This is a genomic window from Mycolicibacterium pulveris, from assembly GCF_010725725.1.
GTDB lineage: Bacteria > Actinomycetota > Actinomycetes > Mycobacteriales > Mycobacteriaceae > Mycobacterium > Mycobacterium pulveris.
On sequence record NZ_AP022599.1, the window covers coordinates 4,372,328 to 4,601,651 of the forward strand.

The 229,324-nt window shown below is 68.3% G+C and carries 220 protein-coding genes, 2 tRNA genes, 1 other RNA gene and 3 pseudogenes (2 of these 226 cut by a window edge); 137 read left to right on the forward strand and 89 right to left on the reverse strand.

Annotated features, from left to right (window positions below; all coding sequences use genetic code 11):
• From G6N28_RS21165 to G6N28_RS21175, 3 genes are all read left to right on the forward strand, one after another.
• Positions 1-49, forward strand: partial view of a hypothetical protein gene (locus G6N28_RS21165; RefSeq protein ID WP_163903692.1) — the final stretch only. It extends 137 nt beyond the left edge of the window; only the last 49 of its 186 coding nucleotides appear in the window; its start codon lies beyond the left edge, outside the window; its stop codon occupies positions 47-49.
• 141 nt (positions 50-190) lie between these two features.
• A complete protein-coding gene (locus tag G6N28_RS26775; protein WP_170307912.1) occupies positions 191-1,975 on the forward strand; it encodes a hypothetical protein in 1,785 nt (594 codons plus the stop codon).
• A gap of 65 nt (positions 1,976-2,040) precedes the next feature.
• Positions 2,041-3,684 (forward strand): DUF7800 domain-containing protein, encoded by a 1,644-nt coding sequence (locus tag G6N28_RS21175; RefSeq protein ID WP_163903694.1) that lies wholly within the window; start codon positions 2,041-2,043, stop codon positions 3,682-3,684.
• 116 nt (positions 3,685-3,800) lie between these two features.
• On the opposite strand, the gene G6N28_RS21180 is transcribed toward G6N28_RS21175, so the two are convergent.
• The 5 genes from G6N28_RS21180 to G6N28_RS21200 all read right to left on the reverse strand — a co-directional run bounded on the left by G6N28_RS21180 (position 3,801) and on the right by G6N28_RS21200 (position 9,619).
• Entirely contained in the window at positions 3,801-4,541 is a 741-nt protein-coding gene (locus G6N28_RS21180) for an SDR family NAD(P)-dependent oxidoreductase (RefSeq protein ID WP_163903696.1), read from the reverse strand.
• 80 nt (positions 4,542-4,621) lie between these two features.
• Positions 4,622-6,247 carry a dipeptide ABC transporter ATP-binding protein gene (locus tag G6N28_RS21185; RefSeq protein ID WP_163903699.1) on the reverse strand — a complete coding sequence of 542 codons (1,626 nt, stop codon included), beginning with the start codon at positions 6,245-6,247 and terminating at the stop codon, positions 4,622-4,624.
• The gene (locus G6N28_RS21190; protein ID WP_163903701.1) at positions 6,244-7,125 is read right to left on the reverse strand and encodes an ABC transporter permease; all 882 of its coding nucleotides are present in this window, start codon (positions 7,123-7,125) and stop codon (positions 6,244-6,246) included. Before G6N28_RS21190 ends, G6N28_RS21185 begins: the two co-directional genes overlap by 4 nt.
• Positions 7,122-8,090 carry an ABC transporter permease gene (locus G6N28_RS21195; RefSeq protein ID WP_163903703.1) on the reverse strand — a complete coding sequence of 323 codons (969 nt, stop codon included), beginning with the start codon at positions 8,088-8,090 and terminating at the stop codon, positions 7,122-7,124. The genes G6N28_RS21190 and G6N28_RS21195 overlap by 4 nt, the downstream gene beginning before the upstream one ends.
• Entirely contained in the window at positions 8,087-9,619 is a 1,533-nt protein-coding gene (locus G6N28_RS21200) for an ABC transporter substrate-binding protein (protein ID WP_163903706.1), read from the reverse strand. Before G6N28_RS21200 ends, G6N28_RS21195 begins: the two co-directional genes overlap by 4 nt.
• 153 nt (positions 9,620-9,772) lie before the next feature.
• Here G6N28_RS21200 and G6N28_RS21205 point away from each other — a divergent pair, with 153 nt between their 5' ends.
• From G6N28_RS21205 to G6N28_RS21220, 4 genes are all read left to right on the forward strand, one after another.
• On the forward strand, positions 9,773-10,309 hold the full coding sequence (locus tag G6N28_RS21205) for a hypothetical protein (protein WP_170307913.1): 537 nt from the start codon (positions 9,773-9,775) through the stop codon (positions 10,307-10,309).
• Positions 10,310-10,363: 54 nt separating this feature from the next.
• Positions 10,364-11,455: a glycoside hydrolase family 183 protein gene (locus G6N28_RS21210; protein WP_163906502.1), complete on the forward strand. Its 1,092-nt coding sequence runs from the start codon at positions 10,364-10,366 to the stop codon at positions 11,453-11,455.
• 103 nt (positions 11,456-11,558) lie between these two features.
• Complete coding sequence (locus G6N28_RS21215) at positions 11,559-12,641, forward strand: NAD(P)H-dependent amine dehydrogenase family protein (protein ID WP_163903709.1); 1,083 nt, start codon at positions 11,559-11,561, stop codon at positions 12,639-12,641.
• Positions 12,642-12,703: 62 nt separating this feature from the next.
• Positions 12,704-14,458 carry an Hsp70 family protein gene (locus tag G6N28_RS21220; RefSeq protein ID WP_163903711.1) on the forward strand — a complete coding sequence of 585 codons (1,755 nt, stop codon included), beginning with the start codon at positions 12,704-12,706 and terminating at the stop codon, positions 14,456-14,458.
• Positions 14,459-14,473: 15 nt separating this feature from the next.
• Here G6N28_RS21220 and G6N28_RS21225 read toward each other — a convergent pair whose 3' ends face one another.
• Entirely contained in the window at positions 14,474-15,562 is a 1,089-nt protein-coding gene (locus G6N28_RS21225; protein WP_163906504.1) for a class I SAM-dependent methyltransferase, read from the reverse strand.
• Positions 15,563-15,638: 76 nt separating this feature from the next.
• Here G6N28_RS21225 and G6N28_RS21230 point away from each other — a divergent pair, with 76 nt between their 5' ends.
• Entirely contained in the window at positions 15,639-16,358 is a 720-nt protein-coding gene (locus tag G6N28_RS21230) for an SHOCT domain-containing protein (protein WP_163903713.1), read from the forward strand.
• On the opposite strand, the gene G6N28_RS21235 is transcribed toward G6N28_RS21230, so the two are convergent.
• Both G6N28_RS21235 and G6N28_RS21240 read right to left on the reverse strand, forming a co-directional pair.
• Entirely contained in the window at positions 16,355-16,984 is a 630-nt protein-coding gene (locus tag G6N28_RS21235) for an MBL fold metallo-hydrolase (protein ID WP_163903716.1), read from the reverse strand. The two genes, G6N28_RS21230 and G6N28_RS21235, sit on opposite strands and share 4 nt — an antisense overlap.
• Positions 16,985-17,009: 25 nt before the next feature.
• Positions 17,010-18,101: an S-(hydroxymethyl)mycothiol dehydrogenase gene (locus G6N28_RS21240; RefSeq protein ID WP_163903718.1), complete on the reverse strand. Its 1,092-nt coding sequence runs from the start codon at positions 18,099-18,101 to the stop codon at positions 17,010-17,012.
• Between the two features lie 134 nt (positions 18,102-18,235).
• Between G6N28_RS21240 and G6N28_RS21245 the strand changes: the two genes are divergently transcribed.
• The 5 genes from G6N28_RS21245 to G6N28_RS21265 all read left to right on the forward strand — a co-directional run bounded on the left by G6N28_RS21245 (position 18,236) and on the right by G6N28_RS21265 (position 23,273).
• Entirely contained in the window at positions 18,236-19,006 is a 771-nt protein-coding gene (locus tag G6N28_RS21245) for a dioxygenase family protein (protein ID WP_163903721.1), read from the forward strand.
• 25 nt (positions 19,007-19,031) lie between these two features.
• A complete protein-coding gene (locus G6N28_RS21250; RefSeq protein WP_163903723.1) occupies positions 19,032-20,648 on the forward strand; it encodes a response regulator transcription factor in 1,617 nt (538 codons plus the stop codon).
• A 92-nt stretch (positions 20,649-20,740) separates the two neighbouring features.
• The gene (locus G6N28_RS21255; RefSeq protein ID WP_163903725.1) at positions 20,741-21,817 is read left to right on the forward strand and encodes a class I SAM-dependent methyltransferase; all 1,077 of its coding nucleotides are present in this window, start codon (positions 20,741-20,743) and stop codon (positions 21,815-21,817) included.
• 10 nt (positions 21,818-21,827) lie between these two features.
• Positions 21,828-22,652: a serine hydrolase domain-containing protein gene (locus G6N28_RS21260; RefSeq protein ID WP_163903727.1), complete on the forward strand. Its 825-nt coding sequence runs from the start codon at positions 21,828-21,830 to the stop codon at positions 22,650-22,652.
• Positions 22,653-22,760: 108 nt separating this feature from the next.
• Positions 22,761-23,273 (forward strand): DUF3145 domain-containing protein, encoded by a 513-nt coding sequence (locus tag G6N28_RS21265; protein WP_046754068.1) that lies wholly within the window; start codon positions 22,761-22,763, stop codon positions 23,271-23,273.
• Between the two features lie 11 nt (positions 23,274-23,284).
• Here the strand turns inward: G6N28_RS21265 and G6N28_RS21270 are convergent, their stop codons facing one another.
• The 4 genes from G6N28_RS21270 to G6N28_RS21285 are packed head-to-tail and all read right to left on the reverse strand — an operon-like array spanning position 23,285 to position 25,651.
• Positions 23,285-23,551, reverse strand: a complete 267-nt coding sequence (locus G6N28_RS21270; RefSeq protein WP_163903729.1) for a cytochrome C oxidase subunit IV family protein — start codon at positions 23,549-23,551, stop codon at positions 23,285-23,287.
• A gap of 6 nt (positions 23,552-23,557) precedes the next feature.
• The gene (locus G6N28_RS21275; protein ID WP_163903731.1) at positions 23,558-24,148 is read right to left on the reverse strand and encodes a cytochrome c oxidase subunit 3; all 591 of its coding nucleotides are present in this window, start codon (positions 24,146-24,148) and stop codon (positions 23,558-23,560) included.
• Positions 24,138-24,962, reverse strand: coding sequence for a hypothetical protein (locus G6N28_RS21280; RefSeq protein WP_163903733.1), 825 nt, complete (start codon positions 24,960-24,962; stop codon positions 24,138-24,140). Before G6N28_RS21280 ends, G6N28_RS21275 begins: the two co-directional genes overlap by 11 nt.
• Positions 24,963-24,982: 20 nt before the next feature.
• Positions 24,983-25,651 carry a hypothetical protein gene (locus tag G6N28_RS21285; protein ID WP_163903735.1) on the reverse strand — a complete coding sequence of 223 codons (669 nt, stop codon included), beginning with the start codon at positions 25,649-25,651 and terminating at the stop codon, positions 24,983-24,985.
• Positions 25,652-25,848: 197 nt separating this feature from the next.
• Here G6N28_RS21285 and G6N28_RS21290 point away from each other — a divergent pair, with 197 nt between their 5' ends.
• On the forward strand, positions 25,849-26,532 hold the full coding sequence (locus tag G6N28_RS21290; RefSeq protein ID WP_163903737.1) for a TetR/AcrR family transcriptional regulator: 684 nt from the start codon (positions 25,849-25,851) through the stop codon (positions 26,530-26,532).
• A gap of 21 nt (positions 26,533-26,553) precedes the next feature.
• Here G6N28_RS21290 and G6N28_RS21295 read toward each other — a convergent pair whose 3' ends face one another.
• Positions 26,554-27,456 (reverse strand): diacylglycerol kinase, encoded by a 903-nt coding sequence (locus G6N28_RS21295; protein ID WP_163903739.1) that lies wholly within the window; start codon positions 27,454-27,456, stop codon positions 26,554-26,556.
• A complete protein-coding gene (locus G6N28_RS21300) occupies positions 27,453-29,033 on the reverse strand; it encodes an FAD-binding oxidoreductase (protein ID WP_179962225.1) in 1,581 nt (526 codons plus the stop codon). Before G6N28_RS21300 ends, G6N28_RS21295 begins: the two co-directional genes overlap by 4 nt.
• Positions 29,034-29,092: 59 nt before the next feature.
• Here G6N28_RS21300 and G6N28_RS21305 point away from each other — a divergent pair, with 59 nt between their 5' ends.
• Both G6N28_RS21305 and G6N28_RS21310 read left to right on the forward strand, forming a co-directional pair.
• Positions 29,093-29,674: a TetR/AcrR family transcriptional regulator gene (locus G6N28_RS21305; RefSeq protein ID WP_163903744.1), complete on the forward strand. Its 582-nt coding sequence runs from the start codon at positions 29,093-29,095 to the stop codon at positions 29,672-29,674.
• On the forward strand, positions 29,671-31,209 hold the full coding sequence (locus G6N28_RS21310; RefSeq protein ID WP_163903746.1) for a glycerol-3-phosphate dehydrogenase/oxidase: 1,539 nt from the start codon (positions 29,671-29,673) through the stop codon (positions 31,207-31,209). Before G6N28_RS21305 ends, G6N28_RS21310 begins: the two co-directional genes overlap by 4 nt.
• A 37-nt stretch (positions 31,210-31,246) precedes the next feature.
• Here G6N28_RS21310 and G6N28_RS21315 read toward each other — a convergent pair whose 3' ends face one another.
• From G6N28_RS21315 to aceE, 7 genes are all read right to left on the reverse strand, one after another.
• Complete coding sequence (locus G6N28_RS21315; protein WP_163903748.1) at positions 31,247-32,668, reverse strand: acyl-CoA carboxylase subunit beta; 1,422 nt, start codon at positions 32,666-32,668, stop codon at positions 31,247-31,249.
• A gap of 55 nt (positions 32,669-32,723) precedes the next feature.
• Positions 32,724-33,995: a 3-oxoacyl-ACP synthase KasB gene (kasB, locus tag G6N28_RS21320; RefSeq protein ID WP_163903750.1), complete on the reverse strand. Its 1,272-nt coding sequence runs from the start codon at positions 33,993-33,995 to the stop codon at positions 32,724-32,726.
• 27 nt (positions 33,996-34,022) lie between these two features.
• Positions 34,023-35,273: a 3-oxoacyl-ACP synthase KasA gene (gene kasA / locus G6N28_RS21325; RefSeq protein WP_163903752.1), complete on the reverse strand. Its 1,251-nt coding sequence runs from the start codon at positions 35,271-35,273 to the stop codon at positions 34,023-34,025.
• The gene (gene acpM, locus G6N28_RS21330) at positions 35,270-35,569 is read right to left on the reverse strand and encodes a meromycolate extension acyl carrier protein AcpM (protein ID WP_046754639.1); all 300 of its coding nucleotides are present in this window, start codon (positions 35,567-35,569) and stop codon (positions 35,270-35,272) included. The genes kasA and acpM overlap by 4 nt, the downstream gene beginning before the upstream one ends.
• 93 nt (positions 35,570-35,662) lie before the next feature.
• On the reverse strand, positions 35,663-36,571 hold the full coding sequence (locus G6N28_RS21335) for an ACP S-malonyltransferase (RefSeq protein WP_163906506.1): 909 nt from the start codon (positions 36,569-36,571) through the stop codon (positions 35,663-35,665).
• A gap of 151 nt (positions 36,572-36,722) precedes the next feature.
• A complete protein-coding gene (locus G6N28_RS21340; protein ID WP_163903754.1) occupies positions 36,723-38,000 on the reverse strand; it encodes a PucR family transcriptional regulator in 1,278 nt (425 codons plus the stop codon).
• 140 nt (positions 38,001-38,140) lie between these two features.
• Positions 38,141-40,930 (reverse strand): pyruvate dehydrogenase (acetyl-transferring), homodimeric type, encoded by a 2,790-nt coding sequence (gene aceE, locus G6N28_RS21345; protein ID WP_163903756.1) that lies wholly within the window; start codon positions 40,928-40,930, stop codon positions 38,141-38,143.
• Positions 40,931-41,163: 233 nt separating this feature from the next.
• On the opposite strand from aceE, the gene G6N28_RS21350 reads away from it, so the two are divergent.
• The 4 genes from G6N28_RS21350 (at position 41,164) to G6N28_RS21365 (ending at position 42,809) form a co-directional block, all read left to right on the forward strand.
• The gene (locus G6N28_RS21350) at positions 41,164-41,664 is read left to right on the forward strand and encodes an Rv2240c family protein (RefSeq protein WP_163906508.1); all 501 of its coding nucleotides are present in this window, start codon (positions 41,164-41,166) and stop codon (positions 41,662-41,664) included.
• A gap of 106 nt (positions 41,665-41,770) precedes the next feature.
• A complete protein-coding gene (locus G6N28_RS21355; protein WP_163903758.1) occupies positions 41,771-42,196 on the forward strand; it encodes a DUF3052 domain-containing protein in 426 nt (141 codons plus the stop codon).
• A 31-nt stretch (positions 42,197-42,227) separates the two neighbouring features.
• The gene (locus tag G6N28_RS21360; RefSeq protein WP_163903760.1) at positions 42,228-42,692 is read left to right on the forward strand and encodes a peroxiredoxin; all 465 of its coding nucleotides are present in this window, start codon (positions 42,228-42,230) and stop codon (positions 42,690-42,692) included.
• Positions 42,693-42,734: 42 nt separating this feature from the next.
• Positions 42,735-42,809: transfer RNA gene (locus tag G6N28_RS21365), tRNA-Val, on the forward strand.
• 67 nt (positions 42,810-42,876) lie between these two features.
• Here the strand turns inward: G6N28_RS21365 and G6N28_RS21370 are convergent.
• Positions 42,877-43,323 carry an alpha/beta hydrolase gene (locus G6N28_RS21370; RefSeq protein ID WP_235674651.1) on the reverse strand — a complete coding sequence of 149 codons (447 nt, stop codon included), beginning with the start codon at positions 43,321-43,323 and terminating at the stop codon, positions 42,877-42,879.
• 144 nt (positions 43,324-43,467) lie between these two features.
• Between G6N28_RS21370 and G6N28_RS21375 the strand changes: the two genes are divergently transcribed.
• A complete protein-coding gene (locus G6N28_RS21375) occupies positions 43,468-44,046 on the forward strand; it encodes a TetR/AcrR family transcriptional regulator (RefSeq protein WP_235674790.1) in 579 nt (192 codons plus the stop codon).
• Between the two features lie 13 nt (positions 44,047-44,059).
• Positions 44,060-45,580, forward strand: a complete 1,521-nt coding sequence (gene putP / locus G6N28_RS21380) for a sodium/proline symporter PutP (protein ID WP_163903767.1) — start codon at positions 44,060-44,062, stop codon at positions 45,578-45,580.
• A 26-nt stretch (positions 45,581-45,606) separates the two neighbouring features.
• Here putP and G6N28_RS21385 read toward each other — a convergent pair whose 3' ends face one another.
• Complete coding sequence (locus tag G6N28_RS21385; protein ID WP_163903769.1) at positions 45,607-47,565, reverse strand: M4 family metallopeptidase; 1,959 nt, start codon at positions 47,563-47,565, stop codon at positions 45,607-45,609.
• A 269-nt stretch (positions 47,566-47,834) separates the two neighbouring features.
• Positions 47,835-48,302, reverse strand: a complete 468-nt coding sequence (locus G6N28_RS21390) for an Lrp/AsnC family transcriptional regulator (protein WP_163903772.1) — start codon at positions 48,300-48,302, stop codon at positions 47,835-47,837.
• A gap of 290 nt (positions 48,303-48,592) precedes the next feature.
• On the opposite strand from G6N28_RS21390, the gene G6N28_RS21395 reads away from it, so the two are divergent.
• Together G6N28_RS21395 and G6N28_RS27200 are read left to right on the forward strand one after the other, a co-directional pair.
• Positions 48,593-49,621, forward strand: a complete 1,029-nt coding sequence (locus G6N28_RS21395) for a thiamine pyrophosphate-dependent enzyme (RefSeq protein WP_163903774.1) — start codon at positions 48,593-48,595, stop codon at positions 49,619-49,621.
• A gap of 56 nt (positions 49,622-49,677) precedes the next feature.
• Positions 49,678-50,513: pseudogene (locus G6N28_RS27200) on the forward strand (alpha-ketoacid dehydrogenase subunit beta); the annotation flags it as partial.
• On the opposite strand, the pseudogene G6N28_RS27385 reads toward G6N28_RS27200, so the two are convergent.
• Positions 50,499-50,804 (reverse strand): annotated as a pseudogene (locus G6N28_RS27385) (hypothetical protein); the annotation flags it as partial. The pseudogenes G6N28_RS27200 and G6N28_RS27385 overlap by 15 nt on opposite strands.
• On the opposite strand from G6N28_RS27385, the gene G6N28_RS21405 reads away from it, so the two are divergent.
• The 3 genes from G6N28_RS21405 to G6N28_RS27355 all read left to right on the forward strand — a co-directional run bounded on the left by G6N28_RS21405 (position 50,768) and on the right by G6N28_RS27355 (position 53,330).
• Positions 50,768-51,457: a GntR family transcriptional regulator gene (locus G6N28_RS21405; RefSeq protein WP_163903776.1), complete on the forward strand. Its 690-nt coding sequence runs from the start codon at positions 50,768-50,770 to the stop codon at positions 51,455-51,457. The pseudogene G6N28_RS27385 and the gene G6N28_RS21405 sit on opposite strands and share 37 nt — an antisense overlap.
• Before the next feature lie 95 nt (positions 51,458-51,552).
• Positions 51,553-52,614, forward strand: coding sequence for an AMP-binding protein (locus tag G6N28_RS27350; RefSeq protein ID WP_163903778.1), 1,062 nt, complete (start codon positions 51,553-51,555; stop codon positions 52,612-52,614).
• Positions 52,548-53,330 (forward strand): AMP-binding protein, encoded by a 783-nt coding sequence (locus G6N28_RS27355; protein WP_264073062.1) that lies wholly within the window; start codon positions 52,548-52,550, stop codon positions 53,328-53,330. The genes G6N28_RS27350 and G6N28_RS27355 overlap by 67 nt, the downstream gene beginning before the upstream one ends.
• Here the strand turns inward: G6N28_RS27355 and G6N28_RS21420 are convergent.
• The gene (locus G6N28_RS21420; protein ID WP_163903782.1) at positions 53,325-54,194 is read right to left on the reverse strand and encodes a PaaX family transcriptional regulator; all 870 of its coding nucleotides are present in this window, start codon (positions 54,192-54,194) and stop codon (positions 53,325-53,327) included. The two genes, G6N28_RS27355 and G6N28_RS21420, sit on opposite strands and share 6 nt — an antisense overlap.
• A gap of 160 nt (positions 54,195-54,354) precedes the next feature.
• Here G6N28_RS21420 and paaZ point away from each other — a divergent pair, with 160 nt between their 5' ends.
• The 8 genes from paaZ to G6N28_RS21460 all read left to right on the forward strand — a co-directional run bounded on the left by paaZ (position 54,355) and on the right by G6N28_RS21460 (position 62,930).
• Positions 54,355-55,917 (forward strand): phenylacetic acid degradation bifunctional protein PaaZ, encoded by a 1,563-nt coding sequence (paaZ, locus tag G6N28_RS21425; RefSeq protein ID WP_163903784.1) that lies wholly within the window; start codon positions 54,355-54,357, stop codon positions 55,915-55,917.
• A gap of 36 nt (positions 55,918-55,953) precedes the next feature.
• The gene (locus tag G6N28_RS21430) at positions 55,954-56,361 is read left to right on the forward strand and encodes a heme-binding protein (protein ID WP_163903786.1); all 408 of its coding nucleotides are present in this window, start codon (positions 55,954-55,956) and stop codon (positions 56,359-56,361) included.
• A gap of 57 nt (positions 56,362-56,418) precedes the next feature.
• Entirely contained in the window at positions 56,419-57,900 is a 1,482-nt protein-coding gene (boxB, locus tag G6N28_RS21435; protein WP_220097465.1) for a benzoyl-CoA 2,3-epoxidase subunit BoxB, read from the forward strand.
• A 10-nt stretch (positions 57,901-57,910) separates the two neighbouring features.
• Positions 57,911-59,611 carry a 2,3-epoxybenzoyl-CoA dihydrolase gene (boxC, locus tag G6N28_RS21440; protein WP_163903788.1) on the forward strand — a complete coding sequence of 567 codons (1,701 nt, stop codon included), beginning with the start codon at positions 57,911-57,913 and terminating at the stop codon, positions 59,609-59,611.
• Entirely contained in the window at positions 59,608-61,185 is a 1,578-nt protein-coding gene (locus G6N28_RS21445) for a benzoate-CoA ligase family protein (protein WP_163903790.1), read from the forward strand. The genes boxC and G6N28_RS21445 overlap by 4 nt, the downstream gene beginning before the upstream one ends.
• On the forward strand, positions 61,182-62,186 hold the full coding sequence (locus tag G6N28_RS21450) for an NAD(P)/FAD-dependent oxidoreductase (protein WP_163903792.1): 1,005 nt from the start codon (positions 61,182-61,184) through the stop codon (positions 62,184-62,186). The genes G6N28_RS21445 and G6N28_RS21450 overlap by 4 nt, the downstream gene beginning before the upstream one ends.
• Positions 62,174-62,518, forward strand: coding sequence for a ferredoxin (fdxA, locus tag G6N28_RS21455; protein ID WP_163903794.1), 345 nt, complete (start codon positions 62,174-62,176; stop codon positions 62,516-62,518). Before G6N28_RS21450 ends, fdxA begins: the two co-directional genes overlap by 13 nt.
• A gap of 169 nt (positions 62,519-62,687) precedes the next feature.
• Positions 62,688-62,930, forward strand: a complete 243-nt coding sequence (locus G6N28_RS21460) for a hypothetical protein (protein WP_163903796.1) — start codon at positions 62,688-62,690, stop codon at positions 62,928-62,930.
• 9 nt (positions 62,931-62,939) lie between these two features.
• Here G6N28_RS21460 and G6N28_RS21465 read toward each other — a convergent pair whose 3' ends face one another.
• Entirely contained in the window at positions 62,940-63,767 is an 828-nt protein-coding gene (locus G6N28_RS21465) for an oxygenase MpaB family protein (RefSeq protein ID WP_163903798.1), read from the reverse strand.
• A 36-nt stretch (positions 63,768-63,803) separates the two neighbouring features.
• Here G6N28_RS21465 and G6N28_RS21470 point away from each other — a divergent pair, with 36 nt between their 5' ends.
• Positions 63,804-64,778 (forward strand): cobalamin biosynthesis protein, encoded by a 975-nt coding sequence (locus G6N28_RS21470; RefSeq protein ID WP_163903801.1) that lies wholly within the window; start codon positions 63,804-63,806, stop codon positions 64,776-64,778.
• On the opposite strand, the gene G6N28_RS21475 is transcribed toward G6N28_RS21470, so the two are convergent.
• Genes G6N28_RS21475 through G6N28_RS21485 form a run of 3 tightly spaced genes read right to left on the reverse strand, consistent with a single transcriptional unit; the run spans position 64,732 to position 66,717 of the window.
• Positions 64,732-65,559 (reverse strand): SURF1 family cytochrome oxidase biogenesis protein, encoded by an 828-nt coding sequence (locus G6N28_RS21475; protein ID WP_163903803.1) that lies wholly within the window; start codon positions 65,557-65,559, stop codon positions 64,732-64,734. The two genes, G6N28_RS21470 and G6N28_RS21475, sit on opposite strands and share 47 nt — an antisense overlap.
• Positions 65,559-66,053 carry a low molecular weight protein-tyrosine-phosphatase gene (locus G6N28_RS21480; protein WP_163903805.1) on the reverse strand — a complete coding sequence of 165 codons (495 nt, stop codon included), beginning with the start codon at positions 66,051-66,053 and terminating at the stop codon, positions 65,559-65,561. Before G6N28_RS21480 ends, G6N28_RS21475 begins: the two co-directional genes overlap by 1 nt.
• Positions 66,046-66,717: an HAD-IA family hydrolase gene (locus G6N28_RS21485; protein ID WP_163906512.1), complete on the reverse strand. Its 672-nt coding sequence runs from the start codon at positions 66,715-66,717 to the stop codon at positions 66,046-66,048. Before G6N28_RS21485 ends, G6N28_RS21480 begins: the two co-directional genes overlap by 8 nt.
• 88 nt (positions 66,718-66,805) lie before the next feature.
• Here G6N28_RS21485 and cobC point away from each other — a divergent pair, with 88 nt between their 5' ends.
• Genes cobC through G6N28_RS21505 form a run of 4 tightly spaced genes read left to right on the forward strand, consistent with a single transcriptional unit; the run spans position 66,806 to position 70,767 of the window.
• Positions 66,806-67,816, forward strand: coding sequence for an Rv2231c family histidinol phosphate aminotransferase CobC (cobC, locus tag G6N28_RS21490; protein ID WP_163906514.1), 1,011 nt, complete (start codon positions 66,806-66,808; stop codon positions 67,814-67,816).
• Positions 67,813-68,946 (forward strand): Nif3-like dinuclear metal center hexameric protein, encoded by a 1,134-nt coding sequence (locus G6N28_RS21495; protein ID WP_163903814.1) that lies wholly within the window; start codon positions 67,813-67,815, stop codon positions 68,944-68,946. Before cobC ends, G6N28_RS21495 begins: the two co-directional genes overlap by 4 nt.
• On the forward strand, positions 68,936-69,673 hold the full coding sequence (locus G6N28_RS21500; RefSeq protein ID WP_163903816.1) for a zinc ribbon domain-containing protein: 738 nt from the start codon (positions 68,936-68,938) through the stop codon (positions 69,671-69,673). Before G6N28_RS21495 ends, G6N28_RS21500 begins: the two co-directional genes overlap by 11 nt.
• A complete protein-coding gene (locus G6N28_RS21505) occupies positions 69,670-70,767 on the forward strand; it encodes a bifunctional RNase H/acid phosphatase (RefSeq protein WP_163903818.1) in 1,098 nt (365 codons plus the stop codon). The genes G6N28_RS21500 and G6N28_RS21505 overlap by 4 nt, the downstream gene beginning before the upstream one ends.
• Here the strand turns inward: G6N28_RS21505 and G6N28_RS21510 are convergent.
• The gene (locus tag G6N28_RS21510) at positions 70,756-71,328 is read right to left on the reverse strand and encodes a type II toxin-antitoxin system RelB family anti-toxin (protein WP_163903820.1); all 573 of its coding nucleotides are present in this window, start codon (positions 71,326-71,328) and stop codon (positions 70,756-70,758) included. The genes G6N28_RS21505 and G6N28_RS21510 overlap by 12 nt on opposite strands.
• A 128-nt stretch (positions 71,329-71,456) precedes the next feature.
• Here G6N28_RS21510 and G6N28_RS21515 point away from each other — a divergent pair, with 128 nt between their 5' ends.
• The gene (locus tag G6N28_RS21515; protein ID WP_163903821.1) at positions 71,457-72,092 is read left to right on the forward strand and encodes a class I SAM-dependent methyltransferase; all 636 of its coding nucleotides are present in this window, start codon (positions 71,457-71,459) and stop codon (positions 72,090-72,092) included.
• Here G6N28_RS21515 and map read toward each other — a convergent pair.
• A complete protein-coding gene (gene map, locus G6N28_RS21520) occupies positions 72,058-72,843 on the reverse strand; it encodes a type I methionyl aminopeptidase (RefSeq protein ID WP_163903822.1) in 786 nt (261 codons plus the stop codon). The genes G6N28_RS21515 and map overlap by 35 nt on opposite strands.
• Before the next feature lie 95 nt (positions 72,844-72,938).
• On the opposite strand from map, the gene G6N28_RS21525 reads away from it, so the two are divergent.
• The 3 genes from G6N28_RS21525 (at position 72,939) to G6N28_RS21535 (ending at position 74,393) form a co-directional block, all read left to right on the forward strand.
• On the forward strand, positions 72,939-73,205 hold the full coding sequence (locus G6N28_RS21525; protein WP_163903823.1) for a helix-turn-helix domain-containing protein: 267 nt from the start codon (positions 72,939-72,941) through the stop codon (positions 73,203-73,205).
• Positions 73,206-73,371: 166 nt separating this feature from the next.
• Positions 73,372-74,022, forward strand: a complete 651-nt coding sequence (locus G6N28_RS21530; RefSeq protein WP_306439130.1) for an envelope biogenesis lipoprotein LpqN — start codon at positions 73,372-73,374, stop codon at positions 74,020-74,022.
• 56 nt (positions 74,023-74,078) lie between these two features.
• Entirely contained in the window at positions 74,079-74,393 is a 315-nt protein-coding gene (locus tag G6N28_RS21535) for a hypothetical protein (protein WP_131701809.1), read from the forward strand.
• A gap of 9 nt (positions 74,394-74,402) precedes the next feature.
• Here the strand turns inward: G6N28_RS21535 and G6N28_RS21540 are convergent, their stop codons facing one another.
• From G6N28_RS21540 to G6N28_RS21550, 3 genes are read right to left on the reverse strand one after another with little or no spacing between them, the layout of a single operon-like run.
• Entirely contained in the window at positions 74,403-74,894 is a 492-nt protein-coding gene (locus G6N28_RS21540) for a methyltransferase family protein (protein ID WP_163903824.1), read from the reverse strand.
• Positions 74,895-75,326 (reverse strand): VOC family protein, encoded by a 432-nt coding sequence (locus G6N28_RS21545; protein WP_163903825.1) that lies wholly within the window; start codon positions 75,324-75,326, stop codon positions 74,895-74,897.
• A 16-nt stretch (positions 75,327-75,342) separates the two neighbouring features.
• Positions 75,343-75,759 (reverse strand): helix-turn-helix domain-containing protein, encoded by a 417-nt coding sequence (locus tag G6N28_RS21550; RefSeq protein ID WP_276001817.1) that lies wholly within the window; start codon positions 75,757-75,759, stop codon positions 75,343-75,345.
• A 98-nt stretch (positions 75,760-75,857) separates the two neighbouring features.
• On the opposite strand from G6N28_RS21550, the gene rnpB reads away from it, so the two are divergent.
• Positions 75,858-76,262: RNase P RNA component class A (rnpB, locus tag G6N28_RS21555), an RNA gene on the forward strand.
• 11 nt (positions 76,263-76,273) lie between these two features.
• Here rnpB and G6N28_RS21560 read toward each other — a convergent pair.
• Positions 76,274-77,776, reverse strand: a complete 1,503-nt coding sequence (locus G6N28_RS21560) for a CYTH and CHAD domain-containing protein (RefSeq protein ID WP_163903827.1) — start codon at positions 77,774-77,776, stop codon at positions 76,274-76,276.
• 114 nt (positions 77,777-77,890) lie between these two features.
• Here G6N28_RS21560 and G6N28_RS21565 point away from each other — a divergent pair, with 114 nt between their 5' ends.
• Positions 77,891-79,702 (forward strand): fatty acyl-AMP ligase, encoded by a 1,812-nt coding sequence (locus G6N28_RS21565; RefSeq protein WP_163903829.1) that lies wholly within the window; start codon positions 77,891-77,893, stop codon positions 79,700-79,702.
• 9 nt (positions 79,703-79,711) lie between these two features.
• Positions 79,712-80,491, forward strand: a complete 780-nt coding sequence (locus G6N28_RS21570; RefSeq protein ID WP_163903831.1) for an enoyl-CoA hydratase/isomerase family protein — start codon at positions 79,712-79,714, stop codon at positions 80,489-80,491.
• 69 nt (positions 80,492-80,560) lie between these two features.
• On the opposite strand, the gene panB is transcribed toward G6N28_RS21570, so the two are convergent.
• On the reverse strand, positions 80,561-81,394 hold the full coding sequence (gene panB, locus G6N28_RS21575; RefSeq protein ID WP_163903833.1) for a 3-methyl-2-oxobutanoate hydroxymethyltransferase: 834 nt from the start codon (positions 81,392-81,394) through the stop codon (positions 80,561-80,563).
• A gap of 158 nt (positions 81,395-81,552) precedes the next feature.
• On the opposite strand from panB, the gene G6N28_RS21580 reads away from it, so the two are divergent.
• From G6N28_RS21580 to G6N28_RS21590, 3 genes are all read left to right on the forward strand, one after another.
• Positions 81,553-82,944, forward strand: coding sequence for a WS/DGAT/MGAT family O-acyltransferase (locus tag G6N28_RS21580; RefSeq protein WP_163903835.1), 1,392 nt, complete (start codon positions 81,553-81,555; stop codon positions 82,942-82,944).
• Positions 82,945-82,989: 45 nt separating this feature from the next.
• Entirely contained in the window at positions 82,990-84,504 is a 1,515-nt protein-coding gene (locus tag G6N28_RS21585; RefSeq protein WP_179962130.1) for an alpha/beta hydrolase, read from the forward strand.
• A gap of 87 nt (positions 84,505-84,591) precedes the next feature.
• Positions 84,592-86,121, forward strand: coding sequence for an alpha/beta hydrolase (locus G6N28_RS21590; RefSeq protein WP_163903839.1), 1,530 nt, complete (start codon positions 84,592-84,594; stop codon positions 86,119-86,121).
• Here G6N28_RS21590 and G6N28_RS21595 read toward each other — a convergent pair.
• Genes G6N28_RS21595 through G6N28_RS21605 form a run of 3 tightly spaced genes read right to left on the reverse strand, consistent with a single transcriptional unit; the run spans position 86,118 to position 88,293 of the window.
• On the reverse strand, positions 86,118-86,720 hold the full coding sequence (locus G6N28_RS21595; RefSeq protein WP_163903841.1) for a TetR/AcrR family transcriptional regulator: 603 nt from the start codon (positions 86,718-86,720) through the stop codon (positions 86,118-86,120). The genes G6N28_RS21590 and G6N28_RS21595 overlap by 4 nt on opposite strands.
• 2 nt (positions 86,721-86,722) lie before the next feature.
• Positions 86,723-87,658 carry an acyl-CoA thioesterase gene (locus G6N28_RS21600; RefSeq protein WP_163903843.1) on the reverse strand — a complete coding sequence of 312 codons (936 nt, stop codon included), beginning with the start codon at positions 87,656-87,658 and terminating at the stop codon, positions 86,723-86,725.
• 38 nt (positions 87,659-87,696) lie between these two features.
• On the reverse strand, positions 87,697-88,293 hold the full coding sequence (locus G6N28_RS21605) for a VOC family protein (RefSeq protein ID WP_235674652.1): 597 nt from the start codon (positions 88,291-88,293) through the stop codon (positions 87,697-87,699).
• Between the two features lie 26 nt (positions 88,294-88,319).
• Between G6N28_RS21605 and G6N28_RS21610 the strand changes: the two genes are divergently transcribed.
• The 7 genes from G6N28_RS21610 (at position 88,320) to G6N28_RS21640 (ending at position 97,499) form a co-directional block, all read left to right on the forward strand.
• Positions 88,320-89,234 carry an NAD-dependent epimerase/dehydratase family protein gene (locus tag G6N28_RS21610; protein WP_163903847.1) on the forward strand — a complete coding sequence of 305 codons (915 nt, stop codon included), beginning with the start codon at positions 88,320-88,322 and terminating at the stop codon, positions 89,232-89,234.
• 5 nt (positions 89,235-89,239) lie between these two features.
• A complete protein-coding gene (locus tag G6N28_RS21615; protein ID WP_163903849.1) occupies positions 89,240-90,379 on the forward strand; it encodes a sulfotransferase family protein in 1,140 nt (379 codons plus the stop codon).
• A 4-nt stretch (positions 90,380-90,383) separates the two neighbouring features.
• Complete coding sequence (locus G6N28_RS21620; protein WP_163903852.1) at positions 90,384-91,580, forward strand: DUF1214 domain-containing protein; 1,197 nt, start codon at positions 90,384-90,386, stop codon at positions 91,578-91,580.
• Between the two features lie 67 nt (positions 91,581-91,647).
• Positions 91,648-92,988 carry a type I glutamate--ammonia ligase gene (gene glnA, locus G6N28_RS21625; protein ID WP_163903854.1) on the forward strand — a complete coding sequence of 447 codons (1,341 nt, stop codon included), beginning with the start codon at positions 91,648-91,650 and terminating at the stop codon, positions 92,986-92,988.
• Positions 92,989-93,016: 28 nt separating this feature from the next.
• Positions 93,017-95,992 (forward strand): bifunctional [glutamine synthetase] adenylyltransferase/[glutamine synthetase]-adenylyl-L-tyrosine phosphorylase, encoded by a 2,976-nt coding sequence (locus tag G6N28_RS21630; RefSeq protein ID WP_163903856.1) that lies wholly within the window; start codon positions 93,017-93,019, stop codon positions 95,990-95,992.
• Positions 95,993-96,001: 9 nt separating this feature from the next.
• The gene (locus tag G6N28_RS21635; RefSeq protein WP_163903858.1) at positions 96,002-96,634 is read left to right on the forward strand and encodes a PaaI family thioesterase; all 633 of its coding nucleotides are present in this window, start codon (positions 96,002-96,004) and stop codon (positions 96,632-96,634) included.
• Between the two features lie 7 nt (positions 96,635-96,641).
• Entirely contained in the window at positions 96,642-97,499 is an 858-nt protein-coding gene (locus tag G6N28_RS21640) for a TIGR03619 family F420-dependent LLM class oxidoreductase (RefSeq protein ID WP_163906516.1), read from the forward strand.
• Here G6N28_RS21640 and G6N28_RS21645 read toward each other — a convergent pair.
• Positions 97,496-97,978, reverse strand: coding sequence for a DoxX family protein (locus G6N28_RS21645; protein ID WP_163903860.1), 483 nt, complete (start codon positions 97,976-97,978; stop codon positions 97,496-97,498). The genes G6N28_RS21640 and G6N28_RS21645 overlap by 4 nt on opposite strands.
• A 67-nt stretch (positions 97,979-98,045) precedes the next feature.
• Positions 98,046-99,482 (reverse strand): type I glutamate--ammonia ligase, encoded by a 1,437-nt coding sequence (gene glnA, locus G6N28_RS21650; protein ID WP_163903862.1) that lies wholly within the window; start codon positions 99,480-99,482, stop codon positions 98,046-98,048.
• 160 nt (positions 99,483-99,642) lie between these two features.
• On the opposite strand from glnA (G6N28_RS21650), the gene G6N28_RS21655 reads away from it, so the two are divergent.
• Positions 99,643-100,122, forward strand: coding sequence for an RDD family protein (locus G6N28_RS21655; RefSeq protein ID WP_128106796.1), 480 nt, complete (start codon positions 99,643-99,645; stop codon positions 100,120-100,122).
• Between the two features lie 104 nt (positions 100,123-100,226).
• Here the strand turns inward: G6N28_RS21655 and G6N28_RS21660 are convergent, their stop codons facing one another.
• The 5 genes from G6N28_RS21660 to sucB are packed head-to-tail and all read right to left on the reverse strand — an operon-like array spanning position 100,227 to position 105,297.
• Positions 100,227-100,979: a DUF4191 domain-containing protein gene (locus G6N28_RS21660; protein ID WP_163903864.1), complete on the reverse strand. Its 753-nt coding sequence runs from the start codon at positions 100,977-100,979 to the stop codon at positions 100,227-100,229.
• A gap of 4 nt (positions 100,980-100,983) precedes the next feature.
• Entirely contained in the window at positions 100,984-101,910 is a 927-nt protein-coding gene (gene lipA / locus G6N28_RS21665) for a lipoyl synthase (RefSeq protein ID WP_163903866.1), read from the reverse strand.
• Entirely contained in the window at positions 101,907-102,605 is a 699-nt protein-coding gene (gene lipB / locus G6N28_RS21670; protein ID WP_163903868.1) for a lipoyl(octanoyl) transferase LipB, read from the reverse strand. Before lipB ends, lipA begins: the two co-directional genes overlap by 4 nt.
• Before the next feature lie 10 nt (positions 102,606-102,615).
• Positions 102,616-103,524, reverse strand: a complete 909-nt coding sequence (locus G6N28_RS21675) for a TIGR01777 family oxidoreductase (protein WP_163903870.1) — start codon at positions 103,522-103,524, stop codon at positions 102,616-102,618.
• A gap of 30 nt (positions 103,525-103,554) precedes the next feature.
• A complete protein-coding gene (gene sucB, locus G6N28_RS21680) occupies positions 103,555-105,297 on the reverse strand; it encodes a 2-oxoglutarate dehydrogenase, E2 component, dihydrolipoamide succinyltransferase (protein ID WP_163903872.1) in 1,743 nt (580 codons plus the stop codon).
• Positions 105,298-105,452: 155 nt separating this feature from the next.
• Here sucB and G6N28_RS21685 point away from each other — a divergent pair, with 155 nt between their 5' ends.
• The gene (locus G6N28_RS21685; protein WP_163903874.1) at positions 105,453-105,809 is read left to right on the forward strand and encodes an oxidoreductase; all 357 of its coding nucleotides are present in this window, start codon (positions 105,453-105,455) and stop codon (positions 105,807-105,809) included.
• A 69-nt stretch (positions 105,810-105,878) separates the two neighbouring features.
• Entirely contained in the window at positions 105,879-107,645 is a 1,767-nt protein-coding gene (locus G6N28_RS21690) for an SDR family oxidoreductase (protein WP_163903876.1), read from the forward strand.
• A gap of 77 nt (positions 107,646-107,722) precedes the next feature.
• Here the strand turns inward: G6N28_RS21690 and G6N28_RS21695 are convergent, their stop codons facing one another.
• Together G6N28_RS21695 and G6N28_RS21700 are read right to left on the reverse strand one after the other, a co-directional pair.
• Positions 107,723-109,237, reverse strand: a complete 1,515-nt coding sequence (locus G6N28_RS21695) for a leucyl aminopeptidase (RefSeq protein WP_163903878.1) — start codon at positions 109,235-109,237, stop codon at positions 107,723-107,725.
• An 18-nt stretch (positions 109,238-109,255) separates the two neighbouring features.
• A complete protein-coding gene (locus G6N28_RS21700; protein WP_163903880.1) occupies positions 109,256-110,371 on the reverse strand; it encodes an adenylate/guanylate cyclase domain-containing protein in 1,116 nt (371 codons plus the stop codon).
• 14 nt (positions 110,372-110,385) lie between these two features.
• Here G6N28_RS21700 and gcvT point away from each other — a divergent pair, with 14 nt between their 5' ends.
• A complete protein-coding gene (gcvT, locus tag G6N28_RS21705; RefSeq protein WP_163903882.1) occupies positions 110,386-111,480 on the forward strand; it encodes a glycine cleavage system aminomethyltransferase GcvT in 1,095 nt (364 codons plus the stop codon).
• A 22-nt stretch (positions 111,481-111,502) separates the two neighbouring features.
• Positions 111,503-112,609 (forward strand): branched-chain amino acid aminotransferase, encoded by a 1,107-nt coding sequence (locus G6N28_RS21710; RefSeq protein WP_163903884.1) that lies wholly within the window; start codon positions 111,503-111,505, stop codon positions 112,607-112,609.
• A gap of 2 nt (positions 112,610-112,611) precedes the next feature.
• Here the strand turns inward: G6N28_RS21710 and G6N28_RS21715 are convergent, their stop codons facing one another.
• The 4 genes from G6N28_RS21715 to G6N28_RS21730 are packed head-to-tail and all read right to left on the reverse strand — an operon-like array spanning position 112,612 to position 115,626.
• Positions 112,612-113,337, reverse strand: a complete 726-nt coding sequence (locus G6N28_RS21715) for an adenosylcobinamide-GDP ribazoletransferase (RefSeq protein ID WP_163903886.1) — start codon at positions 113,335-113,337, stop codon at positions 112,612-112,614.
• Between the two features lie 5 nt (positions 113,338-113,342).
• Positions 113,343-114,398 carry a nicotinate-nucleotide--dimethylbenzimidazole phosphoribosyltransferase gene (cobT, locus tag G6N28_RS21720; RefSeq protein WP_163903888.1) on the reverse strand — a complete coding sequence of 352 codons (1,056 nt, stop codon included), beginning with the start codon at positions 114,396-114,398 and terminating at the stop codon, positions 113,343-113,345.
• Positions 114,395-114,946 (reverse strand): bifunctional adenosylcobinamide kinase/adenosylcobinamide-phosphate guanylyltransferase, encoded by a 552-nt coding sequence (locus G6N28_RS21725; RefSeq protein ID WP_163903890.1) that lies wholly within the window; start codon positions 114,944-114,946, stop codon positions 114,395-114,397. Before G6N28_RS21725 ends, cobT begins: the two co-directional genes overlap by 4 nt.
• Positions 114,947-114,951: 5 nt before the next feature.
• Entirely contained in the window at positions 114,952-115,626 is a 675-nt protein-coding gene (locus G6N28_RS21730; RefSeq protein ID WP_163903892.1) for a DUF3043 domain-containing protein, read from the reverse strand.
• Between the two features lie 126 nt (positions 115,627-115,752).
• Between G6N28_RS21730 and G6N28_RS21735 the strand changes: the two genes are divergently transcribed.
• Positions 115,753-116,115, forward strand: coding sequence for a HesB/IscA family protein (locus G6N28_RS21735; protein ID WP_163903894.1), 363 nt, complete (start codon positions 115,753-115,755; stop codon positions 116,113-116,115).
• 9 nt (positions 116,116-116,124) lie between these two features.
• Here G6N28_RS21735 and G6N28_RS21740 read toward each other — a convergent pair whose 3' ends face one another.
• A complete protein-coding gene (locus G6N28_RS21740) occupies positions 116,125-116,802 on the reverse strand; it encodes an Rv0361 family membrane protein (protein WP_163903896.1) in 678 nt (225 codons plus the stop codon).
• A gap of 165 nt (positions 116,803-116,967) precedes the next feature.
• On the opposite strand from G6N28_RS21740, the gene G6N28_RS21745 reads away from it, so the two are divergent.
• Positions 116,968-117,945 (forward strand): carbohydrate kinase family protein, encoded by a 978-nt coding sequence (locus G6N28_RS21745; protein WP_163903898.1) that lies wholly within the window; start codon positions 116,968-116,970, stop codon positions 117,943-117,945.
• A 6-nt stretch (positions 117,946-117,951) separates the two neighbouring features.
• On the opposite strand, the gene asnB is transcribed toward G6N28_RS21745, so the two are convergent.
• Positions 117,952-119,895, reverse strand: a complete 1,944-nt coding sequence (gene asnB, locus G6N28_RS21750; RefSeq protein ID WP_163903900.1) for an asparagine synthase (glutamine-hydrolyzing) — start codon at positions 119,893-119,895, stop codon at positions 117,952-117,954.
• Positions 119,896-120,000: 105 nt separating this feature from the next.
• Here asnB and ctaC point away from each other — a divergent pair, with 105 nt between their 5' ends.
• From ctaC to G6N28_RS21770, 4 genes are all read left to right on the forward strand, one after another.
• Positions 120,001-121,035 (forward strand): aa3-type cytochrome oxidase subunit II, encoded by a 1,035-nt coding sequence (gene ctaC / locus G6N28_RS21755; protein ID WP_163903903.1) that lies wholly within the window; start codon positions 120,001-120,003, stop codon positions 121,033-121,035.
• 15 nt (positions 121,036-121,050) lie between these two features.
• Positions 121,051-121,470 (forward strand): cytochrome c oxidase subunit 4, encoded by a 420-nt coding sequence (locus G6N28_RS21760; RefSeq protein ID WP_163903905.1) that lies wholly within the window; start codon positions 121,051-121,053, stop codon positions 121,468-121,470.
• Between the two features lie 176 nt (positions 121,471-121,646).
• A complete protein-coding gene (locus G6N28_RS21765) occupies positions 121,647-122,507 on the forward strand; it encodes an MmpS family transport accessory protein (protein WP_163903907.1) in 861 nt (286 codons plus the stop codon).
• The gene (locus G6N28_RS21770; RefSeq protein WP_163903909.1) at positions 122,507-123,178 is read left to right on the forward strand and encodes a DUF2561 family protein; all 672 of its coding nucleotides are present in this window, start codon (positions 122,507-122,509) and stop codon (positions 123,176-123,178) included. The genes G6N28_RS21765 and G6N28_RS21770 overlap by 1 nt, the downstream gene beginning before the upstream one ends.
• A 211-nt stretch (positions 123,179-123,389) precedes the next feature.
• Here G6N28_RS21770 and qcrB read toward each other — a convergent pair whose 3' ends face one another.
• The 4 genes from qcrB to ctaE are packed head-to-tail and all read right to left on the reverse strand — an operon-like array spanning position 123,390 to position 127,746.
• The gene (qcrB, locus tag G6N28_RS21775; RefSeq protein WP_163903912.1) at positions 123,390-125,084 is read right to left on the reverse strand and encodes a cytochrome bc1 complex cytochrome b subunit; all 1,695 of its coding nucleotides are present in this window, start codon (positions 125,082-125,084) and stop codon (positions 123,390-123,392) included.
• The gene (gene qcrA / locus G6N28_RS21780) at positions 125,081-126,292 is read right to left on the reverse strand and encodes a cytochrome bc1 complex Rieske iron-sulfur subunit (protein ID WP_163903914.1); all 1,212 of its coding nucleotides are present in this window, start codon (positions 126,290-126,292) and stop codon (positions 125,081-125,083) included. Before qcrA ends, qcrB begins: the two co-directional genes overlap by 4 nt.
• Positions 126,289-127,095 (reverse strand): cytochrome bc1 complex diheme cytochrome c subunit, encoded by an 807-nt coding sequence (gene qcrC, locus G6N28_RS21785; RefSeq protein WP_163903917.1) that lies wholly within the window; start codon positions 127,093-127,095, stop codon positions 126,289-126,291. Before qcrC ends, qcrA begins: the two co-directional genes overlap by 4 nt.
• A gap of 39 nt (positions 127,096-127,134) precedes the next feature.
• Positions 127,135-127,746 (reverse strand): aa3-type cytochrome oxidase subunit III, encoded by a 612-nt coding sequence (ctaE, locus tag G6N28_RS21790; protein ID WP_163903919.1) that lies wholly within the window; start codon positions 127,744-127,746, stop codon positions 127,135-127,137.
• Between the two features lie 68 nt (positions 127,747-127,814).
• Here ctaE and trpD point away from each other — a divergent pair, with 68 nt between their 5' ends.
• On the forward strand, positions 127,815-128,897 hold the full coding sequence (gene trpD / locus G6N28_RS21795) for an anthranilate phosphoribosyltransferase (protein WP_235674654.1): 1,083 nt from the start codon (positions 127,815-127,817) through the stop codon (positions 128,895-128,897).
• Here the strand turns inward: trpD and G6N28_RS21800 are convergent.
• Positions 128,835-130,631: pseudogene (locus tag G6N28_RS21800) on the reverse strand (DEDD exonuclease domain-containing protein); the annotation flags it as partial. The gene trpD and the pseudogene G6N28_RS21800 sit on opposite strands and share 63 nt — an antisense overlap.
• Positions 130,632-130,762: 131 nt before the next feature.
• Between G6N28_RS21800 and G6N28_RS21805 the strand changes: the two are divergent.
• From G6N28_RS21805 to G6N28_RS21820, 4 genes are all read left to right on the forward strand, one after another.
• A complete protein-coding gene (locus G6N28_RS21805) occupies positions 130,763-130,966 on the forward strand; it encodes a hypothetical protein (RefSeq protein ID WP_163903923.1) in 204 nt (67 codons plus the stop codon).
• Between the two features lie 156 nt (positions 130,967-131,122).
• Complete coding sequence (ripC, locus tag G6N28_RS21810; RefSeq protein ID WP_220097466.1) at positions 131,123-132,244, forward strand: peptidoglycan hydrolase RipC; 1,122 nt, start codon at positions 131,123-131,125, stop codon at positions 132,242-132,244.
• Entirely contained in the window at positions 132,213-133,040 is an 828-nt protein-coding gene (locus tag G6N28_RS21815; protein WP_163903928.1) for a peptidase, read from the forward strand. The genes ripC and G6N28_RS21815 overlap by 32 nt, the downstream gene beginning before the upstream one ends.
• Before the next feature lie 4 nt (positions 133,041-133,044).
• Entirely contained in the window at positions 133,045-134,181 is a 1,137-nt protein-coding gene (locus tag G6N28_RS21820; protein ID WP_179962131.1) for a glycosyltransferase family 4 protein, read from the forward strand.
• Positions 134,182-134,232: 51 nt separating this feature from the next.
• Here the strand turns inward: G6N28_RS21820 and G6N28_RS21825 are convergent, their stop codons facing one another.
• Positions 134,233-136,032 carry an AMP-dependent synthetase/ligase gene (locus tag G6N28_RS21825; protein ID WP_163903932.1) on the reverse strand — a complete coding sequence of 600 codons (1,800 nt, stop codon included), beginning with the start codon at positions 136,030-136,032 and terminating at the stop codon, positions 134,233-134,235.
• A 93-nt stretch (positions 136,033-136,125) separates the two neighbouring features.
• Between G6N28_RS21825 and G6N28_RS21830 the strand changes: the two genes are divergently transcribed.
• The 5 genes from G6N28_RS21830 (at position 136,126) to G6N28_RS21850 (ending at position 139,529) form a co-directional block, all read left to right on the forward strand.
• On the forward strand, positions 136,126-136,515 hold the full coding sequence (locus tag G6N28_RS21830) for a polyketide cyclase / dehydrase and lipid transport (protein WP_128106765.1): 390 nt from the start codon (positions 136,126-136,128) through the stop codon (positions 136,513-136,515).
• Positions 136,516-136,584: 69 nt separating this feature from the next.
• Positions 136,585-137,022 carry an SRPBCC family protein gene (locus tag G6N28_RS21835; RefSeq protein WP_163903934.1) on the forward strand — a complete coding sequence of 146 codons (438 nt, stop codon included), beginning with the start codon at positions 136,585-136,587 and terminating at the stop codon, positions 137,020-137,022.
• Position 137,023: 1 nt separating this feature from the next.
• A complete protein-coding gene (locus tag G6N28_RS21840; RefSeq protein WP_197745812.1) occupies positions 137,024-138,298 on the forward strand; it encodes an ArsA family ATPase in 1,275 nt (424 codons plus the stop codon).
• Positions 138,295-138,699 (forward strand): hypothetical protein, encoded by a 405-nt coding sequence (locus G6N28_RS21845; RefSeq protein WP_163903936.1) that lies wholly within the window; start codon positions 138,295-138,297, stop codon positions 138,697-138,699. The genes G6N28_RS21840 and G6N28_RS21845 overlap by 4 nt, the downstream gene beginning before the upstream one ends.
• 104 nt (positions 138,700-138,803) lie before the next feature.
• Positions 138,804-139,529: a lysophospholipid acyltransferase family protein gene (locus G6N28_RS21850; RefSeq protein ID WP_163903938.1), complete on the forward strand. Its 726-nt coding sequence runs from the start codon at positions 138,804-138,806 to the stop codon at positions 139,527-139,529.
• Here the strand turns inward: G6N28_RS21850 and G6N28_RS21855 are convergent.
• The gene (locus G6N28_RS21855) at positions 139,526-140,806 is read right to left on the reverse strand and encodes a glycosyltransferase 87 family protein (RefSeq protein ID WP_163903940.1); all 1,281 of its coding nucleotides are present in this window, start codon (positions 140,804-140,806) and stop codon (positions 139,526-139,528) included. The genes G6N28_RS21850 and G6N28_RS21855 overlap by 4 nt on opposite strands.
• A 129-nt stretch (positions 140,807-140,935) precedes the next feature.
• Between G6N28_RS21855 and G6N28_RS21860 the strand changes: the two genes are divergently transcribed.
• The 3 genes from G6N28_RS21860 to G6N28_RS21870 are packed head-to-tail and all read left to right on the forward strand — an operon-like array spanning position 140,936 to position 143,725.
• The gene (locus G6N28_RS21860; protein ID WP_170307942.1) at positions 140,936-141,775 is read left to right on the forward strand and encodes a hypothetical protein; all 840 of its coding nucleotides are present in this window, start codon (positions 140,936-140,938) and stop codon (positions 141,773-141,775) included.
• Positions 141,775-142,266: a polyadenylate-specific 3'-exoribonuclease AS gene (locus tag G6N28_RS21865; RefSeq protein ID WP_163903944.1), complete on the forward strand. Its 492-nt coding sequence runs from the start codon at positions 141,775-141,777 to the stop codon at positions 142,264-142,266. The genes G6N28_RS21860 and G6N28_RS21865 overlap by 1 nt, the downstream gene beginning before the upstream one ends.
• A gap of 52 nt (positions 142,267-142,318) precedes the next feature.
• Entirely contained in the window at positions 142,319-143,725 is a 1,407-nt protein-coding gene (locus G6N28_RS21870) for a class II 3-deoxy-7-phosphoheptulonate synthase (protein WP_163903946.1), read from the forward strand.
• Positions 143,726-143,733: 8 nt separating this feature from the next.
• Here G6N28_RS21870 and G6N28_RS21875 read toward each other — a convergent pair whose 3' ends face one another.
• Positions 143,734-144,942, reverse strand: coding sequence for a protein kinase domain-containing protein (locus tag G6N28_RS21875; RefSeq protein ID WP_163903948.1), 1,209 nt, complete (start codon positions 144,940-144,942; stop codon positions 143,734-143,736).
• Between the two features lie 37 nt (positions 144,943-144,979).
• Between G6N28_RS21875 and G6N28_RS21880 the strand changes: the two genes are divergently transcribed.
• Complete coding sequence (locus tag G6N28_RS21880; protein ID WP_163903950.1) at positions 144,980-145,384, forward strand: Rv2175c family DNA-binding protein; 405 nt, start codon at positions 144,980-144,982, stop codon at positions 145,382-145,384.
• Here the strand turns inward: G6N28_RS21880 and G6N28_RS21885 are convergent.
• The 4 genes from G6N28_RS21885 to G6N28_RS21900 form a co-directional block, all read right to left on the reverse strand.
• Entirely contained in the window at positions 145,305-146,894 is a 1,590-nt protein-coding gene (locus G6N28_RS21885) for an alpha-(1->6)-mannopyranosyltransferase A (protein ID WP_163903952.1), read from the reverse strand. The two genes, G6N28_RS21880 and G6N28_RS21885, sit on opposite strands and share 80 nt — an antisense overlap.
• A gap of 6 nt (positions 146,895-146,900) precedes the next feature.
• Entirely contained in the window at positions 146,901-147,989 is a 1,089-nt protein-coding gene (gene idsA2, locus G6N28_RS21890) for a bifunctional (2E,6E)-farnesyl/geranyl diphosphate synthase (RefSeq protein ID WP_163903954.1), read from the reverse strand.
• Positions 147,990-148,092: 103 nt separating this feature from the next.
• Positions 148,093-148,728, reverse strand: a complete 636-nt coding sequence (locus G6N28_RS21895) for an LppM family (lipo)protein (protein WP_163906520.1) — start codon at positions 148,726-148,728, stop codon at positions 148,093-148,095.
• A gap of 107 nt (positions 148,729-148,835) precedes the next feature.
• A complete protein-coding gene (locus G6N28_RS21900) occupies positions 148,836-149,444 on the reverse strand; it encodes a GNAT family N-acetyltransferase (RefSeq protein WP_163903956.1) in 609 nt (202 codons plus the stop codon).
• Positions 149,445-149,666: 222 nt separating this feature from the next.
• On the opposite strand from G6N28_RS21900, the gene G6N28_RS21905 reads away from it, so the two are divergent.
• The 20 genes from G6N28_RS21905 (at position 149,667) to G6N28_RS22000 (ending at position 170,802) form a co-directional block, all read left to right on the forward strand.
• Entirely contained in the window at positions 149,667-150,068 is a 402-nt protein-coding gene (locus tag G6N28_RS21905) for an SCO2097 family morphological protein (RefSeq protein ID WP_163903958.1), read from the forward strand.
• Between the two features lie 258 nt (positions 150,069-150,326).
• Positions 150,327-150,758 carry a division/cell wall cluster transcriptional repressor MraZ gene (mraZ, locus tag G6N28_RS21910; protein ID WP_163903960.1) on the forward strand — a complete coding sequence of 144 codons (432 nt, stop codon included), beginning with the start codon at positions 150,327-150,329 and terminating at the stop codon, positions 150,756-150,758.
• Positions 150,733-151,905, forward strand: a complete 1,173-nt coding sequence (gene rsmH, locus G6N28_RS21915; RefSeq protein ID WP_179962133.1) for a 16S rRNA (cytosine(1402)-N(4))-methyltransferase RsmH — start codon at positions 150,733-150,735, stop codon at positions 151,903-151,905. The genes mraZ and rsmH overlap by 26 nt, the downstream gene beginning before the upstream one ends.
• The gene (locus G6N28_RS21920; RefSeq protein ID WP_163903964.1) at positions 151,902-152,960 is read left to right on the forward strand and encodes a cell division protein FtsL; all 1,059 of its coding nucleotides are present in this window, start codon (positions 151,902-151,904) and stop codon (positions 152,958-152,960) included. The genes rsmH and G6N28_RS21920 overlap by 4 nt, the downstream gene beginning before the upstream one ends.
• The gene (locus tag G6N28_RS21925) at positions 152,957-154,891 is read left to right on the forward strand and encodes a peptidoglycan D,D-transpeptidase FtsI family protein (protein ID WP_163903966.1); all 1,935 of its coding nucleotides are present in this window, start codon (positions 152,957-152,959) and stop codon (positions 154,889-154,891) included. Before G6N28_RS21920 ends, G6N28_RS21925 begins: the two co-directional genes overlap by 4 nt.
• A 58-nt stretch (positions 154,892-154,949) precedes the next feature.
• A complete protein-coding gene (locus G6N28_RS21930; protein ID WP_163903968.1) occupies positions 154,950-156,485 on the forward strand; it encodes a UDP-N-acetylmuramoyl-L-alanyl-D-glutamate--2,6-diaminopimelate ligase in 1,536 nt (511 codons plus the stop codon).
• The gene (locus tag G6N28_RS21935) at positions 156,482-157,975 is read left to right on the forward strand and encodes a UDP-N-acetylmuramoyl-tripeptide--D-alanyl-D-alanine ligase (protein ID WP_163903970.1); all 1,494 of its coding nucleotides are present in this window, start codon (positions 156,482-156,484) and stop codon (positions 157,973-157,975) included. The genes G6N28_RS21930 and G6N28_RS21935 overlap by 4 nt, the downstream gene beginning before the upstream one ends.
• Positions 157,972-159,051 carry a phospho-N-acetylmuramoyl-pentapeptide-transferase gene (gene mraY, locus G6N28_RS21940; RefSeq protein ID WP_163903972.1) on the forward strand — a complete coding sequence of 360 codons (1,080 nt, stop codon included), beginning with the start codon at positions 157,972-157,974 and terminating at the stop codon, positions 159,049-159,051. The genes G6N28_RS21935 and mraY overlap by 4 nt, the downstream gene beginning before the upstream one ends.
• A gap of 1 nt (position 159,052) precedes the next feature.
• Positions 159,053-160,471 (forward strand): UDP-N-acetylmuramoyl-L-alanine--D-glutamate ligase, encoded by a 1,419-nt coding sequence (gene murD / locus G6N28_RS21945; protein ID WP_163903974.1) that lies wholly within the window; start codon positions 159,053-159,055, stop codon positions 160,469-160,471.
• A gap of 5 nt (positions 160,472-160,476) precedes the next feature.
• The gene (gene ftsW, locus G6N28_RS21950; protein ID WP_163903976.1) at positions 160,477-161,997 is read left to right on the forward strand and encodes a putative lipid II flippase FtsW; all 1,521 of its coding nucleotides are present in this window, start codon (positions 160,477-160,479) and stop codon (positions 161,995-161,997) included.
• Between the two features lie 95 nt (positions 161,998-162,092).
• On the forward strand, positions 162,093-163,157 hold the full coding sequence (murG, locus tag G6N28_RS21955) for an undecaprenyldiphospho-muramoylpentapeptide beta-N-acetylglucosaminyltransferase (RefSeq protein ID WP_235674792.1): 1,065 nt from the start codon (positions 162,093-162,095) through the stop codon (positions 163,155-163,157).
• Positions 163,158-163,186: 29 nt separating this feature from the next.
• Entirely contained in the window at positions 163,187-164,608 is a 1,422-nt protein-coding gene (gene murC, locus G6N28_RS21960; RefSeq protein WP_163906522.1) for a UDP-N-acetylmuramate--L-alanine ligase, read from the forward strand.
• Complete coding sequence (locus tag G6N28_RS21965) at positions 164,605-165,543, forward strand: cell division protein FtsQ/DivIB (protein ID WP_163903978.1); 939 nt, start codon at positions 164,605-164,607, stop codon at positions 165,541-165,543. Before murC ends, G6N28_RS21965 begins: the two co-directional genes overlap by 4 nt.
• A gap of 209 nt (positions 165,544-165,752) precedes the next feature.
• Positions 165,753-166,904: a cell division protein FtsZ gene (gene ftsZ / locus G6N28_RS21970; RefSeq protein WP_163903982.1), complete on the forward strand. Its 1,152-nt coding sequence runs from the start codon at positions 165,753-165,755 to the stop codon at positions 166,902-166,904.
• A 22-nt stretch (positions 166,905-166,926) separates the two neighbouring features.
• Complete coding sequence (gene pgeF / locus G6N28_RS21975) at positions 166,927-167,640, forward strand: peptidoglycan editing factor PgeF (RefSeq protein ID WP_163903985.1); 714 nt, start codon at positions 166,927-166,929, stop codon at positions 167,638-167,640.
• A complete protein-coding gene (locus G6N28_RS21980; RefSeq protein WP_163903987.1) occupies positions 167,637-168,389 on the forward strand; it encodes a YggS family pyridoxal phosphate-dependent enzyme in 753 nt (250 codons plus the stop codon). The genes pgeF and G6N28_RS21980 overlap by 4 nt, the downstream gene beginning before the upstream one ends.
• Before the next feature lie 64 nt (positions 168,390-168,453).
• A complete protein-coding gene (locus G6N28_RS21985; protein ID WP_163903989.1) occupies positions 168,454-169,092 on the forward strand; it encodes a cell division protein SepF in 639 nt (212 codons plus the stop codon).
• A 104-nt stretch (positions 169,093-169,196) separates the two neighbouring features.
• Positions 169,197-169,487, forward strand: a complete 291-nt coding sequence (locus G6N28_RS21990; protein WP_046752178.1) for a YggT family protein — start codon at positions 169,197-169,199, stop codon at positions 169,485-169,487.
• A gap of 199 nt (positions 169,488-169,686) precedes the next feature.
• Entirely contained in the window at positions 169,687-170,463 is a 777-nt protein-coding gene (wag31, locus tag G6N28_RS21995) for a DivIVA-like cell division protein Wag31 (protein WP_163903991.1), read from the forward strand.
• Between the two features lie 33 nt (positions 170,464-170,496).
• The gene (locus G6N28_RS22000; protein ID WP_163903993.1) at positions 170,497-170,802 is read left to right on the forward strand and encodes a DUF308 domain-containing protein; all 306 of its coding nucleotides are present in this window, start codon (positions 170,497-170,499) and stop codon (positions 170,800-170,802) included.
• Here the strand turns inward: G6N28_RS22000 and G6N28_RS22005 are convergent.
• Positions 170,799-171,476: a phosphoribosyltransferase gene (locus G6N28_RS22005; protein ID WP_163903995.1), complete on the reverse strand. Its 678-nt coding sequence runs from the start codon at positions 171,474-171,476 to the stop codon at positions 170,799-170,801. The genes G6N28_RS22000 and G6N28_RS22005 overlap by 4 nt on opposite strands.
• A gap of 157 nt (positions 171,477-171,633) precedes the next feature.
• Here G6N28_RS22005 and G6N28_RS22010 point away from each other — a divergent pair, with 157 nt between their 5' ends.
• The 3 genes from G6N28_RS22010 to G6N28_RS22020 all read left to right on the forward strand — a co-directional run bounded on the left by G6N28_RS22010 (position 171,634) and on the right by G6N28_RS22020 (position 178,494).
• Complete coding sequence (locus tag G6N28_RS22010) at positions 171,634-173,172, forward strand: phospholipase D family protein (RefSeq protein ID WP_163903997.1); 1,539 nt, start codon at positions 171,634-171,636, stop codon at positions 173,170-173,172.
• Positions 173,173-173,317: 145 nt separating this feature from the next.
• On the forward strand, positions 173,318-174,751 hold the full coding sequence (locus G6N28_RS22015; protein ID WP_163903999.1) for a nitrate/nitrite transporter: 1,434 nt from the start codon (positions 173,318-173,320) through the stop codon (positions 174,749-174,751).
• A gap of 8 nt (positions 174,752-174,759) precedes the next feature.
• Entirely contained in the window at positions 174,760-178,494 is a 3,735-nt protein-coding gene (locus tag G6N28_RS22020; RefSeq protein WP_163904001.1) for a bifunctional nitrate reductase/sulfite reductase flavoprotein subunit alpha, read from the forward strand.
• 58 nt (positions 178,495-178,552) lie between these two features.
• On the opposite strand, the gene G6N28_RS22025 is transcribed toward G6N28_RS22020, so the two are convergent.
• On the reverse strand, positions 178,553-179,287 hold the full coding sequence (locus G6N28_RS22025; RefSeq protein ID WP_163904002.1) for an SDR family NAD(P)-dependent oxidoreductase: 735 nt from the start codon (positions 179,285-179,287) through the stop codon (positions 178,553-178,555).
• A gap of 119 nt (positions 179,288-179,406) precedes the next feature.
• On the opposite strand from G6N28_RS22025, the gene G6N28_RS22030 reads away from it, so the two are divergent.
• Positions 179,407-179,991: a TetR/AcrR family transcriptional regulator gene (locus G6N28_RS22030; protein WP_163904003.1), complete on the forward strand. Its 585-nt coding sequence runs from the start codon at positions 179,407-179,409 to the stop codon at positions 179,989-179,991.
• A 78-nt stretch (positions 179,992-180,069) separates the two neighbouring features.
• On the opposite strand, the gene G6N28_RS22035 is transcribed toward G6N28_RS22030, so the two are convergent.
• Positions 180,070-180,158, reverse strand: a tRNA-Leu gene (locus tag G6N28_RS22035).
• Positions 180,159-180,239: 81 nt separating this feature from the next.
• Here G6N28_RS22035 and G6N28_RS22040 point away from each other — a divergent pair.
• The gene (locus G6N28_RS22040; RefSeq protein WP_163904004.1) at positions 180,240-181,574 is read left to right on the forward strand and encodes a M20/M25/M40 family metallo-hydrolase; all 1,335 of its coding nucleotides are present in this window, start codon (positions 180,240-180,242) and stop codon (positions 181,572-181,574) included.
• Between the two features lie 25 nt (positions 181,575-181,599).
• The gene (locus G6N28_RS22045) at positions 181,600-182,130 is read left to right on the forward strand and encodes a YbhB/YbcL family Raf kinase inhibitor-like protein (RefSeq protein ID WP_163904005.1); all 531 of its coding nucleotides are present in this window, start codon (positions 181,600-181,602) and stop codon (positions 182,128-182,130) included.
• A 60-nt stretch (positions 182,131-182,190) separates the two neighbouring features.
• Here G6N28_RS22045 and G6N28_RS22050 read toward each other — a convergent pair whose 3' ends face one another.
• The 3 genes from G6N28_RS22050 to G6N28_RS22060 are packed head-to-tail and all read right to left on the reverse strand — an operon-like array spanning position 182,191 to position 184,560.
• The gene (locus tag G6N28_RS22050; RefSeq protein ID WP_163904008.1) at positions 182,191-183,264 is read right to left on the reverse strand and encodes a quinone-dependent dihydroorotate dehydrogenase; all 1,074 of its coding nucleotides are present in this window, start codon (positions 183,262-183,264) and stop codon (positions 182,191-182,193) included.
• 7 nt (positions 183,265-183,271) lie between these two features.
• Positions 183,272-183,520: a DUF5703 family protein gene (locus tag G6N28_RS22055; protein ID WP_179962227.1), complete on the reverse strand. Its 249-nt coding sequence runs from the start codon at positions 183,518-183,520 to the stop codon at positions 183,272-183,274.
• Positions 183,521-183,525: 5 nt separating this feature from the next.
• Complete coding sequence (locus tag G6N28_RS22060; protein WP_407664992.1) at positions 183,526-184,560, reverse strand: YncE family protein; 1,035 nt, start codon at positions 184,558-184,560, stop codon at positions 183,526-183,528.
• Between the two features lie 130 nt (positions 184,561-184,690).
• Between G6N28_RS22060 and G6N28_RS22065 the strand changes: the two genes are divergently transcribed.
• Genes G6N28_RS22065 through G6N28_RS22105 form a run of 9 tightly spaced genes read left to right on the forward strand, consistent with a single transcriptional unit; the run spans position 184,691 to position 192,472 of the window.
• Positions 184,691-185,002 carry a hypothetical protein gene (locus tag G6N28_RS22065; RefSeq protein WP_163904015.1) on the forward strand — a complete coding sequence of 104 codons (312 nt, stop codon included), beginning with the start codon at positions 184,691-184,693 and terminating at the stop codon, positions 185,000-185,002.
• Positions 185,003-185,046: 44 nt separating this feature from the next.
• Positions 185,047-185,877: an undecaprenyl-diphosphate phosphatase gene (locus G6N28_RS22070; protein WP_163906526.1), complete on the forward strand. Its 831-nt coding sequence runs from the start codon at positions 185,047-185,049 to the stop codon at positions 185,875-185,877.
• Positions 185,874-186,584, forward strand: coding sequence for a histidine phosphatase family protein (locus G6N28_RS22075; RefSeq protein WP_163904017.1), 711 nt, complete (start codon positions 185,874-185,876; stop codon positions 186,582-186,584). The genes G6N28_RS22070 and G6N28_RS22075 overlap by 4 nt, the downstream gene beginning before the upstream one ends.
• A 43-nt stretch (positions 186,585-186,627) precedes the next feature.
• Positions 186,628-187,215, forward strand: coding sequence for an Rv2134c family protein (locus G6N28_RS22080; protein WP_163904019.1), 588 nt, complete (start codon positions 186,628-186,630; stop codon positions 187,213-187,215).
• Positions 187,199-188,014, forward strand: coding sequence for an Rv2133c family protein (locus G6N28_RS22085; RefSeq protein ID WP_179962134.1), 816 nt, complete (start codon positions 187,199-187,201; stop codon positions 188,012-188,014). Before G6N28_RS22080 ends, G6N28_RS22085 begins: the two co-directional genes overlap by 17 nt.
• 49 nt (positions 188,015-188,063) lie before the next feature.
• Entirely contained in the window at positions 188,064-188,861 is a 798-nt protein-coding gene (locus G6N28_RS22090) for a 3'(2'),5'-bisphosphate nucleotidase CysQ (RefSeq protein ID WP_163904021.1), read from the forward strand.
• 47 nt (positions 188,862-188,908) lie between these two features.
• A complete protein-coding gene (mshC, locus tag G6N28_RS22095; protein WP_163904024.1) occupies positions 188,909-190,147 on the forward strand; it encodes a cysteine--1-D-myo-inosityl 2-amino-2-deoxy-alpha-D-glucopyranoside ligase in 1,239 nt (412 codons plus the stop codon).
• Positions 190,148-190,163: 16 nt separating this feature from the next.
• Positions 190,164-191,042: an SDR family oxidoreductase gene (locus G6N28_RS22100; protein WP_163904026.1), complete on the forward strand. Its 879-nt coding sequence runs from the start codon at positions 190,164-190,166 to the stop codon at positions 191,040-191,042.
• Complete coding sequence (locus tag G6N28_RS22105) at positions 191,039-192,472, forward strand: DUF1254 domain-containing protein (RefSeq protein WP_163904028.1); 1,434 nt, start codon at positions 191,039-191,041, stop codon at positions 192,470-192,472. Before G6N28_RS22100 ends, G6N28_RS22105 begins: the two co-directional genes overlap by 4 nt.
• Here G6N28_RS22105 and G6N28_RS22110 read toward each other — a convergent pair whose 3' ends face one another.
• Positions 192,473-193,363: a PAC2 family protein gene (locus G6N28_RS22110; RefSeq protein WP_163904030.1), complete on the reverse strand. Its 891-nt coding sequence runs from the start codon at positions 193,361-193,363 to the stop codon at positions 192,473-192,475. It lies immediately after the preceding gene.
• Positions 193,364-193,744: 381 nt separating this feature from the next.
• Here G6N28_RS22110 and metH point away from each other — a divergent pair, with 381 nt between their 5' ends.
• Positions 193,745-197,473 (forward strand): methionine synthase, encoded by a 3,729-nt coding sequence (gene metH / locus G6N28_RS22115; protein WP_163904033.1) that lies wholly within the window; start codon positions 193,745-193,747, stop codon positions 197,471-197,473.
• Between the two features lies 1 nt (position 197,474).
• On the opposite strand, the gene G6N28_RS22120 is transcribed toward metH, so the two are convergent.
• Positions 197,475-198,278, reverse strand: coding sequence for an SDR family oxidoreductase (locus tag G6N28_RS22120; RefSeq protein WP_163904035.1), 804 nt, complete (start codon positions 198,276-198,278; stop codon positions 197,475-197,477).
• A 40-nt stretch (positions 198,279-198,318) separates the two neighbouring features.
• On the opposite strand from G6N28_RS22120, the gene G6N28_RS22125 reads away from it, so the two are divergent.
• The 6 genes from G6N28_RS22125 (at position 198,319) to G6N28_RS22150 (ending at position 203,670) form a co-directional block, all read left to right on the forward strand.
• A complete protein-coding gene (locus tag G6N28_RS22125) occupies positions 198,319-199,002 on the forward strand; it encodes an HAD family hydrolase (RefSeq protein ID WP_163904038.1) in 684 nt (227 codons plus the stop codon).
• Positions 199,003-199,060: 58 nt separating this feature from the next.
• A complete protein-coding gene (locus tag G6N28_RS22130; protein WP_163904040.1) occupies positions 199,061-200,575 on the forward strand; it encodes a sugar porter family MFS transporter in 1,515 nt (504 codons plus the stop codon).
• A gap of 26 nt (positions 200,576-200,601) precedes the next feature.
• Positions 200,602-200,883 (forward strand): phosphoribosyl-ATP diphosphatase, encoded by a 282-nt coding sequence (locus G6N28_RS22135; RefSeq protein ID WP_163904041.1) that lies wholly within the window; start codon positions 200,602-200,604, stop codon positions 200,881-200,883.
• A 5-nt stretch (positions 200,884-200,888) separates the two neighbouring features.
• Entirely contained in the window at positions 200,889-201,740 is an 852-nt protein-coding gene (hisG, locus tag G6N28_RS22140; protein ID WP_163906530.1) for an ATP phosphoribosyltransferase, read from the forward strand.
• Positions 201,741-201,807: 67 nt separating this feature from the next.
• Positions 201,808-202,290, forward strand: a complete 483-nt coding sequence (locus G6N28_RS22145) for a DUF4126 family protein (RefSeq protein WP_163904043.1) — start codon at positions 201,808-201,810, stop codon at positions 202,288-202,290.
• Positions 202,291-202,299: 9 nt separating this feature from the next.
• Entirely contained in the window at positions 202,300-203,670 is a 1,371-nt protein-coding gene (locus G6N28_RS22150) for an FAD-containing oxidoreductase (RefSeq protein WP_163904045.1), read from the forward strand.
• Here the strand turns inward: G6N28_RS22150 and G6N28_RS22155 are convergent.
• Genes G6N28_RS22155 through G6N28_RS22175 form a run of 5 tightly spaced genes read right to left on the reverse strand, consistent with a single transcriptional unit; the run spans position 203,621 to position 206,826 of the window.
• A complete protein-coding gene (locus G6N28_RS22155; protein ID WP_163904047.1) occupies positions 203,621-204,268 on the reverse strand; it encodes a flavodoxin family protein in 648 nt (215 codons plus the stop codon). The genes G6N28_RS22150 and G6N28_RS22155 overlap by 50 nt on opposite strands.
• A gap of 1 nt (position 204,269) precedes the next feature.
• Complete coding sequence (locus tag G6N28_RS22160) at positions 204,270-204,773, reverse strand: SRPBCC family protein (RefSeq protein ID WP_163904049.1); 504 nt, start codon at positions 204,771-204,773, stop codon at positions 204,270-204,272.
• On the reverse strand, positions 204,770-205,087 hold the full coding sequence (locus G6N28_RS22165; RefSeq protein WP_163904051.1) for an ArsR/SmtB family transcription factor: 318 nt from the start codon (positions 205,085-205,087) through the stop codon (positions 204,770-204,772). The genes G6N28_RS22160 and G6N28_RS22165 overlap by 4 nt, the downstream gene beginning before the upstream one ends.
• Before the next feature lie 48 nt (positions 205,088-205,135).
• Positions 205,136-205,930, reverse strand: coding sequence for a thioesterase family protein (locus tag G6N28_RS22170; RefSeq protein WP_163904053.1), 795 nt, complete (start codon positions 205,928-205,930; stop codon positions 205,136-205,138).
• On the reverse strand, positions 205,927-206,826 hold the full coding sequence (locus tag G6N28_RS22175; RefSeq protein WP_163904055.1) for a RecB family exonuclease: 900 nt from the start codon (positions 206,824-206,826) through the stop codon (positions 205,927-205,929). The genes G6N28_RS22170 and G6N28_RS22175 overlap by 4 nt, the downstream gene beginning before the upstream one ends.
• Before the next feature lie 75 nt (positions 206,827-206,901).
• Between G6N28_RS22175 and G6N28_RS22180 the strand changes: the two genes are divergently transcribed.
• Positions 206,902-207,750 carry a tRNA (adenine-N1)-methyltransferase gene (locus G6N28_RS22180; RefSeq protein WP_163904058.1) on the forward strand — a complete coding sequence of 283 codons (849 nt, stop codon included), beginning with the start codon at positions 206,902-206,904 and terminating at the stop codon, positions 207,748-207,750.
• An 80-nt stretch (positions 207,751-207,830) separates the two neighbouring features.
• On the opposite strand, the gene G6N28_RS22185 is transcribed toward G6N28_RS22180, so the two are convergent.
• Genes G6N28_RS22185 through G6N28_RS22195 form a run of 3 tightly spaced genes read right to left on the reverse strand, consistent with a single transcriptional unit; the run spans position 207,831 to position 209,178 of the window.
• Complete coding sequence (locus tag G6N28_RS22185) at positions 207,831-208,127, reverse strand: DUF503 domain-containing protein (protein ID WP_163904060.1); 297 nt, start codon at positions 208,125-208,127, stop codon at positions 207,831-207,833.
• 5 nt (positions 208,128-208,132) lie between these two features.
• Positions 208,133-208,675 carry a lipoprotein LppK gene (locus G6N28_RS22190; RefSeq protein ID WP_163904062.1) on the reverse strand — a complete coding sequence of 181 codons (543 nt, stop codon included), beginning with the start codon at positions 208,673-208,675 and terminating at the stop codon, positions 208,133-208,135.
• Between the two features lie 8 nt (positions 208,676-208,683).
• Positions 208,684-209,178, reverse strand: a complete 495-nt coding sequence (locus tag G6N28_RS22195; protein ID WP_163904064.1) for an MTB12 family secreted protein — start codon at positions 209,176-209,178, stop codon at positions 208,684-208,686.
• A gap of 146 nt (positions 209,179-209,324) precedes the next feature.
• Between G6N28_RS22195 and arc the strand changes: the two genes are divergently transcribed.
• Positions 209,325-211,160, forward strand: a complete 1,836-nt coding sequence (gene arc / locus G6N28_RS22200; RefSeq protein WP_163904066.1) for a proteasome ATPase — start codon at positions 209,325-209,327, stop codon at positions 211,158-211,160.
• A gap of 88 nt (positions 211,161-211,248) precedes the next feature.
• Here the strand turns inward: arc and G6N28_RS22205 are convergent, their stop codons facing one another.
• The 3 genes from G6N28_RS22205 to G6N28_RS22215 all read right to left on the reverse strand — a co-directional run bounded on the left by G6N28_RS22205 (position 211,249) and on the right by G6N28_RS22215 (position 214,333).
• A complete protein-coding gene (locus G6N28_RS22205; RefSeq protein WP_235674656.1) occupies positions 211,249-211,872 on the reverse strand; it encodes a hypothetical protein in 624 nt (207 codons plus the stop codon).
• 103 nt (positions 211,873-211,975) lie between these two features.
• Entirely contained in the window at positions 211,976-213,118 is a 1,143-nt protein-coding gene (locus G6N28_RS22210) for a hypothetical protein (protein WP_163906533.1), read from the reverse strand.
• A 45-nt stretch (positions 213,119-213,163) separates the two neighbouring features.
• A complete protein-coding gene (locus tag G6N28_RS22215) occupies positions 213,164-214,333 on the reverse strand; it encodes a hypothetical protein (RefSeq protein WP_235674657.1) in 1,170 nt (389 codons plus the stop codon).
• A gap of 40 nt (positions 214,334-214,373) precedes the next feature.
• Here G6N28_RS22215 and dop point away from each other — a divergent pair, with 40 nt between their 5' ends.
• From dop to prcA, 4 genes are all read left to right on the forward strand, one after another.
• Complete coding sequence (gene dop, locus G6N28_RS22220; protein WP_163904068.1) at positions 214,374-215,882, forward strand: pup deamidase/depupylase; 1,509 nt, start codon at positions 214,374-214,376, stop codon at positions 215,880-215,882.
• Between the two features lie 102 nt (positions 215,883-215,984).
• Complete coding sequence (locus G6N28_RS22225; protein ID WP_003887572.1) at positions 215,985-216,179, forward strand: ubiquitin-like protein Pup; 195 nt, start codon at positions 215,985-215,987, stop codon at positions 216,177-216,179.
• A complete protein-coding gene (gene prcB / locus G6N28_RS22230; RefSeq protein WP_179962135.1) occupies positions 216,176-217,081 on the forward strand; it encodes a proteasome subunit beta in 906 nt (301 codons plus the stop codon). Before G6N28_RS22225 ends, prcB begins: the two co-directional genes overlap by 4 nt.
• Positions 217,078-217,803: a proteasome subunit alpha gene (prcA, locus tag G6N28_RS22235; RefSeq protein ID WP_163904073.1), complete on the forward strand. Its 726-nt coding sequence runs from the start codon at positions 217,078-217,080 to the stop codon at positions 217,801-217,803. Before prcB ends, prcA begins: the two co-directional genes overlap by 4 nt.
• Here prcA and G6N28_RS22240 read toward each other — a convergent pair.
• Positions 217,800-218,693: an alpha/beta fold hydrolase gene (locus tag G6N28_RS22240; RefSeq protein WP_163904075.1), complete on the reverse strand. Its 894-nt coding sequence runs from the start codon at positions 218,691-218,693 to the stop codon at positions 217,800-217,802. The two genes, prcA and G6N28_RS22240, sit on opposite strands and share 4 nt — an antisense overlap.
• A gap of 64 nt (positions 218,694-218,757) precedes the next feature.
• Complete coding sequence (locus G6N28_RS22245) at positions 218,758-220,335, reverse strand: alpha/beta hydrolase (RefSeq protein WP_407664993.1); 1,578 nt, start codon at positions 220,333-220,335, stop codon at positions 218,758-218,760.
• A 178-nt stretch (positions 220,336-220,513) separates the two neighbouring features.
• Between G6N28_RS22245 and pafA the strand changes: the two genes are divergently transcribed.
• The 7 genes from pafA to G6N28_RS22280 are packed head-to-tail and all read left to right on the forward strand — an operon-like array spanning position 220,514 to position 228,769.
• Complete coding sequence (pafA, locus tag G6N28_RS22250; protein WP_179962136.1) at positions 220,514-221,872, forward strand: Pup--protein ligase; 1,359 nt, start codon at positions 220,514-220,516, stop codon at positions 221,870-221,872.
• A gap of 31 nt (positions 221,873-221,903) precedes the next feature.
• Positions 221,904-222,908: a helix-turn-helix transcriptional regulator gene (locus G6N28_RS22255; protein ID WP_163904079.1), complete on the forward strand. Its 1,005-nt coding sequence runs from the start codon at positions 221,904-221,906 to the stop codon at positions 222,906-222,908.
• Complete coding sequence (locus G6N28_RS22260) at positions 222,905-223,882, forward strand: helix-turn-helix transcriptional regulator (protein WP_163904081.1); 978 nt, start codon at positions 222,905-222,907, stop codon at positions 223,880-223,882. Before G6N28_RS22255 ends, G6N28_RS22260 begins: the two co-directional genes overlap by 4 nt.
• Positions 223,883-223,911: 29 nt before the next feature.
• Entirely contained in the window at positions 223,912-224,166 is a 255-nt protein-coding gene (gene tatA / locus G6N28_RS22265) for a Sec-independent protein translocase subunit TatA (protein ID WP_163906540.1), read from the forward strand.
• A gap of 51 nt (positions 224,167-224,217) precedes the next feature.
• Positions 224,218-225,180 (forward strand): twin-arginine translocase subunit TatC, encoded by a 963-nt coding sequence (gene tatC, locus G6N28_RS22270; protein WP_163904083.1) that lies wholly within the window; start codon positions 224,218-224,220, stop codon positions 225,178-225,180.
• Positions 225,164-227,914: a DEAD/DEAH box helicase gene (locus G6N28_RS22275; protein WP_163904085.1), complete on the forward strand. Its 2,751-nt coding sequence runs from the start codon at positions 225,164-225,166 to the stop codon at positions 227,912-227,914. Before tatC ends, G6N28_RS22275 begins: the two co-directional genes overlap by 17 nt.
• A gap of 57 nt (positions 227,915-227,971) precedes the next feature.
• Positions 227,972-228,769, forward strand: coding sequence for a DUF4333 domain-containing protein (locus tag G6N28_RS22280; RefSeq protein WP_163904087.1), 798 nt, complete (start codon positions 227,972-227,974; stop codon positions 228,767-228,769).
• Between the two features lie 6 nt (positions 228,770-228,775).
• On the opposite strand, the gene G6N28_RS22285 is transcribed toward G6N28_RS22280, so the two are convergent.
• Positions 228,776-229,324: the 3' portion of a 5'-3' exonuclease gene (locus G6N28_RS22285; protein WP_163904089.1), read on the reverse strand. It continues 411 nt past the right edge of the window; only the last 549 of its 960 coding nucleotides appear in the window; the start codon falls outside the window, past its right edge — the gene reads right to left on this strand; it ends in the stop codon at positions 228,776-228,778.

The following is a 229,324-nucleotide window of genomic DNA, read 5'->3' on the forward strand; positions in this document are numbered from 1 at the left end:
GCTGGTCGGGGTCGCGCTGACGGTCGGCGCGGTGCGTCGCAAGCCGTAGCCGGGACATTCTTCGTCACACCGCTCGGGGTGTAACTACGAGGGCCTGACGAGCGATGAAACTGTCGAGCGCCGCGACTGCTGGCACCAGGCGCCAGCGTTGGGGGAGTCGACGTGCACGTTTCAAAGGAGCAGACGCACGATGGGTGCACCGCTTGAATTTTGCTCGAAGCGAAGCGTGGTCGCCGTGCTGGCGTCCGGAATCGTCATCTCGCTGACAGCCCTTACCGGTGGTATCGCACCGGCTCTGGCCCAGCCGGATTCCGACGACTCGAGTGGCCCGACGACCACCGTCATGGTTCCCCAGCCGAAGAAGGACGCGCCGGAGCCAAAACAAGAGGCGCCGAGACGCCAGTCTCCGCAGCAGCCGGCCCAGGCTCCGGCTGCAGAGGCTCCGCAGACACAGGCCCCGCAGCCGCAGACACAGGCCCCAAAGACGCAGACGCAGGCCCCGGCCGTCGTCGCGCCGGAGCCTGAACCGCAGCCGCAGACCCAGGCTCCGCAGCCGCAGACCCAGGCGCCGCAGACGCAGACCCAGGCTCCGAAGATGCAGACCCAGGCGCCGCAGACGCAGACCCAGGCTCCGAAGACCGCCGTCACCACGGAGCCGAAGACTGCTGTGACCACGGAGCCGGGGACCACCGAGCCGGCGCCTACCAGCGAAGCGAAGCCGTCGACCGCCGCCGAGCGTTCGCCGGCCGGCTCCGCTGCGCCCAGCACCGAGAGCCAGGCCGCGCGCACCACGGAAGCGGACCGCGATGCCCCGCAGACGTCGGGCACGTCGGTGCCGCCGTCCGAGGCGATGATGCCGGCGACCGAAACCAGTGACGCGCCGTCATCGCGCAGCGAGGCACCGGCCAGCGAATCGGAGACCAGCGAGTCGAAGACCAACGAGTCGAATGAATCCGAGGCCCGCAGCGAGGACTCCGAGACGCCGACGGTGTCGATCTCGCAGGCCGCCAAGGAGATCGAGACACTGGCGCCCAAGACCCTCGAAGCCCCGGTCGAGGACGTGCAGCTGGCCAAGAGCGCCGAACCGATCTTCGAGCCGCAGCCCGAACCTGCTGCCGCCGAGGACGTCGCGGCCTTCGCCAACTCGATCGAAACCAGCCTGAAGATCCCCGGGCTGGACGTCGGGGCCAGCGCCAAGACCGAGTTCGGTGTCGAGCGCCGCATCGAGCGTCGCGAGGTCGAGTTCATCAGCAACGTGCGCCAGTGGCGTCCGGAATGGATCGAGTACGACGAGTACTACCGGCCCATCATCGCCAACCCGTTCCGGGCTCCGGTGCGCATCGTCTACGTCTACGACATGCGGCCGCGGATCATGTACATCCCGCCGCTGTCACGGATCGTGCTGGAAGCGGCCCGGTTCGCCGCCTACAGCTTCACCGCGGCGATCCTGGCCCCGGTCAACGCGGCCATCGACACCACGCAGGCCATCACCAACATCGCGGTGGGCAGCTTCTTCGGCGGCGGTTACTACCCGGGCGTCGGGGTGCCGTTGCCGCCGCCTCCGCCGCCGGTGCTGCGCTACGACAACGTGCCCGTGCAGGTGCGCTACTCGGATGCGGTGTACGAGCCGTTCCGGGTCCGCCGGATCGTCGACGTCGGCGAGGACGCCCGCTTCGGTGAGCGCAAGGTGCTGCTCGACGGTGCGACACCGGCATGGGGTGTGTGGACCCAGACGCCGTCCGGCGAACGGCAATTCGAGGTGCACCGCACCCAGCAGTTCCCGGGCCTCGAGGAACCCCAAGAGGGTCCGCTGCCGGGCGACTACCGCCTCCGGTTGGCGTCGGATGAGTCGTCCTCGGCCGGCCTGACCGGGCGCGACGTGTTCCTGATGGTCGCGGCCGGCGTGATCGGCACGCTCGGATTCGGCGCCATCGGCATGGCGTTCTACCTCGGACGCCGGCGGCCAGAGCACTGAGATCGCGCCGCGGGCATCGCTCCAGAACGTGCATCGCCGTCAATTAGGTGATGCATGATGGGGCGATGCCCGAGGTTCGCGTAGGACCGCTGCTCCGCCACGTCGGCGAGACCGACGCGACCATCTGGGTCGAGACAGATGCGCCGTGCGAAGTCGAGATCCTCGGGCACCGGGCGGACACGTTCGAGGTCGAGGGGCATCATTTCGCGATCGTCTGCGTGACCGGGCTGGACCCGGACCGCGAGCATCCCTACGAGCTTCACCTCGACGGCCAGATGGCCTGGCCGCCAGCGGATTACGAGCTGCCGCAGCCGCGGGTGCGGTTGATGCCGCGTGACGGCTCGTTGCGGCTGTTGTTCGGGTCGTGCCGTGCGTCGGCCCCGCACCACCCGCCCTACACCTACCAACACTGGTGGCACCCGAAGGGCAAGGGCGTCGACGTGTTGCGCACCTACGGCCTGCGCATGCTGCGTCAGCCGTCGGCGTTGTGGCCCGACGCGTTGCTGATGATGGGCGACCAGCTCTACGCCGATCAGGTCAACGACACGATCAAGGATCTCGTCGCCGACCGTGAGGTGCACGCCGACGGCCCGGTCGAGGTGCTCGAGGACTTCGAGGAGTACTGCATCGGCTACTGGGACGCCTGGCGCGATCCCGTTGTGCGGTGGATGCTTTCGACCATCCCGACGTCGATGATGTTCGACGACCACGAGATCAACGACAAGTGGAACACGTCGCAGGCGTGGCTGGAGGAGAAGCGCAGGACCGACTGGTATCAGACCCGGATCATCGGCGGGCTGATGGCCTATTGGATCTATCAGCACCTCGGCAACATGACGCCCGCCGAGCTGGCCGAAGACCAGACATTTCAACGAGTCGTGAAAACCCGGCAGGGCGTGGAGCCGATCCGGGAGCTCGCGCTGATGGCGGAAAAAGACGACGGGGTATCGCATTTCAGCATGTGCCGCGATCTCGGTGCGGCGCGGCTGATCGTCGTTGACGCCCGTTCGGGGCGGCAACTTACGCCGGGGCACCGCCGGGTCACCACCGACGACGAGTGGGCCTGGATCACCGCCAACGCCGACGGCAACTACCAGCATCTGCTGTTCGCCAGTTCACTGCCGATCCTGTTGCCCTACGGCATGCACCACATCGAGGCCTGGTCGGAGGCCGTCGGCGACGGTGCGTGGGGCAGGCGGCTGGCCGGGCTGGGGGAGAAGGTGCGCATGGCCGCCAACCTCGACCACTGGGCGTGCTTTCAGGATAGCTTCCGAGGCTTCGAGGATCTGGTCATCGAGGTGGCCGGCGGCAAGCGCGGATCGGCGCCCGACTCGATGGTGCTGTTCGGCGGCGACGTGCACCACTGCTGGGTGAGCGAGGTCGAGCTGCCCGACGAAACCGCCAACGCCGGCACCAAGATCTGGCAGGTGGTGTGCTCGGGGCTGCGCAAGGAGCCGTCGGCGATCGAACGGGTCGTGCTGCGGCTAGGCCACACCCGGTTCGTCGAGGCCGTCGGCAAGGCGCTCGTGCGGACCACCAAGGTGGGGATGCCGCGGCTTCGGTGGCGACCCGTCACCGTGCCGCACTTTCGCAACCAGATCGGCACGCTGGAGATCGCGGGCGGCGAGATGGGTGTGCGCATCGAAGCCGTCACCGGAAACTGGCGCAAGCCACGGCTGACCACCGTGATCGAGCACAAACTGCTCTGACTTCGGCGATCTCGGCCCGCCGAAATCTGCACCAGGGTCGCGATCTTACGAAAACCACAGCCCTGGTGCAGAATTCGGCGCAAACCAAGTAACGGGGGCCATCCGCCGCAACCTCGTTAGCCCGCGCCTTTCCCGTTGTTGACCCGATACACCGCGCCGTGGATCGCGGCGGCGTCGTCGCTGGCGAGGAACGCGATCGCCTTGGCGACGTCGACGGTGTCCATGAAGCCGCGCGGCGAGGCGATCCGCATGATCAGATCCCAGTCGGCGCCCTCGGGTGCGGTGAACTCGGTGGTCTGCGCGGTCGGCATTCCCCCCGGGCAGACGGCGTTCACGCGAATCTTCTCTTTCGTGTACTCGACGGCCAGGGCACGGGTCAGGCCGATCAGCCCGTGTTTGGCAGCGCAGTAGCCCGCCGAGTACACCTCGCCTTCCACGCCCGCGATCGAGGCGACGTTGACGATGTTGCCGCCGCTCTCCAGCAGATGCGGCAGCGCCGCGCGGCACAGGTAGAACGGCCCGTTCAGGTTGACCGCCAGATCGCGGTCCCAGTCCTCGTCGGTCACCGTCGTGGTGTGGCGCATCTGGTGAAAGCCCGCGACGTTGACCAGGACGTCGAGCCGGCCGAACGCTGCGACGCACTGCGACACCGCGTCGAGGCACGCCTGCGACGAGGTGACGTCAACCGAGGCGTACCGGCCGCCCGGCACGTCGGCGAAGACCCCCGCCATCCGTTCGGCGTCGCGCGCGATCCCGAACACCGTCGCGCCGCGCTGGGCGAACAACTGCGCGACCGCGGCGCCCAAGCCCGCCGACGCGCCGGTGACCAATGTGACCTTGCCGCCGAGTTGAGTCATGGTTCAAGACCTTCTCACGCCCACCCGCGCGCCAGCGTGAAGCCACGGTTGTTCGATCGCCGCCGCAGCGACCCGGAATGCTATTTCGGCGGGGTGGTGGACGGAGTGGAGGGCGGGACGGCGGCCAGCAGCTCGCGGGTGTAGTCGTGTTCGGGCGCGGCGAACAACTCGGCGGCCGGACGGTATTCGACCCGGGTACCGTCGCGCAGCACCAGAACGTCGTGGCTCATCCGCTGCACGATCGCCAGGTCATGCGCGATGAACAGGTAGGTCAACCCCAGCTCACGCTGCAGCCGGGTCAGCAAATCCAACACCCGCGCCTGTACCGAAACATCAAGTGAGGCAGTGGCTTCGTCGAGGATGACCAGATCCGGTTCGCCGGCCAGCGCCCGTGCGATCGACACGCGTTGACGCTCACCGCCGGACAGCTCATGCGGATAGCGGCTGGCGAACGACGCCGAGAGCCCGACCAGCTCGAGCAACTCGCTCACCCGAGCCCTGCGCGCCTGTCGGCTCCGCGCAATCTTGTGTACCTTCAGCGGCTCTGCGATCGAAACACCCACGCGAACGCGGGGATTCAAAGACGAGAACGGATCCTGGAAGACCATGCTGATCCGCCTGCGCAACGCCTTGACCGCGGATCGACGCACCCCGAGCACGTCGGCACCGCCGATCGTGACGCTACCGGCGTCGGGCTTGACCAGACCGGTCAGCGCGGCCGCGACCGTCGACTTGCCCGAACCCGATTCCCCGACCAGCCCCAGCGTGGTGCCCCGCCGGATCCGAAACGACAAACGGTCCACCGCGTGCACGGTCCGCGTGCCGATCGGCGTGCTCACCCGGTAGCGCACGTCGAGGCCGTCGACGTCCAGCAGCACCTCGGCACCGGTGACCGGCGCCGGCCCGGCGTGCCCGACCAGCGGCCGGGCGTCCAGCAGTTCGCGGGTGTAGGGATGCTGTGGGCGGTCGAAGATGTCGACGATGCCCGCCTGTTCGACCGCCGAACCGTCCTGAAGCACCGTGACGTCGTCGGCCACCTGGCCGATCACGCCGAGGTCGTGGCTGATCCAGATCACCGCGGTGGCGAAGTCACGCTGTAGATCGCGTACCAGCCCGACGATCTGCGCCTGCGTCGTGACGTCGAGCGCGGTGGTCGGTTCGTCGGCGATCAGCAGCTGTGGGCTGCACGCCAACGCGACCGCGATCATCACCCGCTGCCGCTGCCCACCGGAGAGCTGATGGGGATAGCTGTCCAGCCGCGACTCCGGCTGCGGCAGCCCGACGGCCTCCAGCAGCTCCAGTGCCCGGGCTCGTGCCTCCCGTCGAGTCGAACGGCGGTGCGTCTCAACGGATTCGGTGATCTGACGGCCGATGGTCAGCAGCGGGTTCAGCGACGTGGAAGGGTCCTGGAACACGAAGCCGATCCGGCCGCCGTGCACGCTGCGCAACACGCGCGCCGACGCGCCGACAAGCTGCACGGCGCCCGTGCCGTTCGTGCTGCCCAGTGTGCTGGTGCCGGCGACGACGGCACCCGGCGCATCGAGGAGCCCGGTCGCGGCCAGCGCGGTCATCGTCTTGCCGGACCCGGACTCGCCGACGATGCCCAACGTCTGCTCGGCTTCGACGTCGAACGAGACGCCGCGCACGATCTCGCGACGCCCGATCGCCACCCGCAGGTCGCGCACGCTCAAGGTGGGATCGGTCACTGGTTTCTCCGCGCCTCGATCAGCGTGCGGCGCTTGGGATCCAGCACATCCCGAAGCCCGTCGCCGAGCAGGTTGAACGCCAGCACCATCACGACGATCGCGGCGCCGGGAACCACCGCCATCCACCAGGCCAACGTCACAAAGCCCTGCGAATCGAAGATCATCCGCCCCAGTGACGGCTGCGGCGGCTGCAGACCCAGCCCGAGGAACGACAACGCCGCCTCGGCGAGGATGGCGAACGCCAACGACAGCGACGTCTGCACCACCAGCGGTCCGGCGATGTTCGGCAGGATGTGGCGCCCAAGGATGTAACCGCTTCCGGTGCCCATGCTCTGTGACGCCGCGACGAACGGTTCCGAACGCACGCTCAACGTGCTGCCCCTGGCCACCCGGGCGAAGATCGGCGTGTAGACGATGCCGATCGCCAACATCGTCGTCGCCACCCCCGGGCCCAGGATCGCCACCACCGCCAACGCCAGAATCAGCACCGGAAAGGCGAACATCACGTCGACGACGCGCATGAGCACCGCGTCCAGCCACCCGCCGCGGTAACCGGAGACCACCCCGATGATCACGCCGGCGATCGCCGCGAACGCCACGCTGACCACCGCCACCCGCAGCGACGCCTGGATCGCGACCAGCACACGCGACAACACGTCGCGCCCTAGCTCGTCGGTGCCGAACCAGTGCGCACCGCTCGGCGGCCGCAGCGCGTTGGGCACGTCCACATCGTTGACGCCGTACGGGGCAAGCCAATCCGCGCCGAGCGCGACGCACACGATGACCGCGAGCGCCGCCGCGCTGACGGCCGTCACCGGGTTACGCAGCAGCAGCCGCCACGACGCCACCCGCGTTCCCCGGTCCGCGTCGGCGCTCATGACAGCCGGATCCTCGGGTCGACGACGGCGTACAACGCGTCCACGATCAAGTTGATGAGCAGAAACAAAGCGGCGATCAGCAGCACCGCGCCCTGGATCACCGGGTAATCCCGTGCGGCAACGGCGTTGTACACCAGCCGGCCCAGCCCCGGCCACGCGAAGACCACCTCGACCACGATGACCCCGCCGAGGATCGTCGCCAGCTGGATGCCGGTGATGGTCAACACCGGGATGAGCGCGTTGCGCACCGTGTGGCGGAAGGTGACCACCGCGGGCGGCAGACCCTTCGACCTCGCGGTGCGGACGTAGCCGGTGGCCGCGACCTCCAGCACCGCCGAACGCACGTAGCGGGTCATGATCGCCGCGGCCACCAGACCAACCGTCAACGCGGGCAACACGATATGACGCAACCAGCCCGCCGGGTCCTCCAGCAGCGGCCGGTAGCCCGACGTCGGCAGCCAGCCTAGCGTCGTCGCGAACAGCCCGATCAACAGAATGCCCATCCAGAAGTCGGGAATCGAGACACCGAACTGACTGGCCACCCGCACGATCGTGTCGCTGAGCCGGCCTTCGTGCAGCGCCGAGAAAATGCCGGCGGGCAGCGCGATGAGCAGCGCGATGAGAATACCGACCACCGCGAGAGACACTGTGGCAGGAAGCCGTTCGAGCAGGATCAGCGTCACCGGGTCACCGTTGCGAAAGCTCACCCCCAGATCGCCCGTCAACGCCGAGCCGAGATAGCCGAAGAACTGCTCGAGCATCGGCTTGTCCAGCCCGCTGGCCTGGCGCAGCGCCGCGTAGGCCTCCGGCGTGTAGCGGGTGCCCAACGCGATGCGGACCGGATCACCGGGCACCAGGTGCACCAGCGCGAACACCACCACCAGCACGCCGACCATCACCACCGCCGAATACAGCAGCCGGCGCGCCAGAAACCGGACCACCGGATGCGTCAGCACGCGGGTCATCGGTTGTCTCCGTGCGCCAGATCGGCCGTGCGGAACCGGACGGCGGCATCGCGGCGGGCGTGGTACCCGCTCAGCTCGGGTGTCCACGCCTGGATCACCGACGGGTTGTACAAGAAGATGTAGCTGACCTTGTCGGCGATCAACGCGGCGGCGCTGTCGTACAACGCGCCCCGCGCCTGCCGGTCGGTCTCCACCCGGCCGGCGTCCAGCAGCCGATCGACCTCGGGATCGGAGAACTTCTGCGCGTTGCTGGTGCCCTGTGAGTGGTGCTGGGCGTAGTAGAAGTCGTCGGGGTCGATGTTGCCCAGCCAGCCCATCATCAGCATGTCGAAATCGCCGGTGTTCTGCTCGTCGAGCCAGGTGGCGAAGTCGACGGTGCGGATGTTCACCGTGATCCCAAGCGGCGCAAGGTTGTCGGCGACGATCTGCGCGGCGGTGACGGTTTCCGGGTACTCGCTGGTGACCAGCAGGTCGAGGTCGACGTCGCCGACGCCGGCATCCTCGAGCAGCGACCGGGCGGTGTCCAGGTCGTAGCGGTACCGGTCATAGGGGGTGTACCACGGGTTGCCTTCGGGGATCGCGAGCTGGTTCGCGGTCGCGGTGCCGTAGCTGGTGGCCGCCACGATCGCGGCGCGGTCGATGCCGTAGGCGATCGCCTGACGCGCCCGCACGTCATTCCAGGGTGCGCGGGCTTCGTTGAGCGCCAGGTACCAGTAGTCGTTGCTTTCGGTCACCGCCAGCGTGATCGAGTCGTCGTCGCGCAGCTGCGCGACGCGTTGGGTGGGCACCGCGTCGGTCCAGTCGATCTCACCGGCCTGCAGCGCCGACAACGCGGTGGAAGGCTCGGAGATAAACCGGAAGGTGACACCCGAAATGGGCGGTGCCCCATCCCAATACGACCGGTTGGCCCTTAGCGTGATCGAGTCACCGCTCTTCTGGCCCACGAACTCGAACGGGCCGGTGCCGACCGGGTGGGTGGCGATCTGACCGCTTTCGACGTTGCGGCGCGACACGATGGCCATGCCCTTGAAACCGCCGAGATTGGTCAGCAGGTTCGGCGTCGGCCGGTCGAGGTGAACGACGACGGTCAGCGGGTCGGCCGCTGTGACATCGGCGACGGCGCTGAACTTGTCGACGTTGGCCAGCTTCTCGACGATGATCCGACGGTAGGAGTAGACGACGTCGTCGGCCGTGAACGGGCTGCCGTCGTGGAACGTGACACCGGGGCGCAGCCGAAACGTCCACGTGAGCTGGTCGGGGCTGACGTCCCACGACTCGGCGAGCGCCGGCCGCATCTCCAGGTTCTCGTCGGGCTCGACCAGCGTGTCGAAGACGTTCTCCAACACCTCGAACGAGAAGTACGCGGTCGTCTTGTGCGGGTCGAGCAGGTCGGGCTCACCGGAGATGGCGGCGATGAGGTTGCCCGACATGTCGTCCCCGAGATCGACGCGCTGACCGGTCGAACACGCGACGAGACAGAGCAGGACGCCGATGGTGGCGACAGCCGCCGCCACCGCCAGCCGCTTCATGTGTCATCACCCCGGACGTCTGCCCCCGCGTTTCTACCCGCTGGCACCGCCGCCGCAAACGGGGGCCGGTGAAACAGGTGACGGGTCTGTGTTCACACTGACATACTCGACGCGGTTCGACGTCCGAGACGCTGGGTTGAAGGGGTGCACATCGTGAGACTTCTCCGTGGGCTCGGGCTGGCCCTGATCAGCGCTGCGACGGCACTCGGGCTGGCCGCCCCCGCCCAGGCGCAGGGTGACGTCAAGGCCCCGGGCGTGCCCGAAGGCGTCTACAACGTCAATATCGATGGTCAGGCCACCACGGAATGGGAGATCTTTCCGCTGTGCGTTCCCGTCGTGGGCGACCTGCGTGAACCGCTGCTGCTTCCGGTCGCATGCACGCTGAAGATCACCCCGAAAGGTCAGCCGGGTGCCGAGGCCGTCATGGTCGGCGGCCGGTGGCAGTTCGACTACGACACGATCGACGGAAAGACCTGTCCGGACGGCTCCAAGGCGCCGCAGCAGACGATCTATTCGTTCGACCCCTACAACTGGGTGGGCACCATGAAGGTGATCCACGGCGCGGTGTGCGGTGAGCAGGCCGCGATGGTCGAAGTGCCCCTGACGATGTCGTTCAACCGGCCGCTGGCCATCCCCGTCGACCAGTACCCGCTGATCTGCGAGCCCGGCGGGCTGCGGCGCTGTTTCTGAGCTGCGTCTGACTTGCCGGACGAACCGTCGATCGGCCGAGCCGCAGGCCATGGTCTGCGGCGCACCGAGCGGCCCAGCCTGCCGCTGCGCGACGGCAAGGTCGTCGACCTGACCGGGCCCGGACGGACCGATCGTTGGGGGGTCACCTGCACCGACCTGGGCGCATCCGTGGTGGCGCCCAACGGCAAGTTGGTCTCGGTGTTCGGTGACACGTTCTCCGGCGCCAAGGTCGGTCAGGGCGACTGGCGTTCGCCCGTCGTGCTGATCGGCACCGGGGACGCCAACCACGAAATCGTCTACGAGCGCGCCGGCGGCGCCGACCCGGACTACGCCCGACAACCGTGGCACTACGTACACGACAGCGCGTCCAGTGGATGGCGTCGGGGCGGCATCAGCACCGTCATCCCCTCCGACCTGCTGTGCGTCGGCGACTCCATCTATCTGCACGCCATCGTCAATCGCGGCTTCGGCACCGTGATCTGGACCGAGATCTGGCGCTCCGACGACAGCGGGGTGTCCTGGACCCACCTGGGTGAGAACGCCAAGTTTCCCGCCGACCTGCACAACGGCCACGCCCAATGTTGGTCGTGGGACCACGATCCCGACGACGGCTGGGTCTACGTGGTGGCCACCGGTTTCCAGCGCGACAAGGGCATCATTCTGATGCGGGTGCGGCCCGACGACATCGGCGACAGATCACGGTACGTGAGTTGGGGTTTCACCGACGGTCACTGGCGGTGGGGCGCCGCGGCCACCCCGATCACCCCCGCGGGTGAGAAATGGGGTGAGTTGACCTTTCGCCGGGTGGCGAAACGAAAATGGGTGCTCGGCGGGTTCCTGGCTTCGGCGTACGCGCTCGGCTATCGTGTCGTCGACTCGCCCGTGGCCAACATGCACACGACGCCCCTGCAGACCCCGGTGGTCGGTTCGGCGTGGTCCGGTGAGAACCACCGCAACAACGAGGTCGCCCAGCTCTACGGCGGATACCTGCTGCCCGGTTCGCGGTTCGACGTCGACGGCGGATTCGGGCTGGTGGTGTCGCAGTGGCACACCGCCGCCGGATGGCCTTACCGCGCAATGCAGTTCAAGGGCGCGCTGCGCGACACCACCGATACCGAGACGCCCTTCGACCCGATCGACCTGTAGCCGATCCTTCGCGAGCAGACGTGTACACCCCCAAACCCGTCAGATTTAGGGGGTGTACGCGTCTGCTCGCGGAAGTAATCGGCCGGCGCCTAAGGTGTAGAGCGTGAAATCTGGCGCCAAACGGGTAGTGGTCTGGGGCACCGGCTTCGTCGGCAAGATGGTGATCGCCGAGATCGTCAAGCACCCGCTTTTCGAACTCGTCGGCGTAGGCGTGAGCAACCCCGACAAGGTCGGCCGCGATGTCGGCGAAATATGCGGTCTGCAAACAACTCTCGGTATCACCGCCACCGACGACGTGGACGCGCTGATCGCGCTCAAACCCGATGCGTTGGTGCACTACGGCCCCACCGCGGCGCACGCCGACGACAACATCGCGCTGATCACCCGGTTCCTGCGCGCAGGCATCGATGTCTGCTCGACGGCGATGACCCCGTGGGTGTGGCCGAGCATGCACCTGAACCCACCGAACTGGATCGAACCGGTCACCCAGGCATGTGAGCTGGGGGAGTCGTCGTGCTTCACCACCGGCATCGATCCCGGTTTCGCCAACGACCTGTTTCCGATGACGCTCATGGGACTGTGCTCAGAGGTCCGTAAGGTGCGCGCCGCCGAACTGCTCGACTACACCGACTACACCGGTGATTACGACCGTGAGATGGGTATCGGCAAGCCACCGGAGTACCGGCCACTGCTGGAGAACCCCGACATCCTGGTATTCGCGTGGGGCGCAACAGTTCCGATGATCGCCCACGCCGCGGGCATCATGCTGGACGAGATCACCACGACGTGGGACAAGTGGGTGACGCCGACCGAACGAAGAACCGCCAAGGGCATCATCGAACCCGGCAACGTCGCGGCGGTACGGTTCACCGTCAACGGTGTTTACCAGGGGCAGACCCGAATTCAGCTCGAACACGTCAACCGGATCGGCAACGACGCCGCACCGGACTGGCCGTCGGGCCACCAAAACGACGTCTACCGCGTCGAGATCGACGGCACGCCGAGCATCGTCCAGGAGACCGCGTTCCGGTTCACCGACGGATCGGGACGCGACGCGGCCGCCGCCGGGTGCCTGGCCACCGGGCTGCGCGCGCTCAACGCCGTACCCGCGGTCAACGACCTTTCCCCTGGTTGGGTGACCGCGCTGGACCTGCCGCTGATCCCCGGGATGGGGACGATCCGCTGAGAAACGCTAACCTCGCCCCAACGGCTTGATATCCGGATAGATTTCCATCGAGACGGGAAACCATGTCTGACGGCGTAGGGCTGTCGGTTGGTGCCACCAACCTGGCGGCCGTGATGGTGGGCCGGACCGCGGTGTTGCGGTCACCGGTTCTGACGCGCTACCCCCACCGGCCCCCCGAGGTCGGCGTACCCAGCCAGAACCCCAGGCTCACCGAGCGCGGGCTGATCCTGACCGATTTCGTCGACCGGGTGGGCGACCCGGTGGGGATCGTCGCCGCCGACGGCACCACCCACCGCGCGGACGTCGTACTTGCCGACGCGCTGCGCGCCATGCTCTACGCCGTCGGCGGTGGCCGGGCGCCCGCCGGGCCGGTTACCGTCACGCACCCCGCGCACTGGGGCCCCGCCGCGGTGGAGGCGCTGCGCACCGCACTGGCCGCGATTCCCGAATTCGGGCAGCCCAAGCCCGCGCCGGTGATCTCGGATGCGACGGCCGCGCTGACCGCGCTGCAAGACGATCCCGGCGTGCCCGCCCGCGGGGTGATCGCGCTGTGTGATTTCGGCGGCAGCGGCGCCAGCATCACCCTGGTCGACGCGGCCAACGGCTACACGCCCGTCGGCCCGACACTGCGGCACACCGACCTGTCCGGTGATCTCGTCGACCAGGCGCTGCTCACCCATGTCATCGAGGATCTGTCCGCGGCAGGCACCATCGACCTGTCGTCGACGTCGGCGATCGGGTCGCTGGCCCGGCTGCGCGCGCAGTGCCGCGGCGCGAAGGAACGCCTGTCCACCGCCGCCGCGACCACCTTGATGGCCGAACTGCCCGGGCACCGCAGCGAGGTCCGGGTCACCCGCACCGAACTCGACGAGGCGATCCGCCAGCCGGTCACCGACTTCACGACGACGCTGCAGGACACGCTGGAGCGCAACGGAATTCACAACGCCGACCTTGCCGCCGTGGCGACAGTGGGCGGCGGGGCGCGGATCCCGCTCATCACCACCGCGCTGTCCGAACACTTCCGCGTGCCGGTCGTCACCGTCGAGCACCCGGAGCTGGCAGCCGCGATCGGCGGCGGCCTGGCGGCGGTGCGCGGAACGGTCGAGGAGGGTGCGACGTCGATGTCGGCCGCCCCCGGCGTCGCCGCTGCGGCCGCCGCCGCGACCGCCATGGCGCCCGAGGCGCCGCAGCCCGAGGAGGGTCCGGTCGGGGCTCTGGCCTGGTCGGATGCCGAGGACATCCCGGAGGTGCCGACCGCCGACCCGTATGCCTATCCGGTCGTTCCCGGCCGCGCTGACGAGCCGCGCCCGCAGATGCAGTTCGACCACGAATCCTGGGACGATCTGCCGGCGCCCCTGCTGCCGTGGTACCGCAAACCCGCGGTCGCGGCGAGTGTCGGGGTGATCGCCCTGCTCGCTGCGCTGACCGCGGCGGTGCTGTTCGTCGTCCGCGGTGACTCCGCCCCGTCACCGGCCTCGACCACCGAACCCATCACCGCCACGCCGAGACCGGCCACCACCGAGCCACCCCCACCGACGACCCAGGCGCCACCGCCGCCGCGCACCGTCACCCAACAGCAACCACCACCGGTGACCCAGACCGTCACGGCACCGCCGCCGTCACCAGAGCCGAGCCCAGAACCGCCGCCCGAGTCCGCGCCGGAGCCACCGCCCGAGCCCACGCCGGAGCCCGCACCGGAGCCGGAGCCCGCACCAGAACCGGAGCCGCCGCCGTGGAGCCCCACGCCGCCCTATCCGACGATCCCGGGGTTGCCGTGGGTGCCCGCGCCGCCACTGCCCGCGCCGCCGGGTCCGTGACGGCGGCGCCGGCCCTCAGTGCACCTTCGGCCGCTTGGTGAGCACCACGTGGGCCATCGGGATCTGCATCTGTTCGGGTGCGGCGGCGACCCGTTCGGCCACAGCGGCCTCCATGCGGTCGAGGAAATCCGGCACCCGGGGGTCGGCCAGGCCGCTGTCAAGGGCGCGGGCCAGCGTCGGAAGCACCGCAGCGCGCAAAAACGCCGCCCACTGCCGGCCGAAAAGCGCTGAGTCGGAGTTGGTTTGGTATTGGTTCCAGAACCGGTCTTCGGCGTCGAACACCTCCAGATGCTCGATCTCGAGCTGTTCGAAGCGGCCCTTCGGCGCGAAGGGCGCCAGGAAGTCGGCCTTGCTGCGCCCGACGATCGGGAGACACATGCGGTGTACCTCCTCGGCCGAGATCAGCTGCTGACCCGCCAACTCGTTGAGGGCGTCGACCAGCGCCTTGAGCAACGGGCGATAACCGAACTCGCCGGCGTCGTCGACGGCCATCGTCATGACCACCAGCCGGCCGCCGCGACGCAGTTCCCTGCCCCGGCACGCGATGAACGCCAGCCAGTCGTCGGCGCCCTGCTTAACGTAGGCGGCACGCACGTCGTCGCTGGCGCTGTAGGCCATGTGTACGTGGTCGGGGATGGGCACCGGAACGCGTCGCAGCCACTGCACCGCCCAGGAACTCCAGCCCAGGTGCACGCTGCTGGTCGGCAGGATCTGCTCGTAGAAGGACCGGCCCACCGCCGTGGGGAAGGTGTTGGCGTCTTCGTGCAGATAGCTGTCGGGGTCCTCGGTCAGCGTGCGAAACAGCGCCGAGAAATCGTTGTCGGGCACATCGGTGTGCGCCACCAGCACCGAATGGTCGAGCCGGGTCCGCTTGCGGATGGCGCGGACGGCCGAGCAGATGGGCAGCAGCGAATTGTGGCCCGTGGCGGCGCCGTAGTCGGCGATGACGATCGGCTGCGGCGCGGCAGGCAGCGGCACCTCCGACGCGGCCGTCTCGAACAGCGCGATCGCCGGACGCAGACCCGCGGCCTGCAGACGCGAACTCGCGGTGTAGGACTCGCTTTCGATCGGCTCGGGACGCACGACGATGCTGGACTCAGGCACCGCGACGTCCGACACGTGCGCACGGTTCACACCACGACCGTAGTCGTCGCCGCCGTCGCCGTGACAGACTTCGCCCATGAGTGGAAGGTTCGGCCCGCGCCTCGCTGTCGTCGTATCCTCCTTGGCCTTGGTGGTCGGTATCGCCGGCGTCATCGCCGCGTTGGTCCTCAACACTTTCGTGCTCGACGACTTCGACGCCTACGGCGAGGTGCCGATCCCCGGTTCGGGCGACGTGCGGCTACCCCAGGGGGACGTGACCGTCAGTTTTCACACCGCGATCACCGGACAGCCGACCAGCGGGTTTCCCGTTCCGCAGATCAGCGTGAGCATCAAACCGCCTGAAGGCGTTGCCGATCCGGTGGTGATCGAAAGCATCGGCGGGACGACCACGGTGAACAGCGACACCCACGTGCGGGTGTGGACGGCGCGGATCGCCGAAGGCGGCACCTACCACGTCACCACCGACGGCGACGTCAACGGCTACATCAGCCCGCGCCTGGCGTTCGGCCACGGCAGCAACCACGGTTGGCTGCTGTGGCTATTCGGCGGCCTCGCCGCAGCGGGGGCGGTGCTGCTGATCCCGTCGGTGCTCTGGTCGATCCGCGCCGCCAAACGGGCCCGCCCTCTGGAGCCCGACGAAGTGGCGCCCGTCGACACGCCGCAGGCCAAAGCCCCGGGCGACCAGGGTCTGCGGCTCGAGCAGCTCAGGACGCTGGCGGGGCTGCGCGATTCGGGCGCGCTCAGCGACGAGGAGTTCCAGGCCGAGAAGCGCCGCATCCTCGACAACCGGGGCTAGTGCCCGCGTACGACCCAGTCGTCGTAGTTGACCAGCTCGTCGCCGATCGTGGTGGAATCGCCGTGTCCGGTGTAGACGACGGTCTCGCCGGGCAGCTTCCCGAGCCGGCCCGAGATGGATTCCAGAATCGTCCCGAAGTCGGAGAACGACCGGCCCGTGGCGCCGGGGCCGCCCTGAAACAGGGTGTCGCCGCTGAACACCGCGTTGAGTTCGGGGGCGTGCCAGCACACCGAACCCGGCGAGTGCCCCGGGGTGTGCAGGGCGCGCAGCTCGATGCCGGCGACCGTCAAGGTGTCGCCGTCGTCGACGGTACGAAAGTCCTTGTCCGGGTGGGTCATCCGCCACAGCATATCGTCGGCCGGGTGCATCAGCACTGGCGCGTCGAGCGCCGCGGACAACTCAGGGGCGACGGTGATGTGGTCGTTGTGGCCGTGTGTGCACACGATCGCGACCACGTGCCGGTCGCCCACCGCGGCGCGGATCGGCTCGGCGTCGTGGGCGGCGTCGAACACCAACACCTCTTTTTCGTCGCCGACAAGCCAGATGTTGTTGTCGACTTCCCAACTGCCACCGTCGAGTTCGAACGTTCCGCTGGTGACCACCCGTTGAATCGGCCCGCCGTTCATCCTCGTCTCCTCTTCGCGCAAGCGCTCATCGGTCAAAAACCACCACGGATCTCAGCACCTCTCCGTTGTGCATCTTGTGGAACGCCTCCTCGATGTCGCCGATGCCGATGCGCTCGGTGACGAACTTGTCCAGCGGCAACCGGCCCTGCAGATACAGGCTGACCAGGTTGGGGAAGTCGCGTTCGGGCAGGCAGTCGCCGTACCACGAGGACTTCAGCGAGCCGCCGCGGGAGAAGAAGTCCACCAGCGGCATCTCCAGCGTCATCTCCGGTGTCGGAACACCCACCAGCACCACGGTGCCCGCCAGGTCGCGGGCGTAGAACGCCTGCTTCCAGGTCTCCGGCCGCCCGACCGCGTCGATCACCACATCGGCGCCGAACCCGTCGGTGAGGTCCTGGATCGTCGTCACCGGATCCAGTTCGCGCGCGTTGATGGTGTGGGTGGCGCCGAACTCGCGCGCCCAGTCCAGCTTCTTGTCGTCGGTGTCCACCGCGATGATCCGCTTGGCGCCCACCAGCGCCGCACCGGCGATCGCGGCGTCACCGACACCGCCGCAGCCGATGACCGCCACCGTGTCGTCGCGGCCGACCCCGCCGGTGTTGATCGCCGCGCCGATGCCGGCCATCACCCCGCAACCCAGCAGCCCGGCCACCGCCGGGTCGGCGGCCGAATCGACTTTGGTGCACTGCCCTTCGTGCACGAGTGTCTTGTCGGCGAACGCGCCGATGCCCAACGCCGGGGTCAACTCGGTGCCGTCGGCCAGCGTCATCTTCTGCGCCGCGTTGTGGGTGTCGAAGCACAAATGCGGGCGGCCGCGCTTACACGCCCGGCACTGCCCGCAGACCGCGCGCCAGTTGAGCACCACGAAATCGCCTGGGGCCACGTTGGTGACGCCCTCACCGACCGACTCGACGGTGCCGGCGGCCTCATGACCGAGCAGGAACGGAAACTCGTCGTTGATACCGCCCTCCCGATAGGTCAGGTCGGTATGGCACACCCCGCAGGCGGTGACGTCGACCACCACCTCGCCCGGGCCGGGATCGGGGATGACCACATCCACCAACTCGACCGGCGCACCCTTCTTCTGCGAAACCACACCACGAACCGTTTGACTCATGCATCCAACCTATCGGGCGGCGAGGACGATGCCGAAGTGCCGTCGAGCCTGCGCACAGATCGCGAATTCGCGGCGGATCGCGATCTAGCTGCAGTTTCGGTGAGAAGGGCGTGGCGGGGTGGAAGGCTGGGGTCATGCTCCCCGCGCTCTACCTCTCACACGGCGCGCCTCCGCTCGTCGACGACGACCTGTGGGTATCGCAGCTGCGCGCCTGGGCCGGCGAGCTGCCGCGCCCGACGGCGATCCTCGTCGTCTCCGCGCACTGGGAGTCCGCGCCGCTGACCATCGGGTCGACGTCGCCGCAGACGCCGCTGACCTACGATTTCTGGGGGTTTCCGCAGCGCTACTACGAGGTCACCTACGACGCGCCGGGCGCCACCGACGTGGCGGCGCGGGTGCAAGCCGCGATGCCCGCCGACGAACCGGTGCGCCACGATCCGCGCCGCAGGCTCGACCACGGCGCCTACGTCCCGTTGACGGTGATGTATCCCGACGCCGACGTCCCCGTCGTGCAGATCTCGATGCCGACGCTGGATCCGCGACGGCTGATGACGCTCGGCGAACGGCTGCGCCCGCTGCGCGACGACGGCGTGCTGCTGATCGGGTCCGGGTTCACCACCCACGGGCTGCCGTTCCTGCACGACTGGTCGCCGGACGCGGTGCCGCCGGATTGGTCGACGGAATTCGACGCGTGGGCCGCCGAGCAGTTCGCCACCGGAGACGTCGACGCGCTCATCGACTTCCGCCACCGCGCCCCCGGCATGCCGTACGCGCATCCGACGATCGAGCACTTCTCGCCGCTGTTCGTCGCGTTGGGCGCCTCCGCCGACCCGGGCCGGCCCGCGCGCCAGGTGATTGACGGCTATTGGATGGGCCTGGCCAAACGGTCGATTGAACTCAGCTGATCGGCATACCGTTGAACCGACTGACATGACCACCCGGCTAGACGTTGCAAGTGAACTTCTGATCGCGGCGCGCAACGCACACGTCCGCCGCGATTGGCGCGCGGCCTACGAGGCGTTCGCGCGCGCGGCCGAGGACACGTCGCTGAGCGTCGACGACCTCGATGCGATGGCGTCGGCGGCCTGGCGGCTCGGGCGCGGCAAGGAATCGTTGCGGGTGGCCGAGCGGGTGTTCACCCAGCTGGCCCGCACCGATCCACCGACGGCGGCGATGAAAGCCGTCGACGTCGCACTGGCCTGGCTCACCCGCGGCGACGTCAACATCGGCCGGGGCTGGATGAACCGCGCCCGACGCCTGCTCGACGGCGAACCCGTGGGCACGACCCATGGCTACCTGGCCTATTTGGACGCCGTCGTCGCCGTGATGAACCGCGACACCGCCCTGATCGGGCCGCGGGTGACCACACTGCGGGAGCTGTGCGCGCAGGTCGATTCCCCAGCACTGGCCGCGCTGTGCCACGTCGCCGAGGGGCTGGAGGCGATGCTGGACGGCCGGATGGCCGAGGCGTACGGGCTCATCGACGAGGCGATGCTGCCCGTGCTGGCCGACGAGGTGCCGCTGGAGTGGGCAGGCGACATCTACTGCATTGTGCTGCACCATTGCCACCGGCTGGCCGACCTGCCCCGCATGCGGGCGTGGACGCAGTCTATGGAGAGGTGGTGCAACGAGTTCGCCGGGTCGGCCACCTACGGCGGCGTCTGTGACGTGCACCGACTGCAGGTCCAAGCGGCAACCGAGGACTTCCGCCTCCTGGAGAGCCGGCTCGTCACGGCGAGCCATGCGCTGGAAGAGGTCAACAGCTGGGCGGCGGGGGAGGGCTACTACCAACTCGGCGAGGTTCGGCGCCGCCGCGGCGATGCCGAAGGCGCCTTCGCGGCGTTCGGTAGGGCCCGGCTGCTCGGTGTCGACCCGCAACCCGGGGAAGCGCTGCTGCGTTGCCGCGTCGGCGACGGCGACACCGCATGGACGGATCTTCGGGTGGCGCTCGCCGGGCTGAACCAGCTGGACCGCATGTGGCTGCTGCGCGGCGCTGTCGAGGTGGCCCTGGCCCGCGGCGATGTCGACGAGGCCGAAAGCCATTGTGAGGAACTGGAATCCGGGGCGGCGGCGTTCGGCACACCGGGCTTCCGCGCGTGGGCGGCGCATGCGCGGGGTGCCGTGCTGGTGCGACGCGGTCAGCCCGAGCGGGCGCTCGACGTGCTCGAGCACGCGCTGCTCGAGTACCGAACCCAGCAGTGCCGCTATGAGATCGCGCAGGTCTATGAATGGCGGGCCCTGGCGCATCACGCACTCGGCGACGACGAGACAGCCGCCGCGGATACCGCCACCGCAGAGAACATCTACACCCAGCTGTGTGTCGAACCGGTGGAGCCGTGCGGGCCGAGCGCACCCGGCGGGCTGACCAAACGCGAGATCGACATTCTGCGCCGCATCGCCGGTGGCGCCACCAACAAGCAAGTGGCCGAACAGATCTGCATCAGCGAAAAGACCGTCGGCCGCCATCTGGCCAATATCTACGCCAAACTCGGGGTCTCGTCGCGCACCGCCGCGCTGGCATGGGCACACGACAACAACCTGCTGTAGAGACCCCCTACATCATTTGCCCTACGGCAATCGCGGATTTTTGCATGGTTTTCCCGATGCGCCCGACGGTTCGTGCGGCCTACTGTCTTCCCATGACGACATTGCCCGACACGGTGGCCACCGACACCACCGAACAATTCGCCGAGCGCATCGTGGGCGCGATCGACAGCGCCAGCCTGGCCATCCTGTTGTCGATCGGTCACCAGACCAAGCTGTGGGACACGTTGGCGCAACTGCCTCCGGCCACCAGCGCGCAGATCGCCGACGCCGCAGGGCTCAACGAACGCTATGTCCGCGAGTGGCTCGGCGGCGTGGTGGCCGCGCAGGTGGTCGACTACGACGCCGCGAACCAAACATTCACGTTGCCCCGCCACCGCGCGGCGGCACTGACCCGCGCGGCGGGACCCGACAACCTCGCCCGCGTCGCGCAGTTCATACCGCTGCTGGCCGAGGTGGAACAGAAGATCATCGGGTGCTTCCACACCGGTGGCGGGCTGTCTTACAGCGAATACCCGCGTTTTCACCAGCTGATGGCCGAGGAGAGCGGTGAGGTGTTCGACGCCGCGCTCGTCGACGTCATCCTGCCGATGGCCGACGGCCTTCCGGAGCTGCTGCGCGCGGGCGCGGACGTCGCCGACATCGGTTGCGGCAGCGGACATGCCATCAACGTGATGGCACGCGCGTTTCCGGCCAGCCGGTTCACCGGAATCGACTTCTCCGAGGAGGGACTCGGCGTCGGGCGCGCCGAGGCCCAGCGGCTGGGCCTGCCGAACGCGACCTTCCTCGCCGCCGACGTCGCCGAACTGGACCACACCGAAAGCTACGACGTCATCACCGTTTTCGACGCGATCCATGATCAGGCGCAGCCCGCCAAGGTGTTGGAGAACATCCACCGCGCGCTGCGCCCCAGCGGTCATCTTGTGATGGTCGACATCAAGTCGTCCAGCCGGCTCGAGGACAACGTCGGCGTCCCCTTCACCACCTACATGTACACCGTGTCGACGATGCACTGCATGACCGTGTCGCTGGGCCTCGACGGCGCCGGCCTGGGCACCTGCTGGGGTCGTCAGCTCGCCGAGTCGATGCTCGCCGACGCCGGTTTCGGCGACGTGCAGGTGCACGAGATCGAATCCGACCCGATCAACCTGTACTACCTCGCGCGCAAGTAAGCTCCGCGCGGTGGGCGCGCTGAACACTCTTGCCGACTGGCCGGTGACGACGGCCGCCGCCGCGGTGGTCGGCCCCGCCGGGGTGCTCGCCGAGTACGGCGACGGCGGGCACCGGTTCCGGTTGGCGTCGGTCACCAAGCCGCTGGTCGCCCGCGCGGCCCACGTCGCGGTCGAAGAAGGCGCCATCGAACTCGACACCGCGGCGGGCCCGCCGGGCTCGACGGTGCGCCATCTGCTGGCGCACGCGACCGGGTACTCGATGAACTCCGCGGAACTGATGGCCAAGCCGGGCACCCGCCGGGTGTACTCCAACTACGGGTTCACGGTGCTCGCCGAGACGATCGAGCAGGCCTCGGACATCGAGTTCGGCCGATACCTCACCGAGGCGGTGTTCGAGCCGCTCGGCATGAGCGCCACGACGCTGACCGGTGGCGCGTCGGCGGCCGGGTTCGGGGCGACGTCCACGGTGACCGACCTGACCGCCTTCGCCGTCGACCTGCTACGTCCGGCCACGGTCTCGGCGCAGCTGCACGCCGAGGCCACCAGCGTGCAGTTTCTCGGCCTGACCGGCGTGTTACCCGGATTCGGCGTGCAGCGGCCCAACGATTGGGGACTGGGGTTCGAGATCCGCGGCACCAAGTCGCCGCACTGGACCGGGTCGGCCAACTCGGGCCGCACCTTCGGCCATTTCGGCCAGTCAGGAACGTTTTTGTGGGTCGATCCCGAGGCTGATCTGGCCCTCGTGGTCCTCACCGACCGCGACTTCGGCGAGTGGGCGTATCCGCTGTGGCCGGCGCTGTCTGATGAAGTGCTGAGAGAATTCCGCGCAGACTAGCGCAACAGGGGCCACACAGGGCACAATAGACACGCACGACACAGCTGCTAATTGGTTTCTGCCAGGTCGTTGGGGAAGACGTCCCTCGTGGAGCCGAAGGAGCAGCAGATGCGTGCAGCGAATCAGTTCGCCGACGCGACGACCGGCGTGGTGTACATCCATGCCTCACCCGCGGCGGTATGCCCGCATGTGGAGTGGGCGTTGTCGTCGACCCTTCAAGCTCGGGCGAACCTCAAGTGGACCCCGCAGCCGGCCATGCCCGGCCAGCTGCGCGCGGTGACCAACTGGATCGGCCCGGTCGGGACCGGGGCTGCACTGGCAAGCGCACTGCGCTCGTGGTCGGTGCTGCGATTCGAGGTGACCGAGGACCCCAGCGCCGGCGTGGACGGACACCGGTGGTGCCACACCCCGCAGTTGGGCATGTGGAGCGGACCGATGAGCGCCAACGGCGACGTCATGGTCGGGGAGATGCGGCTGCGCGCGCTGATGGCCGAGGGCGCCGACATGCTCGCCGCCGAGCTCGACTCGGTGCTGGGCACCGCGTGGGACGAGGCGCTGGAGCCGTTCCGCGACGGCGGCGAGGGCGCCGAGGTCAGCTGGCTCAGCCGCGGGGTGGGTTAGGCGGATCGTTCTCAGCTGAACACGGCGGCAGCCCCGATAACCACCGCGCAGGCCGCGCCGCACCACCACGCGAAAATCTGGTGCAAGATCGGTGGCGCGGTGCGGACTTCCATGAAGGTGTACCCGACGAGGAACACCTTGGCGAAGGCGAGCACCATGAGCGCCGCGATGAACCACATGCCGTCCGCGCCGTGCTCGAGGCCGAGCCACCATGAGATGACCGTCAAACCGACGAGACCCAACCACGACGTCAGAGTCCACCGAAGGGCTGTATTCATGTGACGTCACCTCACCAGATAGAAGACGGCAAACAGGATCAGCCAGATGGCGTCGACGAGGTGCCAGTAGGTGGCGCCGTTCTCGACGAACCGACGATGCCGCGGCGTGACATGGCCGCCACGAATCTGGCCGGTCGCACGGACGACGAAGTACAGGACCGCCATCGCCACGATCACATGCGCGAGATGTAGCCCGGTCAGCATGTAATACAGCTGGAAGAAGTTGTCGTGGTGGGGGCCGAAGCCTGCGTCGAGTTCGTGCAGCCACTCGAACGGCTTGTTGGCGATGAACGCGGCGCCGCAGAGCGCAGCCGCGCCGAAGAGGATCCGGGCCAGCCGGGTGTTTCCCTCGCGGACCAGATGGGTGGCGACGGCGACGAACAGCGACGCGGTGAGCAGGGCGACGGTGTTGGCGGTGCCTCGGGCGATGCTCAGATGGCTTGCGCCGGCGTGGAAGTCGGCCGGATGTTGACCGCGTTGGTAGAAGAACGTCACGAAGTAGAAGGTGAACACGGTGAGGTCGGTGAGGACGAAGGTCCAGATCCCGACCTCGCCCGGTACGTGACCCGTCTTGAGCAACGTTGCGCTATCGGACACCGACGGGCCTTTCGTCGTCGAGTTCGGCCGTAGTCAGGCGAGGCATCTCTTCGGCCACGCCGTTCGGGACGATCGGGTCATCCCATGTCGGCCGGTAGACCTCGGTCATGGCTTCGTGCTTCATGATCGCGCGGTAGCCGTAGACGCTGAGGATGACGACCCAGGCGAAAAACTCCACGACAGGAATCCAGGTGGGAATCGCTCCGCTGTAGCTCATCGAGCCGCTTTGGAAAAAGATGGCGAGTGGTCCCATCGCCCAGCACAGCACCGACGCCGCGGTGAAGAAACCGATCCATCGCGGGAACATCTGGTGTTCCGGTGGATTCATGATCAACGCGAGCCCGAAGGACAGCGCCCACAAATAGAAGCACGGTGCCGCCCAGAGGAACAGGAACCATCCGGCATCGAAGAATGCCTGGGTGATCTGCGGATCGATCTGGCCGGCGCGGAATCCCGCCAACGCCCAGAAGATCGCGATGATCACGAAAATGCAGACGGACGCGGCAAGGGTGGCCAGCTCGCAGATGTGGAGCACGGGCAGCCGACCCTCGGCGCGGCGGTTCCACACGGTCAGCGACGCCCCCCACGGCGCGAGAAGTCCGCCTGCGAGAAGCATCAGGATGCATCCGGCCTGGTACGCATTCTGATGTCCGGCAAGCCAACCGGCGAGCTGCTCGGCCGGCCAGTCAGGGCTGGGCACCGGGACGAACTTGGCGAGGAACACCCATCCCGTCAGGTACAGAACGGTGAGCACGATGCCCATGGACAGGCATAGCTTGTGCGCCGCCGGTGTCCACCTCTGCTCAACTTCCATGGTCAGTGCCTTCCTGTAGCTCACACGGTGACAAGGTCGCGGTCTATGGTTTGGCGCTGAAGAGACCGCAGGGCGGGAACGGTCAGTCCGACAACCCAGATGAAAAAGATGAACACCGGTATGTAGAAGGCAATCGCGCCGTTCCACGCCATCGGTCCGGTCTTGAAGAAGAAGATCAGGCAGGCAGGAATGAACAACAACCCCGTCCACACCGCGAGATAACCGGTCCATCGCGGCAATCCGGGCTCGGGACGAGCATCGCGGAAGATGGCCGCGGCCTGCGCAAAGCACCAGACGGTGAACGACGGCCATGGCGCCAGGAACGTGAACCATCCGAGATCATGAAGGGCGCGAACGATATACGGGTCGGTGTCGTCCAGCCGATAGGCGGCCGCCTGGAAGATCCAGCACGCGCCCTGGCCGATGAGTGAGCCGATGGCGACGCTGCCGAGTTGAATGTAGGTGAGCACCGGCAGATGAGCTTCCGGCGCATGCGTTCGAGCGGCGATACCCATTGCCCAGGTGACCAGCAGCGCGAACCCGACCATGGTGATGACCATGCCGATCCGGAAGCCGATGAGGTTGGCTTGCAGCCGCGCCGCCAGGTCTTCGGGGGATAACTGCGGCGATGGCGGTGGCAGGTATCTGGCGACGAACATGAAGCCGAAAGCGAACAGCACCAACGTCACCGGACCCGTCCAGAGCAACAGCCGTTGGATCCTGATGTCGACGGCGTTCATGCGGGTCTCCCCTCGATTCGGCCGCGCTCGGACTAGTGATGCAACCGCTTCCTAAGTGGAGCCAGACGATACGCTCCGCTCATTCGGTTAGTCAAGCGTCTGCTTCACTAATGGGATGCCGGTGCTTCACTGGTAATCTGCCGAGGGTGAGCGGCAAGAGGACTCAGGGCGCAGCGGCGAGGGCCAAGCGTCGTAAAGGCTCCGAAGTCCGCGCGTTGATCCTGGAGTCAGCCCGGGATCTGTTCGCCACCCGCGGCTATCACAAGACGACGTCGCGGGAGATCGCAGCGGCTGCCGGCGTATCGGAGCGGCTCATTTACTTTCATTTCACCAACAAAGCCAACCTGTTTCAGCAGGCCGTGGTGGCTCCGATGACCGCGTTCATGGACGCCTTCGTCGAAGATTGGCGCCGCTACGCCGATACGCCGCTTGACCTCGACCTTGTGGCCACGCGATGGATAGGTGGCATGTACGACTTGCTGCGGCAGCACCGGCAACTTGTGCTGGCGCTGTTGATGGCCGATGCGTACGAGAGTGAGGTCGCGGGCAGCCTCAACGGCAAGGAATCGCCGATCGCGGCGATCCACGCGCTCACCGAGGAGATCATGACCGCGGAGTACGAGAAGCGTGGCTACGCCGCCCCCGATCTTCGCCTCACCGTGCGCCTGCCGTTCGCCACCCTGCTCGCGACCGCGGTGTTCGACGGGCCCGTGCTGGCCGGCATGGGCCGACGCCCCAGCCGTGACACGTTGGTCGAGGAGATGGTCGCCCTCGTGATCCACGGTGCGGAGGGCCGCATGCAGGCCGCGCCGAGGAGAACGCGGACGTAACCGGCGCTTCGAGGCGGCCGGTCATCGCGGCGGCGTCAGAATCCGCAGGGCCCCCGGCACCGCCGATACCTCGACCGGCAGCGGGCAGACGTATTCGCCGTCGGCGTAGGCGTTGATCCCCGGTGACTCCACCGTGATCGTGCGGGCGCGTGCGGTGCTCACCTCGTCCAGGTCGACGTGGGTGCCCTTGAACACGGTGGGAAACAGCCGGATCAGCTTCGTGCGCGACGCGGACGCGACCATGGTGACGTCGAGCAGCCCGTCGCACGGATCGGCATCCGGGCAGATCAGCATGCCGCCGCCGTAGCTTCGGGTGTTGCCGAAGGCCGCCAGTGTCAACTCGGTGTCCACCTCGCGCCCGTCGAGCGTGATCCGAAACGGCAGCAGCCGCAGTTTCGAGAGTTCGGCGACGATCGCGAGGTTGTAGCGCATCCGGCCGTGCGGCCATTTCATCCGGTTGGTTCGGTCGGTGACCAGGGAGTCGAACCCGGCGGCCATCACCGTGCCGAACCACTTGTCGGTGCCGTCGGCGCCCTTGATGCGCCCCAAATCGATCGTCTTGGTGACACCGTCGACGACGACGTCGGCTGCGGCCTCGGGATCCTTTGTGGGGATGCCGAATTCGCGGGCGTGATCGTTGCCGGTGCCTGCGGGGATGATGCCGAGGGGAATGTCGGTTTGGGCCAGGACCTGCAGCGCCAGCGAGATGATGCCGTCGCCGCCGACCACCACGAGCGCGTCCATGCCGCGCTCGAGCGCGCCTTCGACGAGGCGGCGGGCATGCTCGGCGTCGGTGCCGGCGATCGCGACGACGTCCACGCCGCGTCTGTGGAACTGTGCGACCGCGCGTTCAGCGGCATGCGGTGCGCTGCCATGCCCGGACGCCGGGTTGGTCAGCATGGTGACGCGGTTGCCCACCGTCATGGAATCAGCTTGCCCGGGTTGAGGATTCCCGCCGGATCCAGCGTCGCCTTGACCGCCCGCAGTACCGCGACACCGAGGTCGCCGATCTCGTCACGCATCCACGGCCGATGATCCGCGCCGACGGCGTGGTGATGGGTGATCGTGCCGCCGGTGCGCATCATCGCATCCGAGGCGGCGGCTTTGGCCTTGCGCCACTGTTCGATCGGGTTGCCGCGCTGCGCGGCGACGACGGTGAAGTACAGCGATGCGCCGGTGGGGTACACATGCGAAATGTGGCACAACACGAGCGCGGGTGTGCCGGATTCGGCGAGTGAGGCCGTCAACGCGTCGGTGACCGCGGCCTTGAGCGCCAACACATTCGACCAGTTCGTGGCTGTCTCCAGCGTCTCGCACAGCGCACCGGCGGCCAACAGCGAGTCCCGCAGATACGGTGCACCGAACCGGCCGTGTTCCCAGGCCCTGGCCGGCTCCTCGCCCAACGAGGTGCCGCCTGCGGCCTCCAGCACCGCACGGGTTTCGGAATGGCGGCTTTCCACGTGGGCCTCGGTGCCTTCAAACATCGTGATGGCCAGGCATCCGCCGGTGATCTGCTGTTCACCGATCTTCTCCGTGGTGGCGAGGTTGACGCCGGTCTCGGCCTCGTCGGACAACCTGATCACGGTCGGTCCGGTGCCGGTCTGCACGACGGCGCGCAGCGCGTCGGCGCCGGTCGCGAAGTCGGGAAACGACCACGCCTCGTAGCGGGTGGCGGTCGGCACGGGGTGGACCCGCACCCGCACCCGGGTGATGACGCCGAACACGCCCTCCGAACCGATCATCAGTTGGCGCAGGTCGGGGCCGGCCGCCGACTCGGGCGCGCGCCCCAGCTCGAGCGTGTCCGCCGGGGTGACCGCGCGCAGCCCGCGAACCATGTCGTTGAACCGGCCGTAACCCGCTGAACCCTGTCCGGAGGAGCGGGTGGCCGCGAATCCGCCGATGGTGGCGTATTCGAAGCTCTGCGGGAAGTGGCCGAGCGAGAAGCCGCGTTCGCCGAGCAGGCGTTCGGCCTCCGGGCCGGTGGTGCCGGCGCCGAGCTCGGCCTCACCGGAGATCTCGTCGAGGAAGTGCAACTGGTTCAGCCGGCGCAGATCCAGTGAGATCACGGCGGTGAAGTCGCCGCGGATGGGGTCTAGTCCGCCAACGACACTGGTGCCGCCGCCGAACGGCACAATCGCGATGTCGCGCTCGGTGCAGTACCGCAGTATGGAAGCGATCTCGTCTTCGGAGCCAGGGATCAGCACCGCGTCGGGTGCGTCTTGCTCGCCGGAATCCTTGCGCCGCAACAGATCCAACGTGGATTTACCACCAGCGCGCAGGAGACGTCCGCGGTCGTCGACGTTGCAGTACTCGGCGCCGACGATCGACGACAGGCCGTCGCGGTCGGCGTCGGAGAGCGCGGAGGGCCGCAACCGCACCTCGTCGAGCGTCGGTTCGGGCACCGTCGACGCCGTCACCCCGAGGGCCTGCTCGAGCAGCGACCGGATGCCGTCGGACAACGGCTTGGCCATGGCGGGATCGCCCCAGGCGTTCCACTTCATCGGGGGGAGCAGGTCGGCCGGGTGGTCATCACGACGCGTCATGCGTTACAGTATTACACATGATGTCAAGCAGTAACGGTAGTTCGTCGGCGATCGGGGACCGGATCCTCGAAGCGGCGGCGTACTGCGTCACGGCCTACGGGATCGACCGCGTGACCTTGGCCGAGATCGCCAGGCGGGCGCGGGTGAGCAGGCCCACGGTGTACCGACGCTGGCCCGACACCAATTCGGTGCTGGCTGCGTTGTTGACCTCGCGGATCGTCGCCGTTTTGGACGACGTGCCCGCGGCGGGCGTGGGGCGCCGGGCGCTGGTCGACCGCATCGTGGCCGTCGCGCAGCGCCTGCGCCAAGACGACGTGGTGATGTCGGTGCTGCACAGCGCGCCGAAGCTGGCGATGGTCTACATCGCCGAGCGGCTGGGCACCAGCCAGCAGATCCTGCTGGATGCGGTCGCGGGGGAGATCAAGCTGGCTCAAGAGGAGGGCAGCGTCCGCGACGGCGACCCGCGCCAGCTCGCCGCCATGTGCCTGCTGATCACCCAGTCGACGATCCAGTCCGGACAGATCGTCGCACCCATCCTCGACGCCGACGCGTTGGCCGACGAACTGGCCCACTGCCTGAACGGATACCTCAAACCGTGACCGGCCCAACGGCACTCAACGCCACCCGGCGTACCGCCGAACTCAGGGCGCTGGCCGGCGGGCAGGCCCTCGACGTGCTGGTGATCGGCGGCGGCATCACCGGCGCCGGGATCGCGCTGGACGCCGCGACCCGCGGCCTGACCGTCGCGCTGGTCGAAAAGCACGACCTGGCCTTCGGCACCAGCCGGTGGAGTTCGAAGCTCGTGCACGGCGGCCTGCGCTACCTGGCGACCGGAAACGTAGGCATCGCGCGGCGCAGCGCGATCGAACGCGGAATCCTGATGACCCGCAACGCCCCACACCTCGTGCGCGCGATGCCGCAGCTGGTCCCGCTGTTGCCGTCGATGAACGCCGCGTCGCGGACCCTGGTGCGGATCGGCTTTCTCGCCGGGGATGGGTTGCGCAAGCTGGCGGGCACCCCGGGGTCGGTGTTGCCGCGGTCCCGCCGGGTCGATGCGCAGCGTGCCATCGAGCTTTCCCCGACCGTGCGTCGCGACGGCCTCGACGGGGGATTGCTCGCCTACGACGGGCAGCTGATCGACGACGCGCGGCTGGTGACCGCCGTGGTCCGCACGGCCGCACAGCACGGCGCGCGCATCCTGACCCGGGTGGCGGCATCCAATGCCACCGGCACGACGGCGACGCTGACCGACCAGCTGTCCGGCGAGTCGTTCGACGTCACCGCCCGGGCGGTCATCAACGCCACCGGGGTATGGGCCGGCGAGGTGGATCCGTCGATAAAATTGCGGCCCAGCCGCGGAACACATCTGGTATTCGACGCCGAAGCGTTCGGCAATCCGACTGCGGCGCTGACGGTTCCGATTCCCGGCGAGATCAACCGCTTCGTGTTCGCGATGCCCGAGCAGTTGGGCCGCATTTATCTGGGGCTCACCGACGAGGACGCGCCGGGCCCGATTCCCGATGTGCCGGAACCGACTCCGCAGGAAATCGCTTTCCTGCTCGACACGGTGAACACGGCATTGGACGTCTCGGTAGGACCCGCCGATGTGACCGGGGCGTACGCCGGTCTGCGGCCGCTGATCGACACGGGTGCGGGACGCACGGCGGACGTGTCGCGCGAGCACGCGGTGGTCGAGTCGCCGTCGGGTGTCATCAGCATCATCGGCGGCAAACTGACCGAGTACCGTTACATGGCCGAGGATGTCCTCGACCGCGCCATCGTGTCGAAGGGATTGACCGCCTCGGGGTGCCGCACCCGCAATCTGCCGTTGGTCGGCGCACCGTCGAATCCCGTTGCGACGCTACGCACGCCGGTGCAGATCCCGAGTTCGTTGGTTGCGCGTTACGGCGCCGAGGCGCCCAACGTGATCGCGGCGGCCAGCTGCGACCGGCCGACCGAACCCGTGGCCGACGGGATCGACGTGATCCGGGCCGAGTTCGAATACGCGGTGACGCACGAGGGGGCACTGACTGCCGACGACATTCTCGACCGTCGTACCCGCATCGGGCTGGTCACGGCCGACCGCGAACGCGCCGAAGCGGTGGCCGAGGAGTTCGCGATTTCGGCGCGCTGACGCCCCGTCACGGGCCATGAGCGCGCCGAAATCCCAGCTACAGCGGGATGTTCTTGTGGCGGCCGCGGCGGGCGGGCGCTTCGGCCAACGCCTGCGAGAGCTTGCTGCGGGTGTGCGACGGGTCGATCTTCTCGTCGACCACCCCGATCTCGATCGCGGAATCGACGCCGCCGGCGATCCGTTCGTGCTCGGCGGCCAGTTCCTCGTGCAGCGCCTCACGCTCGTGTTCGGGGGCGGCGGCCAGCTTCTTCTTGTGCAGGATGCCGACCGCGGCCTTGGCGCCCATCACCGCGACCTCGGCGTCGGGCCACGCGAACACCTTCGTCGCGCCCAGCGACCGTGAGTTCATCGCGATGTAGGCGCCGCCGTAGATCTTGCGGGTCACCAACGTCACCCGGGGCACCGAGCATTCGCCGAACGCGTGCAGCAGCTTCGCGCCGCGGCGCACCACCCCGCCCCACTCCTGGTCCACCCCGGGCAGGTATCCGGGTACGTCGACGACGTTGATGATCGGAATACCGAACGCGTCGCACAGCCGCACGAAACGGGCGGCCTTCTCGGCGCTCTCGGAGTTCAGGCAGCCACCCAGGCGCAGCGGGTTGTTGGCGATGACGCCGACGGTGCGGCCGGACAGCCGGCCCAGGCCGGTGACGATCGACGGTGCCCATTTGCCCTGGAACTCGTCGAACGGCGCGTCGTCGTCCAGCAACGCCTCGACGATCGGGTGCACGTCGTAGGCGCGGCGCGGGGATTCGGGCAGCAGTGCGTGCAGGTCGATGTCGCCGGCTTCCGCCTTGGCCCGGTCGAAATGGCCTTGCTGGCAGAACAATCCGACGAGCCGGCGACCGCGTTCGTAGGCGTCGAGTTCGTCGTCGGCGACGATGTGGCAGACGCCGGACTTCTTGTGGTGGGTGTCGGGCCCGCCCAGCGACGCCATGTCGACGTCCTCGCCGGTCACGCTGCGGACCACGTCGGGGCCGGTGACGAAGACCCGGCTCTCCGGGGCCATCACGATGACGTCGGTCAGCGCGGGCCCGTACGCCGCGCCGCCCGCCGCGAAGCCGACGACGACCGAGATCTGCGGGATGTACCCCGAGGCCCGGATCATCGCCTCGAAGACCAGCCCGACCGCGTGCAGCGCCTTGACGCCTTCGGCCAGCCGCGCCCCGCCGGAGTGCCAGATACCCACGATCGGGCTCTGCTCCTCGATGGCCTGGTCGTAGGCGTTCACGATGTGGGTGCACCCCTCCATACCCATGGCGCCGCCCATGACGGTGCCGTCGGTGCAGAAGGCGATGGTGCGCACACCGTTGACGGTGCCCGCCGCGGCCAGGACGCCGGAGCGGTCGCGCTCGTGCAGCAACTCGACGCTGCCGTCGTCGAAGAAGGTGCTCAAACGCAGCAGCGGATCGCGGGGATCCAGCGACTCGCCGACCGCCTCAGGCGCCATGATCGTCATCGAAACCTCCTGTAGCGCAGCGGATGTCGGCGTGCGCCCTCGAGCTGTAAGTGCGTCAGTACTTCCCGAAGGCGAGCGCGACGTTGTGCCCACCGAATCCGAACGAGTTGTTGATCGCGTACCGGTAATTTCCAGGCCGAGCTCCACCTGCAACGACATCCAGGTCGATCTCGGGGTCTTGATTCTTCAGGTTCAGCGTCGGCGGGATGATGCCGTCCCGCAACGCCAACACGGTGAGGATGGACTCCACCGCGCCCACCGCGCCGACCGAGTGGCCAAGCGCCGACTTGGGCGCGTAAACCGCCGGCCGGTGCGAGCCCAGCGCATTGTTGATCGCGATGCCCTCGGCGACGTCGCCGACCGAGGTGCCGGTGGCGTGCGCGTTGACGTGGTCGATGTCGGTGGGCGAAAGGCCGGCGAGCTGGATCGCCCGGGTCATCGCGTGTCCGGCCTGCTCACCGTTGGGGTCGGGGGCCACCATGTGGTAGCCGTCCGACGTGATGCTGGCACCCATGAGGCGGGCCAGGATCTTGGCCCCCCGCGCCTTGGCGTGCTCCTCGGTCTCGATGACCAGCAGCGCGCCGCCCTCACCAAACACGAAACCGTTGCGGTCCTTGTCGAACGGACGACACGCACCCGGCGGGTCGTCGTTGGTGTTGGACAGCACGATGCGCATCTGCGCGAATCCGGCGATCGGCACCGCCTCGATCTTGGACTCGACGCCACCGCAGATCGCGATGTCGGCTTCCCCGAGAACGATGTTGCGCCAGGCGTGCGCGATTCCTTCGGACCCCGACGCGCACGCCGAGACCGGAGTGATCACACCGGCTTTGGCGCCACGTTCCAGGCCCACGGCGGCGGCAGGGGAGTTGGGCATGTACTTCTGCACTGCCAGCGGCGACACCGCTTTCATGCCCTTGGCACGCATGTCGTCGTAGGCGAAGACGAGCTCTTCGGCCGAACCCATGCCCGTCCCGATCGACACCATCAGGCGCCTGGTGTCGACCTCGGGGGAGCCGGCGTGCTCCCAGACCCGGCGGCTGAGCACCGTCGACATCTTCTGCAGGTACGACAGCCTGCGGAGCTCCACGCGCGTGAGCTCAGAGTCGAAGTCCTCGAGCAGGTGCCCACCGATACGGACCGGAAGGTCGTACTGCTCGACGAACGGATCCTGGAGCTTACGAATCCCGCTGCGCCCCTCCAGAAGCGCTTTCCAGGTGCCCTCGGCATCGGTCGCCACGGACGTCGTCATCGCGATTCCGGTGACGACAACGTCGGGGAACCCGGCTCCCGTCGAGAGCCGAGCCAACCGTTCTTGCCCTGCCATTACAGCTCCGATGCTTCCTTTCGTCGCTCAGTAACGCCCGAATGCCAGGGCGACATTGTGTCCACCGAACCCGAACGAGTTGTTGATGGCGTACTGGTAGTCGCCATATCGAGGCTCGCCCGCAACGACATCGAGATCGATCTCGGGATCGGGGGTTTCGTAGTTGAGCGTCGGCGGGATGACGCCGTCGCGCAACGTGAGCACGGTCAGCACGGACTCCAACGCACCGACCGCACCGATGGAGTGGCCGAGCGCCGACTTCGGCGCGTACACGGCAGCATGCTCGACGCCGGCCACGCGAATCGCGTTGGCCTCGGCGACGTCACCGATCGACGTGGCCGTGGCGTGGGCGTTGACATGCTGAATGTCCTTGGGCTCCAAGCCCGCGGTCTCCATCGCGCGCTTCATCGCGTGGCCCGCCCGCTGACCGTTGGGGTCCGGCGCGACCATGTGATAGGCGTCCGAGGTGATGCCCGCACCGAGCAGCCGAGCCAGCGGCTTGGCGCCACGGGCCTTCGCATGCTCTTCGGTCTCGATGACCAGCATCGCCCCGGCCTCACCGAACACGAAACCGTCCCGGTTCTTGTCGAACGGTCTGGACGCACCCGCGGGATCGTCGTTGTTGGTCGACATGGCCCGCATCATCGAGAACGCCGCGATCGGCAGCGCCTCGATGCCGCCCTCGACGCCGCCGCACACCGCGATGTCCGCGTCACCCATGACGATCTGACGCCACGCGTGGGCGATGGCCTCCGAGCCCGACGAGCAGGCCGATACCGGGGTGAGCACGCCCGCGCGGGCGCCGAGCTGAAGCCCCACGACCGCGGCCGCACCGTTCGGCATGATCATCTGCACGGCCAGCGGCGACACCTTGCGCGGGCCGCCTTGGTTCATCGCGTCGTAGGTCTCGACGATCTTCTCGCCGCCGCCCAGACCGGTGCCGATGACGACGGCGAAGCGGTCCGGGTCGACCTCGGGGGCGCCCGCCGTCTCCCAGAGCTGGCCGCTGAGCAGCTTGGCCATCCGCTGGACGTAGGACATCCGGCGCATGTCGAGCCGTGTCATGTGGTCGTCCACTGAGTCGACGAGATGCCCGCCGATACGCACTGGCAGATCCCACTTGGTGACGAAATCGTCGGTGAGTTCCCGGATTCCGCTCTCGCCTGCCAGCAGGCCCTTCCAAGTGCTCTCGATGTCCGCCGCGATCGACGTCGTCGCCGTTACGGCGGTCACCACAACACTGGGGAAACCGCCGTTAGCAGTGGAAGGTCTGGTCACTTGTTCTCCGCGATCTGCGCCCGGATGGCAGCGGCGGCCTCGGGGTTCTCTTCCTCGAGCTTCTGGATGTAGGCGACGACGTCACCGACGGTGCGCAGACCGGCGAGGTCCTCGTCGGGGATCTTCACGCCGTACTTGTCCTCGGTCTGAACGGCGATCTCGACCATCGACAGGGAGTCGATGTCCAGGTCGTCGACGAAGCTCTTCTCCGGGGTGACCTCTGAGGGCTCGATACCGGTGACCTCTTCGATGATCTCGGCGAGACCGGCGATGATTTCTTCCTGAGTGGCGGGCACGGTGGCTCCTTCTAGTTGTTGGTACTGCTTCTTCTTATTGGTTGACGTGCGTTATGCGGTTGTACTTCCCGGCACGCCGGGAACGGCTGCCCGTCAGAGCTCTGCAAGCCCGTCCAGGTCGGCGGGGGATTTAACCGGGTAGGCCGGCACTCCCCGAAGTTCGCGTTTGGCGATGCCGGCCAGAGTCCCTGCGGGCGGGAACTCGACGATCGCCGTGACATTGCTTTCCCGCATGCTCGCGGTGCACAGGTCCCACCGCACCGGGCGGGTCATCTGCGCCACCAACTTGGTCATGGCGTCGGCGGCCGAGGCCACCGGCTGACCGTCGGCGTTCGACAATAGCGTCGTATTCGGCTCGGCGGTCGTTACACCTTCGGCGGCGGCGGCGTAGCCGTCGAGGGCCGAGGCCATGTAATGGGTGTGGAACGCGCCCGCGGTGGCCAGCTTGCGCACCCGCGCCTTCTCCGGCGGATCCTCGACAAGCTTGTCCAGCGCGGCGACCGCCCCGGCGGCGACGATCTGTCCCGCGGCGTTGCGGTTGGCGGGCACCAGGTCGAGCGCTTCGAGGCGGGCGAGCACGTCGGTTTCGTCCCCGCCCAGCACGGCGGCCATGCCGGTGGGCTCAAGCGCGCAGGCCTTGGCCATCTCGGCACCGCGGGTGGCGGCCAGCTTGACCGCGTCATCGGCGGAGATGACGCCGGCGATGGCGTATGCGGCGATCTCCCCGACCGAGTGGCCGGCCACCACGGTGGCTTTATCGGCGAGCAGGCCGCGGTTGGTCAGTTCCTCGTGCGCGAGCAGGGTCGCGGCCACGACGAGGGGCTGGGTCACCGCAGTGTCGGTGATCTCCTCAGCCGTCGCGGTGGTGCCCAGCCTGGCCAGGTCGAGCCCGCTGATCTCCGACCACGTCGCGACGCGTTCGGCAGCACCCGCCAGCTCCAGCCACGCGGCGAGCATGCCGGGTGTCTGGGAGCCCTGTCCGGGCGCAAGCAACGCAAGCACGGGTCTTTGAGGCACGAATTAAGAAAACACTGTGAAGACCGTTTTGCACGGTGTAAGAGATTATGAACATGGTCTTAAGTTTTTGTGGAAGGTCCACAAAAACGCATGTGATGCGACTTCATCGAGATCGGTTCGCGACCAACCTCTTCGTTTACTGGCCACCCTCGGCCGTCCTGCGCAGCACCGGACGCACCACGGCAGCGGTATTTAGCGTGCTTGATTGATATGCCGGGCGGCTGAGCCTGCCCACGCTGGCGGCCACCCGAAGCACATAGGCATCACGCGGAACAGTCGGATCCCGTCCCGTGAAGTCGGCGATCCGTTTGAGCCGGTAGCGGACGGTATTTGGATGAACGAACAATTTGCGGGCGCACGCCTCGATGGCGCCGCCGGAGTCCAGATAGGCGTCCAGGGTCTCGGTCAGCGTAGGCCCCGCATCCGCCAGCGGCCGCATCACCTCGGAGTCCAACGCCGCGATCGCCGTCGCGTCGCCGAGCAAGGCGCGCTCGGGCAGCAGTTCGCGCGCGGCGACCGGTCGCGGCGCCCCGGGCCAGCCCGCGACGGCGTTCATCCCGGCGATCGCCTCGGTGGCGCTGCGATGGGCCGCGCTCAGGGTGGGCGCCGTCGGCCCGACCACCACGGGGCCGTCGGCGAAGACCGTCAGCACCTCGGTGAGGAACCGGTCGGTCGGGGACAGCGTGCCCGAGACGATCGCGACGAGCCATGCGCCGTGCACGTCGGACAACGTCGCGCGGCCGTTGCGGGTGCCGACGTCACGGATGTCGTCGCCGGCCAGGTCGAGGCGGTCGGGTTGCGGTAGGCCCACGATGACGGTGGCCGGCGCGGTGGCGTCCCAGTTCAGCGCGGCCGCCTGGGATTGCAGCTCCGCCCCGGTGTTGCCGCGTACGACGGCATCGACGACGTTGGCCTCCATCCGGGTGTCCCACGCGCCGCGGGCCTCGGCCTGGTCGGCATAGGCGGTGGCCGCCGCGAACGCCAGATCGCGGCTGTAGCGCAGGATTCCGGCGGTCAACGCGGTCAGCTGGTCCTCGGAGCGGGCCAGCAGCGGCACTACCTCTTCGAAGAACTCCATGGTGGTGCGCACCATCTCCACCGACTGCCGCAGCGCGATACGCCGGCGCAGATCCTGGGGGACCACCTCGAACGCTTCGGCGGTGTAGCTGACATTGCTCTGCGGATCGCGCATCCACTCGACGAAGTTCACGATCGCGGTCTGCACCACCAGCTGCACGCTCGCCCGCTGCGAGGCGTCGAGCTCGGCGAAGAACGGCAGCCGTTCCTCCAGCGCCCGCACCGCCTGCGTGGACAGCCGGCCCGAGTACTGCTGCAGCCGGCGCAGCACCGAGTCGGGCACCGACTGCAGGACCTCGACGGTGGACTTCGGCGGGACGTACCGATTGTCGGCCACGGATAAAGGCTACGCGAAACCTATGGAGGAATCCTCCAACGCTGTGGCGTCGAGCGGCGCGCCCTCCTTCGCCGAGCAGACGTGAAAACCCCCATTTTGGCGCCCAGGAGGGGGGATTCGCGTCTGCTCGGCGGGAAAAATCAGGCCACCCCGGGGTCCGAGGTCTGGGCAGGCGCGGCCATGACGTCGTCGATCTGGTACCTGTTCGCGGCCTCGACGGCCACCGAGTGGTCGAAGTTTCCGTCCCGGGCCAGGCCTTCGAGCACGGCGACGGCGATCGACTCGGCGTCGGTGTTGAAGAACCGCCGCGCGGCGGGGCGGGTGTCGGAGAACCCGAAGCCGTCGGTGCCCAGCGTGATGAAGGTGCCCGGCACCCAGGGCCGGATCTGCTCGGGCACCGCGCGCATCCAGTCGCTGACCGCGACCACCGGGCCGGCCGCATCGGCCAACACCTTGGTGACGTAGGCCGTTTCGGCCGGCCGGTCGGGATGGCGCAGCCGGTCCTTCTCGATCCGCACCCCGTCGCGGTTGAGCTCGCCCCAGCTGGTCACCGACCACACATCGGCGGCGACGTCCCAGTCGGCGGCCAGCAGCTCGGCCGCTCGCAGGGCCTCGGGCATGGCCACGCCCGAGGCCAGGATCTGCGCGACGTTCGACCGGCTCTCCGGGGCCGGGCGGTACCGGTAGATGCCGCGCAGCAGCCCGTCGACGTCAAGGTTCTCCGGCTCGGCGGGCTGCTTGTAGGGCTCGTTGTACACGGTCATGTAGAAGAAGACGTTCTCCTGGCCCTCGCCGTACATCCGCTCCAGACCGCTTTCGATGATGTAGGCGATCTCGTAGGCGAACGCCGGGTCATAGGAGACGACCGCCGGGTTCGTCGCGGCCAGCAGATGCGAATGCCCGTCGGCGTGCTGCAGGCCCTCACCGACCAGCGTGGTGCGCCCCGCCGTCGCGCCCAGCAGGAACCCGCGCGTCATCTGGTCCCCAGCCGCCCACAGGTTGTCGCCGGTGCGCTGGAAGCCGAACATCGAGTAGAAGATGTAGACCGGGATCATCGGCTCGTTGTGCGTGGAGTACGACGTGCCTACCGCGATGAAGCTGGCCGAGGACCCAGCCTCGTTGATGCCCTCGTGCAGGATGTGCCCGACTTCGCTTTCCTTGTAGGCCAGCATCAACTCGGCGTCCACAGAGGTGTACAGCTGCCCGTTGGGGTTGTAGATCTTGAGGTTCGGGAACCACGAGTCCATCCCGAACGTGCGGGCCTCGTCGGGGATGATCGGCACGATTCGCCAGCCGATCTCCTTGTCGCGCAACAGTTCTTTGAAGGTACGCACGGTCGCCATGGTGGTGGCCACCTCTTGGTTGCCGGACCCCTTCTTCAACGACTTGTAGGTGTCGCGCCCGGGCAGTGTCAGCACCTTGCCCTTGGTGCGTCGTTCCGGGACGAAACCGCCCAGGGCGCGCCGGCGTTCGAGCAGATAGCGGATCTCGGGGGCCTCCGGGCCCGGGTGGTAGTAGGGCGGTAGATAGGGGTCTTCGTCGAGCTGGGCGTCGCTGATCGGGATTCGCATCGCATCGCGGAAGTACTTGAGGTCTTCCAGCGCAAGCTTTTTCATCTGGTGAGTGGCATTTCGGCCCTGGAAGTGGGCGCCCAGCGAGTAGCCCTTGATGGTTTTGGCCAGGATCACCGTCGGCTGGCCCTTGTGCTCCATCGCCGCGCGGTAGGCGGCATACACCTTGCGGTAGTCGTGCCCGCCGCGCTTGAGGTTCCAGATCTCCTGATCGGACAGATGCTGCACCAACTGCTTGGTGCGCGGGTCGCGGTTGAAGAAGTGCTCCCGCACGTAGCCGCCGTCGTTGGCCTTGTAGGTCTGGTAGTCCCCGTCGGGGGTGACGTTCATCAGGTTGACCAGCGCGCCGTCCTTGTCGGCGTGCAGCAGCGCATCCCATTCGCGGCCCCACACCACCTTGATGACGTTCCAGCCCGCGCCGCGGAAGAACGACTCCAGCTCCTGGATGATCTTGCCGTTGCCGCGCACCGGGCCGTCGAGGCGCTGCAGGTTGCAGTTCACGACGAACGTCAGGTTGTCCAGCCCCTCCAGGGCGGCCACGTGGGCCAGCCCGCGGCTTTCCGGCTCGTCCATCTCGCCGTCGCCCAGAAACGCCCACACGTGTTGATCGGAGGTGTCCTTGATGCCGCGGTTGTGCAGGTAGCGGTTGAACCGGGCCTGGTAGATCGCGTTCATCGGGCCCAGGCCCATCGACACGGTGGGAAACTCCCAAAAGTCCGGCATCAGGCGCGGATGCGGATACGACGGCAGTCCGCCCCCGGGATGACTGTGCTCCTGGCGGAAGCCGTCCAGGTCGTCGGCGGTCAGCCGGCCCTCCAAGAACGCCCGGGCATAGATCCCCGGCGAGGCGTGCCCCTGAATGAACACCTGGTCCCCGCCGCCGGGATGGGACTTGCCGCGGAAGAAGTGGTTGAAGCCCACCTCGTAGAGTGCAGCCGAGGACGCATACGTCGAAATATGGCCGCCCACACCGACTCCCGGCCGCTGCGCGCGGTGCACCATGATCGCCGCGTTCCACCGGATCCAGGCTCGGAATCGGCGCTCGACCTCCTCGTCACCGGGGAACCACGGCTCGGACTCGGTGGGGATCGTGTTGACGTAGTCCGTGGAGGTCAGCGCGGGGATGGCGACGCGCTTCTCGCGGGAGCGCTCCAACAGCCGCAGCATCAGGTAGCGGGCCCGCGCCGGCCCGGCCCGTTCCACCATCTGATCGAACGACTCGAGCCATTCGCTGGTCTCTTCGGGATCGATGTCGGGCAGATACGACGCGACCCCCTCGCGGATCACTCGTACCCGGTCGGGTTCTGATGTGGTGCTGGAGTTTTGGGCCAGGTCCTGGCGCACGAACTCGGTGGTCAACTTCCGCTCCTTGTTAGGCGGTATAGGTGTTTACCGATATGCGCAGATGTTTTCTGCGTGCTGTCTATCTTTGTCCCATCCTGCCCCAGGCGCACCGCTGGGGGTGGAGACCGAATGCACCGGCGATCGCAGATCCGAACCGGTAACGTCTGCAGACCGTGCAGATCGGTGGGCTGTCGCAACAGCGGCTACGGATTGCCGCTCTGGTGGTGGGCAGCCTGGCTGCCCTGGCGATGATCATCGTCGGCTGCAGCAGCGTCACCGAGGGCACTGCGAGGGTCGACGCCGGGGAAGCGCCGGTCTATCGGGCGTCGGTGTCGGCCTCCATCGAGGAGTCGGTCTCCAGCTCGCGCGCGCGGGAATCGGAGCGCCAGTCGTCGATCACCAAGCAGGCCATCCACTCCTCGTGCGAGGCGCTGAGCTCGAGCAGCGTCGATGCGATCACCGCGGTGAACGACTACGTCGATGCGTTCAACGAGAACGCCGCCGATGTGGTCGTCAAGACGCAACCGGCGATCGATGCCCTCAACCACAGCGCCGACCTGGTCGCGCGCAGCGTGTCCGACCCGCTGAGTGTGGAGTTGAGGGACGCGCTGCACGCCTGGGTGGACGCGGCCAGGAGCGTGGCGACCGCCATCGCGGGCAATTACGGGCCCGTCGAGTTCAATGCGGCGATCACCCGGCTGAACGACACGAAGACGTCCGCGCTGAACCTCTGCGATGCCGCATACTGACGCGGTTTGATGAACTTGTCGCCAGTCGTCTGCAAATGTGGGCCGTCATGCGACGATAGGTCTCGAATGCGCACGGTGCGCCCGAGCTGGCTGAAGGAGGACCACGGTGGTCGCGGCGGATGACGCCCCGAACTACGCCCGCAGACTGGGCATCCAAAAAGATCAGGTTGTACAGGAGTTGGGCTGGGACGAGGACACCGACGACGACATCCGGGCCGACATCGAGGAAGCGTGCGGAAGTGAGCTGCTCGACGAGGACGCCGACGAGGTCATCGACGTGGTGCTGCTGTGGTGGCGCAATGACGACGGCGATCTCGTCGACCGGTTGATGGACGCCATCACCCCGCTGGCCGACGACGGTGTCATCTGGGTGATCACGCCGAAGACCGGTCAGCCGGGCCACGTGCAGCCTGCCGAGATCGCCGAGTCCGCCCCGACCGCGGGCCTGATGCAGACGTCGTCGGCCAACCTGGGGAACTGGATCGCCACCCGGTTGGTGCAACCGAAGTCGAAAGCGGCCGGGAGGCGGTGACAAGCGTCGTGCGCGAGAACAGGAGACTCCGTTGCTAGAGGTCGGCACCGAGGCGCCGGACTTCACGCTGAAGGACCAGAACGGCCGGCCCGTCACGCTCAGCGGCTATCGGGGAGAGAAGAACGTGCTGCTGGTGTTCTTCCCGCTGGCGTTCACCGGCATCTGCCAGGGCGAGCTCGACGAGATCCGCGACAACCTGCCCGACTACGAGAACGACGACACCGCGACCCTGGCCATCTCGGTCGGCCCGCCGCCCACCCATAAGATCTGGGCGACGCAGAGCGGGTTCCTGTTTCCCGTGCTCTCGGACTTCTGGCCGCACGGCGAGGTGGCCCAGGCCTACGGCGTCTTCAACGACGACGCGGGCTTTCCCAACCGGGGCACCTTCGTCGTGGACCGCTCCGGCATCATCCGGTTCGCCGAGATGAAGGAACCGGGGGAGCCACGCGACCAGTCGGTGTGGACGCAGGCGTTGGCGGCGTTACGGAACGGCTGAATTTCCTGTCGCGCGAGGTCGGCGTGTAGCTTGCCTTCGCAGGGGCGCGTAGCTCAGTGGTAGAGCTCTGGTTTTACACACCAGCGGTCCGCAGTTCGATCCTGCGCGCGCCCACCAGGTATCCGCAGTTCAGCGCGATGACCGCCCACGAGGCGATGACCGAATTACTCTCCGCCGAAACGCGTCATAGGAAGGTACAGGCGAACGGGCTGAAGAGGCTGCAGCCCACCAGATTCCGATAGATATTGGGCAGCACGGCGATCCCCTCCGGGGTGATCGGAACCATCGCCCAGTCGTGAATCAGTCCCTTCCGCAGGACAAAGGTGATCGGGGCATTGGTCTGCTCGGCTTTTTGCTTCAACGCGACGGCATCCGGGGCCAGCACGTCGAGTGATCCGGCGTAGACATACGTCGGTGGCAAGCCGTCCAGTGAGCCGTAGAGAGGGCTCGCCAGCGGATCCTTGGGATCGAGGTCCCCGGCCCCGTACACGCTGACCCCGCCGTTGGGATGGTTGGTGACCTCGTTCGAGATCAACTGAGCGACTTGCGGTACCACTTGGCCGGCGGTGCCGCCCTTGGTGGCCAGCGGGTAGATCGGTACGACGACGGTGGCACCGGTGGCCCACGCCATCAAAGAATAGTTGGCCCAGTGCAGGATGGTCGGCTTGGTGACATACGCGCCGCCGGCGGTTCCTCGTCCGTGCGATCGCCGTCGAGTAACGGCGTTACTCTGGTCTCGCAGAGTAACATCGTTACCGTGTCCGCGGAAGGCGTCGTGCAATCTGACCCCCTCGAGGGCCGGACGGAGCAAGTCGCATCGGACCCGTTGATCGGCATCGTCGTGGAACTGCTCGACACCGAGGGCTATGACGCGGTGCAGCTGCGAGAAGTCGCGCGCCGCGCGCGGATGTCATTGGCGACGATTTACAAGCGCTATCGCACCCGAGACGAACTCATCGTCGCGGCGCTCGAGTGGTGGGTGACCGCCAACCGATATGCGGGCCTCACGCCTGCGGCCGACGACACTCTCTACGGCGGCCTGATGCACATCTTCCGCACAGTGTTCGAGCCGTGGGAATCGCATCCGCAGCTGCTCAAGTCCTACTTCCGCGCGGTGTCCGGCCCCGGCGGAGATCGCCTCACCAGACTCGGACTAAACGCCGTCACCCCAGCGGCGAGGCAGGTGCTGGGCACAGCGGACCCGCGCTTCGCCGAGGACCTAGAGCGCATCCTCACCAGCCTCGTGTACGGCGTGCTCACTCAACTCGCCACCAACGCAATCGATGTCACCGACGTGCTGCCGTCGATGGAACGGGCGGTCTTCTGGCTCGTCAACGGCCACTCATCCAGCTAGGAACGAGAAAGCCATGTCCGACAGCGCGTTTCAGATGTCAGCGATCGGGTTGTACTTCGTCGTGATGCTCGCGATCGGCTTCTACGCCTTCCGCCGGACCAGCGACCTGGACGACTACATGCTCGGCGGCCGCAAGCTCAGCCCGCCTGTCGCCGCGCTGTCCGCGGGGGCTTCAGACATGTCCGGATGGCTGCTCCTCGGGGTCCCCGGCGCGATCTACGCCGCCGGCCTGCTCGAGTCGTGGATCGTGATCGGGCTGGTGATCGGCGCCTGGCTCAACTGGAAGTTCGTCGCACCGCGACTGCGGACCTACACCGAGATCGCCAACAACTCGATCACCGTGCCGAGCTTCTTCGAGAACCGGCTGCGCGACAAATCGCATGTCCTACGGATCTCGGCAGGCACGATCATCCTGGTCTTCTTCACGTTCTACGTGTCGTCGGGCATGGTCGCCGGTGGCGTGTTCTTCGAGACCTCGTTCGGCTCGTCGTATCGAACCGGCATGCTGATGGTTGCCGGAGTCACCTTGTGCTACACGCTGTTCGGCGGCTTCCTGGGCGCGTCGCTCACCGACGTCGCGCAGGGGCTGCTGATGTTGGCGGCGCTCGTCACGATCCCTGTCGCGACGATCATCGCCGCCGGCGGACCGGGCGAGGTGGTCAGCCTGGTCCAGGCCGCCGACGCCGCGCACAACGCCGCCAACCCCGGTGACGAAATCCACCGCACATCACTGTTCTTCGGCGGAAGTTTTCTCGCCATCGTGTCGGCGGCGGCCTGGGGGCTCGGCTATTTCGGCCAGCCGCACATCATCGTCCGCTTCATGGCGATGCGCTCCTCGGCCGACGCGAAGGCGGGTCGTCGTATCGGCATCAGCTGGATGATCCTCACGTCCGCGGGTGCGATCACCACCGGCTTCGCGGGCCTGGCGTACTTCTTCCGTGAGGGCGTGACGCTGGACAACCCCGAGACCGTGTTCCTCCGGCTCGCGCAGGTGATGTTCCATCCCTTCGTCGCCGGGATCGTGCTCGCGGCGGTGCTGGCGGCCATCATGTCGACGATCTCGTCGCAACTCATCGTGTGCTCGTCGGCTCTGGTCGAAGACATCTACCGCGCGTTCGGCAAGGAGGCCAGTCCGACGAGGCTGGTCACCTACGGCCGGCTGGGGGTGCTGACGGTCGCGGTGGTGGCGGTTTTGTTGGCGCTCAACCCCGATGACACGATCCTCGACCTCGTCGGCTTCGCGTGGGCGGGTTTCGGTGCCGCGTTCGGGCCGCTGATCATCCTGTCGCTGTTCTGGCGCAGGGTCACCTCCTCCGGTGCGATCGCGGGGATGATCGCCGGTGCTGTGGTGGTCGGCATCTGGGGTCAGACCGATGCGCTGTCGAGCGCGATGTACGAGATCGTTCCGGGCTTCATCGCGTGCTTCGTCGTCGCGGTCGCCGTTTCGCTCATGACGGCGCGCGAGGACGACGAGATCCAGCGTGAGTTCTCCGAGATGGCCGAGAAGACTCACCAACCCGCGGCCTCGGCGTGACGCGGGCCCGCGGTCGTGGGCCGGCGTCAGGCCGCGACCGCGTTGGCCTCGGAGGGCACCGGGATGTCGACGTCGGTGAAGGCCTGCCTGATCGTCGCCACTTCGTCGTCCTCGAATCCGAAGGCTTCCGCTTCGGCGATCACCGCGGCGGCCGCCTCGGCGAATGTCGCACCGGGGGTGAGCCGGTACAGCGACCCGTAGAAGACCTGCGCCCATTCGTCATCGGTGATCTCCGCGGTGGCGGAAGCGGTCATCATCTTGTAGGCGGCATGGCTGAAGATGGTGCTGTTGCGGTGTTCCTTCGCGCTGGCGTCGAACTGATCATACGAGGAGTAGCCGCCGTACTGCGAGGGTACGGCCATGTTCCGGAGGGCGCACTGGCCCGCACCCTGCCCGCAGCCGCGGTCCTCGCCGAACAGCCACCTGCCCGGGCCGGACTTCCCTTCGATCAGGCCGCCCAGGATGTCGGAATAGGCCTCCTCGAGGGCGCGGGACTGCGCGTCCTGGCCCAGGATCTCCCCGTGCTGACCGCGGACGACCTCGTCGATGACGGCGTGCGTGTACTCGTGACCGACGATGTCGAGCGCCGCCTCGAAGTCGTGACCGAACACGAAAACCTGTTGGCTGCGATACCAGTACGCGTTGTTCAGAATGTCGGAGACGACGATGACGGCGACGGGCGCGCCTGCGCCGTCGTACGACTCGCGCGACAGCGTGGCCACGTAGTAGTCGTAGACCACCGTCATGTTCGCGTGTCCTGACACCCCCGAGGGGTCCCACGAGGTCGGCTGGGTCGCGGTGATGAGCTGGCCCGGCGGGTCGATCGGGTAGTGCAGCGACCCACTCGGATAGGTCGCCGCCGTATAGGTGCGGATCCCTCGCTGCACGTCGATCAGGAAATACTCGTCGAGTTCGGCGCTGTACACCCCGTTGAACTCCCGCGCCGAGGCGAGCAGGTCGAGCGCGGTGTACTCCTCCGGGACGACGAGCGTGGTCACCTGGGTGATCACGGTCGATCTGGCCGGGAAGCCCACGAACTCGAGCGCATCGGCGACCGAGTTCTCGATGCGTCGGTAGATGCCCCAGATCACGTCCAGCACGGGCACCAGTGGGTTCGCTGGGGGAATGGTCGCGTTCGGGTCGAAGCCGAACAGGCCGAGCAGTCCGAGGACCACGGTGCGCACCGGATTGGGCCGGACGTCACGGCCGGTGACGACTTCGATGACGATCTCGATCTCGTCGGGCCCCGCTGCCGGCGTCGACTGTGAAGCGGCCGCGACGGCGTCGACAGCCCCCACCGCTGCGGCGGGTGCCGACTCATCCGGGGCCGACAGCGGCGCGACATCGATGTCCTCGGCCGCGAGCGATTCCGTGGCCGGCGAGGACGAGTCCGTCGCGCTGCGGGACTGCGACGGGTCCGAGCCACCGGCGCCGGTCGGCTCCTCCGCGGCCGGCGACGACTGCTCGCCGGCTTCGGCCGCTTCGGCGACCGCTGCATCGGTCTCGGGCAGGGCGGCGGTCTCGTCTTGGGGCGCAGTGACCTCGGCGTCCTCTTCGGCGTTCTCCTCGAGGTCCTCCGCGAGGTCCTCTTCGACCGCGTCGTCTACCGGGGTGTCCGACGTCGACGTAGTCTGCTGCGCCGAGATCGTGGCCGTAGGCGGAGTCTCCGACACGAGCGTGGCGGTCGGCGCGACCCCGGCGCCGGACGGGTCGAGGCCACCCTCTGCCTCGGTGCCCGAAGAGCCGGATTCGGGGGGTGCCGACGCCTCGGCGCCCGTGGTGGTGCCGGTCCCGCCGCTGGTGTCCGAGGCGTCGCCCGGCGCGGCGAGCGCGACACCGGTGCCAAAGGTCAGCGCCACCCCGAGCCCGACAGTCGCCGCGCCCATCCGGAACCACCGTCCCGACGTGGGGTGTGTCGACGGCGGGCAGGGGTGCACAGTGCAGCGCCGCGGGATGCCCGATTCCTCGGCTTCTGCAAGGGCCATCGCGATCTCCTGCCGGTTCCTTCTCGGTGTGGCCGCCGACGGGCGCGCTAGGCGCCTAACTCATCCGCCAGCGAAGACGATAACACCTGATCGGGGCGGATCCGCAAGATTACATTGACGCGCCGTAAAATTTGCCGGATTCCCGCCAACGGTCTGAAGCAACCGTTGTTACGGTTGTGAAAAATTAGCTAACACTTGCTGACAAGCCGTGGTCGGCGGAGCACAGCGGGTGGCGTCCGCTAAATCGTTCCCCGGTCATCCACCGGGGGTCAGGAGGCGCCGTGCGTGAGGGTGTTGCGCGACCACGCGGCGATGACGATCAACGTCTTGGTGTAGACGACCCCGGCGCCTTTACGACGCAACCGGTTCACCACACGCTGAAGGTCGTCGACGCTGTCGACGGACAGTCGCACCAGGGCGTCGACGTCGCCTGTCAACGTCAACACCTCGTCCACTTCGGGCAGCGTCGACGCGAACTCGACGATCTGCTGAATGTCGGTGTCCCCGGTGAACCGCATTTCGGTGACGGCTTGCAAGCCGGTGCCGACCTTGGAGCGGTCGGTGGTGATCGTGTACCCGGTAATCACGCCGGCGTCCTCGAGGCGCTTGATCCGGCGCCGCACGGGGGCCGGTGAGAGTTTCACCTGGCGAGCGATGTCCGATATGCCGCGGCGCGCGTCGGCCTGGAGTGCTTCGAGGATCTCCATATCGGTGGAATCGAGATGTACAGCCGACATAGTTAGAGCGTGACGGTGCCGCCGTACAGCCTCCGCGCTCGTTGACACCGACGACACTCGGCGCAGCGGCGCGCGCCACGCTGGACCTCAACGTCGTCGCGACCCCTGAGGTCGTGCTGCGAGTTGCCTCGATCCTGGCGCGGCGCCACTGCGAGGTCGTGACGATGCGCGTGGACAAACAACGTCGAGGTGGCATGCGCGGGTTCGGTCGGGCCGCAGTCACTGGCCCGATTCCTCGCGCAGTCCGCGGACGTCCTCGACGTCGAACTGTCCGTCGAAAGCGATCCGACATGACAACGCTCGCCAGCCGCGCGGCAGCCCAATCCGATGACACGACAGCCGATCTCGTCCGCGGCCTGTACCGCGATATGGCGCTGGGCCGCCGGTTCGATCAGGAGGCGTACGCATTGCAGCGCCAGGGCGAACTGGGACTGTGGCTGATGTCGCTGGGCCAGGAAGCCGCGCAGGCGGGCTCGATTCGCGCGATGCGCCCCGCCGACCATGTCTTCCCGAGCTACCGAGAGCACGTCTCCGCCCTGTGCCGCGGAATCACACCCGCAGAACTGCTTTCGCAGTGGCGAGGGGTGACGCACGGATCGTGGGATCCGGACCGATACCGCTTCCACATCTACAGCCTGGTGCTCGCGACGCAGACCCTGCACGCCGTCGGATATGCGATGGGTGTGCGCTATGACGGCGCCGACGAGGTGGTGCTGGCGTACCTCGGTGACGGCGCATCGAGTCAGGGCGACGCCAACGAGGCGCTCAACTGGGCAGCGGTCAACCGTGCGCCCATTGTCTTCTTCTGCCAGAACAACCAGTGGGCGATCTCGACACCCAACCGCAAGCAGTTCGCCAACGCACTACATCTGCGTGCCGCTGGGTTCGGCCTCGACGCGGTCGCCGTCGATGGCAACGACGTACTCGCCGTGTACCAGGCGACCCGGGACATGGTGGAACGGGTAAGGGCAGGCGGCAGACCGGGTTTCATCGAGGCATACACCTATCGGATGTCGGGCCACAGCACCTCAGACGATCCGAAACGTTACCGCGACGACCAAGAACTCACGACTTGGCAGGCCAGCGATCCACTCGAGCGGGCACGCACGCTGTTGGTGGAGCGAGGCTGGGCGGACACCGAGTTCTTTCACGGTGTGGACGACGACGCCGAGCAACTCGCCGCCGACGCGCGGCGGGCATGCCTGACGCTGCCGGAGCCGTCGTTGAGCGACACCTTCACGTCGACGCTGTGCGCGGAAACGGCCCATCTTCGCGACCAGCGCCGGTCCTTCGAGTCCTTCAAGGAGTCGTTCGCGTGAGCGCGGGGGTGAAGGTTTCGCTCAGCCGGGCGCTCAACGAGGCGATCCGCGAGCAGATGCGCTGTGACTACAGGGTCATTCTGCTCGGTGAGGACGTCGGCGTCCTCGGTGGTGTGTTCCGCGTGACCGACGGTCTGGCAGCCGAGTTCGGTGACCGCGTGCTCGACACCCCGCTCGCCGAATCAGCGATCGTGGGCACGGCGATCGGACTGGCGCTGCGCGGATATCGCCCCGTCTGCGAAATCCAGTTCGACGGGTTCGTCTACCCGGCCTTCGACCAGATCGTCAGCCAGCTGGCCAAACTGCGGGCCCGTGCGCGTGGGCTGGTGAAATGCCTGTCACGATCAGGATCCCGGCAGGCGGCGGGATCGGGGCCGTCGAGCACCACAGCGAGTCCAACGAGGCCTACTTCTGTCACACCGCCGGATTGCGTGTCGTCGCGTGCGCCGACCCGGCCGGCGCCTACGAGTTGCTCCGCGCGGCCATCGCGTGTGACGACCCGGTGATCTTCTACGAGCCCAAGCGGCGGTACTGGGACTCCGGAGAATCGGTCGTGCAGACGTCGGTGTCCCCGGCCGTGTTGGACAGCGCACGCGTGTTGCGGGAGGGCGCCGACGCCACCGTGTTCTGCTACGGCGGCACCGTGGCGCTTGCCCTCGGTGCGGCCGATGTGATGGCTGGCGAGGGCAAATCGCTGGAAGTCGTTGATTTGCAGTCCCTGTCACCGTTGGACACCGACGCGCTGACCCGGTCGGCGGCCAAGACGGGCCGCGTTGTCGTCGTCCATGAGGCGCCGCTCAGTTTCGGTGTCGGCGCCATGGACCTCGCCGACGGAGAGATCGGCTCCCAGGTGACGGCAGTATGCGGACTGCACGCGAACCTGTCCGTCGTCGCCGCGGTATACGACGACGCGGCCGTCGAGGAATTCACACCCGATGAGCTGGCCCTTGCTGACTTCACTGCTCAGCGCGACGGGATACCAGCACTGGGAGAACCCGCCTTCACCTTCCTTCGGCATGGTCTTGGGCCGACGTTCGGCCTCGGTGCTACGTGCAGACATCACTGGCTCCCGTCCTAAGAAATTGTAGGACAGATTCTCGCCACATCTTGTAGTCGAAGTCAAGAACGAGCTGTTAGCCTGCAGGTATGCCACGTGACAAGGTCGCTCCACCCAAGGCTGCATCCGCTCGCGCCAGCGTCGTCGAGCACGTCGTCCAGCATGTGCGCAACGGCGTGCGGCTCGGGCGGTACGCGCCGGGGCAGCGACTTCCCGAAGTCGACATGACCCGCGAGCTGGGTATCAGTCGCGGGCCGCTGCGAGAGGCGATGGCCCGGCTGGCCGCCGAGGGCGTCGTGGAGATGGAGCCGCACCGCGGGGCCATGATCAAGCGGCTGACCGAGGCTGACCTGCGTGAGCTCTACGACGTGCGCGAAGCGCTCGAAGGGCAGGCGGCCGCACTGGCCGCCAAGCAGGTCGCCGCCGGGATGGACGCGAAGGCGCTCAGCGACGAACTGCGCCGGCTCGAAGTGGCGAAGCAGGTCGACGACATCGCCACGTACATGTCGGAGAACATCGCCTTCCACGACCTCGTGGTCAATCTCAGCGGCAACCGGCTGCTCACCTCCCTTGTCGAGCAGCTGCACACGAACACGTTTCGGGTCCAGCTGTTGAACCTGATTCCGCCCGATGGTCGTGACACATCGATTCGCCAACACACCGAGATCACCAAGGCGATCCTCGCCGGGCAGCACGAAGAGGCCGAGGCCGCGATGCGGCATCACGTCCGCGAGTCCTATCAGATGCTGGCCCGCTCGTTCAGCACCATCTTCAGCTGAGCCGTCGGAATCGAATTCCGTTGGTGCGCAGTGGCATCAATGTTCTACATTGCTCTTGACATGCTGCAGAGAAATGTAGAATAGTCAGGCGGGTGATGTCAGAGCTGTTCGCTCCGGTTGATGTGGCTACCCGCACGGCATCCGACGGTGGGCTCGTCATTGCCTCCGGGCAACGGCTGGCGCCCCACCCGAGCAGCGTTCTCGACTCGTTCTTTCAGGGTTGCGATGCGCACCCCGACCGGGTGCTGGCCGCCGAGCGACGCGACGGCTCCTGGGCGACGTGCACGTGGGGGCACGCCGGGGTTCGGGTAAAGCGCCTCGCGCAAGGGCTCCTGGACCATCACGTCGCCGGCCATCCAGTGATGATCCTGTCGCACAACAGCATTGCTCATCTGCTCGTCACGCTCGCGGCGTATGCGATCGGAAGCCCGGTGGTTCCGGTCAGCGTCGCGTACTCGTTGCTCAGCAAGGAGCACCGCGAGTTGCGCGCGATCGCACAAATCGTCGAGCCCGCCGCGGTCTTCGCCGAGAACGCTACCTACGCCGCGGCGGTCGAGGCGCTCGGCGCGGTGAACCTGACCGTCAGCGCGGACAGCACCGGAACGGACTTGACGCCGCTGGCGCGGCTCGAGGCAGAACCCACGCACGCGATCGCTGAACGGATCGGCCAGATCGATGCGAACTCGATCGCCAAGATCATGTTCACGTCGGGATCGACAGGCAGGCCGAAGGGGGTGGTCAACCACCACGGCATGCTGGCGGCGAATCAACAACAGATGCGACAGGTTTGGCCGTTTCTGGCCGACGAGCCACCCATCCTCGCGGATTGGCTGCCGTGGAGCCACACCTTCGGCGGCAACCACAACGTCAACATGGTCTTGGTCAACGGGGGCAGCCTGTGGATCGACGACGGCAAACCGACGCCTCAGATGATCGAACGGACGGTCCGCAACGTCGCCGACGTCAGGCCGTCCATCCACTTCAACGTGCCCGGGGCTACGCCGCGCTGGTGCCGATTCTCGAGCGTGACGCCGACTTCGCCAGCCGCTTCCTGTCGAGGCTGCGGCTGGCGTTCTTCGCCTCTTCCGGTCTGCCGCAGCAACTGTGGGACCGTCTCCAGGCGCTGGCTGCCCTGCACGGGTCCGAGATGCGGATAACCACCTCGTGGGGGATGACCGAGACAGCACCCGCAGCGACGACAGCGCACTTCGCGCTGTCGCGCAGCGACTCGATCGGCGTGCCCCTACCGGGTGTCGAGTTGAAGCTGGTGCGCCGTGAAGGAAAGCAGGAGTTGTTCGTCCGCGGGCCGAACGTCACGACCGGCTTCTACAAGCGGCCCGACCTCGACCGGGAAACGTTCGACACCGAGGGATTCCTCGGCACCGGTGACGCGGTGCGCCTGGTCGACCCCGCCGATCCCGGCGAAGGGCTGCTGTTCGACGGCCGGATAGCCGAAGACTTCAAGTTGGCCAGTGGAACCTTCGTCAGCGTAGGCACGCTGCGGACAAAGCTCATCTCGATGTCCCACGGGGTGATCCAGGACGCGGTGATATGTGGCCACGGCGGTGATTTCGTCAGTGCATTGGTGTGGGTGCATCCCGATTACGCGCACCAAATCGCAGACGACGGAACACCGGACGACGGCCTGCACAAGGATCTGGCCGCCGGCTTGAACCGGCTGGCCGACCTCGGTGGGGGTGCCACTCAGCGAGTGGAGCGACTCCTGATCCTCACCGACCCGGCCCGCCTGGACGCGGGGGAGATCACCGACAAGGGATATATCAACCAGCGAGCGGTACGCGAAAAGCGGGCCGACCTGGTTGCCGAGCTGACCGGGGTCGCACCGTCGGCTCGCACCGTCACCCGGTCATGACATCGACTGCGTCTCCAGCTCCGTCCAGTACCTCTGGGCCGAGCCGTGCCACTCGTCGTGACGTCGATGAAACAGCGCTGCGGCCGCCGGACCCGGCCAGTCGTGATCGAGTAGCTCGCGGGGCAGGGCAGGATCCAGGAACGGGAAGCGCCGCCACGCATGAACCAACCGCACCTGCGCCTGAAACGCCTTGATCGGTGTGCCGGCGCGCAGCTTGCCGAAGGTATTGAGAAAGTCCGCGTAGCACTTTTCGACCTCGGCCAGGTTCCACGCGTCGGCAATCAACGACTCGGTCTTGCCGATGGCGGCGAGCCTTCCGGTCCAGGCGAATGCCCGCCCCTCGAGACCGAGTTCGTCGATGATCGCCGCGACTTCGCCGACCTTGCTGACGTCGGGAAGAATCCAGATCCCCGGGCTGGGGGAACCCATTCCCAGCCAGGTGAGCCGCGTGCGCAGCCGGTGGCGCAGTTGCCGCTGCGTCTCCGGGATGCCGACGGAGAGGACGAGCCATTCGCCGTCCCACGCGGGCGTGTCTCGCAGAAAGCCGTAGATGCGTCGAGCGCCTTCGGTCAGCAGGCGAGTGCCGTCCTGCGTGATGTGCCACGACACCCGGCGGCCCGACTTCTCGGACTCCAGCACTCCGTGTGCGGCCGACCGTGCGATCGCCTGCCGGGCGGCCTTCTCCTCGACGCCCAGGACACCCAGGGCCGACACCAGGGTCGCCGTCCACACCGGCACTCCACGCGGGTGCACGAACTCGCCCAGGATCGTGAGCAGCAGGCTTCGCGCGCTCGATCCCACTTCCCGGCGCTGTGCCGCGGGGCGCGAAGCGTTGTCCCCAGCGAGGTTATCGGCCGTGGTCATGGGCCCATCCTCTCATGCGACGAGCCGCAGGCCCTGAGGTAGATCGCGGCGCGAACGCGGGCCCGCACCAAAAGAATCGTGCTACAGACATATACAGTTACGTCTGAAATATGTAGAGTATTGTCTGTCCGATCGGCCGGCTCTGGAGGGCTGCCTGCTCATGATCAACACGCTGCCGAGCTACGTTTGCGGACACTGGCGGTCCGCCACCGGTGACACCAGCATCGTGCGGGATGCCGCGACAGGGGACGTCATTACCCGGGTATCCGCCGAACCCCTGGACTACGACGGCATTCTCGACTACGCACGCAACGTCGGCGGGTCGGCGTTGCGCCCGCTGACCTTCGTAGAGCGCGCGAGCATGCTCAAGGCTCTCGCCGCCCATCTGTCGGCGAAAATCGATGACTTCACCGAGGTTTCGCTGCGAACGGGTGCGACGAGACGCGACTCCGCGGTCGATATCGACGGCGGTGTCGGCGTGTTGTTCGTCTACGCGAGTAAAGGTCTCAAAGAGCTTCCAGACGAGCACGTCCTCTGTGACGGCGAATTCGAATTCGTCGGAAAATCCGACAGCTTCGGTGTCCAACACATCATGACCCCGTTGCTCGGGGCGTCGGTGCAGATCAACGCGTTCAACTTCCCCGTATGGGGCTTCCTCGAGAAGTTCGCGCCAGCCTTTCTCGCCGGGGTGCCCAGCGTGGTCAAACCCGCCAGGCAGACCGCCTACCTCACCGAGATGGTGGTGCGCGAAATCGTTGCATCCGAATTGGTTCCGGAAGGCGCGCTGCAGCTCGTGTGCGCCGCACCCGATGGCTTGCTCGACTCGTTGACCGGACAGGACGTGCTCGGCGTGACCGGTTCACACGCGACGGCGACGGCCCTGCGCAATCATCCATCGGTCATCGGCCGCGGCGTGCGATTCTCCGCCGAGGCCGACTCCCTCAACAGCAGCGTTCTCGGCGCGGATGTGTCGGTGAACAGCCCAGAGTTCGACATCTTCGTCCGAGCGCTGGTCAAGGAAATGACCCAGAAGGCGGGCCAGAAGTGCACGGCCATCCGACGCGCATTTGTCCCGCGGGCCCTCATCGACGAGGTGGAACAGGCTGCCACAGGGCGTCTCTCGGCCGCCATTGTCGGCGATCCCCGAGACGGCACCGTGACGATGGGCCCGCTTGTCAGCCAGGGCCAACGCGACGATGTGCGCAGAGCGGTCGCCAAGCTGGCCAACGCCGGACGCCTCGTCTTCGGGTCCATCGATCCGGTGATGGGTCAGTTCTCGTCGACGGCTGATCTGGAGCGCGGCGCCTACCTGGCTCCCGTGCTGCTGCGCTTCGACGACGCCGCGGTGGCCACAGCGCATTCGATCGAAGCGTTCGGGCCGGTGGCGTCGCTGCTGCCCTACGACGACCTCGGCGATGCGATCTCGAATGTGGCGCGTGGCGAGGGCAGCCTTGTCGCATCCGTCGTGACGGCGGACGCCGACATCGCAAGCGCCGCGGTAGCCGGGCTGGCCCCGTGGCACGGCCGGCTGCTGGTGGTGAACCGGGACAACGCCGTTGACAGCACCGGACACGGCGCGGCCATCCCGCATGCCGTGCACGGCGGGCCGGGCCGGGCCGGTGGCGGTGAGGAACTCGGGGGCCTACGCAGCCTCCCACGTTACCTGCAGCGGACCGCCGTCCAAACCGGTCCGGGGTTCGTCGACCGGATCTGGAGACGTTGATGCCCAGCAACGCTGGCCTGGCAGAGGGAGCGGAACATGGACGAGTTGACGCTTGACCACGCAATCGCGGTCACGACAAAGGTGCTCGAAGCGGCCGAAAAGACAAGCGCCACAGTCGCTGTCGTGGTCGTCGACGCCACTGCGAACCCGGTTGTGAGCGTCAGGCCACCCGGGGTCGCAGCGCTGGTGGAATCGGCGGCCCGGCGCAAGGCGGCGGCGGCCGCATTCGGTGCCCCGACGGACACGCTGGCCGAAATGTTCGGGGGTGATCCGCTTCTTGCCGGCGTCTTCGCGGGGTCTCCCGACGTGCTGGTGCTGCCCGGTGGCTTTCCCCTCGCCGGCGCAAACGGGATATGTGGTGCGGTCGGCATCGCCGGTGGCCACTACTCGGCGGACCAGGCCATCGGCGAGGACGCCCTCGGCGATCTCAGAGCTACTACATAAGACAAACGAATCACAAAACACCTGTAGTATATTGTGACCCGATCGAGGGAGGACGTCGTGACGACCGATCAGCCGCCGACAGGCGCAGCACCGCTCCCGGCGGAGCCGCTGAGCAGAATCGACTACAGCCAACGGATTCCGAACAATGTGAACCTGTCGGAGGACCGTCGGCTACAGCGGGCATTGGAAGGATGGCAGCCCAAGTTTCTGGACTGGTGGCAGTCGCTCGGGCCGGAACTCCCGACCAAGGATGTCTACCTGCGCACCGCGGTCGCGGTCGGGCGGGACGGCTGGGCGCACTTCGACCACGTGCCGATGGAGCAGTACCGCTGGGGCATCTTCCTCGCCGAACGCGACGGTGACCGCAAAATCGGATTCGGTAAGCACAAGGGCGAGGCGGCCTGGCAGGAAGTGCCCGGCGAGTACCGCGCCGAGCTGATGCGCCTGATCATCGTGCAAGGTGACACCGAGCCGGCATCGGTCGAGCAGCAGCGCATCCTCGGCCGATGCGCACCCAGCATCTACGATCTGCGAAACCTGTTCCAGGTCAACGTCGAAGAGGGCCGCCACCTCTGGGCGATGGTGTATCTGCTGCACGCGTATTTCGGCCGGGACGGCAGGCACGAAGCCGAACAGCTTCTCAAGCGGCACTCCGGTGATGTGAACACGCCGCGAATCCTCGGGGCGTTCAACGAGAAGACCACGGACTGGCTGCAGTTCTTCATGTTCACCTACTTCACCGACCGCGACGGCAAATATCAGCTCGGGACGCTCAAGGAATCAGCGTTCGATCCCCTGGCACGAACCTGCGAGTTCATGCTCAAGGAGGAAGCCCACCACATGTTCGTGGGGACCACCGGGGTGCAACGCACGGTCGAGCGCGCCGCGGAGTTGATGGCGGCGCACGACACCGAAGACATCTTCGAACACGGTGGCATTCCGGTCTCCGTCATCCAGAAGTACCTGAACGCCCAATTCTCGGTATCGCTGGACCTTTTCGGATCCGAACAGTCCAGCAACGCCGCCGCCTACTACACCGGCGGGCTCAAGGGACGCTGGCAGGAAGGTCGCCGCAAAGACGACCACCTCCTCGCGGACGCCACCTACCCGGTACGAACGGTGACCGACGGCCGCATCGTCGAGGAACCGGTGCCCTATCTCACGGCGCTCAACCTCGACCTTCGCGACGAGTACGTCGCCGACTGCCGAAACGGCGTCCGGCGATGGAACCAGGCGCTGGAGAACGCGGGCCTCGACGCGCGGCTGGTGCTCCCACACGAGGGCTTCAACCGCAGAATCGGCAATTACGCCGGTCACTACGTCTCCCCGGAGGGCCAGGTGTTGACCGAGGCGGAGTGGCATCGCCGGGCCGACGACTGGCTTCCGACCGACGAGGACCGGGCACGGGTCGCCGCCCTGATGGTGCCGCACTACAGACCCGGCGAGTTCGCCGGATGGATCGCGCCGCCGAAGACCGGAATCAACGATCAGCCGGTCGAATTCGACTACGTCCATCTTCGTGAAGAAGCCCTGGCTTGAGGAGAAAGTGATGACCGCTGCCACAACGGCACCGTCGACCGCGGCTGATAGGCCGGCCGTCTCGTTTTCGACCGAACCATCTCGGTACCGACACTGGCGGTTGGAGATCGACGGACCGGTCGCGACGCTCACGCTCGACGTCGACCCGCACGGCGGGCTCGTCGGTGGCTACGAGCTGAAGATGAACTCGTACGACCTGGGCGTGGACATCGAACTGTACGACGCGGTCCAGCGGCTGAGGTTCGAGCATCCGGAGGTCAAATCCGTCGTCGTGACCGGTGGAATGGACCGGATGTTCTGCGCGGGAGCCAACATCCGGATGCTCGCGCAGTCGCCCCACACGTGGAAGGTGAACTTCTGCAAGTTCACCAACGAGACCCGCAACGGGATCGAGGACGCATCCGAGTGCTCGGGCCAGACGTACATCGCTGCGCTAAACGGCACCGCGGCGGGCGGTGGTTACGAGTTGGCGCTGGCCTGCGAGCAGATCGTCCTGGTCGACGACGGGTCGTCCGCGGTGTCGCTGCCCGAGGTTCCGCTGCTCGGTGTCCTTCCCGGCACCGGCGGATTGACCCGCGTCGTCGAGAAACGCAAGGTACGTAAGGACCGAGCCGACGCGTTCGCGACGAAATCCGAAGGGGTTCGGGGGGATACCGCGGTCGAGTGGTGCCTGATCGACGAGACGGTCGCCCCTGCGCAGTTCGACGCGCGGGTTCGTGCGCTGGCCGAGCAGGCTGCCCAACGGTCATCTCGCCCCGACGCCGCCACAGGCATCACCCTGACCGCCTTACCGCGGCTGATCACCGACGATGCGATCGTGTACCGCCACGTTCGGGCGACGCTGGACCGGGCGGACCGGCGCGTCGAGATCGTGGTGTCAGCGCCGGATTCAGCGCCACCACCCGACGCGGCCGGAGTCCTGTCCCAAGGTGAGAACTACTACCCGATGGCACTCACCCGCGAGCTGGACGACCTGATTCTGCACCTGCGGACCAACGAGATCGACTTGGGGACATGGGTGTTCCGGGTGGTCGGCTCTCATAACACCGTTCGAAAGTATGACCGGCAGCTTCGCGAGCTCGCCGACGACTGGTTCGTCAACGAGGTGATCCACTACTACAAGCGCACGCTCAAGCGGCTGGACGTGACGAGCCGCAGCATCTTCGCGGTGATCGAGCCCGACAGCGCATACCTCGGCTTCCTGCTGGAGCTGGCACTGGCGAGCGATCGCCAGTACATGCTCGAGGGAATCTACGAGGATGTCGATCCCAGCGCGGCACCGGCCGCGCTCGAGGTGACCGCGTCGAACTTCGGCCCGTACCCGATGGCCAACGGGCTGACACGGCTGCAGTCACGCTTCTACGGCGATCCCGAAGCCCTCGCCGCCGTCGCGGACCGCAAGGACGAACCCTTGCTCGCCGAGGACGCAGGTTCGCTCGGCTTGGTCACCTCGGTTCTCGATGACATCGATTTCGCCGAGGAACTGCGCATCGTGCTCGAGGAGCGGGCCGCGCTTTCGCCGGACGCGTTGACCGGCATGGAAGCCAATCATCGGTTCGTCGGCCCGGAGACCCAGGAGTCGAAGATCTTCGGACGCCTCAGCGCCTGGCAGAACTGGATCTTCGTGCGGCCCAACGCCGCAGGCCCCGAGGGCGCGCTGAGGCGCTACGGCACCGGCGCGCGCGCGAGCTTTGACGTCGGGCGGGTATGACCGCCATGGACGTCGATTTCTTCAACGCCGCCGACTTCCTGGTGCACCGGCGGGTACGCGAGGGAATCGGTGGCAAGGTCGCGCTGATCGGCTCGCGCACCCGCACGTATGAACAGCTCTCAGATGACGTGGCGCGGCTCGCCGGGGGGCTGCGGGCACTCGGGCTGCAACCGGGCGACCGGGTCGCGATGGTGATGAGCGACGACGTCGAGCTGGCCGCGACGATCCTGGCCGCCTTCCACGCCGGGCTGATCGCGGTGCCGATGTCGACGATGCTGACCAGCGGGGAACTCGGGCAGATCATTCAAGACTCGGGCGCACGGATGGTCGTGGCCACCGAGGAACATGTCGACACGGTGTTGTCCGGCATCGAATCCGGCGGTGTGGTCGGCCATCTCGTCATCGCCGGCGACCAGGTGCCACCCGCCACCGTCCGCGCCGACCTGCGCGTGCACCGCTGGGCAGACCTGTTCGGCGACCCGCAGACACCCGCGGTGACCGACGACGATTCCAGTGCGCTGTGGCTCTACACCTCGGGCACCACCGGTAAACCGAAGGCGGCGATGCACAGGCACGCCAACATCCGCCACGTGTATGACACCTACGGGCGGCGAACCCTGGGTGTCCGGCGCGAGGACCGGTGCCTGTCGGTGGCGAAGATGTTCTTCGCGTACGGGATCGGAAACAGCCTGTTCTTTCCGCTCGCGGCGGGCGGCACCACGATCTTGCAGCCACTGCGCCCGACACCGGACTCGATGTGCGAGCGGTTGACGGCGACCGCGCCCAGCCTGTTCTTCGCGGTGCCCACGTTCTACTCCAGCCTGGCGCAGTCCGCGCTGCCCGATGACGCTTTCGAATCGGTGCGCCTGTGTGTTTCGGCGGGCGAGGTGCTGCCGGTGGCCGTGCACAGTCAATTCAAGGACCGGTTCGGCGTCGACATCCTCGACGGCATCGGCTCCACCGAAGCGCTGCACATCTTCTTGTCCAACCGGCCCGACGACATTCGGCCGGGCACCACCGGAAAACCGGTTTTCGGCTATCAAATCGAGGTCCGCAACGGCGAAGGAAGCGCGGTCACGCCCGGGGTACCCGGTGACCTGTACGTCTGCGGCGAGTCGATCGCCGCCGGCTACTGGCAACGGCCCGAGGCCAATCAAGCCGTCTTCCAAGGCGGATGGCTTCGAACGGGGGACACGTATGTCGTCGACGAGTCCGGCTACTACCACTGCCTGGGCCGCTCCAACGACCTGCTGAAGGCCGGTGGAATCTGGGTGTCCCCGACTGAAGTCGAGGGCCGCCTGCTGGCGCACCCGGCGGTCGCCGAAGCCGCGGTCGTGGGCGCCCCCGGCGGCGACGGCATCGAGAAGCCGGTGGCACTGGTTGTCCGCAGCCCCGGCCACGAGGTCGGCGCGGGCGAACTGATCGACTGGTGCCGCGCGGATCTCGCCGCCTTCAAGGCGCCGAGAGTCGTCGAATTCGTCACCGAGTTGCCCAAGACCGCGACGGGCAAGCTGCAGCGCTACCGCGTGCGGGAGATGCTGGCCGAGATCATGGCGCCGCGGGTTGCACAGTGAGGAACCTCGTCGTCGACCTGCTCATCGTCGGCGCCGGCCCGGTGGGTCTGTACGGTGCCTACTACGCCGGCGTCCGTGGGCTTCGCACCGCCGTCATCGACTCGTCGACCGAACTCGGCGGGCAGATCACCGCGATGTACCCGGAGAAGCTGATCTTTGACGTCGCAGGCTTTCCCGCCGTCAGGGGCCGCGAACTCGTCGCGGCTTTGGTCGAGCAAGCCGCCACCGCCGATGCCACCTACCTGTTGGGTCAGGAAGCCCGAGAGGTCACCACCGATCCCGACGGCAGGCACCTCGTCACGACCAGCGCCGGAGATGAGATCCGTTGCGGGGCCGTGGTGATCACCGCAGGCATCGGGGCGTTCGCGCCGCGGAAGCTGCCTGTGGGGGAGGACTACCTCGGCAGCGGGCTGGCCTACTTCGTGCCCGACCCGGCGCCGTACGGAGACGCCGACGTGGTCATCGTCGGCGGCGGTGACTCCGCGCTCGACTGGGCGCTGATGCTCGAGCAGGTCGCCGCGTCGGTCACCGTCGTGCACCGGCGCAACACCTTCCGCGCGCACGCGGCCACCGTGACGCAGGTCGAGAAATCGAGGGTGAACCTGGTTCGGGATGCCGAGGTCCGCTCGATCGGAGGCAACGGCGCAATCACCGATGTGGACGTTGCCATCAAAGGGGACAGCGATATCCGTCGGCTGCCCTGCCAGCGGGTGGTCGCCGCGCTCGGGTTCATCGCCAACATCGGGCCGTTGCGGAACTGGGGACTGACGCTGCGGGACAACCGGCACATCGTCGTGGACTGCGCGATGCGTACCGGGCGCCCCGGCATCTACGCCGCCGGCGACATCGTCGACTACGACGGCAAAGTCAGGCTCATCTCCTGTGGGTTCGGCGAGGTGGCCACGGCGGTGAACAACGCCGCCGTACACATCCACCCCGACGCGCAGCTCTTCCCCGGACACTCCACCGACGATCCGGACGGCAGGCCATGCCGTACGTGATCGGCAGTCCCTGCATCGATGTGATGGACCGCTCCTGCATCGAGGAGTGCCCGGTGGACTGCATCTACGAAGGGGAGCGCAAGCTCTACATCAACCCCACCGAGTGCATCGACTGCGGGGCCTGCGAACCGGTCTGTCCGGTCGAGGCCATCAGCCAGGACCGGCGGATGCCAGAGGAGGACGCCGAGTTCGTCGAGGACAACCAGCGATTCTTCACCGCGGTGCTGCCCGGCCGTGACGAACCCATCGGCTCGCCGGGTGGCGCCAGCCAGCTCGGACCCGTCGGCGTGGACACCGCACTCGTCGCGCAGCGACGGCCGTCACTCGCCTGACTGACCTGCTCAACTCTTGACAGCGATCCGTTCGCCACTTTATTGTCAGACAATCTCGTTATATAAGGCAATATTGTCAGACAATCCTGGGGAGTGAGCTCGGGCCAATGGGAATATTCCGCGCCGGCGGCCTGATCGAACAGCTCAGGGCGGAGGGGCTGATCGTGTCGTGAGCGCCCCGCAGGCCCTGCGCAACCTCCTCGATGAGGGCGCCGTCCTTGCCGGCTCCTGCTACGACGGGCTGTCGGCTGCGGTGCTGTGCGAGGCGGCACGAGCCGTGCTGGCCAGCCGAAGCGACGAGCCGCTGCAGGGCCTCGGGTTGTCACCGATGGCCTTGTTCGAGCTCGTCGGCATCAGAGAGTGGGATGCGTTCCAGTCGGTGTTGACCGCCGATGCCCGAAAGCCGGTGTGACGCGGCGGGCTAGACGACGCGCTTGCCGCGGCGCGCGCGCATCCGCATGTCCCACAGATACAGCTGGTAGCCCAGCAGCCACACCTCGCGCGGCACCACACGATCGGTGATGCGCAGCACGGTCAGCAGCCGATCGAAGAGCCGCTGGTGGCTCGCGGTCCAGCGCAGCTTCATGTGCTCGCGAAACTCCGGGGGCAGAAAGCCCGTCGTCGCGAACAGGTTGAACCGGCCCGCGAGCAACCGCAACGGCGCAGGCAGCATCGCCATCGCGGCGACACCGTGCAGGTGTGCGCGCACCGGCTCGTCGATGCGCAACTCGTCCAGCGACCGCTTCCAGTACTCCTCGAACGCGGCCCGGTCAGGCGGCCACATATCCGCGCGGACCTGCAGGGTGGTGCCGAGTTTTCGGGCGTCCCGGTAGATCGCGTCGGCCGCCTCGTCGTCGAGGGGGCCGTACAGGAACTCGTGTTGATCGACGTAGTAGCGATACAGGCAGGCGGCGACCCACAGCTGCAGCCGCGGGTCGAACGCCTTGTAGGACACCGGGCTTGAGTCGGTGGACCGAACCATCGCGTGTACCCGGTCGACTTCGCGGCGGATCAGCTCGCGGTCGGCCTGCGTCCCCATCGTCGCGACGGCCAGGTATGTGCCGGTGGTGCGGGCGCGTTTGAACGGGCGCTTGTAGACGTTGCCGGAGTCCACCGGGCTCTCCAACACGCCGTAGCCCACTCCGGGCAACGCCAACTGCATGATCACGTTGGCCGCGGGCAGCAACGCCGCCGCGGGGTTGATCAGATCGATGACCCGGCGCGGTTGCCGCGGTGGCCCCAGCTTCATGACTTCGAGTAGACCATTTTGTGAGACGCTCCCGAAGTGTTTGCGTCGACAACGTGCGCGCGCGCCGGGGGGCTCGCGGCAGGCTGCGTCGCCGACGCGGTGCTGGGGGATCCGCGTCGTGGGCATCCGGTGGCGGTGTTCGGCCGCGGTGCGGCGGCCTTGGAGCGCCTGACATACGCCGACTCGCGCGCCGCGGGCGCACTGCACACCGGTGTGCTGCTGGCCGGTCTCGGCGTGGTGGGCCTGGCCGCGGACCGCGCCGGTGCGCGCCGCGGCCCGATCGCCCGCGCGGTGGTGACGGCGTGCGCGACGTTCGTCGCGCTCGGGGGCACGTCGCTGGGCAGAACCGGCGCCTTGATGGCCGACCATCTGAGCGCCGGCAACCTGGACGCGGCCCGGCGCCTGCTGCCGTCGCTGTGCGGACGCGATCCCGCGGTGCTCGACGCAGCCGGGCTGACCAGGGCCGCCGTGGAGTCGGTCGCCGAGAACACCTCCGACGCACAGGTGGCGCCGCTGTGGTGGGCCGCGGCTGGCGGGGTGCCCGCGGTGCTGGCCTACCGCGGGGTCAACACGCTCGACGCGATGATCGGCAACCGGTCTGTGCGATACGCCCGATTCGGTTGGGCGGCAGCGCGGTTCGACGACATCGCCAACTATCTTCCGGCGCGTGCGACGGCGATGCTGGTGGCGGTGTGCGCACCGCTGGTCGGGGGATCACCGGCCGCCGCGTTGTGTGCCTGGCGGCGCGACGCGGCCCGCCATCCCAGCCCGAACGCGGGCGTGGTCGAGGCGGCCTTCGCCGGTGCGCTCGGCGTCCGGTTGGGCGGACCCACCCAGTACGCGCATCAACTCGAGATCCGGCCGACGCTCGGGGAGGGCCCGCCACCGCAGGTTCACGACCTCGTGCGGGCGGTGCGGCTGTCGCGGGCCGTGCAGGTGGTCGCCGCGGTCGTCGCGTGCGGTTTCAGCGCCGTCGGCCGTAACGGTCGGCGAGCTTGTCCTCGGTGCTGACGGGCGCATCCGGGGCGGCGGCCGCGGCGTCCTGCGCGGCCTTCTCCCGGCGACGTTGACGTAGCTCGGCGTACACGAAATACCCGAGGCCCAGCGGGGCGATGATGCCGAAGGTGATCCACTGGATGCCGTAGGACAGAAACGGCCCGGCATCCAGATGGGGTAGGGCGAGTTCACCCAACCCGCCGGGCTGATCGCCGGTGAGCTGCAGGTACGAGCCCGCCAGCGGGACGCCGGTGAGCTGCGAGATCTGCTCGATGTTGATCGAGTACACCTGCTCCGTCCCGTCCTGTCGCATGGGCTCCTTGCCGCGTGCCAGGCCCTCCGAGTCGCGCAACCGGGCCACGATCGTCACCTCGCCGTCGGGGACTGCCGCGATCTCCGGTACCCGCGACCCGTCGACGGGGCGCACGTAGCCCCGGTTGACCAGCACGGTCGGACCGTCGTCGACCGCGAACGGCACCAACACCTCGAACGCCGGTTCACCTTCGACCACCCGCAGCCGCGCCAGCACCTGACCTTCGGGCAGATAGTGTCCGGTGGCCGTGACGAGCCGCCACTGCGCCTCGGGCGCCGCCGAATCCTGCTTCGGCAGCACCGATGTCACCGGCACGGGGTCGGCCTGCAACGACTGCGCGATCTGGGCGTTCTCGCGTGAGGTCTTGGTGTTCTTCCCGAGCTGCCACGGCGCGAGCACCGTGAAGCACAGGTAGGTGAATGCCAGCACCACGACGAACAGGGCCAGCCACGACGGCCGCAGCAGAAACGCCCAACGTCGCATCAGCTCGCGATCCCCCTGGCGGTCAGTTGTTCGTCCACCCACGCGTGCAGGCCGGGCAGGGCCGTCTCGATGACCCGGAGCACCTCTTCGAAGTCGTCGTGATCGCCGTAGTAGGGATCTTCCACGTCGAGTGCGTGCGCGCCCGACCGCGGATCGAACGACCGCAGCATCCGGATCCGTTCGTGGGGCACTCCGAGTTCGCGCAGGATCCGGACGTGGTTGCGCCCCAGCGCGACGACCAGATCAGCCGACATGTGAAAGTCGTCGACCTGAGCGGCGCGGTGCGCGGTGGGGTAGCCGTGCGCGCGCAACACGTGGGTGGCCCGCCGGTCCGCGGGCGCACCGGCATGCCAGCCGCCGGTTCCCGCGCTGGTCACCCGGACCGCTTCGGCAAGGCCACGTTCGCTCATCTGGTGGGCGAACATCTTCTCCGCCATCGGTGACCGGCAGATGTTGCCGGAACAGATGAACGTCACGTGCAGCAGGTCAGACACCGAGCACCTCACGCAGCTCTTCGACGGTGGCCACGTGGGCCAGCACGGCCGGGCTGTCGGGATCGTCGAAGTCGCCCCGTCCGTAACCCCATCCGACCACGACGGTGTCGATGCCGTGCGCGGCGGCGCCCTCCACGTCGTGGGAGCGGTCGCCGACCATCAGGACGCGTTCGGGCAGCGGCGCCAACTGCGTCACCGCATGCGCGACCACATCGGCTTTCAGGGCCCGTGAGCCGTCGACGCTGGCGCCGGCGATCACCTCGAAGTGATCGTCGAGGCCGAAATGGGCCAGGATGCGCTGCGCCGTCGGCTCGGCCTTGGAGGTCGCCACCGCCAGCCGCACCCCGGCGGCCCGCAGGTCGGCCAGCAGCGCGGCGATGCCGTCGAACACCCGGTTCATCGCCCAGCCGCGGGCCCGGTAGTCGGACCGGTAGGCGGCGATCGCGGCGTCGGTGCGCTCGCCCAGCCCCATCTCCTGCAGCGTGTGATGCATCGGCGCGCCGACCACCATGCCGGCCAGGTCGCCGTCGGGCACATCGGCGCCCACCGAGCTCAGCGCGTGGCGAAAGCTCGAGACGATGCCCTGAGCCGAATCGGTCAGGGTGCCATCCAGGTCGAAGATCACCAGGTGCGGGCGGGTCCCCGCAGCGGTGCGGGCCAACATGTCGGTCACGCCACCATTCTCCCCGATCGCAGAACCCCGTTGTCCGGCGCACTAGGGTCGTGTTGTGGCGAGTCCTTTCCTGGGAGAGATGCGCGCGGGCGCCCGCTACCACGGCGATCAGGCCGCGGCCCCCGGCATGCTGGACTTCGCCGTGAACGTCCGCGCCGACCAGCCCCCTGCCTGGCTCGTCGACCGCCTGGCGGCGCGCTTGGCAGATCTCGCTCGCTATCCCAGCGGCGCCGACGAGCAGCGCGCGGCCGCCGCGGTCGCGGCCCGGCACCACCGCAGCATCGACGAGGTTGTGCTGCTCGCCGGGGCGGCCGAGGGTTTCGCGCTGCTGGCCAATCTGCGGCCGCGGCTGGCGGCGCTGATCCAGCCGTCGTTCACCGAGCCCGAAGCCGTGTTGACCGCGGCAGCGGTGCCGTTCGAGCACGTCGTGCTCGCCCCACCGTTCGGCCTGTCCGCTGCCCTGGTGCCCGACGACGCCGACCTGGTGATCGTTGCGAACCCGACCAATCCCACGTCGGTGCTGCACGCCCGCGAGCAGGTGCTGGGGTTGCGCCGCCCGGGCCGCATCGTGGTGGTCGACGAGGCGTTCGCCGATGCGGTGCCGGGGGAGCCGGCGTCGCTGGCGGGCCAGTCGCTACCCGACGTGGTGGTGCTGCGCAGCCTGACCAAGACGTGGGCGCTGGCCGGGCTGCGCGTCGGCTACGCGCTGGGCCCGCCCGACGTGCTCGACCGGATGACGGCACGGCGTCCGCACTGGCCCCTCGGCACGCTGCAGCTCGAGGCGATCACCGCGTGCAGCTCGTCCGAGGCGGTCGCCGAAGCCGAGCGGGGGGCCCGCCGGCTTGTCGGGCTGCGCACCGAGATGGTGGCCGGTTTGGCTAGCATCGGCGTCAATGTCGTCGACGGCTGCGCCCCGTTCGTGCTGATCTCGGTCGGAGATGCAGCGTTGATGCGAAAACATCTGTACAGCAGAGGAATTGCCGTGCGTCGCTGCGACACGTTCGTTGGGCTGGAAGGTCAATACCTGCGTGTGGCGGTGCGCCCCGAGTGGCCGGTGCTGGTCGACGCGATGGCCGAGGTGCTGGGATGAGCGTGCGGCTGGCCGACATCATCGACGTGCTCGAGGCGGCCTATCCGGCCGCGCTGGCACAGGCCTGGGATTCGGTGGGCCTGGTGTGCGGCGATCCCGGGGAGACGGTCGAGGCCGTCACCGTCGCGGTCGACGCGACCGCCGCCGTCGTCGCCGAAGTGCCCGAGGGCGGCCTGCTGCTCGCGCACCACCCGCTGCTGCTGCGCGGCGTCGACACCGTGGCCGCCGACACCGCCAAAGGCGCCCTGATCCACCAGATGATCCGGACCCGGCGGTCCCTGTTCACCGCGCACACCAACGCCGATGCCGCCTCACCGGGGGTGTCCGACGCGCTGGCGCAGGCGCTGGACCTCACCGTCGAAGAAGTGCTCGCGCCCATCCCCGCCGGGCCCGAGCTGGACAAGTGGGTGGTGTTCGTCCCCGTCGACGCCGCCGACGCGGTGCGCCGGGCGATGTTCGACGCCGGGGCCGGGCAGATCGGCGATTATTCGCACTGCAGTTGGAGCGTGACGGGCACCGGGCAGTTCCTGCCTCACGACGGCGCCACACCCGCGATCGGCAGCGTGGGCACCGTCGAGCGAGTGTCCGAGGATCGGGTGGAGGTGATCGCCCCCGCCCGCCGGCGCCCCCACGTGCTCGCCGCGCTGCGCTCGGCGCACCCCTATGAGGAACCGGCGTTCGACATCTTCAGTCTGGCACCCGTGCCGGGAAACGTCGGTCTCGGCCGGGTCGGTGTGTTGGCGGCGCCGGAGCCGTTGGCTGCGTTCGTCTCTCGCGTGCACGACGCGCTGCCCACAACGTCGTGGGGTGTGCGAGCCTGCGGGAACTCCGACACCGAGGTGTCGCGGGTCGCGGTGTGCGGAGGCGCGGGCGACTCGCTGCTCGACGTGGTGGCGGGCACCGACGTGCAGGCCTACGTCACCGCCGACCTGCGCCACCACCCCGCCGACGAACATTCGCGCGCCTCCGACGTGGCGCTGATCGACGTGGCGCACTGGGCCAGCGAGTACCCGTGGTGTCACCAGGCCGCAGACCTGCTGCGAGACCATTTCGGCGACGCGCTCACCGTGCGGGTATCGGCGATCCGAACCGATCCCTGGAATGTCGAGAGAACGAGTCATGAAAGCTGAAGTAGTCCAACAACGTTCGCTGCTCGAACTGGCTGAACTCGACGCCGGGTTGACCCGGCTCGAGCACCGCGCAAAAAACCTCGCCGAGCAGCAGCATCTGGAAGAGGTTCAGGCGAGCCTGCGCGAAGCCAACGACAAGCTGGCCGCGCTGCAGATCGCGCTCGACGACCTCGACGAGCAGATCGCCAAGTTCGAAACCGAGATCGACGGCGTCCGTCAGCGCGAGGACCGGGACCGGCGCCTGCTCGCCGACGGCAGCGTAGACGCCAAGCAGCTCACCGATTTACAACACGAGTTGCAGACCCTGGAGCGGCGTCAGGCCGCGCTGGAGGACTCGCTGCTGGAGGTGATGGAGCGGCGCGAGGACCTGCAGCGCGAGCAGCAGGACGCGCTGGCCAGGATCGACGATCTGCAGAGCAGGCTGAGTGACGCCCAGAAGGCATGCGACGCCGCCCGGGCCGAAATCGACCAGCAGCGTCACCAGAGTGTGTCGCGCCGAGACGAACTCATCTCGGGGCTGGACCCCGAACTGGTCGCGCTGTACGAGCGCCAGCGTGAGCGCAGCGGCGCGGGCGCCGGCCTGTTGCAGGGGCGGCGTTGCGGCGCGTGCCGGATCGAGATCGACAAGGGCGAGCTGGCCCGCATCTCCGCGGCCGCCGAGGACGATCTGCTGCGCTGCCCGGAGTGCGGAGCGATCCTGTTGCGGCTCACCGGAACCAGCGCGTGAAAGTCATCGTCGAGGCCGACGGTGGCGCCCGCGGCAACCCCGGACCGGCAGGCTACGGCGCGGTGGTCTGGTCGCAAGACCGCACCACGATGCTCGCCGAGATCAAGCAATCGATCGGCCACGCCACCAACAACGTCGCCGAATACCGCGGCCTGATCGCGGGTCTGGAGAAGGCGGCGGAGCTGGGCGCATCCGAGGTCGCCGTGCGCATGGACTCCAAGCTGGTGGTGGAGCAGATGTCGGGCCGTTGGCGGGTCAAGCATCCCGACCTGGCACCGCTGCATCAACGCGCCACGGCCATTTCGGCGCGGTTCGACCGGGTCACCTTCGAGTGGATTCCCCGGTCGGAGAACTCACACGCCGACCGGTTGGCCAACGAAGCGATGGACGCCGCGGGGAAGATCGACAACCCCTCGAACCCGGCCGGCGTCGCCCCGCAGGGCTCGCCGGCCGGCTGGACCGGTGCCCGCGGCGAGCCGACGCGGCTGCTGTTGCTTCGCCACGGGCAGACCGACTTCTCGGCGCAACGCCGCTATTCCGGCCGCGGCAACCCCGCGCTGACCGACATCGGCCGCCGACAGGCCGAACTCGCCGCGCAGTACCTGGCGAACAAGGGCGGCGTCGACGCCGTGATCACCTCACCACTGCAGCGCGCTTACGACACCGCGACCGCCGCGGCCAAAGCGTTGGGGCTCGACGTCGCCGTCGACGACGATCTGATCGAAACCGACTTCGGCGCATGGGAAGGACTGACCTTCGCCGAGGCGTCCGAACGCGATCCGGAGATTCACCGGCGCTGGCTGGGGGACACCTCGGTGTTGCCGCCCGGCGGGGAGAGTTTCGACGACGTCGCCAGACGTGTGCACCGCGCCCAGGACCGCCTGATCGCCGACCACGGCGGGCAGACCATTTTGGTGGTGTCGCATGTGACGCCCATCAAGACGCTGCTGCGCACGGCACTGGACGCCGGACCCGGCATCCTCTACCGGCTGCACCTCGATCTGGCGTCGCTGTCGAGCGCCGAGTTCTATCCCGACGGTAGGGCGGCCGTGCGGCTGGTCAACCAGACCGCCTACCTGTCGTCAGGCATGTAGGTGCAGCCGCTCGCCGTGCGGGCCGAAGATCGTGATGGCCTCGACGGGGCCGTCGACCGCGCCGAACCAGTGCGGCGTCCACGTTGAAAACTCCACCGCCTCACCGGGTTTGACGATGAAATCGTTCTCGCCAACGATCAGCCGCAGCCGGCCGGACAGGACGTACATCCAGTCCTGGCCCTCGTGCACGGGCAGTTCCTCGGGCGGGGTCTTGCGCCGCGCGCTGATCCGGATCTTGTAGGCGTGCAGGCCACCGGCGGGCTGGCGGGTCAGCGGCCAGTAGGTGATGCAGTGATGGGTGTGGGAGTTGGCCCGCACGCGGGGATCCGGCGCCTCGGGCTCGCGGAGCAGCTCGTCGGTGCTCACCGACAGCGCGGCGGCCAGCCGGGGGAGATGGTCCAGGGCCAGGCGCCGCTTCCCCGACTCCAGTCGGCTCAGCGTCGACACGTCGATGTTGGATCTGCCGGCCACCTCTTCCAGCGTCAGCCCGTGCTGATTGCGTAGTTCGCGCAACCTGCGCCGCACCCGGGCATCGACGCTGTCCTCATGGTTTGCCTGCATGGCAAATCAGCTTGGCATTCTGGCAGCCGGTCTGCAAGGTGGTGTCATGGATACGACATGGGAACGAGCCGTTCACTCGAGCCTCGTCGCCGACGAATACGGTCTGGCCGTTCCTGGAGGGAGCCGACATGTCAACGCTTGACGCCAAAGCACATTGGGAGGAGCGCTACGGCGAACGCGACCGGGTCTGGAGTGGACGGGTCAACGCGCGGCTCGCCGAGGTCGCCGCAGGCTTGCCACCGGGTCGAGCGCTGGATCTGGGCTGCGGAGAAGGGGCCGATGCGCTGTGGCTGGCCGAACGGGGTTGGCAGGTGGTGGGTGTCGACATCTCCGACACCGCGCTGCAGCGCGCGGCAGCCGACGCCGAAAAGCGCGGGCTGAGCGATCGGATCGAGTTTCGGCAAGCCGATCTGCCCGAGCAGTTCCCCGACGGCACGTTCGATCTGGTGTCGGCACAGTTCCTGCACTCCACGCTGCCGTTCGATCGCACGCGTGTCTTCCAGCGGGCCGCCGAGGCGATCCGTCCCGGCGGGCTGCTACTGATCGTCGACCACGGCGAGTCGCCGCCGTGGGCGTCGAAGTTGCACCATCACCACGAGTTCCCCAGCGCGGACGAGGTCGTGGCGTCGCTGAATCTGCCTGAGACGCAGTGGGAAAGGGTGCGGGTGGAATCCGCCGAGCGAGAGGCGACCGGGCCCGACGGCCAGGCGGGCCCCCTGGTCGACAACATCATCTTGCTGCGGCGACGAGTTCGCGGCTCGTGAGGACCAGCGGCGGACCGTCGGTGATCGCGATGGTGTGTTCGCTGTGGGCGGTACGAGATCCGTCTGCCGAGCGCAGGGTCCAGCCGTCCGGGTCGTAGACGATCTTGTCCGTGCCTGCGGCGAACCACGGCTCGAGCGCGAGGGTGAGCCCGGGACGCAGCTCGAGCCCGCGTCCCGGACGGCCGACGTTGGGCACGTGCGGGTCTTCGTGCATGGTGCGGCCGAGACCATGGCCGCCGAAGTCGGTGTTCACCCGGTATCCGTAATCGGCGGCCACCGCGCCGATGGCCGCGGAGATGTCGCCGAGCCGGTTTCCCGGCAGCGCCGCGGCGATACCTGCCGAGAGGGCCCGCTCGGTGGCCTCGATGAGGCGTTGGTCTTCGGGTCGCGGCGTTCCGACGATGATGCTGCGGGCACAGTCGGCGACCCACCCGTCGATGGACACCGCGATGTCCATGCTGAGCAGATCGCCCTCGGCCAGCACGTAGTCGTGCGGCAGTCCGTGCAGCACAGCGTCGTTGACCGACAGGCAGATCACGTTGCGAAACGGCCCGCGCCCGAACGACGGTGCGTAATCCCAATAACAGGACTCGGCGCCACGTTCGGCGATCAGCTCACGGGCGCGGGCCTCGAGGTCGAGAAGGTTCACGCCCGGCCGGGCCCGTTCGGTGAGATCGTCGAGCAGTTCGGCGAGGAATGTGCCGGTGACGTCCATCGCCGCGATCTCGCGCGGTGTCTTCAACTCGACCACCAGCCCTACCTCCCCTGACCAACCAAGCGGTATGAAAATACCAGCCTAGCGCGAGTCGTCGGTATTTTCATACCGTCCGGCGGTATGCTGACCGCATGGTCCGTATTCCCCTGACCGCGGAACAACTCGCCGCCGGCAAGCGCATCGGTGAGCGGCTCCGGCAGGCCCGCGGCGGTCGAACCCTCGCCGAAGTGGCTGAAGCGGCGGCTATTTCGCCAGAGACGCTGCGCAAGATCGAGACCGGCCGGTTGCCGACGCCGGCGTTCGCCACGATCGCGGCGCTGGCGCGCGTGCTTCCCCTGTCGCTCGACGAGCTCGCCGACGTCTATCTCAGCCGCGTCGATCTTCCGCACACCGGATGAGCCGCGGAGGCAGCGGATTTCCGTGTCGAGGACGCGATGTGGCGCGGAAACGGCGCGCAGGCCCTAGTCTCATCGCCGAGATGATCTTGCTTTCGTGTTCTGACAGACGACCGTAGGAGATAGCAAGCCGATGAAGAAACTCCCCGTAGGGACAACGGCGGGACTTGTGGCCGTCGCTCTGAGCCTCGGGCTCGGGGGCTGTGGTTCCAGCACCGACACAGCCTCCACGACAACGACTTCGACGTCGACCGAGACCGCGACGACGGCCGCGCCGGCTCCCCAGGCCGGCGAGGAAGAGACGATCAACGACTACATCGTCAACAACGACATCGCCGAGACGCCGATCAAACCGGGCGAGCCGGGAACCCCCACAGTCGATTTCCCGCTGCCGCCCGACTGGAGCGACTCCGGCGATGCGACGCCGGACTGGGCCTACGGCGCCATCGGCTACAACCACCCCAAAGACCCCAACGATCCGCCCGATATGTACGCGATCGCCTCCAAACTCACCGGCAACGTCGACGCGGAAAAGATCCTCGAGTACGCCCCGCAGCAACTCGAGGAGCTGGCGGATTTCAAGCCGTTGGGAGAACCGAACAGGAGCACGTTGAGCGGCTTTGACGCTGTCGAGTTCGCCGGCACCTACGAGCACGACGGCAAGAGGCGCTTCATCGCCCAGAAGACGGTCGTCGTGCCCGCAGCGGACGGCCTGTTCGTCTATCAGTTGAACGGCGACAGCCTGGAGGACGAACAGAACGTGGTGCTCGATGCCGCCAAGGTGATCGACGAACAGACAACCATCACCCCGCCGTCGTGACAGCCGCACCTTTCCGACATCCACCAACATCGCTTAACCGACGGAGAAGCATCGACATGAGAATCCGAACCATGGTGCCAGGCTTCCTGGTGGCCTCGGTGTGCGGCGCCGCGCTGGTGTCGGCGTCGCTGGTGAACGCGCCAGCGGCGGACGCGCAGTGCACGGCCGGCGAAGTGTGGGACCAGCGCACCGGAGTGTGCTGGTCGCAGGCGCAGACCAGCCTCGGGGTTTCTGGCCCCGGCGGCTGGTGTAAGCCCGGTCGGCTCGGACTGTGCATTGCGGCGTGGCAGAACTCGCCCGTTCCGGGCGCCGCGCTTCAGCCCGCTCCTCCGGCCGGGCCCGCACCGCGCCAGACCTGGCCCCGCGGCTGACATCCGGTATCAGGGCGTCCACGGCGTGAGCCGCGGTGTCCACGCCGGCACGTTGCGGCGGTACTCCTCGTACTGTTCGCCGTAGGTGCGCACCAGCGTCGGTTCCTCGTACCAACGCACGAACGAGGCTGTCGCCACCCATCCGAGCGCCGCGTACAGCACCAACCACAGGCTGTCGAACAGCACCGCCTGGCCGAGGATCGCGACGAGCAGCCCGAGGTACATCGGGTTGCGCACGAAGCGGTTGAAGCCCTCCACCACCAGCCGCTCGGTCGGCGCGGCCGGCATCGGGGTGCCGCCGGCCTTGGCGAATTGGACGAACGCGTGGATCGGCGGAATCAATCCCGCGACGATCAACGCGGCTCCCACGAGCACCCGTACGGTCGGGCTGGGCCCGGGGATCTCCCAACGGGTGATCAGCCACGGGCCCAGCCCGACGAATGTCCCCGGAGCGACGACGAAGAACGCCGCCGAACCCAGTGCGGCCGTGCTCCTGCGCATCTAGCCAGTATTGGCGGGGACCTCGGTCCGTTGGGTCAAACGCACGCTGTTGCCCGACGGGTCGCGGAACCCGCAGTCGATGCCGTACGGCATCTGGTGCGGCTCCTCGGTGAACTCGACGCCGCGTGCCTTCATCTTCTCGTAGCTCGCCTGGCAGTCATCGGTGGTGAGGAAGACGGTTCCCGCAAAGCCTTTCGCGGTCAGGTCCAAGACCTGCGCGCGGGTGGCGTCGTCCATCAGCGGTTCCCCCGGCACGGCCATCAGCACGACCGACACGTCATCCTGGCCGGGCGGCCCGACCGTCAGCCAACGGAAGTCGGCTTCGGGCAGCGAAACATCCTCGCGCACTTCCATTCCGACCTTCTCGGTCCAGAACTTCAGCGCGGCATCCTGGTCGTGAACCCAAAGGTGGGCGCATGCGATTTTCATCATGGCTCCGACGGTACGGTCAGCCGCCGTCGGGCGTCTTCTCCCCGTGTGCTGTCTTGACGCGGCTGTCCGCGCGGGGCCGGGTGTCCCGCTTGAGGATGCAGTTCGGCACCCGGGCGAAAATCGCGGCCGGCGGCAGGCTGGCTCGGTATGCCGCCGGCGGCAACCCGTACGTGCGGGCGAAACTGGTGGTGAACGATCCGACGCTCTGCAGGCCCACCATGACGCAGATCTCGGCGACGGAGCGGTCGGTGTAGCGCAGCAGTGCCGCGGCGCGCTCCAGCCGTCGGGTCTGCAGGTACGCGCGTGGCGATTCACCGAAGGTGCGGGTGAACATGCGGGTGAAGTGCGCGCGCGACAATCCCGCGGCGGCAGCCAGATCGGCCACCGTGATCGGCTCGGCGTAGCGCGCGTCGACCAGGTCCTTGGCCCGCATCAGATAGCGGGACGGAGGCAGCCGCGACACGCGTTCAGTATGAACCCGTTCCCGTACTGGAGGAATCCGGCAGGCGCACAGTACGTTGTTAATGCGGATGAGTTGGCCGGGCGGCCGCGGGATCCGGGGCGACCCGGGTTTCGAGGAAAGTCCGGACTTCGCAGAGCAGGGTGATTGCTAACGGCAATCCGAGGTGACTCGCGGGAAAGTGCCACAGAAAACAGACCGCCACCATCGCGATGGTAAGGGTGAAACGGTGCGGTAAGAGCGCACCAGCACCCCGGGTGACCGGGGTGGCTAGGCAAACCCCACCCGAAGCAAGGCCAAGAAGGCCGCAACCTGGTTGCGGCCGCGCAGGCGCCCGAGGGCTGCTCGCCCGAGCCTGCGGGTAGGCCGCTTGAGGCACCCGGTGACGGTGTGTCCAGATGGATGGTCGCCGCCTTGCCGCCGTGGTCACACGCGGCGGTGAGGGACAGAATCCGGCTTACAGGCCAACTCATCCGCCCGCCCGGGATCAGACCCTGCGGACCGCCTTGTCCAGCTTCTTCAGCGCATCGTCGAGCCGCGCGCGTGAGCGGCGCGCCAGCTCTTCCTCCTGCCGGTACAGCAGCCCGTAGGTGAAGGTGTCCTCGCCGGCGGCGTGGGCCGCCTCGGCTTGTCGACTGAGATGCTCGCGGCTGACGACGCTGTCCTGGTGCTCGCCGAGCAGGGTCTGGACGGCCTTGGCACGCTCGGACACCTTGTCGGCGCCGACGGCGGCGGCGGTGTAGCGAAGACGCTTGGCCCGCTTTCGGATTCGGTGCAGCGCCTCGTTTGTGTCGTCCTCGGCGGCCTTGGCGGCGGTCTTGGCGGCCTTGCGGAGCCGCTTGTGCAGCGCCGCGACGGTCTTCGTGTCGGGTTCGCGCTCGGCCGGGCGCACGGGCGGTTCGGCGGCCACCAGACGCTCCAGCGCGTCGAGCAACCTGAAGTAGCGCGGTGAGCGCATCGCCAGCAGGCTGCGGCGCAGGCCTGCCGCGTACTGCCGCCTGGCGCCGTCGACCAGCCGTTCACGCACCGGGCCGCGCACCAACTCCTTGGGCAGGTCGTCGAGCGCACGCTCGTAGCGCTCGGCGAGCACCTCGGCGTCGCGGGCGACGCCCAACACACCGGCGAGCGCCTTGAGCTCATCGAGAATCCACGCGTTCTCCGCCTCGTCGGACACGGCGAACGCGTCCTCGGCCGCCTGCAGCAGGCTGCGGATCTTGCGCGTCGCCACCCGCATCTGGTGCACGGAGTCGTAGGCGTCGTCGCGCACCGCGCGGTCCCACACCAGCAGCTGCTCGACCTGCTCGGCCACCGCCCGGTGCACGGGATCGAGCTCGACGGTTCCCGGTTCGTCGGCATCACCGGTTTCCGGTTGCGTGCCGGCCAGCACCCGCGCCAGTTTCGAGCCGTGCGCGGCAGGCACCGCCCCGGCGTCGAACAGCCGGTTGGCGAGCCGGTCGAGCAGGGCCGGGCCGTCGTCGCCGTGCCCTGCGGCGAGTTCGATCTCCCACTCCCGCCAGCGCTGCTCATCGTCGCCGTCCTGCGCCCAGGCGGTCACGTCGTCATCGCAGAACTCGGCGATGACCGCGCCGTCGGCGTCGTAGAGGTAATCGACGGTGCGGTTCGTCGTGATGCGCGCGACCGGGACCAGCGGCCGGTTGCGCACGATCGCCAACACCATGTCGCGCAGCTCGTCGGGCACCTCGTCGTCGGCGGTACCCAGCGGCGCGCGCACCTCGGTTCGGGCGCCCTTGCCGGCGGGCAGCTTGAGGTGCCATCCCTCATCGGTGCCACCGGTGCGCCGCCGCAGGGTGATCCGGCGCGCCGCGAGATCACGCCCCGGCGTGTCGTAGTACACGGCATCAAGCGTGTGCGACGGTGAGCGCTCTACCCGCGCGACCGTCGTGAGGCCCTCGAACGACGGCGAAACCGTCGATTCCAGCACGTCGAACTTGCGCTCGACCTCGGTGTGACGGTCGGGTTTGGCGGCCACACCGTAAGCGTGCCATATCGGTGTGACCTGGGCATCCACCCGGCAGCGGTATCCGTGACAGCATTCACAGACATATGGGCCTTAGAGCTTGCTTAGCAGTCTTAGAATGTACTTATGAAGCTTGGGGGATCGATCGACGACTATCTGGATTCCGAGGGACATATCGTCTGCCCGGAGGGCACCACGCTGACGTCGTATCTCCAGGACAACATCGCCGAACTGGGCGATTCGGTGGCCTTCCGGTTCCTGGACTACCGGGGTGACCCCGACGGCAGGCCCGTCGAGCTGAGCTGGAACCGCCTCGGCGTCCGGATGCGTGCGGTTGGGGCCCGGCTTCAGCAGGTCACCTCGCCGCGCGACCGCGTGGCGATCCTCGCGCCCCAGGGTGTCGACTACGTCATCGGCCTGTTCGCCGCGATCGCCGCGGGCAATATCGCCGTGCCGCTGTTCGCCCCCGAACTGCCCGGACACGCCGAACGCCTGCGGGCGGTGATCGGCGACTCCGAACCGTCGGTGGTGCTGACCACCACCGAGGGCGCGCAGGCCGTGCACGAGTCCCTGGAGACCGTTCCCCGCGTTCGCCGCCCCCGCGTCATCGCGGTCGACGCCATGCCCGACAACGTCGGCGAGTTGTTTCAGCCTTACGAGGCGGCCACCGACGACATCGCGTACCTGCAGTACACCTCCGGCTCGACCCGCACCCCGGCGGGCGTGGAGATCACCCACCGCGCGGTGTGCACCAACGTCGCGCAGATGATCCTGTCGGTCGGCCTGGACCGCAACATCCGCAGCGTCAGCTGGCTACCGCTGTTCCACGACATGGGCCTGCTGATGGTGATGTTCCCCGCGCTGTGCGGCGGACAGCTCACCCTGATGTCACCGATGGCGTTCGTCCGCCGGCCGTACCGGTGGATCCGCGAGCTCGCGGCCGAGTCGAAATACGGTCGCACTTTCGCCGCGGCACCCAACTTCGCGTTCGACCTCGCCGCGCAGCGCGGCCTGCCGCCCAAGGGTGAGGATCTGGACCTGAGCAACGTCGGCGGGCTGATCAACGGGTCCGAACCGGTCAGCATCGCGTCCATCAAGAACTTCACCGACGCCTTCCGCCCCTACGGTCTGCCGCCGACCGCCATCAAGCCGTCCTACGGCATGGCCGAGGCCACCCTTTTCGTTTCCACGATCGACCCCGATGCCCAGCCCAAGGCCGTGTACCTGGACCGAGAGGAGCTCGGCGGCGGACGTGCGGTCGAGGTGGCGCCCGACGCCGAGAACGCGGTGTCGCAGGTGTCGTGTGGTCGGGTGGCCCGCGACCAGTGGGCCGTCATCGTCGACCCCAACACGGGCAGCGAGGTGCCTGACGGGCACGTGGGCGAGATCTGGCTGCACGGCGTCAACATCGGCCGCGGCTACTGGGGCCGCACCGACCAGACCGAAATGGTGTTCCAGAACAAGCTGCAGTCGCGGCTGGAGGTCGACAGCCACGCGGAGGGGGCGCCGGCGGGCGGTTACTGGCTGCGCACCGGTGACCTGGGCATGTATCTCGACAACGAGCTCTACATCGTCGGCCGGATCAAGGACATGATCATCGTCGACGGCCGCAACCACTATCCGCAGGACATCGAGGCCACCGCGGCGGGGGTGTCACCCGCGGTGCGCGCCGGGTTCGTGGTCGCGTTCGGGATACCGAGTGAGAACGGGGAGCGGTTGGTGATCGTGGCCGAGCGCGCCCCCGGTAAGGGCAAGGCCGATCCGCAGCCGGTGGTCGACGGCATCCGCGCCGCCGTGTCGCGCCAGCACGCGCTGCCCGTCGCCGACGTGAAACTGGTTGCGGCAGGAACCATTCCCCGGACCACCAGCGGCAAGTTGGCCCGCCGGGCGTGCCGCGCCGAGTACCTGGCAGGCAAGTTGGGGCCCGTTGCCGGTTAAGGTCCAGGGGTGACCGAATACCAGACCATCAAGTTCGAGCAGTCCGGGGCCATCGCCCAGATCACGTTGAACCGGCCCGACGCGGCAAATGGCATGAACGCCACCATGACTCGTGAGTTGGCCGATGCCGCGAAACGCTGTGACACCGACGCCACCAAGGTGGTGGTCCTCACCGGGTCCGGTCGCTTCTTCTGCGCCGGAGGCGACTTGAAGGACTTCGCCTCGGCTCCGGACCGCGGCCAGCACGTCAAGGGCGTCGCCGACGATCTGCACCGCGCGATCTCGAGCTTCGCCCGGATGAACGCCGTGCTGATCACGTCGGTCAACGGCACCGCCGCCGGCGCGGGATTCTCCGTCGCCGTCACCGGCGACCTGGTACTGGCGGCGGAGTCGGCGTCGTTCACGATGGCCTACACCCGGGTCGGGCTGAGCCCGGACGGCAGCGCGTCCTACTTCCTGCCTCGGCTGATCGGTATCACCAAGACCAAGGAACTGATGTTGACCAACCGCACGCTGTCCGCGCAGGACGCGTCGCAGTGGGGACTGGTCACCGAGGTCGTCGCCGACGCCGAGCTGGCCGACCGGACCGCCCAACTGGCCGATCAGATGGCCGCCACCTCCGCCGGATCCAACGGAGGGGTCAAAGCGCTTCTGCTCGGCACGTTCAAGAACGGGCTGGAGGAGCAGATGGAGCACGAGAGCCGGCTGATCGCCGAACGTGCCGGGTCGGCCGACGGCCACGAGGGCGTCGACGCGTTCCTCGCCAAGCGCAAGCCCGAGTTTCGGTAGCGCGACCAGACGCGAAAACCCCCAAAATCGGCAAGTTTTGGGGGTTTTCGCGTCTGGTCGCCGGCTGAATCAGAACGAGTGCTCGTCGGCGGGGAACACCCCGCTGGCCACCTCATCGGCGTATTGGGTTGCGGCGCGGCGCAGTTCGGACCCGATTTCGCCGAACCGCTTGACGAACTTGGCCGTCTTGCCGCTGGTGAGCCCGGCCATGTCCTGCCACACCAGCACCTGGGCGTCGCAGTTGGGTCCGGCGCCGATACCGATCGTGGGGATCGTCAGCTTGCCGGTGATCTGGGTGGCCAGTTCGGCGGGCACCATCTCCATGACCACGCTGAACGCCCCGGCCTCCTGGACGGCGATCGCGTCGTGGATGGTCTGCTCGGCGCCGTCGCCGCGGCCCTGCACGCGGAAGCCGCCCAACCCGTTGACGCTCTGCGGGGTGAACCCGATGTGCGCCATCACCGGGATGCCTGCCGCACTGATCGTGGCGATCTGCTCGGTGACGCGTTCGCCGCCCTCGAGCTTGACCGCGTGCGCCCCGGTCTCCTTCAGGAACCGGGTGGCCGTCTGAAGGGCGCGGTGCGGGCCTTCCTCATAGCTGCCGAACGGCATGTCGGCGACCACCAACGCATGCGGGGCGCCGCGCACCACCCCGCGCACCAGCGGGATGAGCTCGTCTATGGTGACCGGCACGGTGGTGTCATAGCCGTAGACCACGTTGGCCGCCGAATCGCCGACGAGCAGCACCGGGATGCCGGCGTCGTCGAAAATGCGGGCGGTGGAGTAGTCGTAGGCCGTCAGCATGGCCCACTTGTGGCCCTCGGCCTTCCACTTCTGAAGGTGATGGACGCGCGTCTTGGTGCGCGGCGCGGAGGCAGCGCCGTAGACGGTCTGCTCAGACATCGTTGTCCCCTATGGGTGGGTCGGGTCGAATCCTCGAGGCCGGAACGGTCCCCGGGTTTCGTCTGACCCCGCCAGTCTGCCACTGCGGCCGCGGAAAGTTAAAAGGCGGGTTGAGTGGATTTCCTCACACCCGCCGTCGACCGGCATACCATCGCGGCATGCAGCGGCTCAGCGGACTCGACGCCAGCTTCCTCTACCTCGAGACCACGCAACAGCCCCTGCACGTGTGCTCGATCCTCGAACTCGACACGTCGACCATGCCGGGCGGGTACACGTTCGACCGGTTCCGCGAGGCGTTGAGCCAGCGGATCAAGGCGATGCCGCAGTTCCGCGAGAAGCTGGCCGACAGCCGGTTCAACCTCGACCATCCGGTGTGGGTGGAAGACCCCGATTTCGTCGTCGACCATCACCTGCACCGCATCGGCCTGCCCGGGCCGGGCGGTCCGCGAGAGCTCGCCGAAATCTGCGGGCACATCGCGTCTTTGCCGCTGGACCGCAGCCGTCCGCTGTGGGAGAAGTGGGTGATCGAGAACATCGACGGCACCAACCCCTACGAGGGTGGCCGCCTCGTGGTGATGACCAAGGTCCACCACGCCGGGGTCGACGGGGTGACCGGCGCCAGCATGATGTCCCAGCTGTGCAACACCGAACCCGACGCGCCACCACCGGATCCCGTAGAGGGTTCCGGAGACGCCAGCCCGCTCGAGATCGCGCTCAGCGGCGCCCTGCGGTTCGCCACCCGCCCGCTCAAGCTCGTCAACGCGCTGCCGACGACGGTGACCTCGGTCGTGGACACCGTGCGGCGCGCACGCACCGGGCTGACCATGGCGACACCGTTTTCCGCCCCGCAGACCGTCTTCAACGCCAACGTCACCGCGCACCGCAACGTCGCGTTCACCGAACTCGACCTCGAGGACATCAAGACGGTGAAGAACCGGTTCGGGGTCAAGGTCAACGACGTGGTGATGGCGCTGGTCTCCGGGGTGTTGCGCAAGTTCCTCGACGACCGCGGGGCGCTGCCGGAGAACTCACTGGTGGCGATGGTGCCGGTGTCGGTGCATGAGAAGTCCGACCGGCCGGGCCGCAACCAGGTGTCGGGCATGTTCTCCCGGCTGGAGACCCACATCAAGGATCCGGTCGAGCGGCTGAAGTCCATCGCCGAGGCCAATTCGGTTGCCAAACAACACAGTTCGGCGATCGGGGCGACGCTGCTGCAGGACTGGACCCAGTTCGCCGCCCCGGCGGTGTTCGGGGCTGCCATGCGGGTGTACGCCGCGAGCCGGCTCGGCGGCGCCCGGCCGGTGCATAACCTGGTCATCTCCAACGTGCCCGGCCCGCAGGTCCCGCTGTACTACCTGGGGTGCGAAGCCAAGGCGATGTATCCGCTGGGCCCGATCTTTCACGGCTCCGGGCTGAACATCACCGTGATGTCGCTGAACGGAAATCTCGACGTCGGCATCGTGTCGTGCCCGGACTTGCTGCCCGATCTGTGGGATATGGCCGACGATTTTCAGGCCGCGCTCGATGAGTTGCTCGCCGCCACCCGATAACCGCCTCGCCAGCGGATATCCGGGTTCATGGCAGCATGTGGTGCCATGAACCTCAAGATCGGGGTCCTCGCGACCGCCACGCTGCTGCTCGTCGCCGGTTGCAGCACGACGGTCGACGGGCGCGCCGTCGTCGCCGTGCCGCGGCCCGGTACCCCGGTGCAGTGGGCACCGTGCCAGCTGGAGGGCGGCGCGGAGGCGCGTGTCCCCGAAGGCGCCGAATGCGGCATGCTGTCGGTCCCTGTCGACTACGAGAAGCCCGACGGCGACGTCGCGCGGATCGCGCTGATCCGGTTCAGGGCCACCGGGGAGAAGATCGGTTCGCTGATCATCAACCCCGGGGGGCCGGGGGAGTCCGGTGTGGAGGCCGCCGCCAACATCGCCGCGTCGCTGCCGGAGTCGGTGCGCGAACGCTTCGACCTCGTCGGGTTCGACCCCCGTGGCGTCGCGAACTCCAATCCGGCGCTGTGGTGCAACTCCGATGCCGACAACGACCGGCTGCGCGCGGACCCGCAGGTCGACTACTCCGAGGAAGGGGTTGCCCGGATCGAGGAGGAGACCAAGGCGTTCGTCCAGCGCTGTGTCGACAAGATGGGCGAGGAGTTCCTGGCCAACATCGGCACCGCCAACGTCGCCAAGGACCTCGACGCGATCCGCGAGGCGGTCGGTGACGAGAAGCTGACCTACCTGGGCTTCTCGTACGGCACCCGGATCGGGGCCACCTACGCCGAGAACTACCCGGACAAGGTGCGGGCGATGGTCCTCGACGGAGCCGTCGACCCCAACGCCGACCCGATCGAGGCCAACGTGCGCCAGGCGGCGGCGTTCCAGGCCGCGTTCGACGACTATGCCGCCGACTGCGCAGCCACCCAGCCCGACTGCCCGCTCGGCGACGACCCCGAGAAAGCCAACGACGTGTACCACAGCCTGGTCGATCCGCTGGTGGAGAAGCCGACGCGGACCAGGGACCCGCGCGGGTTGAGCTACTCCGACGCGATCGTGGGCACCATCCTGCCGCTGTACTCGCCGAACCTGTGGCGCCACCTGACCCAGGCGCTGAGTGAACTGAAAGACGGCACCGGTGACACCATGCTGGCACTGGCAGACCTCTACATGGGCCGCGACCAGAACGGGCACTACAACAACTCGACCGACGCCCGGGTGGCCGTCAACTGCGTCGACAAACCCGCGGTGACCGACCGGGCCAAAGTCGCCGAGGAGGACCGCCGGGTCCGCGAAGCGGCGCCGTTCTTGAGCTACGGCGAGTTCACCGGGCACGCGCCGTTGAGCACCTGCGCGTTCTGGCCGGTGCCGCCGACGAGCGAACCACACGAGATCGAGGTCAGCGGGCTGCCGCCGGTGCTGGTGGTGTCGACGACCAACGACCCGGCCACGCCGTATGAGGCCGGCGAGGAGCTGGCCCAGCAACTCGGTGGCACCATGGTCACCTACGAGGGCACCCAGCACACCGTGGTGTTTCAGGGCGACCAGTGCATCGACGACATCGCGACGCGCTACCTGATCGACCTGACCGTGCCGCCACCGGACACCCGCTGCGGCTGATCTGGGGCCGCACCGCCAGATCACATCCCGGTCACCGTTGGATAGCGGGTGCGATCGGTGTCCCGATCGCGTGCCACGATTGCTGCCATGTGGCGGGCGGGCTGGCTGGTGTGCGTCGTCGTACTGGCGATGACGCTCGCCGTGCCCACGGTTCCGAACGCGTCGGCGGCACCCGACGGGCAGTCCGTGGCCCGCTACGGACAGCCCCCGGTATGGGGTGATTGCCAACAGTGGATCACCGACACCAGCAAGATCCCCACCGCACAGTGCGCCACCGTCGCGGTGCCCGTCGACTGGAACGACGCCGCCGATCCGCAAGCCGCCGACGCCCATTTGGCGGTGATCCGGGTGCCCGCCACCGGCGACCGGATCGGGGTGCTGATGGTGAACCCCGGCGGCCCGGGTGCGTCGGCGGTCAAGACCGTCGCGGGAATGGGAGCCGCGCTGGCCGACACCGAGATCGGCCGACACTTCGATCTGGTCGGCTTCGACCCGCGCGGCGTCGGGTTTTCCACCCCGGAGTTGCGCTGCCGCACCGACGCCGAGTTCGACGCCTACCGCCGCGAACCGATGGTCGACTACAGCCCGGCCGGCGTCGCGCGCATCGAGCAGCTGTACGCGCAGTTCGCCCAGATGTGCGTCGACAGGATGGGCCTCGAGTTCCTGGCCAACATCGGCACCGCGTCGGCGGCGCGCGACATGGACGTGGTGCGCGCCGCGCTGGGGGAGAACCAGATCAACTATCTCGGTTTCTCCTACGGCACCCAACTCGGCGCGGCCTACGCCGAACAGTTCGGAGACCGGGTGCGTGCCATGGTGCTCGACGGGGCCATCGATCCCGCACTTGACCCGATCGCCGCCAGGGTCCGCCAAATGGCCGGGTTCCAAAGGGCTTTCGAGGAGTACGCGACGGACTGTGCGTCGTCACCGGGTTGCCCGCTGGGCACCGATCCGGCGCAGTTCGTCGCCCGCTACCGCCAACTGGTGGACCCGTTGGTGCAGCAACCCGCCTACACCTCCGATCCGCGTGGCCTGAGCTACGCCGATGCGATCACCGGCACGGTCAACGCGCTTTACTCCCAGCGTTACTGGAAGTACCTCACCAGCGGGCTGCTGGGCCTGCAGCGCGGCACCGACGCCGGCGATCTGCTGCTGCTGGCCGACGACTACCAGCGCCGCGACGAGTCCGGGCACTACACCAACCAGCAGGACGCGTTTCTGGCCATCCGCTGCGTCGACGCGCCGTATCCGACCGAAACCGCGTCGTGGGTGGCGGTCGACGCCCAGGTCCGCCAGGTGGCACCGTTCATCGCCTACGGCGGTTTCACCGGGTTGGCCCCGCGTGATTTGTGCGCGCTGTGGCCGGTGCCGCCGACGTCGTCGCCGCGTCCCGCATCGTCACCCGGACCCGGCAAGGTGGTGGTGGTGTCGACCACCGGCGACCCGGCCACGCCGTACCAAGCCGGCGTCAACCTGGCCCGCCAGATGCAGGCCTCGCTGATCACGTTCGACGGCAGCCAACACACGGTGGTGTTCAACGGTGACGCCTGCGTGGACACCGCGGTGGTCAACTTCCTGGTCGATCTGACCGTGCCGCCCGACGGCCTGCGCTGCTAGGGGCCGCTGCCCGCGATCTGGGCCAGCAGCGATTCCAGCCGGTCTCGCTTGATGACCGGCTGACCGCCCGCCGCGGCGCTGAGCATCAGCCCGCTGATGAAGTTCACCGTCAGCAGCGCGCGGTCGTCGACGCCGGAGGGATCGGCGTCGCTCGGTTGCGATCGCTCGGCGAGTTCGCGGTGCAATCGAAGGTAGGTCTGCGAATTGGCATGGAACACGGCCGATATCTCGGGATCGCGGCTGGCCTGCAACAGCAACTCGATGCGCGCCTTGGTGCGCGTGAGCCCGTCGCCGGTCAGCGACTTCGACACGACCGACGCCAACCGCGACACCGCGGCCTGCCGGGTGGTGTCGACGTCGGTTTCGGTGACCGACCGCAGGTCGGCGAGGTCGAGTTCGGCCACCCGCTCGGCGACCGCATGGACGAGCGCGGTGCGGGTCCGAAAGTAGTACGAGGTGCTGCCCTCGGGTACCCCGGCCTGGCGGTCGACCCGCGGATGGCTGAGCCCCTTGGCGCCGTGCTCGGCGAGCAGTCGGATCGCGGCGTCGCAGAGTTGACGACGCCGTTGTCGCCCGTCCGGGACTCGGCGCGTCGCCATCACTACGTGGCGATCGGCCGGATCAGGACTTCCTGTGACGTACTGGCCACGTGGCGGCCCGCCGCGTCGCGGATGGCTCCGCGGATCAGCGCACGGTGACCGGTGACGGCGACGGTGTCCTGGATGTACAGATGCCAGTCGTCGAAGCGGACGGGACGGTGCAGCCACAGCGAGTGGTCGACGCTCACGGCCGCGATCGAGGCGTAGTCGGCGCGCCGCGGATGGTTGCGCATCGCCATGTCCAGCAGCAGATAATCACTCGCGTACGCCAGCATCGCGCTGTGCAGCGCCTGTTCGCCACCGATGGGGCGCGGCAACCGCATCCAGTGCGACCGCGGCTCCGGCGTCTGCCTGCCACCCAGGAAGGTCGTCGGCTCGGCGATGCGCATCTCCACCGCGGGCGGGACGTCGATCCAGTTCTGCGCGTTGGATTTCAGCTCCGCCGGGACCCGGTGCACCCAGTGCTGCAGCAGCGGCATCTCCTCGGGCGCCGGTGGTGGGTCCGATCGCGGGCGATCGAGTTCGGGTTCGGTGGGGTTGGTGTGAAACGACGCCAGGGCGGTGAGCAGCGTGCGGTCGCCCTGCGTGATCGTCACCTGCCGGGTGGCCATCGACCGCCCATCGCGGACGGCGTCGACGGCGATGTCGACCGGGGTGTCCGAGGCGCCCGTCTGGACGAAGTAGGCGTGCAGGGAGTGTGGCGCGTGATCGTCGACGGTGCGCGAGGCGGCGTAGAGGGCTTGAGCGAGCAGCTGCCCGCCGAAGATCCGGCCGAAGCGGTCGCGTTCGTTGGTCGCCCGAAACCGGTCGTCGCCCAACGGCTTCATGTCCAACGCCCGTTCGAGCGTGTCGAGGGATTCGAGCACCGACTTCTCCAGTGCGGTCCCGTGCAGCGGGCCGGTCAGGTCGGTCGGCTGGTCGGTTTCATCGGTGGCCATCACGGGAGGATCCTGCCAGATGCTTGCCACCGTTGTCTCTAAGACTTTAGAGTCCGAGGGTGGCCCCTGGAATCCTCCGGCACCCGGTAGCCGTCGCGGGTCATGATGCGCACCGGGTCAGTGCCGTCCCAGCGGGCGCAGGTCTCGGAGATGCGGCGAACCTGGTCGAGAAAGGCGGGCGGGGCCTCGACGACCTCGGTGTAGAACCCGAAGTCCGCCACGGTGTCGATGTAGGCCACGCGGAAACCGCCGCCCACGCTCTGCGCGGCTACCGGATAGCCCAGCGACGCGAAATCCGCTGTCTTGGCATCGTAATCTCTTGTCACCGTGGCGATCTGATGAAAGGAACTGGTCGCACCGCGGCTCCACTCCGAGTAGATGCTCGGTGTCTGACAGTGTTGCTGGATCAACTCGATCTGTACCGGGCCCGCCTGTGCGACCGCGACCTGGATTCGGACGGTGCGGGTCTCGCCTCGGTAGTCGGCCTCCTGGTCGACGGCGGGCAGCACGTGAAACGGCCCGACCCCGAACGTGCGCGCCCAGCCGGTGGCGGCTTCGAGGATGTCGTCGACGACGTGCCCGAGTTGGAAGAACCGAAACTCCCCGTCGGGCCACGGCTGTTCGAACAGGTGCATGCGCACGATCATGGCACGGCCAGGCGATGCTGAGCGGGGAACGGGTTCTCATCACCGGCCCGGCGGGTCGTATCGCGTACGGCGTCACGAAGACGCTCGCCCGCGACAACGAGGTATGGGGAATCGCCAGGTTCTCCGATTCCGCTGCGCGCGAGAAGGTCGAGGCACTGGGCGTCACCACCCGCAGCGTCAACCTCGGTGACGCGGACTTCGCCGATCTGCCAACGAATTTCACCTACCTTCTGCACATAGCCGCCGACTTCGGCGAAGACTACGAGCGCGGCTTGCGCGTCAACGCCGAGGGGACCGGGCTGCTGTTGTCGCACTGCCGTGGCGTCAAGGCCGCGCTGGTGATGTCGACGGTCACCGTGTACAAACCCCACCCCGACCCGTGGCACGCATTCCGGGAAGACGACCCGATCGGCGACGCCGGGTTGCCCAGCCCGCAGCCGTATTCCATCGTCAAGATCGCCGAGGAGGCCGTCGCCAGATACTGCGCCCGCGAGTTCGGCATACCGACCACGATCGCCCGGATGGGCAGCGCCTACGGCGAACGAGGCGGCCTGCCGCTGTGGCATCTGCAGGCGATCGCCGACGGCCGACCCGTCGTGGCCCGCTGGGACCCGTTGCCGTACAGCCCCATTCACGACGATGACATCAACGCCCAGATCCCGGCGCTGCTCGACGCGGCGAGTGTTCCCGCGACCATCGTCAACTTCGCCGGCGACACCCCGGTCAGCGTTCAGCAGTGGTGCGCGTACTTCGGCGAGCTTCTCGGTGTCTCGCCACGCGTGGAGGTTCAACCCGTTCCCGGCGCGTCCGTCGGATCCGTGGGCGACCACACCAAGCGCACATCGATCACCGGTCCCTGCGCGGTGCACTGGCGAGACGGGTTCCGGGCCATGGCCGCGCACTACTATCCCGACCGTGTGAAGGCGTGACGGGCATGCGCTACCCCCAGCCGCACCAGCTGCTCGACGCAGCGGCCGCCGAATCCGGGCACACCGATTTCGGGCCAGGCGACTTCCGCGAAGGACTGACCGTCCTGCTGGACAGCCTGGAGCGCGACGGCGACCTGGATCCCGCCACCGACGCCGCGGTCGTCGGCGATCTGCGCCGCAGGCTGGTCAACCGCCTTCAGGTCGAGGCCTACTACCGCGAACACCCCGAGGTCGAGGACGTCATCGTCGAGGGTCCCGTCGACATCAACGGGTTGCCGCGCACCGGCACCACCGCTCTGGCCGACATGCTGTCGCTCGACCCGCAGTTCCGGTGCCTGCGCGGATGGGAACAGCACCGACCCGTTCCGCCGCCGGTGGCCGGCGGTGAGGCCGACGACCCGCGCAGGCAGGCGTTCATCCGGATGCACGAGCAGCGTCCCGCCGCGCAGGCCGCCATGCACATCTTCGAGGTCGACGCCACCATGGAGGACACCGAGATCCTCGGGATGGCGTTCCGCGGCCAGCAGATGACGCTGCCGGTGGCCGGCTACCGATCGTGGTGGCGGCGCGCCGATCTGACCGAGGCGTACGCCTATCACCGCCGGGTGGTGAAGCTGCTCGGGTCGAAAAGCCCGCCGTCGCTGTGGTTGTTCAAGGCGCCGCACCACAAGTTCCACCTCGAGGCGCTCGCCAACGCCTATCCGGACGTGCGGTTCGTGATGACGCACCGTGACCCGGCCAAGGTCGTGCCCTCCTACACCAGCCTGGTGTCGACGATCTTCCCGCCCGCGGCGGGGGAGCGGGACCTGTGCGCGCTGGGCCGTGAGGTGAGCGTCCACCTGCGCGAGGGGATGCAGCGCGCGATCGCCGAACGCGCGCGCGTCGGCGAGGACCGCTTTTTCGACGTGCACCATCACGAGCTCGTCGCCGACCCGAGGGGAACGGTCCGCCGCGTCTACGAATGGCTCGGCCTGGAGCTCAAACCCGATGTCGCACAAACGATCTTCGACTGGCAGGACGCCAACGCCGTCGGGGCCAAAGGCGCGCACCGCTACACCGCGGATCAGTTCGGCCTCTCGGTCGACGAGATCCGCTCGGACTACGACTTCTACATCCGGCACTTCGACGTCGCCAAGGAGGACTAGCCCCATGACGACCCTGCCCACCTGGGATCAGCAGATGGAGTCGCTCAAGGGCGTCGCCGATCACCTGCTGGCGACGTGGCGACCGGAGGGCGCATCCGAAGCCGAGATCCAGGACATGAACAAACTGGCGCTGTCGATCCTCGCGTGCGGCTACCTCTGCCACGTCTACACCGATTCGCGCCGTCCCGTGTTCATGCCGCTGTGGAACTACGCATGCAACCAGGGTGGCCCCAACCCGGACTACGTCTATCTGACCGCCGAGGTCGACGGGTCGGGCACCTATGAGCTGACCGGCCGCCGCGGCACGGTGCGGTTCGTCGAAGTCACCCAGCAGGCGCCGGGGATGATGAGCAGCCTCAAGGGCGTCGAGCGGCAGATGAAGTTCCAGGCCATCACCCACGACCTGGACGACCTGACGATCGCCGAGGACGGGTCCTTCCGGGTGATCATGTCGGCGCAGCGGCCCGAGTCCTACGACGGCGACTGGTGGCCGCTCAACCCGGAGGCCGGCAAGCTGCTGATGCGCAAGTGCGCCTGCGACTGGAACACCGAGATCGACGCGCAGGTCGCGATCAACCGCCTCGACGACGGCGGTGCGGACATGTCGCCGGCCGAGATCGCGCGCAGGTTTTCGGAACTGGGCGACTGGATCAAGGGGATGATCGACTTCGACATGGAGCTGGTCCGCTACTACCGCGAGCACCACGGCTTCAACGTCCTGCTGCGGTCCCAATGGATTCAGCAGGGCGGTGGGCTGGCCACCAAGCAGGCCTACTACGACGGCATCCACCAGATCGCCGACGACGAAGCGCTGATCGTCGAGTTCCCGGTGCCGAGCGACTGCTACTACTGGCAGATCCTGGTGGCCGACGACCGCTTCTCGACCGTGGACTGGGTGAACCGGCAGTCCAGCCTCAACGACGTGCAGGCGGTGATCGACCCCGACGGCTGGTTCCGCGGCGTGGTGTCCAAGCGCGACCCGGGCGTGCACAACTGGCTCGACAAGGCCGACTGGCCGTGGGGGATCCTGCAGGCGCGGTTCTACAAGGCCGAGGAGTTTCCCGAGATCACGGTCACCAAGGTGCCGGTCGCCGACGTGCTCGACCACCTCCCGGGCGGCACCGCCGTGCTCACCCCCGAGCAACGCCGCGACCAGCTGCGACACCGGCGGACCGGGGCGCAGTTGCGCCGCATCTGGTGAGTGCCGGAACCATCACCGCCTTCTCCGTGTAACGCAGATTTAACAGCCGGTGCCTACGCTCGCGGACATGGATCGGCAGAAGGAATTCGTGCTGCGCACGCTGGAAGAACGCGACATCCGCTTCGTCCGGCTGTGGTTCACCGATGTGCTCGGATACCTCAAGTCGGTCGCGATCGCGCCCGCCGAGCTCGAGGGGGCGTTCGAGGAGGGGATCGGCTTCGACGGTTCGGCGATCGAGGGTTTCGCCCGCGTCTCGGAGGCCGACATGATCGCCAGGCCCGATCCGTCCACCTTCCAGGTGCTGCCGTGGACGTCCAGCGGGGGCGGGCACCATTCGGCGCGGATGTTCTGCGACATCACCATGCCCGACGGCTCACCGTCATGGGCGGACTCGCGTCACGTGCTGCGCCGGCAGCTGTCCAAGGCCGGCGACCTGGGGTTCTCCTGCTACGTGCATCCGGAGATCGAGTTCTTTCTGCTCAAGCCCGGCGAGAATGACGGAACCCCGCCGGTGCCCGCCGACAACGGCGGCTACTTCGATCAGGCCGTGCACGACGCCGCCCCCAACTTTCGCCGCCACGCCATCGAAGCGCTCGAACAGATGGGCATCTCCGTGGAGTTCAGCCACCACGAGGGCGCGCCGGGCCAGCAGGAGATCGACCTGCGTTACGCCGACGCGCTGTCGATGGCCGACAACGTCATGACGTTCCGCTACGTGGTCAAGGAAGTGGCGCTCGGCGAGGGCGTGCGCGCCACCTTCATGCCCAAGCCGTTCGCCGAACACCCCGGATCGGCGATGCACACCCACATGAGCCTGTTCGAGGGCGAGGTCAACGCGTTTCACAGCCCGGAAGACCCGCTGCAACTGTCCAAGGTCGCCAAGTCGTTCATCGCGGGCATCCTCGAGCACGCCAACGAGATCAGTGCGGTCACCAACCAGTGGGTGAACTCCTACAAGCGGCTGATACACGGCGGGGAGGCCCCGACGGCGGCGTCGTGGGGCGCGGCCAACCGCTCGGCGCTGGTGCGGGTACCGATGTACACGCCGCGCAAGGCCTCGTCGCGGCGCGTCGAGGTGCGCAGCCCCGACTCGGCGTGCAACCCGTATCTGACCTTCGCCGTGCTGCTGGCGGCGGGCCTGCGCGGCATCGAGAAGGACTACGTGCTGGGCCCGGAGGCCGAGGACAACGTCTGGAACCTCACCCCCGAGGAACGCAACGCCATGGGCTACAAGGAGCTGCCGTCGAGCCTGGGCATGGCGCTGACCGAGATGGAGAACTCCGAACTGGTCGCGGAAGCGTTGGGCGAGCACGTCTTCGACTACTTCCTGCGCAACAAGCACGCCGAGTGGGAGAACTACCGCAGCCACGTCACGCCGTACGAGCTGAAGTCGTACTTGTCGCTGTAGCCGCGGGCCCTTGCGCTACCGTCCAAATGTGGCCAAACCTGCGACGCAGCGTCCGAAGCTGCCCAGCGTAGGCCGGCTGGGACTGGTCGAACCGTCCGCGCCCGCCGATCTGGATCGGCTCGGCTGGAACACCGACGACCACACCGATCTGCTGTGGTCGTTGTCGCGGGCGCCCGACGCCGACACGGCGCTGAAGGCGATGGTGCGGCTGGCCGAGGCGGTGGGTTCGGGCTGGGCCGAGCTCAACGCGCAACTGATGACCGATCGCCCGCTGCGCGGCCGGTTGTTCAGCATCCTGGGGTCATCGCTGGCGCTGGCCGACCACCTGATCGCGCACCCGGACGCCTGGCGTCTGCTGTCCGGCGAGGTGACGTTGCCGTCGGCCGAGGAACTGAAGGCCACTTTCGGATCGCTGGCCGGGGAATTCGCCGATGCAAACGCTGCGCTGCAGCCGTTGCACACGCTGTACCGCGACCGGCTGTTGGTGCTGGCCGCTCTGGACCTGGCGTCCACCGTGGAGAACGAACCCGTCCTGCCGTTCAAGACCGTTGCCGCGCTCCTGTCGGACCTCGCGGACGCCGCGCTGGGCGCCGCGCTGACGGTGGCGATCGCCTCGTTGGGGCTGCGACCCGAGGAGGCCCCGCGACTCGCGGTGATCGCGATGGGTAAGTGCGGTGCGCGAGAACTCAACTACGTCAGCGATGTCGACGTGATCTTCGTGGCGGCCAACTCCGAACCCGACCTCGCGCTGGCGACCCGGGTCGCCGGCGAGATGACGCGGTTCGCCGCCGATGCCTTCTTCGAGGTCGATGCCGCGTTGCGGCCGGAGGGCAAACACGGCCAGCTGGTACGCACCTTGGATTCCCATATCGCCTACTACCAGCGCTGGGCCAAGACCTGGGAGTTTCAGGCGCTGATGAAGGCCAGACCCGCCGCGGGCGATGCCGAACTGGGTCAGGCCTACGTCGACGCGCTGATGCCGATGGTGTGGACCGCCTGCGAGCGTGAGGATTTCGTGTCCGAAGTGCAGGCCATGCGTCGGCGCGTCGAGGAACTCGTACCCGCCGGGGTGCGCAGCCGCGAGATCAAGCTCGGCACCGGCGGTCTGCGCGATGTCGAGTTCGCGGTGCAGCTGCTGCAGCTGGTGCACGGCCGCAACGACGAGTCGCTGCGGGTGGCCTCCACGGTGGACGCGCTTGCGGCCCTCGGCGCGGCCGGATACGTCGGCCGTGACGACGCCGCCAACCTCACCGCCTCGTACGAGTTCCTCCGGCTGCTCGAGCACCGGCTGCAGCTGCAGCGGCTCAAGCGCACCCACATGCTTCCCGACGAGGATGACGACGAGGCGTTGCGCTGGCTGGCGCGGGCCGCTCACATCCGGCCTGACGGCACCCACGACGCGTTGGGGGTGCTGCGCGAAGAACTCAAGCGTCAAAGCATGCGGGTGTCACGCCTGCACGCCAAGCTGTTCTACCAACCCCTGCTGGAGTCGGTCGGTCAAGCCGCGCTTGGAATCTCGGTAGGGATGACGCAGGAGGCCGCCGAACGGCAGCTGGCAGCGCTCGGCTACGAAGGTCCCCAGAGCGCGTTGACGCACCTGGCGGCGCTGACCGCGGGCAGCGGCAGACGCAGCCGGGTGCAGCGGGTGCTGCTGCCGACACTGCTGGACTGGTTGTCCGACACCCCGGACCCCGACGGCGGCCTGCTGGCCTACCGACGCATCAGCGAGGCGCTCGTCGAGCACCGGTGGTATCTGTCGACGCTGCGCGACGAGGGTGCGGTGGCCAAACGGCTGATGAAGGTGTTGGGCACGTCGGCCTACATCCCCGAACTCCTGATGCGCGCACCCGAGGTCATCCAGCTCTACGCCGACGGACCCGACGGCCCCAAGCTGTGCGACGTCGATCCCGACGGGGTGGCCCGCGCGCTGATCGCCTCCGCCGGAAGGCATCCCGACCCGGACCGGGCCATCGCCGCCGCACGCACCCTGCGCCGCCGCGAGCTGGCCAGGATCGCGTCCGCGGACCTGCTCGGCATGCTCGAGGTGACCGATGTCTGTGCGGCGTTGACGTCGGTGTGGGTGGCGGTGCTGCAAGCCGCGCTGGAATCGGTGATCCGCGCCAACACCGGCGATGACGCGGTTCCCGCCCGCATCGCGGTGATCGGGATGGGCAGGTTGGGCGGCGCCGAGCTGGGCTATGGCTCGGACGCCGACGTGATGTTCGTGTGCGAACCCGACGAAGGGGTCGACGAGTCGGTTGCGGTTCGCTGGGCGACGACGGTCGCCGAGCAGGTGGGCACGTTGCTCGGTGCGCCCAGCCCCGACCCGCCGCTGGAGATAGACGCGACGTTGCGGCCCGAGGGCCGCAACGGGCCGCTGGTGCGCACGCTGGCGTCGTATGAGGCGTACTACACGCAGTGGGTGCAGCCGTGGGAGGTCCAGGCGCTGCTGCGGGCCCATCGGGTCGCCGGCGATCTCGACCTGGGGGAGCGGTTCCTGTTGATGGTGGACAAGATCCGGTATCGGCCCGGCGGCATGTCGGCCGAGGGTATCCGCGAGATCCGGCGGATCAAGGCGCGGGTGGACGCCGAGCGGCTGCCGCGCGGCGCGGACCCCAACACGCATACGAAGCTGGGACGCGGCGGGCTGGCCGACATCGAATGGACCGTGCAGCTTCTGCAGCTGCGACACGCACACGAGGTGGCGGCGCTGCACACCACGTCGACGCTGGAGGCGCTCGACGCGATCGCCGCGGCCGAGCTGATCGCCGAGGGTGATGTGGAGTTGCTGCGGCAGGCGTGGTTGACCGCCACCGCCGCCCGCAACGCGCTGGTGCTGGTGCGTGGTAAACCGACCGACCAGCTGCCGGGCCCCGGTCGGCAACTCAACGCCGTCGCGGTGGCCGCAGGGTGGGAGAGTGGCGACGGCGGCGAGTTCCTCGACAACTACCTGAGGGTGACTCGGCGGGCAAAAGCGGTGGTACGAAAGGTCTTTGATGGATAGGCAGCGCCAATGAGCATGGATTTCGGCTACGACGTCGTCACGGCGGAGGAGTACGAACGTCAGCGGTTGCTGTACGGGCCGTTGGCCGATTCGGTTCGCAAGCTCATCGCTGCGGGCCTGCGCACCGACGTGGACGAAGACACCGTGCGGAACGCGCAAGCCTCCATCGAGGCGGTCACCGAGATGCTCGAGCGCCGGCAGCGCTCCGCCAACGTGATGCTGCACGAGGTGACGGGCAGACCGGTGGTGTGGTCCAATCCGGTTATCGGACTGCGCAATGCGATCGCCCCGCCGATGGAGATCCACCACGAGGACGACGGACGGTGCTGGAGCGAGTTCGCCCTTGGCGCCGCATACGAGGGTCCGCCGGGCTGGGTGCACGGCGGTATCTGCGCTCTGGTGCTCGACCACATTCTGGGTGAGGCGGCCAGCGGCGGGCTCACCCAACCAAAGTTCACCGGCACCATCACGATGCGCTATCTGCGCGGTACCCCGTTGGGGCCGCTGCGCGCCGAGGCGCTCATCGATCGCACCGAGGGCGCCAAAACGTATGCGCGAGGCTCCCTTAGCGATGCCGACGGTGCCACCGTCGAAGCCGAGGGCGTGTTCATCGTGCCCGCGTGGGCGAGGGACGCAGGCTGACGTGGCTCTGAAGTTCTATGTCAGCACCGCCTTTTTGGACACCGGTGAGGCCGTCGAAGTCGCCAAGGCCGCAGACGATCTCGGCTACGACGGAATCGGCATTCCCGACCATGTGGTGAACCTCGAGACACTGGCGACGCCGTATCCCTACACCAAGGACGGCAAACGCCGCTGGGAGCCGTTCACCGACTGGCCCGATCCGTGGGTGATGATCGGAGCGATCGCGCTGGCGACCACCCGGTTGCGGTTCGTCACCACGGTGTATCTGCCCGCGATGCGCGACCCGTACTCGGCGGCCAAATCCATTGGCACCGCGGCATACCTGGCCGGAGGCCGGCTCGAACTCGGCATCGGGGTCGGCTGGTGCGAGGAGGAGTTCACGTTGATGGGCCAGCGGTTCGATCGGCGCGGTAAGCGCACCGACGAGATGCTCGAGTTGATGAAGGAACTGTGGCGCCCCGGCTGGACGGAGTTCGACGGCGAGTTCTATCAGACCCCGCGGCTGGAGATGGAACCCACTCCGCCGCACATACCCGTCTATGTCGGCGGGTTGTCCGACATCGCGTTGCGGCGGGCCGCTCGCCACGACGGCTGGATCGGCGATCTGATCACCACCGAGCGCGCGCTCGAACGTGTCGAGCGGTTGAGGCAACTGCGCGCCGAAAGCGGGTTGTCGATGGACGATTTCACCGTGCTCACCCCGCTGACCGACGCGTTCACCCAGGAGCATTACGAGCGCGCGGAGGCCGGCGGCATCACCGGGATCATCACGATGCCGTGGGTGTTCTACAGCGGGCCGCAGGCGTCGCTGGCCGAGCAGATCGACGGAATGCGTAAGTTCCGCAAGGATATGGCGCTGGATTAACGGCGGCGGAACCTGCTCAGCAGGCCGCCGCGCGCCGGCGGCGCCGCGGTGGTGGTCGCGGCGCCGACGGGCCGGCGCCTGCCGTCGATGGAATAGACACCGGGGCCGATGGCGGCCAACAACAGGAACCCGAAGCAGAACAGCACCGCCGCCTCGCCGCCGTTGGCCATCGGCCAGAAGCTCTGCGGCTCGCCCTCCAGCGGCGGCCAGTGCTGCCAGAAGTACGCCACGGCCATCTCACCCGAGGCGATGACCGCCGCGACGCGGGTGAACAGTCCGACGGTGATCAGAAGACCGGCGACCAGTTCGATCACCCCCGCCCACCACATCGGCCAGCTGCCGACCGGCACCGAGGAGCCGAGCGGCCAGCCGAACAACTTTGCCGAGCCGTGGACGGCGAACAGCAGACCGAAGAAGACGCGGAAGGCGAGCAACGCCGCGGGGGAGTAGGAGTTCAGGCGATTGTTCAGGGTCGTCATTGACAGACCCTAACGCCGATTCGGGCCGGGCGCGCCAAAGTCGCCCGGCCCGAACGGTCAGCCGTGCTTACACGTCGTAGTACAACGCGATCTCATACGGGTGCGGCCGCACCTGCACCGGCAGGATCTCGTTCTCCCGCTTGTAGGAGATCCAGGTCTCGATCAGATCCTCGGTGAAAACCCCGCCCTCGGTGAGGTATTCGTGATCTTCCTCGAGCCGGTCGATGACCGCCGACAGGGACGTCGGCGCCTGCGGGATGCTCGCGGCCTCGTCGGGCGGCAACTCGTAGAGATCCTTGTCGACGGGAGCCAGCGGCTCCATCTTCTTCTTGATCCCGTCCAGGCCGGCCATCAGCATCGCCGCGAACGCCAGGTACGGGTTGCCCGAACTGTCCGGGCAGCGGAACTCCAGGCGCTTGGCCTTCGGGTTGTTGCCGGTGATCGGGATGCGCACGCATGCGCTGCGGTTCCGCTGGCTGTACACCAGGTTGATCGGCGCCTCGTAGCCGGGCACCAGCCGCTTGTAGGAGTTCACCGTCGGGTTGGTGAACGCCAGCAGTGACGGCGCGTGGTGCAGGATGCCGCCGATGTAGTGGCGCGCGGTGTCGGACAGGCCCGCGTAGCCCGACTCGTCGTGGAACAGCGGCTGACCGTCCTTCCACAGCGACTGGTGTGCGTGCATACCGGAGCCGTTGTCGCCGAACAGCGGCTTGGGCATGAACGTCACAGTCTTGCCGGCCTGCCATGCGGTGTTCTTGATGATGTACTTGAACAGCAGCAGGTCATCGGCCGCGTGCAGCATCGTGTTGAACTTGTAGTTGATCTCGGCCTGACCGGCGGTGCCGACCTCGTGGTGACCGCGCTCCAGGACGAAGCCGGCGTTCTGCAGGTTGGTGCACATCTGGTCGCGCAGGTCGACGAAGTGGTCATACGGCGCGACGGGAAAGTAGCCGCCCTTGGGGCGGACCTTGTAGCCGCGGTTGACGCTGCCATCGGACTCGACCGCCTCGCCGGTGTTCCACCACCCGGCCTCCGAGTCGATCTCGTAGAACGTGCTGTTCATCTGCGAGTCGAACGACACCGAGTCGAAGATGTAGAACTCGGCTTCGGCGCCGAAGTAGGCGGTGTCCGCGATGCCGGTGCTGGCCAGGTAGTTCTCCGCCTTGCGGGCCACGTTGCGCGGGTCACGCGAGTACGCCTCACGGGTGAACGGATCGTGCACGAAGAAGTTGACGTTCAGCGTCTTGGCGGCGCGGAACGGGTCGATGCGTGCGGTCTCGGGATCCGGCAGCAGCATCATGTCGGATTCGTGGATCGACTGGAATCCCCGCACCGACGAGCCGTCGAAGGCCAGGCCGTCTTCGAAGACATCCTGCGTGAAGGCCGTAGCCGGGATCGAGAAGTGTTGAACGACGCCGGGCAGATCGCAGAACCGAATGTCGACGTACTCTACGTCTTCGTCCTTGATCAGCTTGAGAATGTCGTCGGCGGTCTTTTCTGCCACTGAGTTCTCTCCTTATATTTCGTAACCCGCGCGTTGACGCTAAGGACACGATGTTGCACGGTCGTCAACCGTATGTTGCGCCGAAGTTACGCAATGTCGCCTCGGTGGCTGGATGCTGGCGGCCGATGGCCCCGGACGGGTCCACACATATCCTGTCACCATGGCCCGCGCAATGGGGTCCTGGTTGTCGGGACCGAGCAGTGACCTGGGACCCAGCGACTACCCGGGACAGCGTCTCGGCTTGCCCGAGACCGGCCCGGGCTCGATCGCCCGGTTCGGCAGGCGCATCGCCGCGCTGCTGATCGACTGGTTCATCGCCTACGGGCTGGTGGGGCTGGTCGTCGGGGTCGGGCTGGTCAGCCGGGACGATTTTCTGTACACGCCGATGGGGTCGACCTCGATCGCGCTGGTCTGGCTGCTGCTGGGCATCATCTCGGTGCGGCTGTACGGCTTCACCCCCGGCCAGTTCGCGCTCGGGTTGCGCGTGGCCTCGATCGACAACCGGATGCATGTCGGCCTCGGCCGGGCCACGGTGCGCGGGCTGCTGGTGTTCTTCATCGTGCCCGCGTTGTTCACCGACGGCGACCTGCGCGGTTACCAGGACCGCTTCACCAACACCGCCGTCGTGCGCCGCACCTGACGTCCGGGCCGCGGCCCGGCCGGTTCCGTCGAACCTGAGCTTGTGCTCACAAAACCGGCGATTTTGCGAACACAAGCTCAGTTTCGGCGAAGAAGGCGAGAGGGTCAGCGACGCCGGACGGTGCGCTGCACGCCGCGCATCTTGGCCTGGGCCGGCAGCGGGCCCTTCGGCATGGCGGCGGGCCCGGCCTTGGTGCCCAGCGCGGCCAACCGGGACTCCAGCGAGTCCATCTGCTTGACGGTGATGTTGGCGGGCAGCTTGTTGAGGTGCCGTTCGAGCTTGGCCAGCGGCACCTCGCCCTCGCCCTTGCCGATGATGATGTCGTAGATCGGCACGTCGCCGATGACCCGGGCGGTGCGCTTCTTCTCCTGGGCGAGCAGCGGCTTGACGCGGGTGGGGGAGCCCTCGCCGACGAAGATGACGCCGGGTCGCCCGATCACCCGGTGCACCGCGTCGAAGTGACCGGTGGCCGCGACGCCCGGTGTGACGCGCCACTTGCCGCGCATGTTCTCCAGCGCCCATGCCGCCGCCCCGGTCTGTCCTTCGGCCTTTCGGTAGACCGACTTCTGGGCGCGCCTGCCGAAGATGATGAACGCCACCAGCGCGCCGAGCACGATGCCCAGCGGAATCATCATGTAGGTGCTGAACCCGCCGGATATCAGGCCCAGCGCCACCGAGGCGCCCACGATCAGCACGAACGCGCCGATCATGTAGGGCAGCAGCCGCTTGTCCTCTTTGCGCTGGATCTGGAACGCCTGCCACAGCTGCGTGCGGCGCTGCTTGGATGCCGCTTTTCGGGCCGCCTTCGCCTCGGCCTTCGCGGCCTTGACCTCAGCGGGAGTGCGCTTCTTCGCCATTCACTCAGGATACGGACGCGGATTTGGCCTGGGCATACAGCCGCCCCGCCCGATACGACGAGCGCACCAGCGGCCCGGACAGCACCCCGGCGAACCCGAGGTCGGTGGCGAACCGCTCGTGCTCGACGAACTCATCCGGGTGCACCCAGCGTTCCACCGGGTGATGGCGCACCGAGGGCCGCAGGTACTGGGTGATGGTGACGATGTCGCAGCCTGCGTCGCGCAGATCGGTCAGCGCGCTGCGCACCTCCTCGGGGGTCTCGCCCATCCCGAGGATGAGGTTGGACTTGGTCACCAGCCCGAACGCGCGCGCCGCCGTCAACACCTGCAGGCTGCGGTCATAACGGAATCCCGGCCGGATCCGCTTGAAGATGCGCGGCACCGTCTCGATGTTGTGCGCCAACACTTCCGGACGCGACTCGAAGACCTGCTCGAGCAGCGGGGCGGACCCGTTGAAGTCCGGGATGAGCAACTCGACGCCGGTGTCGGGGTTGAGCGCCTTGATCGCGCGCACCGTCTCGGCGTACAACCACGCACCGCCGTCGGGCAGGTCGTCGCGGGCGACCCCGGTGACCGTCGAATAGCGCAGCCCCATCGCATGCACGCTTTCGGCGACGCGGCGCGGCTCGTCACGGTCGAGTTCGGCCGGCTTGCCGGTGTCGATCTGGCAGAAGTCGCACCGCCGGGTGCACTGCTCGCCGCCGATGAGGAAGGTGGCCTCGCGGTCTTCCCAGCACTCGTAGATGTTCGGGCAGCCGGCTTCCTCGCAGACGGTGTGCAGACCCTCGCGACGCACCAGCGACTTCAGTTCCTGGTACTCCGGGCCCATCTTGGCGCGGGTCTTGATCCACGGCGGCTTGCGCTCGATCGGCGTCGCGGCGTTGCGCACCTCCAGACGCAGCAGCTTGCGGCCTTCCGGGGATACGGTCACGTCGTCAATGCTACTGACAGGCGCCCGTCGAGGGCGTCGCAGACGGCGTCGGCCACCGGCCCGATCACCTCATCGACGCCGACGCGGCGGCCCAGTTCGGCGCTCAGCGAGGTCACCCCCGCGTCGGAGATGCCGCACGGCACGATCGCGGAGAAGGCGTCCAGGTCGCAGTCGCAGTTCAGCGCGAACCCGTGCAGCGTGGTCGCCCGCGACACCCGGATCCCGACGGCGGCGACCTTGCGGGCCGGTCGCGGCCCGGCTGCAAGCTCGGAGGTGTCGTGTCCAGGCACCCACACCCCGGAGCGCCCCGGCACCCGGCCCGTCGCCAGCCCGAGGTCAGCGCACACCTTGATCAGCGATTCTTCAAGGCGCCGAACGAAATTCACCACATCGATCGGTTCGGCGAGCCCGACGATGGGGTAGCCCACCAACTGTCCCGGCCCGTGCCAGGTGATCTTGCCGCCCCGGTCGGTGTCGATCACCGGGGTGTCGTCGACGGGACGCTCCTCGGGCTCGGTGCGCCGGCCCGCGGTGTAGACCGAGGGATGCTCGAGCAGCAGCAGCGTGTCCGGACCCCCGTCGATGCGGGCCTCGGCCAGCTCCCGCTGCAGCTGCCAGGCCGTGTGGTAGTCCACGCGGCCCAATCGGCGCACGTCAACCGGCGATGACGCCGACCGGATCGATCCTGCCGTCATGCGTTTGAATCTACGTGTCCGTGGGGGCGGTGGCGAACGCCAGCGCCTCGCCGATGGTGTTGTGGCCAAACTGAAAACCCGCGTTCTCCAGCGCGGCGGGGATGGCGCGCTGGCCGCACAGCAGCCCCTCGTCGGCGAACTCGCCGAGCAGGGCGCGCACGGCGAAGCCGGGCACCGCCAGGGGGGTCGGCCGGCCCAGCGCCCTGCCGAGCGCCGCGGTGAACTCGGCGTTGGTGACGGGCGCGGGCCCGGTCACGTTGACCGGGCCGGACAGTTGGCGGTTGTCGATCGCGAACATCAGCGCGCGGACCTCGTCCTCGATGCTGATCCACGGCATGTACTGGCGGCCGTTGCCCAGTCGGGCGCCCAGGCCCAGCGAGAACAACGGCTTCAACCGGCTGAGGATCCCGCCGGACGGCGCGAGCACCAGCCCCGAGCGGGCCAGTACCACCCGCGCCCCGGACTGCGCGGCAGGCAGGGTCGCGGCCTCCCAGTCTCGGCACAGCTGTGCGAGGAACCCGCTGCCGGGCGGGGCGGATTCGTCGGTGATGCGGCTGCCGGTGTCGCCGTAGTAGCCGACCGCGCTGGCGTTGATCAGCGTCGGCACCCCGGCCGCGGCGACCGCGGCGGCCAGCACCTCGGTCGGGCCGATGCGACTGTCCCGCAGGCTCTGCTTGAACGCCCCTGACCAGCGCTTGGCGCCGAGGCTGACACCGCAGAGGTTCACCACGGCGTGCACGCCCGCCAGGGCGCCGGCATCGAACTCGCCGGTGTCGGGATTCCAGAACACCTCGTCGGCGTTCGACGGGGCGCGGCGCACGATGCGCAGCACCCGGCGATCGGTGGCGCGCAGCGCGTACACCAGCGCCGTGCCGATCAGGCCGGACGATCCCGCGACTGCGATGACGGCTTCGGACACGACAGGCGAACGCCCTTCTCTATCGGCCCGCTACAGGCCCAGGTCCGCCTCGAAGGCACCCTCTTCGAGCCGGCGCTTGATGGTGGTCAGGAACCGGCCGGCGTCGGCGCCGTCGATCAACCGGTGGTCGTAGGTCAGCGGCAAATAGCACACCGACCGGATGCCGATCGACTCGTTGCCGAGCTCGTCGACGATCACCCGGGGCCGTTTGACGATCGCGCCGGTGCCCAGCATCGCCGCCTGCGGCGGCACCAGGATCGGGGTGTCGAACAACGCGCCCTGGCTACCGATGTTGGTGATGGTGAACGTGCCACCGGACAACTCATCGGGTTTGAGGTCGGCCGACCTGGCGCGCGCGGCGATGTCGGCTATCGCGCGGGCCAGCCCCGCCAGCGACAGGTCGCCGGCGTTCTTGATCACCGGTGACAGCAACCCTTGTTCGGTGTCGACCGCGATCCCGAGGTGCTCGGCGTCGTAGTAGGTGATCTCCTTGGTTTCCTCGTTGTAGCTGGCGTTGACGTTCGGGTGCGCCTTGAGCGCGTCGACCACCGCGACCGCGATGAACGGCAGGTACGTCAGGTTGACGCCTTCGCGTTCGGCGAAACTGGCCTTCGCACGGGCCCGCAGCGCCACGATCTTCGTCATGTCGACCTCGTGGGTCTGCGTCAACTGCGCTGTCGCCTGCAGGGATTCGCGCGTCTTCTTGGCGGTGAGCTGACGGATCCGGCTGGCCTTCTGCGTGGTGCCGCGCAGATGGGCCAACGCCGGCGCCGGAGTCGGCTCCGGCTTGGCCGCCGGTGCCGCGGACGGCTGCGGGGCCGGCTCGGCCGCCGCGAGCACGTCCTGCTTGCGGATTCGTCCGCCGACACCGGTGCCCTTCACCGTGGAGAGGTCAATGTCGTTCTCGGCGGCCAGTTTCCGCACCAGGGGCGTGACGTACGGTGCGGAATCGCCGGTGGGTTGCGGCTTTGGTTCCGGCTTGGGCTCGGGCTTGGGCTCGGGTTTGGGCTCGGGTTTGGGCTCGGGTTTGGGCTCGGGTTTGGGCTCGGGTTTGGGCTCGGGTTTGGGCTCTGCCTTCGGCTCCGGCTCGGGTTCGGGTTCGGGTTCGGGTTCGGATTCCGGCTCGGCGGCGGGAGCCGCACCGGCCGGGCCGATCTTGGCCAGCTCGCCGCCGACCTCTACGGTGTCGTCCTCTTCGGCGGTGATCGACAGCAGCGTGCCTGCCACCGGGGAGGGAATCTCGGTGTCGACCTTGTCGGTGGAGACCTCGAGCAGTGGCTCGTCGACCTCGACGGTGTCGCCGACTTTCTTCAACCACCGCGTCACAGTGCCCTCGGTCACCGACTCGCCGAGTTCGGGCATCAACACCGGCGTTGCTTCGCCGCCGCCGCCATCGCCGCTCTGCGCCGGTGGAGCCGGGGTCTCGGCCGGCTCCTCCTGCTCTTCGGCGGCCGGTTCGGGCTGCGCCGCCGGCTGTTCGGCGGGCTTCTCCTGCTCGGCGGGCGCTTCACCGCCGCCGTCGTCGCCGTCCTCGCCGGCGTCACCGATGACGGCCAACTCCCCACCCACCTCGACCGTGTCGTCCTCCTGGGCGATGATCTTCTTCAGCACACCGGAAGCGGGGGAAGGAATCTCGGTGTCGACCTTGTCGGTGGACACCTCCAGCAGCGGCTCATCCTGTTCAACCGTGTCGCCCTCTTGCTTGAGCCAACGGGTGACAGTGCCTTCGGTGACGCTTTCACCGAGTGCGGGCATCTGAACGGAGATGGCCATATATCGACTCCCTCGCTCCCTTGAACGGTCAGTCTCTTGCCGGGTCGATCGTCGTAACCCATCCTTTCACGTCTGCGCACCTGGTTCGCTTCAGACCTCGCGACGATTTGCTCTGGCACTATCTTGGTAGGTAGACGAAAGGAAGCACCACCCGAGTGGGACTGTTCGACAAATTTCGGCGTGGCGGACGCGGCGCCAAGGGAAGCGCGAGCGACCCGGCGGACGATCTGCGATACCTGCGCCGGTGGGTCGCCGAGCACACCGGTGTCGAGGCTTTCGTCGAACCCAAGACCACCGTCACCGACGTCACCGTGGTGCTGGTCGCCGCCGACGGGGAGTGGACGCGGCGGCCGACCGGGGGAGAGGCCGGTGCCCGACGGCTTTCGCAGCGCCTCAAGATCCCGGTCTACGACGTGCAGAAGGTCGGCTATCCGCAGCGGATGCGCGACTTCGACGAACGGCGCCGCATCGAACGCCGACGTGCCGCCCGCAGGGAACTCGAGGAGTCCTGAACGTCTGCCCGCGCACGCGGCCGGCCTGATACGTTACCCGCGGTCCCACTAACTTCAGCTGGAGGTGTGATGGGCGACGTCACCGAGCGGTTCGTCGACAGCGCAGACGGTGTCCGCATCGCGGTATACGAGCAAGGCAACCCCGACGGGCCAACGGTCGTGTTGGTCCACGGCTGGCCGGATTCCCACGTCGTATGGGACGCCGTGGTGCCGTTGCTGGCCGACCGGTTCCGGATCGTGCGCTACGACAATCGCGGCGTCGGCAGAAGCTCGGTCCCCAAGAACGTCGGAGCCTACCGGATGTATTGCTACGCCGACGATTTCGCCGCGATCCTCGCCGAGGTGAGCCCGGGTGAGCCGGTGCATGTGCTCGCGCACGACTGGGGTTCGACGGCGGTGTGGGAGTACCTGTCTCGCTCGGGGGCCCGCGAGCGTGTCGCGTCGTTCACCTCGGTCTCCGGACCGAGCGCCGACCACGTCAACCGCTACGTCATCGACAATCTCAAGCGTCCGTACCATCCGCGGCAGTTCGGCAGGGCCCTGCGGCAGCTGCTGGCGTTCTGGTACATGGCGCTGTTCTCCATCCCGGTGGTGGGCCCCGCGGTGGTCCGACGCGGTTTTCGCGCCGGGACGGTGGCACGGCGGTTGCAGCGCGAGGGCATCACCGCCGAGCGGATCCTGCATTCCGACAACGTCGCCGCGGACGCCGTCAACAGCCTCAGGGTGTATCCCGCCAACTACTTCCGCTCCGTGACCACCGCGAGAACCGACCACTATGTCGACGTTCCGGTGCAGCTCATCGTCAACCTCGCCGACCCGCACGTTCGGCCCTACGTCTACGACGACACCAAGAAATGGGTGGCGCGGCTGTGGCGACGCGACCTGCACGCCGGGCACTGGACGCCGATGTCGCACCCGCAGCTGCTCGCGCAGTCGGTGCACGAGCTCGTCGACCATCTCGAAGGCAGGCCGGCCAGCCGCGGCCTGCGCCGCGCCGAGGTTGGCAGGCCGCGCGAATACTTCGGTGACACACTGGTTTCGGTGACCGGCGCCGGTAGCGGCATCGGTCGTGAGACCGCGCTGGCGTTCGCCCGGGAGGGCGCGGAAGTGGTCGTCAGCGACATCGACGAGGCCAGCGCAAAGGACACCGCCGCCACGATCGCCGCGCGCGGCGGGGTGGCGCACGCGTATCGCCTCGACGTGGCCGACGCCGACGCGGTGGAACGCTTCGCCGAGCAGGTCTGCGCCGAGCACGGCGTGCCCGACGTCGTGGTCAACAACGCCGGGGTCGGGCACTCCGGGCTGTTCCTGGACACCCCGCGTGACGAATACGAGCGGGTGCTGGGGATCAACTTCGGTGGAGTCGTCAACTGCTGCAGGTCCTTTGGCCGGCGGCTCGTGGACCGCGGGATCGGTGGCCACATCGTCAACATCTCGTCGATGGCGGCCTACGCGCCGCAGCAGGCCATGAACGCCTACGCCACCAGCAAGGCCGCGGTGTTCATGTTCGGCGACTGCCTGCGCGCCGAGCTGGACCAAGCCGGCGTCGGGCTCACCACGGTGTGTCCCGGGGTGGTCAACACCAACATCGTGCACACCACCCGGTTCGACGCGCCCGCGGGTAAGCAGGCCAACGTGGAGGTGCGGCGGGCGCAGCTGGAAAGGCTGTTCGCCGCACGGCGATACGGCCCGGAGAAGGTGGCCAAGGCGATCGTCTCGGCGGTCAAGAAAACCAAGCCGATCAGACCCGTCGCGCCGGAGGCCTACTTCGTCTACGGCGCGGCCCATCTGCTGCCGCAAGCGATGCGAAGCACCGCCCGCGCCCGCGTGCTGTAGCCGCCGAAACGGACGCTCTGGCGGATTTGCGAGCCCGGAAACCGCCATGTCGTCGGTCTCGGCGAACGCGGAGAGGGCTAGCCGTTGGCGGCGATGTCCTCCAGCACCGCGAACATCGTGCGCGTCGGCACGCCCGTGCCACCCTTGCCGGTGTAACCCCATGGCCCGCCGGTGTTGTATGCCGGGCCGGCGATGTCGATATGCGCCCACTGCACACCCTCGGGGACGAACTCGCGCAGATACGTGCCCGCGACCAGCATGCCCGCGTAGCGCGAACCGCCGACGTTGGCCAAATCGGCGACCGTGGACTTGAGGTCTTCCTTGAGCTCCTCGGGCAGCGGCATCGGCCAGCCGTTCTCGCCAACGCGCTGCGAGAGCTCGGCGACGCGGTCGCGGAACTCGTCGCTGCCCATCACGCCGGGCGTGCGTGCGCCCAGCGCGACGGTCTGCGCACCCGTCAGCGTCGAGGTCTCGATCAGGTAGTCGGGCTGGTCCTCGCCGGCGCGCACGATCGCATCCGCGAGCACCAGCCGACCCTCGGCGTCGGTGTTGAGCACCTCCACCGTGATGCCGCCGTACTGGGTGAGCACGTCACCGGGCCGCTGCGCGGTCGACGACGGCATGTTCTCGGCCATCGGCACCGTCGCGACGACATCGATCGGCAGCTTCTGCTTGGCGGCCAGCACCACGGTGGCGATGACCGCGGCCGCGCCGCCCATGTCGGAGGTCATGTGGTGCATGTTGGCCGCCGGCTTGATCGAGATGCCGCCGGTGTCGAATGTGATGCCCTTGCCGACCAGCGCGACACGTTTGCCGTTGCGCTTGGCGCCCTTGTGGGTCAGCCGCACCAGCCGCGGCGGGCGCGACGAGCCCTTGCCGACGCCGATGATGCCGCCGTATCCGGCCTTCTCGAGCGCCTTCTCGTCGAGGATCTCCACCTGCAGTCCCGCGGCCTCCCCCAAAGCCTTTGCGCGCTTGGCGAATTCGGCGGGAAACAGGTGACTTGGCGGGGTGTTGACCAGATTACGCGCGGTCGCCACCGCGGTGGCGATATCAGCGGCGCGCTGCGCGGCGTCTTTCTGCCCCTTGGCCGACGTCAGCGCGGTGATCGCCCGCAGCCCGGCGTCCTTGGGCGCGGTCTTGTCGCTGCGGAAGTCGGTGAACCGGTAGGCGCCGAGGATCAGCCCCTCGACGGTCGCGCCCAGATCGATGTCCGACAGCGTGGTCAGTGCGGTCTCGGCGCCGTTGAGCGAGCGCGCGGCCACCCCGGCGACGCGGCGGACGACGTCGGCGTCGTACTCGTCTCGCCGCTTGCCCAGCCCGACCGCGAGCACGCTGCTCACCGGCAGCGACGGCACCACGACGCGGGTGATCTGCTCGACGCCGCCCTTCGCGTCCAGCGACTCGAGGGCGGCCTCGATCTCGCCGACCGCCTCGGCGCCGAGGAACGGGTTGGGCACGACACTCGGCGCCACCCCGTCGTCGTCTCCGCTGACCACGGGCACGATCAGCACCGACGAGTCGACCTTGCGCTTGGGCAGCGACGAGCTGACGGAGACGCTGGGGGCTTGGTAACCGTTTGCAGGGCTCACGAGGCCTTACCCTAGCCGTCAGGGGCCGGCCCGCAGGTCGTAGGCCCGCACCGGGGCATCGAAACCCTTGAGCACCAAGTCTTCCTGGGGCACCGCGGGCCAGTTCTCCAGCTCGTCGAAGACGTCGGCACCGGCGAGGATCTGCCCGGGTGTCGCGGCGGCGACCAGCCGCGCCGCCAGGTTGACGGGGTTGCCGAAGTAGTCACCGCCGACGGCCAGCACCGAGCCGTAGCCCAGGCCGGCGCGGACCTGCAGCCCGGCCTCGCGTGCTCGCGGGTGTTCGACCAGGTCGACGGCGACCTTCACGAGCAGTTCAGGGGTCGAGGTCACCCACATCACCTCGTCGCCGATGAACTTCACCACCCGGCCGCCGTCGACGTGCACCAGATCGCTGACGACACCGCCGAAATCGATCAGCAGATCGGACAGCTCGGTGGGGGAGAGCCGTTGGGTCAGGGCGGTGAAACCGGTCAGGTCGGCGAACCCGACACCGCAGATGACGATCGCGGACTCGTCACGGATGACGCCCTCGAAATGGGCGCGGGCGCTGGTGATGTGCTGGCGGAACACCGCGTCGATCAGCACGCTGAAGCGTTGCGTCACCTCCGACACCGCGCGGTAGGCCCGCGCGGTGGTGAGCTCATCCTGGGTGTGGGTCATCTGGATGTCGGGCCGCGCGACGCGGATCATCGACGAGCCGGCCTCGGCGAGCCGCGACATCGACGCGCCCAGCACCCGCAGAAACGCCAGCGCGGCGTCGTCGCCGACCGCTGCCTTGACCTGAACCCACACCGTCAGCCCGTCGAGGTCGGCCCGGCTCAGCGCCGGCTCGTCGGGATCGGCGACGCTCAACCCGAGCGCCGCCCACGCGCGGCGCAGCTCGTCGAGCGACACGCCCAGCTCCTCGGCGGCGCTGCGCAGGCTGAACTCCGGGCGTCCCGACCACTGCAGCACGTCGCCGGCGAGGCCGAAAAGCCGCCCGCGCCGCTCGGCCTGCACCATGTCTTCCACGGTGAACCCGAGCCCGTCGAGGTATTCGATCAGGGCGGCCCGGCGGTGCGCGTCGGCGATGCCCGCGGCTTGCAGCGCATCGAGATCAACCACGGCACAAGTGTGACAAGCCCAACGCCACATTAGGGTGGATCGGCGTGAGCGAGATATCGAAGGGCCCGCTGGAGGACCGGCACCGCGAACTCGGCGCCAACTTCGCCGAATTCGGTGGCTGGCTGATGCCGGTCTCGTATGCCGGAACGGTCACCGAGCACACCGCGACACGCAACACCGTCGGTCTGTTCGACGTCAGCCATCTGGGCAAGGCGCTGGTGCGCGGACCGGGAGCCGCCGACTACGTCAACTCCGCGTTCACCAACGACCTGCGCCGGATCGGACCGGGCAAGGCGCAATACACGTTGTGCTGCACAGAATCCGGTGGTGTGCTCGACGATCTGATCGCCTACTACGTCTCCGACGACGAGATCTTCCTGGTACCCAACGCCGCCAACACCGCCGCCGTGGTGGCCGCGCTGCAGCAGCACGCGCCGGCGGGCGTCACGATCACCAACGAACACCGGTCCTACGCCGTGCTCGCGGTGCAGGGGCCCAAGTCCACCGAGGTCGTCGCCGCGCTGGGGCTGCCGACGGACATGGACTACATGGGCTACGTCGACGCCGAATTTCACGGCGTGCCCGTGCGGGTGTGCCGCACCGGCTACACCGGCGAGCACGGTTACGAACTGCTGCCACCGTGGGAACAGGCGCAGGTGGTCTTCGACGCGCTGGTCGAGCAGGTACGCGCGGCCGACGGCGAACTGGCGGGGCTCGGCGCCCGTGACACGCTGCGCACCGAGATGGGATATCCGCTGCACGGCCACGAGCTCTCGACGGAGTTCTCGCCGCTGCAGGCACGCTGCGGATGGGCGATCGGCTGGCGCAAGGACGAGTTCTGGGGCCGCGACGCGCTGCTTGCCGAGAAGGAAGCCGGGCCGGCGCGGTTGTTGCGCGGCCTCAAGGCGCTCGGTCGCGGGGTGCTGCGCGCCGATCTCACCGTGCTCGACGGTGACCGCGCGGTCGGGGTGACGACGTCGGGAACCTTCTCTCCGACTTTGAAGGTCGGGATCGCGCTGGCGCTGATCGACACCGCCGCCGGCGTCGCCGACGGCCAGCGCGTCACGGTCGACGTGCGCGGCAGGCCCATCGAATGCGAGGTGGTCAAGCCGCCGTTCGTGGCGGCGAAAACCCGATAGTCAGCGCATATACAATCGCTTCATGACTGACGGCCCCCTCGAGTTCACGGTTGAGCGCAACGCATCTCCGGCGAGCGACGAGGTACGGGCGTCGATTCTGGCCAATCCCGGGTTCGGCCAGTACCACACAGACCACATGGTTTCGATCGACTACGTCGAGGGCAAGGGCTGGCACAACGCCCGCGTGATGCCGTACGGCCCCATCGAACTGGATCCGTCGGCGATCGTGCTGCACTACGCACAAGAGGTGTTCGAGGGCCTGAAGGCCTACCGGTGGGCCGACGGGTCCATCGTGTCGTTCCGGCCGGAGGCCAACGCGCGCCGGTTGGGCACCTCGGCCCGCAGGCTGGCCATCCCCGAACTGCCCGAAGGCGTGTTCATCGAGTCGCTGCGCCAGCTGATCGCGCTCGACGAGGCCTGGGTTCCGCCACCTGGCGGTGAGGAGTCGCTGTATCTGCGGCCGTTCATCTTCGCCACCGAGGCCGGTCTCGGGGTGCGTCCGGCCAACGAGTACCGCTACATGGTCATCGCCTCACCCGCCGGGGCCTACTTCAAGGGCGGCGTCAAGCCGGTCAGCGTGTGGCTGTCGACCGAATACGTGCGGGCCTGCCCCGGCGGCACCGGAGCGGCCAAGTTCGGCGGCAACTACGCCGCGTCGCTGTTGGCCCAGGCGCAGGCCATTGAAAACGACTGCGACCAGGTCGTGTGGCTGGACGCCGCCGAACGCCGCTTCATCGAGGAGATGGGCGGGATGAACCTGTTCTTCGTGTTCGGCAGCGGCGGATCGGCACGGCTGGTCACCCCCGAGCTGAGCGGCTCCATTCTTCCTGGCGTCACTCGAGATTCCTTGCTGCAGTTGGCAACCGACGCCGGGTTCGCCATCGAGGAACGCAAGATCGACGTCGACGAATGGCAGAAGAAGGCCGCGGCGGGCGAGATCACCGAGGTGTTCGCGTGCGGCACCGCCGCCGTCATCACCCCGGTCGCGCGGGTCAAGCACGCCGAAGGCGAGTTCACCATCGCCGACGGCGGGCCGGGGGAGATCACCATGGCGCTGCGCGACACGCTCACCGGCATCCAGCGCGGCACGTTCGCCGACACCCACGGCTGGATGGCCCGGCTGAACTGAGTTCAGCCCACCGCCAGGCCGACGGCGGTCAACGTCGTCGTGACCTCGATCGCCGCGCCCAGCACGTCACCGGTGATGCCGCCGAACCGGCGCACGCAGTGCGCGACCAGCAGCGCGGCGCAGGCCAGGGCGGCGATCACCGCCACCGGGCCCTGCCACGGGCGCGGCCCGGCCAGCGCCGCCAGACCCGCCGTCGCCAGCACCCACAGCGCCACCACGGCCAGCGGCTGGGTGCCCGCCACCCGGGCACCGAGGGAGCTGCCCGCCGCGGCGGGCACCGATCTGCGGCACGCCGCGACCGCGGCCACCCGGCCCGCCGTCACCGCCACGATCACGCCGACCACGCCGAGCTCGGCCAGCGCGAACGCCTGGGCCAGAATCACCACGACGACGGCCGCGACCCCGAACGGGCCCGCCGAGCCGTCGCGCATCACCTCCAGCGCCCGCTGCGCGGGGCCGTAACTGCCCAGCCCGTCGGCGGTGTCGGCCAGCCCGTCGATGTGCAGCCCGCGCGTCGCGAGCAGCAGCACCGTCACCGCCGCCACCCCGCCCAGCGCGCTGCCCGAACCGAACGCCACGCCCGCCACCCACAGCACCCCGGCGGCCAGGGCGCCCAGCGCCAGGCCCACCAGCGGTAGCGCGGTCAACGCCCCACGCCCGACGGGCGCGGCGCCGCGCACCGGAACGATGCTGCCGAACGCGAAAGCCGCGGCGACCGAGCCGATCACCTGGACTACTGCTCCTCGGCGGCGCGGCTGATACCCGCTTCGTCGAACGTCGCCATCGACGCCAGCGCTGCCACCGCCGCCCGCAGAATCGGCAGCGCGACCGCGGCGCCGGTGCCCTCGCCCAGCCGCATCCCCATGTCGACGATCGGGTCCAGCCCCAGGCGCTGCAAGGCCACCGTGTGCGCGGGCTCGGAGGAGCGGTGGCCCGCCTGCCACCACTGCCGGGCACCCGGCGCGAGCTGCTCGGCGACCAACGCGGCCGCACTCACCACCAGCCCGTCCAACAGCACCGGGGTGCGGCGCACCGCGGCCTGCGCGCAGAACCCCGCCATCGCGGCCACGTCGGCCCCGCCGCACATCCGCAGCAGCGCAACGGGATCCCCGCCCGACGCGCGCGAGCGATACAGCGCGTCACGGATCGCAGCGGTCTTGCGCGCCCACCCGACGTCGTCGACGCCGGTGCCGCGGCCCACCACGGCGACCGGTTCAGAATCGGTCAGCGCCGCAATCAAAGTCGTTGCCGGCGTGGTGTTTCCGATTCCCATGTCACCGGCGATCAGCAGGTCGGCGCCGGAATCCACCTCGTCGTCGGCGATCTGGCGACCGGCCTGCAGCGCGGCGCGCACTTCCTGCGCGCTCAGCGCGTCCTCGACGGCGATGTTTCCGCTGCCGCGACGCACCTTGTGCTTACCGATCGACGCCGACGGCGCGTCCTCGACGTCCACCGCGATGTCGGCCACCCGCACGGTGGCCCCCGCCACCTCGGCGATCACGTTGATCGCGGCGCCGCCTGCCTCGAAGTTGGTCAGCATCTGCGCGGTCACCTCGGTCGGATACGCCGACACCCCGGCCGCCGCCACGCCGTGGTCACCGGCGAACACCACCACCCGGGCCCGGTGAAACGGGCGCGGCGGGCAGCTGCCCTGGCAAGCGGCCACCCACACCGACAGGTCCTCCAGCCTGCCCAGCGAGCCCGGCGGTTTGATCAACCGGTTCTGGCGGGCGCGGGCCTCCGCCGCGGCGTCCTCGTCGGGTGCGGTGATGGGGGGAAAGTCGGTCACGGCCGGGCCTCCGCCTGCCCGGTGTCCTTGACCGTGACGGGCTGGCCGGCGACGACGAGCACCACGCGGTCACACAGGGCGGCGAGCCGCTGGTTGAGCAGGCCCAGCTCGTCGGCGAAGCGCCGTCCCGCCTCGGTGGGCGGCACGACGGTCAGCCCGACCTCGGGGCTGACCAGCGCCAGCGGCGACGCGAACCCACGCACCGCGTCGAGCAGGTCGGCGACGTCGTCGGCCACCGAGCCGCCGCGCCACGCGCCGCTGCGGTCCATCGCCGCCGTCAGCCAGGAACCGATGTCGTCGACGAGCGTGGCGGCGCCCGGGGCGGAGCGCAATTGCGTTGCCACATCGGTCGTTTCGACCGTCGACCAGGAAGTGGGCCTGCGGCTGCGGTGCGCGGCGACCCGGGCCTCCCAGTCGGCATCCCCGGCGGGGGCGGGGCCGGTGGCCAGATAGCAGACCGGCTGCGAGCCGGTGACGGCCGCCGCGATCGCCGACTCGGCCCATTGGGACTTGCCCGAGCGGATGCCGCCGAGCACCAGCATGCGCACCGGGCTCAGGTGACCTTGTCGCCGCGGTTGACCTGGGGGCGGGGCGCCCGCATGCGACGCAGCTGCGAAGCGCGGCTGGCCGCGTAAAAGCCCAATCGCCAACCGGATTCGTTGTTGCCGGGGAACTTCGCGTCGACCAACCGGTTGACCTTGCGGCCCAGCACGAACCCGTCGATCACCATGATCAACACGAGCAGCAGCATCGCGGGGGAGATCAGGCGCTGCACCTCCACCGACGGCACGGACAGCATGACGAAGATCAGCGCGAGCGCGCTCGGCATGAACAGGCCGAGCACGTTGCGGCGCGCATCGACGACGTCGCGCACGAACTTGCGGATCGGGCCCTTGTCCCGCGGCAACAGGTAGGCGTCCTCGCCGGCCATCATCTTCTCGCGGCGCTCTGCCATCTCGGCGCGGCGGGCGAGTTTGTCGGCTTTGCGTTCCTCGCGGGTCAGCGTCTTGCGCATCTCCTTGCGGCGTCGGCGGGCCTCGGCGGTGGTCATCGGGGCGGGCGCGACCGGGCCCCGTCTGCGGCTGGACTGGCTGCGCTTGGGTGTCGGCCTCCCTTTGGGCGGGGTGGTGCGCGGCGGGGCGCCTGCATCCGAAGCCTCGGTGGTGTCTTCGGACACATCTGATTCCGGTGTTTCGTCGTCGTGTTTCTTGCGGCCCAGCAGGTTCACGCCTGCCAGGTTACTTCCGCGGCGTCGCGACGCTGCGCCGAGCTGTGGACAAACTCGGGAATAGCGGCGTGAGGGGGTACCGTTGTTCAGGTACGCCGCACATGCTGAGGCTATACAGGAGACGTAATGACAGTTCAGAACGAGTCGTCAACCGGGACCGCCACCCACGGCGTGACCCTCAGCGACGCCGCCGCAGCCAAGGCCAAGGCGTTGCTCGACCAGGAGGGCCGCGACGACCTCGCGCTGCGCATCGCCGTTCAGCCGGGCGGCTGTGCCGGCCTGCGCTACAACCTCTTCTTCGACGACCGGACCCTCGACGGTGACCTGACCGCGGAGTTCGGCGGCGTCAACCTGACCGTGGACCGGATGAGCGCACCCTACGTGCAGGGCGCCGTCATCGACTTCGTCGACACCATCGAGAAGCAGGGCTTCACTATCGACAACCCGAACGCCACCGGCTCGTGCGCCTGCGGCGACTCGTTCAACTGAGCTGAGCTCTCAGTACTGTCCGGTGCGCGGTAGATAGGAGCACACCAGCACGTCGTTGTCGTAGGCCAGTAGCTGTGCGACGGCCTGCTGCTCTTGCGGGCGGGGCTGGCCGCGCCTGGTGGTGCTGGCCGGCGTGACGTTCATCGTGAACAGCACCTGCGCCTGATGCGGCGAGGACCTCACCATTTTGTCGATCGACGCCACCTGCGCCTGGCTGTACTGCTTGCGGAACGCGTCGCTGGACAGCCCGGCCAGGGCCAGATCCGAGCGGCGTTCCTTGACCGCGTCGAACAGGCCGCACAACGTGTGCCGGGCCACCGTCTCGTCGTCCCCGTTGGACAGGGCGTCCAGGTACTCCTGGATGGCGGCCTTCGCCGACGCATCGGTGAGCGCTCCGGAGGCGGCCGGGCTGTCGCCGCCGCGGTCGGCCAGCACGAGCGCGGCCACCAGGCCGGCGATCACCGCCAACGCCAGCACGGCACCGACGATCACCGGCCACCTGCGCCTCTTCTTGTACTGCACAGGCGGCGGCAGCATGCCCGGATATGCCGCGCCCATGTCGGGATAGGGCTGCGCGGCGGTCTCCGGGCCGCCGGACGGCGGAAAAGGCTGCTGTGGAAACGATTGCGGGTACGTTTGCGGGCCTGCCGGACCTGCGCCGAATTCGGGCGGATACGGACCGGCCATAGATTTGCTCCCCGGGGATGTGCGTCGGAATGTCTCTGTCTACAGTGACCGCGCGGACACTTGTAGGCAGGTTAGCGCACTTGTCACGCGGTCCCACGGCGACAAAGGTGAACCCCGGGCTGGATAAAGTATCTAGGCGGCTTAACTGATGAAGGGTGACGTTTAGTGACCATTGCGGTGACCGGATCCATTGCGACCGACCATCTGATGAGGTTCCCCGGGCGGTTCTCTGAGCAGCTGCTGGCCGATCACCTGCAGAAGGTGTCGCTGAGCTTCCTGGTCGACGACCTGGTGATTCACCGTGGCGGCGTCGCCGGGAACATGGCCTACGCGGTCGGGATGCTCGGCGGGGACGTGGCGCTGGTCGGCGCGGCCGGTCAGGACTTCGACGACTACCGCGGCTGGCTCCAGCAGGTGGGGGTGGACTGCGACAGCGTGCTGATCTCCGATTCCTCCTACACCGCCCGGTTCGTGTGCACGACCGACGACGACATGGCGCAGATCGCGTCGTTCTATCCGGGCGCCATGTCGGAGGCCCGCAACATCTCGCTGGCCGACGTGGTAAAGCGGGTCGGCACACCGGAATTGGTGATCATCGGCGCCAACGACCCCGAAGCGATGTTCTTGCACACCGAGGAGTGCCGCAAGCTGGGGCTGGCGTTCGCCGCCGATCCGTCGCAGCAGCTGGCCAGGCTCAACGGGGAGGAGATCCGCCGGCTCATCAACGGTGCGACCTACCTGTTCACCAACGACTACGAGTGGGACCTGTTGCTGCAGAAGAGCGGCTGGAGCGAGGCGCAGGTGATGAGCCAGATCGGCCTTCGCGTCACCACCTTGGGCCCCAAGGGCGTCGATCTGGTCAGCTCGAAAGGCGAGTTCATCCACGTCGACGTCGTTCCCGAGAAGTGCCAGGCCGATCCGACCGGCATCGGCGACGCGTTCCGTGCGGGCTTCCTCACCGGGCGCAGCGCAGGCCTCAGCCTGGAACGCTCCGCGCAGCTGGCGTCTCTGGTCGCGGTGCTGGTGTTCGAGGCGCCCGGGCCGCAGGAGTGGACGTGGAACCGCGACGAGGCGGTGCAACGCCTCACCGACGCCTACGGCGCCGAGGCCGCCCAGGAGATCAACAAGGCGCTGACCAAGTAGCCGGCCTCACAGCTGGACCGGGTACGTCGGCTCGCTGATCTGTGGGGTGGTGCTGCGCTCGACGAAGATCGCGTGCCACAGCAAAAAGATCAGCAGCGTCCACAGGCGGCGGCTGTGATCGCTTGTGCCGCTGCGGTGTTCGTCGAGCATGGTGCGCACTGCGGCCAGATCGATGAGCTCACCGGCCTGCGACGAGCCGACCATCGTGTGCGCCCAGTCCAGCAGATCTCCGGCCCGCAGCCAGTGCCTGATCGGCACGGGGAAGCCCAGTTTCGGCCGGTTGAGCACGTGCGCGGGCACGATCGGTTCCAAGGCGCGCCGCAGCGCGTATTTCGTGGTGGCCCGGGTGATCTTCTGGTCGAGCGGCAGCCGTGCGGCCACCGCGAACACCTCGGGGTCCAGGAACGGCACCCGCAGCTCCAACGAATTGGCCATCGTCATCTTGTCGGCCTTGACCAGGATGTCGCCGCGCAACCAGGTGAACAGATCGATGTGCTGCATGCGCGCGACCGGGTCGGCGCCCCGCGACTCGGCGTAGAGGGGTGCGGTGATGTCGGTGTGGGTCCACTCCTCGCGGAACCCCGGCAGCACGGCGCGCAACTGCTCGTCGGAGAAGCTGCGGGCGTTGCCGTAGTAGCGCTCCTCGAGCGTGAGCGATCCGCGGTGCAGCAGGCTTTTGCCGCGCATGCCCTCGGGCAGCGGCCGCGACGCCTTGCCGAGCGAGCGACGCACCGGGCGGGGGAGATAGTCAAAGGCCCGCAGCGACAACGGTTCCCGGTAGATGGTGTAGCCGCCGAACAGTTCGTCGGCGCCTTCGCCGGACAGCACCACCTTCACGTGCTTGCGGGCCTCGCGGGCGATGAAGAAAAGCGGCACCAGCGCCGGATCGGCCACGGGTTCGTCGAGGTACCACACGATTTCGGGAAGCGCGCTGACGAACTCGGTCTGGCTCACCACCTTCGTCACGTGGCGGGCCCCGATCGCCTCGGCCGACGCGACCGCCACGTCGACCTCGGAGAACCCCTCCCGTTCGAACCCGGTGGTGAAGGTGATCAGCCGCGGGTTGTGCCGCATGGCCAGCGCGGCGATCGCGGTGGAATCGATACCGCCGGACAGGAAGGCGCCCACCGTGACATCGGCGCGCATGTGCTTGGCGACCGAATCCTCGAGCACCGCCGTGATCTCGTCGTAGCGGGCCTGTTCCTCGCCGGGACGAAACGGAACTGGGGCGAACCGCGGCGTGAAATAGCGCGTCACCTGCGGCGGTTGGCCAGGCCGCACACGCCCGTAGCTGCCCGACTCCAGCCTGCGCACGCCGCGGTGCAGCGTCTCGGGCTCGGGCACGTACTGCAGCACGGTGTAGTGCTGCAGCGCGCGGTGATCCAGCGTCTGGTCGATGCCGATCTGCTCGGCCAACTCCAGCAGGCACTTCTTCTCGCTGCCGACAACGGTGCCACCCGGCCCGGTCGCCATGAACAGCGGTTTGATGCCGAACGGGTCTCTGGCACAGAACAGTTCGCTTTCCACGGTGTCCCACAGCGCGAACGCGAACATGCCGCGCAGCCGGTTCAGCGCCTCGGTGCCCCAGTGGTGATAGGCCGCGATGATGACCTCGCTGTCGCCGTCGGTGGCGAACACCACACCGAACTCGGAGCGCAGCGCCTCCCGCAGCTCCAGATAGTTGTAGATCTCGCCGTTGAACACCAGCACATAGCGGTCGGGCGACGCCGGCGGGCCCCAGCGCAGCGGCTGATGGCTGTGCGCGATGTCGATGATCGACAACCGGTTGAAGCCCAACACGCTCACCGGACGCTGCGGGTCGTCGACCCACGCGCCGGGCTCGTCGGGTCCGCGGTGCCGCATCAGGTGCGTGGCCGCAAAAACCGCGTCGACCAGGTCAGATGGCACATCGGCGGACGGATTTCGCACCAGGGCCAGCAGTCCGCACACGGCGCCAGTATGCCGAATAGCGAGGTGCGTCGAGACCAGCACCCACTCGTGGTCTACGCTGCGTAGTATTCGGCCTGGCTCACGACTTCTAGGGAGGGCTCCAGCGTGACACCTCGCGTGTTCCGGGTGGCGGCGTTGTCGGTCGTCCTGGGCGGCACCGCACTGCTGCTCAGCGGCTGCAGCTGGTCAGACGTTTTAGGCCTCGGCTGGCCGAAGGGCATCACGCCGGAGGCGCACCTGAACCGGGAGCTGTGGATCGGTTCGGTGATCGCGTCGCTGATCGTCGGCGCGATCGTGTGGGGCCTGGTCTTCTGGAGCGCCGCGTTTCACCGCAAGAAGAAGACCGACACCGAGTTGCCGCGCCAGTTCGGCTACAACATGCCGCTGGAGTTGGTGCTGACCGTCGTGCCGTTCCTGATCATCTCGGTGCTGTTCTACTTCACCGTGGTGGTCCAGGAGAGGATGCTGCACAAGGAACCCAATCCCGAGGTCGTCGTCGACGTCACGGCGTTCCAGTGGAACTGGAAGTTCGGCTACCAGCAGGTCGATTTCGCCGACGGCACCTTCACCTACGACGGCGCCGACCCGGAGCGCAAGGCCGCGGTGGCCTCGGGCCCCGAGGGTCTGGAGGGCCCGCACGGCGGCGAGTACGGCACCATCGCGGGTAAGCACCCCGCGGACCGCACCTACCTGAACTTCGACAAGGTCGAGACGCTGGGCACCTCCTACGAGATCCCGGTGCTGGTGTTGCCCGTCGGCAAGCGCATCGAGTTCCAGATCGCCTCGGCCGACGTCATCCACGCGTTCTGGATCCCCGAGTTCCTGTTCAAACGCGACGTGATGCCCAACCCGGAGGCCAACAACTCCGACAACATCTTCCAGGTCAGCGAGATCAACCAGACCGGCGCCTTCGTCGGCCGCTGCGCGGAGATGTGCGGCACCTATCACGCGATGATGAACTTCGAACTGCGGGTCGTGGAGCCCAACGACTTCAAGGCGTACCTGCAGCAGCGCATCGACGGCGCGACGAACGCCGAGGCGCTCCGGGCGATCAACCAACCACCGACGGCGATCACCACGAGGCCGTTCGATGTCCGCCGCGGCGAGCTGGCACCGCCGATCGCCGACGCCAGCAAGTAGGGGTAGGGGTCTCAGATGCATCTTGAAGCCAGGCTGTTCGAGTTCCTGACCGCGTTCTTCGTGCTGTCCGCGATCGTCTACGGGACCCTGACCCAGCTGTTCGGCCCCGGCGGCGTGGAGTGGGCAGGTACGACGGCGCTGGTGATGACCGCCGGGTTGACCCTGATCACCGGCACCTTCTTCCGGTTCGTGGCGCGACGCCTGGACACCCGCCCCGAGGACTACGAGGACGCCGAGATCAGCGACGGCGCGGGGGAGTTGGGTTTCTACGCCCCGCACAGCTGGTGGCCGGTGATGGTCGCGCTGTCGGCGTCGGTGGCGGCCGTGGGACTGGCCCTGTGGTTGCCGTGGTTGATCGTGGCGGGCGTCTGCTTCGTGATCGCCTCCGCGGGCGGCCTGGTGTTCGAGTACTACACCGGCCCGGAAAAGCACTGATCGACGCTGGTCGACTCCGCCCGAAAGGTCACAATCGGGCCACCACTTTGTCGGCTGACCGCGCGGTCGGGCTCATCGGCGTCGCGCGTTTGGGTAATGTTGCCGAGGCACGGTCGAGCCGCTTACGGCCAGGAAGAACCCCGCGCCGGTTGAGTAGTCGAGAAGGATAGGCGTAGATGAGCGGGCCGAATCCCCCGGATAACGAAGGTTCGGATTTCGGAGGTCAAGAGCCGGGCAACGAATCCGCCTCCGAGCAGCCCGGCGCTTCCGATACCGGCCAGACGGATTTCTACTCGCAGGCGTACTCCGCGCCCGAGTCCGAGCAGTTCACCACCGGTCCCTACGTGCCCCCTGACGCGTCGCTGTACGACTACGACAGCTACGAACAGACCGAGGTGGTCGACCCGCCTCCGCCGCCGCGGTGGCCCTGGGTGGTGGGCGTAGCGGCCATCGTCGCCGCGATCGCGCTCGTCGTCTCCGTGTCGGTGCTGGTGACCCGCACCGACACCAGCAGCCTGGCCATCCCCGAGACATCGACCACGACGCCGCCGCCGCCGGTGCAGGACGAGATCACCACGACCACCCCGCCCCCTCCGCCGCCACCGCCGACGACGGAGCCTCCGCCGCCGCCACCGCCGGAAACGGTGACCGTCACGCAGGAGCCGCCACCCCCACCGCCGCCCGCGCCGGAACCCACCGCCGAAGCCCCTCCTCCGCCGCCGGAGACCACGCCACCGCCCGCCCCGCCCCCGACCACGCAGGCGGGTCCGCGGCAGGTGACGTATTCGGTGACGGGCACCAAGGCGCCCGGCGACATCATCACCGTGACCTACATCGATGCCGCCGGTCGCAGCCGCACCCAGCGCAACGTCTACATTCCGTGGTCGCTGACCGTGACACCGATCTCGCAGTCCGAGGTCGGCTCGGTGCAGGCTTCCAGCCTCTTCCTGGTCAGTAGGCTCAATTGTTCGATCACCACGAGTGATGGCACAGTGCTGTCCTCCAACACCAACAACGCCGCACAGACGAGCTGCTGATGACATATGACACCGATTCGGCGGGCCGTCCCCCGCTGACCGCCGGGCTGGACCCCGCCGAGCTCGACCCGATCGACCGCATCCTGCTCGGCGCGTGCGCAGCCATCTGGCTGATCGCGCTGGGAACCGGGGTGGCCGCCACAGTGGCCCTGGTCAACCTGGGCCGCGGCCACGCCGAGCCCACCGGCGACTCCGGTACGCCCTGGGTGCTGTATCTCATCATCGCGGTGTCGGCCCTGGTGATCGCCGGTGCCGTTCCGCTGCTGCTGCGGGCCCGCCGCGAGGCGTCGGTAGACGCTCGACCCGCCGATCCGGTCATCCCCGCCGAATCTGAGCCACCCGCGCGCGAGGCGGACGCGCCGACCGAGAAGCTTCAGTCGCTCAGCGCGACGGCCACCGCGGACTACGCCGCCCCGCGCATGCAGCGCACGGCGACGCCGACACCGATGGAAGCGGCCGTCGACCAGCTCTGGCTGCGCTACGCGCTGGTGATGGCCTGCGCGATCGGCGTCGCGATGGTGGCCATCGGCGTGGCCACCTACCTGATGGCCGTCGACAGCAACGTGGCCGCGTGGGTGTTCTACGTGCTGGCCGGCCTCGTCACGGTGGCGATGCCGGTGGCGCCGTGGTACTTCCTGCGCGAGCTGCACACGGTGGCCGACGCCTCATAGCTTCCGCGTCGACATCACGGCGGTATGCGCGCGGTGATGCACGCGTTTGTTCGCGAGTTCTACCCCAGGGCTGTGGTGAGGCGCCGCAGCACGACCATGGTGCAGAATTCGGAGCATAACCCCGGCTGACCCCGCCGTGCCCTGACGCGAAAGTCCCCAACACAGCGGAATGTGTTGGGGACTTTCGCGTTTCGCGGCTATCCGCCGGGCGTCAGTGGTGCCCGTTCTGCCCGTTGCCGGAGGAGCCGTCGAGGCTCTCCTGGTGTTCGCGCAGCGCGGTGAGCGCCTTGCGTTCCGCGGCGTGAGCGGCCGCCTCCAGGGCCTCATGTTCGGAGATCGGGTCCGGGAACAGGAAGCTGCCGCTGCCGGGTTCGCCGCCCGAGCCGAGCTTGTTCATCCGCTTGGGCACCGCAGCGCCCTGGTACTCCAACGGAATCGGATGACCGTGCTCGTCGACCGGGCCGAGCGGCTGGTGCAGCTCGATGTAGGCACCGTGCGGCAGCCGCTTGATGATGCCGGTCTCGATGCCGTGCTCGAGCACCTCCCGGTCGCTGCGCTGCAGCCCGACAGCCCACCGGTAAGCGACGTAGTAGACGATCGCGGGCAGCACCACCATGCCGATACGCCCGATCCACGTCGTCGCGTTCAGCGAGATGTGGAACTTGAACGCGATGATGTCGTTCATCGCGCACAGCGTCAGCAGCATGTAGAACGCGATGGCCGCCGCGCCGACCGCGGTGCGCACCGGAACGTCGCGGGGACGCTGCAGCAGGTTGTGGTGCGCGTCGTCGCCGGTGAGCCTCTTCTCGATGAACGGGTAGACGATCAGCAGCACGAAGACCAGCCCCATGATCACCGCGACCCACACCGACGCCGGGATCGTGTAGTTGCCGATGTAGAACTCCCACGCCGGCCAGATACGCGCCAGCCCTTCCGTCCACATCATGTAGAAGTCCGGCTGGCTGCCCGCCGAGATCTGGGATGGCTTGTAGGGGCCGAGGTTCCAGACCGGGTTGATGGTCAGTAACCCACCCATCAGGCCCAGAATGCCGGTGGTCATCGCAAAGAACGCGCCCGACTTCACCGCGAACACCGGCATCACCCGCACGCCGACGACGTTCGTCTCGGTGCGGCCGGGGCCGGGGAACTGGGTGTGCTTCTGGAACCACACCAGCGCGAGGTGCAAACCGATGAGCGCGAGCATGATGCCCGGGATCAGCAGGATATGCAGGGCATACATGCGCGGGATCCAGTAACCGTCCTGGGTGCACAGGTATCCCACCCCGCCGCACGGGAAGTCGCCGCCGAACAGCGCCCAGTGCAGCCAGGTGCCGATGACCGGCATGCCGAGCGTGATCGACGACATCGCGGCCCGCAGGCCGATGCCGGAGAGCAGGTCGTCGGGCAGCGAGTAGCCGAAGTAGCCCTCGAACATCGCCAGGATCAGCAGCAGGGCGCCGATCACCCAGTTCGCCTCACGCGGGCGCCGGAATGCGCCGGTGAAGAAGATGCGGGCCAGGTGCACCATGATCGCCGCGGCGAAAAGTAGTGCGGCCCAGTGGTGAACCTGCCGCACGAACAAGCCGCCGCGCACCTCGAAGCTGATGTCGAGCGTCGATTCGTAGGCCTTCGACATCTGGACGCCGCGCAGCGGTTGATAGACGCCGTTGTAGGTGACCTCGGCCATCGACGGGTCGAAGAACAGCGTCAGGTACACGCCGGTGATCAGCAGGATGATAAAGCTGTACAGCGCGATCTCGCCCAACAGGAACGACCAGTGGGTGGGGAACACCTTGTTCAGCTGGCGCCGCACCGCCGCCGACGGGTGGTAGCGCGAGTCGATGTCGTCGCCCTGTTTGGCGGCCAACTCCGCAATGCTCGGAGGTTTCGGCAAGCTCGGACTCATTCTGTCCTCCGTTCCCAAAAGGCCGGACCAACGGGCTCGATGAAGTCACCGTTGGCGACGAGGTAGCCGTCGGAGTCGATGGTGATCGGCAGCTGCGCTAACGCCCGCGCGGCCGGGCCGAAGACGGGCTTCGCGTAGTGCAGCGCGTCGAACTGCGACTGGTGACACGGGCACAGGATGCGGTAGGTCTGCTGCTCGTATAGCGAAGAGGGACAACCCAAGTGCGAACAGACCTTGGTGTAGGCGAACAGGTCGCCGAAGTTGAAGCTCTCCTGGTTCTTGCGCTTGACGACCCGCGGCAGGTCCTGCGGCTTGATCCTGATCAGCATCACCGGGTTACGCACGCCCATGGAGATCTCGGCGAGGCGGTGCGCCGACTCGACGGTGGTGCCGTCGCCGTCGGATTCGCGCCACGGGAACACCGTCTCCATGCCGCCGGCGTCGATGTCCTCAGGACGCATCTTGATGAACGGTCCCAATCCGTCATCTCCGACCGCGCGGGCCAGATAGATCGTTTCGCCCTCGTAGCGTGGCGTCCACCCCGACGTCCACAGCACCGCTTTCTTTCCTTCGGCGGTCTGCACCACCGGTTTCCACGGGTTCTTGATCAAGCCGCCGGCGAACGCCACCAGCGTGCCGAGGCCGAACGCGCCGAGCCCGACACCCAGCGACATGCCGATCAGCTTGCGCCGCTTGATGGTTGAACCCTCGAGTGCATCCGTGAGGTTGGCCACCACGGTCTTGCGGTGCAGTTCGGGGGAGGCGCCGTCGTGGCGCTCCTGGATCGAGATCTCCTGCGGGATGAACTTCTTCTGGTACAGCACCGCGCCGACGCCGATCGCCAGGATCGACAGCCCGAACGTCAACCCGTACAGCGGGGTGGCGAGGCTGTAGGCGAACACGCCCTCAGAGCCGGTGGGCTGCCATTCCCACGGCCAGAACAGGAACACCAGCAACAGCGCCAGCCCCGAAAGGCCGCCCAGCATAAGCCAATACGCGACCAGACGTTCTGCGCGTTTCTCGGCCTTGGTGCCCTTGACCGGCCAGCGGTCTTCCTTGAAGACCGTCTCGACGCCGTCGAGCTTGCCGCCGAGCGCAACCAGCTCCTCGCGCGACATCGCCGCGAGTTCGGCGTCGCTGGGCTGGCCGGGTTCGCCCTTGTGACCGGGGACGTCGGTGCCCTTGAGCTGATCTTCTGAGTCGGTCATGTGCGTGCTCCGATCCAGAGGGCCGCAGCGATGACGGCCACCATGCCGATAATCCATGCCGCCATGCCTTCCGGCGCCGGACCGAAACCGCCCAGCCCGTAGCCGCCGTAGCTGGGGGATTCCGCCGACTCGCGGACGTAGGCGACGATGTCGCGCTTCTCCTCGGGGCTCAGCTGGCGGTCGGAGAACTTCGGCATGTTCTGCGGACCGGTCTGCATCGCCGTGTAGATCTGCGCCGGGTTCGCGTTACCCAGGTCGGGGGCGTACTTACCCGACGACAGCGCGCCGCCCTTGCCGGTGAAGTTGTGGCAGGACGCGCAGTTCAGCCGGAAAAGGGTGCCACCGCGCGCGACGTTGTCGCCGATCAGCGACGCGTCAGCGATCTGGCCGTTCTCGTCGCGAGGCACCACCGGCCCGCCGCCGTTGGCCTGCACATAGGCGCCGAGGGCGTCGGTCTGGGCCTCGTCGAACAGCGGAGGCTTCTGCGGGGCCTGGGCCTCACCGCGCATCGCGGGCATGCGGCCGGTGGACACCTGGAAGTAGACTGCCGCCTCGCCGACGCCGACCAGGCTGGGCCCGCGGTCGGGCACACCCTGCAGGTTCGCGCCGTGGCAGGTGACACACGAGGTGTCGAACAACTGCTTGCCGGTGCGCAGCAGGGCCGACTGCGACTCGTCGGCAACGGCTACCTGCGGCTGTGGCGTCAGAGTTGCGGCGAGGCCACCCGCGACGGCCAGTCCAAGCAGCAGCAGCACTGCTCCGGACAAGCGCCGGCGCAGCCGACGGCGCGACTTGTCGGTCATCGAACCCCTTTTCTTATTGGTCCACATCGGCCGGGCCGATCATCGGACGAAATAGATGGTCGCGAACAGGGCGATCCACACGATGTCGACGAAGTGCCAGTAGTAGGACACGACGATCGAGGCGGTGGCCTGCGCCGGGGTGAACTTGCTCATCCGCGTGCGGAGGAGCAGGAAGATGAAGGCGATCAGGCCGCCGATCACGTGCAGGCCGTGGAATCCGGTGGCCAGGTAGAACACTGAGCCGTAGGCGCTGCTGGAGATGGTGGTGCCGTGCTGGACCAGGTGGATGTACTCGTAGCCCTGGCCGAGGACGAAGAACAACCCCATCAGGAACGTGATGACGTACCACCTGCGCAGCCCGAACACGTCGCCGCGTTCGGCGGCGAACACGCCCATCTGACAGGTGAACGACGACGCGATCAGCACCAGGGTGACCGGTACCGCCTGCATGAGGTTCAGCTCGGTTGGTGGCGGTGGCCACTCACCGCCCGCCTGCGAACGTGCCGTGAAGTACATTGCGAACAGCCCAGCAAAGAACATGAGCTCACTGGAAAGCCACACAATGGTGCCGATACTGACCATGTTCGGCCGGTTCAGCGAATGTACTCGCGACGTGATAGCGGTTCCGGAAGCACCTACAGCACTCGTCACATGAGCAAGTATGACGCTTTGTAGTTGTCGAACTCCACCCGGGTCGAGGTATTGGGCATAATCTGGCGGTGACGTATTCACGAGCCCAGCCGTCCGGGGCCGTCGAGTCCCCGACGTGGCCGCAGATCCTCGGCCGGTTGACCACTGGTCAAGCGCTCGCGCCGGGTCAGGCCGGGTGGGCGATGGACCAGATCATGACCGGCGTGGCCACCCCCGCCCAGATCGCCGGCTTCGGCGTGTCGCTGCGGATGAAGCGCCCGACGGCGGCCGAGGTGACCGAGCTGGCCGACACCATGCTCAAGCATGCGCGCCGGGTGCCCACGGACGTGATCGGCACCGACACCGTCGACGTGGTCGGCACCGGCGGCGACGGTGCCAACACCGTCAACCTGTCCACCATGGCGTCGATCGTGGTGGCCGCCGCGGGTGTGCCGGTGATCAAGCACGGCAACCGGGCGGCGTCGTCGTTGTCCGGCGGTGCCGACACGCTCGAAGCGCTCGGCGTGCGTATCGACCTGGGGCCCGACGACGTGGCCCGCAGCGTCGCCGAGGTCGGGATCGGGTTCGCGTTCGCGCCCCAGTTTCATCCGTCGTATCGACACGCCGGCGTGGTGCGCCGCGAGCTCGGTGTGCCGACCGTGTTCAACCTGCTCGGGCCGCTGACCAACCCGGCCTCACCCCGCGCGGGCCTGATCGGTTGCGCCTGGGCGGATCTGGCCGAGGTGATGGCAGGTGTGTTCGCCACCAGGGGCGCCAGCGTGCTCGTCGTGCACGGCGACGACGGCCTCGACGAGCTGACCACCACTACGACGAGCACCATCTGGCGGGTGCAGGCCGGCACCGTGGAGCGGCTGACGTTCGACCCCGCCGCGTTCGGGTTCGCCCGCGCGGAGCTCTCCGAGTTGGTCGGCGGTGACGCGGAGACCAACGCCGCCGAGGTGCGCGCGGTACTCGGCGGCGCCAAGGGCGCGGTGCGAGATGCCGTGGTGCTCAACGCCGCAGGCGCGCTGGTGGCTCATGCCGGGCTATCCAGCGACGCCAAATGGGTGCCGGCGTGGGAGTCGGGGCTCGAGCGGGCCGCCGAGGCGATCGACTCGGGCGCGGCCGAACAGCTGCTCGCGCGTTGGGTGCGGTTCTCCCAACAGCTCTGAGCTGTCCTCGAATCCGGCCGCGACGGTCTGCTCGGCGGCAAGCCGCGCCGACCGCGCCGTCGCCGACCAGCCGGCCCACTGTCCGGCCGCCCCGACCGGTGAGCAGTAGCCGGGCTCGGCCCGCACGACGCGCACCCCGGGTGAGCCCAGCCAGCGTGCGATCAGCCCGACCTCCTCGACCAGCGCGCCGCCCAACGGTCCCGGTGTCGGGATGACGGTTTGCGCGCCTGCGCTTATCGCGTCGATCACCGGCATCGGCGGAACACCGCGCGGCGCATTGCCCGCCGCGGCCAACTGGCCGTTGCGCAGCACCGCCAGCTGCCACCCACCGGAGCCGTCGGGGCGGGCGGCCACCATTTCGCGCACGGCGGCCAGCGCGCGCAACCGTTGACCGCGCCACAACACGTCGATGGCGGTGGCGGCGTGATCGCGCAGCCGCGCCGCGGTCTCGTACCGGTTCCTGGCGGCCAGCTCACCGATGTGGGTCACCACCCTGGCCAGGGTGCTGTTGTCGCGGCCCTCGATCAGATCGGTGGCCCGGCGCACCGCGTCCGCGTATTCGGCGGCGCCGATACCGCGCGGCGCGGGGCACGGGGACACCTCGCGGTCGGGGCAGTCCGGGCCGTGCAGTGCGGCGCGGCCTAGCCGCTTGGTGCAGGTGCGCACCCCGGTGAAGCGCGCCAGCAGGGCAGCGGTGTCGACGGCGTCGGCGCGGGTCCGAAACGGACCCACCGCCCGGTCGTGCTTGGGGGCGCGCACCGCCGAGAACCGGGGGAACGGTTCGTCGGTCAGCACCACCCACCACCATCGATGCGGGAACTTGGACCGCCGGTTGTACGGCGGCGCATGCGCGGCGAGCAGGCGGAGCTCGCGCACCCCGGCCTCCAGATCGTGTGCGCACTCGACGTGGTCGACGGCGGTGGCCAGCGACGCCATCTCCTTGATCCGGGTGCGCGGGTCCGCCCCGTTGAAGTACTGGCCGACGCGGCGGCGCAGGTTCTTGGCGGTGCCGACGTAGAGAACCTCGGCGCGCGGCCCGCGGAACAGGTACACACCGGGCCGATGCGGCAGCGCGGCGGCCAGGTGCCGGTTGCGTCGCTGCGCCGGGGTCACGTCGGGCAGGTAGGCGCGCAGCTCGGGGTAGGTCTGCACCCCCTGGTTGCCGACGCGTTCGATGAGCCCGTGCAGCACGTCGACGGTGGCGCGGGCGTCGTCGAGGGCGCGGTGCGTCGGGGTGGTCGACGCGCCGAACAGCCGCGCCAACGCCGACAACCGCACGCTGGGCGCCTCCTCGCGCGTCAGTACCCGGCGCGCCAGCTTGACCGTGCACAACACCGGCGGTTTCGGCCACGTGATGTCGCAGCGTTCGGCCGCTGCGCGCAGAAACCCGATGTCGAAGCCGGCGTTGTGGGCGACCAGCACCGCGCCGCGGGAGAACTCCAGAAACGCGGGCAGCACCGTCTCGATCCGGGGCGCGTCGCACACCATCGCGGTGGTGATCCCGGTCAGCGCCACGATCTGCGGTGGAATGCTGCGGCCCGGGTCCACCAACGTGGCCAGCTCGCCGAGCACCACGCCACCGCGGACCTTGACGGCGCCGATCTCGGTGATCGCGTCGTGCCCGTCGCCGCCGGCGCGCCCACCGGTGGTTTCGAGGTCGACGACCACAAAGGTGGTTTCCCGCAGCGACAGGTCGGCCAGCGGATCGACGTCGGCGAAGCTGAGCTGGCCCATGCGCTGAAGGTAGGCAAGGCCACCGACAGCAGCGGGTGGCCACGCCCATTCCCATCTCGTGCGATGCGGGCTGGGGCAGTTGTCGGTACCTGCCGATACCGTCAGCGCAACACCGACCGAGAGGAGTGTTCATGGGCACGGTGAGGATTGACTGCGACGACTGCGCGGTGCGCGGGCCGGGATGCCAGGACTGCGTCGTCAGTGTCCTGCTCGGCCCACCCGAGACGTTGCTCGACGACGAGCGACGGGCGCTGGAGGTGCTGGCCGATGTGGGGTTGGCCCCACGGCTTCGGTTGGTGCCGATCCGGCGGCGCGACGATACGGGTGTGGCCTGAGGACACGCGCGGGACGAAGGGGCGCAGAAGATAAGAAGGGCGCAACTGTTAAATTTGGCGTCTTCGTTGGACAAGGCCGATGCCGTTTCGTAACCTGACTGAGACCTAAGAGCAGTTCGAAGCGGCTTCGATTCGGAAGTTTGAGGACGCACAATCTTGAGGCTCGATCGCATCCAGGTGCCCGCGCGTGTCTTGTCGCGATTGCGTAGACCGGTCGTAGGCGCGATAGCGAGTCTGGCAATCGCGTTCAGCATGCTCGCCGGCACCGTGTACGCGGACCCCGCCGAGGACGCGTTGGCGAAGCTTCACGAACTTTCCCGCGAGGCCGAACAGACAACAGAAGCAATGCATTCGGCGCAGCTGGACTTGGAAAACAAGCTGGCGGCCCAACATGCCGCAGAGGCCAAGCACGCCGCCGATCTCGCCGCGTTCGAGTCGGCTCGAGCCGAGCTGGCGACCTTCCAAACCGCGGTGAACAAGGTGGCCGCCGCGGAGTACATGGGCGGGCGGACCGCGGGAATGGACGCCATGCTGACCGCGTCCTCGCCGCAGGGGCTCATCGACCAGCTCTCGGTGCAGCGTGTGATGGCCACCGAGATGTCGGCCCAGATGACGAACTTCCGCGAGACCAGCGCGAAGGCTGCCCTCGCCGAGCAGGCGTCGGCGAAGTCCGCCGCCGAGGCCAAGACCGCGGCTGAACAGGCTGCCGCCGTGCGTGCGGAGCTGCAGGCCAAGCAGAGTCAACTGCAAATCCAGATCGCGGTGGTCAAGGCCCAGTACGAGGCCCTCACGCCGCACCAGCGCGAGGAGCTGGCCGCGGTCCCGCCCGCGCCTCCGGTGCCCGCGCCCGCGCCCGGCGGCGATCCCGCTGTCATAGCCGCGCCGCCCGCGCCCGGCGCCATCCCGCCCGGTGACATGGCGCCGCCGGTCGGCGGGCACACCGGGACCGTCATCCAGGCCGCGCTGAGCCGCATCGGTTCGCCGTATTCGTGGGGCGGGTCCGGACCCAACGCCTTCGACTGCTCCGGGCTGGTGATGTGGGCGTTCCAGCAGGCCGGCATCGCGTTGCCGCACTCCAGCCAGGCGTTGGCCCGGGGCGGTCAGCCGGTATCGGTGGACCAGATGCAGCCGGGTGACATCGTCAACTACTACTCCGACGCGTCGCACTCGGCGATCTACATCGGTGACGGAATGATGGTGCACGCCTCGACCTACGGCACGCCGGTGCGAGTCGCCCCGGTGAACAATGCGCCGATCTACAACGTCCGCCGGTACTGATCGTCGGGCGCACGCCAGGACCAGAAGAACCCTGGGCGCCCTTCTCGTCGCCGAACTGCTCTGCGCCCTGTTGTTGGTGGGCCGCGTCGACACCCCGTCGGGCCCGGTGGTGGCCACGCCGGCCTCGTTGACCGCCCCCAGCGCGGCCGCGACCAGCCATACTCTCGGCGACGGCCGCCGAGTGCGGCTGATCGGCCTCGGCGGGCACACCGCGCAGCTGTTGTCGCGGGTCGCCGCGGACATGGACGCGGCCGCGGCGGCGGTCACCGCGTTCTGGGGCGACGACTGGCCGCGCGAGATCGTCGTGGTGGCCGCCGCCACCCCCGAACAGTTCGCGGCGGTGGGCGGCGGCGACCCCCACACCGCGGCCACCACCACCGCCGAGCGGATCATGTTCGCCCCGGGTGCCAGCGCGATGAGCGACAACGCGCTGCGAATCGTGTTGCGTCACGAGCTTTTCCACTTTGCGTCCCGGGCGCAGACCGCGGCCGATGCGCCGCGGTGGCTCACTGAGGGCGTCGCCGACTTCGTCGCGCGCCCCGTCGCCACGCGCCCGCGCGACATGACCGCCACGCTGCCCACCGACGCCGAGCTGGCGGGCCCGCAACGCTCCTCGGCCTATGACCGCGCGTGGCTGTTCGCCAGGTTCGTCGCCGACGAGTACGGCGTCGCCAAGCTGCGCGAGCTCTATTCACACGCCTGCGGCCACGGCCACCCCGACACCGCGACGGCGCTGCGTGATGCGCTGGGCGAGCAGCCGCGGACCGTCATGGCGCGCTGGCAGTCGTGGATGTGACGGCGTGAGCCGGGTTCTGTTGGTCACCAACGACTTTCCGCCGCGGCGGGGCGGCATCCAGTCGTATCTGCATGAGCTGGTCAAGCATCTGGTGGCGATGGGGGAGCACACGCTGACCGTGTACGCCCCGAAGTGGAAGGGCAGCGACGACTTCGACCGGGAGGCCGCGGCGACCGGCTACACGGTGGTGCGCCATCCCGGCACGTTGATGCTTCCGGAGCCCTCGGTGATGGCGCGCATGCGAAAGCTCGTCGAACGCCACCGGGCCGACACGGTCTGGTTCGGTGCGGCGGCACCGCTGGCGCTGATGGCGCCGCTGGCCCGCCACGGCGGCGCCACCCGGGTGGTCGCCAGCACCCACGGCCACGAGGTCGGCTGGTCGATGCTGCCGTTGGCACGAACCGCGTTGCGCCGCATCGGATCCGGTGTCGACGTCGTGACGTATGTCAGCGGTTACACCAGGAACCGGTTCGCCTCGGCGTTCGGGCCCGACGCTGCGCTCGAGCACCTGCCACCCGGCGTGGACGCCGACCGGTTCGCGCCCGATGAGGTGGCCCGTGCCGAGCTGCGCGTCCGGTACCGGCTCGCCGATCGCCCGGTGGTGGTGTGTGTGTCGCGGCTGGTGCCGCGCAAGGGCCAGGACATGCTGATTCGCGCGCTGCCCGCCATCCGGCAACGGGTCCACGGCGCCGCGCTGGTCATCGTGGGTGGCGGCCCGTACCGGTCGTCGCTGCGGCGCCTGGCGCACAGTTTCGGCGTGGCCCAGCATGTCGTCTTCACCGACGGGGTGCCCGGCGACGAGCTGCCCGCCCACCATGCGATGGCCGACGTGTTCGCCATGCCGTGCCGCACGCGCGGCGCGGGGCTGGACGTCGAGGGGCTGGGCATCGTGTATCTGGAGGCGTCGGCGACGGGAGTTCCGGTGGTGGCGGGACGATCGGGTGGCGCGCCCGAAACCGTGCGCGACGGCGAAACCGGGGTCGTGGTCGACGGCTGGGACGTCGGCGCCATCGCCGCGGCCGTCGGCGACCTGTTGGCCGACCCGGACCGCGCGGCCCGCATGGGCGCCGCGGGGCGCCGCTGGGTGCTGGACAACTGGCAGTGGCGCACCCAGGCCCGCCGGCTTGCCGCGTTGCTCTAGCGATTTCGGCGTAGTTCGTCACGCTGAGCGTGACGAACCACGCCCAAATCACTACGTCTCGTAGATCGCTTCGATGTCGGCGGCGAACTTCTCGGCCACCACCTTGCGCTTGACCTTCAGCGTCGGCGTCAGCTCACCGGTGTCCTCGGTGAAGTCGACGGGCAGGATGCGGAACTTGCGAATCGCCTCGGCCTTCGACACCGCCTCGTTGGCTTCCTTGACGGCCAGATCGATCTCGGCGACCAAGTCGGGATCGGTGGCCAGATCAGCGACCGATGCGTTGGCGTTCTTGGCGTTCCGATCCTTCCAGCCCTCGATGGCCTCGGTGTCGATGGTGATCAGCGCGCCGATGAACGGCTTGGCTTCGCCGACCGCCATCGCCTGGCTGATCAGCGGATGCGCGCGCAACCGATCCTCGAGGATCGCCGGGGCGACGTTCTTTCCACCGGCGGTGACGATGATCTCCTTCTTGCGGCCGATGATGGTCAGGAACCCGTCGTCGTCGATGTCGCCGAGGTCGCCGGTGTGGAACCAGCCGTCGGAGAACACCGCCTTGGTCTCTTCCTCGTTGCGCCAGTAGCCGCTGAACACCACGCCGCCCTTGACCAACACCTCTTTGTCTTCGTTGAGACGCATGCTGTTGCCGGGCAACAATTTTCCGACCGATCCGATCTTGAGATCGTCGACCCGGTTCACCGTGATCGCGGCGCAGGTCTCGGTGAGGCCGTAACCCTCGTAGACGGTCAGCCCGACACCGCGGTAGAAGTGGCCGAGTCGCGCGCCGAGCGGTGCGCCGCCGGAGATCGAGGCGCGGCATTCCCCGCCGAGCGCGGCTCGCAGTTTGCCGTAGACCAACCGGTCGAACACCGCGTGCTTGGCGCGCAGCAGCAAGCCCGGACCGCCGGTGTCCAGTGACTCGCTGTACTCGATGGCGGTGTGGGCGGCCATCTCGAAGATCTTGCCCTTGCCGTCGTTGCGGGCGTTCTGCAAGGCGGTGTTGTACACCTTCTCGAACACCCGCGGCACCGAGACCACCAGCGTCGGCTTGAACACCGCGAAGGTGGGCAGCAGGTTCTTGATGTCGCTGGTGAAGCCGAGCGTGACCTTGTTGGCGAAGGCGCCCATCGTGATCGCGCGCGCCAGCACGTGCGCCAGCGGCAGGAAGACCAGCATCTTCTCGCCCTTGTCCAGCAGCTCCGGGAAGCACTCCTTGGCGCCGCGAATCTCGTAGACCAGGTTGGAGTGGGTGATCTGACAGCCCTTCGGGGTGCCCGTCGTCCCCGAGGTGTAGATCAGCGTCGCCGGGTCGGCCGATCTGATCCCGGCCAGCCGGTCTTCGAGTTCCCTGGCGTCCACCGACTTTCCCGCCTCGCCCAGCGCCTCCAGCGCGGGCGTGCCCGAGGTCTCGATGCGCAGTACCTCGCGCAGCTCGGGCAGTTCGTCGATCAGATGGCTGACTTTGTCGGCGTGCGCGTCGGTCTCGACGAACAGGAGCACCGCGCCGGAGTTCTCCAGCACGAACTTCACCTGCTCGGCGGAGCTGGTCTCATAGATCGGCACGGTCCACGCGCCGACGGCCTGAATCGCGAAGTCGATGATCGGCCACTCGTAGCGGGTCGCCGACAGCAACGCCACCCGGTCACCGGCTTTGACCCCGCGCGCGATCAAACCCAGTGCCGCCGAACGAATCTGTTCGGCCGCCTGCTTGCAGGTCACATCGGTCCAGACCCCGTCGATCAGACGCTGGAAGATCACGTGGTCGGGGTCGTTGCGCTCGTGTTCGAAGACACAGCTGACGACATTGTCGTGCTCGCCTACGGTGAATGTAGCGGGACTGCTGAACTCACGCACGGTCCTGGCCTTTCGAAATCCGGCGACTCTGCCGTACCCAGCCTAGTCGGCCACGCTCGGCCGGGGCGGGTGCATATGTGAAGCTGGTAGGTCATGAACAGCATCCAGGTCGCAGACGAGACCTTCGTGGCCGCCGACCCCGTAGAGGTGGGTCGATACATCGGGGATCCGGCGAGTTGGCGGCGCTGGTGGCCCGACCTACGGCTGACCGTGGTGGAGGACCGCGGCGAGCTGGGGCATCGCTGGACCGTTACCGGCGCGCTCACCGGCACGATGGAGGTCTGGTTGGAGCCGGTCCTCGACGGCGTCATCCTGCACTATTTCCTGCACGCCGAACCGTCGGGCGTCGCGGCGTGGCAGCTGGCCAAGATGAACCTTGCCAAGATGAACCACGCCCGCCGGGTGGCGGGCAAGAACATGGCGTTCGAGGTCAAGCAGCGGCTCGAGGCCACCCGTCCGGTGGGCGTATCGCGGCTGGCCTGAGATTTCGGCCATCCCCGGACGGGGAGGGTAAGTTTTTGGCCAGCGACAAGATTCAGCAGGAAAGAAGCAGTGGCGGACAAAACGGCGCAGACGATCTACATCGATGCCGACCCCTCGACGGTGATGGACGTCATCGCCGATATCGGTTCCTACCCGGACTGGGTCGCCGAGTACAAGGAAACCGAGGTCCTCGAGACCGATGAGGACGGCTATCCCAAGACCGCTCGGCTGGTGCTCGACGCCGCCGTCCTCAAAGACACCATGGTGTTGTCCTACGACTGGCCGGCCGACCGCCGTTCGGTGACGTGGAGCCTGGTGTCGAGTTCCCTGCTGAAGTCGCTGAACGGAGCTTATCGGTTGGCGCCGAAGGGATCCGGGACAGAGGTGACCTACGAACTGTCGGTCTACTTGATCATCCCGATGATCGGTCTGCTCAAACGAAAGGCCGAACGGCGGCTGACGGACACCGCGTTGAAGGACCTGAAGAAACGAGTCGAGGCTGAGTGAGCTGAGGGATACCGCCGAAGCGGGCGGCGCCAGTATCAGTCTTTTCGTCGGAAAGGGCGGGGTGGGCAAGTCCACGCTGGCGACCGCCACCGCCGTGCGCGACGCGCGTGCGGGTCTTCGGGTGCTTCTCGTCTCGACCGACCAGGCACACTCCATCGGTGACGTGCTGGGTGCCGCCGTCACGCCGACCGGCCGACGCGAGCCGACCCGGGTGCTGGCCGATCTGGAGACCGGCGCAGCGGGCGACAGCGGGGGATTCCTCGAAGCGCTCGCGCTGGACACGTTGGCGTTGCTGGAGGGCCGCTGGCGCGACGTTGCCGGGCTGGTCTCCACCAGGTTTCCCGAATCTGACTTGGGAAGCCTTGCACCGGAAGAACTCTCGGCGTTACCCGGAATTCAGGAAGTGCTGGGACTGCATGAGGTCGGTGAGCTGGCCGCCTCGGGGCAGTGGGATCGGGTGGTGGTCGACTGCGCGTCCACCGCCGACGCGATGCGCATGCTCACGCTGCCCGCGACGTTCGGCCTGTACCTGGAGCGCGCGTGGCCGCGGCACCGCCGGCTCTCCGGCGCGCTCGACGATCCCGCGACCACGGCGCTCGTCGTGCTGCTCGAGCGCATCGGCGCGGCAACCGACCGGCTCAGCGCGATGCTCACCGACGGATCCCGGGTTAGCGCGCACCTGGTGATGACGGCCGAGCGGGTGGTGGCCGCCGAGGCGGTGCGCACGCTGGGTTCGCTGGCGCTGATGGGGGTGCGGGTCGACGAGCTGATCGTCAATCAGCTTCTCGTGCAGGACGATTCCTACGAATACCGCAACCTACCCGAGCACCCCGCGTTCGACTGGTACGCCGAGCGGATCTCCGAACAGCAGGCTGTGCTCGACGAACTCGACACCGCGGTCGGTGATGTGCAGCTGGTGCTGGTGCCCCACCTCGCCGGCGAACCGATCGGCGCCAAGGCGCTGAGCGAGCTGCTCGACAGCGCGCGGCGTAGGGACGGCGCGCCGCCGCCGGGCCCGCTGCGGCCGATCGTGGACCGGGAGTCGGGCTCGGGCCTCGAAGCGATCTACCGGTTGCGGCTAGAGTTGCCGCAGGTCGATCCGGCGGCCCTGACACTGGGCCGGGTCGACGACGACTTGATCATCGGCGCGGGCGGCCTGCGCCGCCGGGTTCGGCTGGCGTCCGTTCTGCGCCGGTGCATAGTGGTGGATGCGCAGCTGCGCGGGAGCGAACTGACAGTGCGGTTTCGACCGAATCCGGAGGTGTGGCCGAAGTGAGTGGGGCCCATCCCGACCTCGGTCCGGAACTGCGGCAGTTGGCCCAGACCATCCTGGACCGACTCGACCCGGCGGTGAAACAGGCCGCCGCGCGCGCGGCGGGAACGGGTCCCGGCAGGTGCCAGCAGGCGTGGTGTCCCGTATGCGCCTTGGCGGCGCTGGTCGCCGGTGAGCAGCACCCGCTGCTGACCGTCATCGCCGAGCACAGCGTGGCGTTGTTGGCGGTGGTCAGGGCAATCCTGGAGAACACCCCCGAGGCGGGTCAGGCGCCGGACGAGCCGCCGCCGCAGGAACCGCCACCGGACGGGTCGGACGGCCCCGGCGGCGGACCCAACGGAGCGGGACCCAACGGCGCGGGGCCAGGCCATTATCAGCACATCCCGGTCATCGTCGAGGAGTGACGAGATGACGATCGGTGGTGTGTACCTGTGCTGTGGTCGCATCCACAGCACGTAGGTAAAGTTGTCCCAGAACACCGGCCGGTGTTCGATCACCGGGAGGGCCCATGTGGTATTGGCTGTTCAAGTACATCTTCATGGGACCCTTGCTGTCGTTGTTGGGTCGGCCCAAAGTGCAAGGGCTGGAGAATGTTCCGCAGTCAGGCCCGGCCATCCTCGCCAGTAACCACCTCGCGGTGGCGGACAGCTTCTACCTCCCGCTGGTGGTCAGCCGCCGGATCACGTTCCTGGCCAAGGCCGAGTACTTCACCGGAACCGGTATCAAAGGGTGGTTCACCAGGTGGTTCTACACCGTGGCCGGCCAGGTGCCCATCGACCGGACCGACGCCGACAGCGCCCAGAGCGCGCTGGACACGGCGGCACGCATCCTGAGTGAGGGCAAGCTGCTCGGCATGTACCCCGAGGGCACCCGGTCGCCCGACGGCCGCCTGTACAAAGGCAAGACGGGGCTCGCGCGGTTGGCCCTGCAGACCGGTGTTCCGGTGATCCCGGTGGCGATGATCGGCACCGACGTCGTCAACCCGCCGGGGACCAAGATGTGGCGGTTCGGCCGCGTCCAGGTCAAGTTCGGCAAGCCGATGGACTTCAGCCGGTTCGAGGGCATGGCCGGTAACCGGTTCATCGAGCGCGCCGTGATCGACGAGGTGATGTACGAGCTCATGCGCCTGTCCGGGCAGGAATACGTCGACCTCTACGCCGCCGACGTCAAAGAAGGCAAGGCGGACGAAAACGCCAAACCCTCGGCGCGGATGCCGGAAGTAGCCGCCGGCTAGTTCACCGCGGGCACCGGCGGGGTGGCCTGCTCCGCGAGCACCGAACCGCGCGGTTGGCGGTGCGCGGAGACCGTGCCCGCCGCGACGATCACCGCGATCGCCCACCACACATAGGAACCGCCGGCGAGCTGGCGCCACAGCGGGGCCGCGGTCTCGTGGTGTTCGGGCATCAGCGGGATCGGCGTCCACACCATCAGGGCCAGCCCGGCCAGGGCGACCACGGCCAGGGCGGCGTGCCGCCGACGATAGGCCACCACGCCGGTCACCAACACGGTCGGCAGGGCCCACACCCAGTGGTGCGACCACGACACCGGCGACACCACCAGGCCGAACATCGCCACGCAGATCACCGCGAGCACCGGCTCGGCTTTGAGCACCCGTCGCGCCGCCCACACCGTCAGCGCCAACACCGCGAAGCACGCCAAGGTCCACAGCACGAACCGGACGCCCTCGCCCAACCCCAGCCGGGCCAGCGCACCCGCGATGTTCTGATTCGTGTTCAGCGTCGCGGTGCCGATGCGGTCGGTGTTGCGCACGGTCTCGGTCCAGTACTCGATCGAGTCGCGCCAGGCGAACGCGAAGCCGACGAGCGTGGCGGCGACGGCGGTGGCGGCGCTGACGAGCAACGCCCGGGTGTCGCGGCGCAGCAGGAAGTACAGCAGGAACACCGCGGGGGTGAGCTTGAGCGCGATCGCCAAGCCGAGCAGCATGCCTCGCGGCCACGGGGTCTTGCGGGGCACACAGTCGGCGATCACCAACGTCATCAGCACCACGTTGATCTGGCCGAAGTCGAAATTCGACCGGATCGGCTCGAGGTAGATCACCGCGGGCGCCACCACCGCCGCCGCCAACCACGCCCGGCGCAGCCACGCCGGCTCGGCGCTCACCGAACTCCGCGGCCATACGTTGAGGCCGGTCAGCACGATCGTCGTCGCGACGATCAGCAGGGCCAGCGTGGTAATCGTGATCGCGACGCCGGCCAGCTCGAGCGACAGCAGGGCGAACGGAGAGAACACGATCGCGGCCAGCGGGGGATAGGTGAACGGCAGGTCCAGCCCGCCCCGGGTGTGGAACATCGCGCCATCGGCGTACAACGCCCGGCCGTCCAGCCAGGCCTGTCCGCCCATCCGGTACACGTCGACGTCGATGCGGTAGGGCATCCCGCCCAGCAGCCGCCAGCCTGCCCACCCCAAGGCCGCCACGGTGAGCAGCTGAAAAAGCCTCCAGGTGAGCGTTGGCCCCCAACCAGCCCCGCCGGGCGACCGCCGAATCCTCATGTTGTCGCCCAGACTATCGGGGCACACCGGCGAGTCGGCTGGTATCCCGGCCGTGTCACCGGCAGGTCGGCGTAAGTTCTCTGCGTGCCCGCGAGCCTGAACTTCGACTTCGCCATCCCGCCCGGGCGGATGCCGCTGACGTTCTGCCTGCTCGCCTTCATCGTGACGTTCTTCGTCACCCGCACGATCGTGCGGTACATCCGCAGCCATGCGGACAGCGACGCGCCACGCAAGTGGTGGCAGCCGCGCAACATCGGCACGGGTGGGCTGCACATCCACCACGTGGTCATCGGCGTGATCCTGGTCATGTTCTCCGGGGTGACGATGGTGACTTTGGCGGTTGACGGGGGAGTACCCGAATTCACGGCGGCGGCAATCATTTTCGGAATCGGCGCTGCGCTGGTGCTCGACGAGTTCGCGTTGATCCTGCATTTGGAGGATGTGTACTGGAGCGAGGACGGCCGGACGTCGGTGGATGCGGTGTTCGCCGCGGTGGCGGTGGCCGGCCTGCTGATCCTGGGTTTCAACCCGTTGTCGTTCTTCGACATCGGGATCTGGCGCGAGAACCACTCGTTCGCCGCGCGGGCCAGCGTCGTCGCGATCGCGGTGCTCACCCTGCTGCTGGCCGTGGTCGTGCTGCTCAAGGGCAAGGTGTGGACCGGCCTGATCGGCATGTTCGTCACGCCCCTGCTGGTCGTGGGTGCCATCCGGTTGTCGCGCCCGCATGCGCCGTGGGCACGCTGGCGCTACACCAACCGGCCCCACAAGATGCATCGCGCGCTGGAGCGGGAAAGGTGGCTGCGGCGACCCGTGGTGCAGGCCAAACTGTGGCTGCAGGACGCCATCGCCGGGATGCCGAGATTTCCCGACGATGCCAAGGTCAACGAACAACTCGATCGCGAAATCCGTGCCGCACCGGCACCGTCTTCGCGGGCCGGAGCCGACCAACTCGACAAGGAACCTGCCTAGTGCGCTATTTCTACGACACCGAGTTCATCGACGATGGCAGGACCATCGAGCTGATCTCGATCGGTGTCGTGGCCGAGGACGGGCGTGAGTACTACGCCGTCTCAACTGAATTCGATGAGGCACGCGCGGGCAGTTGGGTCCGCAAGCATGTGCTGCCCAAGCTGCCGTCGCCGTCGTCCGCGGTATGGCGGTCACGACGGCAGATCCGCTCCGATCTGGAGGACTTCTTCGGCCTCGACGGTGACGAACCGATCGAGCTGTGGGCCTGGGTCGGGGCCTACGACCATGTGGTGTTGTGCCAGCTGTGGGGCCCGATGACCGAGCTGCCGCCGACGATGCCGCGGTTCACCCGCGAACTGCGCCAGTTGTGGGAGGACCGGGGTTCGCCGCCGCTGCCGCCGCGGGCGGGCGACGCCCACGACGCCCTGGTCGACGCGCGAGACAACCTGCTGCGGTTCCGGGTGATCACCGAGGGCCCGGGGAGCCGGTAATGACCCGCTCAACGGTAGAAGCACCGACTTCGCGGCTCGCTACCATGAACTGGTGAACTGGACCGTCGACATCCCCATCGACCAGCTGCCTGTGCTGCCGCCGCTCCCCGATGACCTGCGGCGACGGCTGGACGCCGCGCTGGCCAAGCCGGCGGTGCAGCAACCCAGCTGGGACCCGGACCAGGCCAAGACCATGCGCACGGTGTTGGAGAGCGTCCCGCCGGTGACGGTGCCCGCCGAGGTCGAGCGGCTCAAGGGCCTGCTCGCCGACGTGGCCCGCGGCGAGGCGTTCCTGCTGCAGGGCGGCGACTGCGCCGAGACCTTCGTGAACAACACCGAGCCGCACATCCGGGCCAACATCCGCACGCTGCTGCAGATGGCGGTGGTGTTGACCTACGGCGCCAGCGTTCCGGTGGTCAAGATGGCCCGGATCGCGGGGCAGTACGCCAAGCCGCGGTCCTCCGATATCGACGCGCTCGGGTTGAAGTCCTACCGCGGCGACATGGTCAACGGCTTCGCGCCGGAGGCCGCCGCCCGCGAGCACGACCCGTCGCGGCTGGTGCGCGCCTACGCCAACGCCAGCGCCGCGATGAACCTGGTGCGGGCGCTGACCTCGTCGGGGTTGGCCTCGCTGCACCAGGTGCACGACTGGAACCGCGAGTTCGTCCGCACCTCGCCGGCGGGCGCCCGCTACGAGGCCCTGGCGGGCGAGATCGATCGCGGGCTGACGTTCATGAGCGCGTGCGGTGTGGACGACCGTAACCTGCAGACCGCCGAGATCTATGCCAGCCACGAGGCGCTGGTGCTGGATTACGAGCGCGCGATGCTTCGGTTGTCCACCGAGGACGCCGAGGGCACGGTCGGGGAGCATTCCCCCAAGCTCTACGACCTGTCGGCGCACTACCTGTGGATCGGGGAGCGGACCCGCCAGCTCGACGGTGCGCACATCGCGTTCGCCGAGGTCATCGCCAATCCGGTCGGCGTCAAGATCGGCCCGACGATGACGCCGGAACTGGCCGTCGAGTACGTCGAGCGCCTCGACCCGAACAACGTGCCCGGCCGGTTGACGTTGGTGACCCGGATGGGCAACAACAAGGTCCGGGACGTCCTGCCGCCGATCATCGAGAAGGTGCAGGCCACCGGCCACCAGGTGATCTGGCAGTGCGACCCGATGCACGGCAACACCCACGAGTCGTCCAACGGGTACAAGACCCGCCACTTCGACCGCATCGTCGACGAGGTGCAGGGATTCTTCGAGGTGCACCGCGCGCTGGGCACCCATCCCGGCGGCATCCACGTCGAGATCACCGGCGAGAACGTGACCGAGTGCCTTGGTGGGGCGCAAGACATCTCCGACACCGACCTGGCGGGCCGCTACGAGACCGCCTGCGACCCCCGGCTCAACACGCAGCAGAGCCTGGAGTTGGCGTTCCTGGTCGCCGAGATGCTGCGCGACTAGGACACGCGTCAGAGAAGTACCGAGATATTGGTGCCCAGCGTCCACGCCGCAGCCGCGGTCAGGCCGGTGAGCGTCAACACCGTGAGCAGCCAGAACCACCCGGCTCGCTTGGCGCGCTGCCGGGCCCAGTAGAACTCGTCGAGGTCGATACCGGCGAATTGCCCTGTGACAGGCCGATATTCGGGCTCCACGGGCATCAGGTCGTCGCGGGTGAACTCGCGGGTGCGCTGCCGCGGTGCAGGCGCGCCCGGCGTGGGTGGCCCGGCGGTGACCTCGGTGGCCGCGAACCGGCTGTGGTGCAGCGCCGCCGACGCGTGCTGGGCCGAGTTGCGCGGCGCCGGCACCCGGAACGGCGGCAGCCCGAGTTCGTCGACGACGGCCGCAAGTTCGTCGGCCATATCTCCGGCGTCCGCGTATCGCTGCGCCGGCTCGCGGGCGGTGGCGTGCAGGACCAGCTCGTCGAATTGTGTTGGCACACCCGCGATCACGGTGCTGGGTGCGGGAACGTCGTTGTCCATCCGCTGATATGCCACGGCCAGGGCGCTGTCACCGGTGAACGGGGTGACGCCGGTGAGCAGCTCATAGAGCAGGACGCCGACGGCGTACACATCGCTGCGTGGTCCCGCATTGCCGGTGGCGACCTGTTCCGGCGACAGGTACGCCGCCGTCCCCAGGATCACGCTCGTCGAGGTGATCTTGGCTTCGGCCACCGCCCGCACCAGGCCGAAGTCGGCGATCTTGACATCGCCGTCATCAGAGATCAGCACGTTCTCGGGTTTGATGTCGCGGTGGACCAGCCCGGCCCGGTGGGCGACGGCCAAGCCGCCGAGCACCGGCGCCAGCACCGCCGCCGCGGCGTGCGGCGGCATCGGGCCGCGCTCGCGCAGCAGTTCCCGCAACGTGCCGCCCTCGACGAGCTCCATGACCAGAAACGGTTGCTGACCGTCGAGGCCTTGGTCGTACACGGCCACCAGGCCAGGGTCGCTGAGCCGCGCCACCGCACGCGCCTCACGCTGGAAGCGGGTGAGGAACTGGGCGTCGCCGGCGTAGCGGGAGTCCATGATCTTCACCGCGACGGGCCGGTCGAGGCGCAGATCCAGGCCGCGGTAGACCGCCGACATGCCTCCGGTGGCGATGATCGTGTCGACCCGGTACCGACCGTCCAGCACGGTCCCGGCGAGGGGATCCACCTGCGGGTTGGCTTCCACCGAAGACATGTTAACGAGATGGCGCAGGAGACCTAGACTCGATGCGGTGAGCACCATTCCGGCTGCCGAAGATGTTCTCGATCCCGACGAAGCCGTATATGACCTGCCCGAGGTCGCCGATCTGCTCGGGATACCGGTGTCCAAAGTGCACCAGCACCTCAAGGAGGGCCACCTGATCGGCGTGCGGCGCAACGGCAAGGTGGTCGTGCCGAAGATCTTCTTCGACCACACCGGCCATGTGGTCAAGTGCCTGAGCGGGCTGATCGTCGTGCTGCAGGACGGCGGATATCACGAGACCGAGATCATGCGCTGGCTGTTCACTGCCGACCCGTCGCTGACCATCCGCCGTGACGGCAGCACCGAGAACCAGCTCAACGCTCGGCCGGTTGACGCGCTTCATTCTCACCAGGCCCGTGAGGTGGTTCGCCGGGCCCAGGCGATGGCGTACTGACCGCCCGCCGTCGCGGCCGGTCGGGCGTGCGATAGAGCACGTACCACGCCACCGCGGCGCAAGCGGTGGCCAGCAGGACGTGTGTCCACGAGTACATTCCGTGCGCCCCGTCGGGCTTCCAGACCACGGTGATCCACGTCGACAACCCCGCGATGACCGCGATCGCCTGGCGGCTCTGAGCCAGCGCCGCCACCACCGCCAACGGCCAGGTGTAGTACCAGGGCAACGCCGCGGGCACGAACAACACCACGACGACCATCACCCAGGCGATGCCGAGCAGGGCCTCCCGGTCGGTATGGCGAAAACGCCACCACAACAACGGAAGTGAGACGGCGATGATCGCGATACCGATGATCCTGGTGATGTCGAGCACGGCGTAGAAGTTCACCGGGACGACCAGGCTGCCGATGACGTTGATGAGATTGGCCGCCGCGGTCGGGACGGTCAGCCAGTTGATGATCTTCACCGAGCCCGCGAGGGCGGTCAGCCAGCCCAGCCCGACCCCGGCGATCAGCGACACGATCGCGAACACCGCGACGAAGACCACCGCGGACGCCACCGTGGCCACGATGAAGGCCTTGAGCGCGCCGTAGCCGCGCCTGGACTGAAGGTCACGCGCCCATACCCACACCATGAACGGCAGAGCCAGGCCCGCGGTGGCTTTCACCGCGACCGCAGCGGCGATCAGGCTGACCCCCCAGCCGTGGTGGCCCTTCAGCGACAACGCGATGCCTGCCATCATCAGTCCGACCATCAGCATCTCGTTGTGCACGCCGCCCATCAGGTGGATGATCACCAGCGGGTTGAGTACGCAGATCCACAGCGCGGTCGGGCCGTCGGCGCCGACATGACGGGCCACCCGCGGCGCCGCCCAGATCAGCAGCGCCAGACCGGGCAGCATGCACAGCCGCAGCAGCATCGTGCCCGCGACGATGTCTTCGCCGACCAGCTGCGTGACGAACTTGGCGATCAGGATGAAGCCGGGCCCGTACGGCGCCGTCGTCGTCGTCCAGATCGGGCTCACGTTGTCCAGCAACGAATTCGGGTTGTCGACGGGGCCGACCGCATAGGGATCGAGCCCGTCCCGCAGCAGCGCACCCTGGGCCAGGTACGAATAGGTGTCCCTGCTGAACAGGGGAACGCTCAACAGCAGCGGCGCCAGCCAGAACCCCGTCGTGGCGATCATCGTGTATTCGGTTGTGGTGCGCCCGATCACGCGGCGGCCCAGCCACAGCCACGCCGCCAGCATCAATGCCACGCCGCCCCACAACAGCACCGACGACAGCACCAGCCCGTGCCCGAAGCGCAGCCACGACAGGTGAAGCGATTCCAGCAGCGGATCGTGCAGCCGGGTGCTGCCTGCGCCGAGCCCGCCCGCCGCGATCATCACCGCGCCCACAAAGCCCAACCGTGCCGACTGGGCCTGCGGTGACGTCGCGAACGAAACCAGTCGGGAAATGTGTTGTGCGACCCCGCTTCTGGGCGGGTGTGTCGATGTCGGAGTTGTCATGACCTTCTATGCGGACCGGTTCGCGGCCAATCTGGTGAGCTCGGACAGACCGGCTTTGGCGTGTTCGTCGATCGGTGCGGTGTCCAGGATCTCCAAAGCCCGTTGGGTGAGCTCGTCGATCCGGTGCTCGACGGCGGCCAGCGCACCCACCGACTCAATCGTCTGGCACAGCTCTTTGACCTCGACGTCGGACAGTTCGGTGCCGATCGCGGCCCGCAACTGTGCGGCCGCGGCCGGATCGTTCTTCTCGGCCAACTCGATCGCCTCGGCCAACAGCACGGTGCGCTTGCCCGACCGCAGATCGTCACCCGAGGGTTTCCCGGTGACTGCCGGATCGCCGAAGATGCCGAGGACGTCGTCGCGCAGCTGGAACGCGACACCGAGGTTGGTGCCCATCTCGTGAAAGGCCGCGAGGACCTCGGGCCGGTCGGCGGCCGCGGCCACGCCGAGCTGCAGCGGCCGCGAAATCGTGTAGGAGGCGGTCTTGTACAGGTTGACCGTCATCGCCGACTCCACCGTGTCGGCGCCGCTGGCCTCGGTGACGATGTCGAGGTACTGGCCGACGAGCACCTCCGACCGGATCGCGGCCCACACCTGGCGCACCCGTCGCTGCGCATCGGCAGGCAGGTCCACCGTTGCGACGATGTCGTCGGCCCACACCAGCGCGAGGTCGCCGAGCAGGATGGCCGCCGACATCCCGAACTGCTCAGCGGAGCCGTGCCAGCCGGCGTTGCGGTGCCGGTCGGCGAACATCCGATGCACCGTGGGCTGGCCGCGGCGCGTCGCCGAGGCGTCGATGACGTCGTCGTGCACCAGCGCGCAGGCGTGCAGCAGTTCGAGCGCGGAGAACAATCGCAGCACCCGCGGGTCGAGCGGGTCGTCGCGGCGATCGGCGACCGCACGCCAGCCCCAGTAGGCGAAGGCGGGCCGCAGCCGCTTACCGCCGCGCAGCACGAATTCCTCCAGGGCGGCGGTCAGTTCGCCGTAGGCGGCGCCCATGTAGGCGCCGTCCTCGGCGCGTTCGGCCAGCACCTGCCGCAGCTGCTCGGTGACGGCGCCGGCTAACTGCGCGGCCGACGGTGCCGCTGTGTGCACGCTCAGAGGGCGCCCCTTTCTCCGTGCGCTGGACCGGCCCGAATGCATTCAGAGTAGAGCCTGCCGTCCGGCAATGAGCAACTCAGGCGCGGCCACGCGGTGGCTACTGCCGGCGTTCGCCGACGCGGGGGGACTGGTCGCGGTTCATGTAGGCCAGCGCGCCGATGATGCCCGCCACCAGCAACGATCCCAAGCCAAGCCAGATCGCGGCGCCCGTGAACGAGCGGGCACTGGGATCGGTGTAGCGCGCCTGGGCGTTCATCGTGCTGACCACGCCCGGGCGCAGTTTCCACTCGACGATCTCGGTGGAGACCTGCTCACCGTTGGTCGAGGTCACCTCGCCGGGAAACGACACGGACAACGACACGTCGGCTTCCGGATCGTTGAGCGAGGTGAGGTCGGCGCGGCCCTCGAGGATCACCAGATCGCCGGCGCGGCGCAACGAGATGTCGACACCGGCGGCGTCGCGGTTCATGTTGGCCAGTTGCGGCACCTCGGCGAACGTCAGGTCGGAGAACACCGCCCGCGAGCCCACGTAGTCGTCGCGCTCGTACTCCGAGACCGCCACCTTGTTGGCGAACGGCAGGTTGTTGAGCAACTGCGGGCCCTTGTCGTCGGCGTTGCGGGGCTTGGCCGCCGCGACGATCTGCCCGGACACCCGGTCGTCGGGGGAGACGGTGAGCGAGGTCCGGACCCGGACACATCCGACCGCTGTCGGCAACACCACGAGCAACAACATGACGACGGCGAGCAGCCGGGTTCTGCTGTCGCGGGTCAGGAGGGCCGGCACGTGGTCATCGTGCCAGACGGGCCGGGCGGCCGAAGCGTGTCGCCGCATCGCGGCGATCACAACGGTAGTGACCGGCCGAGGATCGCGAATGCCCGCGGATCCCCCGCGAAGTGGTAACCCCGGATGACGTCGGTGAAGCCCAGCCGGCGGTAGAGCCGCCAGGCGCGGTTCGCCTCGCCGTTGATCTCGGGTGTGGACAACAGCACGTGAGACTCGTCGCGGCCGGCCAGCAGCCGGCGCGCCAACGCCTCACCGAGACCGCGGCCTTGGGCGCGCGGGTGGATGTGCAGCTCGGTGAGCTCGAAGTAGCTCGTCATCAGCTCGGAGATCCGTGAGCGGTCCGCCCCCACCCGGTGCAGACCGGCCACGACCTGCTGCTGCCACCACTGGTCGGGGGCGCCGCAGTAGCCGTACGCGATGCCCAGCATCGGCGCCGACGCCAGCACGGCGGTGTCCGGCGCCGTTCCGCGTCCGGCGTTCTGGTCAGGGACTTCGACCGCGGCAACGGCCTTCCAGCCCTGCCTGCGGGTGTGCTCAAGCCACATCGACGCGCGCTGCGCCTCTGTGCCCCGCGGATACCGCATCGCGTCGACGTACACGGCAAGCGCGTCACCGAGCCGGCGTTGCATATCGCTCGGCGACAGATCGATGAGAAATGTCGCCAACTGGTCTCGCCCTCTCCGAGGTTCGTGCGGTGTGGTCCCATTCCATTATTCGGTGAACACGCCGCTGACTCCCAGCGGCGGTGCCCGTCATACAATCGAGCATCCAACTAGGTGGTACGGCTCAGACTGACCTCGTATCATGACTGTTAGGTGCCCGTTGAGGCGGGTGCGCACGTTAAATGTGAGATGGCCGGGTCGGCCCGGGTTGCGAGGGAGGGACGAATGCCACTCTCCGATCATGAGCAGCGCATGCTCGACCAGATCGAGAGCGCGCTCTACGCCGAGGACCCCAAGTTCGCGTCGAGCGTTCGTGGTGGGACTCTGCGAGCTCCCTCGGCGCGGCGCCGGCTGCAGGGCGCTGCGCTCTTCGTGGTCGGGCTGGCACTGCTGGTCTCGGGCGTCGCGTTTCCCGCCACGCAGATCAGCGGGTTTCCGATTCTCTCCGTTCTCGGCTTCGTGGTGATGTTCGGCGGCGTGGTGTTCGCCATCACCGGCCCGCGCATCGTCGGAGGCCGAGACCGCGCTCCCGAGGTGGGCGCACAACGCCAGAAGCGGGTCAGGGGTTCGGGCGGGTCGTTCACCAGCCGGATGGAAGACCGCTTCCGTCGCCGGTTCGACGAATAGACCGTTCACCGATCGAGTCAAGGGGTGGCCCGTAGGGGCCGCCCCTTTTTTATTGCTTGCCGAGCTTCCCCACTTCCCCCCACGCCAGTGAGCTGGGGTTTTGTGGTCCGCATCGCATCGGCTTCGGAGCCCGGGTGGCGCTTGGTGGGGACACCACGACATTGTGACGGAGCTTTGGGGGCAAAGTGGGGGATTGTGGGGTAAAGTGGCGGACAGCGGAGCGACCGGGGTTCCGTTGATCGGCAGGAGGTTGGCGAGATGTTTCTCGGCACCTACACGCCGAAGCTCGACGACAAGGGGCGGCTCACGCTGCCCGCCAAATTCCGCGACGCGCTGGCAGGAGGGTTGATGGTCACCAAGAGCCAAGATCACAGCCTTGCCGTCTATCCGCGCGCCGAGTTCGAGAAACTGGCACGACGAGCGTCGCAGGCAACGCGGAGCAACCCGGAAGCCCGTGCGTTCCTGCGAAACCTCGCCGCGGCCACCGACGAACAGCACCCCGACGCACAAGGCCGAATCACGCTGTCGGCCGACCACCGTCGCTACGCGAACCTGTCCAAGGAATGCGTGGTGATCGGGGCGGTCGACTACCTGGAGATCTGGGATTCAGCGGCATGGCAGGAGTACCAGCAGACCCACGAAGAGAACTTCTCAGCGGCCACCGATGAAGCTCTGCACGACATCATCTGACTCGGTGGCCGACCGGCTCGGTGCCCCTGCACCGCGGCCTCTGCCCGAACCGGCCCTGGCGTACTTCCCCAACGCCAGGTCCGTGCTCTCGGACAGGGACCCCGATGCAGCGGGCACGCGGCCGGCCGGACGCGACGACTCGGGGGCACATGCGAGAGGTGTTGCGATGGTCCGGGATCCTCACGGACACGTGCCGGTCCTGCTCGACCGCTGCGTCGAGCTCCTCAAGCCGGCGCTGACCCGGCACAGCGCCGACGGCACCGGAGCGGTGCTGGTCGACGCCACCCTGGGCGCCGGCGGACATGCCGAGCGGTTCCTCTCCGAACTTCCCGGTCTGCGGCTGATCGGGCTGGATCGCGACCCCGACGCCCTGTGGATCGCAGGGGAGCGGCTGGCCCCGTTCGGCGATCGGGTGATGCTGGTCCGCACCCGCTACGACGGCATCGAGGGGGTGCTCACCGAAACCGGGTACTGGGCAAGCAAAGTCGACGGCATCCTGTTCGACCTCGGCGTGTCCTCGATGCAACTCGACCGCACCGAGCGCGGGTTCTCCTATTCGGCGGACGCGCCGCTGGACATGCGGATGGATCCGGACGCGACGCTGACCGCCGCCGAGGTCGTCAACACCTTCGACGAGAAGTCGCTGACCCGAGTGCTGCGCGAGTTCGGTGAGGAGCGTTTCGCCAATCGCATTGCCGCGCAGATCATCCGCCGTCGCGCCCGTCGACCGTTCGCCACCACCGGCGATCTGGTCGAACTGCTGTATGAGGCGATCCCCGCGCCGGCCAGGCGCACCGGCGGGCATCCGGCCAAGCGCACCTTCCAGGCGCTGCGCATCGTCGTCAACGGCGAACTGGACTCGCTGCGCGCGGCGCTGCCCGCGGCGCTCACCGCGTTGGCGCCGGGTGGCCGGATCGTGGTGATGTCCTACCAGTCCCTCGAGGACCGCATCGTCAAGCGCGCGTTCGCCGCCGCAACCGCCTCCCGTACCCCTGCGGACCTGCCCGTCGAGTTGCCCGGTCACGAACCACAGTTCGCCGCGTTGACCCGCGGCGCCGAACGGGCAACGCCGGCGGAGGTTGAACGCAACCCGCGTAGTGCCCCGGTGCGGCTGCGCGCACTGGAAAAGGTGGAGGGAGTCGCGTGAGACCCAAGCAAGCGAAAGGCAAGGCGCCCGTCCGCGACAGCGACGAGCGTCGACGCAACCCACGCAATGCCCGCAACGTGCGTAACGCCCGCGCCGCACAGCGCCGCCCGGCCGACGCGCCGCCGCGGCGCAAACCCACCCGCGAGCAGCGCCCGACGCGGTCGGCGCCGCAGACCGGTCCCATCCGTCGTCCGGTCGAGCGCTCGGCGCGGCCCAAGAACACCAGCCAGGCCAAAGCCCGGGCCAAGGCGCGTAAAGCCAAGGCGCCCAAGGTCGTTCGTCCTCCGCTTCGTGAGCGGCTCATCGTCAAGCTCGCGTCGATCGACCTCAATCCGCGAACGCTGGTCGCCAGGGTGCCGTTCGTCGTGCTGGTCATCGGGTCGCTGGGCCTCGGTCTGGGCATCACGCTGTGGCTGTCCACCGACGCCGCCGAGCGCTCCTATCAGCTCGGCAACGCCCGCCAGACCAACCAGGCGCTGTTGCAGCAGAAGGAAGCGCTGGAGCGCGACGTGCTCGAAGCGCAAGCCGCGCCCGCGCTGGCCGAGGCGGCCCGCGATCTGGGCATGATTCCGTCGCGCGACACCGCGCACCTCGTGCAGGATCCCGCGGGCAACTGGATCGTGGTCGGTACGCCCAAACCCGCCGAGGGAGTGCCGCCGCCACCGCTGAACACCCCGCTGCCGGAGGCGACCCCGTCGCCGCCGCCTTCTGCCGCGCCTGGGCCCCGGGTGATCGAACCGCTGGAGCGCTCGGTCCGGTTGCCGTCCACGACAGAGCAGGTGCCCGGCGCGCTGCCGCAGGCGCAGGTGCCCGGCGCGCTACCGCAGGCGCAGGTGCCCGACGCGCTACCGCAGGCGCAGGTGCCGCCCGGCGTCGAGGTCCCGTACGCGGTATCCCCACCGGTGCCCCAGCAGGCGGTACCCGCCCAGCCGCCCGCGCTCGCCCCGCCTGACGGGCAGACGCTGCACGTGCCCGCGCAGGGACTTCCCGGCCCGATGCCCACTGCCCAGCAACCGCTTCCGGCGGCCGCGCCTGCGGTAGGCAATCCGGCATGAGCCGCGCCGACCGCAAGACTCGGCGCGGGGCGAAGCCGAAAGCCCGCCCCGCCAAGGGCGCACCCGCCACGCAGGAGCGGTCGGCCAAGGCGCGTCGCACCCGCGCACCCATCGTCGACACCGGGCTGCGCAGTGCCTCGTTCGTGTTCCGGCACCGCACCGGCAACGCGGTGATCTTCCTGCTGCTGGTCGTGGCCGCCGCCCAGTTGTTCAACCTTCAGGTGCCGCGCGCCGCGGGCCTACGCGCCGAAGCGGCAAGCCAACTCAAGGTCACCGACGTCGACAAGGCAGTGCGTGGCGCGATCGTCGACCGCGACAACGACAAGCTGGCATTCACCATCGAGGCACGAGCGTTGACGTTCCAGCCGCTCAAGGTGCGCAAGGAACTGGAGGAGGCCAGGGCGAAGACGTCCGAGGCGCCCGACCCCGACGAACGGCTGCGCGAGATCGCCAAGGAGGTGGCCTCGCGACTGAACAACAAGCCCGACTCGACGACGGTGCTCAAGAAGCTCAGAAGCAACGAGACATTCGTCTATCTGGCGCGCGCGGTCGACCCGGCCATCGCCGAGGCGATCAGGGACAAGTACCCCGAGGTCGGTGCGGAGCGCCAAGATCTGCGCCAGTACCCGGGCGGCTCGCTGGCCGCCAACGTCGTCGGCGGGATCGACTGGGACGGACACGGCCTTCTCGGACTTGAGGATTCGCTCGACGCCGTGTTGGCGGGCACAGACGGGTCGATCACCTACGACCGCGGCTCCGACGGTGTGGTGATTCCCGGCAGCTACCGCAACCGCCACGACGCGGTCGACGGCTCCACGGTCGTGCTGACCATCGACGACGACATCCAGTTCTACGTACAACAGCAGGTGCAGCAGGCCAAGAACCTGTCGGGGGCCAAGAACCTGTCGGCCGTGGTGCTGGACGCCAAGACCGGCGAGGTCCTCGCGATGGCCAACGACAACACCTTCGATCCGTCTCAGGACATCGGGCGGCAGGAGAATCGCGAACTCGGCAACCCCTCGGTGTCCGCACCGTTCGAGCCGGGCTCGGTCAACAAGATCGTCACCGCCGCGGGCGTCATCGAATACGGCCTGTCCCAACCCGACGAGGTGCTGCAGGTGCCCGGCTCCATCCACATGGGCGGGGTCACCGTCGGCGACGCCTGGGAACACGGCGTCATGCCCTACACCACCACCGGGGTGTTCGGGAAGTCGTCCAACGTCGGCACGCTGATGCTCGCGCAGCGGCTCGGCCCGGAACGGTTCGCAGAACTGTTGCGCCGCTTCGGTCTCGGTCAACGCACCGGCGTCGGCCTGCCCGGCGAAAGCGCAGGCATCGTTCCGCCGATAGACCAGTGGTCGGGCAGCACGTTCTCCAACCTGCCCATCGGACAGGGTCTTTCGATGACCCTGCTACAGATGACGGCGATGTACCAGACCATCGCCAACGACGGCATGCGGGTCCCCCCGCGCATCGTCAAGACCACGATCGCCCCGGATGGCACCCGCACCGAGGAACCCCGTCCCGAAGGCGTGCGGGTGGTATCGGCGCAGACCGCCAAGACCGTGCGCGAGATGCTGCGCGCCCCCGTGCAACGCGACCCGCGCGGCGTGCAGCAGGGCACCGGCCCGCACGCCGCCATCGAGGGCTATCAGGTGTCGGGCAAGACCGGTACCGCGCAGAAGATCAACCCGGCCTGCGGCTGCTACTACAGCGACGTCTATTGGATTACCTTCGCCGGCATGGCGCCCACGGAGGACCCGCGCTACGTCGTGGGCGTCATGGCCGACGACCCGGACCGCACCGCCGACGGCGAGCCCGGCAGCTCGATGGCGCCGCTCTTCCACAACATCATGTCTTGGCTGCTGCGCAGCCAGAACGTGCCGCTGTCCAAGGATCCGGGCCCGCCGCTGGTGCTGGTCGCCGACTGAGCCCGGCGGCCCTGCTTGCGGCGGGGCGCCCCAGCCAGGCCGGTACTGTGTGAGCGCCATGAACCTGCGTCCCAGCCATCCTGCCGGCGCCGCGCTCGGGCAGCTTGCCGAGCAGGTGGCGGCGGTGCCGGCGACCCCGCCGGCCACACCTGACCTGCGGGTCACCGGGGTGACGCTGCGCAGCAAGGACGTGCGGGCCGGCGACCTGTTCGCCGCGCTGCCCGGCGCGGCGTCGCACGGCGGGCGCCACGTCGGCGAGGCGCTGGAGCGCGGTGCGGTCGCGGTGCTCACCGACCCCGAGGGCATGGCGCACATCGGCGCGGATGCCGCGGTGCCCGTCCTGGTGCATCCGGCGCCACGCACGGTGCTCGGGCAGCTGGCCGCCGCCGTGTACGGACACCCGTCGGAGAAGCTGCGGGTGATAGGTGTGACGGGGACGTCGGGCAAGACCACGACCACCTACCTGGTCGAAGCCGGGCTGCGGGCGGCCGGCCGGGTGGCGGGCCTGATCGGCACCGTCGGCATCCGGATCGGCGGACGCGACCAGCCCAGCGTGCTGACCACCCCGGAGGCCCCCGACCTGCAGGCGTTGTTGGCGGTGATGGCCGAAGCCGGTGTCGACACCGTCGTCATGGAGGTGTCCAGCCACGCGCTGTCGCTGGGGCGGGTCGACGGCGTGCACTTCGCGGTCGGCGGGTTCACCAACCTGTCGCGTGACCACCTCGACTTCCACCCGACGATGCGGGACTACTTCGAAGCCAAGGCACGGCTGTTCGATCCCGAATCACCCACGTGCGCAGACGTTTCCGTCGTGTGCATCGACGACGACGCGGGACGCGAGATGGCGGATCGGGTGCGTCGGCCGGTGACGGTGAGCAGCACCGGTGTCGGCGCCGACTGGCGCGTCGAAGACATCCGCGCGGTCGATGCGGGCTCCGCGGCGGCCGCGCAGGAGTTCACCGCCGTCGACCCCGCAGGCGGGCATCACCGGCTGGCCATCGGCCTGCCCGGCCGCTACAACGTGGCCAACTGTCTGCTGGCCGTGGCGCTGCTGGACGCGGTCGGGGCGGCCCCCGAGCAGGCGGCGTCCGGGCTGCGCACGGCCACGGTGCCCGGACGGCTCGAGGTCATCGACCGCGGCCAGGACTTCCTCGCGCTGGTCGACTACGCGCACAAACCCGGCGCGTTGCAGGCCGTCCTCGAAACGTTGCGTGAGCAGGGCACCGGCCGGTTGGCCGTGGTGTTCGGTGCGGGCGGCAACCGGGACGCCGGCAAGCGCGCCCCGATGGGCCGCGTATCCGCCGAGCTGGCCGACCTGGTCGTGGTCACCGACGACAACCCGCGTGACGAGGATCCCGCCGAGATCCGCGCGGCGATCATGGCGGGCACCACAGGCGGCACCGCCGAGGTGGTCGAGATCGGCGATCGCCGCAAGGCCATCGAGCACGCGGTGGCCTGGGCACGACCAGGCGACATCGTGCTGGTGGCGGGCAAAGGCCACGAGGCCGGACAGACCAGCCGCGGCCACACCCGCCCGTTCGACGACCGCGATGTGCTGGCCGACGCGTTGGAAGCATTGGAGCAGGGCACGTGATCGCCCTGTCGCTGGCCCGGATCGCCGACATCGTCGGGGGCCGCCTCGTCGACATCAGCGCGGAGGAGGCCGCGACCACTCGCGTCACCGGAACCGTCGAATTCGACTCGCGCGCGGTCACACCCGGCGGGTTGTTCCTCGCGCTTCCCGGCGCGCGCTCCGACGGGCACGACCACGCCGCGGCCGCCGTCGCCGCGGGTGCGGTCGGGGTGCTGGCCGCCCGGCCGGTCGGGGTACCCGCCATCGTCGTGACGCCGACGCCCGCGACGACCGACCGCGGCGGTTTGGTGTTCGAACACGACGCCGACGGCTCGGGGGTGGCGGTGCTGGGGGCGCTGGCCAAGCTGGCCGCCGCGGTGGCCGCCGAACTCGTCCACGGCGGGCTGAAAGTCATTGGGATCACCGGCTCCTCGGGCAAGACCTCCACCAAGGACCTGGTGGCGGCGGTGCTGGCCCCGCTCGGGGAGGTGGTCGCGCCGCCGGGCTCGTTCAACAACGAGCTCGGCCATCCCTGGACGGTGTTGCGCGCCACCGAGGCCACCGACTTCCTGGTGCTGGAGATGTCCGCGCGGCATCGGGGCAACGTCGCCGCGCTGGCCGAGATCGCCGTCCCGTCGATCGCGGTCGTGCTCAACGTCGGCACCGCACACCTCGGCGAGTTCGGTTCGCGCGAGGCCATCGCGGAGACCAAAGCCGAACTGCCCCAAGCCGTTCCGCCCGACGGCGTGGTGATCCTCAACGTCGACGACACCGCTGTGGCGGCGATGGCCGAGCGGACCCGTGCCCGGGTGATCCGGGTCAGCCGCGAGCCGGGCGCCCGCGCGGACGTGTGGGCGGAGGCGGTCACGCTGGATGCGTTGGCGCGCCCGCGCTTTCGCCTTCACTCCGGCGGTCGGCACGTCGATGTCGCGCTGGCGGTGCACGGCGATCACCAGGTGTCCAACGCGCTGTGCGCGGCGGCCGTCGCGCTCGAATGCGGCGCCACCCTCGAGCAGGTGGCCACCGCGCTGGCCGCGGCAGGACCGGTGTCCAAGCACCGCATGGCGGTCGTCACCCGCGACGACGGCGTCACGATCGTCAACGACGCCTACAACGCCAACCCGGACTCGATGCGGGCCGGGTTGAAGGCGCTGGCCTGGATGGCCCGCGTGGGCGGCGGGCGCCGCAGCTGGGCGGTGCTCGGCGAGATGGCCGAGTTGGGCGACGACGCGATATCCGAGCATGACAACATCGGGCGGCTGGCCGTGCGATTAGATGTCTCACGACTCGTCGTCGTAGGAACCGGGAGGGCTATGAGCGCCATGCACCACGGGGCGGTCATGGAGGGATCGTGGGGCTCTGAGGCCACCATGGTCCCCGACGCCGACGCCGCGCTGGCGTTGCTGCGGGCCGAACTGCGGCCCGGCGACGTGGTGCTGGTGAAGGCGTCCAACGCGGCAGGCCTCGGGCCGCTGGCCGACGCGCTGGCCACCGATGGGACCACCGGATGAGGCAGATCCTCATCGCCGTCGGTATCGCGCTGACGGTGTCGATCCTGCTCACCCCGGTGCTGATCCGGCTGTTCACCCTGCAGGGCTTCGGCCACGAGATCCGCGAGGACGGACCACCCAGCCACCACAAGAAGCGGGGCACCCCGTCGATGGGTGGGGTGGCGATCGTCGCCGGCATCTGGGCCAGCTACCTGGGCACCCACCTGGTCGGCATCGTCATCGACGGCAAGGGCCCGTCGGCGTCGGGCCTGCTGGTGCTCAGCCTGGCCACCGCGCTCGGCCTCGTCGGCTTCCTCGACGACCTGATCAAGATCCGGCGGGCCCGCAACCTCGGCCTGAACAAGACCGCCAAGTCCGTGGGCATCCTGGCCGCCGCGGTGATCTTCGGGGTGTTGGCGCTGCAGTTCCCCAACGCCGACGGCCTGACGCCCGGCAGCCCCGAACTGTCCTACGTCCGCGAAATCGCCACGGTCACGCTGCCGCCCGCGATTTTCGTGCTGTTCTGCGTCCTGATCGTCAGCGCCTGGTCGAACGCCGTGAACCTCACCGACGGCCTGGACGGGCTGGCGGCCGGCGCGATGGCCATGGTGTGTGCGGCATACGTGCTGATCACGTTCTGGCAGTTCCGCAACGCCTGCGCAACCACCCCCGGGCTCGGCTGCTACAACGTGCGCGACCCGTTGGACCTGGCGATCGTCGCGGCCGCCACCGCGGGCGCCTGCATCGGCTTTCTGTGGTGGAACGCGGCGCCGGCCAAGATCTTCATGGGCGACACCGGGTCGCTGGCGCTCGGCGGCATCATCGCCGGGCTGTCGGTCTCCAGCCGCACCGAGATGCTGGCGGTGGTGCTCGGCGCGCTGTTCGTCGCCGAGGTGGTCTCGGTGGTCGTGCAGATCATGGCGTTCCGGACCACCGGACGCCGGGTGTTTCGGATGGCGCCCTTCCACCACCACTTCGAGCTGGTGGGCTGGGCGGAGACGACGGTGATCATCCGGTTCTGGCTGTTGACGGCGATCGCCTGCGGGCTGGGGGTGGCGCTCTTCTACAGCGAATGGCTGACCACCGTCGGGGCCTGACGTGACCGAGCTCGCCCCGCTGGTGCGCGGCGCCCGGGTCCTGGTCACCGGCGCCGGGCTCACCGGCCGCTCGGTCAGCGCCGTGCTCGAACCGACCGGCGTGCGGCTGACGATCTGCGACGACGACCCGCTGGCCCTGCAACGCCTGATCACCCCCGCCGCCGTGGTGACCACCGCGCAGGCCGAGGCCGATATCGGCGATTACGCGCTGGTGGTCACCAGCCCCGGCTTCTCGCCCGACACCCCGGTGCTGGCCGCGGCGGCGCGCGCCGGGGTGCCGATCTGGGGCGACGTCGAACTGGCGTGGCGGCTGGATCGCGCGGGTGAATTCGGTCCGCCGCGCCGCTGGCTCGTGGTGACCGGCACCAACGGTAAGACCACCACCACCTCGATGCTGCACGCCATGCTGATCGCGGCGGGCCGACGCGCCGCGCTGTGCGGCAACATCGGCAACCCGGTGCTCGACGTGCTCGCCGAACCGTCGGACATCTTGGCCGTCGAGCTGTCCAGCTTCCAACTGCACTGGGCGCCGTCGCTGCGACCCGACGCCGGCGCGGTGCTCAACGTCGCCGAGGACCACCTGGACTGGCACGGCTCGCTGGCGGCGTACGCCCGCGACAAGGCCCGGGTGCTCGACGGCCGGGTCGCCGTCGTCGGGCTCGACGACCCGCTGGCGTCGACCCTGCTCGAGACCGCCGCGGCGCCGGTGCGCACCGGGTTCCGGCTCGGGGCGCCGGGCCCGGGCGAGCTCGGCGTGCGCGACGGGATGTTGATCGACAACGCGTTCGGCGACCAGGTTCGGCTGGCCGAGGCGGCCGCGATCCCGCTCGCCGGTCCGATCGGTGTGCTCGACGCGCTCGGCGCGGCCGCGCTGGCCCGCGCCGTCGACGTGCCCGCCGAGGCCATCGCCGCCGCCATGAGCCGCTTCCAGGTCGGCAGGCACCGCGCCGAGGTCGTCGCGACAGTCGACGGCGTCACCTACGTCGACGACTCCAAGGCCACCAACCCCCACGCCGCGCAGGCCTCGATCGCCGCCTATCCGCGGGTGGTGTGGATCGCCGGGGGGCTGCTCAAGGGCGCCTCGGTCGATGAACTGGTGGCATCGGTGGCGGACCGGCTGGTCGGCGCCGTGCTGATCGGGCGCGACCGCGAGGTCATTGCCAATGCGTTATCGCGACACGCACCGAATGTCCCCGTCGTTACGCCTGTGACGGGGGAGGATTTTGGGATGCTTGGGGCAAATGGGACAGATGAGACAGGGCGGATGGTGATGTCAGCCGTCGTGGCCGCCGCCCAGGACCTGGCCGAACCCGGCGACACCGTGCTGTTGGCGCCCGCCGGGGCATCCTTCGACCAGTTCAGCAGCTACGGGCACCGCGGCGATGCGTTCGCCGAGGCCGTCCGCGCCCTGTCCCGGTAGCGCCGATGAGCAACATCCTCACCCGGTTGCGGAATCGCAGGTCCGGCGCCTCCCCTAACGGTGCCGAGCAATCGTCCGACGCGCGGGTGCCGCGCACCCGGTTCGGCAACTGGCTGGGCCGACCGATGACGTCGTTTCACCTCATCATCGCCGTCGCGGCCCTGCTCACCCTGCTCGGCCTGACGATGGTGCTCTCGGCCTCCGGGGTGTACTCCTACGACCAGGACGGCTCGCCGTGGGCGGTGTTCGGCAAGCAGGTGCTGTGGACCGTCGTCGGCCTGGTCGGCTGCTACATCGCGTTGCGGATGCCGGTGCAGATGATGCGCAGCCTGGCGTTCACCGGGTTCGCCATCACGATCGTGCTGCTGATCCTGGTGCTGATCCCCGGAATCGGCAAGGTGGCCAACGGATCCCGCGGCTGGTTCGTGGTCGGCGGCTTCTCCATGCAGCCGTCGGAGCTGGCGAAGATCGCGTTCGCGATCTGGGGTGCCCACCTGTTGGCGGCGCGCCGGATGGAGCGGGCCTCGCTACGCGAGATGCTGATCCCGCTGGTGCCCGCCGCCGTCGTCGCGCTGGCGCTCATCGTCGCCCAGCCGGACCTGGGACAGACGGTGTCGCTGGGCATCATCCTGCTGGCACTGCTGTGGTATGCCGGGTTGCCGCTGCGGGTGTTCGTGTCCTCGCTGTTCGCCGTCATCGCGTCGGCCGCCGCGCTGGCCATGGTGGAGGGGTACCGCTCCGAGCGGGTGATGTCCTGGCTGAACCCCACCCTGGACACACAGGGCTCGGGATACCAGGCCAAGCAGGCGAGGTTCGCGCTGGCCAACGGCGGGTTCTTCGGGGACGGGCTGGGCCAGGGGGCGGCCAAGTGGAACTACCTGCCCAATGCGCACAACGACTTCATCTTCGCGATCATCGGCGAGGAACTCGGCTTCATCGGGGCCGCCGGGCTGCTGTGTCTGTTCGGGCTGTTCGCCTATACCGGGATGCGGATCGCGCGGCGCTCGGCCGATCCCTTCCTGCGGTTGGTGACCGCGACCGCGACGCTGTGGATCATGGGCCAGGTCTTCATCAACGTCGGATACGTGGTCGGCCTACTGCCGGTCACCGGACTGCAGTTGCCGCTCATCTCCGCCGGTGGAACCTCAACGGCGACAACGCTGTTCATCATCGGCATCATGGCCAACGCGGCGCGGCACGAACCCGAGGCGGTGGCCGCCCTGCGCGCCGGGCGCGACGACCGGATGAACCGGCTGTTGCGGCTGCCCCTGCCCGCGCCCTATGTGCCCAGCCGCACCGAAGCGCTGCGCGACCGACTGCACGCGCAGAAGGCGAACCAGAAACAGCGCGCCCGGGCGGCCAAACCCGCGAGACCCGCCGCGAAACCCGCGCGCAAACCGGCCTCCGACAACCGGCGCAAAGCCCACGCGGCTGCTCGGCCGGTGCGGGCCTCAAGGCATCATGGAGGCGGCCGAACGGAGAAGGGCCGACGATCGCGCACATTGGAAGGTCAGCGTTACGGGTGAAGGACACGGTGTCGGTCCCTCGGGGGCAGGGGGACGACCGGGGGGTCTCTGTGGTGCTCGCGGGCGGTGGAACCGCGGGACACGTCGAACCGGCGATGGCGGTCGCCGACGCCCTGACCGCGCTCGATCCCACTGTGCGGATCACCGCGCTGGGCACCGAGCGCGGGTTGGAAACCACGCTGGTCCCCGAACGCGGATATCACCTTGAGCTGATCACGCCCGTGCCGCTGCCGCGCAAACTGTCGGGTGATCTGCTGCGGCTGCCCCTGCGGGTGCGCCGCGCGGTGCGGCAGACCCGCGCGGTGCTCGACGACGTCGGCGCCGACGTCGTCGTCGGGTTCGGCGGATACGTCGCATTGCCCGCGTACCTGGCGGCGCGAGGCGGGCTGGCCCGCCGCCGCGTGCCCGTGGTGGTGCACGAAGCCAACGCCAGTGCGGGCTGGGCCAACCGGGTGGGCGCCCGCACGGCGCGCCGCGTGCTCTCGGCGGTTCCGGACCCCGGATTGCGCGACGAGGTCGAGGTGGTGGGGGTGCCGGTGCGCGCGGCCATCACCACGCTGGACCGGATGGCGTTACGGGCCGAGGCGCGAGCACATTTCGGGTTCGCCGACGACGCGAAGGTGCTGCTGGTCTTCGGCGGCTCCCAAGGTGCCCAGTCGCTCAACCGCGCCGTCGCTGCGGCAGCCAAAGACCTTGCCGCCGCGGGGGTCTCGGTCCTGCATGCGCACGGTAAGAAGAACACCCTCGATCTTCGCGAGCCCGCTGACGGCGACCCGCCCTACGTCGCCGTTCCCTACCTGAACCGGATGGACCTCGCCTACGCCGCAGCGGATCTGGCGATCTGCCGCTCGGGGGCGATGACGGTCGCCGAGGTGACCGCGGTCGGCCTGCCCGCCGTCTATGTGCCGTTGCCCATCGGCAACGGCGAACAACGGCTCAACGCGCTGCCCGTCGTCAACGCGGGGGGCGGGCTGATCGTCGACGACGCCGAGTTGTCACCGGGTTTCGTCGCCGACACGGTGGCCGGCCTGCTCACCGACACCGGCAGGTTGCAGTCGATGACCGCGGCAGCCGCCCTCGCCGGGCACCGCGACGCCGCGCGGCGCGTCGCGCAGATCGCCATCGACGTCGCCAAAGCCGATCGTGAGGGTGTGCGGTGAACCTGCCCGAAGATCTGCAGCGGGTGCACATGGTCGGCATCGGGGGAGCGGGCATGTCGGGCATCGCGCGCATCCTGCTGGACCGTGGCGGCATGGTGTCGGGTTCCGACGCGAAGGAATCCCGCGGTGTCGTCGCGTTGCGCGCACGCGGGGCGGCGATCCGCATCGGTCACGACGAGTCCTCGCTGGACCTGCTGCCCGGCGGCCCGACGGCGGTGGTGACCACGCACGCCGCGATACCCAAGACCAACCCCGAGCTCGTCGAGGCCCGCAGGCGGGGAATCCCGGTGGTGCTGCGCCCGGTGGTGCTGGCCAAGCTGATGGCGGGGCACACCACGTTGATGGTGACCGGCACCCACGGCAAGACGACCACCACATCGATGCTCATAGTGGGGTTGCAGCACAGCGGTTTTGATCCGTCGTTCGCCGTCGGCGGCGATCTGGGGGAAGCGGGCACCAACGCGCACAACGGCAGCGGCGACTGTTTCGTCGCCGAGGCCGACGAGAGCGACGGATCGCTGCTGGAGTACACCCCCGACGTCGCGGTCGTGACCAACATCGAGGCCGATCATCTGGACTACTTCGGCAGCGTGGACGCCTACGGGGCGGTGTTCGACGATTTCGTCGAGCGGCTCAAACCCGGTGGAGCGCTTGTTATCTGCGCCGACGACCCCGGCGCGGCCGCGCTCGGCGAGCGCACCGCGGCGCTGGGCATCAGGGTGCTGCGCTACGGCGGCGACCCAACTCAGTCCCTCGCGGCCACGCTTTTGAGCTGGGAGCAGCACGACACCGGCGCGGTGGCCCACGTCCAGTTGGCCGATGAGCCGCGCCCACGGGTGATGCGGCTTTCGGTGCCCGGTCGACACATGGCGCTCAACGCGCTCGGTGCGCTGCTGGCGGCGATGCAGGTCGGCGCCCCGGTCGACGCGGTCCTGGACGGTCTGGCCGGCTTCGAAGGCGTCCGCAGGCGTTTCGAGTTGGTGGGAACAGCCGGTGGGGTCCGCGTCTTCGACGACTACGCGCATCACCCGACGGAGGTCCGTGCGACGCTGAGCGCGGTGCGCACGGTGACCGAGCAGGCCGGGGGAGGCCGCTCGATCGTCGTGTTCCAGCCGCACTTGTATTCGCGCACAGAGACTTTCGCCCGCGAGTTCGGAAGAGCCCTCGACGGCGCAGACCAGGTGGTGGTGCTCGACGTGTACGCGGCGCGCGAGCAGCCGATCGCCGGGGTGAGCGGGGTCAGCGTCGCCGAACACGTCAGCGTGCCGGTGCGATACGTCCCGGACTTCTCCGCCGTCGCCGAACAGGTCGCCGAAATCGCCGAGCCCGCCGACATCGTCGTCACCATGGGCGCCGGCGACGTGACCATGCTGGGCACCGAAATCCTGGCCGCGCTGCAGGCCAAGGCCAACCGCAGCGCGCCGGGCCGATCCGGAACCGCGCTGCGATGACCGAGCCGGCCGACACCAACACCGGTGACGATGCCGCCACCGATGCCGCCACCGATGCCGACGGCGCGACGGCACCGGACACGGGCGCCGCGCCGACCCTGCCCGCGGCCGCCCCGGACTACGAGGGCCCCCGCCGGCGGGCGCGGCGGGAACGCGAAGAACGCCGTGCGGCCCAGGCCCGCGCCATGGCGATCGAGAAGGCCAGGCGCGAGGCCAAGCGCCGCGCCATGGGGCAGCCGGCCGGCGAGGCGAAAAAGCTTGGCAGGGGCACGGTTCGGGGCCTGAAGGCGTTGATGTGGTCGGCGCTGATCAGCGTCATCGTCGTCGGTCTGGGCCTGCTGCTGTACTTCACCCCGCTGATGTCGGTGCGCAACATCGCGGTCATCGGACTGGACCTGATTCCCCAGGAGGAGGTCGTCGGCGCGGCCGCCGTCGCCCCCGGGACGCCGCTGCTGCAGGTGAGCACCGACGCGGTCGCCGAGCGTGTCGCGACGATCCGCCGGGTGGCCAGCGCGCGTGTGCAGCGCCAGTACCCGTCGACGCTGCGGATCACCGTCGAGGAGCGCGTGCCCGTCGTCGTCAAGGACTACCCGGACGGCCCGCACCTCTTCGACCGCGACGGGGTGGACTTCGCGACCGAAGTGCCGCCGCCCGGGGTGCCCTACCTCGACACCGAGATGCCCGGGCCCAACGACCCGCCCACCAAGGCCGCGCTGCAGGTGATGACCTCGCTTCCACCCGAGGTGGCCGCCCAGATCGCGCGGGTCTCGGCGCCGTCGGTCGCCGCGATCACGCTGCAACTGGTCGACGGCCGGGAAGTGGTGTGGGGCACCACCGATCGCACGGAGGAGAAGGCGGTCACGCTGGCGGCCCTGCTCACCCAGCCCGGACACATCTACGACGTGTCCAGCCCGGATTTGCCTACGGTCAAGTAGGCGCCCGGCGAACCGGTGGCGCGACGCTCCACAAAAAACCCGACACGCGCATCGGCGCGCCTGCCTGGATCCCTCGCGACCACGTCCTACCGTTCTGGTTGCGCGGAACAACTTGACATAACTATAACCCTCTGGTTGAGGTTGAGAGTTTACTGGATGTGTTCAAGCCGTTCGGCGTCCGCACCGGCAACCAGGGAGGAAGGCGATCGATGACCCCCCCGCACAACTACCTCGCCGTGATCAAGGTCGTCGGCATCGGCGGTGGCGGCGTCAATGCCGTCAACCGGATGATCGAGCAGGGCCTCAAAGGCGTCGAGTTCATCGCCATCAACACCGACGCGCAGGCGCTGTTGATGAGCGACGCCGACGTCAAGCTCGACGTCGGCCGTGACTCCACCCGGGGCCTGGGCGCCGGCGCCGACCCCGAAGTGGGGCGCAAGGCGGCCGAGGACGCCAAGGACGACATCGAGGAACTGCTGCGCGGCGCCGACATGGTCTTCGTCACCGCCGGTGAGGGCGGTGGCACCGGCACCGGAGGCGCACCGGTCGTCGCCAACATCGCCCGCAAGCTGGGTGCGCTGACCGTCGGCGTGGTGACGCGGCCGTTCTCGTTCGAGGGCAAGCGCCGCAGCCAGCAGGCCGAGGCCGGCATCACCGCGCTGCGGGAGAGCTGCGACACCCTGATCGTGATCCCCAACGACCGGCTGCTGCAGATGGGCGACGCCGCCGTGTCGCTGATGGACGCGTTCCGCAGCGCCGACGAGGTGCTGCTCAACGGCGTGCAGGGCATCACCGACCTGATCACCACCCCGGGCCTGATCAACGTCGACTTCGCCGACGTCAAGGGCGTGATGAGCGGGGCGGGCACGGCGCTGATGGGCATCGGCTCCGCCCGCGGCGACGGGCGCGCGCTCAAGGCCGCCGAGATCGCGATCAACTCACCGCTGCTGGAAGCCTCGATGGAAGGCGCCCAGGGTGTGCTGCTGTCGGTGGCGGGCGGCAGCGATCTGGGGCTGTTCGAGATCAACGAGGCCGCCTCGCTGGTCCAGGACGCCGCGCACCAGGACGCCAACATCATCTTCGGCACCGTCATCGACGACTCGCTGGGCGACGAGGTCCGCGTCACCGTGATCGCCGCCGGGTTCGACTCCAGCGGGCCGGGACGCAAGCCGGTGGTGAGTACGTCGGAGACCTCGCCCATCGAACCGGGCAAGGCGGGCAAGGTGAGCACCTCGCTGTTCGAACCCGCCGACGCGGCCAGCGTGCCGGCCCACACCAACGGCGCGACGGTCAGTATCGGCGGCGACGACGGCGGCATCGCCGACGACGACGTCGACGTGCCACCCTTCATGCGCCGCTGAGCGCGGGACAATACTGGCGACCGTGACGGTTCGCATTCGGCGCGTGATCACCACCCGCGCCGGCGGCGTGTCCGCGCCGCCGTTCGACACCTTCAACCTGGGTGACCACGTCGGCGACGACCCCGCCGCGGTGGCGCAGAACCGCAAGCGTCTGGCCGCCACGATCGGCCTCGGTGAAAACGGCGTGGTCTGGATGAACCAGGTGCACGGTGATCACGTCGAGGTGGTCGACGGCCCGCCGAAGCCCCCCGCCGCCGTCGACGACACCGACGCCTTGGTCACCGCGACGCCGCGGTTGGCGTTGGCGGTGGTGACCGCCGATTGCGTGCCGGTGCTGATGGCCGACGCGCGCGCGGGCGTGGTGGCCGCCGTTCACGCCGGACGGGTCGGCGCGCAGAAGGGCGTCGTGGCGCGAGCGGTGGAGGCGATGCTCGGCCTGGGCGCCCACACCGAGGACATTTCGGTGCTGTTGGGCCCCGCGGTCAGCGGACGCAACTATGAGGTGCCCGCGGCCATGGCCGACGAGGTGGAGGTCGCGCTCCCCGGTAGTCGCACCGTCACGGCGAAGAACACCCCGGGTCTGGATCTACGGGCCGGAATCGCCAGGCAACTCACCGATTTGGGGGTCACCGCGATCGATGTCGATCCGCGGTGCACCGTGGAGGACGCCAGCCTGTTCAGCCATCGACGCGACGCCCCAACCGGTCGGCTGGCGTCGCTGGTGTGGATGGAATGACGGCGACCGTGGCGACGACGCGCGAACTCGAATTGGCCGAGGCGCTCAACGCCGTGCGGGCACGGATCGCCGGTGCCGCCCGGGCGGCCGGACGCAATGCCGACGAAATTGAATTGCTTCCGATCACGAAATTCTTTCCGGCCTCCGATGTTCTGATATTGGCCCGATTGGGGTGTCGTGCTTTCGGCGAATCCCGGGAACAAGAGGCGTCGAGAAAAGTCGCGGAATTGAACGAAATGGCGGACGCCTCACCGATTCGCTGGCACATGGTGGGCCGGATTCAACGCAACAAAGCGCGCTCGATCGCCGGGTGGGCGTACGCGGCGCACGCCGTCGACACCCGCAAGGTGCTCGACGCGCTCGACCGCGCTGCCGGGGAGGCCCTGGCGGCCGGGCGGCGCGACGCACCGTTGCGCGTCTACATCCAGCTCAGCCTCGACGGCGACGAACAGCGTGGCGGCATCGATGTGGAAAGGCCCGATCTCGTGGACGAACTGTGTGCGGCAGCCGACGCCGCGGAGGCGCTCGAGTTCGCCGGGCTGATGGCGATCCCGCCGCTCGGCGCCGATCCCGATACCGCGTTCGCTCGGTTACACCGTGAGCATCAGCGGGTGCAAAACCGCTATCACCAGCGGCTCGAGCTGTCGTCAGGAATGTCCGGCGACCTCGAGGCGGCGATCAAACACGGCTCAACGTGTGTGCGTGTCGGTACCGCGCTATTGGGGCACCGTCCTCTAACGTCTCCCTGAGTAGTCACTCTAGTCACATATTCATCACAGACACCAGAGCCTGAGTCACCAGAAGGGTCGAGCGATGAGCACACTGCACAAGGTCAAGGCTTACTTCGGCATGGCGCCGATGGATGACTACGACGATGAGTACTACGACGACGAGGACCGCGGTCCCGCCAGGGGCTATTCGCGTCGTACCCGCGACGACCGGTTCGACGACGACTACGACCCCGCGCCCCGGGGCTACGACGACCGCGACTACGACGAGCCCGGCGGTTACCGCCGTGGATACGCCGACGAGGGCAGGTTCGAGCGGCTGCGCAGCCCGCGTGAATTCGACCGGCCGGCACCGCGGTTCGGCGGCCTGATGCGCGGTTCGACCCGTGGTGCGCTGGCGATGGACCCCCGCGGGATGGCCGAGCTGTTCGACGCCGGCAGCCCGCTGTCGAAGATCACCACGCTGCGGCCCAAGGACTACAGCGAGGCACGGACCATCGGCGAGCGGTTCCGTGACGGCACCCCGGTGATCATGGACCTGGTGACGATGGACAACGCGGACGCCAAGCGGCTGGTGGACTTCGCCGCGGGCCTGGCCTTCGCGCTGCGCGGCTCGTTCGACAAGGTCGCGACCAAGGTGTTCCTGCTGTCCCCGGCAGACATCGACGTCACCGCCGAGGAGCGCCGCCGCATCGCGGAGGCGGGCTTCTACGCCTATCAATAGGCCCCGCCCGTCGTACAGGTAGGCTGGCGTCGCGCTCGAAGCTGTGACCAGCCGAGGGCACCAGTTCCTGCCAAACGTCACACGTCCGTAGCGAGGTCGCTCCGTTGTCGCAGTTCTTCCAGATCCTTGGCTTCGCGCTGTTCGTGTTCTGGCTGCTGCTCATCGCCCGGGTGGTCGTCGAGTTCATCCGCTCGTTCTCCCGCGACTGGCATCCCAAGGGCCTGACGGTGGTGATCCTCGAGTTGATCATGACCGTGACCGACCCGCCGGTGCGACTGCTGCGTCGGCTGATTCCGCAGCTCACGATAGGTGCGGTGCGGTTCGACCTGTCGATCATGGTGCTGTTGCTGCTGGCGTTCATCGGAATGCAGCTCGCGTTCGGCGCCGCCGCCTGAGGGCGGATTTGCCCGGCCGATTCCCGGCGGAGAAATGCCGTTGCGACGATCCTGGATGTCTGAAATTCGTTCTTAATTTCAACCTCACCCGCAACCGCCGGGTCTGGTGTGACAGGATGGACGCCAGTTACGTCCAGTGCTAAACCAAGGCTCTACACTTTGAGATCGGTTGACGGTCCAGACTCCAAGGGGGCAGACGATGCCGCTCACACCAGCCGACGTCCACAACGTCGCGTTCAGTAAGCCACCGATTGGCAAGCGCGGCTACAACGAGGACGAGGTCGACGCCTTTCTAGACCTGGTCGAGGCTGAGCTGGCCCGGCTCATCGAAGAGAACACCGATCTGCGTCAGCGCAACGCCGAGCTGGAACAGGAGCTGGCCGCCGCCCGCTCCGGACAACCCGCACCGGCCTTCGAGCCTGCCCCCGAGCCCGCGGCCCAGCCCGCATACGAGGCGCCGGCGGCCGCCCCCACCGAGGACCAGCATCTCAAGGCGGCCAAGGTGCTCAGCCTGGCACAGGACACCGCCGACCGGCTGACGAGCAGCGCCAAGGCCGAGGCCGAGAAGATGCTCGCCGACGCCCGGGCCCAGGCCGACGCCATGGTCAGCGAAGCCCGGCAGACGGCGGAGACCACCGTCGCCGAGGCGCGCCAGCGGGCCGACGCGATGCTGGCCGACGCGCAGGCCCGCTCGGAGGCCCAGCTGCGTCAGGCCCAGGAGAAGGCCGATGCGCTGCAGGCCGACGCCGAGCGCAAGCACTCCGAGATCATGGGGACCATCAACCAGCAACGCACCGTGTTGGAGGGCCGCCTCGAACAGCTGCGGACCTTCGAGCGCGAGTACCGCACCCGGTTGAAGACCTACCTGGAATCGCAGCTCGAAGAGCTCGGCCAGCGCGGTTCGGCCGCGCCGGTCGACTCCGGCGCCAACAGCGAGAGTGCCGGCTACAACCAATTCAATCGGGGCAATAACTAAAGCGCCGAGGGTCCTTCCGCTTAGGGTTGATCAATGCTGATCGTTGCGCTCGTGCTTGCCGTCATCGGCCTGGCCGCACTGGTAACCGCCGTCGTCACGAGCAATGAGCTGATCGCCTGGGTGTGTATCGCGGCCAGCGCCGTCGGCGTCCTTCTCCTGATCGTCGACGCGGTGCGGGAACGGTCACGGGGTCGCGCCGGTGGCGCCGAGGAGGAGGCCTCGGCCGAGCCCGCCGAGCCGGCGGAGTTCGATGCGGAATATCTGCAGGACGAGGACGCCGAGACCACGGTTGTCGAACAGACCGAGGACGAGTACAGCGGCGGGGAGAACAAGCCCTAAACCGTTGGGGTGGCGAGTAATTCGCGAACCTCGTCATCGCTGACCTGACGGAAGTCGTCGAACACCTGCCCGACCGCCTCGAACCCCGGCGGCATCGTCACGCACACCACCTCGTCGGCTTCGGCGCCCAGCTCGCGGCACGCCGACGGCGGCCCCACGGGGACCGCGACCACAATCCGGTCCGGTCCGCAGGCGCGCACCGCGCGGACGGCCGCGAGCATGCTGGCGCCGGTGGCGATTCCGTCGTCGACGAGGATCACGATGCGCCCGGCGAGGTCGACCGGTGGACGGTCGCCGCGGTAGGCGCGTTCGCGTCGGCGCAGTTCCTCGGTCTCGCGTTCGATGACCTCCTGCAGCTGCTCGTCACTGATGCCCAGGCTGCGCACCACGCTGTCGTTGATCACCACACCGCCGCCGCTCGCGATCGCCCCCATCGCCAGTTCTCGCCAGTGCGGCACCCCGAGCTTGCGGACCAGAAACACGTCCAGCGGCGCCCGCAACGCCGAGGCCACATGCCATCCGACCGGAACCCCACCGCGCGCGAGGCCGAGGACCAGCACGTTGTCCCTGTCGCGGTAGGACGTCAACTCCTCGGCGAGGACCTCGCCGGCTTCCTGCCGATTCGAAAAGACCCGCCCGGAGTTCCGCCGGGACAGCCCGTGCCATCCGCTCATCGCCGTCACTTCGCTATCGGGGACTCTTGTCAGCCTACGACGATTCTCGCCCTCGTCCGCGAAACCGACGCAATGGTCGATTCGACGGCGCCTAAACCAGCCAAAGCGTCGGTCTGGGCGCCTGGTTTGTGTGGGAGTCAATTGGGCATCCTCCGACGTGTCGGACCTGTCGCAGTGGACCGACGCGGAACGCGGAAACCCCGATACGCGCCTGCCCGCGTGGTGCGACGGCAACCGCGCCGAGCCGCTGATCCACGGTGCGACGTACTTCGACCACTTGGTCACCGTGGTGGAGGCGCTGCGCGCCGGAGACCACTTGTTCTTCACCGACTGGCGCGGCGACCCCGACCAGAGGATGCGTGACGGCGGCCCGACGGTCAGCGAATTGCTCTGTCGCGCAGCGCAACGCGGCGTCATCGTCAAGGGCCTGATGTGGCGGTCACATCTCGACCGTTTCCACTACAGCGAAGAGGAGAACCAGCACCTCGGCGAGGCGATCGAACGGGCGGGCGGCGAAGTGCTGCTCGACCAGCGGGTGCGCATCGGCGGGTCCCACCACCAGAAGATGGTGGTCATCCGCCACCCCGGCGCGCCCGAGCGCGACGTCGCGTTCGCAGGCGGCATCGACCTGTGCCACTCCCGTCGCGACGACGCCATGCACCACGGCGACCCGCAGGCGATGCGGATGGCGACGCGGTACAGCGACCACCCGCCGTGGCACGACGTGCAGCTGCGGGTGCAAGGCCCCGTCGTGGGCGCGCTCGACACGACGTTTCGCGAGCGCTGGAACGATCCCGCGTCGCTGGACATGCTCAACCCGCTGGCCTGGCTTCGCGACAGGTTTCGCGGCGCCGACATGAACGCCGACCGATTGCCCGCCCAGCCGCCCGATCCACCGCCATGCGGCCCGCACGCGGTGCAGGTGCTGCGCACCTATCCCGACGCGCACTTCGCGTACCAGTTCGCGCGGCGCGGCGAGCGCAGCATCGCCCGCGCGTACCGAAAGGTGATTCCGCGGGCGCGCACGCTGATCTATGTGGAGGACCAGTATCTGTGGTCCAAGGCCGTCGCCGCGTTGTTCGCGCGTGCGCTGCGCGACAGCCCGCAGCTGCATCTGGTCGCGGTGATCCCGCGCTATCCCGACGTCGACGGGCCACTCGAGCTGCCGCCGAACCTGGTGGGGCGCTGGCAGGCGCTAGCGGCCTGCCGGCGTGCGAGCCCGGATCGGGTGCACGTGTTCGACCTGGAGAACCACGACGGCGTTCCGGTCTATGTGCACGCGAAAGTGTGTGTCGTCGACGATGTTTGGTCGTGTGTCGGCAGCGACAACCTCAACCGGCGCTCCTGGACCCACGACAGCGAACTGACCTGCGCGGTGCTCGACGCGGACGGGATGTTCGCCCGTGACCTGAGGTTGCGGCTACTGCGTGAGCATCTGGACCGCGCCGACGACGGCAGCGAGGACGGCGGGCTGGCGGAACCGACGGCGGCAGTCCGCGAAATCAACGAAGCGGCAGACGCTTTGGAGCACTGGCATGTCGATGGGCGGAAAGGTCCGCGGCCGCCGGGCCGTCTGCGTCCGCACCGACCCGAGCGCCTGGGCTTGCCGACGTGGCTGTGGGCGTCGCCGGCCTACCGGCTGCTCTACGACCCCGACGGACGGGCCTGGCGTGACCGGATCAGGCGCAGGCTGTGATCTTCATCAACGTGACCCAGCTCGCAATTGTTTCGGGCGGGTTTCATCGACCGCGCACCTGCTGCCGTCAAAAGTGAGCCGGTTTTGATGTTGGCGACATGATGGTGCAACGGTCGCGGAATGGGGTCGCGTCAGCCTTTTCCTCGTGAAGACGTTGAGCCGCGCGCGCACCATCGAGCACTGGGACGCTGAGGATGTCGAGGCCTGGGAGCACGGTTCACCGCCGGGCAAGCACATCGCCAAACGCAACCTGATCTGGTCGATCTTCGCCGAGCACGTCGGGTTCTCGGTGTGGTCGATCTGGTCGGTGATGGTGCTGTTCATGCCGCAGGACGTGTATCGCATCGACGCGGCGGGCAAGTTCTATCTCGTCGCGATACCCACGCTGATCGGCGCGGTGATGCGCATCCCGTACACCGTCGCGCCCGCCAAGTTCGGTGGCCGCAACTGGACGATCGTCAGCGCTCTGCTGCTGCTCATCCCGACCCTGCTGACCCTGTGGGTGATGAGGCACCCCGACACCTCATACACCACGTTCATGGTCGTCGCGGCGTTCGCCGGTCTGGGCGGAGGCAACTTCGCCTCGTCGATGACCAACATCAACGCCTTCTACCCGCAGCGGCTCAAGGGCTGGGCGCTCGGCCTCAACGCCGGCGGCGGCAACATCGGCGTCCCGGTGATCCAGCTCGTCGGTCTCCTGGTGATCGCCACCGTCAGCAACACCGCACCCGAAATCGTCTGCGCCATCTACCTTGTCCTCATCGCGTTGGCCACCGCCGGCGCCGCGCTGTTCATGGACAACCTCGGCAACCAGCGGTCTGACCTGAGCGCGATGGCAGAGGCGTTGCGGTTCAAGCACTCCTGGGTGATGAGCTTCCTCTACATCGGCACCTTCGGGTCGTTCATCGGGTTCTCGTTCGCGTTCGGACAGGTCTTGCAGATCAATTTCCTCGCCGGCGGCGACAGCCCGGCCCAGGCGTCACTGCACGCGGCGCAGATCGCGTTCATCGGCCCGCTGCTGGGTTCGATCTCGCGGCCGTTCGGCGGCAAGCTGTCCGACCGGATGGGCGGCGGCCGGGTGACGCTGTACACGTTCGTGGCGATGATCTTCGCCGCCGGAATCCTCGTCACCGCAGGCATGCTCGACGACCGCACCGCCGGGGCGGCCACCGGCGCGCAGATGACCGCCTACGTCGCGGGCTTCATCCTGCTGTTCATCCTGTCCGGCATCGGCAACGGGTCCACCTACAAGATGATCCCGTCGATCTTCGAGGCCAAGGCCCAGGGCCGCGACGACTGGAGCCGAGAGCAGAAGGCGGCGTGGTCGCGCAGCATGTCCGGGGCGCTGATCGGGTTCGCAGGCGCGGTCGGGGCGCTCGGCGGGGTGTTCATCAACGTCGTGCTGCGCGCGTCCTACGTCAGCGACGCGAAGTCGGCCACCAACGCCTTCTGGGTGTTCCTCGGCTTCTACGTGGTCTGCGCAATCGTCACCTGGTTCGTGTTCCTGCGCATCCACACCGCGCGCGCCAGCGCAGGTGAGCACATCGGCCAGAACCCGGCGCGGGTGCCCGCGACTTGACGCCACCCATGACGGACACGGTGACTCGGAGCGCGTGCTCCTACTGCGGCGTCGGCTGCGGCGTCGAGGTGCACACCCGCACCGACGGCGACGGCGGCCGACCCGTCATCGCCCGAATCGCCGGCGATAGACTGCATCCCACCAACACCGGCCGGCTGTGCACCAAAGGCGCCACGCACGCGGAGATGATGCGCGCCGACGACGACCGGTTGACCTGCGCGCTGATGCGCCGCTACCGCGACGACGAACTCGCGCCCACGTCCGTCGACGAGGCGGTCGCCGAGGCCGGGCGACGGTTGCGCGCCGTCGTCGACGAGCACGGCCCGGACGCGGTGGCGTTGTACGTGTCGGGCCAGATGTCCATCGAGGCCCAGTATCTGGCGAACAAGCTGGCGAAGGGCTTCCTGCGCACCGTCCACATCGAGTCGAACTCGCGGCTCTGCATGGCCAGCGCAGGCACCGGGTTCAAACAGTCCTTGGGCGCCGACGGCCCACCCGGGTCCTACGCCGACTTCGACTGCACCGACCTGTTCTTTGTCATCGGCTCGAACATGGCCGACTGTCATCCGATCCTGTACCTGCGGATGGTCGACCGGATCAAGGCCGGAGCCAAGCTGATCGTCGTCGACCCGCGCCGCACCGCCACCGCGGAACGCGCGGACCTGTTCCTACAGATCAAACCGGGAACCGACCTGGCACTGCTCAACGGGCTTCTGCACCTTCTTGTCCAAAACGGCGACATCGACGAACAATTCATCGCCAAGCACACCGAGGGCTGGCACGACATGCCCGGCTTACTCGCCGACTATCCGCCCGCCGTCGTCGCCGAGATCACCGGGCTGGCCGAGTCCGACATCCGCACCGCCGCCCGCATGATCGCCGACGCGGGGGAGTGGATGAGCTGCTGGACCATGGGGCTCAACCAGAGCACCCACGGCACCGCGAACACCAACGCCATCTGCAACCTGCACCTGGCCACCGGGGCGATCTGTCGCCCGGGAAGCGGTCCGATGTCGCTGACCGGGCAGCCCAACGCCATGGGCGGTCGCGAAATGGGTTACATGGGACCGGGTTTGCCCGGGCAGCGCGCGGTGACCTCGGCGACCGACCGCGCTTACGTCGAAAACCAGTGGGGCCTGCCGCCCGGCACGCTGAGGTCAGACGTCGGGCCCGGCACCATCGACATGTTCCGCAGGACCGCTGACGGCGAGATCAAAGCCTGCTGGATCATCTGCACGAATCCCGTTGCCTCCGTGGCGAACCGAGACACCGTCATCGCTGCCCTACGGCGCGCCGAGCTCGTCGTCACCCAGGACACCTACCGCAGCACCGCGACCAACCGCTACGCCGACATCGTGCTGCCCGCCGCGATGTGGGCCGAATCCGACGGGGTGATGGTCAACTCCGAGCGCACCATGACCCTGCTGCAGCGGTCGATCCCACCGCCGGGACAGGCCCGCCCGGACTGGCAGTTGATCTGTCAGGTCGCCGCGCATCTGGGCTTCGCCGAACACTTCCGCTACGAGTCCAGCGAGCAGATCTTCGACGAGATCCGCGGGTTCACCAATCTCGACACCGGATACGACCTGCGCGGCGTCAGCTACGGGCGGCTGCGGCACACCCCGCTGCAGTGGCCGTGCCCGCCCGACGGCGACGCCCGAAACCCGATCCGCTACATCGAGGGCGGAACACCGCGGTTCCCGACACCGTCGGGACGCGCGCGGTTCGTCGCGCGCCCGCACGTCGACCCGGTCGAATCCGCTGACGCCGACTTTTCTTTCGTGCTCAACACCGGCCGGCTGCAGCACCAGTGGCACACCATGACCAAGACCGGCCGGGTCGCCGCACTCAACAAGCTCGACAGCGGACCGTTCGTCGAGATCCACCCCGCCGACGCGGCCGACCGTGGCATCGCCGAAGGCCAACCCGTCGAGCTGATCTCGCGACGTGGCCGCGCGGTGCTCCCCGCGGTGCTCACCGACCGGGTGCGGCCGGGCACCTGCTTCGCGCCGTTTCACTGGAACGACGAACACGGTGAGCTGCTCACCGTCAACGCGCTGACGAGCGACGCCGTCGACCCCGAGTCGCTGCAGCCGGAGTTCAAGGTGTGCGCGGTCGACCTTCGTCCGGTGGCCCCGCCGCCCACCGCCCGCCCGGCCGAGGGGCCGCCGCGCCCGCACGCCGGGGACGGGCCGCTGGTGTTGTGGGCATCGCAGACCGGCACCGCCGAGGGCGTCGCCGCCCGGTTGGCCGGCCGGCTCGGCGACGCGCACCTGGTCAACATGAACGACGCGCAGCTGTCCGATCTCGCGGCCGGGCGCGACGTGCTCGTCGTCACCAGCACGTTCGGTGACGGTGAGGCACCCGACAACGGCGCCGGCTTCTGGGAACGACTGGACGCACCGGACGCCCCGGCGCTGGACGGCATCCGGTATGCGGTGCTGGGCATCGGGGACCGCTCCTACTCGAACTTCTGTGGGCACGCCAAGTCGATCGACACGAGGTTTGCCGCGCTCGGGGCGACCCGGCTGCTCGAGCGCGCCGAATGCGAAGCCCACGACGACGAGCCGATGCGGCGGTGGGCCGACCAGGTCGGGGCGCTGCTTGGCCGCTCGGCCGCGCCGTCGACGGTGGTCGCCGAACCGTTCACCCGCGCCCATCCCATCGTCGTCCCGCTGGTCCGCAACACCCTGCTGACCGCGCCGACCTCACGAAAAGAAGTGCGCCAGTTCGGCTTTGACATCTCGGCGCACGACGTCACCTACGCCACCGGCGACTCGCTGGGGGTGTTCGCCGAGAACGATCCGGCCGTGGTGGAGGCCTGGCTGACCGCCACCGGCCTGCGGGGCGAACAGGTCGTCGAGGTCGACGGCGCCGAGATGACGCTGCGCGAGGCGTTGACCGCGCACTACGACATCTGCCGGGTCACCCCCGATCTGCTGCGGTTCATCGCCGACCACAGCCGCGACGCCAAACCGCTGCGCGCATCGGGGGACAAGCGCGACAAGTGGCTGGTGGGCCGCAACGGGCTGGATTTAGTGCAGCGGTTCGTCGTGCACGCCGACCCGGTCGAATGGCAGCGGGTGCTGGTGCGGCTGACCCCGCGCAGCTACTCGATCTCGTCGAGCCCGCTGGTCAGCCCGCACGAGGTGCAGCTGACGGTGTCGGTGGTGCGCTACCGTGGCGCCGGCGGCGGCCCGCGCGGCGGGGTGTGCTCGACGTTTCTGGCCGACCGGGCGGCCTCGGCGCCGGTGTTCCTGCAACGCTCGCCGCACTTCCGGCCCCCCGAGGACGGCGCGACGCCGATGATCATGATCGGTCCGGGCACCGGGGTGGCGCCGTTTCGCGGGTTCCTGCAGGAACGACGCGCCCGCGGGCACACCGGCCGCAACTGGCTGTTCTTCGGCGAGCGGCATCGCCGCGAGAACTTCTACTACCGCGACGATTTCGAGGACATGGCCCGCGACGGCCTGCTCAACCGGCTCGACCTGGCGTTCTCCCGCGACCAGGCCAAACCGGTGTATGTCCAGCACAAGATGCTCGACTACGGCGCCGACGTGTGGCGGTGGATGGACGACGGGGCGCATCTGTACGTCTGCGGGGATGCCGCCCGGATGGCCAAGGACGTCGACGCCGCGTTGACCACGATCATCGAGCGCCACGGGCGCATGTCCCACGAGCAGGCCCACGACTACAAACGCGAGCTGGTGGTCGCCAAACGCTACGTGCGTGACGTGTACTGAGGTTCAGGTCACGTCGCGGACGGGTCCAGCAAGATGAGCCTGATGGCGGTTGTCGTCTTCAGATCGCCGCGGTGCCGCCGTCGGCAACCAGCTCCATCCCGTTCACATAGCTCGAGTCATCGGAGGCGAGGAACAGTGCGACCGAGGCGATTTCGTCAGGCTGGCCCATTTCTCCGCGCGGGATCAGGGATTCGAATTGCCGCTTCGTCTCTTCGTCGAACAGTTCTTCTTGCTTGGCGGTCGCGACCTGGCCGGGGCTCAATACATTCACCCGGATCCGCCTGTCCTTCAACTCGGCCAGCCATACGCGGGCCCAGGCCTGCTGCACGGCCTTGCTCCCGGCGTAAACGCTCCAGCCGGGATAACCCTTGAGCGAGGCGTTCGAACCGGTCATGAGAATCGAGCCACCGTCGTTGAACAGCGGCAATGCCTTCTGCACGGTGAACAACATGCCGCGCGCGTTCAGCCAGAAGGTGGCGTCGAACTGTTCCTCGGTGATCTCGCCGAGTTTTCCGTACTCGGCGTCCCCGGCGCTGGCCCACAGCACGTCGATCGCGCCCTTTTCCCGCCTGACCGTGTCATACAACCTATCGAGGTCGTCGAGGTCGGCTGCATCGCCCTGCACGGCGGTGACATTCCGACCGATCGCCTTGACCGCGTCATCCAGCGCTTCCTGCCGTCGGCCCGTGATGAAGACATGAGCTCCTTCGGCTACGAACAGCTTGGCGCCGGCGAGCGCCAATCCCGTTGAAGCGCCGGTGATTACCGCTACCTTGCCATCGAGCTTTCCCACGATCACTCCAATGCGTAGATGTCACTATGTAAACCGGTCGGTTTGCTTAATGTAACTCCCGCAACGCCGGAGCGCAAGCTATGTACACCGATCGTTACCATTCGCTCTATACTGGTCCCATGACGGAGCTGGAGAAGGGGCCGCAGCGCTTGCGTCGGGGGCGGGGCGCACGGGAGCGAATCCTGCGGGCGTCCCAACAGCTGTTCCGCGAACAGGGCATCAACCGCACCGGCATGGATCAGCTGTGCGCGGTGGCCCAGGTGTCCAAGCGCACGGCCTACCAGCACTTCGCCGGCAAGGACGAACTGGTCGCCGAATACCTGCGACGGTTCGATCCGAACGTCATGGGCGACGTGTTCGATCGCACCGACCTCACCCCCCGCGAAAAACTCCTCGCAGCGTTCGAGGTGCCCAAGTCGGGAACAGAGGACGTCACGCCCCTGTGCCCCTTCATCGCAGCGGCCGTGGAAATCCCCGACCCGCAGCACCCGGCAGCCGAATGCGTACGCGAGTACAAGATCACCGTCGCCGCGCGGTTCGCCGAAACCGCCCGCGAAGCCGGCGCCACCAACCCCGAGGAGCTCGGCGAGCAACTGGCGCTGCTCCTCGACGGCGCCTCGACCCGCACGCGGGTGCTCAACACCGAATCGTTCCCGACGGCCGCCGCCATCGCCGCCGTCCTCATCGACAACGCCATTCCATGACGATCCGGCGGTGAACAACGAGAAGATCCGGCCCGAACGTGCGCGGATGTACGCAGGCGACCTGAGTTGTGTCGCCGGTGGTGTCCGAGGGGGGACTTGAACCCCCACGCCCGTTAATAGGGCACTAGCACCTCAAGCTAGCGCGTCTGCCATTCCGCCACTCGGACCAGTTCTGGGCAGCTAAGGCTATCGGATCACCGAGGCCGGACCCAAACCGAACCCACCACCTCAATGGTACGAATGGTGGCGTGTCCTCGCCGTCGCACGCCGAAGCCGAAGTGGTCGACATCGTCAGCACCCTCATCCGGTTCGACACCACCAACACCGGTGAACCGGAAACCACCAAGGGCGAGGCCGAGTGCGCCCACTGGGTGGCCGAGCAGCTGCAGGAGGTCGGCTACCAGACCGAATACATCGAGGCAGGGGCGCCGGGGCGAGGCAACGTGTTCGCCCGGCTCGAGGGCGCCGACCGCGGTCGCGGGGCCCTGATGCTGCACGGCCACCTCGACGTGGTGCCCGCCGACCCCGCGGAGTGGAGCGTGCACCCATTCTCCGGCGCGGTCGAGAACGGCTACGTGTGGGGCCGCGGCGCGGTCGACATGAAGGACATGTGCGGGATGATGATCGCCGTCGCCCGCCACTTCAAACGCGCGGGCATCGTGCCGCCCCGCGACATGGTGTTCGGGTTCGTGTCCGACGAGGAGGCGGGCGGCAACTACGGCTGCAAGTGGCTCGTCGACAACCGGCCCGACCTCTTCGAGGGGGTGACCGAGGCGATCGGCGAGGTCGGCGGCTTCTCGCTGACCATCCCGCACCGCGACGGCGGCGAACGCACGCTGTACCTGATCGAGACCGCCGAGAAGGCGATGATGTGGATGCGGTTGACCGCGCACGGCCGCGCCGGTCACGGCTCGATGATCAACGACGACAACGCCGTCACCGCCATCGCCGACGCCGTCGCCAAGCTGGGCCGCCACCAGTTCCCGATCGTGCTGACCGACTCCGTCGAACAGTTCCTGGCCGCCGTCGCCGAGGAATCCGGCTACACCTTCGACTTCGACTCGCCCGACATCGAGGGCGCGATCGCCAAGCTCGGCCCGATCGCCAAGATCGTCGGTGCCACGCTGCGCGACACCGCCAACCCCACCATGCTCAAGGCCGGCTACAAGGCCAACGTCATTCCCGGCGCGGCCGAAGCGGTGGTGGACTGCCGCGTGCTGCCGGGGCGGCAGGCCGCCTTCGAACGCGAGGTCGACGAACTCATCGGCCCCGACGTCACCCGGGAGTGGATCACCAACCTGCCGTCGTATGAGACCACCTTCGACGGCGAGCTGCTGGACGCGATGAACGCCGCGATCCTGTCCGCCGACCCCGACGCCCGCACCGTGCCCTACATGCTGTCCGGGGGCACCGACGCAAAACACTTCGCGCGGTTGGGAATTCGATGCTTCGGGTTCGCGCCGCTGAAGCTGCCGCCGGACCTGGATTTCGCGTCGCTGTTCCACGGCGTCGACGAGCGGGTACCCGTTGACGCGTTGAAGTTCGGCACCAAGGTTCTCGAGCATTTCCTGCTGCACTGTTGATCACGATCGAAGAAAGGGTTCCACCGTGGCATTTCCGTACAACCCGTACGACTTCCTGCCCAAGCTGCCGTCGTTCACGCTGACGTCCGACTCGGTCACCGACGGCCAGCCGCTGGCCAACGACCAGGTCAGCGGCATCATGGGGGCCGGCGGATCCGACATCTCACCCCAGCTGAGCTGGTCGGGCTTTCCTGAGGAGACCCGCAGCTTCGCCGTGACCGTCTTCGACCCCGACGCGCCCACGGCCTCGGGGTTCTGGCACTGGGCGGTGGCCAACCTGCCCGCCACCGTCACCGAACTGCCCGCCGGCGCCGGTGACGGCAGCGAGCTGCCGGGCAGCGCGCTGACGCTGGCCAACGACGCCGGGCTCAAGCGCTACATCGGCGCGGCCCCGCCCGCCGGACACGGCGTGCACCGCTATTTCATCGCCGTGCACGCGGTCAAGGTCGAGAAGCTCGAACTCGACGGCGACGCCAGCCCCGCATACCTGGGGTTCAACCTGTTCATGAACGCGATCGCCCGCGCGGTCATCCACGGCACCTACGAGCAGAAGTAGCGCGTTACCTTCCCGCGAGCAGACGTGAAAACCCCCAAAATCACCCGAATGTAGGGGAATTCACGCCTGCTCGCGGGGGAGCGCCGAGCCGATCGCGTCGGCCAGCGAACTGAACCCGCCGTCGTGTAGTCGGCGGGCGATGCCGTCATGAATCTGCTTGGCCCACAGCCCGCCGCCGTACACGAACCCGGTGTAGCCCTGCAGCAGCGAGGCGCCCGAGATGATTCGCTCCCACGCGTCGTCGGCGGTCTCGATGCCGCCGACGCTGATCAGCACCAGCCGGTCACCCACCCGCCGGTAGAGCCTGCGCAGGATCTGCAGCGATCGCGCCGCCACCGGCGCCCCCGAGATCCCGCCGGGCCCCAGTTCCTCCACACCGGCGGTGCGCAACCCATCCCGCGACACCGTGGTGTTGGTGGCGACGATGCCGGCCAGCCCCAATTCGACTGCCAGGTCGGCGATTTCGTCCACATCCTGATCGGACAGATCGGGTGCGATCTTCACCAGCACCGGCGTCGACGTCTGCGCCTGCACCGCCTCCAGGATCGGCCGCAGCGAGGCCACCGCCTGCAGGTCCCGCAGCCCGGGCGTGTTCGGTGAGCTGACATTGACCACCAGGAACGACGCCAACGGCCCGAGCAACCGCGCGCTTTCGGCATAGTCGTCGACCGCGTCCTCGGCCGGAGTGGCCTTGGTCTTGCCGATGTTCACCCCGATCGGCACGTCGGGCACGTGCCGGGCCAGTCGAAGCGCCAGCTCGCCGGCGCCGTGGTTGTTGAACCCCATCCGGTTGAGCAGGGCGCGGTCGTCGGGCAGCCGGAACAACCGCGGCGCCGGGTTGCCGGGCTGGGCCTGCGCCGTGACCGTGCCGACCTCGGCGTAGCCGAACCCCAACGCTCCCCAGACGTGCAGGCCGCTGCCGTTCTTGTCGAATCCCGCCGCCAGCCCGAGCGGGCCCGCGAAGCGCACCCCGAACACGGTGCTGGCCAGCACCGGATCGCGCGGTGCCAGCCACCGCATCAGCGCCCGGCGCGCCGGGCGCGGAAAGGTGAGCCCCCGCAGCACCGCGAACACCCAGGTGTGAATGCGTTCGGGCGCGACCAGAAACAGCGCCCGGCGCAGCGCGCCGTACATCAGCGCCTCACAGCGCGGGCTGCTCGGCGATACCCGCCCGGTCGGCCGGTGTCTTCTTCCGGCGCAGCAGCACCCGCCGGGAGCCGTCGTTGTAGAGCCGGACCCGCGTCAGCTCCCACCCGCGGTACTCGGCCTCGATCGACAGCCGGATCGAGGCGCTGATGCGGGTCAGATCCGGCGGCAACCGCAGCGGAATCCACTCGTAGTCGTCGGACAGATCCTTGTCCCAGCCAGGTGGCATCCTGCCGCGGTGCATGGCGCTCACCCGGGCACCGCCGCGTCGGAGATCACTTGCACACCCGCTCCCGAGGCCGACACCACATACAGGGTGCCAGACCGTTCGTCATAGGCCAGGGAGTTCGGTTGATGCACGGTTCGATATCGCGCCTTCTCGACGGGTATGCCGGTGGCCAGATCGTAGCCAACGACGGTGTTGCTTGCGGTTTGCGACACCCAGGCCAGCGCGGCGGAGCCGGCCAGCCCGTAGGGCGCGTCGGGCACCGGATAGCGCTGGCGCAGCATCAGCGGATCGACACCGAACACCAGCAGCTCGCCGCCGCGGGTGTCGGCGACCAGCACGCGCCCGACCGGGTCGGCGATGATCGTGGTCGCCCCGTCACCGGCCCGCAGCGCCTGCCCGGCCCGGGTGCCGTCGTCGGACAGCGTGGTCACCGAGGTTTGTCCGCGGTCGAGGACGACGACCGTGTCGCCCTGGGTGACCAGCGCGTCGACCCTGGCGAACATTTTGAGCTCGGCGGCGACGGCGGCGTCCGGCCCCAGGGTGTACACCGCGCCGTCGGCGCTGCCGAGCACGATGCGGCCGTCGCCGCGGCGGGTGATGGCGGTGAAGTCGGTGTCCTGCTGTCCGTCCACGCCGACCGGGGTGCTCTCGCCGGTCGCGAGGTCGACCACGAGGTAGCCGCCCCGGGTGGCCAGATAGACCCGGCCCTCGTCGTCGCCGGTCATCGCGGTCGCCGCGCCGGGCAGCGGAATCTCGCGGGTGGCGCCCGTCGGCGACACCACCGACAGCACCGAGGTCTCGGCCGGGCCCGGGCTCAGCACCGCCAACGAGTCGGTGCCCGCATCGAAATTTGCGGAAATCGCGTGACCGCGCAGCGGATACACCGCACCCGCGGGCTCGGCTGTGACCGGCGGAGAGTCGGCGGCCTGTGCCGGGGGAATCGTCGGTGGCGGCGCGTCCACCGGGTTCGACGAACATCCAGAAAACGAAAAGATAGCCACCACGAACACACACGCGCGAAGGACCTGCGCTGGCAGTTTGACGGAAGGCGGCAAGGGGTAGCTCTCGTTCGTGCGGTTGGAATTCCCAATCGAAAGTTCAGTTTATGCAGACGTTTCATAGCAACTTGCCGAGCACCCGGCGGGGGTGCGCACAACTTGGATTCATTCGCGGTATGGTGCGGTCATGACCCTCGCGGTGGACCGGGAACTGGATCATCAAAAGTTTGCTATCGAGGACATCTCGACTGGTGTGCACGCCAGCGGATTTGGCCAAGTCGGCGACGGACGGAGTTTTTCCTTCCACATCGAACGGCAGCAACTCGTCGTGGAGGTCTATCGCCCGCGGCTGACCGCGCTGGTGCCGCAGGAAGAAGATGTCGTCGCGGTGGGCACCCACAAACTGACCGACATCGACCTCACCGACAAGCGCAGCCTGTCGGCCGCCGTGCGCGACGCGGTCGCCGCCGCCCAACCGGTGTCGCGCACCAACCGCTGATCTGACCCCACGGTACGGTCGTCGTCGTGACAGACGTGGCGGCGATGTCGTGGCTGCAGGTGGTCGTTCTCGCGATATTGCAGGGCCTGACCGAATTCCTGCCGGTGTCGTCGTCGGGTCACCTGGCGATCGCGTCGCGGCTGTTCTTCGCCGACGACGCCGGGGCGTCCTTCACCGCGGTCACTCAGCTGGGCACCGAGTTCGCGGTGCTGCTCTACTTCGCCAGGGACATCGGCCGCATCGTCAAGGCGTGGTTCACCGGCTTGTTCGCACGTGAGCAGCGCACCCCCGACTACTGGCTGGGCTGGTACGTCATCGTCGGCACCATCCCGATCGGGGTGATCGGCCTGCTGTTCAAGGACGAAATCCGCACGGGCGCACGCAATCTGTGGGCGATCGCGACCGCGCTGATCGTGTTCTCCTTCGTCATCGCCGCCGCCGAGTACTTCGGCCGCCAAACCCGCCGGATCGAACAGCTCACGTGGAAAGACGGCATCATCGTCGGGCTGGCGCAGTGCCTGGCCCTGCTGCCTGGCACATCGCGTTCGGGGGCGACGATCAGCGCCGGATTGTTCCTCGGGCAGAACCGTGAGGTCGCGGCCCGCTTCGGGTTCCTGCTCGCGATCCCGGCCGTGTTCGCCTCCGGCCTGTTCTCCCTGCCGGACGCGTTCGCGCCCGTCGGCAAGGGGATGAGCGCCAGCGGACCCCAGCTGCTGGTCGCGACATTGATCGCGTTCGTCGTCGGGTTCGCCGCGGTGGCGTGGTTTCTGCGGTTTCTGGTCCGCCACAGCATGTACTGGTTCGTCGGCTACCGGATCGCACTCGGCACCGTGGTGCTGGTCCTGCTCGGCACGGGGGTGATGGCTGCGACATGACGGTGATCCTGCTGCGGCACGGGCGGTCCACCTCGAACACCGCCCACACCCTGGCCGGCCGCTCCGACGGAGTCGACCTCGACGACCGCGGCCGCGAACAGGCCCGGGCGCTGGTGACGCGCGTCGGTGAGTTGCCGATCCGGGCGATCGTGCGCTCACCGCTGCTGCGCTGCGAACGCACGATCGAACCGCTGGCCGCGGCGCTCGGCCTGGAGCCGATCGTCGACGAACGGATCAGCGAGGTCGACTACGGCGCATGGACCGGCCGCAAGATCGGTGAGTTGGTCAAGGACCCGCTGTGGAGCGTCGTCCAGCAGCAGCCCAGCGCCGCGGTGTTCCCCGACGGTGAAGCCCTGGCCGCCGTGCAGGCACGTGCGGTGGCCGCGGTGCGTGAGCACGACCGCCGGCTGGCCGAGCTGCACGACGGCGACGCGCTGTGGGTGGCCTGCACGCACGGCGACGTGATCAAGGCCGTCGTGGCCGACGCGCTCGGCACCCACCTGGACAGCTTTCAGCGCATCACCGCCGATCCGGCGTCGATGAGCGTGATCCGTTACACGGCGGTGCGGCCCTTTGTTATCCACGTCAACCACACTGGCGCGCAGTTGACTTCCGCACTGCTTGCCAAACCGCCAAGGGCCGAAGGTGAGAACGACGATGAGGTGCCGCCGGACGACGCCGTTGTCGGGGGATCCACCGGCTCGTAGCGATTACGGCTGGCGAACCGTTGCCGGTATTTTGGGAGATGCCATGGCCCGCGCAATACACGTATTCCGCACACCCGACCGATTCGTGGCCGGAACGGTTGGGCAGCCGGGCAACCGGACCTTTTACCTGCAGGCCGTTCACGACAAGCGGGTGGTGTCGGTGGTGTTGGAGAAGCAGCAGGTGGCGGTGCTCGCGGAGCGGATCGCCGCGCTACTGGTCGAGATCAACCGACGCTTCGGCACCCCGATCCCGCCCGACACCGACGAGGTGGAGGACCTCAGCCCGTTGATCACGCCGGTCGACGCCGAGTTCCGGGTCGGGACGATGGGGCTGGGCTGGGACTCCGAGGCCCAGACCGTCGTCGTCGAGCTGCTCGCGGTCTCCGAAACCGAGTTCGACGCCTCGGTGGTGCTCGACGACGCCGAGGACGGGCCCGACGCCGTGCGCGTGTTCCTGACGCCGGAGTCCGCGCGCCAGTTCGCGGCGCGCTCCAACCGTGTCATCTCGGCCGGCCGGCCGCCGTGTCCGCTGTGCGACGAACCGCTGGACCCCGAAGGCCACCTCTGCGTGCGCACCAACGGTTACCGGCGCGGCGCCTTCGCAGAGTCCGACGATGACGTCGAAACCTGACGCCGAAGAGGTGCTGCGGCGCGGCGAGTTGACGGTCATCGGCCGCATCCGCTCGGCCAGCAACGCCACGTTCCTGTGCGAGGCACATCTCGGTGAGCGCCAAGCGCATTGCGTGTACAAGCCGATCAAAGGTGAGGCACCGCTGTGGGACTTCCCGGACGGCACGCTGGCGGGCCGCGAGCGCGGCGCATACCTGATCTCCGCAGCGCTGGGCTGGAACATCGTGCCCTACACCATTATTCGCGACGGGCCCGCGGGGCGCGGCATGCTGCAGCTGTGGGTGGACCAGCCCGGTGACGACCCCGACGACCAACCGGTGTCCGGTCCTGACCTCGTCGATCTGCTGCCCGCCGGACGTATTCCGCCCGGATACCTACCGGTGTTGCAGGCCTACAACTACGCCGGCGACGAGGTGACCCTGGTACACGCCGACGACGTGCGGTTGCGCCGGATGGCCGTCTTCGACGTGCTGATCAACAACGCCGACCGCAAAGGCGGCCATATCCTGTGCGGTGTCGACGGGCACGTGTACGGCGTGGACCACGGGGTGAGCCTGCATGTGGACGACAAGCTGCGCACCGTGCTGTGGGGGTGGGCCGGTAAACCCGTCGACGAGCCGATGCTCGAGGCCGTCACCCGGCTCCGTGAAGGGCTGCGAAACGGGTTGCGGGAGCAGCTCTTCGAGCTCATCACCCGCAGGGAGATCGTTGCGCTGGAAGCCAGAGCCGTTGAGCTGCTGGCCAATCCCGTGATGCCGACGCCCGACCGGCACCGCCCGATCCCGTGGCCGGCCTTCTAGGCGAGGTGCACGGGATCGGTTGCCGCCGGCCTCATGATCTACTGGGCCGGTGAGCCTGACGGATGCGGCGGTGGCGGCCGAGGTGGCCGCCGCCGCCGGCGAGATGCTGCTGAGCGTCCGTGACGAGATCGGCTTCCTCGACCCGTACGGCCTCGGCGACCTCGCTGACAGGCGAGCCAACGTGTTGATCCTGGACCTGCTGCGGCGGGCCCGGCCGAACGACGCGGTGCTGTCCGAGGAAGCCGTCGACGACCTGTCGCGGGTGCACGCCGACCGGGTGTGGATCGTCGACCCCGTCGACGGCACCCGCGAGTTCTCCATGCCGGGCCGAACCGACTGGGCCGTGCACATCGCGCTATGGCGCCGCGACGGCGGCCCGAACGGGGCCATCACCGACGCGGCCGTCGCGCTGCCGGCGCGCGGGGAGGTCTATCGCACCGACACGGTCACCCCGCCGCCGCCGCGCGGCGACGGCCCCATTCTCATCACCGCCAGCGCCACCCGGCCGCCTGCGGTGCTGTGGTGGCTGCGCGAGCTGATGGACATCCAGCTGGTGCGTATCGGCTCCGCGGGCGCCAAGGCGATGGCCGTGGTCCGCGGCGACGTCGACGCCTATCTACATGCCGGCGGCCAGTGGGAATGGGACTCCGCCGCGCCCGCCGGGGTGGTGCAGGCGGCCGGCCTGCATGCCTCCCGCATCGACGGCTCCGAGCTGATCTACAACCGGCCCGACCCCTACCTGCCCGACCTGCTGATGTGTCGCCCGGAACTGCGCGACGTGCTGCTCGAGGGCATCTGGTCGGCCTACGGCAGCCGGTTCGGGATCGGCGGGAATGACCGGGAATGAATCGGCCCCCTCCGTTGTCGGTCACACCGATGCCTAGAGTCGAGCTCATGAAATCGTGGTCGGCGCCCGAGGTCCCGGCGCTTCCGGGGCGGGGCCCGCAACTGCGGCTCTACGACAGCGCCGACCGGCAGATCCGCCCGGTCGGCGCCGGTGAAAAGGCCACCATGTACGTGTGCGGAATCACCCCGTACGACGCCACCCACCTGGGCCATGCGGCCACCTATCTCGCGTTCGACCTGGTGTATCGGGTGTGGCTGGACGGGGGACACCAGGTGCACTACGTGCAGAACGTCACCGATGTCGACGATCCGCTCTTCGAGCGCGCCGAGCGCGACGGCGTCGACTGGCGCGAGCTCGCCGAGCGGGAGACCCAACTGTTCCGCGACGACATGGCGGCGCTGCGGGTGCTACCCCCACACGACTACGTGGCGGCCACCGACGCCATCGCCGAGGTCATCGAGCTGGTCGAGAAGATGCTGGCCTCCGGCGCGGCCTACGTCGTCGACGATCCCGACCACCCCGACATCTACTTCCGCGCCGACGCCACCCGGCAGTTCGGCTACGAGTCGGGCTATGACCGCGACACCATGCTGGCGCTGTTCGCCGAGCGCGGCGGCGACCCCGACCGGCCCGGCAAGCACGACCCGCTCGACGCGCTGATGTGGCGCGCGGCACGGCCGGGTGAACCCAGCTGGCCGTCGCCGTTCGGACCGGGACGGCCCGGCTGGCACGTCGAATGCACCGCGATCGCGCTCAGCCGCATCGGCACCGGGCTCGACATCCAGGGCGGCGGCAGCGACCTGATCTTCCCGCACCACGAGTTCTCGGCGGCCCACGCCGAATCCGTCACGGGGGAGCGGCGATTCGCGCGTCAGTACGTGCACGCGGGCATGATCGGCTGGGACGGTCACAAGATGAGCAAGAGCCGCGGCAACCTCGTGCTGGTGTCGCGGCTGCGCGCCGACGGTGTCGACCCGTCCGCCATTCGGCTGGGCCTGTTCGCCGGGCACTACCGCGCCGACAGGTACTGGAGCGACGCCCTGCTCGCCGAGGCCAACGAGCGGCTGCACCGCTGGCGCACGGCGACCGCGCTGCCCGCCGGGCCCGACGCCACCGACGTCGTCGCGCGCGTTCGCCGGTACCTGGCCGACGACCTGGACACCCCGAAGGCGCTTGCCGCGCTCGACGGCTGGACGACCGACGCCCTGGAGTACGGCGGCCACGACGCCGAGGCCCCCCGCGCCGTGACGACCGCGGTGGACGCGCTACTGGGAGTCGCGCTGTAGCCGGTAACTTGACCCCATGAGTTCTGTGACCGGCAAAGTCGTGTTGATCACCGGTGCCGCCAACGGCATCGGGGCCGAGGTGGCGCAGCGCCTGCACGCCAAGGGCGCCAGCCTGGTGCTGACCGATCTGGATGGCGAGCAACTGCATCGGGTGGCCGCGCAGCTGGGTGGTGACCGGGTGCTGACGGTGGTCGCCGATGTCCGTGACCTGGACGCGATGCAAGCCGCGGTGGAGGGGGGAGTCCAGCGGTTCGGCGGCATCGACATCGTGATCGCCAATGCGGGCATCGCCACCACGGGGTCGGTGCTCGGCGTCGACCCGGAGGCGTTCAAGACCCTGGTCGACGTCAACGTGGTGGGGGTGTTCAACACGGTGCGCGCCGCGCTGCCGTCGGTCATCGACAGGCGCGGATACGTGCTGGTCGTGTCGTCGGCGGCCGCCTACGCGGCCTCGGCGGGCATGGCGCCGTACGACGCGTCCAAGGCCGCCGTCGAGCACTTCGCCAACGCGCTGCGCCTGGAGGTCGCACACCGCGGCGTCGATGTCGGCTCGGCGCACATGCTGTGGATCGACACCCCAATGGTGCGGGAGGGCAAGGCCGACTCGGCGGCCTTCCGCGAGATGCTGCGCAGGCTGCCGGGCCCGCTGGCCAAGACCACGTCGGTGCAGGAGTGCGGCGAGATCTTCGTCAAGGGCATCGAGGAACGCAAACGCCAGATCAACTGTCCGCGCTGGGTCGGGTTGATGCGGTGGCTCAAGCCTGTGCTGTCGACGCGGTTTGTCGAGAAGGCCACGGCCACGTCGGTTCCCGAACTCCTGCCGCAGATGGACGCCGAGGTGGCCGCGCTGGGCCGGTCGATGAGCGCGCGCACCGAAGCGCTGAAAAAGCGGTGATCCGCCGGCTCGCGGTAACGGCCTTGGCCGCAGCGCTTTTCGCGGCGTGCAGTACCTCCGGATCCGAGCAGGTCACGACGTCGCCGCCGCCCCCGAGCGCCGAGCCGGTGAGCCTGCAGGAGGCGCGGGCGATCGCCAAGGAGGCCTATATCTACGGCTTTCCGCTGGTCGACAGCTACCGGATTCAGTACTCGTATTTCGTCGACAAGCATGATCCCGACTACCGCGGTGGCTTCAACGAAGTCCACAGCGAGGCAAGGCTTTTCACTCCTGAGGACAAGGCGGTGCAGACGCCGAACGCGGACACGCCGTATTCGATGCTGGGTGTCGACCTGCGTACCGAACCGCTGGTGCTGACCGTCCCGCCGATCGAGCAAGACCGCTACTACTCCTTGCAATTCATCGACGGTTACACCTACAACGTCGCCTACGTCGGTAGCCGCACCACCGGCAATGGTGGAAGCAGATACCTGCTGGCCGGGCCGAACTGGGACGGTGCGAAACCCGAAGGCATCGACGAGGTCCTCCGGTTCGACACCGAACTGGGGTCGGTGATCTATCGCACCCAGTTGTTCGGGCCGTCGGATCTGGAGAACGTCAAGAAGATTCAGGAGGGCTATCAGGCGACGCCGCTTTCGGTGTACCTGAACCAACCGTCACCGCCCGCGGCCCCTCCGATCGACTTCATGCCCCCGCTCAGCCCGGAGCAAGAGCGGACGTCACCGCAGTTCTTCGAGATTCTCGGTTTCACGCTGCGGACCATGCCAGTGCTGCCCCGGGAAAAGCAGATGCGCGAGCGGTTCGCGTCCATCGGAATCGGGCCCGACGGCGACTTCGAAGCCGACAAGCTCTCACCCGAGATGCGCGCGGCCGTCGAGGGCGGCATGGCCGACGCCTGGGCCGAACTCGACAAGCTGACCAAGGACAAGATCGAGACCGGTGAGGTCACCTCGGCGGACTTCTTCGGCACCGCAACGGATCTCGGCGGCAACTACCTCTACCGGATGGCGGGGGCGGTGTTCGGCATCTTCGGCAACACCGCGGCCGAAGCGCTGTACCCGGGCCTGGCCGTCGACTCCACGGGGGCGCCGCTGACCGGCGCCGACAACTACATCGTGAAGCTGCCGGCCGGCCAGCTGCCGCCGGTCAACGCCTTCTGGTCGGTGACGATGTATGAGATGCCGCAGAGCCTGCTGGTGCAAAATCCGATCCAGCGCTACCTGATCAACTCGACGATGCTGCCCAGCCTGACGCCCGACCCCGACGGCGGCTACACCATCTATGTGCAGAACCAGTCACCAGGACCGGACAAGGAGGCCAACTGGCTTCCGGCCCCGAAGGGCCCGTTCCAGATGATCATGCGGCTGTACTGGCCCAAGCCCGACGCGCTGAACGGCACCTGGAAGCCGCCGCACGTGGTCAAGACGTAGCTAGCCGCGAAACCCCGGGCCGCGGCGGCGCAGGTAGCGCTCGAACTCGGCGGCCAGCGCGTCGCCGTCGATCTTGCCAAGCACCTCGTGCAGGTCGACCTCGGCGTCGCCGCGCTGCTCGAGCGACTGCACGTACTCGGCGATCTCGTCGTCGTCGGCCGTCATCTCGGAGACGAGCTGTTCCCACTCCTCGGCCTGCGCGGGCAGGTCGCCCAGCGGCACCTCGATGTCGAGCACGTCCTCCACGCGGCGCAGCAGGGCCACCGTCGCCTTGGGGCACGGCGGCTGCGACACGTAGTGCGGCACCGCCGCCCAGAACGTCACCGCCGGGATGCCCGCCTGCACGCAGGCATCCTGAAACACCCCCGCGATACCGGTCGGGCCCTCGTAACGGGTCTCCTCCAGCCCGAACGTCTGCGCCGAGTCGGGCGAGTAGGCCGCCCCGGACACCGGCACCGGCCGGGTGTGGGGCGTGTCGGCCAGCAGCGCGCCCAGGATCACCACGGTCTGCACGTGCAGCTTGTCGGCGATCGCCAACAACTCCGCGCAGAACGTCCGCCAGCGCATATTGGGTTCGACCCCGTTCATCAGCACGATGTCGCGGTCCGAACCCGGAGGCCGGCAGTGCGAGATGCGCATCGAGGGCCACACCAGCTCGCGGGTGACGCCGTCGACCTGGCGGATCACCGGACGGTTGACCTGGTAGTCGTAGTACGACTCGTCGTCGATCTCCAGGATCGGTTCCGCCTCCCAGACCGCCTCGAGGTGCTCCAGGGCGTCGCTGGCGGCATCACCGGCGTCGTTCCAGCCTTCGAAGGCGGCAACGACGATCGTGTCGTTGAGTTCGGGCAGGCCAGGCTGTCCGTGGCCGCCCGCTTGCGACGAGGTCACACCGCCAGCGTAAGGCTTGTCGCCGGATGGGGAGGACCATCACCTCACAAGCCTGCTTGCACAGCAGGACTACCCTGTCGATGTGGCTGATGGGAAACAGCGCGCGTTCGGCGCCCAGCCGCACCCGGTCAGACGTCATCGCGACGAAATACGTTCGGCGGTAATCGGGTTAACCAAGGGTGGTTAGGAGTTGCCCACGATCTTGCCGACGAGATCTACGAGCTGTCGCGCACCGGTACGGCGGGGGTCGAGACGTTTGATCGGGAGACGACGTAGACTCTTCCCCGCCGAGAGGCGTTGCAACGGATACCTGGGGACAGGGTCCCCGCTCGGTATCCGCCACGCTCGGCGAAGTCAAGGACGCCTTCCGCTAAGGAAGGAGTGCACGTGACATTTGAGCCCAACCCCCGTCCGGACTGCACGGACGCGCTGATGGCCACTCTCAAGCAGCGGATCATGGTGATCGACGGTGCGATGGGTACCGCGATCCAGCGCGACCGGCCCGACGAGGCCGGCTACCGCGGCGAGCGGTTCAAGGACTGGCCCAGCGATCTGCAGGGCAACAATGACCTGCTCAACCTCACCCAGCCGCAGATCATCGAGGCGATCCATCGCGAGTACCTCGACGTCGGCGCCGACATCATCGAGACCAACACGTTCAACGCGAACGCGGTCTCGCTGTTCGACTACGGCATGCAAGAGTTCAGCTACGAGCTGAACTACGTCGGCGCCGCGTTGGCGCGCAAGGCCTGCGACGAATACAGCACAGCCGACAAGCCGCGCTACGTCGCCGGGGCGCTCGGGCCGACGACGCGCACCGGGTCGATCTCACCGGACGTCAACGATCCGGGCGCCCGCAATGTCACCTACGACCAGCTGGTCGACGCCTACCTGGAATCGGCGAATGGCCTGGTCGACGGTGGCGCGGACATCATCCTCGTCGAGACGATCTTCGACACGCTGAACGCCAAGGCCGCGGTGTTCGCCCTCGAGACGCTGTTCGAGGACCGGGGCCGCCGCTGGCCGGTGATCATCTCGGGCACCATCACCGATGCGTCGGGGCGGACGCTGTCCGGTCAGGTCACCGAAGCGTTCTGGAACTCGATCCGCCACGCCAAGCCGCTGGCCGTCGGGCTCAACTGCGCCCTGGGCGCGCCGGAGATGAGGCCCTACATCGCCGAGATATCGCGCATCGCCGACACTTTCGTCTCCTGCTATCCCAACGCCGGGCTGCCCAACGCGTTCGCCGAATACGACGAAACCCCCGAGCGGCAGGCCGGATACGTCGCCGATTTCGCCGACGCGGGCTTCGTCAACCTGGTCGGTGGCTGCTGCGGAACCACTCCGGCGCACATCGCCGAGATCGCCAAGGTGGTCGAGGGCAAGCCGCCGCGCCAGGTCCCCGAGATCCCGGTGGCCACCCGCCTGTCGGGCCTCGAGCCGCTCAACATCGACGACAACTCCCTGTTCGTCAACATCGGTGAGCGCACCAACATCACCGGCTCCGCGCGGTTCCGCAACCTGATCAAGGCCGAGGATTACGACACCGCGCTGTCGGTGGCCCTGCAGCAGGTCGAGGCCGGTGCGCAGGTCATCGACATCAACATGGACGAGGGCATGATCGACGGCGTCGCCGCGATGGACCGGTTCACCAAGCTGATCGCCTCCGAACCGGACATCAGCCGTGTCCCGGTGATGATCGACTCCTCCAAGTGGGAGGTCATCGAGACCGGCCTGAAGAACGTGCAGGGCAAGCCGATCGTCAACTCGATCTCGCTGAAGGAAGGCGAGGAGAAGTTCATCCGCGAGGCACGGCTGTGCCGCAAGTACGGCGCCGCCGTCGTCGTGATGGCCTTCGACGAGCAGGGGCAGGCCGACAACCTGGAGCGCCGCAAGCAGATCTGCGGGCGCGCCTACCGCGTTCTGACCGAGCAGGTCGGCTTCCCGGCCGAGGACATCATCTTCGACCCGAACTGCTTCGCGCTGGCGACCGGGATCGAGGAACACGCCACCTACGGCATCGATTTCATCGAGGCCTGCGCCTGGATCAAGGAGAACCTGGCCGGCGTGCACCTGTCCGGCGGCATCTCAAACGTGTCGTTCTCGTTCCGCGGCAACAACCCGGTCCGCGAGGCGATCCACGCGGTGTTCCTGTACCACGCCATCAACGCCGGTCTGGACATGGGCATCGTCAACGCCGGGGCGCTGGTGCCGTACGACTCGATCGACGCCGAGTTGCGGGACCGCATCGAAGACGTCGTGCTGAACCGCCGCCCCGACGCCGCCGAACGGCTGCTGGAGATCGCCGAACGCTTCAACAGCACGGACAAATCCGACGACGCGTCCGCTGCGGAGTGGCGCAGCCTGCCGGTCCGCGAGCGGATCACCCACGCCCTGGTCAAGGGCATCGACGCCCACGTCGATGACGACACCGAGGAGCTGCGCGCCGAGATCGCCGCCGCCGGCGGTCGCCCGATCGAGGTGATCGAGGGCCCGCTGATGGACGGCATGAACGTCGTCGGCGACCTCTTCGGCTCCGGCAAGATGTTCCTGCCTCAGGTGGTCAAGTCGGCCCGAGTGATGAAAAAGGCTGTGGCATATCTGCTTCCGTTCATCGAGGCCGAAAAACAGCCAGGCGATGCGGAGCACTCCAACGGCACCATCGTGATGGCGACCGTCAAGGGCGACGTCCACGACATCGGCAAGAACATCGTCGGCGTGGTGCTGCAGTGCAACAACTACAACGTGGTCGATCTCGGGGTGATGGTGCCCGCCCAGAAGATTCTGGCCGCCGTCGAGGAGCACGACGCCGACATCGTCGGGCTGTCGGGCCTGATCACCCCGTCGCTGGACGAGATGGTGAACTTCGCCGCCGAGATGGAACGCGAGGGACTACAGATCCCGCTGCTGATCGGCGGGGCGACCACCTCACGGGCGCATACGGCGGTGAAGGTGGCACCGCAGCGCAGCGGTCCGGTGGTCTGGGTCAAAGACGCGTCCCGCTCGGTGCCGGTCGCCGCCGCGCTGCTGGACGACAAGCAGCGTCCGGCGCTGCTGGAGGCGACCGAGAAGGACTACGCCGCCCTGCGTGAACGGCACGCCCAGAAGAACGAGCGGCCGATGCTGACCCTGGAGAAGGCCAGGGCGAACCGCACGCCGATCGACTGGGACGGCTACACGCCGCCGGTGCCCGCGGTAGGCACCGGGATTCGGGAATTTCTCGACTACGACCTGGCCGAGTTGCGCGAGTTCATCGACTGGCAGCCGTTCTTCAACGCCTGGGAGATGAAGGGCCGCTTTCCCGACATCCTCAACAACCCGGCCACCGGCGAAACCGCCCGCAAGCTGTATGAGGAAGCCCAGACGATGCTCGACACCCTGATCAAGGAGAAGTGGCTCACGGCCAACGGGGTGATCGGATTCTTCCCGGCCAACGCGGTCGGGGACGACATCGAGATCTACACCGACGACACCCGCACCGAGGTGCTGGCCACGCTGCACAACCTGCGCCAGCAGGGCGAGCACCGCGAGGGCATTCCGAACCGCTCGCTGGGCGACTTCGTCGCGCCCAAAAAGACGGGCCTGCGGGACTACGTCGGCGCGTTCGCGGTCACCGCGGGGCTCGGCAGCCAGGACAAGATCATGGAGTTCAAGGCGGCCCTCGACGATTACAGCGCCATCCTGCTGGAATCGCTGGCCGACCGGTTGGCCGAGGCGTTCGCCGAACGGATGCACCAGCGGGTCCGCACCGAGTTCTGGGGATATCAGCCCGAAGAGCAGCTGGACAACGAGGCCCTGATCGCCGAGAAGTACGTCGGCATCCGCCCCGCCCCCGGCTATCCGGCCTGCCCGGAGCACACCGAGAAGGCCACGCTGTGGCGGCTGCTCGACGTCCACACCCGCACCGGCATCGAGCTGACCGAGTCGATGGCGATGTGGCCCGGTGCCGCCGTCAGCGGCTGGTATTTCTCGCACCCGCAGTCCCAGTACTTCGTGGTCGGCCGGGTGGCCCAGGATCAGGTCGCCGACTACGCCAAACGCAAGGGCTGGACCCTCAAGGAAGCCGAGCGTTGGCTGAGCTCCAACCTCAGCTACAACCCGGAGGACTGAGTCAGCGGAACGAGTCGGCGTTGGCGCCGGCCCACTCGGCCACCGATTGAGCTGGTGTGCCGGTGAGTTCGGCGACCAGCTGGTTGGCGTGTTGCGGCGCGTCGAGGCCGGTTTCGATCTGCTCGAGGTACCAGTGCGCGTACTGACCCATCGCGGGCCGCAACGCCGTCTCGGCTTCGGCACGGCCGCAGTGCTCGACCGTCACGTCGATGCCGACACCCACACCGACCTGCTGCGCGATCTCGGCGCGGGTGAGCGCCGCCGGGCCGGTGATCGGGTAGGACTGCCCGTAGTGTGCGGGGTCGGGCCTGGCCAACAGCGTCGCGGCGACGCGGGCGATGTCGTCCATGGTGATCGGTGCCTCGACCACCGACGGATACGCCTCGAGGACGGTGCGGGTCGCCTTGATCTGCTCTGACCAGATCGTGAAGTTGTCGGTGAACTCGCCCGGCCCGAGTTGCGTATTGACGAGCCCGGACGCCGTGATCCTGTCGGCGTGCTCCTGCCAGTCCCCACTACCCGACAACGCGACGACGTAGCCGACACCGGCCTGTTTGACCAACTCGAGGGTGGCGTCCAGTGTCGCCGGAAGCGGGGCGAGGTACATCGCCTCCACGCCCTGCAGTGCCGCGGGCAGGGTCGCCGGTTTGCCGAGGTAACCGGTGGCGGCGGACACGCCGTCGGGCAGGTTCGCCTTCGCCGGGTTTGTGGTCAGCGCGCGGATGTCGTTGCAGCCCAAGTCGATCAGCTGGTCCACGATGCGGCGGCCGATGTTTCCGGTTGCGCCCGTCACGAGAATGGTCATGGATTTCACGCTACGCGCCGGCCATGACACAATCGCGAACATGCAGGCCGTGCTGTTCGATATGGATGGCACCCTCGTCGACTCCGAAAAACTCTGGGACATCTCGCTGGCCGCGCTCTACACCGAACTCGGTGGCGAGTTGACCGCGGAGGTCAGGGCGTCGCTGGTGGGCAGTTCGGCCGAAGACACCATCCGCGCCGTGTACGCCGACCTGGCGCTCGACCCCGACCCGGCCGCGATGGCCGAGTCCGACCGCTGGCTGCACGCCTACACCGCCGACCTGTTCGAGGACGGGCTGCCGTGGTGCGACGGCGCGCGTGAGTTGCTGGAAGCCCTTGCCGCCGAAGAAATTCCGGTGGCCCTGGTCACCAACACCCAACGCATGCTGACCGAACGGGCGCTGCACAGCATTGGCAGGCATTACTTTTCGGCAACCGTCTGCGGAGACGAAGTTCGCCGTGGCAAGCCCGCTCCCGACGCATATCAGCGCGCGGCCACGCTGCTCGGGCTGGCACCGCCGGAGTGCCTTGCGGTCGAGGACTCCGTGACCGGCGCCGCGGCGGCCGAAAGCGCGGGCTGCCCGGTGTTGGTGGTGCCCAACGACGTCGCGGTGCCCGGCGGGTCAGGGCGCCGACATGCCGGCTCCCTTGCGGGCCTGGACGCCGCGTCGCTGCGAAACGTCTACGCGCAGCTGACGGCAGAACTGGGCGAACGCAGCGCCTGACGTACGCCGGAATGATTCAATGTGACTCTCGTCACGCATTCTGCGGAAAGGCGCCCACATGACCCACGCACCCGCCGGCGGAGCCGAATCCGGGGTGGACTACGAGGAAACCGAGCATGCCGGCCGTGTCGTGCGGATCGCCGCGGTGGCAGCGTTGGGCGGGTTGCTGTTCGGATACGACAGTGCCGTGATCAACGGCGCTGTCGCCGCGATCGAAGACGAGTTCGTCATCGGGGGTCTGGGGCTGGGGTTCGCGGTGGCGTCGGCGTTGCTCGGCGCGGCGCTCGGCGCGATGACCGCCGGCGGGCTCGCCGACAAGATCGGCCGCTTGGCGGTCATGAAGCTGGCGGCGCTGCTGTTTCTGATCAGTGCGTTCGGCACCGGTTTGGCGTTCAATTTCATCGGCGGAAACGACGATCACTACCTCGGGCTGCCCAGCGGGGTGTGGATGCTGGTGCTGTTTCGCATCGTCGGGGGCATCGGGGTCGGCGTCGCCTCGGTGATCGCCCCCATGTACATCGCCGAGACGTCGCCGCCGCGGATCCGGGGCCGGCTCGGCTCCCTGCAGCAGTTGGCGATCGTCACGGGCATCTTTCTGTCGTTGGCGATCGACTACCTGCTGGCCCATCTGGCAGGCGGGTCCGGGGAAGTGCTGTGGCTCGGCATGGAGGCCTGGCGCTGGATGTTCCTCATGATGGCGATCCCGGCCGTCGTGTACGGGACGCTGGCGTTCACCATTCCCGAGTCACCGCGTTATCTCGTTGCCAAATACCGGATTCCGGAGGCTCGCCGGGTCCTGACCAAGCTGCTCGGGGAGAAGAACCTGGAGCTGACGATCACCCGCATCCAGGAGTCGCTGAAAGCCGACAAACCGCCGTCATGGCGAGACCTGCGCAAGCCGACCGGAGGCATCTACGGCATCGTGTGGGTCGGCCTGGCGTTGTCGGTCTTTCAGCAGTTCGTCGGCATCAACGTCATCTTCTATTACTCCAACATCCTGTGGGAGGCCGTCGGGTTCGACGAGAGCCAGGCGTTCCTGATCACGGTGATCACGTCGGTCACCAACATCGTCACCACGCTGATCGCGATCGCGCTCATCGACAGGGTCGGGCGCAGGCCGCTGCTGCTGGTCGGCTCGACGGGCATGGCGCTGACTTTGGGCACGATGGCGGTGATCTTCGCGACCGCGGGCAGCGAGATCGTCGACGGCAAGGAACAGCCCGTGCTCTCCGGTGCGTCCGGGCCGATCGCGCTGATCGCGGCGAACCTGTTCGTGGTCTCGTTCGGCATGTCGTGGGGCCCGGTGGTGTGGGTGCTGCTCGGCGAGATGTTCCCGAACCGGATCCGCGCCGCGGCACTCGGGCTGGCCGCGGCCGGGCAGTGGGTGGCGAACTGGCTGATCACCGTGACGTTCCCGGGCCTGCGCGACGTGTTGGGCGCGGCCTACGGCTTTTACGCGGTGTGCGCCGTGTTGTCGTTGGTGTTCGTCTTGCGCTGGGTGAAGGAGACCAAGGGGATGCACTTGGAGGACATGCAACGTGACACCCGGCCCCATGAACAGCCCGCCGGCTAAACCCGCGTGACCGCCGCCGCGCCGGCGTGGAACAATCGCGTGCCGTGAAGACCTTCGAAGCCCTGTTCGCCGAACTGTCCGAGCGGGCGCGGACCCGGCCCGCAGGCAGCGCAACCGTCGCAGCGCTCGACGGCGGCGTACACGGGCTGGGTAAGAAGATCCTCGAAGAGGCCGGCGAGGTGTGGTTGGCCGCCGAACACGAGAGCGACGAGGCCCTGGCCGAGGAGATCAGCCAATTGCTGTATTGGACGCAGGTGTTGATGATCGCGCGTGGGCTCACGCTCGACGACGTCTACGCGAAGCTGTGACCGACATGCTGCGCGTCGCGGTACCCAACAAGGGCACGCTTTCAGAACCGGCGTCCGAGATCCTGTCGGAAGCCGGATACCGCCGTCGCACCGACTCGAAGGACCTGACCGTCGTCGATCCCGCCAACAATGTCGAGTTCTTCTTCCTTCGGCCCAAGGACATCGCCATCTACGTCGGGTCCGGGGAGCTGGATTTCGGCATCACCGGGCGCGATCTGGCGGCCGAGTCCGAGGCGCCGGTGCACGAACGCCTGGCGCTGGGTTTCGGGTACTCGACATTCCGCTACGCCGCACCGGCCGGGCGCACCTGGCGGGTCGAGGATCTCGCGGGCAAGCGGATCGCCACCGCGTTCCCGAATCTGGTCCGAAAAGACTTGGCGGCCAGGGGGATTGATGCGACCGTGATCCGGCTGGACGGGGCGGTGGAGATCTCGGTGCAACTCGGGGTCGCCGACGCGATCGCCGACGTGGTGGGTTCGGGCCGGACCCTGGGCCTGCACAACCTGGTGGCGTTCGGCGAATCGCTGTGCGACTCAGAGGCGGTGCTCATCGAACGCATCGACGCCTCCGACGACAACCGCTCGGCGCGTGACCAATTGGCCGGGCGCGTGCAGGGCGTGGTGTTCGGCCAGCAGTACCTGATGCTGGACTACGACTGTCCGCGCAGTGCGCTCGACGACGCGATCGCCGTCACGCCCGGGCTGGAGTCGCCCACCATCGCCCCGCTGGCCGACACCGCGTGGGTGGCCGTGCGGGCACTGGTGCCGCGTCGCGATGTCAACGCCATCATGGACGAACTGGGTTCCATCGGCGCGAAGGCGATTCTGGCCTCTGACATCCGGTTCTGCCGCATCTGATCACCCTGACGGCGCACGTCGGCCGTGTTAGCGTCCGAATGTCGCTATCACCGGTCGGAGGTCCGACATGACGCACGCCCTCGTACTCTTGCTCGCCCTGCTGATCGGTGTGATCGCCGGCCTGCGGGCGTTCACGGCGCCCGCGATCGTCTCATGGGGCGCCCTGCTGGGCTGGATCGACGTGGGCGACAAGTGGTCTGAGTGGATGGCACATCCGGTCACCGTCACGGTGTTGACGATCTTCCTTCTGGTGGAGTTGGTGACCGACCAACTGCCGCAGACGCCGAGTCGTAAGACGACACTTCAGTTCCTCACCCGGCTACTCATGGGCGGCTTCGCCGGCGCGGTCGTCGGCAGCGCGTTCTTCCACACGTTCAGCTCGCTGGGCGCCGGAATCATCGGCGCGGTGCTGGGCACCCTGGCAGGCGCGGCGGCGCGGGAGCGGTTGGCGTCGCTGCGCAGCGGGCAGGACCGGCCCGGCGCCATCCTCGAGGACGTCGTCGCCGTCGGCGGCGGATTTCTCATCGCCTTCCTCGTCAGCCTGATCTGAGCGCCGGCCGTGACAGAGAAGTTCGACGCGATCATCGTCGGTGCCGGTCAAGCGGGGCCGCCGCTGGCGGGCCGGCTGACCGAGGCCGGGCAGCAGGTCGCGGTGATCGAGCGCAAACTGTTCGGCGGCACCTGCGTCAACTACGGCTGCATCCCCACCAAGACGTTGGTGGCCAGCGCGCACGCGGCACACCTGGCGCGGCGCGGGGCGGAATACGGTGTCAGCACAGGCGATGTCACCGTCGACATGCGAAAGGTCAAGGCCCGCAAGGACGCCATCGTCGATGATGACCGCCGCGGCGTCGAGGGCTGGCTGGACGGCATGCCCGGATGCACGGTGATCCGGGGCCATGCCCGGTTCGAGAGCCCGCACACCATCCGGGTCGACGACCGGGTGTTGAAGGCCGACCGGATCTTCCTCAACGTCGGTGGCAGGGCGGTGGCTCCCGACATGCCCGGCCTCTCCGAAATCGACTACATGACCAACGTCGGCATCCTCGAACTCGCCACCGTGCCGGAACATCTGGTCATCATCGGCGGCAGCTACATCGCGCTGGAGTTCGCGCAGATGTACCGGCGGTTCGGCGCCGAGGTCACGGTGATCGAGAAGGGACCACGGCTGACCTCACGGGAAGACGAGGACGTCTCGGCCGCCATCAAGGAGATCCTGGAAGCCGAGGGCATCGAGGTGGTCGTCGATGCGAACGCGATCCGGTTCACCAAGCACGACAACGGTTTCGAGGTGATACCCCGCGACGGTGCGCAGCCCGTCGCCGGCACCCACCTGCTGATGGCGGTGGGTCGGCAGCCCAACACCGACGACCTCGGTCTGGACAGGGCCGGCGTCGAAACCGACGAGCGGGGCTACATCGTGGTCGACGATCAGCTGCGCACCAACGTCGCCCACATCTGGGCGATGGGGGACTGCAACGGCCGGGGCGCCTTCACGCACACGTCGTACAACGACTTCGAGATCGTGGCGGCCAACCTGCTCGACGACGATCCGCGCCGGGTCAGCGATCGCGTGCTGACCTATGCGCTCTACATCGATCCGCCGCTGGGCCGGGCCGGTATGACGGTCGACCAGGTGCGCCGGTCAGGACGAAAGGCGTTGGTGAGCAAGCGGCCGATGACTCGGGTGGGGCGCGCCGTCGAGAAGGGGGAGACGCAGGGTTTCATGAAGGTGGTGGTCGACGCCGAAACCGAGAAGATCCTCGGCGCGGCGATCCTGGGCGTCGGCGGCGACGAGGTCATCCACGCGATCCTCGACATCATGACCGCCGACGAGCCCTACACCGCGATCTCGCGCACCATGCACATCCACCCCACGGTCAGCGAGTTGGTGCCGACGATGCTGCAGGAGATGACTCCGCTGACGTAGCCGAACGTCCGATGTTGAGCTGCCGGGTCACCAGCGCTACCCGCGCCCCGAGGTGACGGCAGGTCTGGATATCGGCGGCGTGAACCCGGTCGGTTCCGGCGTCCACGTCGGTCTGCGCGCCCGCGCCCAGCCAGAAGCCCAACCGGTTGAGATCGCTTTCGCTGCCGCGTGAACTGTTCCATCCCGGGGGCAGTCCCAGGTTGACCCAGTGCATGTGGTGTTGCGCCGCGAACACGGCCAATGACATCAGCGTGCCGAGCTTGTCGCCGGACTTGGCGCCCGAGTTGGTGAAGCCGGCGGCGGTCTTGTCCCGCCAGGTGCCCTCGACGCAGCGTCGGCCGGTCTTCTCGGCGAACGCCTGGAAACCCGCCGAGACGTTGCCCATGTAGGTCGCGCTGCCGAACACGATGCCGTCGGCGCCGTCCAGGACGTCCCAGTCGGTCTCGGTCATCCGGTCGACGGCGATCACCGTGACGTCCGCGCCGACCTCCCGCGCGCCCGCGGCGACAGCGTCGGCGAGCACCGCGGTGTGCCCGAACCCGGATTGGTAGGCGACCGCCAGCGCGGGCGCTGCGATGTCAGAACCGTTGTGCGTCATGTCAGTCGAACTCCAATCGTGTTGATCCGGTGATCTCTTGACGGCGCGTCATCCAATCCGGCAACGCGTCGCCCGCGAGGTAGGCTTCGAGCCGATCGAGAAACGCGTGGGTGCCGCTGCGAAATCCCTTGGCATTGCCCACACCCAGGCCGCGGTGGGTGAACCGCAGCAGCGTGCCGTCGCCGTCGGGGATCAGTTCGTAGCGCACCACGCCGTCCTCGACGATCGGCTGTTTCCATTCGTGCTCGAGGACTCTCGGCGGATCCCACACCAGGATGCGGCCGGTCATCCGCTTACGTTCGGGGGGTAGCGGCGGGCCGGTGGCGACCATCTCGATCGAGCCGCCTTCGCGTGCATCGATCGTCGTCTCACCGAACCACTGGCGACGCTCGGCCGGGTCGGTGATCGCCGACCACACCGCCTCCACCGGGTACGGCAGGCGACGCTCGAACATGAGCACCGCACGGTCGCCGTCGACGGTGAGTTTGCCTTCGCGCGCGGTCATTTCCGGTCCCCGTGCTTGTCGTGCAGGTGACGCTCCAGGGCATCCAGATGATCGGCCCAGTAGTGCCGATAGCGCTCGATCCACTTGTCGATCGCGACCAGACCGTCGGCGCGCAGCGCGTAGATCCGGCGCTGCGCGTCGGGGCGAACCTCGACCAACCCGACCTCGCGCAGCACCCGCAGATGCCGGGACACCGTCGGCTGGGTCAGCTCGGGCAGCGTGGCCACCAGTTCGCCCGCGGTGCGCTCGCCGTCGATGAGCGCATCGAGCAGGGCGCGCCGACTCGGTTCGGCGACCGCTTCGAAGACGTCCATGCCCGCAAATATTGCATCTTATCTATATAGATGCAAGCGCATATATGCTCAGCGGCGCTGCACCAGCAGCGTCTGCGCCGACGTGCCGATAAAGCCCTGGCGGTCAAAGATTTCCGCGGTGGTCACCCCGATGCTGTCGGGCCCGATCGAGCCGCGGCCACGCAACGCGAAGTCGGTGCCTACCGGTAACCGGTGCAGATGCACAGCGGTGTCGGTGTTCATGAACACGAACCGTTCGGGGTCGAGCGCCGCCCCGGCCCCGTTGGCCGAATCGACCACCATTGCAAGCGCCTGCAGATCCGTCATCGGTTCGGAATCCACCAGCGAGACAAGCGGGCTCAGCCAGATCACGCTTCCGGTATCGCCGGTGCCGGGCTGCCTGCGCCAGCTCACCGTCTCGAGGTAGCCCGGTGCGCCGTGCCAGCCGTGCGGTACGGCCAACGCCTCGCCCTCGACCAGCGGGGGATAGCGGTCGGTGGCAACGTCGGCGGTGTCGCTGGTGGCCAGCAGCCACGCCGTGACGCGCGCAACCACCCGATAGTCGCCGTCGGGCCGCTGCGCGGACATCTCGGCGACCATCAACGAGATCCGCTTACCCGGGCGGTCCACCCAGGCCCGCACCCGCACCCGGGCCACCGGGATCGCACCGAGGATGTCCAGCGTCAGCCGCCCGATGCGCAACCCGGAATCGCCTGCGAGCGCCTCGATGTGCTTGGTCATCAGCGCCAACGGCGGTGAGCCGTGCTGGATCTCGGCGTCCCAGTTGCTGCGGGTGCCGTCGGTGGAATCGAAGATCGCGAACTCGCCGTCGGAGCCGACCCGGCGGTAGTGGCAGTCGATCACGCAGCCGGCTCCGCGCCGCGCAGCACCACTTCGGTTGCTGGGCCCGCACCTTCGTCCGGCACGCGCGGCCAGCCGGGATACGGCGGCGGCGTGCCGCCGAACACCGGGCAGTGCGCATGGTGGGCGCACCAGTCACACAGCCGCGACGGGCTGGGCCGGAAATCGCCGCTGGCCCCGGCGGCTTGGATGGCCCGCCAGATCGCCATCAGCGTCTTCTCGAACCGCAGCAGCTCGTCGGTGTCGGGGGTGTAGTCCAGGATCTGGCCGTCGGCCAGGTACAGCAGCCGCAGTCGGGTGGGCACCACGCCACGTGAGCGCAGCAGCGCCACCGCGTAGAACTTCATCTGGAACATGGCCTTGAACTCGGCGGCTGCCCGTGCCTCCGGCGGCGCCTTGCCGGTCTTGTAATCGACCACGCGCAGCTCCCCGGTGGGCGCGACGTCGATGCGGTCGACGAAACCCCGCAGCAGCGTGCCGTCCTCGAGCTCGACCTCGACTCGCAGTTCGCAGCTCTGCGGGTCGAACCGCCTCGGATCCTCGAGGCGGTAATAGCCCGACAACAACGCCCGCGCCTCGTCCAGCAGGGTGGGGTCTATCTGCGCGGCCAGCCCGGGCTCGGCCGCCACCAGCTGTTCGGCGGCCGGGACGACCAGCGTCAGCGCCGTCTCGCGGCCCCGTTCGGCGGCGGGCAGCGCGTAGAGCCGCTCCAGGGCCGCATGCACCACCGAGCCGCGCACCTGCGCGGGCGAAGGCGGCTCAGGCAACCGGTCGATCGCGCGGAACCGGTACAGCAGCGGGCACTGCTTGAAGTCGGCCGCACGCGACGGTGACAACGCCGGACGCCGGGCCGTCTGATCCGGCTCGTCCGGCAGGCTGCGCGCCGGCACGTCGGTCATGAGAGCAGCCTATGACCCGGCTCTGACAACCCCCGGGCACCCGTGGCGGCGAGTCGACTGGCACGCTGAAAGGCTGTGGCAGGGAAATCGCGGACCGGTCCGTTCGCCGTCGGCGATCGCGTTCAGCTCACCGACGCGAAGGGCAGGCACTACACGATGGTGCTCACCCCCGGCGGTGAGTTCCACACCCACCGCGGCGTCATCTCGCTCGACGACGTGATCGGGCTGCCGGAGGGCAGCGTCGTGAAGTCGACCAGCGGCGACCAGTTCCTGGTGATGCGTCCTCTGCTCGTCGACTACGTGATGTCGATGCCGCGGGGTGCGCAGGTGGTCTATCCGAAGGACGCCGCCCAGATCGTGCATGAGGGCGACATCTTCCCCGGGGCCGCGGTGCTGGAGGCCGGCGCGGGATCCGGTGCGCTGACGTGCTCGCTGCTGCGCGCCGTCGGCCGTGAGGGCCGGGTGACCTCGTATGAGCTGCGTGAGGACCATGCCGAGCACGCGGCTCGCAACGTCGAAACGTTTTTCGGCGAGCGGCCGGACAACTGGGAGTTGGTGATCGGCGACCTCGCCGACTACGCGGGCCCGGAAGTCGACCGCGTCGTGCTGGACATGCTGGCCCCCTGGGACGTGCTGGAGGCGGTCGCGAGCGCGCTGGTGCCCGGCGGTGTGCTGATGATCTACGTCGCGACGGTGACCCAGCTGTCACGCGCGGTGGAGGCGCTGCGCGAACAGCAGTGCTGGACCGAGCCGAGGGCCTGGGAGAGCATGCAGCGCGGGTGGCACGTCGTCGGCCTCGCGGTGCGCCCGCAGCACACGATGCGTGGACATACGGCGTTTCTGATCAGCGCGCGCAGGCTGGCGCCCGGAACGGTGGCGCCGACGCCGGCACGGCGCAAACGTCAACTCGGCAACGGCATCTAGTCCGATTTTGATCGCCGAGACCGACGCAATGGTCGAAATCCGGGCCGCGAAACGACCAAAGCGTCGGTTTCGGCGGAAACCTAGTTATCCGTGTCGCGCAGCAGGCCCCGCTGCGCCGACAACAGCTCCATCTCCGGGCGTGCCGCCACCAACCGCTCGGCGGCGTCGAGCACCTCGACCACATGGTCGCGATCCGCGGACACCACCGCGACGCCGATGTTCGCGCGGCGGTACAGGTCCTGGGCGCCGGTCTCGGCGGCCGACACGGAGAACCGGCGTCGCAACTCGGCGATGACGGGCCGGATCACCGACCGCTTCTGCTTGAGCGACCGCACGTCGCCGAGCAGGAGATCGAATTGCAGCCAGCCGATCCACATCGGGATCAGCGCGTCGGTGTCGGTGACGGGTCCTTGTCCGCATACAGCAGCACGTCGGCAGTCTGACGGGTCAACTGCCAGCTGTCTTGGGCGGGGCTGAACTCCATCGGGAAGGCGAACTCGCCGGCTTGCGGATCGGCGGGCTTGATGACGATGCGTGCCACGATGCCGCCCGGCTCGCCCTGCGACCAGCTCATGTCGTGTGCCTCCACGGTCAGCGGGGCGAAGCCGCCGTCGGCGAGCGCGCGGGCGAACTTGTCGAGCGCGGCAGCGTCGTCGGGGGTGGCGTGCTGCACCAGGTTGAGCTTCTCGACGCCGGGCACGGCCGGATCGGCGAGCCGGTAGATCACGTCGGTCAGTGCGGTGTCGGGGGGAAGCGGGGCCGCGGCGGGGTCGGGCTCAGATGGCACCGTGGGGGGTTTGGTGATGGGCGGCAGCGTCTCGCTGGCCGCGGGTGGGGACGGGTCGTCCGCGCCACACGCGCCAAGCCCGAGCGCCGCCGCGATCGCGACGGCGCCCAGGACGAGGAATCGCGCGGTGCGGTGCACCGGACCGATCAGCCGGCTGCCGACAGCAGGGCCAAGGCCGACGCCTTCGAGATCTGCCAGCCGGTCGGACTCGGACCCGCGACGAAGAGGACGTTCTGGGTGGCCACCGAGCCGTTGGCGGCCGCGGCGGTGACGTTCGCGGTCGCGGACGGGCCGTTCTGCTCAATTCCGGAGAGCGTGAAGGACAGCGGGAATACGCCCCGCTCCGCGGCGTTGTTGAACGCACGGTCCGCGGTGAGGGCCTCGATTCGCCCGATGCCGCCCTGAATGTAGGCCTCCTTGGCGCCGCCGAAGGAGCCTCCACCGGCAAGCGCGTTGAGCGTCGTCAGCAGCGGGCCCTCGAGCTCCGGTGCCGGCGCCTGCGGTAGGGGGATGTCCCATACCACCGGTTGCACGGCCGGCGCGGCAGAATTCACAGTGGATGCAACGGAAGTCACACCCGCCGCCGCGCCGCCTACGACAGCAGCCGCTGCCACGCCGGTAACGAGGGTTTTCAGGGTCACGATTGTCCTTTCGGTCGGCCCGACTGAGCAGAGAGGTTAACAAGTAGTGGTGGTGTGTCGAATTGCTACACCGCACACAATGCGTGAATCGCCGGTAGCGTTGATGTTGTTACTGCACCAACTTCCGGTGCGGGAAGGGGCGCAACATGAGTGAATCCGAGCGTTCCGAACCCTACCCAGAGGGTTTCGGCAGCCGCGAATCAGGCATGTCCAGCGACGATGCCGCTGAGCTCGAGGAGCTGCGCCGGGAGGCCGCGCTTCTGCGAGAGCAGTTGGAGAACTCGGTGGGCGCGCAGAGCGGGCTGCGCAGCGCGCGTGATGTGCATCAGCTCGAGGCGCGCATCGATTCGCTTGCGGCCCGAAACGCCAAATTGATGGAAACTCTTAAAGAGGCTCGCCAGCAGCTGCTCGCCTTGCGCGAAGAGGTCGATCGCCTCGGCCAGCCGCCGAGCGGATACGGCGTGCTGCTCGGAGTGCAGGACGACGACACCGTCGACGTGTTCACCTCCGGCCGCAAGATGCGCCTGACGTGCTCGCCGAACATTGACACCAAGACGCTCAAGCAGGGCCAGACGGTCCGGCTCAACGAAGCGCTGACGGTCGTGGAGGCCGGCAACTTCGAGGCGGTCGGTGAGATCAGCACGCTGCGTGAGATTCTCGCCGACGGTCATCGGGCACTCGTCGTGGGTCACGCCGACGAGGAACGCATCGTCTGGCTGGCCGAGCCGCTGGTCTCGGCGGGCGACCTGCCCGATGACGACGACGCACCCGACGACGGCCGGCCCCGCCGGCTGCGGCCGGGCGACTCGCTGCTCGTCGACACAAAGGCCGGATACGCCTTCGAGCGGATTCCCAAGGCCGAGGTCGAGGACCTGGTGCTCGAGGAAGTTCCCGATGTCAGCTACAACGACATCGGCGGGCTGGGTCGCCAGATCGAGCAGATCCGCGACGCGGTCGAGCTGCCGTTCCTGCACAAGGAGCTCTACCGGGAGTACTCGCTGCGTCCGCCCAAGGGTGTGCTGCTCTACGGCCCGCCCGGCTGCGGTAAGACGCTGATCGCCAAGGCGGTCGCCAACTCGCTGGCCAAGAAGATGGCTGAGGTGCGCGGCGACGACGCCCGCGAGGCCAAGAGCTACTTCCTCAACATCAAGGGCCCGGAGCTGCTGAACAAGTTCGTCGGCGAGACCGAGCGCCACATCCGGCTGATCTTCCAGCGGGCGCGCGAGAAGGCGTCCGAGGGCACCCCGGTGATCGTGTTCTTCGACGAGATGGACTCGATCTTCCGCACCCGCGGCACGGGCGTGAGCTCGGATGTGGAGACCACGGTCGTGCCACAGCTGCTGTCGGAGATCGACGGTGTCGAGGGGCTGGAGAACGTCATCGTCATCGGCGCCTCCAACCGCGAGGACATGATCGACCCGGCGATCCTGCGGCCCGGCCGCCTGGACGTCAAGATCAAGATCGAGCGGCCGGATGCCGAAGCGGCGCAGGACATCTTCAGCAAGTACCTGACCGAGGACCTGCCGGTGCACGCCGACGACCTCGCCGAGTTCAACGGCGACCGGTCGCTGACCATCAAGGCGATGATCGAGAAGGTCGTCGACCGGATGTACGCCGAGATCGACGACAACCGGTTCCTCGAGGTGACCTACGCCAACGGCGACAAAGAGGTCATGTACTTCAAGGACTTCAACTCCGGCGCGATGATCCAGAACGTCGTCGACCGGGCCAAGAAGTACGCGATCAAGTCGGTGCTGGAGACCGGTCAGCCCGGTCTGCGCATCCAGCATCTGCTCGACTCGATCGTCGACGAGTTCGCCGAGAACGAGGACCTGCCCAACACCACCAATCCCGATGACTGGGCGCGGATCTCGGGCAAGAAGGGCGAGCGCATCGTCTACATCCGCACGCTGGTCACCGGCAAGACGTCGTCGGCCAGCCGGGCGATCGACACCGAGAGCAACCTGGGCCAATACCTGTAGCGCTATCACCGCGAGCGTGCGTGTCAGAGGGCGACACGCCGCTCAGGCGCAAGAGTTTGCGCACGCTCGCGGCGCGGCGTCGGGTCGGTCAGGTCTGCAGCGAGTAGCTGTTGGCCAGGTCGTCCTGGGTCACGCAGGCGTCCTCGGTCGCGGTGTCGACCACCAACGGCGACGTCAGCGCCCGCGCTCGGAAGGTCCAGCCCGCAGGTAGCGACAGCCGGGCCGCCAACCCGGGCAGGTCGGCCAGCGACAACGACGGATCGACCGTCTGACTCCAGGTCTGCATCACCCAGGCTCGGCCGTCGGGGTCGACGAGCTCGTAGACCTCGCGGCCGGCGTCGAAGGTGAACACCGCCTTGCGGTCCACGCGGTTGACGTTGTAGGGCCCGGGGTTCATCGAAGCCATCTGCACGGTCGCCTGGCAGATCATTTCGATACCGCCGAAGGTCTTGCGCTCCAGTGTTTCTCGACCGCGTTTGCCGATGCTGTTCATCAGCCAATAGCGGGGCCCGTTGAGCAGAGCGGCGACGGCGCCGTTGTCGGCGGCGATGGCCTCCGCGTCGAGCTTCTCCCACAGCTCGGCGGGGCAGTCGTTGAGGGGAAAGGTGTTGTAGACGGTGGCTTCCGGACCGCTCGGGCCGTTGCGCACCAGCAGGACCTCGCCGTAGCGCTTTCCGAAGACGTCGGTCGTCGTGGTCATGTCGTCGGACATACCGCGAACGTATCCGCGCCGGCGCGACGAGCGTGCGCGAAATCGTGAAAATTCTCGGCGTGTCGGGCTCAGACACGCACGCTCGCCCTCCTGGTGCAGGGGGTCAGCGGGTGGTTTCCATCTCCAGGTAGGCGTCTCGACCGGCGAGGCTGACGGCCACATCGGCGATCAGCGGTTCGAAGAACCGCTCCCGGTACAGGGGGTCGACGCTGGTGCTGACGGTGAAGTACAGCCCCGACAGCACAGCCACGAACAGCGACACGTGCACCACCGTCTGCGGGACCGGCACGGTGACGCCGAACCACGTTCCCGGACATGGCGGTTGCCCCACGGCACAGGACTGCTCGGCCGACCACAGCACGGCCACGTCGTCGGGCACGGCGACGATGCCCAACGCCAGGAAGAACGCGAAGATCCCGACGGTGAAGAACACCACCTGGATCGCCTGCGACACCACCATCACCGCGACGACGTTGACCTGCTCGGCCAGCGACAGGGCAGTGCGCGCAGGCTCGCGTCCGGGCTGGACGGCCAGCGGGGTGCCAACCAGCAGCTTGGCGGGATCGTGCAGTTCGGCACGGTCCTCGCGCAGGGCCTGCACCTCGTCGCGGATGGTGGTCACCACGAACAACAGCGCCACGATCGAGAGGAAACCGATTGTCTCCCAGAGTCGTTGACGGGACATCCGAGCCGCCAACTGCCACAGCTCACCGGTGAAATACACCACCACGGTGATCATCAACAGCGGCAGCGCCCGACTCATCAGCGTGCCGAGCGCTCCCAGCTGCACCGACGCGAACCGGAACGCCCACAGCGCGATCGAGCCGAACCCGATGTAGGTCAACCAGATCGCCATAAGCGCGATCAGCGCGAACACCAGCGCCTCGGCCGCGGCGATACCCGAAAATCCGCTGTCGGCGAACGGAAGCCCGAACACGAACAGGGCCATCACCAGCAGCGCCGCGGATCGTCGACCCGCTTCGGAGCGCGTCGTTCTCGCCCGGTGCAGCGCGTGCAGCGCGAACGGCGCCGCGATCAACACGAGGCTCAGCACCGCCAGGCGGGCCGCGAGGCCGTAGTCGGGATCGGCGCCGGTCAGCACGGCCAGCGTCATCGTCAGCGCCACCACGGCGCCGATGCCGCTGACCATCGGCGCGGAGCGCTCCACCAGCGCACGCGAACGGACCCGGCGGGTCAGCACCAGCGGCAGCCCGCGCTGCAGGAACCAGTCATGGACCTGCCGCATGTCGGACACCGCCACATTGTGCGCGATGACGACGGCTCCCGCGGGTCAGCGCGCCGAGACGTAGGCCCGGTAGCGGTTGCGGGCCACCAACGTCAGCCGCAGATCGTCGGTCAGCGGATCGAGGAACTGCGTGCGGTAGTCACTGTCGCCGACCGACCTGGCGCTGACGTACATGAACGTCAGCGCGCCCAGGAACATGGTCACGTGCAGCAGCGCCTGGGGCACCGGGATCGTCATGCCGAGAAGCGTTCCGTCGCTTGACCCGTTCTGCGTCCAGGCGGCCAACACGTCGGGGGACAGCACGATCAGCCCCAGCACAAGGAAGATCAGCGCCGTGACGACGGCCACGACGAGGATGTGGGCGAGCTGGGAGACCACCAACACGAACATCACGTTGAGCTGCTCGGGCCTGCGCAGCGGGAGGGTGCCCGGTGGGTCGGGCATCGCCTCGAAAGGTGTTGCGTCCAAGTGTGCTTCACGGCCGTCGAGCAGGCCCTGGGTTTCCATCAGCGGCCGGAACCTGTCGCCCGTCACCGACACCAGGAAGGTCGCGGCGATCAGCCCGAGAAACACCACCGCCAGCCACATCCGCTCCCGTGAGATCTTGCCCGCCATCAACCACACCGGCGAGTTGAAGAACACCAGAATCGTCAGCAGCAGCACCGGCAACGCTCTGATCACCAGCGAGCCCGCGGCGGCCAGGTGCGACAACGTCATTCGCGCCGTCCAGCTCATGATCGACCCGGCGCCGCACGCGGTGGCCGCCAGAATGATGGCGACGACGATCGCCTCGAAGATCAGGTCGCCGATCACCCGTGGGCCCGGCCCACCGACGATGCCGCCCGCGACGGCGACGGCCAGCGACGCCGTCGCCGCCACGGTGCGCCCCGACACCGTGGCGATGCGTGACACCAGCCAGCCGATCAACGCCGCGGCAGGCAGCACCAGGACCACCAGCGCCAGCACGAACCACTCGGTGCGGGTCGGCTGCCCGTCGATGTTGATGGTGTGCTTGCCGGTGACCTGCACCACGAGTGCGGAATTGGCCATGAACACCGCGAACGCCGCCAGCGCCGGCGCAGACCGCGGCCACACGCGACGGACCAGGGCGCCCGGCCGCAGCACGGCGGGCAGTCCGTGGTCGAGGAACCAGGCATCGGCGGCGCGGCGCAGCGCCACCTCATCGGCCTGTTTGGCCTGGCGATTGGACGGCACGGTGGCAGGCTACTGTGCGGCGTCGCCTACGCTGGGCGACATGCAACGGATTATCGGGACCGAGGTCGAGTACGGCATTTCGTCGCCGTCCGATCCGACCGCGAATCCGATTCTGACGTCGACGCAGGCGGTGCTGGCCTATGCGGCCGCCGCCGGGATCCAGCGTGCCAAGCGCACCCGCTGGGACTACGAGGTGGAATCGCCGCTGCGCGACGCCCGCGGATTCGATTTGAGCCGCTCGGCGGGGCCGCCGCCGATCGTGGACGCCGACGAGGTCGGCGCCGCCAACATGATCCTCACCAACGGCGCGCGGCTGTACGTCGACCATGCCCACCCGGAGTACTCGGCGCCGGAGACCACCGACCCGCTGGACGCGGTGATCTGGGACAAGGCCGGTGAGCGGGTGATGGAGGCCGCCGCGCGGCACGTCGCCAGCGTGCCGGGGGCCGTCAAACTGCAGCTCTACAAGAACAACGTGGACGGCAAGGGCGCCTCCTACGGTTCGCACGAGAACTACCTGATGTCGCGTCAGACGCCGTTCTCCGCGGTGATCGCCGGGCTGACGCCGTTCCTGGTGTCCCGCCAGGTGGTCACCGGTTCGGGACGGGTCGGCATCGGCCCGTCCGGTGACGAGCCGGGCTTCCAGCTCTCCCAGCGCGCCGACTACATCGAGGTCGAGGTCGGCCTGGAGACCACGCTCAAGCGCGGCATCATCAACACCCGCGACGAGCCGCACGCCGACGCCGACAAGTACCGCCGGCTGCACGTGATCATCGGCGACGCCAACCTGTCGGAGACCTCGACCTACCTCAAGCTCGGCACCACCGCGCTGGTGCTCGACCTGATCGAGGAGGGCCCACAATTCGGAGCCGACCTCTCCGACCTGGCTCTGGCCCGGCCGGTGCACGCGGTTCACGTCCTCAGCCGAGACCCGTCGCTTCGGGCCACTGTCGCGCTTGCCGACGGCCGTGAGCTGACCGGGCTTGCGTTGCAACGCATTTACCTCGACCGGGTGGCCAAGCTGGTCGACAGCCGCGACCCCGACCCGCGCGCCAACGACATCGTCGAGACGTGGGCGCACGTGCTGGATCTGCTCGAACGCGACCCGATGGAGTGCGCGGAGATCCTCGACTGGCCCGCCAAGCTGCGGCTGCTGGAGGGCTTCCGGCAGCGCGAGAACCTGGGGTGGTCGGCGCCGCGGCTGCACCTCGTCGACCTGCAGTACTCCGATGTGCGCCTCGACAAGGGCCTCTACAACCGGCTGGTGGCGCGCGGATCGATGAAACGGCTGGTCACCGAGCAGCAGGTGCTCGACGCGGTCGACAACCCGCCCACCGACACCCGCGCGTACTTCCGCGGCGAGTGCCTGCGGCGGTTCGGGGCCGACATCGCGGCCGCCAGCTGGGACTCGGTCATCTTCGACCTGGGCGGGGATTCGCTCGTCCGGATTCCCACCCTGGAGCCGCTGCGCGGCAGCAAAGCGCACGTCGGCGCCCTGCTCGACTCGGTGGACAGCGCCGTCGAACTGGTCGAACAGCTCACGACCTGATCACACTAAGCACGGCATTTCGCGTGCCGACCGGTAGTGTGGAAGCACGGCGGGCAGCAGTGGGCCCGCCCGCGACGGCTATAGACATAGCAGGAGGCAGCGATGGCTCAGGAGCAGACCAAGCGTGGCGGTGGTGGCGGCGAGGACGACGACCTCACCGGCAGCACGGCCGCCGGGCAGGAGCGTCGCGAGAAGCTGGCGGAGGAAACCGACGATCTGCTGGACGAGATCGACGACGTTCTGGAGGAGAACGCCGAGGACTTCGTTCGCGCGTACGTCCAGAAAGGTGGACAGTGAGCTGGCCTGACCGCGAAAAGCTGGCCCTGCCCACCTCCTCTTTCCCCTCCTTCCCGGTAGCACCGTCTGTATCCATGGACCTGTCGTCCTTTTCCGATTTGTTGCGCCGTCAGGCGCCGGAGCTCTTACCCGTGAACACCCAGGCCGCGGTCACCGATGCGGTGCCGCACGGCACCACGATCGTCGCGCTGAAGTTCCCCGGCGGCGTGGTGATGGCCGGCGACCGCCGGTCCACCCAAGGCAACATGATCGCCGGCCGCGACGTGCAGAAGGTGTACATCACCGACGACTACACGGCGACCGGCATCGCGGGCACCGCGGCGATCGCGGTCGAGTTCGCCCGGCTCTACGCGGTCGAACTCGAGCACTACGAAAAGCTCGAAGGTGTGCCGTTGACGTTCGCCGGGAAGGTCAACCGACTGTCCACGATGGTGCGCGGCAACCTCGGCGCGGCCCTGCAGGGCTTCGTGGCCCTGCCGCTGCTCGCCGGATATGACCTCGACGACCCCAACCCCGAAGCGGCCGGGCGCATCGTGTCCTTCGACGCGGCGGGCGGGTGGAACTTCGAGGAAGAGGGCTATCAGTCGGTGGGCTCGGGCTCGATCTTCGCCAAGTCGTCGATGAAGAAGCTGTACTCCCAAGTCCGCGACGGTGATTCGGCGCTGCGGGTGGCCGTCGAGGCGCTCTACGACGCTGCCGATGACGACTCGGCGACCGGTGGGCCGGACCTGGTGCGCGGGATCTATCCGACGGCGGTGATCATCACCGAGGACGGCGCCGAGGAGGTGCCCGAACAACGGATCGCCGAGATCGCACGCGAAGTCATCGAAAACCGTTCGCGCGCCGACACGTTCGGCCCGGATGCCGTCCACCGGTCAACTGACGCGCGGGGAGACTCGTGAGCTTTCCATATTTCATCTCGCCCGAACAGGCGATGCGCGAGCGTTCGGAGCTCGCACGTAAGGGCATTGCCAAGGGCCGCAGCGTGGTGGTGCTGGCCTACGCCGACGGGGTGTTGTTCGTCGCCGAGAACCCTTCGCGTTCACTGCAGAAGGTCAGCGAACTCTACGACCGTGTCGGGTTCGCCGCGGTCGGGCGGTTCAACGAGTTCGACAACCTGCGTCGCGGCGGCATCCAGTTCGCCGACACCCGCGGATACGCATATGCCCGCCGCGACGTCACCGGCCGTCAGCTGGCCAACGTCTACGCGCAGACGCTCGGCACCATCTTCACCGAGCAGGCCAAGCCGTACGAGGTCGAGCTGTGTGTTGCCGAGGTCGCGCATTACGGCGAGACCAAACCGCCGGAGCTGTACCGCATCACCTACGACGGGTCGATCGCCGACGAGCCGCACTTCGTGGTCATGGGCGGCACCACGGATCCGATCACCGCGGCGCTCAATGAGTCCTACCGCGAGAACGCCAGCCTGGCCGATGCGGTGAAGATCGCGGTCGACGCGCTGAAGGTCGACGCCAACGGCGGCTCGGAACCGCGAAACCTCGGGCCTGCAACGCTGGAGGTGGCCATCCTGGACGCCAACCGGCCCCGGCGGGCGTTCCGCCGGATCACCGGCTCGGCGCTCGACAGGCTGCTGCCCGAGGATCAGGCGGGCAGCAGCTCCTAGGGCGCCGTCGGCTCCGCGTTCGGCGCCGCGCGGATGAGAATCAACTCGGCGAACTGCCGCGGGCACTCCAGCGGGGTGAAATGGCCGGCGTCGAACGCGAAATTGACCTGTACATCGGTGAAGTAGTAGTCGAGCCGGTCGGACCACTCCCGCGGAAACAGCGGATCGTGCTGGGGCCACAACACTTCGGCAGGCACGCGAATCTTGATGGCCCGCTCCGGCGGTAGCTCGGTGAGCGCCTGAGCGATCATTCCGGCGCCCGCGCGATACCAGGCGATCGACGCGGTGAACGCCCCGGGCAGCGCGTAGTCGCCCACCAGCCGCTCCAGCTCCTCGTCCGGCAGCGTGAAATTCGGGCCCGACCAGTGAACCCAGAAGTGGCGCAGGTAATCCCGCACCGCATCCGGGTTGCCGTCGATCAGCTGCGCGGCCACCGGTAGTTGATGGAAGGCCTGATACCAGAATTCGCTTTGGGCGTGCGCGCTGAGCACGCGGTCGCCGGCGCCGGGCAGCGGCGGTGACAGCACGAGCGCCGCGACGAGGTCGGGTTGCATCCGGGCCACGCTTTGCGCGACGCGGCTGCCGACGTCGTATCCGGCCAGCACCACCGGCGGCAGCTCCAGTTCCCGGATCAACCCGATGACGCTGCTGGCTTGGGCGGTCGCGCTGTAGAAATGCCGTACCGCGACGGCGTGCTTGTCGGAGCCGCCGAAGCCGCGCAGATCGGGCACGATGACGTCGGCGGCGTCGGCCAGCAGCGGTACGACGTGCCGGTAGTCGTGCCGGTTGCCGGGCCAGCCGTGCAGCAGCACCACCGGCGGCGCGCCCGGGGTGCCGTATCGGTCGAAAGCCAGCCGGAATCCGTCCACCGGGGCGCTGCGCGACCACATCGGCCCATTTTCGCCGGGTTTCTCCCGCGAGCACGCGCAAAAAGGGTTTTTCTCGGCATTTTCGTCATCCCGCAAGCTGGATCGCCGCTCGGTCTCCGGTGATCACCGCGAGGATGTTGCGCCACGAGTCCGACGGGCTGTTGAGCACGTCGGAATGTGAACGGGGCCCGGCCATCAGCCGCCCGTCGTCGTAATGACCTGTGGCCAAAGGGATCACGCCGGGCATCTCGTCGGGGTCGGCGCCGTGTGGGCCGCCGGGGATGCCCTGCACGGCCTGGATGAAGTCGCCGGGCGCGGTCATCGAGAACCGCAGCACGTGAGGATTGCGGTTGTGCCAGTCGGCCGGGTCGTCCACACCCACACCCGACCCCGCGGCGGCCACGTACAGCGTGCGGTCGCCGGTCAGGCCGAGCGCCTCGGCGGTGCCCAGGATCGAGCCGCCGTAGGAGTGGCCGATGTACGTCACCGGCGCCGCGGTCGAGTCGACGGTGCGGTCGACGTCCTCGCTGAACGCGACCAACCGTGGCGCCATCTCCAGCGCGTATCGCGGGTCAGCGGCCGAGAGCAGCGCGCTCGCCGGGTCGTCGCCGCGGGGAAACGGGCCGCCGAGGTAGCTGATCGCGGCGACCTCGCCGCGGGTTGCCGACACGAACCGGCGGGCGGTTTGGTTGACCGCCGGGGAGCCGGTGATCGTGGTGTTCAGCCCGGGGACCAGCACCGCCACGCTGCCGGCCGTCGAGACGTCGCCGTGCAGTTCCACCAGCGAGGCGCGAGCGGGGTCGAAGGCGAGGATCTGCCGGTCGACCCGGCGCCCGCCGCCGGCGGGATCGTCGACCTCCGACAGCAGTGCGCGGTATACGGCCAGCCGGGCCGGATCCTCCTCGTCGAGGATCGCCTGCGCGATGTTGGTGCGGTTGGCCTCGATGCGCATCGGCCATGGCACCCCGTCGGTGTTGCCGACCTGGCGGGGAAACTCGGTGACGAGCCGGCGGCGCTGCTCGGGTGTCATCGCCGCGATCTGCTCGGCGATGCGGTCCTGGCTCAGCCCCGACCATCCGGCCACCACATCGCCGGCCTGGACCGGCCACGCCCCGGCCGGCGTCGTCGACGGCGGCGCAGGGGCCACCGGTGTGGCAAGGGCTTCGGCGATGTCGTGGCCGGCGTCGGCATCGGCGGCGCCCAGCCGGTCGAGCGCGTCGACGATCTGTGCGCTGAGCGCGTCGGCGCGCAACGCCAGCATGTCGCGGGCGACGCCGCCGTCGCCGCCGGACAGCGCCACCAGCAGCGGCGACGGATCAGTACCGACCGCCACCGAGCCGTCGTCGCCCACGGCGAACCCCTCCGATCGCGCGTCGGCCACCCGCGTCAGCACCTCGTCACGGGCCGCAGCGATCTGCTTGGCGCCGTCGGAGGCCGCCACGGCCGCCATCACCAGGGCACGCGCCGAGGCGTCGGACTCGCGGCCGAGCAGAACCGCCTCGCGCCGTGCGGCCTCGGCCGCCGATCCGGTCCAGAAATCCTCGGTTTCGACGACACCGCGTACGGTGCCGTCGACGCGTTCGTGGACGTCGGCGGCCGCGGCGCACAACTGGTCGGCGGCCGCACGCAGGTCATCGGGCCGCCATTGCTCTACCTGCGACACGCGCGGCCGCGTCACGGCACCCGCCGAGCCTTACGGTGTCCCCCCATGGTTCACGATGCTGGCAGATCCGCAGGCAACCCCGCTCCGGCTATCCACAGGCTCCCGAATCCGCGCCGCGACGGCGGCTTTCCGCGCGGCAGCCCGCCTTTGCCCGCCGGCAACCAGTAGTCTCGATGACGTGCAGCGACGAATTATGGGCATCGAGACGGAATTCGGTGTCACCTGCACGTTCCACGGCCATCGTCGACTCAGTCCCGATGAAGTTGCCCGCTACCTGTTCCGGCGCGTGGTGTCGTGGGGCCGCAGTTCCAACGTTTTCCTCCGCAACGGTGCGCGGCTGTACCTCGATGTGGGCAGCCACCCCGAATACGCCACCGCCGAGTGCGACAGCCTCACCCAACTCGTCACCCATGACCGGGCGGGCGAGCGGGTGCTCGAAGACCTGCTGATCGACGCCGAACAGCGGCTCGCCGACGAGGGCATCGGCGGTGACATCTACCTGTTCAAGAACAACACCGACTCGGCGGGCAACTCCTACGGCTGCCACGAGAACTATCTGATCGTGCGCGCGGGGGAGTTCTCCCGGATCTCCGATGTGCTGCTGCCCTTCCTGGTCACCCGCCAGCTGATCTGCGGCGCGGGCAAGGTGCTGCAGACCCCCAAGGCCGCGACGTTCTGCCTGAGCCAACGCGCCGAACACATCTGGGAGGGCGTCTCCAGCGCCACCACCCGATCACGCCCCATTATCAATACCCGCGACGAACCGCACGCCGACGCCGAGAAGTACCGCCGGCTGCACGTGATCGTCGGCGACTCCAACATGTGCGAGGCCACCACCATGCTCAAGGTGGGCACCGCATCGCTGGTGCTGGAGATGATCGAGGCGGGCATCGCGTTCCGCGACTTCTCGCTGGACAACCCGATCCGCGCCATCCGCGAGGTCAGCCACGACCTGACCGGCCGCCGCCCGGTGCGGCTCGCCGGGGGCAGGCAGGCCAGCGCGCTGGACATCCAGCGCGAGTACTACGCGCGGGCGGTGGAGTACATGCAGAACCGCGAGCCCGACACCCAGATCCAGCAGGTCGTCGACCTGTGGGGGCGCCAGCTCGACGCGGTCGAAAGCCAGGACTTCGCCAAGGTGGACACCGAGATCGACTGGGTGATCAAGCGCAAGCTGTTCCAGCGCTACCAGGACCGCTACAACATGGAGCTCTCCGACCCGAAGATCAGCCAGCTCGACCTGGCCTACCACGACATCAAGCGTGGCCGCGGGGTGTTCGACCTGCTGCAGCGCAAGGGGCTGGCGACCCGGATCACCACCGACGAGGAGATCGAGGCCGCGGTCAACACCCCGCCGCAGACCACCCGCGCCAAGCTGCGCGGCGAGTTCATCGCCGCGGCCCAGGAGGCCGGGCGCGACTTCACCGTCGACTGGGTGCACCTCAAGCTCAACGATCAGGCCCAGCGCACGGTGCTGTGCAAGGACCCGTTCCGCTCGGTCGACGAACGGGTCAAGCGCCTGATCGCCAGCATGTGACGGGGCCGGGCGTCCCAGTAAGCTGAGCCCAGTGGCGATCTCCAAAGTCGAACGGTTGATGAACCTCGTCATCGCGCTGCTGTCCACCAACACCTTCATCACCGCTGAGCGCATCCGCGAGACCGTCTACGGCTACCCCGAAAACGCCAGCGACGAGGCGTTCTCCCGGATGTTCGAGCGCGACAAGAACGAGCTGCGAGACCTCGGCGTCCCGCTGGAGACCGGCCGGGTGTCGCAGTCCGACCCGACCGAGGGGTACCGCATCAACCGCGACGCCTACGCGTTACCCGCCGTCGAGCTGACCGCCGACGAGGCCGCGGCCGTCGCCGTGGCCACCCAGCTGTGGGAATCACCCGAGCTCATCACCGCCACCCAGGGCGCGCTGCTCAAACTGCGCGCCGCGGGCGTGGACATCGACGCGGTCGACGCCGCGGTGGCGATCACCTCCACGGGGGCGCTGCCGGGTCTGCGCGGCTCCGAGGACGTCCTCGGAATCTTGTGGTCCGCCATCAACTCCGGCCAAGCGGTGCAGTTCCCGCACCGGCCGTCGCGCAGCGAGCCCTACACCACCCGCACCGTCGAGCCGTGGGGTGTGCTCACCACCAAGGGCCGCTGGTATCTGGTCGGCCACGACCGCGACCGCAACGCGCCGCGCACCTTCCGGCTGTCCCGGATCGGCGCCGAGGTCATCCCGATCGGGCCGCCCGGGGCGGTGAAGCCGCCAGAGGGCGTGAACCTGCGCGAGATCGTCGACCGCGCCGTCGGGGAGTGGCCGAGCAGCGGGCAGGCGCGGGTGTGGGTGGCCGAGGGCCGGGCCACCGCGCTGCGCCGGCGGGCGACGGTCATCGGCCCGCGCGAACTCGACGGCCGTGCCGGCGAGGAGATCAGCGTCGACATCGGCATGCTCGACCGGCTCGCCCGCGAAGTCGCCAGCTACGGACCCGACGCGGTGGTGCTCGAGCCCGAGGCCTTGCGCGACGACGTGCTGACCCGGCTGCGCGCGCAGGCCCAACCCGCACCGGAGGTGCGGGCATGAGCGCCGTCTCGACGCGCCTGGTGCGGCTGCTCAACATGGTCCCGTACTTCCAGGCCAACCCGAAGGTCACCTACGCAGAGGCGGCGGCCGACCTGGGTGTCAGCGTCAAACAACTGCGCGACGACATCAACCAGCTGTGGATGTGCGGGCTGCCCGGCTACGGGCCCGGTGACCTCATCGACTTCGAATTCTCCGGCGACACAATCGAAGTCACGTTCTCGGCAGGTATGGACCATCCGCTGCGGCTGACGTCGCCGGAGGCGACGGGCGTGCTGGTGGCGCTGCGGGCGCTGGCCGACGTGCCCGGCATCCTCGACCCGGAGGCCGCGCGCAGCGCGATCGCCAAGATCGAATCGGCCGCCGGCGCGCTGGGGCAGGACACCGGCGCGGCGGTGGCCGCGGTCGACGAGCGCGCGCCGATCGAAAGTGAGGCCGCCGCCGCGGTTCGCCAGGCGGTGCGCGACGGTCGTGCCGTGACCATCGAGTACTACTCGGCGTCGCACGACATGCTGACCAGCCGCACCGTCGACCCGATCCGGGTCGTGCTGGTCGGCGACCACAGCTATCTGGAGGCGTGGTGCCGCTCCGCCGAAGGGGTGCGGCTGTTCCGGTTCGACCGCATCGTCGACGCGCACGTGCTCGACGAGCCGTCGTCGCCGCCACCGCCGGCCGTGCAGGCCGAACCCGACACGTCGCTGTTTGACGCCGATCCGTCGCTTCCGTCGGCGACGCTGCTCATCGACCCCTCGGCGGCCTGGATGTTTGACTACTACCCGCTGCGAGAGATCCGCGAGTTGCCCGACGGCGCCGTCGAGGCCGCGATGACCTACGCCTCCGAGGGCTGGATGGCGCGGTTCGTGCTCGGCTTCGGGCCCGCCGTGCGGGTGCTCGAACCTCAGACGCTGGCGCGTCAGGTCCAGGAAACCGCCGCCGCGGCGCTGCGCGCGTACGACGTCGGCGCGGGAGAACGGTAGACTGACCGAGACGTCTGGAGGTGACCAAATTGGGCGGTCTACAACCCTGGCACTGGGTAATCGTCATCGCTGTGTTCGTGCTGCTCTTCGGTGCCAAGAAGCTCCCGGACGCGGCGCGCTCGCTCGGTAAGTCGATGCGGATCTTCAAATCGGAGATCAAGGAGATGCAGTCGGACTCCAAGCAGGACGACACCTCGGCACCGCAGGCCACGCCGATCGCCTCGGAACGCGCCGACAACCCCACACCGGCCCCCGAGCAGCCCTCGGACAAACGTCCAGCCTGACCGACGCCCACGACGCCGACCGCGGCATGACGCCGCGTCGATAGGCCTGCCGTGCAGCCCCCAGCCATACTCAAGAAACTCGATCCTCGTCAGCGCCGTTCCCGGGTCAACCCGGACGGCACCATGTCGCTGGTCGAGCATCTGCAGGAGCTGCGCAACCGGCTGCTGATCGCCGTCGCCGCGATCGTGCTCACCACGATCGTCGGGTTCCTCTGGTACAGCCACGGGGTCTTCGGCCTGCCCAGCCTCGGCGAATGGTTGCGCGGCCCCTATTGCGACCTGCCCGCGTCGTCGCGTGCCGACATCACCGCCGACGACGCCTGCCGCCTGCTCGCGACGTCGCCGTTCGACCAGTTCATGCTGCGCCTGAAGGTGGCTCTGGCCGCCGGCATCGTGCTGGCCTGCCCGGTGTGGCTGCATCAGCTGTGGGCGTTCATCACCCCGGGCCTGTACCGCAAGGAACGCCGGTTCGCCATCGCGTTCGTCACCGTCGGCGCCGTGCTGTTCATCGCGGGCGCGGTGCTCGCCTACGTGGTGCTGTCCACGGCGCTGGGTTTCCTGCTGACGGTCGGCAGCGACGTGCAGGTGACCGCGTTGTCGGGTGACCAGTACTTCGGCTTTTTGATCAACCTGCTGCTGGTGTTCGGGTTCAGCTTCGAGTTCCCGCTGCTGATCATCATGCTCAACATGGTCGGCGTCCTGACCTACCAACGGCTGGCGGCGTGGCGGCGCGGACTGATCTTCGCGCTGTTCGTGTTCGCCGCGATCTTCACACCGGGCTCCGACCCGTTCTCGATGCTGGCGCTGGCGTTGGCGTTGACGGCGCTGCTGGAGATCTCGATCCAGATCGCCCGGCTGCACGACAAACGCAAGGCCCGTCGCGCGGCGCTGGAGGAGGTACCCGACGATGAGGCGGCGCCGATCGGCAGCCCCGAATCGATAGCCGAACCGATCGAAGCGCCGACCGCGGTGCCGACGTCGACGCGGCCCGTGGTCGATGACGATGCAACCTAGCGGGCAACTCGCCGAGTTCACCAAGCAGCTGCCGTTTGCGCTCGACGACTTTCAGCGAACCGCCTGCCAGGCCTTGGAGAACGGACACGGTGTGCTGGTCTGCGCACCGACTGGGGCGGGCAAGACCGTGGTGGGGGAGTTCGCGGTGCACCTCGCGCTGGAATCGGGCGGAAAGTGCTTCTACACCACGCCGATCAAGGCGTTGAGCAACCAGAAGCACAACGACCTGGTGCGCCGGTACGGCCCGGAGAAGATCGGGCTGCTCACCGGCGACCAGTCGATCAACGGTGACGCCGACATCGTGGTGATGACCACCGAAGTGCTGCGCAACATGCTCTACGCGAACTCTCCTACGCTGCACGGGCTTTCCTACGTCGTGATGGACGAGGTGCATTTCCTGGCCGACCGGATGCGCGGGGCGGTGTGGGAAGAGGTGATCCTGCACCTGCCCGACGAAGTGCTGCTGGTCAGCCTGTCGGCCACGGTGAGCAACGCCGAGGAGTTCGGCGGCTGGATGCAGGAGGTGCGCGGGGACACCGCCGTCGTGGTCGACGAACACCGTCCGGTCCCGCTGTGGCAGCACGTGCTGGTGGGCAAGCTGCTGTTCGACCTGTTCGACCCCCGCGCCACCAAGGCGGGGGAATCCAAGCGCGAACTGCTTGTCAACCCGGACCTGTTGCGCCACATCGCCCATCGGCGCGAAGCCGATCGGCTGGCCGACTGGCAGCCCCGCGGCCGGCGCCATCGCGGCAGGCCCAGCATGTACCGCCCACCGACGCGACCCGACGTGATCAGCGCGCTGGACCGCGAAGGGCTGCTGCCCGCCATCACGTTCATCTTCTCGCGGGCCGGATGCGACGCCGCGGTCAAGCAGTGCCTGCGCTCGCCGTTGCGGCTCACCACCGACGAGGAGCGGGCCGCGATCGCCGAGGTGGTCGAGCGACGCTGCGGCGACCTGCCCGAAGCGGACCTGATCGTCCTGGGCTATCACGAATGGCGGGAGGGGCTGCTGCGCGGGCTGGCCGCCCACCACGCGGGGATGCTGCCGGTGTTCCGGCACACCGTGGAGGAACTGTTCTCCGCAGGCCTGGTGAAAGCCGTATTCGCCACGGAGACACTGGCGTTGGGGATCAACATGCCCGCGCGCACGGTGGTGCTGGAGCGGTTGGTGAAGTTCGACGGCGAGCAGCACGTGCCGTTGACGCCGGGGGAGTACACCCAGTTGACGGGTCGTGCGGGGCGCCGCGGCATCGACGTGGAGGGGCACGCGGTGGTGCTGTGGCATCCGGATGTGGAGCCCGCCGAGGTCGCCGGGCTGGCCTCGACCCGCACCTTCCCGCTGCGCAGTTCGTTCGCGCCGTCCTACAACATGACGATCAACCTGGTGCAGCAGATGAACCCGGCGCAGGCGCACAAGCTGCTGGAGAGTTCGTTCGCTCAGTACCAGGCCGACCGCTCGGTGGTCGGCCTGCGGCGCGGTATCGAGCGGGGTGAACGGATGCTCGACGAGATCGCCGCCGAACTCGACGGCGGCCACGACGCGCCCATCCTGGACTATGTGCGGCTGCGCCAGGAGATCTCGGCGCGGGAGAAGGCGCAGTCGCGGGCGTCGCGGCTGCAGCGCCGCCGCGCCACCAACGACGCGCTGTACGCGCTGCGTCGCGGAGACATCATCGACATCAGCCATGGCCGGCGTGGCGGCCTGGCGGTGGTGCTCGAACCGGCGCGCGACGAGGACGATCCCCGCCCCCTGGTGCTCACCGAACACCGGTGGGCCGGCCGGATCTCGTCGGCCGACTACACCGGCGCCTCCGAGCCGCTGGGGAAGATGTCGCTACCCAAACGCGTCGAGCACCGCAACCCGCGGGCGCGACGCGACTTGGCGTCGGCGCTGCGGACGGCGGCGGCCGGCCTCGAGGTGCCGTCGGCGCGCGGCAGGCGCAGCGGGCCACCGAAGGAACGCGACGTCGACCCCGAACTGGCGTCGCTGCGCGAGCAACTGCGCCGCCATCCCGCCCACCGGCTGCCCGACCGGGAGGAGAAGGCCCGGCTGGCCGAGCGCTACCTGCGCATCGAGCGCGACAACGAACAGATCAGGCAGAAGGTGGCCGCGGCGACCAATTCGCTGGCACGCACGTTCGACCGGATCGTGGTGCTGCTCACCGAACGTGGCTACATCGACGGCCCGAAGGAGGACCCGAAGGTCACCGACGACGGCCGGCTGCTGGCCCGGATCTACAGCGAAAGCGACCTGCTGGTGGCCGAATCGCTGCGCACCGGCATCTGGGAGGGGCTGGAGCCCGCTGAGCTGGCGGCGATGCTTTCGGCGGTGCTCTACGAATCGCGCGGTGACACGCCCGGTTCCCCCGAGGCGGTCGAGGTGCCCACCGGCCGGTTGCGCCGCGCGCTGAACCAGACCAGGTGGTTGTGGTCGGAGCTGCGCGCCGACGAGCAGCGCCACCGCATCGCGCAAAGCCGTGAGCCCGACAACGGCTTCGTGCCCGCGATCTACCGCTGGGCCACCACCGGCGACCTGACCAGCGCGCTGGCCGCCAGCGACGCCACCGGCTCGGGGTCGCCGCTGTCAGCAGGCGATTTCGTGCGCTGGTGCCGTCAGGTGCTCGACCTGCTGGACCAAGTGCGCAACGCCGCGCCCAGCCCCGCGCTGCGCGCAGCGGCGAAACGCGCCATCAGCGACATTCGACGCGGCGTCGTGGCAGTTGATGCGCGGTAGTGTGTGCGCAGACAGACGGGAACCAAACCGCGGCGCGGCCGCGGGTGAAGGAGTGAGATGAGCGGACCGCAGGGATCTGATCCGACGCAGCCGTGGCCCGGCCAGCAGCCGGAACAGCCGACGGACCAGCCATCGAGCGATCCGTCGGGCGATCAGGCCAATCAGCAGTGGCAGCAGCCACCCGCCGGTGAGCAGACCGGCGCGGCGTGGCAGCCGCCCGCCTACGACCCTCAGCAGGCGCAGCAGTACCCGCAATATCAGCAGCCGGCCTATCAGCAGCCGCCGCAGCAGTACCCGTCGACCGAGCAGTACGGGCAGCAGCCGACCGAGTACAACCCGCAGGCCTATCCGCAACCCGGGCAGCCCACGCAGTACGGGCAGCCGGGCCAGCCCGGCCAATACGGCCAGCCCTACGGCCAGCAGCCGCCGTACGGCCAGCCGGGCCAGTACGGTCAGCAGCCCGGCCAGTTCGGCCAGTACCCGACCTACGGCCAGCCAGGCGGCGACGAGGGTTCGAAGCGTTCGATGGCGGTTATCGGCGGCGTCATCGGCCTGCTGGCCGCGGTCATCGTCGCGGTGGTGCTGGTGCTCGGGTTCTGGAAGCCCGGCTTCTTCGTGACCACCAAGCTCGACATCGACGCCGCCCAGCGCGGGGTGCAACAGATCCTCACCGACGAGGCCAACGGCTACGGCGCCAAGAACGTCAAGGACGTCAAGTGCAACGACGGACAGAGCCCCACCGTCGAGAAGGGCGCCAGCTTCAACTGCGAGGTCAGCATCGACGGCACGAAACGTCAGGTCACCGTGACGTTCCAGGACGACGACGGCACCTACGAGGTCGGTCGCCCCAAGTAGCGTCCGTCAGCGCGCAGGCAGGCCGTCGAGCGCGGCCTGCAACCTGCCGATCGACGACGTGACCCCGTAGGCCTGCGCGAGTTCGGCGACCTTGCGTGGCTCCTTGGCGGCCAGCGGCAGCGTGTCGTCTGGCGTCGAGAAGTCGACGTCGCAGTCGGTGGCCACCCGCACCACCGGGCCCGCCGCCTCGATGTAGTCGGTGGCCGCCAGCAGCTTGGTCCGAAACGCCTTGGACATCTTCGACTTCGGGTCGTGGGCGGCGGCCAGGATGTTCTCCAGCGATCCGTGCTGTGCCAACAGCGTGGCCGCTGTCTTCTCGCCGATCCCCGGCACCCCGGGCAGCCCGTCGGACGGATCGCCGCGCAGCAACGCCAGTTCGGCGTAGGCAGGTCCGGCGCGGTGCTCGGGCACGCCGTAGGTCTCGGCGACCTCCTGAGGCCCGAACAACGTCGCCTTGGACAGCCCGCGCCCGATGTAGAGCACCCGCACCGGGACGGGGTCGTCGGTCACCAACTGCAGCAGGTCACGGTCCCCGCTGACCACCACGACCGGGCT

Coding starts and splice junctions, on each gene's coding strand:
- G6N28_RS26775 (WP_170307912.1), top strand. CDS start 191: ATGGGTGCACCGCTTGAATTTTGCTCGAAGCGAAGCGTGGTCGCCGTG.
- G6N28_RS21175 (WP_163903694.1), top strand. CDS start 2,041: ATGCCCGAGGTTCGCGTAGGACCGCTGCTCCGCCACGTCGGCGAGACC.
- G6N28_RS21180 (WP_163903696.1), bottom strand. CDS start 4,541: ATGACTCAACTCGGCGGCAAGGTCACATTGGTCACCGGCGCGTCGGCG.
- G6N28_RS21190 (WP_163903701.1), bottom strand. CDS start 7,125: ATGAGCGCCGACGCGGACCGGGGAACGCGGGTGGCGTCGTGGCGGCTG.
- G6N28_RS21195 (WP_163903703.1), bottom strand. CDS start 8,090: ATGACCCGCGTGCTGACGCATCCGGTGGTCCGGTTTCTGGCGCGCCGG.
- G6N28_RS21200 (WP_163903706.1), bottom strand. CDS start 9,619: ATGAAGCGGCTGGCGGTGGCGGCGGCTGTCGCCACCATCGGCGTCCTG.
- G6N28_RS21220 (WP_163903711.1), top strand. CDS start 12,704: ATGTCTGACGGCGTAGGGCTGTCGGTTGGTGCCACCAACCTGGCGGCC.
- G6N28_RS21230 (WP_163903713.1), top strand. CDS start 15,639: ATGAGTGGAAGGTTCGGCCCGCGCCTCGCTGTCGTCGTATCCTCCTTG.
- G6N28_RS21235 (WP_163903716.1), bottom strand. CDS start 16,984: ATGAACGGCGGGCCGATTCAACGGGTGGTCACCAGCGGAACGTTCGAA.
- G6N28_RS21240 (WP_163903718.1), bottom strand. CDS start 18,101: ATGAGTCAAACGGTTCGTGGTGTGGTTTCGCAGAAGAAGGGTGCGCCG.
- G6N28_RS21245 (WP_163903721.1), top strand. CDS start 18,236: ATGCTCCCCGCGCTCTACCTCTCACACGGCGCGCCTCCGCTCGTCGAC.
- G6N28_RS21250 (WP_163903723.1), top strand. CDS start 19,032: ATGACCACCCGGCTAGACGTTGCAAGTGAACTTCTGATCGCGGCGCGC.
- G6N28_RS21255 (WP_163903725.1), top strand. CDS start 20,741: ATGACGACATTGCCCGACACGGTGGCCACCGACACCACCGAACAATTC.
- G6N28_RS21265 (WP_046754068.1), top strand. CDS start 22,761: ATGCGTGCAGCGAATCAGTTCGCCGACGCGACGACCGGCGTGGTGTAC.
- G6N28_RS21270 (WP_163903729.1), bottom strand. CDS start 23,551: ATGAATACAGCCCTTCGGTGGACTCTGACGTCGTGGTTGGGTCTCGTC.
- G6N28_RS21280 (WP_163903733.1), bottom strand. CDS start 24,962: ATGGAAGTTGAGCAGAGGTGGACACCGGCGGCGCACAAGCTATGCCTG.
- G6N28_RS21295 (WP_163903739.1), bottom strand. CDS start 27,456: ATGACGGTGGGCAACCGCGTCACCATGCTGACCAACCCGGCGTCCGGG.
- G6N28_RS21300 (WP_179962225.1), bottom strand. CDS start 29,033: ATGAAGTGGAACGCCTGGGGCGATCCCGCCATGGCCAAGCCGTTGTCC.
- G6N28_RS21305 (WP_163903744.1), top strand. CDS start 29,093: ATGATGTCAAGCAGTAACGGTAGTTCGTCGGCGATCGGGGACCGGATC.
- G6N28_RS21315 (WP_163903748.1), bottom strand. CDS start 32,668: ATGACGATCATGGCGCCTGAGGCGGTCGGCGAGTCGCTGGATCCCCGC.
- kasB (WP_163903750.1), bottom strand. CDS start 33,995: ATGGCAGGGCAAGAACGGTTGGCTCGGCTCTCGACGGGAGCCGGGTTC.
- G6N28_RS21350 (WP_163906508.1), top strand. CDS start 41,164: ATGATCATCGTCGGCTGCAGCAGCGTCACCGAGGGCACTGCGAGGGTC.
- G6N28_RS21370 (WP_235674651.1), bottom strand. CDS start 43,323: ATGGCGTGGGCCACCGGTGCCACCGTCGTCGTACCGATCTACCCGCTG.
- putP (WP_163903767.1), top strand. CDS start 44,060: ATGTCCGACAGCGCGTTTCAGATGTCAGCGATCGGGTTGTACTTCGTC.
- G6N28_RS21385 (WP_163903769.1), bottom strand. CDS start 47,565: ATGGCCCTTGCAGAAGCCGAGGAATCGGGCATCCCGCGGCGCTGCACT.
- G6N28_RS21390 (WP_163903772.1), bottom strand. CDS start 48,302: ATGTCGGCTGTACATCTCGATTCCACCGATATGGAGATCCTCGAAGCA.
- G6N28_RS21395 (WP_163903774.1), top strand. CDS start 48,593: ATGACAACGCTCGCCAGCCGCGCGGCAGCCCAATCCGATGACACGACA.
- G6N28_RS21405 (WP_163903776.1), top strand. CDS start 50,768: ATGCCACGTGACAAGGTCGCTCCACCCAAGGCTGCATCCGCTCGCGCC.
- G6N28_RS27350 (WP_163903778.1), top strand. CDS start 51,553: ATGTCAGAGCTGTTCGCTCCGGTTGATGTGGCTACCCGCACGGCATCC.
- G6N28_RS21420 (WP_163903782.1), bottom strand. CDS start 54,194: ATGACCACGGCCGATAACCTCGCTGGGGACAACGCTTCGCGCCCCGCG.
- paaZ (WP_163903784.1), top strand. CDS start 54,355: ATGATCAACACGCTGCCGAGCTACGTTTGCGGACACTGGCGGTCCGCC.
- G6N28_RS21430 (WP_163903786.1), top strand. CDS start 55,954: ATGGACGAGTTGACGCTTGACCACGCAATCGCGGTCACGACAAAGGTG.
- boxC (WP_163903788.1), top strand. CDS start 57,911: ATGACCGCTGCCACAACGGCACCGTCGACCGCGGCTGATAGGCCGGCC.
- G6N28_RS21445 (WP_163903790.1), top strand. CDS start 59,608: ATGACCGCCATGGACGTCGATTTCTTCAACGCCGCCGACTTCCTGGTG.
- fdxA (WP_163903794.1), top strand. CDS start 62,174: ATGCCGTACGTGATCGGCAGTCCCTGCATCGATGTGATGGACCGCTCC.
- G6N28_RS21465 (WP_163903798.1), bottom strand. CDS start 63,767: ATGAAGCTGGGGCCACCGCGGCAACCGCGCCGGGTCATCGATCTGATC.
- G6N28_RS21475 (WP_163903803.1), bottom strand. CDS start 65,559: ATGCGACGTTGGGCGTTTCTGCTGCGGCCGTCGTGGCTGGCCCTGTTC.
- G6N28_RS21485 (WP_163906512.1), bottom strand. CDS start 66,717: ATGTTGGCCCGCACCGCTGCGGGGACCCGCCCGCACCTGGTGATCTTC.
- cobC (WP_163906514.1), top strand. CDS start 66,806: ATGCGCGCGGGCGCCCGCTACCACGGCGATCAGGCCGCGGCCCCCGGC.
- G6N28_RS21495 (WP_163903814.1), top strand. CDS start 67,813: ATGAGCGTGCGGCTGGCCGACATCATCGACGTGCTCGAGGCGGCCTAT.
- G6N28_RS21500 (WP_163903816.1), top strand. CDS start 68,936: ATGAAAGCTGAAGTAGTCCAACAACGTTCGCTGCTCGAACTGGCTGAA.
- G6N28_RS21510 (WP_163903820.1), bottom strand. CDS start 71,328: ATGCAGGCAAACCATGAGGACAGCGTCGATGCCCGGGTGCGGCGCAGG.
- G6N28_RS21515 (WP_163903821.1), top strand. CDS start 71,457: ATGTCAACGCTTGACGCCAAAGCACATTGGGAGGAGCGCTACGGCGAA.
- G6N28_RS21525 (WP_163903823.1), top strand. CDS start 72,939: ATGGTCCGTATTCCCCTGACCGCGGAACAACTCGCCGCCGGCAAGCGC.
- G6N28_RS21535 (WP_131701809.1), top strand. CDS start 74,079: ATGAGAATCCGAACCATGGTGCCAGGCTTCCTGGTGGCCTCGGTGTGC.
- G6N28_RS21540 (WP_163903824.1), bottom strand. CDS start 74,894: ATGCGCAGGAGCACGGCCGCACTGGGTTCGGCGGCGTTCTTCGTCGTC.
- G6N28_RS21545 (WP_163903825.1), bottom strand. CDS start 75,326: ATGATGAAAATCGCATGCGCCCACCTTTGGGTTCACGACCAGGATGCC.
- G6N28_RS21550 (WP_276001817.1), bottom strand. CDS start 75,759: ATGCGGGCCAAGGACCTGGTCGACGCGCGCTACGCCGAGCCGATCACG.
- G6N28_RS21565 (WP_163903829.1), top strand. CDS start 77,891: ATGAAGCTTGGGGGATCGATCGACGACTATCTGGATTCCGAGGGACAT.
- panB (WP_163903833.1), bottom strand. CDS start 81,394: ATGTCTGAGCAGACCGTCTACGGCGCTGCCTCCGCGCCGCGCACCAAG.
- G6N28_RS21580 (WP_163903835.1), top strand. CDS start 81,553: ATGCAGCGGCTCAGCGGACTCGACGCCAGCTTCCTCTACCTCGAGACC.
- G6N28_RS21585 (WP_179962130.1), top strand. CDS start 82,990: ATGAACCTCAAGATCGGGGTCCTCGCGACCGCCACGCTGCTGCTCGTC.
- G6N28_RS21590 (WP_163903839.1), top strand. CDS start 84,592: ATGTGGCGGGCGGGCTGGCTGGTGTGCGTCGTCGTACTGGCGATGACG.
- G6N28_RS21595 (WP_163903841.1), bottom strand. CDS start 86,720: ATGGCGACGCGCCGAGTCCCGGACGGGCGACAACGGCGTCGTCAACTC.
- G6N28_RS21600 (WP_163903843.1), bottom strand. CDS start 87,658: ATGGCCACCGATGAAACCGACCAGCCGACCGACCTGACCGGCCCGCTG.
- G6N28_RS21605 (WP_235674652.1), bottom strand. CDS start 88,293: ATGCACCTGTTCGAACAGCCGTGGCCCGACGGGGAGTTTCGGTTCTTC.
- G6N28_RS21610 (WP_163903847.1), top strand. CDS start 88,320: ATGCTGAGCGGGGAACGGGTTCTCATCACCGGCCCGGCGGGTCGTATC.
- G6N28_RS21615 (WP_163903849.1), top strand. CDS start 89,240: ATGCGCTACCCCCAGCCGCACCAGCTGCTCGACGCAGCGGCCGCCGAA.
- G6N28_RS21620 (WP_163903852.1), top strand. CDS start 90,384: ATGACGACCCTGCCCACCTGGGATCAGCAGATGGAGTCGCTCAAGGGC.
- glnA (WP_163903854.1), top strand. CDS start 91,648: ATGGATCGGCAGAAGGAATTCGTGCTGCGCACGCTGGAAGAACGCGAC.
- G6N28_RS21635 (WP_163903858.1), top strand. CDS start 96,002: ATGAGCATGGATTTCGGCTACGACGTCGTCACGGCGGAGGAGTACGAA.
- G6N28_RS21645 (WP_163903860.1), bottom strand. CDS start 97,978: ATGACGACCCTGAACAATCGCCTGAACTCCTACTCCCCCGCGGCGTTG.
- G6N28_RS21655 (WP_128106796.1), top strand. CDS start 99,643: ATGGCCCGCGCAATGGGGTCCTGGTTGTCGGGACCGAGCAGTGACCTG.
- G6N28_RS21660 (WP_163903864.1), bottom strand. CDS start 100,979: ATGGCGAAGAAGCGCACTCCCGCTGAGGTCAAGGCCGCGAAGGCCGAG.
- lipB (WP_163903868.1), bottom strand. CDS start 102,605: ATGACGGCAGGATCGATCCGGTCGGCGTCATCGCCGGTTGACGTGCGC.
- sucB (WP_163903872.1), bottom strand. CDS start 105,297: ATGGCCATCTCCGTTCAGATGCCCGCACTCGGTGAAAGCGTCACCGAA.
- G6N28_RS21690 (WP_163903876.1), top strand. CDS start 105,879: ATGGGCGACGTCACCGAGCGGTTCGTCGACAGCGCAGACGGTGTCCGC.
- G6N28_RS21700 (WP_163903880.1), bottom strand. CDS start 110,371: ATGTGGCGTTGGGCTTGTCACACTTGTGCCGTGGTTGATCTCGATGCG.
- G6N28_RS21710 (WP_163903884.1), top strand. CDS start 111,503: ATGACTGACGGCCCCCTCGAGTTCACGGTTGAGCGCAACGCATCTCCG.
- G6N28_RS21735 (WP_163903894.1), top strand. CDS start 115,753: ATGACAGTTCAGAACGAGTCGTCAACCGGGACCGCCACCCACGGCGTG.
- G6N28_RS21740 (WP_163903896.1), bottom strand. CDS start 116,802: ATGGCCGGTCCGTATCCGCCCGAATTCGGCGCAGGTCCGGCAGGCCCG.
- G6N28_RS21760 (WP_163903905.1), top strand. CDS start 121,051: ATGCATCTTGAAGCCAGGCTGTTCGAGTTCCTGACCGCGTTCTTCGTG.
- G6N28_RS21765 (WP_163903907.1), top strand. CDS start 121,647: ATGAGCGGGCCGAATCCCCCGGATAACGAAGGTTCGGATTTCGGAGGT.
- G6N28_RS21770 (WP_163903909.1), top strand. CDS start 122,507: ATGACATATGACACCGATTCGGCGGGCCGTCCCCCGCTGACCGCCGGG.
- qcrB (WP_163903912.1), bottom strand. CDS start 125,084: ATGAGTCCGAGCTTGCCGAAACCTCCGAGCATTGCGGAGTTGGCCGCC.
- qcrA (WP_163903914.1), bottom strand. CDS start 126,292: ATGACCGACTCAGAAGATCAGCTCAAGGGCACCGACGTCCCCGGTCAC.
- qcrC (WP_163903917.1), bottom strand. CDS start 127,095: ATGACCGACAAGTCGCGCCGTCGGCTGCGCCGGCGCTTGTCCGGAGCA.
- G6N28_RS21805 (WP_163903923.1), top strand. CDS start 130,763: ATGGGCACGGTGAGGATTGACTGCGACGACTGCGCGGTGCGCGGGCCG.
- G6N28_RS21815 (WP_163903928.1), top strand. CDS start 132,213: ATGCGCCGATCTACAACGTCCGCCGGTACTGATCGTCGGGCGCACGCC.
- G6N28_RS21830 (WP_128106765.1), top strand. CDS start 136,126: ATGAACAGCATCCAGGTCGCAGACGAGACCTTCGTGGCCGCCGACCCC.
- G6N28_RS21850 (WP_163903938.1), top strand. CDS start 138,804: ATGTGGTATTGGCTGTTCAAGTACATCTTCATGGGACCCTTGCTGTCG.
- G6N28_RS21855 (WP_163903940.1), bottom strand. CDS start 140,806: ATGAGGATTCGGCGGTCGCCCGGCGGGGCTGGTTGGGGGCCAACGCTC.
- G6N28_RS21860 (WP_170307942.1), top strand. CDS start 140,936: ATGCCGCTGACGTTCTGCCTGCTCGCCTTCATCGTGACGTTCTTCGTC.
- G6N28_RS21875 (WP_163903948.1), bottom strand. CDS start 144,942: ATGTCTTCGGTGGAAGCCAACCCGCAGGTGGATCCCCTCGCCGGGACC.
- G6N28_RS21885 (WP_163903952.1), bottom strand. CDS start 146,894: ATGACAACTCCGACATCGACACACCCGCCCAGAAGCGGGGTCGCACAA.
- G6N28_RS21895 (WP_163906520.1), bottom strand. CDS start 148,728: ATGTTGTTGCTCGTGGTGTTGCCGACAGCGGTCGGATGTGTCCGGGTC.
- G6N28_RS21905 (WP_163903958.1), top strand. CDS start 149,667: ATGCCACTCTCCGATCATGAGCAGCGCATGCTCGACCAGATCGAGAGC.
- mraZ (WP_163903960.1), top strand. CDS start 150,327: ATGTTTCTCGGCACCTACACGCCGAAGCTCGACGACAAGGGGCGGCTC.
- rsmH (WP_179962133.1), top strand. CDS start 150,733: ATGAAGCTCTGCACGACATCATCTGACTCGGTGGCCGACCGGCTCGGT.
- G6N28_RS21925 (WP_163903966.1), top strand. CDS start 152,957: ATGAGCCGCGCCGACCGCAAGACTCGGCGCGGGGCGAAGCCGAAAGCC.
- G6N28_RS21930 (WP_163903968.1), top strand. CDS start 154,950: ATGAACCTGCGTCCCAGCCATCCTGCCGGCGCCGCGCTCGGGCAGCTT.
- mraY (WP_163903972.1), top strand. CDS start 157,972: ATGAGGCAGATCCTCATCGCCGTCGGTATCGCGCTGACGGTGTCGATC.
- ftsW (WP_163903976.1), top strand. CDS start 160,477: ATGAGCAACATCCTCACCCGGTTGCGGAATCGCAGGTCCGGCGCCTCC.
- murG (WP_235674792.1), top strand. CDS start 162,093: ATGGCGGTCGCCGACGCCCTGACCGCGCTCGATCCCACTGTGCGGATC.
- murC (WP_163906522.1), top strand. CDS start 163,187: ATGGTCGGCATCGGGGGAGCGGGCATGTCGGGCATCGCGCGCATCCTG.
- G6N28_RS21965 (WP_163903978.1), top strand. CDS start 164,605: ATGACCGAGCCGGCCGACACCAACACCGGTGACGATGCCGCCACCGAT.
- ftsZ (WP_163903982.1), top strand. CDS start 165,753: ATGACCCCCCCGCACAACTACCTCGCCGTGATCAAGGTCGTCGGCATC.
- G6N28_RS21980 (WP_163903987.1), top strand. CDS start 167,637: ATGACGGCGACCGTGGCGACGACGCGCGAACTCGAATTGGCCGAGGCG.
- G6N28_RS21985 (WP_163903989.1), top strand. CDS start 168,454: ATGAGCACACTGCACAAGGTCAAGGCTTACTTCGGCATGGCGCCGATG.
- wag31 (WP_163903991.1), top strand. CDS start 169,687: ATGCCGCTCACACCAGCCGACGTCCACAACGTCGCGTTCAGTAAGCCA.
- G6N28_RS22000 (WP_163903993.1), top strand. CDS start 170,497: ATGCTGATCGTTGCGCTCGTGCTTGCCGTCATCGGCCTGGCCGCACTG.
- G6N28_RS22005 (WP_163903995.1), bottom strand. CDS start 171,476: ATGAGCGGATGGCACGGGCTGTCCCGGCGGAACTCCGGGCGGGTCTTT.
- G6N28_RS22020 (WP_163904001.1), top strand. CDS start 174,760: ATGACGGACACGGTGACTCGGAGCGCGTGCTCCTACTGCGGCGTCGGC.
- G6N28_RS22030 (WP_163904003.1), top strand. CDS start 179,407: ATGACGGAGCTGGAGAAGGGGCCGCAGCGCTTGCGTCGGGGGCGGGGC.
- G6N28_RS22050 (WP_163904008.1), bottom strand. CDS start 183,264: ATGTACGGCGCGCTGCGCCGGGCGCTGTTTCTGGTCGCGCCCGAACGC.
- G6N28_RS22055 (WP_179962227.1), bottom strand. CDS start 183,520: ATGCACCGCGGCAGGATGCCACCTGGCTGGGACAAGGATCTGTCCGAC.
- G6N28_RS22065 (WP_163904015.1), top strand. CDS start 184,691: ATGACCCTCGCGGTGGACCGGGAACTGGATCATCAAAAGTTTGCTATC.
- G6N28_RS22070 (WP_163906526.1), top strand. CDS start 185,047: ATGTCGTGGCTGCAGGTGGTCGTTCTCGCGATATTGCAGGGCCTGACC.
- G6N28_RS22075 (WP_163904017.1), top strand. CDS start 185,874: ATGACGGTGATCCTGCTGCGGCACGGGCGGTCCACCTCGAACACCGCC.
- G6N28_RS22080 (WP_163904019.1), top strand. CDS start 186,628: ATGGCCCGCGCAATACACGTATTCCGCACACCCGACCGATTCGTGGCC.
- G6N28_RS22085 (WP_179962134.1), top strand. CDS start 187,199: ATGACGTCGAAACCTGACGCCGAAGAGGTGCTGCGGCGCGGCGAGTTG.
- mshC (WP_163904024.1), top strand. CDS start 188,909: ATGAAATCGTGGTCGGCGCCCGAGGTCCCGGCGCTTCCGGGGCGGGGC.
- G6N28_RS22100 (WP_163904026.1), top strand. CDS start 190,164: ATGAGTTCTGTGACCGGCAAAGTCGTGTTGATCACCGGTGCCGCCAAC.
- G6N28_RS22120 (WP_163904035.1), bottom strand. CDS start 198,278: ATGACCATTCTCGTGACGGGCGCAACCGGAAACATCGGCCGCCGCATC.
- G6N28_RS22125 (WP_163904038.1), top strand. CDS start 198,319: ATGCAGGCCGTGCTGTTCGATATGGATGGCACCCTCGTCGACTCCGAA.
- G6N28_RS22130 (WP_163904040.1), top strand. CDS start 199,061: ATGACCCACGCACCCGCCGGCGGAGCCGAATCCGGGGTGGACTACGAG.
- hisG (WP_163906530.1), top strand. CDS start 200,889: ATGCTGCGCGTCGCGGTACCCAACAAGGGCACGCTTTCAGAACCGGCG.
- G6N28_RS22145 (WP_163904043.1), top strand. CDS start 201,808: ATGACGCACGCCCTCGTACTCTTGCTCGCCCTGCTGATCGGTGTGATC.
- G6N28_RS22155 (WP_163904047.1), bottom strand. CDS start 204,268: ATGACGCACAACGGTTCTGACATCGCAGCGCCCGCGCTGGCGGTCGCC.
- G6N28_RS22160 (WP_163904049.1), bottom strand. CDS start 204,773: ATGACCGCGCGCGAAGGCAAACTCACCGTCGACGGCGACCGTGCGGTG.
- G6N28_RS22165 (WP_163904051.1), bottom strand. CDS start 205,087: ATGGACGTCTTCGAAGCGGTCGCCGAACCGAGTCGGCGCGCCCTGCTC.
- G6N28_RS22175 (WP_163904055.1), bottom strand. CDS start 206,826: ATGACCGACGTGCCGGCGCGCAGCCTGCCGGACGAGCCGGATCAGACG.
- G6N28_RS22185 (WP_163904060.1), bottom strand. CDS start 208,127: ATGTGGATCGGCTGGCTGCAATTCGATCTCCTGCTCGGCGACGTGCGG.
- arc (WP_163904066.1), top strand. CDS start 209,325: ATGAGTGAATCCGAGCGTTCCGAACCCTACCCAGAGGGTTTCGGCAGC.
- G6N28_RS22205 (WP_235674656.1), bottom strand. CDS start 211,872: ATGTCCGACGACATGACCACGACGACCGACGTCTTCGGAAAGCGCTAC.
- G6N28_RS22210 (WP_163906533.1), bottom strand. CDS start 213,118: ATGCGGCAGGTCCATGACTGGTTCCTGCAGCGCGGGCTGCCGCTGGTG.
- dop (WP_163904068.1), top strand. CDS start 214,374: ATGCAACGGATTATCGGGACCGAGGTCGAGTACGGCATTTCGTCGCCG.
- G6N28_RS22225 (WP_003887572.1), top strand. CDS start 215,985: ATGGCTCAGGAGCAGACCAAGCGTGGCGGTGGTGGCGGCGAGGACGAC.
- G6N28_RS22240 (WP_163904075.1), bottom strand. CDS start 218,693: ATGTGGTCGCGCAGCGCCCCGGTGGACGGATTCCGGCTGGCTTTCGAC.
- G6N28_RS22260 (WP_163904081.1), top strand. CDS start 222,905: ATGAGCGCCGTCTCGACGCGCCTGGTGCGGCTGCTCAACATGGTCCCG.
- G6N28_RS22275 (WP_163904085.1), top strand. CDS start 225,164: ATGACGATGCAACCTAGCGGGCAACTCGCCGAGTTCACCAAGCAGCTG.
- G6N28_RS22280 (WP_163904087.1), top strand. CDS start 227,972: ATGAGCGGACCGCAGGGATCTGATCCGACGCAGCCGTGGCCCGGCCAG.